This is a genomic window from Pyrobaculum organotrophum (assembly GCF_055384425.1).
The window spans coordinates 886889-1106334 of the sequence record NZ_AP042430.1 but is presented as its reverse complement, the minus strand read 5'-3'; the positions used below and the strand labels follow the sequence as shown (position 1 = coordinate 1106334).

The following is a 219446-nucleotide window of genomic DNA, read 5'->3' as shown; positions in this document are numbered from 1 at the left end:
CACACGCCACTTCTTAGAACACCTCCCACCTCTCTTACTAAGTAAATGAGATCGAAATGTATATGCACCTCCTCTGGGTATTGTACAACCTCCTCTAATATGACAAAGGGAAGCGGCCTTTCAACAACGTTATCGTCTTTTATGCCGTGAACATATCCTATGGGCTCTACTACTAAGCCCGTTTCTTCTTCAAACTCTCTCACAAGAGTTTCTATAGGAGTTTCTCCCTCTTCCACATGCCCGCCTGGGTAGAGATATACGCCAAGTCGCCTGTGTTTTATCATTAAGACTCTGTCGTCCCTTATCAATACACCGCTAGCAACGATACATTTCTTAACCATGAGTCTTATCAATAAGTTTTTAAAATGTGAGATGGTACCAGTGAGTGTTTAGTAAGATAAAATTGGGAATTGAAGAATGGAGGAGACTAGAGACAGACCTCATGAGAATATCTTCAGGAGAGCCCCTCGAGATAATTATTAACCTTACTCTGGTGGCTACTGAAGAGGGAGAGGAGTATGAGGAAGACGAAGAAGAGCATCATCACCATACATTTGAAGAGAATGAATTTACAAAGGAAGTTGCAAAACTGATGGACCACATAGCACAAACCTATGGCGCACACATCCATCCACATCTACATAGTAACCATGGCAGTGTTATGTTTGCAGTGAAGGGGACTCCAAAAGACCTTATAAAAACGCTAAGAGATACTGTGGAATATATAAAGCTCAATTGTGAGAAATGTATACTACATACACTAGATGGCGAGTTTCACATAGGCGAAGATTTAGCAGCTATATATTTTGGCGATGCGTATAAGGTAACTTTTATCCTACCTGCTGAAGACGGCAGAAGGCTAAAAATCCACGAAATTCATCTTTAGTTTTATGCAGTTAATTACATCCAGGATCTCTCTCTCCTTTATCTTTTCCATATCTTCAAGAGATATATGCGGATAACCGCCTATCCATATATGCCTATGGATAAAGGAACTATCTTCCACACTCCACACGCACTTCCTCTCCTTGATTTTGTCTAAGTCGTTGACGTGTATAACCACATCACAATCGCACTGAGTCGGGCATCCAAGAATCTTTGCCAACAGCGACGGCCCTCTTACAACCGGCACGCCGAGCTTATATATCTCCCAGTAAAGTTCGCACTTGTAATTCTTTCTCTATAAAATTTAAGTCTATATCATCGTCCTCTAGGATAATATAAATATCTCTGAGGGAGATCTTCTTCTTACGTAACATCTTAGGGGACACTTCCACAAGCTCCGGCACTAAAGTATCGTCAATCTTTTTTACAAATATCTTCACATTAAACAAAGTTACTCTTTTAAACTACTGATGCGAACTTCTTCTCCTGGCGCTGTTGGGAGATAGATGTTATCATATCCCTCGTTTATAAGGCGTCGGATTAATACTGATGCAGATAGAGGATCTGTGTGTACAAGTATGATCTTCGTATCTCTAGAGAACCTCTTTATAAAATGCTCTAATTCCCTCCTCCCAGCATGTGCGCTGAAGTCAAACCATTCAAGTCTTGCGTCAACTTTTATTATTGTACCGTCAACTACAGCGTATCCTTTACTTAAAATTTCAAACCCAGGCGTATTTGGAGCTTGGAAAGATGGTAGGAATATACCATTTTTCTTGTTTTGTGCCATCTTTTTGAAGTAATATAAAGCAGCGCCGCCTTTTAACATGCCTGCTGGGGCTATAATCACTGAATGTTCCTCTAGCGCCCCTTTTCTCACATACGCACTAGGTACCTCTATAGCTACTTCTAGGGCTTTTTTATAAAGGCCGGGGTCTCTTAACAGATGTGGATATCTCGCAATGATTTGATTTATCTGTCTCGCAAGTCCATCGATATATATTGGGTATTTATCTACACCATGTTTCACCAGCGTTAGTAAAATCTCCTGTGCTCTACCTAGTGCAAAAGACGGTATTAACACAGAGCCACCGCCCTCTAAAGTTTCTCTTACAGCCTGTATAAAATCTCTTTCAAGTTTCTCGCGTGGTGGATGATCCGTAGAGGCATATGTCGCCTCCATTATTATAACGTCGGGGTTTTTCGGCAAGTTATATACATCAGCCCCCCTAAGTAGGTTTGTATCCACTGTGTTGAAGTCGCCTGTAAAAACCACAACCCAACCCTCCACTTCAACTACGCCTATTGCACTCCCAGGTATATGACCGGCGTTATAGATTGTTAAAACAGCGTCTCTACCAATTTCTACGGGCTCGCCGTATATAAGAGGTATAGCGCTTGCCATGGTTTCTCTAACCTCTTCTTGCGTATAAGGCAGATAATATCCAGAGAGTTTTATTGCATCTGTATACATCAAATCGCTTAGCTCCATAGTAAGAGATGTCGAATAAATAGGAGTCCTAGACGAAATATAGAGTAAAGGAAGTCCGCCGCTGTGATCCAAGTGGGCATGGCTGAGAAAAACCGCTGTGAGGTCTCGCGGGCGTATGTGAAGCGGAAATACCGGCCTGCCTTGTGCGTCAAAAGATACGCCGTAGTCTAGCAATATGCCATTTGACGCTGTTTTTAAAAAAACAGCTAGTCTACCTACCTCGCCTGCGCCGCCTAAGAATCTTATTTTCACAAACCTGCCGTAGTTTAGAAATAAAACTATTTTTAGAGGGGTGTCTCCTAACCTTGTGGAAGAAGTCAGTAGGTACCTAGACAGAATAATCGAAATAAATAGAAGAATTCTTAGAGAGTTGGAAGAGATAAACGAAGTACTAGCAAAAGCTAGGGAAAGAGAGCTCGGGAAGCGCAGATAAATTTATATATCAATCTACTGGGGCGTCTCATGCCGTTTACTACATCTATACAGCCTAGACGACAACGGCTTAGCCTATACACGGCGCCGCTACATTTAAGACATAAGCTATTCAATGCAAAGCTCTCACCTGATTTACAGAAAAAATTGGGCGTAAAAAGACTTCCTGTAAGACGCGGCGATACGGTTATGATAATGAGAGGGGATTTCAAAGGTGTTACCGGCAAAGTCGTTAAAGTAGATCTTAAGAAGGTGAGAATATATGTAGAGGGAGCTACCAGGACAAATAGCAAGGGTCAAACCGTGTATTACCCAATACATCCCTCTAAAGTGATGATAATAGATATCGATACATCGGATAAGATTAGACAGAAAATAATACAGAGAAGAAAGAAGGAGTAGATATGGTACATCTACGTCGTACAACTGCACCATACTGGTGGCCTATACCGCGGAAGATCGGAGGAGTATGGGTAGTAAGACCTTCTCCAGGGCCCCATAGTCTTGCCTATTCGTTGCCACTTGCAATAATCATAAGAGACATACTAAAATATGCTAAGACAATGCGTGAAGCAAGATATATAATATCGAGAGGATATGTAAAAATCGACGGCGTCATTAGAAAAGACTATAAGTTCCCAGTGGGTCTTATGGACGTTGTAGAAATCGTGCCAACGGGAGAAATTTACAGAGTTGTGCCAGACGAGAAAAAGTATTATGCCCTCATTCCTATTTCTTCAGAAGAGGCAACGTTGAAATTGCTAAGGGTAGAGGGGAAAACTGCAGTAAAAGGTGGTAAGTTGCAACTACATTTCCACGATGGTAGAAACTTAATAGTATCTCAAGACGTAGGTCGTCATATAAAAACCTTTGATACTGTGCTATACGATTTACAGAATAAAAATATAAAAATGCATATACCATTTAAGCTGGGAGCCTATGCTGTAGTCACCCGCGGTGGTAATGTAGGCTTCTCTGGAAAATTATATGAAATTGTTTGGACACTAAAAAGAAGACAGTCCGTTGTCGCGTTAAAAAGAAATGAAGAAGTGAGAAGAACAATTCTAGACTACATAATGATAACAGGATCTGAAGCTCCTGTTATAAAAATCTCTCCTTAATCAGCAGGAGGCTTCTCTTCTGTATAAACCTCAGCCATCTTCTTCGATAAGATTCTCTCTTCGGCTTTCCAATACGCATCTCCGTAGTAATCAAGAGCTTTTCCTATATCACTTAGGCTAATGGCTATAGGTTCATACACTCGCACGACGTCGCCCTCCACAACCCACCCCTCTACAACGCCCCCTACTGCCCAATCGTATTTTGCATTTATCACATACCGTCTTTCAAACGTAGACCCTCTGACTTTAATGTATACAGTAGCTATGCCAAATTCTGTAAAAAACCGTGATACTACATCCCGATATCTCTCATTAGCCTTAGGAGATGGTACCCTCTCAAGATATATTATATCTTCTCGCTTTAAGTCTTCTTCAAGAAGTTGTAGAAGTTTCGAAACAGGCTGACCTGTTCTTTCAATTCGCATAGTATGTGTTGATACTATGTTTTTATTTGTTATATAGCCAACAAGCTACGTAATGCCCGCTCTTCACCTCTATTAATTTGGGTTCTTCTTTGTCGCATTTGCCTTTTATCGCATAGGGACATCGGGGGTGAAAACGACAGCCAGACGGCGGATTTAACAAACTAGGCGGCTCGCCAGGCGGCACTTTTCTAACCTTAAGTCTATTAGAGGGATCTGGATCAGGCAGAGCCTCTATTAGAGCTTGAGTATATGGATGTAAAGGCTCCTTTATAACATCTCTAAATCTACCATACTCTACAACCTTTCCAGCATACATAACTAATATTTTGTCAGATAAATATTTCGCAGTGGCTATATCGTGGGTAATGTACATCATCGTAATGCCGTATTTGGTCTGTAAGGATCGCATGAGAGAAAGTATCTCTGCTCTAATAGATACGTCGAGCATTGAGACGGGCTCGTCGGCAACAATAAACTTGGGTCTTGTAATAAGCGCTCTCGCAATACCCACGCGCTGTCTCTGACCGCCGCTCAACATGTGTGGATATTTTCTGAGGAAGTCTTCAGGCGGCACAAGTTTTACCTCCTCTAGAGCTTTTATGACAAGTTCATACCTCTCTTTGGGATCTACGCCTCTGAGTATAAGCGGCTCCTCTAGTATATACTGTACTGTATGATATGGGTTTAAAGAACTGAAGGGGTCTTGAAACACCATTGCGGTTGAAAATCTATACCACCTAAGTTCAGACTCTGGAAGATACGTAACATCTTTGCCTTCAAATACTATCCTGCCAGAGGTGGGCTTTATAAGTCTTAAAATTGTTCTTCCTAGTGTAGTCTTTCCAGATCCCGACTCTCCAATCACTGCTAAAACCTCGCCTTTTTCCATTGAGAAGCTAACTCCATCTACCGCTTTCACATGTCTCACAGGGCTAAAAAGTCCCCTTTTTACAGGAAACCATGTCTTAAGTTCTTTAACTTCTAACAACGACATATTAATACAACCAGCATGCAACTTCGCTTTCTTCTATATGTTTCATTACAGGTTCTTCTTTGTCGCATTTGCCTTTTATCGCATAGGGACATCGGGGGTGAAAACGACAGCCAGACGGCGGCGTGATGAGACTAGGTACATCGCCTGGGATATATTCTATAGTCTTTTCTTCACGTAATGTAGGCACAGCAGCAAGTAGTTTCTGTGAGTATGGATGTTTTGGTTTATAGAAAAAGACATCCGCAGGCGCTAGTTCTACAAGTTTTCCGGCATACATAACGCCAATTTTGTCGGCTATTTCAGAGGCTAAAGCTATATCGTGAGTAATAAGGATATACGATAAATTATATTTTGTTTTTAGTTCTTTTAATAAATTCATAATATTTGCTTGAGTAATTACATCAAGAGCAGAAGTTGGCTCATCTAGAATTATTAACTTTGGTTTCATCATAATGGCCATAGCAATTACTACTCTCTGTTTCATGCCTCCAGAAAGTTCAAAAGGATATCTCATTAATACATCTTTAGTAAGGCCTACGGAACGGAGAGCTTCTTCGGAAATTTTTAAAGCTTCATTTTCTGAAAGACCAAGATGTAAGACTAGGGGCTCTATCATTTGGTCACGCACTCTCAATACAGGATTCAGGGCGTTCATAGACGCTTGAAACACCATAGATATTTTCTTCCAACGTATCTTTCTCCTAATTTCTTCCTCGCTCATCTTCATCAAGTCTATAGTTCCTAATTCGTCGTCATAAAAGAAAATTTCTCCGCTGAATTCAGCGACATTACGTGGCAACAGTCTTATTATTGTAAATGCTAGTGAACTTTTGCCACTACCGCTTTCGCCTACAAGAGCCATAGCCTCCCCCTTGTTTAACCTAAAGGAAATTCCGTCAACAGCCCTTACAACACCTCTAGATGTGCTGTAATACATCTTTACATTGCGTAGCTCAAGTAAAGGCGGCATAAAACGCTCTAAATAATACTATATATATTTATTTCGTTCTTGCCATGTGTGGAAGTAACAATAGTGGGTAATCCAACAATTGACATCATATACACAAACAAAGGTATTTTTAAGAGATACGGCGGGCCTACATATTATGCATCTCTTGCACTAGCCGCACTATATAATAATGTAAGAGTCTTAGGTGTTGTATCATCGGAAGTAGCAATGGAACTAAGAAAAATATTTCAAGAAATGGGTGTAAAAGCCGATTTAATAGAGGCGGACGTCACTACAACATTTGAGCTAGACTACAGAACAAAGCCCAGGAATGTTAGACTAGTAAAAAAGCCTTCGAGAGGTATAGAGAGAGTAGAGGGGGACATTGTAATTTTGTCCCCAGTGTATGATGAGCTTAGGGATGCAGAGATACGTGCAAAAATTGTTGTGGCAGACCTACAGGGGTATTTACGTGCTAAAATACCGCTCCCTGATGCAAATTTGGTACATTTTTCATATGACGATATACAAATGTCGATGAAAGAACTCCTAAATTTCGCTAAGAGATGGCCATATGTTGTATATACGCTCGGCGAAGAGGGCTCATATGTTGTTATGGGTAGCAAATTGTATTATATAAACAGTGCAAGACTTAACGTAGAGGATGTCACAGGTAGTGGCGACGTATTTCTAGCGGTTTTAACCCTCTACCACTATATAAGAGGCATGGATTTATTAGCTTCGGTATGTGAGGCTAGTAAGTATACGGCTGGGTTTTTAATAACTAAAAGAGTCCAGCGGTACGAGTATGATTGTACTATACAAGTTGTTCAAGAGTAGCTATTCTTCTGAGAATATCTGTTCTAGTTATAATACCGACCAACCTGTCTTCAGAATCTACTACCAACAGTCTGCCAATACCCCCCGCGACCATTAAACGTATTGCCTCATGTATGTCTTCATCCTCATATATAGTTGGAGGATCTTTTACCATTACGTCTTTAACCTTAGCATCAAGTTTACACAAGGATAAAGTCTCCATTAGTTTAGAAGCCATTAGAAGACCAATAGGCTTTCCATTTTCATCTACGACAGGTATGCCCCTGTATCTCTTCTCTATAAATAGTTTTACATAAGGAGCTATTGTATCGTCTGGCTTAGCCACCACAGGATTCGGCGTCATTATGTTTTTCACAGATGTCCTAGGTATAGAGACGATCGAAGTTATTTCTACCAACGCCTCTATATCGGCCTTTATTATCTTTCCAATTAACACTAAGCCGTTAGGAAGAGGTCCTATTCTTACCTCTCGTTCTATGTATTCTGTTAAATCCCCTATAACGCGCATTGAAGCAAGAGGTTTGTCTGACAGCAAACCTATTAGAGTTATATCTAATGCGTATCCGATGACGTTACTAAGCGAAACTATAGGCACAGAAAACGTTTGACGAGATAACATATCTGTGGCTTTTGAAGTAGGTATGTACCCGCCGTGAGGCCCCGCTTTACTTATCACAAGTCCCATAGACTTGAGAATTGAGAGCATATTACGCACATAGCCCTCGTGTATACCCAACGCGCTGGCAATATCTTTAGATTTAACGGGAGTATTCCCTTTATTATATAGTTCAACAAGCACTTTTAATACATTATATACGGAGTCGGAAAAGTTAACCATCTTTTAGAATTTACCCCCAATATAAATATACTTCTGTAGGCAGATTATATATGCTTCAGCGATCGGTCTCTTGCTCATCGTATCGCTAGACCATCTTCTCATCATAGTCTAGGAAAAAATTTTGGCAAGATTTATAAAGTAGACCGATCCACGCATTAATGTTAGCACTTATCATAGACAATGTCGATTTACTCATAAAAGAAAGGCTAGAGAAAATTGGAATAAAAGTTGATATAAAACCAGGTATTTCAAGAGAGCAGTTATTAAATATAATAGGAGACTATGATATTTTAATTTTTAGGGGAAGGCTAAGAATAGATCGAGAGATTATTGATGCAGGCACAAATTTGAAAATTTTGGCAAGATATGGCGTTGGGTTAGATAACGTAGATGTTGAATATGCTGTAAAAAGGGGTATTGCAGTTGTTAGCGCCCCTCGCGCACCTACACAGAGCGTCGCCGAATTAACGATAGGTCTTATGCTTGCAGTCGCCCGTAGAATTCCGTTGCTGAATGCCAAGGTAAAGGAGGGCGAGTGGCCTAAAGGCAAATATATAGGTATTGAACTAAGCGGAAAAACTCTTGGCGTCTTAGGATTTGGTAGAATAGGTAGGGCTGTAGCTCAAATAGCTAAGGGCTTAGGTATGAAAATTCTAGCAAGTGACATAGTAGATGTAAGTTCCGACGTGGAGAAACTGGGAGGTAGACAAGTGTCGCTACAAGAGCTTCTAAAAGAAAGCGATGTATTGTCTATCCATGTACCTCTAACACCGGACACATATAGATTAATTAATGCCGATAGACTCGCTTTAGTAAAAGATAATGCCATATTGATAAACACAAGCCGGGGTGAGGTCGTTGATCATGAAGCGTTACTACAACACATAGATAGACTATGGGGCGTTGGCCTAGACGTTTTACCAGAGGAACCCCCCAAAAGCCCCTATCTGAGAAAATTGATAACACACGAAAAAGTTGTAATAACGCCACATGTAGGCTCCGAGACTTATGAAGCAATGAGAAGACTAGCCGAGGAGCTTGTGTTAAACATAGAAGAAGTGGTCTCGAGAATAAGGCTATGAAGTATCTAACGCCAGGGCCGGTACAATTGCCGAAGTTTGTAATAGATGCGATGGCAAAACAACCACCGTTTCACCGAGATAGCGAATTTAAAAAGTTATTCAAATCTGTATTAGATAAACTACACTCATTGTATCCAACTAGAGCCGTAGTGATGCCTGGCACAGGTACTCTAGCTGTTGATACAATGATATACAATTACGTAAACCCTGGGGATAAAATACTTGCGCTTGTCTATGGTGAGTTTGGAAAACGGGCTGTAGAGACGGCTAAGATTAGAGGCGCAAATGTGGTTGAAATTGAGCAAGACACGCCGCCAGCTCCCGACGAAGTTGAAGACATCTTGCGGAGAGATCGTGAAATTAGGGCTCTGTTGTTGATACACAATGAGACTAGCACCGGTATCGCCTATAAGCAACTAAAGAAGCTTGTCGATATTACAAAGTCGTATAACGTCCTTCTTCTTGTAGACAGCGTCTCTGGATTTCCTGCAGAGCCTCTTCCACAAGACATCGATGTTGTTGCGACGGCGTCGCACAAAGCGCTTTTAGCGCCCCCAGGGGCCTCTATCTTATACCTCTCTACAGAACCAAAGGCAGAGACAGGCGTACCTCCTTCTATGAACTTAAGAAAGTTCATAAAAATGTTAGATAATCTAGAAACGCCGTATACTCCACCGATTTCTATACTCTTCGCCCTAGACGTTTCCCTGAGTTATATACTGGAACTAGGGCCTAAGTATGTAGATATCCACAGGGAGAGAGTAGAATATCTATATTCTGCGCTGAAGTTAAGACCTATTCCGCCAGCCGGTTTACGTAGTTTTACAGTAACGGCTTTCTATTGTGAAAAGCCAAAAGAAATCATTGCTAAACTAAAGGAGGCGGGGTACGTCATCTCAGGCGGTATGTACAAATATAGAGAAAAATCAATTAGAATAGGTGTAATGGGAGATATAACCATGGAGGATCTAAGAAGAGTTGTTGATATAATTAATCGTGTGGATTGACGAAGTTAATTGTAAGCTCTGTATAATTTCATCAAGGACCAGCGATTTAGTAAGGCTTAACAGACCTGAAAAACTCCCTGAGATTCTAAGCGAACTCTCCCGTCTATTGCAAAAGTCTAGCAGAAGTGAAGCATTTTCCGAGAGCTTTAGATCTGTAGCTAAGCTTGTCGGCGTAGAGGATCCCTATAGAGAATATAAGGAGAGACTAGCTACAATAGGCAAAAAAGTTGCGGAGATCGTGAGGCACAAACTTCAACAAACTTCATGGGATTTAAAAACTGCCCTCAGAATAGCGGCTGCAGCGAATATCGTTGATACAAGCGTGTTAGGCTATAGACCTAAGAAACTAGAGGAAGCCATATGGGATTTGCCAGCAATAGAAGAGTACGTAGAGCTACCCTCTGAACTATATTATGTGCTTGATAATGCAGGAGAGGCGCAAATAGACTTTGTTGTAGCTGAGGCATTAGAGAGAAATGGTATTAAACCCATATTTGTCGTCCGTTCGGAACCTTATGAAATAGACATGACAGAAAGCGATCTGGCAGGATACAAAGTAATAACTACGCCCGGCAATATATCTCCCATCAGATGGATAAGAGATAGGTTCGTAATAGCGAAGGGTATTGCCAATTTTGAGGCATATATAGAATGGGGAGAGGTACCAGCGCTTTTATTGTTCAGGGCAAAGTGTGACGTACTCTCCAGGGTATTTTCAGTCCCTAGAAATTCGCCTATTATTATCAGCGGCGAGAAGGCTAAGGCTATTAGCCTAGCACAATAAGCTTTACAGGCACTCCATTCTTATATTGAATGGTGATTTTTAGAGACTCTAGCCCACCCTCTCTTATGATAGATTGCGCTACTTCTCTCACCTTTTTTAGGACGCTTAGCAGATCTACCATGTGTCTATAAGATTCTTCCAAAATCTCGTATCTGGTCATAGGATTAGGGTCTATATATAGCTGGAGACCTGTGATTTCAAGAGGTGGACTCTTCTCTGAACTTCCAGTGCTAAATTTCCTCAATAACTCTTGAAGTCTTTTATACCGCTCTAGTGAAGGCTTTAAATTTTCCAACTCTGTGCTTAACGCCTTAACCGACTCTTCTAATTCTCTGATTTTCTGGTCAAGCTCGGATAAAAACTGATTTGCATCACTATAAGTCTTCACAGTATATACATCCATATACCATATGCCTATAGCCATTTATAAGCACAACGCTTAAGTAATCCAAGCGTTTTTCCTTACAAGTGCCCCTTCATATAAATTTATACGGATAGTGTAATCACCCTTGCCTAGATACGTTTTTAAACAGTCGGAGATATTGGTATAACGTCTTCTTTTGATTACATAGACCCTAGAGCCCTGTACAAACGGCCCTATTATGTCCTTATCTAAATATTTTTCTACAAATGCATCAACTGCATCGTCATAGACAGGGGGCCCCTTGTGTAACATATAAGGCGGAAGCTCGATCTGTTCCACTACATATATAAGAGAGACGTAAGACTTTTCGTCGCTTTCAACACCCCATCGGTACACCCTGAAGCCGCATTGTTTAAGCCAATTAAAAACTGATCTCCCAATTCTCTTATAACGTCCCCAGACAATGTCGGGAGGCTCATTAGGGTATGGGAATACCACTTCTACAACATTTGTTTTAATGACGTCGCCTTGTCTCTGTTGGAAATATGTTATAGAGGGGTTTTTTAAAAATCGTCGTGATGCCAATATAAAAGTTGACATAGATGTCAACGAAACAGCTGCGGCTACGTTTCTCTCAGGGTCTACAGGGTCTACAACAACAAGCGGCGCTTTAAACTTCGCCCTAGATTCAGAGAAAGTAATATATGTACGATAAGGTCTCCATCGTGATGCCGCTTTAAGAACATCTATAAATGAGCCATAATATGCAACAAGAAGCTCAGTTAAATATCCAGAAAAGCCTTCAACCTTTATTTCAGCCCCATAAACTCCAATTGTTTTCATAAAGAGCTTTAACAATCTGACATCTCGTCTCTGCTCTTCGCTGAGTTTTTCAACTAGAAACTTATGGTGAAGTGGTGTTCTATCAGCTGCCGTTATAGGTCTTTCGCCAAAGCTAATTTTATAGCATGGAACAACGTCTACTTCGTATCCATCGACAAGGAGAGAAAGATATGGGTGTTGCGCATAACGCATGCTCCACGTGACCCCCCTCTCTGAAAAGTATCTTGATAACAGCGTTATAACATCTTTTATATTTATATTTCTGTTTGTGAGTACAATAAAAATGTCTATATCGCGTTGCCCGGGTAGCCATGTAGAACGTGCACTAGAGCCGTATACGCCTATCTCCGCCTCTATCCCATATTTATTTATTGCATCGGCGATTAAGGCCCTAACTTTCTCCGTAACTTTCTTTAACTCTCTCTCTTCCTCTTCGCTAGGCGTAACGAGTTTATAGGCCTCTCTAAGTACCTCCTCTAAAGTGCTCACGTGAGATATTGTACAAAGAGGTCACTATAAATAGGCCCTCTCGGCGTTAGCACTGACTTTTTTAGTTTCACCTTATCTACTTCGATAACGCCGAATTCGGCTTCTCTATAGCGCTCAATAATCTCTCTGAGTTTATCTATGTTTCTTCCAGATTTAATTCTCCCTATAGTAAGATGAGGAGAAAATTCGCGATCCTCTCTATGTTCTGCATATTTATCTACTAAATTTCTTACTATATTTGCGAGATTGACAAGATTTTCTAAACCCTTAGAAACGCCAATCCATAATACACGAGGTTTAGCCAAGTCCGGAAATACGCCAAGTCCAGAAAGCGTGATTTTAAACTTACTGAATCTGATGGTTGTTAAGGATTTAACAATATCATTAACTCGGCTTTGAGGAATTTCTCCCAAAAAACGCAGAGTTAGATGTAAATTTTCTTTTTCTACAAGCTTTATGTCGAGACCAAGTCTTAGAACTTCTCTTTGTATTTCCTCTACTTTTTTAACAATCTCCGGATTTTCGACGTCGATAGCTACAAAAGCTCTAACCAAGGTCATGACCTCAGGTTATGTAGCCACTTAGTCAATAAGTTGCATGTAAGGGGGGTTATGAAACTAACGCCGCATCGGTCAGAATATGGACAATATACACAGGGTATTGATAACAAAGTTCTAAGCTCATTTGGGAGGGCGTCAAAATCTACTATAAAGGCCTCTACTGTCTCTTCATGTATTTTACTAAGCAGTCTATATGCTTTCTCAGTCAATCTTACTATGTATACACCTCGTTTGTTTCCGCCAACTCTTTCTCTCGCTATGAGTCCTCTTTTTTCAAGTCTAGCGAGTATGGGTAGGCCGGTCTTACTATCTATTCCAATGTACTTCCAGAGATTCCTCTGTTGATAGCTACCGCCAAGTCTCTCAAGCCCCTGTAATATCTGTATCTCAACCTCAGTAAGTACATCAGACTCTTCTGCAAACTCTTGTGTCGCCACGTCATTAAAACAGTGGTCTCCATTTAAAAATTTAAACTACACCGTGACCTCAATATATAGGATCTCCGAGAGTTCTTTCAATAGATCTCGTATAGGTCCTTCCGTGGTATCTGTAGCTTTTGCCAGCTCTTTCTGAGTCACCTCTACGCCGGCTATGTAACAGGCGTAATAAACAGCGGATGCCGCGAGAACTTGCGGCTTTCTTCCATTTCTAATACGTGGTGATGATAAAATATAGCGTAATATATCCACGGCTATACGTTGCACCTCTGCAGATTTCTCGTCGCCTATACCCAACGCCGATACAATTCTGGGTATGTATATTTTAGGATCTATACGCGGCGGTTTTATACCAAGTTTATTTGCAACACGCATAAGCTCCATATATGCTGAGATAAAAGACGAACGGTTAATTCCGAGGTTTTCTGCTAGGCTCCTTAAAGTAATTGCGGCTACCCCATGTTTCTTGAGCGTGAAATATAGAGCTGCAGCATACCCCTCAAGTCTTGGCGCCCGATATCCAGCATCATATAACTTTTTATACAACATGACAGTATCCTCTATTACAGCTTTTGGGATGTTAAGCTTCTGTTTTGCAGCTTCTAAAAACTCTCTTATGTCTACCTCTATGCGTTCAAGTGGCGTAGAGATAGGTCGTGCAAACTTCTTTAAGCTAAGCGCCTTAAGTTTATCGGCTATCTTCACATTGCCAAATTCTATATCTCCCATAGAGGAGCCTATAGGGCCTGAATACGCCCTTGATGACTCAGGTTTCCTCCACTCAGGGCCTAAATCTGCAACTCCCTCTCTTAAGACAGTTCCGCAATTCTTACATATAACTTGTCCACGTTCGTAATCAACAACTACGTCATTAACTGCGCCACACACCGGGCAGCGGTGCTCCTCTACTTCAAATATCAGCTTTCTAGTCATTTTCTCCTCTTCTCTAAGTCCTGTAGTTTTACATACAGCGGTTGCCCTATTAAAGATTCATCGCGAACATAAGGTTTTACAAGCCCGTACGGATTTTTTATATTACCTATTACATCGTAGAGAATGCCGACTTTTTTCATCGTATAAGTATAGATGTTTATATAAATGGGGGGAACCTCGTTAAGTTTTACCACGAGGTTCCCGAGACGTGAATAATGAAGAGCAGTTCCAATGCGTTTCATTAAAACCCCATCGCGTCCTAATTAATAATAGTTATGCCTTTCAATATCTAGGTAATATGAGGATCTCCGGCTTATTAGGACCTGAGTTCAAACACCGCCTATCCCTAGGCGACGCCTAGGGACTTTCTCTCCGCCCATGCCGTCACCAGTACCTACGATAATTCAGGCATGGGGTCATGGTGTCTGGCAGCACTTAGCCTTTCACCAGCGCCCTTCCCTCGATGTTTATCACGGCCGCCACGTCTCTACCCCCTCACTCTCAGCGGGGCAACGGAGTGCCCTCGAGACAGAGCCTCTCACAAGACGCCCCCACACCGCAAGCAAATTGAGGAAGTCCCCCTCGGGTTGACCTTGACGATTGGCATCTTCCCCTCTCTAGCCTTTTGTATAATTTCTCTTAAACATAATCATAAACCTAACTCTATAGACTCTATCTCTGAGCTTGGGTCATTAATTCTCAATATCATATACTTCGACATCTCCTTTGGCAAATTCTCGACGGCTACACGAGAGAAGTTTAAATACCCCACTGTTGTTAAAAGGCTGTGAAGCTAGCCGCATTTTACAAAGGCAGAGATTTAAAAAAGCCCAGCGGCGGGAAAAAGGGAAGAGTAAGAAAAACTAAGAAGAAGGCGTTGTGTGGAGGCCCTCCACAAATACCTAAACTAGGTGAAAGAGATTTGAGACTTGTAGAGAGAGTAACAGGAGGTAACTTAAAGGTTAGAGTCAGGGAGGTAAGATACGCGAACGTTTACATTCCAAAGGAAAGGCGGCATGTAAAAGCTAAGATACTCTCAATTTTGTCAACGCCAGCAAATCCAGATTTTGCGCGTCGCAATCTTATAGTCAAAGGTGCGGTGATACAGACCGAGGTTGGCAGAGCTGTCGTCACGTCGAGACCTGGGCAAGACGGGGTTATAAATGCAGTGCTTATAGAATGAAGAAACGAGGCGGGAGAATACTCTGGCTTGTTTACCTAGACTCGTCGGTCCCTCGTTCTCGGGGTAGAATTTTGCCGCGAAGTAAAGCTGTGAGTAAGCCGACTTTACAGGAAGTTATACAGGCTTTAGAGAGACTGGGGTATAGATATCAAGTGTACCAAGATAAAAAGTATCCGGCGCTTTGGTTTGAAGAGCGGCAGGGCTACATCGTGGTAGAAACTAGTGAAAAATTACGTATACTTGCGCTTAAAGTTGCGGAAGAGGTAAGAAAACTCAGGCGTTAATGTATACAGTATTTTTTGTAGGCACAGCAGGTTCTGGTAAATCTACTCTTGTATCAACTCTCTCCACGTGGATGGAAGACCAAGGTTTTGACGTCGGCATAGTTAACCTAGATCCTGCGGTAGAGTACTTACCTTATGTGCCCGATATTGACATAAGGGATAGGATTAGCGCCAGGAAGATAATGAAGCAGTTTAAACTAGGGCCGAACGCGTCTATAATTGCGGCTGTTGATATGATAGTGACTGAGGCCGAGAGAATTAAGGAGGAGATGGAGATAATCGGGGCCCCCATTTACCTAATAGATACGCCAGGCCAAATGGAGCTTTTTGCGTTTAGACAGAGCGGTGCATATCTAGTACAAAAACTATCTGATGTCCACACCTTAGTAGTATATGTGGCAGATGCTGTCTATGCACAGTCTGTTGATGGTTTTGCTGTGACTATGTTGCTTGCTCTGTCTACCAGGATACGGTTTAAAAAACCGCAGATATTGGTAATCAACAAATCCGACCTTCTGTCAGAAGACGTACGTATAAATATTTTAAACTGGGTAGAGGATCCAACTACATTACTTGAGTCTATAGATTTACCACCTTATGAAAAGGAAATCTTACGCTCTGTCGCCAATATGGGAGGGTTTATAGAACCTCTTTTTGTTTCTGCCAAAACAAGCGAGGGCATAGACAAACTCTACTACCAACTCCAACTACACTACACTGGGGGCGAAGATGTTCAGCTACCTCCCTGATGAGGCTTGAGGTGCTCAGGAGTTACTACAAGAATCTTCTTCTTATCTCCTAAATAGGTCTCTATAACATACGCTCTACCCCTAGTACCGATCACAACGCCAACCTTCCCCTGGTAACGTCTATGCGGCGCATTTTCCACAAAGGTCGGGTCTATATCTATTACAACTCTATCGCCAGGTTTGTATTCATATAAAAGGCGGGAAAGTCCGGAGAGTCCTCTTTCTCTAGGTTTCTTTCTTAATAACTTTCTGCTCTTGTAACGATAGCCATGTGTTCTCTTAACCATACGTCTCTAAAACTCGGCAGTTATTAAAATTTTAGTTTTCGGCGAATAAGTTAAAAAGGTGAGATATGATAACGTGTAGTGAGCATTAAGAAAATACGCAAATCGGAGGAGATAACTAATGCTAAGGCATTGGAAATACTAAGGACGTTGTCTACTACAACTCAACTTTCAGAAGACCAGAGAAAAACGCTTGACTATTTAGAAAAGGTAACAAAGAGAAAGCCTGACGAGGCAGAGTCTATAGTGAAAAAGCTAATTGAAAAATTTGGATTCACACGTATTACAGCAGTTCAGTTAACAAATCTGTCTATAGAAAGCTTAGATGAGTTAAAACTTATACTCTCATATCTTGAGAAAAGAGAGTATTCAGATAGTGAGCTAAAGGAAGTATACAAGATACTAACTGGGCAATGAAGGGGAGAAAGGAGGAGTATGCATATGTAATAGACATACTACCCCCGGAAGTAGCAGTTTACAAACTCCCGCCGAAAATGAGAAGGGAATTTCCACATGATGCGACATATGCCCATTTAGTTGGTGAAAACCATTTTACGCTTTTGGAAGTAACGCTTAAAAAAGGAGTTACTGTAGACATAGGAGAGAGATTATACGTAGGACTTGGGACTAGAGATAAGGTTGACAAAATTGTGAGAAGGATAAGATACGACGATCTTCAACCACAGGGCAAAGAGAATCTTCGTGTGATCATAAGAAAGATTGTAGAACAGCAAGAGGAGCGTTTTATAAAATGGCTCAATGAGGCGGGGCCTATCACTTTAAAACTCCATAGTCTGGAGTTGTTGAAAGGCGTGGGGAAGAAGAAAGTGCAGGAGATAATAGAAGAAAGGAGAAAAAAGCCCTTTGTATCATATGAAGATGTAAAACAAAGAGTCGGTATAGATCTTGTTGAATTAATTACCGATAGAATTCTGAGAGAAATAGCGGGAGAAGATCCGTATTATGTTTTTGCATCACCTCCTCCTGCTACAAGCCAGTAGTTATTTCAGCCTATCCCTAGGCGACGATGGTGTCTGGCAGCACTTGGCCCGCAGCCAGCACCCTCCTCTAACTTCCGCCTAATCCAGATGACGTCTCTCTTCTCGTCTAGCTTGAGCCGTGGCTGAGGTTTCAAGCGCCATCGCAAACTTCAATTCTTCATCGCCTACCCAAGATGCGACGTAGATTCTTGACGAATTCAAAGCATCATATTCTGAAGTTTTCTTGAAAACTCTCGGCGGGCGGACACGCCGCCCGACATATGCAATGCACAAACGGGGAGGTATAGACCTGATTGTACAACACACAACAGGCCTAGCAGACATGGATTCCTATACGGCGGAACGTCCATTCAACAGAGCGTAAAGGATACCTACGACAAGCTGTGGAGCGACTGAAAACCTCGCCCCTTAGGGCGGGGAGGGGTCGTATTTGGGAATTTCTGTTAGACCTCAGCTCCAGTTATTTCACTCGAGTTATCTTATATCGATTTAATATCTGCCACACCTCTACCTCAACTCCCGGCGCTAACCTCCCCTTAGCCTCTTCCTCAACGTAATCTATGGGAACTTCGATGGTCTTATAGTCTCGCATATCCATCAGTTGAATAACGTTGCCAGAGATCGAAAGCACTTGTGCCGTGAACTTCTCAATAATAGGCACCTCTATCTGGGCGTCCACCGGGAGACTTAAAGTCCTTTTTCCACCATCAAAAACGCCGATGGCAACGATTCGCGCTTTCGCGCTGCCGTGTTTCCCCGTTTTAGACTTCTCTATCTCTACAACTCTACAAGGTTCTCCATCTATTACCACATAGGAGCCCTCTTTTAGCTCTCCTACCTCAACGTACTTAGTTGACATGGCCTCCCTTAAGGCACTGATATATAAACTTTAGACACAGGCATATTTCAATACATCGCCGCATTTGGGAATTTCTGCCGGAATTCTTGGTACGGCCTCTGCAATAACTCTTTTTATAATGTCGATTTTTTCGGTCATCATTTTTTCTACAGCCTCTGCTGTCACAGGTTGGTGAGGAACTAACACATCGTAGTCTGTCACAAGGGCGATTAAGCCATAACACATGCCTAATTCTCTAGCTAAGTTAATCTCCGGCACAAGAGTCATGCCTATTATGTCGCATCCAAAAACCTCCCGCCATATTCTAGATTCAGCTTTTGTACTAAACCGAGGCCCTTCAATACATATGTAGCATCCCCCGTCATGTGTTCTATTATATCTGCTTGCCACCTCTACTAAAACTTTTCTAATCTCCTGGGTAAAAGGCTCTAGTCCAATTGATATATGACACGTACGCGGCCCGTCGTAAAATGTGTATTCGCGCGACTTAGTCATATCGACGAATTGATCAGGAACGACGAAATCGCCGGGAGCGTAGTCAGGTCTTAAAGAGCCGACAGCACTTACGGCTATTATAGACCTAACTCCTAATGTATAAAGTGCGTATATATTAGCGCGATAAGGTATTTTATGCGGAGGATACTTATGTCCTCTGCCATGTCTGGGCAAAAAGGCGACGACACGTCCTGATACACGTCCAATTATTACATTATCAGAGGGTAGACCATATGGCGTATGTATTTGTACCTCCACGGCGTTTTCAAATATGCCAGGGTCGTAAAGACCGCTACCTCCTATAATTCCTAGTCTTGGAAATTCCTCGACCCCCAACTCTTTTGGCTCTTTAGGTGGTTGTGTGAGTTTTATGACCATAAAGGTAATATTTAACGGTGTTTTAACAATTGTGGAAGTTTTTGCGCCTTTGCCTACAGAGCTTGTGAAAAGATTCGGGGCGAGGAAAATAGACGATAAATACGAGATATCTGCCATAAATCTGCCCTGGGTTATTAAACAAGAGATAAACTTTATTTTTACGCCGGGAGAGAAATATGTAGTAGATGGTGTCGAAATAGACGGGCTTATTCCACCGTGGGAAGCCTACGTCTCATTTGTAGACCCCAGCGGAGAATTTGGAATAGGTTATATTGCAACAGGACGGCGTAGGATGTTTGAATGTGTACACAAGGTTTATACAACGCCGTTATATCTCCAGCTGGCTCCGTATATTGTGGTAAAGCCTGTCGAACTTCTTTTATCAGACAAACCAAATGTCATAGATTGTGTAGAGAGAGTTTTCCATGCTAGATATATTGCAGTTTTTATAAATGCCCCTATAAACATTGTACAAAAAATCAAGACGACATTATCGCTAAATATTAAGAGGAACATTTAAATACTGAGGGGAGATAGAGACATAGAATGGAGATAAAACTTCCAAACCAAGACGCCGAAGACATCATAGACCAACTGTTGGGCGGCTCTGAGGAAGAGACGTTAATGCAGACGCTTACTAAAGAAAAGGCGTTAGTTAGAATAAGGTTAGAAAACCGGAGGGGGCATTACGTAACTATAGTAGATTTTGGAAATTCAGAAGACGCAAAACAATTGGGCATAAAAGACATGGCCAGAGAGTTAAAAAAGAGACTAGCTGCAGGCGGCACTATAAGAGACAGTTGGATTGAAATACAGGGAGACCACCGTCAGAAAATCAAGAAGATATTAATAGAAATGGGCTTTAGAGAAGAAAACATACTTATCGATGAGGGAATCACTGAGACATAGTATAAAGACGGCGTTAGAAAAGGGCGATTATAGATCTCTTTCAGGTCTCTGTCTCGAGTTATTACAGGCAGATAGTTGGCTGGAGTGTTGGAGAAAAATGGAAGAGGTTATACAACAAAGTGGAGAATATGTGTTGGCTAAGTTTCTCGCAGCGGCATATGTCCTCTCCCAAAGTGAGATATATGAAACGCTCTCGCCTGAGACAAGGGAGTTTCTAGCGCGTGATGTAGTTATATGTCTTGAGAAAACAGCGCAAGTTATAACCTCTCTAACTTCACGACAGGGTTCTGGAGATATACGTGAATTAAGAGATGTCTGATATTTTTCAAAACTACAACTTTTTCTCTTTGTATATCTGAGATCTTTCCACCGTTAGTTTTTACCTCAACTGCATAGATTACGCCATTTTTAAAGGCGAAGAGGTCAAATGTTTTAAGAACGCGCCTATAGCTGAGCAACTCTCTGGCAATAGGCCTAAAGACTTCAAGAAGAGGCCCCATGGCTTTTTTAATACACTTTTTAACACACGGGGCATATATGCTGTATTCTAGCTGTGTTATACGTCTACCGTCTATAGATAGACAGCGCCCCCTCCAGTACGTAAGACTTATATAGCCGACGTCTGTCGGCACAGTTAAAGTAAGCGGCTCTGGCGGCTCTTTTTCACAACTCTCGCCTCTTATACCCTCGTATGCGACCGCTAGTTCTAAAAACCGTATGAATTTGACAGGTCTCCATGTGATATAGCCATTTTGCCTTAGAAAAATCTCCGCCACATACTCCCCAATTTGTCCCAATTCTTGCGGCTTCACATCTTTGTAAGCGTGGGTATGCCTAAGATATAGAACCCCGCGGCTAGTACTGTCTTAACAGAGTTTACTAAAGCAAGTCTAAAACTTCTCACAGGCTCCTCTGTTTTTAACACTGGCGCTTTTTCGTAATAGCTATTAAATACAAGCGCAAGTCCGTCTAAGAATTCTGCCACATGGTCAGGCCTAAGTGCGCGAGTTGCCTCTCTAACGACGCTAGGCCATTCTGCAACTTTTAATATGAGCTCTCTCTCCTCTGGGAGTATCTCTTTGGGTATGGCGACTTTTTTAAGATCTATCTCTTGAGCTTTTTCTAAAATCGAATAGGCTCTTACATATGTGTATTGGAGGAAGGGGCCTGAGTTTTGTCTCATATTTAACACAGTCTCCCACTTAAACTCTATAGGTTTTCTAGGGCTTGTAGATAAAAAGGCATATCTCACAGACCCCACTCCAACTCTCTCCGCTATAATACCTGCGATCTCCGGGTTTTTCTCTTTTACAAGATCTGCCGAACGTTCAACAGCTTCATCTAAAATCTCGTCTAGAGATATATATTGACCCCTCCTTGCGGACATTTTCATGCCAGGTAAATTCACCATTTCATAAGCGTAATGTATCAATTTCTTGGCAACATCTTCATATCCAAGAGCGTAGAGGATAATACGAACATGCGCTTGTTCATGTGTCTGCTCTGTAGATATCACGCGTATGACTTTGTCAAATCCGCGTCTTGCCTGCCAAAGCGCATATGCTACATCTCTTGTCACATAGAGCGTAGTGCCGTCAGACCTCGTCAACGTAACAGGAGGTATGAATTTCGGGAGATCTAACACGTCCCACAGCTTGAAATCTTCTACAAACTTATCGGCGCGGAACACCACGGCGCCACCTCTATCGTCAATATACTGTGGCCACCTCCTCCGTAGTTCGGACACCACACGTGTTGCCTCGCCAGACCATACAGCTATATCGCTTTCATAATCCCAGCTGTCTAGCTCTATCCCCAATCTGGCTAAAGTCTCTCTCTGCCCCTTTAGTACTAACTCGACGACTTCTCTAACAATCTTCTTCACTTCCGGGTCGCCTGTTTCATACCTTTTATTAAGCTCAGCTGCCTCTTCTACAATATTTCTTTGTCCAAGAACCTCCACGAGTTTATTAATAACCTCCCCCTCTGTGTCAATAAGGCGCTTTAATACAGAGACCCAACTATCTATTTCGTTTATAATTTCTCTCCTTTTCTCATCGTCTTTCTCTTTTTCTAACTCTTTCTTTAATCTATTTATTTCAGCAATTGCATTAACTGCGGAATAAATAGCCCCTATTATAACATCGGGTTTCGTCCTCTTGAGAACCTCATCTACGTACTTTTTTACCACATTATATCCAATAGCGGCATACATCACCTGGACGCCACAGTCGTCAACATAGAAATGAGACTGAACAACATTACCACAAAATCTTAACAATCTAACAAGAGAATCTCCCAATATGGCATTTCTGCCATGTCCAATATGCAGAGGATGTATTGGATTAGCCGACGTGTGTTCAACAAGAAAACTCCCTATCTTACACTCATCAGTAAAGCCATATTTATCGCCCATTTCGGCAACTGCTCTAAAAGTCAATTCTGCGACTTTCTCTACTGCCAAGTCAACGTTTAGATAGAGCCCATCTACAGAAATAGATGTGAGGTACTTAAACTGACGGCTTTTAAGAGAGTCTACTGTTTCTTTAAGTTTTCCAGCGTCTACTCTATACTTATGAAACTTTGCAGAAAAGTAACCAAAGCGTTTCGATCTCTCTATCTCAGGCACCTCGCCGATACCTATAGCATACGCCACCTCTGCCACAAATTTTTCAAACTCCTCCCGCGGAGGCTTTAGAGGATCCACATGAATAAATACTTAAGGGATTATAAATAAGAAAGTCTTCTGAAATCGTCATTACGATCCTTCGATACGACGAGATCGTTATTGAGAAATTGATCGTAGAAAATCGCGATTTTAACATTCGTGAGGTTTATCTTTATGAGGAACTCTAGCGGTTGAAGTCTAGAAAGAAAATTTTAAATATCGATATTCATACCGTGCGCATGTCGAGTGAGGTAAAATTTTCGCCATATGAAGACGCCGTTGCGGCTCTAGTTATACAAATACTTGGAAGAACCGGGGTAGCTGGAGAGGTCACACAAGTCAAAGTAAAAATTCTCGAAGGCCGTGATAAAGGCCGTATCTTGACTAGAAATATTAAAGGGCCTGTGAGACTCGGCGACATAGTGATGTTAAGAGAAACCGAAAGAGAAGCGCGGAGAATTACGGCACGATGAAGATTTATAAATGTGCATTCTGTGGGGCCGACATCTTGCCGGGCTACGGCATAATGTATGTAAAAACAGACGGCACTACGCTGAGATTTTGTAGTAGGAAATGTTTTGTAAGCGCTGTGAAATTCAAAAGAGACCCTCGGAGACTCGCTTGGGTGAGAAAACGACAGAAATAGCTACTTTTTAGCGGCGCCGCTACTAGGTAGAGGAATAGCGTTTAGACCGTGTTTAGCTCTTATCTCATTTATCTTAGCCACTAGTGCTTCTAAATCGCCGGCAGCTTGGCCTGGGTCTATAACTACAGCTGATGCCGCAGATACATTAATACCCGCCGCTTTGCCCAACTTCTCTTTAGATGGCACATAGACATAGGGGACTTTCTTCTCTTCACATAGAAGTGGCAAATGCGCCACAACTTCCGGCGGGTCGACGTCTTCTGCAATAAGTACAAGTTTCGCAAGTCCTCTCTCCACGGCCTTTGTAGTTTCATTAGTCCCTTTCTTAATCTTCCCTGTTTGTCTAGCTATTGACAGTATTTCCAACGCTTTCTCAGCAACCTCGGCTGGAACTTCAAATCGTACATAAAATGGCTTCCCCGGCGGTGGATTTGCGTAGAACGTTCTTGGGTCTATTGTCACTGACATGGCCTTAGAAAAAGCAAAAGCTATATAAGTATTTACACCCATTTACATCTACAAATCTTGCTCTGTGGTGAATAAGAGTTCTTACTCTCCAATCTAATCATAAACTCTGTCGTAGAACGGGACAAGACCGAGTAGACTCTCGGCGGAGCCTTGTCTCTATATCCGCCATATGAATCGCTTGTCTTCTTTTGATGACAAGGGAGTGAGAATATGATGTGGTGGTATATAGTGGGATAAAGCTCTACGTTGTGTATGAGGGTCTAGGCGTCAAAGAAGTATCCTTTCTGTGATGTAATCTTGAAGATGGGAGGGTCTATACAAGAGAGGTTCGGCGTTGTTCTGAACATCGATATAAACATAGCCAGAAATACTGCCGCAAGTTCAGACTATCGTTGTCAAAAACTAAAGTGTATTTCACAACGAGCGACCGACTATTACCGCTATGAGTAGCAATGGGCGAAAGCTTCACGCTGTGGTTACACCTCTTTACGTAGTTTCTCTAAAATATTGCGGCTTAAAGTTTTAGAAGGTTTCTCTCCAAATATACCCTGGGGCCTAAACATAAGTACAAGAATTATTGCTATACCAAATATTATATACTGGAAGAAAATCGGATCTACATTTACGATAGATCTAATACTTTCTTTGTAGATACTTATTATTCTTTCTATAGCATAATATACTGCGACACCTATAAGAGCGCCAATGTTATTACCAGTCCCGCCTATAATCAACATAGCCCATGCAATAAAGGTATAGAGTGGGACAAACTGACCCATGTTTACAAAGTTATTGTAGAAGACAAGTAGCGCACCGGCAACTCCGCTGAGAGCAGATGCTGTGGCTAACACTCTAACTCTAAACTTTACGATATCTTTGCCGAAAACTCTTGCGGCGACTTCTGCATCACGTATAGCTCTTAAGGCGCGGCCAAAGGGCGAGTTTCCAAGTCTCTCCAATATTACTAATGTTAGGAGGAGAAAGAGTGCAGTGATTGCTAAATACCCCCAGGGTCTGTAGCTTCCCATCCACGCAAACGGATCTGGTACGACGGCGCCGAAAACACCGCATGCAATGGGGGGCGTATATGTCGTAATTACTCTAATAGTCTCTGCACTTACAAGAAGAAGAATGCCTAAATAATCTTCGCGTAGTCTCAATGCGGGACCTGCCATAAGGACGCCGAAGACGCCTGCCAACAGGGCTGCTAGAGTTATGGAAAGTAGGAAAAACAGCGTTCCATAAAGCGGCGACATACTAAATATGTTATTTATAATCGTAACGGTTTGATACTGATAGGCCGAGCAATACCTATCTATATCAGCTAAGGGATCTATGCCAAGTTGAGATGCAATAGCGGCTTTATAAATTTCAAGAGCTATTTTCGTCGTTATGCCTCCCACGGTTAGCCCGCCCAGTGCTAAAAACATGACTTTTCCAAATTGAGGAAGCCCCAGGTAGCCTACCTCTAAGTTAAGACTTAAAACATATATTCCATATATTGCAAAAAGTACGGCGGTTTCTCTAAAAAGTATAATTAATGCGCCAGGGTCTATTTGGAGTATCATTTTCTAATTCTCTGGGCTAGTGATGATATAATTTCAACAAGCCCCTGTGGAGCAAACAACAGTATTACAATAACAAACGCGAAGGGAATCACAAGTTGGAATTCTGTAGGTATATTCAATGGTGTTAGTATATAGGTCGCACCTAATACGAGACTTAATCCAACGACATAACCTCCCAACACAGCTCCATAGATATTCGATAAGCCGCCTACAACAGACACTACAAACACAACTGCAAGTCTAAGCCATCCAAGTTCCTCTGTCATGGGGAAAAACATAGCCATATAGACCCCCGCTATACCAGTCACAGCTCCAATTAAAAGCCAAGCGACTGTAAATACTTTCTCTACGTTTATGCCTACCGCTCTTGCTAAGTAGAGGTTGTCAATGCTGGCTCTCATGACTATGCCGTATCGAGTCTTATACAATAGGAAGTAGAGAAGTGTTGTGATTATGGCCACCATTATGGTGGTGTTTATCAACGCGGAAGTTAAAAAATCTGTGCCAGGCCATATATATTCCCACCTTGTTAGAAGTATGTTTCTCGTGAGATATCCAAATGTATTCTGTACATAGTCGGCCACTATGGCTATAGAGGCAAATATTACATAATGTAGGCCAAAAGACGCAATCATAAGAGGAGTTATGCCAGCACCTCTCCTAATCATGGGTTTAAAGACAGCTATGTAGCTTAAAACAGCTACAAGACCTGTGACTAGTGCAACTAATGGAAAAGTCAGATAGATATTCGCAGGAAGCCCGAAAGGTTGAAGTAGAAATACTATAGTAAAGTAGCTAACATAGGCCCCCACCGTTGCTAAATCGCCATGGGCAAAAGAAGGGATCTTAGTAGTGATATAAGTCAGATTTAAGCCAAGACCTAACAGCACATATATATTTGAAAATATTATTGCTCTAGCTAATGTAGGATAGTCGATGCCCAGGAATTCCATATGGCGAGAAAAGCAAATATAAATAAATCTTATTATGCAAACCTCTATACAATATACAGTATTATATAGATTTTCAAAGTATTTAAATTCTCGTTATTTACACGCCATGGCATCAAAAACACTATACATAGGAATAGCGGTTGTAGTGGTAATACTAGTCGCAATAGTCGCTATTTTAGCAACAGGCGGTAAACAGACCGCGCCAACCACGCCAACGCCCCTTACGCCAAGTCCAACACAAACGCCGAAGCCTACACCAACTCCCACACCATCTCCCTCACCTACCCCAGTTAGGAAAGTTGTCTACATTGGTGCTGCGTTGCCTTTGACTGGTGGTCTGCAGTCCTACGGCATTGGTGTTAAGAATGCTGTTGAATTGGCTGTGGAGGATGCCAATAGGATGTGTCCCAGCTATAGGTTTGAGCTTCTTGTGGAAGATACTGGGACTAATCCGCAGCAGGCTCTTCAGAAGGTGCAGGTCTTGTATGCTAAAGGTGTGCGTTTTGTTGTAGGGCCTATGGCCAGCGGAGAGGTTAAAGCAGTAAAGCCTTTCGCCGACCAGAACAAGATCATAATCTTCAGCCCCTCCTCCACTTCGCCAGCTCTGGCAATACCCAACGACTGGGTCTATAGGATAGTGCCTACGGACTTCGCCCAGGCGGCGGCGATAGCCGACCTCCTAAAGCAGCTGGGCGTTAAGAAGGCAGTCATACTCTATAGAAACGACGAGTGGGGCGTCGGCCTTAAAGACGCCATAACTAAGGAGGCTGAGAAACTCGGCGTACAGATCGCCTCGGCGCAAGGCTACGACCCAGACCCCAAGGCCTTCCCCACCGCAATTCCAGAAGTTGTTAGAAAGCTCTCAGCCGCCCTCGGCCAGCCGAGTGGCGACTCTGCAGTTATATTTGTGACTTTTGAAGACGACGGCGTGGTGGCTATGCAATCCGCGGCGCAAGACCCAGTCCTCGGCAAGATCAGATGGATTGGCACAGACGGCATTGCCTACAGCGACGCCTTGATTAAACAGGTGGGGAGAGAGATGGCTGATCACAAGATGCTCGGCACCATCGCCGCCCCCGACCCCAACGACCCCAAGTATCTGGAGTTCAAGAAGGAGTATAGGGCTAAATACGGCAGAGAGCCTGTGGCCTACGACCCATATGGCTACGACGCCGCCATGATGCTAATGCAGATAATCTGCAAGACCGGCACAGACGACCCAGAGAAAGTACGCGCCGCTCTAGAGCAGTGGGGTAAAGAAGGCACATACCAAGGCGTCACAGGCAAGGTATATCTAGACCAGGCGGGAGACCGCGCCTACCCCAACTACGTGATATGGGGCGTCGCCATCGTCAACGGCACAGCTAAATACGTAGACGCTGCCTACTACTACGGCGCAGAGAGGAGGATCACAATCTTTGACCAGGGCAAGTCTCTATTCCAGAGTTAATTTTAAAAATAAATAGTGTTTTTTCTAAATGGTTCTTTTAGTTACCAAAGGTATTGTAAAACAGTTTGGTGCTTTTAGAGCTCTTGATGGCGTTGACGTAGAAATAGAGAAAGGGAGAGTGACGCTGATTATCGGCCCTAACGGCTCTGGAAAGACTACGCTTGTCAATGTTATTACAGGAGTTTACAAGCCTGAGGCAGGCAGGGTGTTTTACACAAAGCCGGATGGCAAGATGATTGATATTACGGGGTGGCCTCCGCACAAGATTTTCGAAATTGGGATTGTAAGAACTTTCCAGATACCGCAGATCTTCCAGAAGCTTACTGTGCTTGAAAACCTACTTGCTGTTGCCAGAGGCCAACGTGGGGAGAGTGTAATATCTGCTCTGTTAAAAAATTGGGTTAAAGAAGAGGAAGAGTTGGCCAGAAGGGCATTTGGAATTCTTAAGGCTGTTAGACTTATAGATAAGTGGGATGTTCCCGCATACTTATTATCTGCCGGTGAAATGAAGTTGCTTGAGCTTGCCAGAGCGTTGATGGCGGGGGCAAATCTTATAATATTAGACGAACCTATAGCTGGCGTACCTGTCGACCAGGCGCACGAGGTGTTTAAAATAGTGCGTGACATAAATAAACAACAAAACGTGACTTTTCTCGTTATAGAACATCGTATTGATATAGCGTTTAAATATGTAGACTATGTCTACGCTATGGCCAGCGGTAAAGTAATAGCCAAAGGCCTCCCAGAGGAAGTTGCTAATGACCCAAAGGTCAAGGAGGTGTATATCGGAGGATAAAGCTTAAAAACATACCGCCAAGAAGACTCAGCCGGGGTGGCCGAGCGGCCCAAGGCGCGGGACTGGAGATCCCGTCCCCGTCTAGGGGGCCCGGGTTCAAATCCCGGCCCCGGCGCCAGTTTCTGTAAAAATTTCATAAGCTGGTATAGATGTGGTGATGAACGCCTAGTTGGGGATGGGGATGTCCGTAGTGGCCAGGTCTGATTGGGCTCAACTTTATAAAGGCCGAAAAATATAGGGGTAGAGCCGGGGTGGCCGAGTTGGTCCAAGGCGCGGGCCTGCTAAGCCCGTCCCCGTTCGGGGGCGTGGGTTCAAATCCCACCCCCGGCGCCAAACCCGTTTATACACAATTATTCTTTGGTCATGTGAGGATGGGGAAATTATATAAAAAACGTAAGAGTTGGGCCCGTTATGAATCTCAGGCTTATACTCATTCTTGGCCTAGTATCGCTTCTTGCCGACTGGCTTTATGAGAGCGTGCGTGCCGTAGTTCCGCAATATCTATACTACCTAGGCGCTTCTGCGGTTTTTGTAGGCTTTGTCTTTGGCCTTGGCGATGCCTTGGGCTACGCTGCTAGGTTTATAACAGGCCCGCTTGCTGATAAAAGAGGGGGTTACTGGCTTGAGACTTTCCTTGGTTATGCGTTGCAAGTGGCGGCAGTGGCGGGGCTTGTGTTTGCTAAAGATATGTGGCAAGTTGCTGGCCTGATATTTTTGGAGAGGTTTAGCAAGGCGTTGCGTACGCCGGCGCGTGACGCAATAATTTCCGCGGCGGGGGGAGCGGAAGCTAGGGGGAGGGCATTTGGCATACATGCCTCTCTTGACCAAATGGGGGCGATTATTGGTGTAGCTATGGCGACGGCGATGTTATATTATAAATTTACGCCACGCGACGTATTTCTCATATCGCTTGCTCCAGGGGTTGCCGCATTATTTACGCTGTATGTGGCATATAGGGTTGGCAAATTAAAGCCGGAGAAGAGGAAGTCTACAATCCTTATGGATTTAACTGTTTTTAAATTTGGCGCGACCCAATTTCTCTTGGGGCTATCTCTAATTCACATATCTCTTTTCATGTATAAACTCGCTGAAGTTGCTTGGATGGCCTCGCTTCTTTATCTAGTCGCTATGGTTTCGGAGGTGCCTGTGTCTTTGCTACTGGGGCATTTCTATGATAAGAATACCAAAGCCCTATTGGTCGCTCCACTTTTCTCAATCCTGTTGGCGGCTATTTTTGTGGCTGGAAATACTCCAGCGTTGTTCTTAGGTGCCGTGCTTTATTCTGTTGTGACATCATACGCAGACGTGGTTGCGAAAGCACACGCCGCTAGACTTGGGGGCGCGACGTCGCTGGGCGTGATAAATGCTATGTGGGGCTTTGGTCTTCTCGTAGGCGGTATTTTATATGGCTACTTCTTTGACATAGGTGCAAGTATTCCGATTTTTATATTAGCCACTGCTTCGGCTTTTATCTCTTTGGTGTTACTATGGCGAGAGAATACTTAATAGAGCTCTATAGGAGGTTGGCCCCAATATACGAAGAGGTGTATGGCGTGGAGCAACGTCTCAAGTATTGGCTTATTCTGTCACAGGTGGGCGAGAAGGTAGTAGACGCCGGATGTGGAGTTGGGCTGGCTTTTGAGGTATTAAAAAGCTACGTGGTTTGTCTTGACATATCTCTCGACATGTTGGAAAGAGCTAGAGCGAAGAGTGGAGAGTGGGGCGATTTGATACTTGCCGATTATTGGTTGCCGCCATTTAGGGAAAATGCGTTTATCTCTGCCCTCTTTATTTCATCTGTAGAGCCGGAGCTCTTTGAGAAACTTCACGCTGTTTGGCGTCACATCGCATATAAATTCTTCTACGAATTCCGTGGCAAATGGCGTATTTTTGAGCAACGTAACTAAGTTAAATAAGTGATTAATATGTCGTATGGATATGTGAACAAAACAAATATATTTATGCTCGCCACAGGAGGCGTATGTCTTTTCAAGAACAGTACTATGAATACCAGGATTATTACCCAGTATATGATAACAGAGCGCCCACAGGGATTTGGTATATCGACCAGTTACTACAGGGTGGCTTTAGAAAGGGAGAGATCTATTTAGTTGCAGGAGAGGCAGGCCAGGGGAAGACAATATTTAGTCTTCAATTTCTAAAAACCGGGGCTGAGATATATGACGAGCCCGGGCTCTATATTACAATAGACGAACCCTCTGAGGATGTAAAACGTGGAGTAAAAGACTCTCTTGGCTGGGATCTTGACATACTTGAAAACCAGAATAAGCTAATATTTGTAGACCTCAGGACGCATTTTAGGACGTACGCTAAAGAGGAAAAGGTAACTGCAGATCCACGAGATATTGCTAAAATAATTCTTGAATATGTCAAAAAATTTGGAGTAAAGAGACTTGTCATAGATCCAATAGCTCCCTTGATTATCACATCGCATACAGACATCTTATGGGTGAGAGAGTATATGAGGGAGCTTGTATTCCAGCTGAGAAAGATAAAAGACATAACCACACTGCTGACCTCTGAGATTCCTACTGGTGAGAATAAAATAAGCCGCTTTGGTGTAGAGGAGTATTTAGCAAGCGGCGTGATAAAGCTTGAGCTTATGGAATACAGAGGCTTTGTATTTAGAGTTATGTTTATAAGAAAGATGAGGTGGACAGCAGTGCGGCCACAGAAACTTGTCTTTGAGATATATCCCCACTATGGCATATACATCTTAGATCGTCTCGAGAATTTTATGAAACAAATAGATATTTGGTACGCGACGTTAAGTCAGCAAGCGCAAGCGCCACCGGTGACACAATAAATTTAAGCTCCCACTGCAGTTACTACGTGAAGGCGCTTGGCGAAGTATTTAGTAAGCTTGTCGAAAAAATTAGAGGTGTTAGTTATATAGACGAAGCAACGTTACAAGAGCTTTCAAGAGAGATTCAAAGAGCGCTTCTTAAAGCCGACGTTCCTCTAGATATGGTAAAGACGTTTACTGAAAATGCAGTAAAGAGAATACGTGAGGAGAAGCCGCCTGCCGGTATACCGCCGAGGGAATACGTCTTATATATCCTATACGATGAATTAGTAAAGCTGTTGGGCGGGGAGCAACCCGCCGAGTTTAAACCAGTTAAAAAACCCTATTTGGTGCTCCTCCTAGGTGTCGAAGGAAGCGGGAAAACAACGACAGCCGCAAAATTAGCTAGATATTTGGTAAAGAGAGGATATAGAGTGGGGCTTGTGGAGACAGATACTATAAGACCCGCCGCGTTTGACCAGTTGAAACAACTTGCGGAAAAGATAGGTGTCCCTTTCTATGGCGAAAGAGATAGTAAAGATGCTGTAGAAATCGCACGCCGCGGTGTCCAAAATTTCAAAAATATGGACGTGGTAATTATAGACACCGCAGGGCGTCATAAAAATGAAGAGGCTCTACTACAAGAGGTAAAGATGATATATGAAGCTGTAAACCCCGACGAGGTTATACTTGTAATAGATGCGACAGTTGGTAAACTAGCGGCTGCACAAGCGGAGGCCTTTATGAAATATCTACCGATACATTCGGTAATAATTACAAAGATGGATAGCACTGCGAGAGGCGGCGGCGCATTAGCCGCTGTTATTAAAACGGGGGCTAGGGTGAAGTTTATAGGCGTTGGCGAAGACGTAGACGAATTCGATTTGTTTAACCCACGTAAGTTTGTGGCAAGAGTCCTCGGGATGGGCGACCTAGACGCGTTAGTAGAAAAGATAAAAGCCGTATTTGAAGAAGAGAAGGTTCTACAGGAGATAGAGTCTGGGAGATTAGATCTTTTAACTTTTAAAAAACAGATAGAGGGTTTGTTAAAACTTGGGCCGCTGAGTAAGGTACTTCAACTGTTGCCAGGGGGTTTTGCCGCAAAAATCTCAGAGGAGCAAGTTGAACTTTCGCAAAAGAATCTAAAGAAGTGGTATGCCATATTAAGTTCTATGACAATAGAAGAGTTAAAGAACCCAGATATTCTAAATGCTTCAAGAATCCGCAGAATAGCGCTTGGCGCTGGCGTTACACCTAAAGACGTAAAAGAGATGCTAACTGTATATGAAAACCTGAAGAAGATGTCTAAGACTTTAAAGAGACAGCTGAGAATGAGGATACCAAAGTGAGGCGTTTTCTCGTAGTGACTTCATTACGAAGATTTACGGCGGAGCCGCATATACATGCAAAACTGCTTGTCGCCGCCCTCTTGATTTCCAATGGCATACGTAAAGATGCCGAAGCTGTGTTTTACCTAGTAGATTTACAAAAGACAGTAAAAATTCTTGGCAACCGAGTAAAGAGACTTTTTCCAGATGAAGACTCCTCAGTAGGATTTCTAAAAAAGGCATTTGCAGGCGAAAAATTAACAGGTGTGATAGTAAAGAGGGGGGCTTCTGACTTAACTATAGGAACGACAGTGGGGCCGGGAGGTCGACGTAGGTGTATGCCTAACCCACCCTTTACCTACGTGGTAGTGTTTGAGCCATTTGACATAGACTTGGAATGTGATGCTGGGTTAGGAAAACTACCACCACATCACCAAGTCGTAATTATTAATATTGAAACTGATAGACTTCTCTACCACAGGCGATAAGTTAAATATTATCTCTAGTTGTGGACGTCGTGGATATACTAGAAAAATCTCTTGAAATTCTCAAGGCCTACCCACTTTGTGACTCTTGTCTTGGTAGACTTTTTGCACAAATGGGTTATGCGCTGGAGAATTGGGAAAGGGGTTTTAGTATAAAGACGATGTTACATATGAAGTTAGTCACACTTTTCCGCCAAGGCGTTGATGTTGCTACAGATTTAAAAAGCCTAGCTCGTATACATAAACCTACTAGGCGCTTTCTCTCAAGTATTGGAATTACTGTGGAGGAGGCTCAGTGTTATATATGTGGAGGTCTTCTCTCGAATGTTGAACGTTTTGCTAAAGAGGCTGTATCAAAAGTCGATGGAATAGAGTTTGAAACTTTTGCAGTAGGTACCACAATACCAAGAGAAATTCTTGAAAGAGAGTCAGAGGTTGTAAAAAAATTCCTCGTCTCTACAGGAGAATCTATTAAACATGAGATTAATAGGAGAATCGGCAAGGAGCTTTTAAGACTACTAGGCAGACGTGTTGATAAACAACGGCCAAATATCTTAATAAAGGTAGATTTGATAAACGGTAAGATAGATATAGTGAAGAATCCTCTTCTTATAGAAGGGGTATATCTAAAACTTAGCCGGAGGATTTCTCAAGCTAAGAAATTCGGTAATGTAAAATCCTCCTTGTTGGAGAAGCTACAGTACATCAGGGATATGTATGGCGGCGTAGAACACGTAATTCATGTATCAGGGAGGGAGGATAGCGACGCTAGAATGTTGGGGCCCGGCAGACCTCTTGTTGTGGAAATCAAACAGCCGACTAAATACAAAGGACTCCCACATCTATACTCCGACAGGGACGTTATCTTTATCCCACTTGGTTTTACTACTAGAGATGAAGTCAGAAAGCTAAAAGAAAAGGCTAAGACAGATATAAAATTATATCGTGCATTAGTATACTCCGAGCGCCCGCTTTCTGAGGAGGAGCTTAGAAAACTTGCTGAACTTTCGGGCAAGACAGTAGTCCAATACACACCGCGTCGAATTAAGAGACTTAATCCAAGAAAGAAGAGGACGAGGATGGTTTATGAAATCGTTTGGCGTTTTATATCGTCTCACGTCTTTGAGCTTTATGTAAGATGTCAGGGTGGGCTCTATGTAAAAGAGTTTATCCACGGCGATGGAGGTAGAACTACGCCAAGCGTTGCTGAAATTTTAAACACGTACTTAGAAGTGTTAGAGCTTGACGTGCTATCTATAGAATAGTTTTTAACTAAATGATTTAACTACCTTGTGGAGAGAATAGTAGTTGTAAATTTCGGCGGGCAATATGCCCATTTAATTGCCAGACGTCTCAGAGAAAGGGGGGTGTATACAGAGATTGTTACGCCTGAAGACGCCGTTGAAATAGCCAAAACGCCAGATGTAAAAGCAGTAATTCTCTCTGGAGGCCCTAATTCTGTTTATCAAGAAGGCGCGCCTGACGTACCAGATGAGTTATTTGCTATCGGTAAGCCTATACTTGGCATATGCTATGGACACCAATTGATTGCAAAAAAGTTGGGGGGTTTGGTAAGGCGGGGTAAGGGCGAATATGGTAAGACGTTGGTAAGGGTGTTGGTAAACGACCATATTTTCGACACATGGGGGAGCGAAGAGATAGTTTGGATGAGCCATAGCGACTATGTAGCGCAACCTCCAGAAGGGTTTACCATTTTAGCAGTAAGCGAGAATGGGTACGTGGCTGCTATGAAGAAGGGTTATATCTACGGTGTACAATTCCACCCAGAGGTTGTCCATACGCCAAAAGGCGGTGTATTGTTGGAGAATTTTGCTAGGAAAATAGCCGGGATAAAGCATGTGTGGAAACCAGAGGATCAGATAGGCAAACTCATTGAGGAGATTAGAAAGGAGGTAAAAGATGGCGATATAATTATCGGCGTAAGCGGTGGCGTTGATAGTACTGTAGTTGCTGTACTTGTACATATGGCAGTTGGAGAGAGGGCAAAGGCTGTGTTTATAGACCATGGGTTGTTTAGAGAGGGAGAGCCTGAGCAAGTTGTGAAACTATTAAATTCGCTTGGCATAAAAGTTTACTACGTTGATGCGCGTGAGCGATTTCTAAAGCGGCTAGAGGGCGTCTCTGACTGTGAAGAAAAACGTAGAATAATAGGGGAAACATTTGCAGAAGTATTTACAGAGACTTTATCCAAGTTCCCAGAGGTGAAATATTTAGCTCAAGGCACTCTGTACCCTGACGTTATAGAAAGCGGAGCGGTAAAGGGAGCAGATAAAATAAAGAGTCATCATAACGTAGGCGGTTTACCAAGGTGGTTTAACTTAAAACTTATCGAGCCGCTTCGCGAGTTCTACAAAGATGAAGTAAGAAAATTAGCAAGGGCCCTAGGCTTGCCAGATGAGGTGGTATACAGACACCCATTTCCAGGCCCTGGTTTAGCAGTACGTATAATCGGGCCGTTTACCAGAGAGAAGTTGGAAATTGTGAGAAAGGCTACTAAAATTATAGAAGAGGAGTTGGAGAAAGGAGGTATTTTGAGAAAGGTGTGGCAAGCTTTTGCAGTAGTTGGCGATGACAAATGGGTGGGTGTGAAGGGTGATAGACGTACTGTCGGTTATATTGTAACTATAAGGGTTGTAGAGAGTGAAGACGCGATGACGGCAGATTGGTCGCGTTTACCCTATGAAGTCATAGAGAGAATCTCAACACGTATAACTTCCGAAATCCCCCAAGTGACTATGGTTACATATGCCGTCACTACAAAACCGCCGTCAACTATAGAACCCTGTTAATATGCGGTCGGCCCTACCGGCTCCGCCTTCATACTCGCCCGTCACGCGGGCGTAAATCTGGCGGGCGGGGAACCGGGGGTTCTTTTTAATCTTCGCCTAAATTTAAAAACTTTAATCTGGTGGGAGGGTATGTACATAGGTACAGATTTCGTAATTGTCAGCGAGAGCTATCTAGCGACGCGGGCGGGCTACGAGACTTATAAAGCTGGCGGCAACGCTATAGATGCTATTACTTGTGCCTCTATAGTATTAACATATACGTTGCCACATCTAGGCGGTGTTGGAGGAGATTTTCTGGCGCTTGTACATAGCGGCAGTAATGTAGAAGCTATATTGGGGCTGGGGTGGGCTCCAAGGAGAATCCCAGAGAAACCCCCGCGGAGGGGTTTACGCTCAGCTACTGTGCCGGGCTATGTGGCTGGTCTCTATGAATTCCACAGGAGACACGGCGTTTTAGAGTGGAGGGAGGTTGTAGACATAGCACTTAATGCTATGGAAAAAGCGACGTTGCACCCATCTCTAGCGTACGCAATAGAGAGACATAAAGACGTACTTGTTGCAGACCCTGGTGGCCGTATATATCTTAATTTACCTCGACTATCTGGCGCGCCTTATCGTATAGACCCGTTAATAAAGTTGTGGAACAAACTTAGAGAGAACCCACTGTCTTTTTACGACGAAATTGCTAACGACATACTATATGACTATTTTGAACTAGAGGATTTCTCGAGATTTAAAGCCGAAGTGAAAAAGCCCGTGTATATAGAGTTGGGGGATTGGACTATATATGAGGCGCCGCCCCCCTCTCTTGGTTTTGCTGTGTTACTTGCGGTGAAGTTGACTAAACGCGCCGAGGGGGCGTTTAGCTATTCCAGGATTCAGAATACTGTTGCGGCGTTGAGAAAAGCGCATTGGGCACGCGACCGCTATTTACACGACGGCTATATACCACTTGACGATTTACTAAGTGGCAAGATAGAGCTAGGCGAAGCCGAAGTCCCAGAGCCCACCCCAGGCACTACATATCTCGCGGCGGCGGATAGAGACTTTGTAGTTTCTGCTATACAATCTCTCTACTATCCCTTTGGCGCAGGGTTTACAGATGCCAAATGGGGGATAGCATTTAACAATAGGGCAAGCGATTTTACACATGGTTTAAACAGTGCATCTCCTCACAAAAGACCTGCACATACCCTCTCGGCTGTAGTAATGGAGAGAGGGGGCGAGATTTATGCACTCGGGGCAAGCGCCGGTCATTATAGACCTGCCATTTATACACAATTAATACACAGTATAGTATGGTATGGAATGGATCCGCGCCAAGCCATATGGGCCCCCCGTTTTATTTGGTTGCGTGGCGCCGAGGTTCAAGCAGAGGAGGGTTGGGAAGGGGGGCCTGGAGTACATATCGTAAAATACCCCAGCCGCATGGGCGTAGCGGCTTTAGCGGCTAGAAAAAACGGCACACTAGTTGCAGTCTCCGATATACGTGGCGACGGCTTAGCCTTGGGGATATAGCGAAAAATTTATTTTCAAAGATCAAAGAAATAACTATGGGCTATCGGTGCGCAATCTGTGGCAGGGAGGACACCCCACTTTTAGAGGCTAACATAAAGGGTATAGGACCCGCGCTAGTATGTCCAGACTGTTGGTCTAAACTTATGGCAGAAAACAAGATAATTGTAGGAACTAGTGGCGGGGGTTGTCCCTGCGGTTAGACGTAGTTGTCGTGTAAAATATTTAAATCGTCATAAATACTATAGCAGGAAGCGCGGGGGTGCCCGAGCCAGGTCAAAGGGGCAGGGTTGAGGTCCCTGTGGCGTAGGCCTGCGTGGGTTCAAATCCCACCCCCCGCACCACCTCTATAGTCTTATATAGATCTTAACATATTTTAACAGTCTCATTCTTATAGTTATGAATAAGTCTCTAGCTGTAGGAATAGTTGTTTTAGTTGTCGTGTTGGCAGTTATAGCAATATTCCTATCTCAACAACAAGCCCCTGCGCTCCGTCCGTTGCCACAGTCTTCAAGTCCCACTACAACGCAGACTCCTATTCCCACCACGCCGAAGTCTTCTCCCACTTCTACAACGCCGCAACCAACTTCGCTTACGATCGGAGTGACAGATAAAGTCACCGACTTAGATCCAGCGAACGCCTACGACTTCTTTACATGGGAAATTTTCTACAACACAATGGCGGGGCTCGTCAGATACAAACCGGGAACAACAGAGCTAGAGCCCGACCTAGCTGAGAATTGGACGGTGCTAGAGGGGGGCAAGGTGTGGGTGTTTAAACTAAGGCCAAATCTTAAGTTCTGTGACGGTACCCCGCTTACTGCCAGTGATGTAAAGCGGTCTATCGAGCGCGTAATGAAGATAAACGGGGACCCTGCTTGGCTTGTCACAGATTTTGTAGAAAAGGTAGAGACACCCAACGCAACTACAGTGATCTTCTACTTGAAGACACCTGTCTCCTACTTCCTAGCGCTTGTAGCAACGCCGCCTTACTTCCCCGTACATCCAAAATATGCACCCGATAGAATTGACTCGGATCAGACGGCAGGCGGCGCAGGGCCCTACTGTATAAAGTCGTTTGTGAGAGACCAACAGATAGTGCTAGAGGCAAATCCATACTACTATGGGCCTAAGCCGCAGATATCTAAAGTTGTCATAAAGTTTTATAAAGACGCTACGACGCTGAGACTTGCCCTAGAAAGAGGCGAGGTCGATATAGCCTGGAGGACTCTTAATCCGCCTGATATTGAGGCGCTAAAGGCATCAGGCAAGTTTAAAATCGTCGAAGTGCCTGGCTCTTTTATACGTTACATAGTGCTTAATCTCAATATGCCAGAGCTAAAGGACGTCAGAGTAAGACAAGCGCTGGCCGCCGCCGTGTGTAGAAAAGACATTGTGCAGACGGTATTCCGCGGCGCTGTTACGCCGCTTTATACTCTAATACCAGAGGGAATGTGGGGTTCTTACCCAGTCTTTAAGGAGAGGTACGGGGACTGTAACATAAGCCTAGCCAGATCCCTTCTACAGCAGGCTGGGTATAGCCAGAGCAAGAAACTGTCGATCGAGCTCTGGTATACGCCGACACACTACGGCGATACCGAAAAGGATCTTGCAGCAATGTTGAAAGAGCAGTGGGAAGCCACAGGGCTTGTTTCTGTTACCGTGAAGTCGGCCGAGTGGGCTACATATGTACAGCAACTTAGAAGCGGCGCTATGATGGTATCTCTGCTGGGTTGGTATCCCGACTACCTGGATCCAGACGATTACACAACGCCGTTTCTCAAAAGCGGCTCTAACAAATGGTTGGGTAATGGCTATAGCAATCCAAAAATGGACGAGATACTCACCAAAGCCTCTGTTGAAGAAAGTCGGTCAGTTAGAGAACAGTTATATAGACAGGCACAACAACTGTTGGCGGAAGATGTGCCCATAATCCCTCTTGTACAAGGCAAGCTGTTTATAGCGACGAAGCCAAATATACAAGTCGTAGTAGATCCGACAATGATCTTGAGATATTGGGCAATAAAAATAGCCTAGTCTTTTTTTCCCAGTCTCTCCCCTAGTCCTTCTCCCAAAAGTGAAAACCCCAACGCAGTTAACACTATAAATATGCCTGGAATAAGTAGCCACCAATAGCCGTTTATTATATAGGATTTGGCACTAGAAAGATCAAGACCCCAGTCAGGTGTTGGCGGTGTCACAGTATATCCAAAGAAGGCGAGCGCCGATTCTGTAAGCGCGGCGTCTGCTATGTTTATAGTCGCCACGACGACTAGAGAAGGCACGAGATTCGGCAGTACGTGTCTAAAAATTATCCTATGTCGTGGCATACCCAGGGAAACTGCAGCCTCTATGAAAAGACTGGATTTGACTACTAAAGTCTCGTTTCTCGCCATTCTGAAGTACGTGGGTATATAGACGACGCCTATTGCCAATGCCGCGTTTAAAGGACTAGGTCCCAGCACGCTTGCGATAGCTATTGCAAGTATCAGACTGGGGAATGCGTACATGCTGTCCATTACCATGTTTAACACCCTATCTGTTTTACCTCCGACGTAGCCTGAGAACATGCCGAGAGTAAATCCTATAGATGCAGAGAATAATGTGGCTAAAAGCGATACTCCTATGATTACTTGTCCTCCGTAGAGAACTCGGCTTAATACATCACGACCTAAATTGTCTGTCCCAAAGGGGTGTTTTATACTAGGCGGGCTCAGCGGCTCTGCGACTTTTTTTGTAGGGTCGTATGGTGCCACCACCGGCGCGAGTGCTGAGAATATAATGACGAAAGCTACTAGGAAGGCGCCGGTTTTTAGCATCATAGGCCTTTCCTAACCCTAGGGTCCAGTAATGCGTTTATTATGTCTACTAAGATATTCATGAATACAACAATAAATACAAACACAACTACTGTGCCTTGTACCGTAGTATAGTCGAGATATTGAATTCTCTCAAGAAGAAGAGTGCCAAGACCCGGCCACGAAAAAGTCGTCTCTGTCAAAATGGCGCCTTGTAATAAAAGCGCCAGTTGTAACCCCATCATTGTGACTGTTGGGACTATAGCTACACGATACGCCTTCCACAATACGCTCCACTCTTTAAACCCCATAGCTCTATATGCAAATATAAAATCCTCTCCGAGAGTCTTTTTCATATTGTTTCTAATTAAACGTACAAAGACGCCAGATAACACCAGACCTAGCGTAAATGAGGGTAGTGCTAAATGCCAAACAGCGTCAAAAAACGAGTCTAGTCTCCTTGCTAAGAGAGAATCCAATAGGTAGAGACCCGTTATCTTCGGCGGCTCTAGACCCGGCGTTATACGGCCGGCGACGGGGAATAAATTAAGCCACACCGAGAATATAAGCTGTAGCGCTAAGCCGATAAAAGGTATAAAAAGCACATATGTTACCATGGCATATACCCTAGTGGCCGTGTCAAATTTTCCGCCGTATTTTACCGCTAGAAATCCAAATAGATGGCCTAACGCGATGCTTACGAAAAACGCCGAGATTGCTAATTCTACAGTCGCCGGCAATCTGTCTATGATTTCATTAACTACTTCTCTTTTTCCAAATATTAAACTTCTCCCTAAGTTTCCTGTAAACACTTGTGATAAGTACTCAAAATATTGTATATAGATTGGTTTATCTAATCCTGCCTCTCTTATTAATTGTTCTACATACTCTGGTGGAGCTTTCATGCCGACCATCGCTATTATAGGGTTTCCCGGTATGACCCTTAGTATAAAAAACACTACAGTAAGTAGAATTAATAAAGTCGGCACCGCTAAAAGAGTTCTAAAGGCGATATATCGTAATAGACTTGACATGAGTTTCTCAAAGAGACAAAATTTATAAGTTGGGGAGTATGCATCAAAGGGCCCGTGGCTTAGCCCGGTTAGAGCGCCCGGCTGATAGCCGGCCGGTCAGAGACCGGGAGGTCCCGTCAACCCCCCGCCGAGGGGGGTTGGGATAGGGTTCAAATCCCGGCGGGCCCACCAAATACGGATTTGTTTTTACCCTTCTCACGGCGTCTATTGTCAACGCCACGATGGGTATTGCCAGTGGGAGTAGGGCTTGGGGCGGTAGTAGTGGTGTGTTTACGGCGCAGGTAAGGACGAGTGCGTTGTTTACCACGGCAGTTTAGCGACGGTGGCCAAGACCGCCACGACGTGTCTAGCAACGCCGACCCCCTCCACCGAATAGGCCCACCTTCCTGTGTATAGTATCGCCATTGTAATGCCGACGTTGAATGCGACCGCAAGCCAAGGGGTGTCTGCGAAGTACTGGTTCGTCTTGACGGCGCTGAAAGTCAAGTGTGTTGCACTCTTGCCTTTCTTTCCAGGCGGGGGTTGCGACATGCGAATGTCGGCCGCGTTCTTGGCCGCGGTGGCGGGGGTCACGGCCGTCGTGTGGTACACTGCCTTAGCACTGACGCACTCCAAGACCGTCTTCCGGGCGCTCGCCGTGGTGTTGACCACATCGGCCATCTCTGCCGCGGCTCTGGACATACTCACTTGGATACTTCCCAAGGCCGTACAAGCGGCCGCCGCCTTGAGAGACGCCGAGACATGAGAGTAGGCTTGTTCCCGACAACCTAGTTTTTCTCCCCCACGCCATATGCGCCCATGAGCCAAACATACGGAGCGCTGAAGGTCAAAATCCCATGGCATCTCGTCGAGGAGAGGCCAGACGTCTTAGACACTGTAACGCGTATGTATTTAGCCGTCGAGGAATATGTAAAGAGACTGCTAAAGGAGTTAACGGGGCAAGAGGAGCCGAGACTCACGGCAGAGGAGTTGGACAGACTCCTCATGCTAGGCAGGCGGGAGTTGGCGCACGGGATTATTGAAGAGACGTTCCACAAGTACGGACTTAAGAGATATATCGCAGAGTGGGCTAAATTCCTTTGGTGCGACGTAGTGTTCCATCGGACAGTTCCGCTCAATGCCCAGTTGAGAGTCAAAGACGAAAGAGACGTGGGCAAAGCCGTCAAGTTGAAGAAGGGTAACATTGGATCAGAAAGCGGTTGGAAGAAGGCGCCAAGTCGAAACTCGCTTTCCTCGGTGTGGAGGTGAAGAGGAGCAAGAAGGAATCAACATACGGAAAGCTCTATATTGCGCTTGTCTTCGCCCGTTAGGCGACGCCGGTGGAGCTCAAGGCAATAGTTACCGTTGATATTAACCGTCTTGACTATGGCATAATAGTGGGCCTTCTCGTGGAGGGGAAGTTGAGACAGACGTTGAGACTTCCAGACGCGTCTGTAACTAGGGAGTCGGGGGAGACTTCACGAGGAGATAAGTAGGTTGGAAGAGCGGGCTGCAAGGGAGACGGGCCCCGTCAGAAGGAGGCGGCTTGAGGAGAGGACGCGCCACCTCAAGTCCAGGCGGTTTAGGAAAATAGGGGCATTGTGACGCAGATCGCTAGAGAGATTATTGAACTTGCTAGAGCAAACGACGCCGCGATCGTGGTTGACAAGATCGAGAACGAGAGTTACCGAGAGCTCAGGGAGAGCAACTGGAGTGGCGGAAAGAAGTACTTCCTAGACGGACTGGGTCAACTGAAGAGGAGACTAATGGAGTTGGCATTGTGGTACGGTCTGCCGTATTTAGAGGTTATACAGCACAGCCTGCCCGAAATGCGGCGCCAAAATGGCAGAAGAGAGAAGCTACATCACGCATCGCCCCGCCTGCACTGGCCATAGGGACCGGATTCCGCTGTTATAGGCCAAGAGACGTTGTTGAGAAATCCTACAGAAGACAAAACAACCAGCTTTTTCCTCCGTCCGACGACCACCTCGTAAGTCCTTTCGCCCATGAACCAACTGGCCCTGGGGACCGGCCGGCTATTGCGGTCTGACGCGCCCGTCCGCCCGGGCACGGCCGGACCCCCACGCCCCGGGTTGTCCAGCGCGACTCGGGCACGTGCCCCGAGCCCCCGGGGAAGGCCGGTGAAGCAAAGGGGAGCTCACCAAAGTCTCTAAGTTTTTAAACTTAGCAAAAAATCGGCTTTATGCATGTAGTATATAGCGTGGAGGAGGTTGAGATTCCTCAAAATGTTAAAGTAAGTGTCGAGAAGATCGGGCCGTTTGATTATGTAGTTAAAGTGAAGGGGCCTCTTGGCGAAATTACCAAGGAGTTTAGAAATACGCCGGTGGTTATGAATTTAAGAGATGGAAAGGTAGTGCTTGAAGTATTTAACGCTAGAAAAAAAGAGTATGCCATCCTTGGCGCTTACAAAGGCATTCTTAGAAATATGTTTCTTGGAGTCACCAAGGGCTGGAGGTACAAGCTGAAGGTTATATACACACACTTTCCTATGCTTGTAAAAGTGCAGGGAAATCAACTAATAATTGAGAATTTCCTTGGAAGAAAGTCAAAAATCGTACTTACAATACCCAGTGGTGTAAAGGTAGAAGTAAAAGGCAAGGAGGATATAATAGTAGAGGGCGTAGATAAAGATCTTGTTAGCCAATTTGCGGCTACGATACAGTCGGCCGTAGAGTTGAGAGGAGACGAGAGACCCTCTCCACACGGCCGCGAAGGCGGTTTAGGCATTGTCGACGGAATCTACGTCGTTGGATATGAACATATTAAAAGTTAAATTTTTGGAGCTTACGTGTTGTCTGCGCCTTCGTCTCTGCACTTTATGTCATCATAATATGTACAGTCTTAAATTAGCAGATTCTGTTAGTCGGAGGTGCAGAGGGAATAAGCCCTTTGGCAAATGTAGCAAGCTTCGCCCTTTAGGACAGTGAGGAAGTCTCGTTTTGTTAATAGTTTTGTATTTTTATAGCTAGACTTAATGCTTAAGCTAGTAGTACCCGACGAAAATTCCAAAAGGTATAAAGATGCCTACGGCGAGGTTTAAGTTAAATCCGCGTGCTACGTCTCCTCTTATGCCTAGTACTGCTGAGTATATTTCCAAGAAAGCCCCTATCGACGTTAGAACAAGCCCCCATATGTTAAGTCCGTAGCTTATGTAATTGACAATATACAAAGTTGCAGACGCGGACATTAGGAGAGCAGTTACTATATCGGCAGCTTTTAATCCAAAACACGCCGGTATACTCCCCAGCCTTTGTCTTTTATCAAATTCATAATCTCCCTTTGAATACATGACGTCAAATCCGGCGACCCACAATGCCGAAGCTACAACTAATATCCATGGTGTTTTTGCTAAAGCTATTTGTATATCGTCTGGATATGTCGCAATAGCCGCGCCCAGGGGTACTAATGCGTAAACTAAGCCTAGGTGTAAATGAGGAATACAGTGAACCCTCTTTGCGTAGGGATACGTCATGACGACAGCCAGATATGGCAACGAAAGCGTCAAAGGCCATTTTCCAAGCGCCATCGCTGAAAGTATAAAAATGGCAACGCCGAAGAGGAAGACGCCATAGGCCTCTCTGAAGCTTATTTTACCAGATACAAGCATCCGTCTTTGAGTTCTAGGATTCAGCCTGTCTATAGGGTAGTCTGCAATATTATTCCAAGCCATCCCAGCAGTTCTAAGGCCAAAAACAGCAAGTCCTATAAATACGGCTTTCCAAAAGTCGATTACTCCACCTGCTAGTAGTGCCGCGGCATATGCCATGGGGAGGGTAAAAATAGTGTGTTCTACTCGTATAAACCTGAGGATTCTTATTGTTGTTGTGCCGACAACCTCGGGGTCGAATAGCACTTTTGTCTACACTACTGGATTAAAATAGATTAATATATTTAAGCCAGGAGTAAAGATAGCGTGTGGACGAGATAGATAGGTTGCTATGGAAAAAAGCGGTTGAGATAACTAGCAGAAAAACGCAGAAATGCTGCCTAGTGAGCTATACGCCTGGCCATGTCTTGTCTGATGTTTCACAATTTAAAAACGCCGTGATGGGGTGTAGAGTAACTTTTGTCATGTTTTTTGGCAAAACATGTCCCTATTGTCAAATGTTCGACCCGATCTTTAGATATATAGGAGAGAAATATCGTGAATATGCAAATTTTGTAAAAGCAGATATAGAGGAGTTCTATAATATAGCGATTCGACTAGGTATAATGGCGACGCCGACCACTGTGGCTTTTTTAAATGGACAGCCCATAGAGGTGGCACCAGGCTTTATGACGGCTCCGCAGTTCAAGACATTTGTAGAAAGTGTACTTAGCCACGCCGGTTGTAAATAGTTTTAAAGTCGTATCGCGCTATTCATATGGTAAGAGTAGTTATAGTCGGAGGCGGCGCTGCCGGAGCTTCTGCAGCTGCCAGAGCAAGAAGACTAGATCCCAATGCTGAGATTATATTAATAGAGAGAGGCTCGATGATAACTCACGCACCTTGTGGAATGCCTTATGCCATAGGGGGAGTTGTTAAAAGTCACGAAGATCTGATGACGTACAAACCTGAGGAGTTTGAAAAAGAGCGGAACGTCAGGGTTTTAATAAGATCTACTGTTACTGAGATAGATGTAGATAAGCGTGTCGTAGTTGTCGAAAGAGGGAACAATACTGAGAAGATTTCTTGGGATAAGCTAGTGATAGCAACAGGCGCAAAACCTCTGATACCTAAAATTCCCGGCGTAGAACTGAGGGGGATATTAACTATGAGACACCCCGACGAAGTGCCAGAGTTAAAGGCGCAACTAGAGACTGCAAATACTGTTGCAATTGTGGGAGGTGGATACATAGGTGTTGAAATGGCTGAGATATTACTCGAATTAGGAAAGAAGGTAGTTCTCTTTGAGATGTTTAACCAAGTACTCCCAACAGCCCTCGATCCAGATATGGCGGCTATTGTCGCAGATGAGATGAAAAATCGCGGTGTAGAACTCCACTTGGGAGAGAAAGTTGTAGAATTCTCTGGCGCGGGACACGTTAGTAAAGTGATTACTGAGAAAGGTGAGTATAAAGTAGACAAAGTAATACTTGCTGTAGGCGTAAGACCAGACGTAGATCTTGCTGTAAAGGCTGGAGCTAAATTAGGCGAGACGGGAGCCGTCTATGTAAATGAATACATGGAAACGACTGTGCCTGACATATATGCTGCTGGCGACGTAGCAGAAAAGACGCATAGAGTTACCGGACGTAGAGTTTGGATTCCACTGGCGCCTACCGCAAATAAAGAGGGCCAGGTCGCTGGCGGAAACTCTGTCAAGGGGCGTGTGTTAAAGTTTCCTGGTGTCGTTGGAACTGCAGTCACTAAGTTCTACAGTCTCTATATTGCCAGGACTGGATTAAGTGAGAGAGAGGCAAGAGAGTTGGGCTATAAAGTTCAAAGCACGTTGATAAAAGCTAGGACTAAGGCTCATTATATGCCGGGAGGAGAGCCTGTTAGTATAAAGCTAGTGGCTGAGGAATCTACAGGTAGTATACTTGGCGCACAGATAGTCGGCAAGAGCCAGATAGTTGCATCCTATGCCGACATCATCGCATTAGCTGTTCAATCTAGGTATACAATTGAGGATTTATTCTTCTCCGATCTGGGCTATATGCCAGATGTAGCTCCCGTATGGCATCCATTAATCGTAGCGGCAAGGGTGTTAAGCAGAGGAAAGTTATAGTTTTTGGCTAGCAGATTTCCAGCTTTTTGATAAAAACATGTTTTAATTCTAGTCTAAGCTACCTTAGTCATGATTACAATAATTGGAAGCGGCAGAGTTGGCACCGCGGCGGCAGTTATAATGGGATTGCTTAAAATAGACACAAAGATTCTGCTAATAGACATCATAAAAGGGTTGCCTCAGGGAGAGGCTTTAGATATGAATCACATGAGTTCAATATTAGGTCTCGACGTAGAGTATTTTGGTTCTAATGAATATAAAGACATGGAGGGTAGCGACTTGGTAATTGTAACAGCTGGGCTTCCGAGAAAACCAGGTATGACAAGAGAACAATTGTTGGAGGCAAACGCCAAGATAGTTAGTGAAATAGGTAAAGAGATTAAGAGATACGCGCCTGACTCTGTAATAATATTAACAACAAATCCGCTCGACGCGATGACATATGTAATGTGGAAATCCACAGGTTTTCCAAGAGAGAGGGTAATTGGCTTTAGTGGCGTATTAGACGCGGGTCGCCTTGCCTACTATGCCGCCAAAAAACTTGGCGTATCGCCTGCGTCAATACTCCCCATAGTCTTGGGCCAACATGGGGAGAGTATGTTCCCTGTGCCAAGCAAGAGCTTTATACATGGCATACCGCTCAGCAGACTATTGACAGAGGAACAATTGAAAGAGGTTGTGGAAGAAACGGTCAAGGCTGGTGCCAGGATAACAGAGCTAAGGGGTTTCTCGTCGAATTGGGGCCCGGGCGCTGGATTAGCGCTAATGGCAGAGGCTGTAAAACGTGACGCCAAGAGGTCTCTTATAGCCTCGGTTGTGCTTCAGGGAGAGTATGATGTGCGCGACGTCCCAGTAGAGGTTCCAGTGATACTTGGGAGAAGCGGCGTTCTAAAAGTACTAGAGATTGAGCTTTCAGCAGAGGAGAGACAGAAGTTTATGCAAAGCGTAGAGGCGGTAAGGAAACTCATCGCCTCTATACCGTCAAATTATCTCCAGTAAATTTTATACCTCTTTTCTCTCCTAATTCCTATGGCTCAAGCTTTACTGGAAATAACTAGTAGCAAAGGGAAATTGATAGTAATGGAAGATGTAGAGCTGGGACATGTGTTTGCCGTAATTCCATATGAGAAAAGAGCGAATCCGGCTCTCATTAGAGAGTTGCGGGAGCAAACGCTTGATCCTTGGAGATACGTTAATGGAGTAGGGTTTGTTCTCGACTTGACCGCTTGGAAACAACAATCTTCTATAGATATAGACTATGTGAAGAATAAAATAGAGAAGTATAGAGAAATTTTAGACACTGTTTTTCAATTCCTTGAGACTGCCTCTGCTAAAGAACCCAAGAAGAAGACTACCAAAAAGAAGAAAAGCAAGAAGAAGTCGAAAAAGAAAAAATCTTAGAAAAAATAGTGTGGCATAAGTTTAAAATATCCACATCGATTATTTGCGCATGGCTATACCAATAGGCGGACCTGAAGAGGAAGTGCCTCATATAGAAGTAGACGAAGAGACTAGGGAGATCATTAGGGAGATGTTATCCCAAATGGAGAACTCTGTGGAGATAAACTTCTTTACAAGTCAGAATTGCGCAGGCCGTGAGACTAATTGGTGTATACCTACCGAAGAGTTTCTAGATCTACTAATACAACTGGCGCCGCAGGAGAAACTACGTCTTAATAAATACCTGTATGAAAAAGACGCAGAGAGTTTTAAAAAATTTGGCGTGGAACCTCAGCGTGTGCCAGTGGTATACTTTGGCGACGGCTTTATTAGGTATCTTGGCGCACCTCTTGGAGAAGAGGTCAGAGCGTTTATAGAGACTGTTATTAGACTTAGTACGGGTAAGACAGGGCTTAGGCAAAAAACTAGGGCTGAGCTTTCTACACTTGCACAGAGTGCTTCAAAACGTGTCTATATCTTAACTGTAGTTACGCCAAGCTGCCCATATTGTCCATATGCTGTCCTCTTGGCAAATATGTTTGCATATGAAAGCAAAGGGAAAGTTGTGTCTGTTGTAGTAGAGGCACACGAAAACCCAGATATAGCAGATATGTACGGCGTGACAGGAGTTCCAGCTGTAATTTTACAAGCCGAAGACGTTTCAGTTGGAGATGTAGAATTTGTAGGCGTACCCCCAGAGCACGAGCTTTTGGCGCGAGTTAAAAACCACATGGGTCTCTCTTAATGAAGATACGTGTTGTTACAGGAAATCCGCACAAGTTGTTAGAAATTTCCAAAATCCTAGCCCCTTTTGGAATCTCTGTAGAGAGGCTAGACGTCAAAAAAATAGAAATTCAAGATGACGACGTAATTAATATAGCCAAGAACGCGGCCGAAATCTTATGTCCCATATATGGAGATTTCATTGTGGTTGAAGACACGGGGCTTTATATAGGAGCGCTAGGCGGCTTTCCTGGTCCTTATGCAGAGTATGTATATAGAACCATCGGTTTGAAAGGCTTGCTAAAGCTAATGGAGGGCATTGTCGACCGTAGGGCTGTTTTTAAATGCGCCGCAGCTATATGTGTAGAGGGGACTGTTCACATTTTTATCGGCGAGACGCAGGGCTATATAACCCGTGAGCCCAGGGGCAACAGAGGGTTTGGCTACGATCCCGTGTTTGTGCCAGAGGGCGAGACTTTGACATATGCAGAGATGGATGAAGAAACAAAAAACAAGGTTTCGCATCGTGCTAAGGCGTTTACAGCTTTGGGCAACTGGCTTATATCTAAATTTAAATAAAGATGAAGTATTTTAAGCTGTGGATGTGTTTAAAAGGCCTGTAATAGAGTTTGCTACTAGAAACGTTGTTACAGCAAGTGAGAAGGATAAAGTGCTCAATGCTATGAAGACTATGGTTAACCTAGATATCAGACGGTTGCCTATTGTACGTGGCGATAAGTTAATAGGCATAATAACAATGCTTGATATATTAGATGCGATATATTCCTGGATTAGCGATAAAAATACCGAGGGCTCTCTGTATAGTGACATCTATATGAAGAGCGTGATAGAAATAGGGACTAGAAGTGTAATTTCTGCACGTCCTGAGACCCCATTAGGCGAGGTGATAGCACTTTTCCTCCGCCATAACTTTGGCTCTATGCCAATAGTAGATGAGACAGGGCGGTTAGTTGGCATATTTACAGAGTGGGATGTGTTAAAGGTCGCGTCACAACTAGACTTCCCACACAGAGTTCGCGATGTAATGACGAGAATAGTCTATGTGTTAACGCCTTATTCTACTGTAATGGACGTGTTAGAGGGTATTACAATCTATAAATTTAGGAGGTATCCAATAGTGGATGAAACAGGCAAAGTGATAGCGATGTTACACGCAAAAGATGTACTTAGATATTTTGCTTCTGACGAAGTTATTGAGAAAATCAAGCAGGGAGCTGTAGAAGATATAGTGAGTAACTATGCGATAAATATTGCAAAATCGCCCATATTTGTAGCTAAGCCAAACGACCCAGTTATAGACGTCGTCAAGAGAATGCTTGAGTATGATGTCGGCGGAGTCCCTGTAGTTAACGAGGAGGGCACAGCGGTTATAGGTATGGTGACTGAAAAAACCTTAATGCTCCTCTTTGAGAGCTCTGCGGAGTAGTAAAACACTCAGCGCCACGAAAAGACTCATAGAAGCGGCCGTTGCCCCGGCCATTACAGCTATAAGAAGAGACGGCGTAGAAACTGTGGCAGAGAAGTTAGATTTACACTCCACATACAAGCTTCTTGTTCTATACATCTCTAGGTGTTGGGTTGCCGTTGTAGGGGTGAGTATGTTGTTTTTATCTCTGCATACGATCTTTGCTTTTGGATCCTTTAGTACTACTATGGCGATATCTGTACCTACAGTACATGTAATGTAGAACTCTGGCCTATCTGGCCAGAGCGAGAGTAGGCATTGGGGGTTGCCATAATAAATGCCATACACAGTGTAAGACCCATTGAAGTACCAACTAACCTTCTGTGGCAAGGGTATGCTTTGTCCATCAACTACTAAAGTTCCATTTATAACGGTGGCTGTGTAGTTACCAGAAGGCCCCTTAACTAACAAAACTCCACCCCAGACTGTGAAGACCAGTATCATTATGAATAGGAGGGCCAATTTGTACATCATGGCCAGCGTATGAGTAAAATTTAATAAACGTTTTGTTTAGCGTGGTTTTTTGCTTGCTACATCCGCTAATTAAGGAGGCGTTGAAGGAAAGAGGTATTTCAGAGCCTACGGAGCCTCAAAAGTTAGCGATTCCCGAAATATTGGCTGGTAACAACGTCCTTATAATTGCTCCCACTGGCAGTGGGAAGACTGAGGCTGCGATATTGCCTATTCTATCCAGAATGTTGGAAAGTAATATAGAGAGACCTGGCATATATGTACTCTATATCACGCCGCTTCGAGCACTTAATAGAGACCTTCTGGATCGTATCAAATGGTGGGGAGAGCGCGTTGGCTTTAAAGTCGACGTGCGCCACGGAGATACAGACAAAGCCGATAGACAGAAACAGAGTAAATCGCCGCCTCATATCTTGATTACTACGCCAGAAATGCTCCAAGCAATTATGACCGGCAGACGTCTGCTTGAGTATCTAAAGGAGCTTAGGTGGGTTGTAGTTGACGAAGTCCATGAGTTAGCTGAGGATAAAAGAGGCGTACAGCTCAGCTTAGCGCTTGAGAGACTTAGGTATCACATCGGCAGAGATTTCCAAATCGTTGGTCTTTCGGCAACAGTAGGTAGCCCCGTTGAGGTGGCTAAGTTTCTCGTCGGGGGAAGCAGGCCGTTTAAAGTAGTTCTCGTAAACTTTGTAAGACAGATGAAGTTAGACGTCGTAAGACCCAAGCCGACTGAGGAAGACTATAGATTAGCTGAAGTCTCTGGGTTGTTTCCAGACGTCATAGCCCGCCTACGTTTTATAAGAAAGCTTGTTGAAGAAAACCGCAGTACGCTAGTTTTTGTAAACACCAGAAGTATGGCTGAGCTATTGGGCTTCCGTCTCTCCTATCTCTTTGGCGATTTGCCCATTGCAGTACATCATTCATCATTATCTAAAATGGTTCGCGTCTCTGTTGAAGAACGCCTTAAAAAAGGCGAGCTTAAGGCTGTTGTTGCGACTTCAAGTTTAGAACTGGGTATAGACATAGGACATATCGATTTAGTAATCCAGTATATATCTCCGCATCAGGTAACGCGCCTACTTCAACGTGTTGGGAGGAGCGGCCATAGACTTTCAGCTATGCCTAGAGGCGTGATAATTGGCGAAGATATAAACGATGTAATGGAGGCGGTGGTTATCGTAAAGAGAGCACGAAACGGGCTTATAGAACCGACTCAAATTCCCGATAAGCCATACGATGTATTAGTTAACCAAATTGTAGCCTTTCTAATACTAAAGCCTAGGTGGAGACTAGAGGAGCTATATGAAGTAATAAAAAGAGCCTATCCCTACAAAGATCTATCAATTGAGGAGTTGAGGAGAGTTGTAAGATTTATGCAAGATCTATACCCCAGGCTTGCGGTCTATTTTGAAGACAGCGACGTAGTAGCGAGACCAAGAAGCCGAGGCTTCTACCGCTATTTCTACGAGACTCTCTCTATGATTCCGGACGAGAGACAGTATGCCGTTATTAACGAGAAGACCGGCGAATTAGTAGGTACGCTTGACGAATCGTTTGTAGCTGAATATGGCACCGTCGGGGTGAAGTTTATTTTTAGAGGCAGACCTTGGCTTATAACGAAAGTAGAGGATAGAGTTATAAAAGTAATAGAGGCGCTTGATCCCACAGGCGCAATACCTAGCTGGATAGGAGAGGAGATACCGGTGCCTTTTGAAGTTGCGCAAGAAGTTGGCGTTTTGCGCGTTAAGGCCTCTCGTGGCGACTACAAATCTATAGCCGAGGAATATGGGGTAAACGAGGAGGTTGCAAAATTTATAGTTGAGGAGATTTCGAAACACAAAGGCCCCATTCCCGATGATAAAACAATAGTTATTGAACAGTTTAAAGACAACATTGTTATAATACATGCGGCCTTTGGGACGCGAGTAAATAGGACACTAGGTAAATTGCTTGGTGAGCTTCTTATTAAAACTCTAGAGAGACCCATAGGTGTCCACCAAGACCCCTATGGGATAATTATACAGTCTTCCGAGCCTCTAGCGGCGGAGTTAGTTAGAGAACATCTTAAGAAACTAGCCTCTTTAAATGCGCAAGAGATTGCCGAACTTCTAAGGTCTGCATTAGTTAAATCAGGCTCGTTTAAACGTAGAATTCTACATGTGGCTAAGAGGATGGGGGCCATTGATAAAGAAGCTGATGTATACAGTGTTAGTATGTCTAAACTAGTTGAGGCGTTTAGTGGAACTGTCGTCTTTGATGAGGCATTGAGAGAGACTTTTGAAAGAGACCTAGATTTAGAACATACGGCAGAGGTTTTACAACGCATAAAAACAGGCGAAATATCAATAGTACACTCCGTTGAGCCGACATATCTCGGCGAGGTTCTATATGAAAAGCTATCGCATAGACTTGAGATTATACCTCCTGAGAGACTTAAGAAACTTGTCCTAGATAGTACAAAGGCGAGGTTGCTCAATTATACTATGCTTGCCGTATGTTTAGATTGTGGTTGGCATGGGCTAATTAGAGTTGGCGAAGTTACAAATCTTATTTGTCCCAAGTGCGGCGGGGCGAATGTTGGAGTTGTAAGAGTGGTGAGAAGCGATAATTTAGAGCGTGAGATAAGGCGGAACATGGAGGAGGTAAGACGTACTGCAGAAGTTATAAAGAGGTATGGCTGGGTAGCTCTCTATGCCTTGGCTTCTAGACTGCCTGTAGAGACTGTGGAGAAGATATTGGCCAATATCAATGGCGTGGACATTAATAGACTCACGGAGATTCTACAAGAGGCTGAGAAAGAGTATTTAAAGCAAAGACTTCTCGAGTAGCCTAGCGGTATAAAATGGATAGAGGTCATCTCTATTAAATTGAGCTAAATCGCGTCGTATATATTCTTTTGCTTTCTCTCTGTCCATAGGTAGAAACTCCCCATGTTTATATATTGTGAGAGAAGGCACATCCCTATCCACTATGCCGTAGATATGTGAAATGGGACCTATATATTTCCCCCCGTAGACCAAAGTCCCAATAGCTGTTTTTACAAACTCTCCAAAGACTGGGCCTAGTTTTTTATATGTTTTTGACGTATACGAGGGCCTTATGGGTCCTAGAGTGTTTTTTAGATTTGAGACTGTAGTTCCTGCGCCGAGATTTACGAAAGCAGCTATGTACGTATCGCCTAGATACCCGCTATGTTGTTTACGTGTGTAAGAGTCTAATATGGCGTTTTTAGCTTCGTCACGTATCTTAACATCATAATAAAGCGTGGTGCCTGGACGTACATATGTAAACGGTAAGACGGCAGAGCTAGGCCCTATGACCGCAGGCCCCTCTACATATGTATATTCGTAAAGCTTCCCACGGAGATAGATATCTCCTCTCACTACACCCCCCACGTCTCCTTTCATAATCTCTATGCCAAGTTCTTTAAGACGGCCAATTGCCAACTTCATAACTTCAATATTATTTTCGAGAAGGTCTGCTATAGATGTAAATGGCTCAGCTGTAAGTAGTTCTCCTCTAAAGTCTAGTCTACTCTCTCCACATGCCAAGTTTCTAGATTTAAGGAGGTGGGGAATACAACCGACGTGTATTTTCGGCACGTCAAGCGGTATGCCCTTTCTGATTTCAAATCTACACCCCTCTAGAATACGTGGGAGGTCTACAGTATCTTCTACATATATCACAACTCTACCCATATCGCAAAATGCTAAAGCGGCTAATTCGACAATTCTAAAACCTCCTACTATTAAGTACGGCGCTGGGGTGAGAAGAGGCGGGTCTATGCGGCCTACGACGGCTAATTCCACAACAAACTTATTAACCTGGTATAAAAATTGCCTTGTTGAAATGATTGAGAAGATAGTCAAAAGAATTGTAGGAGTTGAAGACGCACCTGCGTGGTTAGTGAGAGAGGTGTTTAAGAAAGTTGAAGATGGCCTAGATATAGATAGTGCAGTTAACTACCTGGCGCCAAAATTAACTGAGATATACAAGTCAAATATCGCGAAATACAGACCTGGGAGGGCAAGTATAAGAAAGGCGTCTGCTTTTTTAGTAGCAGAGTTTATCGAGCGGCTGGGGTATAGCGTCGAATTTATCAATCTCTTTGGCGCATCTTTTCCAGCAGCTGTAAGAGGAGAGAGGTTGTACACACCTCTTGCGTTAATTTTAGATGAGAAGAGAAAATCGCTGTATCTAGCGGCAAAAGCTAGAAGACTTATGCAGAGCGTTATACAACTCACAATGACTAGAAATGTAGATGGCGTGTTAGTAGAGGTTGTTAGAATCGAAAAACCGCCCTATTATTACCTATATACTTCTGCTAATGTTGCTAGACTTATTGAAGAAAGCCGGCCTATTGTCGCCACGGTGAATAAAAAACTTGGAAAGTTATACTACTACTGGCGCCACTTCCGGGAAAGGGGGTATCTTGTGCTTGTAGATAAAGAAGTCGGTGGAGTTGTAGTAGATCTCCTAGCGGTTGGGTTGGGGAGATACGCGGTGGTGAGTAGAAAAAGCAAGAAGATAGGCAGACTTAGAAAAGTTCTAGACTCTATCTACTTAGTTTGAGTTTGAGCTTTTCTTCTCTCTCTAATTTTATTTATTTCTTTTTCAAGAAGTGAAAGGTGGAAATTTAACTCTTCGATGCCGAATTTCTTAGCCACCTCTCTCCCATATTTTATCAGCTCTTCTGCCTCTGCAAGTTTCTTTCTCTTGACTTTTTCTGTTGCCGTATATATGATACACTCAACAAGTTTTTCTTTAAACTCAAGAGCCTTGTAGTTATTTCCGTCTTTCTCGGCCCATGTCACTAGACGTTCCCATCTAGTGCATATAGGCATCGGCGTCTTGCTACGACGAACTTAAAAAATTTTTTATCTACTCAATAGCGGATAGTTGAGCTTTGAGTTTTATAAGTTTCATATACTCTTCTTCCATGCCAAGTTTCTTTGCAGTCTTTAGCGCATTGGCTAACTTCTCGTGAAGTCGCATTGCCACTTCGGGGTTTCTGGGGACAATTCCAGCCTTTACCTTTCTTAAGTAGTCTTCTACATCTCTAATAATTGCGACTATCTTCTCTGCGGCGATATCTAATTCTACATCGTCAATAGTCTTACTGCTATTCTTCTGTACATTTATAGTTAGCACTATGGGCTCTACTATCACCTTCTCTCTTGGTTTCTCGATGTTATACTTCCCCATTAAATATCCGGCGATTAGATATCTGACTAACTCTGACACTCCATCAAGCCCCTCTCTTTTAGCAAGTTCTTCCAATACACGTTTTACCTTTCTATGTACACGGACTGAGACAACTGCTCCCTCTTTATCGGGCGCTCTGAATAAGTCGTTATATGTTAGGTCAAACTCTCTTATGGGGATACTCATGTAGATCTAGTACCCAGGGTTATATACCTCAAACAACTAATTTCTATATCAATACTCTACGTGTGAGATTCCTAAAGCGAAGATAGCCGTTGTTCTTAAATATGGATTTTTTAAAAAGAACAGAAGCACAAGCAGGCGATGGTTGAGTCAATTCTATTCGTCCCATTCATAGTATTGGCTTTCGCAGGGCTAATGAGGGAGTACCTATTCTGGAGAAACGAGACGGCATCCCATAGACAGAGTTGTAGAAAAATCAGCGTGATTATACCTATGAGAGGCGTATATTCTTGGACCGAGGACAACTTAAGGGCTATAACTTCTCAAAAAACCGACGTAGAGATAGAGTACATATTTGTTGTAGATTCTCCAGAGGATCCAGCCTATGTACTTGCGCAAAAGTTTGGTAGAGTTATAATAAGCCAAGGAGAGGGGAAAAGCGCAGCGCTTGCGACAGGTCTAAAGGTGGCAAAAGGCGACTGTATAGTTTTTGCAGATGACGACATCAAGCCTAGAGAGAATTGGCTTGAGTCATTAACGGCCCCCCTTTCTTTATACACGGCCGTAACTACGTATAGGTGGTATGTTGGTCAAGGGCTCTGTCATAAGGTGAAACTAGCCATCAGCAACATGGGATTTCCTGCCATGATGGATAAAAGATCTAGATTTGTCTGGGGTGGCTCCACGGCTTTTAAAAGAGAGTTTGCCGAGAGAGTTAAACTCGCTGAGAGATTGCCTAAGTATATAAGTGATGATTACGCAGTGTATTCTGCCATAAAAGAAGTCGGCGGCACCATATGGTTTGCTAAATCGGCTATAGCGCCTACGCCAGACCCACAGTGTAAAATTCGGGAAGCTTTTCACTGGGGGGTGCGTCAGATACTTATGGTGAAGTGGCACGCACGCTTAGGTTGGTATATAGGACTTATGATCTACACGCTAGGCTTTTTTATATCTGTAGTATTACCTATAGTAAGCGTTTTAATCCGCAATTATTGGTTGCTGCCGGGACTTGCACTACACCCGATAAACCTTGCAAAAGATTTTATAAGAGCTAGAGGAGTGAAGAAATATACGGCTATACAAGTTAGTGTTGTTGATATCGTCGCCACTTGGGCTATAGGTAATTTTATAATTCCCACAGTGCTTTGGGTTTCTGTTTTTACAAAATGTATAAATTGGAGAGGTCGCAAGATATGCCGGTGATAGACTACTCAATTCTTTGGGCTATCTTTAAGACGTTTTTCAACCTCGTAGTAAGTGTCCTAGCTATGTTAGGCCTGGGGGAGTGGGGAGGTCGCGTAATGGCAGTGTTGCTTTTTGCAACTCTCTTTTTCCTAGCTGGCGCCTTTAAGAAGACTAGGAAAATTATTGGGCCGCTTCTTGCATTGGCGATAATGATAGTGGCTCTGTTAGGCTACATCTAAATAAACAAGTGTGGTGGTTTGCACGTGACCCGTATAGCTGTCGTAGATAGAGACGCTTGTCAACCCAGAAAATGTGGTCAAGAGTGTGTAAAATACTGCCCAGTTAATAAGTCTGGCAAAGTCGTATACATAGATGAACAATTGAAAAAAGCCGTTATTTCAGAAGCTCTTTGTATAGGTTGTGGCATATGTGTACATAAATGTCCTTTCCAAGCAATTACTATAGTAAATCTACCCGACGAGCTTGAGAAAGACTGTGTGCATAGATATGGGCCAAGTGGATTTAAGCTCTACCGCCTCCCCATCCTTAGAAGAGACAAAATCATAGGGGTGTTAGGCCGCAACGCCCTTGGCAAAACCACTATGGCTAAGATTCTCGCAGGCGAGTTTGTGCCAAATCTTTGTAACACGAGGGACAAAGTCACTCCTGAAGATGTGATTAGATATTTCAAAGGCACAGAGTTACAGACGTATTTTTCAGAGCTCTATAGTAAGAGACTTAGGACTGTTCACAAGATTCAATATATCGAGCTTATACCAGTATATCTCAAGGGTTCTGTTGAGGAGATAGTGAAGAAGGCAGGGATTAACGAACAGTTGTTAAAGAGGTTTGGCCTAGATAAACTTCTCGATAGGAAAATAGAAAATCTGTCGGGAGGCGAGTTACAGAAATTGGCTATAGCCGCTGCGCTTTCAAAAGACGCAGATGTCTATATCTTTGACGAGCCGGCGACACATCTAGACATCGTGGAGAGAATAAAAGTTGCAGATGCCATTAGAGAATATACAGCCAATAAATACGTGCTGGTCATAGAACACGACCTAACGGTTCTTGATTTCCTGGCGGACAACATAGTAATCGTCTATGGCAAACCTGGCGCCTATGGAATTGTATCCTATCCTGCCGGAGCTAGAGAAGCTATTAATGAATACCTCGCCGGCTATATATCGTCTGAAAACATGAGGATTAGAGATAGGCCTATAAAATTTGAGACAAGACCTCCCGAGAGAAAGGCAAGTAAAGCATCACGTCTTGTAGAGTGGACTGATATATTCATAGACCTAGGCAGTTTTCAGTTAGAGATTCTAGCGTCTTTTATATCAAAAGGCGAAATTGTTGGCATAATAGGCCCAAATGGTATAGGCAAAACAACTTTTTTAAAGGCTTTAGTAGGCGAGATAAAGCCGGCTAAGGGGCAGATCAGCTCAATTCCTCGTATAAGTTATAAGCCACAATATATTAGAGATATAGCCGTGAGAAATCAGGATGTTACCGTCGGCCTGTGGCTTGCCAAAGAAGTTGGAGACTATTCTAACAATCCCATATGGCCTGATTTAAACAGCGGGTTCAACTTAGTCCCTCTTTTAGAGCGTAAAATGGGCGAGCTGTCTGGAGGCGAACTCCAGAGGGTTATAGTTGCAGCATCTTTGCTAAAAAAAGCCGACTTATATGTCTTAGACGAACCAATGGCCTACCTAGATGTTGAACAACGTATAACCGTGGCTAGGACAATCAGGCGTATAATAGAGGAGAGTGAAGCCGCTATGCTTGTGGTAGAGCACGACATTGCGATGCTAGATTACATGTCTAATGCCATTATGCCCTTTGTAGGCGAGCCGGGGAGAAGGGGGTTCTCTCCAGGTCCCACGGACATGAGGACAGGAATGAATATGTTTCTAAAGTGGGCCGATGCGTCATTTAGACGGGATATTAAATCGGGTAGGCCGAGGTTAAATAAGCCTGGGTCTGCTCTCGATAGAGAGCAGAAGGAGAGGGGAGAGCTCTATTATATTTAATATGGGATACATATACGGCATTTTGCCGCCAATGCCGCCTCTAAGGCCTTTTGAAGGCATTACTCCAGTTAAGCCACATATCACATTAGTTAAGCTCAAAAGACCTGTAAAAACAGAGCTAAGGTATAGACAATTTGTCGTAAGACTCGGCCCAGTGGTTTTATTACCCAGCGTAACCAAGCCGAGGTATATAGCTCTCAAAGTGGAGCCATACGGGGAACTAGCCGCATTGCGTACGTTATTGTTGGCGTCTCTTGGCGAAGCAGTAGAGGAGAGATATACAGAATTTAAGCCACATCTCTCAGTATATGCCATACGTTTAAAGCATCCTACAAACGAGGATCTCGCCCCAGCGATTGAGGAGACATCTAAATATGTCGGCACGGCTTTCGAGGTAAAGGCTATACACCTCATAGATACAACAGGAGGCGTCTATTTATCGCTCTATACACTTCCTCTTTATGCGTAAAGAGATAGAGGCCTATCTGGGGGGTTTAGCCGTCGGCGGTTGTGTTGTAGAGTCGCCAAAGCCGTACATACTACAGTGGCTTAAGTCGCTTGGCATGTATAAAGATAGGCTAGTTTTGCCAAAAAGATTTTGTAAGTATACGCCGTCTACTCTTTTAGAACATGTGTATTTCCTTAAGGGAGCTTTTGAGACATATGGCGAATTTTTCACCGGCGACCCCTATATGGGAGATGTCATAGCTATATACAAAGTTAGGAGTAGAAAATTAATAAGGTCGTTGCGTCTATTGGGCATACATCCTCTTGAAACTACTGATGAAAAAGGCGAGAGAAATTTCATTGTTATATACCGTAGTAAAGATATAAAGCGATTTATTAAATTTGTCAAGCCTGTTATAGAAGACGTGGCTATTGCAAGATTACTAGGCTTATGTACGCAGAGCTTATAGTCGAGATTTTAAATTACGTAGGTATAGTGGCATTTGCAGTATCGGGCGCATTGAAAGCAGGCGAGAAGGATATGGATCTGCTCGGGTTTATCGTGTTGGGGTTTTCGACGGCGTTAGCTGGCGGTATAATTAGAGATGTATTGTTGGGCAGAGTTCCTCCGGCGAATCTAATGTATATTCCATATCCGGCTACTGCAATAATAGCATCGTTAGTAACATTTGTCTTATATCCTCAAGTGAGGAGGTATAGAGACGTCGTCTTATATCCAGACGCCCTGGGATTAGGCGCATTTGCGGCAATAGGCGCAGATATTACAGCTACTTACTGCTCCACCAACAGGATAGAGAGCTGTTGGCTACTTGTTATAACGCTCTCTTCAATAACAGCAGCAGGCGGGGGCGTAGTCCGCGACATACTTGCTGGGGAAGTCCCAGTGGTGTTAAGACGTGAGGTTTATGCATCTGCGGCTGCTATCGGCGGCGTATTATATCTAGTTTTGTATCCACTGGGCAGAGAAATTGCCATGTTAACCACAATTATTGCAGTAACCGCTATTAGAGTAGTTACGTTATTAAAAGGTTGGGAACTCCCCCGCGTTAGGCTGTAGGATTTTACATCTTAGCTTTAACTTCTTATGTACTACACAGAGGTCTCTCTCAGTTGGCATGCCTTCGGTATATATTCTAAAGCCTTTGAGATAGGCCTCGTACAGCGGGTGGCGTGGCTCCTCAGTTGACATAGGTATTATACACATGGTTTCTCCATCATATACCCTTTCCCCCTTATTATTTCTAGCGATGTATATCATAAGCTCATCTCCCCTTATTTCAAATAACGTACCTAGAGGACGTTGAGGGGGTCTGCCATCTCTAACAGAGATATACGACAAAACAACAAGCCCCAAATCGCATGTAGTAATGCCAAGACCAAGTTTTAAAACCCGTTGTAGAGCCAAGATGTCAAAATATTTAAAACGCGGCAGTAGAAAGAGTAACTTCTGGAGTAATTCCTTTCTATCTATCACGCCTCTTTTGACCTGAGTTATATACACATATGTAGTTTCTACAATTTCATAGGTACCAAATCGACTCCACCCCCTAATGGCGTGTTCAAATCCCTCTTCTGATTGCGATACTATAATCGCTGAGACTAGATACTTTGGCTCTTCTAACATTCTAGTATCTACAAGGGGGCCGTAGTAGTCAAAATGGTCAATCCAACCGATCACATCCATGTCATATCTTATTTGTACATTGCTAAAGATATTTAAACGGAGCGTAACGCAAATTTGTGGCCCCTCGCTTCTTTATATATCCGGGTTACAAAAGCATAGAAGACGAGCCTAAAATTAGGCAAATGATTTACAAGGGCTTGAAAGAAATTGAAACAGAGATCCGTAAGCGGATGTTAAATTCTGACAATGTAGAAGAATTAGGCCGTGCATTAAAGGCAATAAACATGATCGCCGTTAGGATAAAATCTATAGAGGGGAAGATAGAGTCTAAAAAAGAAATTGAACAAATAGATGCTATAATATTTGACAAAATGAATGCTATGCTTTCGGCGTTGGCAAACAAAGACTATGTATCCCTCCTAGCTATTGCGTCCGAACTGGAGAAGCTTGTAGCACGGCGTAGTTCACTCTTTTCATAATGGTTTGCCTAGCTCCTTTTACACCTGACGAATTTATAACATGGTATAGACACCTCGGGAGACTCAGACTCTTCTGGGCTAAACCTGTAGTAGAACTTTTCCCACTATATAGACTTACAGAGGGATGTGTAACAAAGGCAAGGTGGTTTTCCGACAAGCCGAGACTTGAAGAGGCATATATAATTGTACTTAGACATGCAAAAAAGATAGACTTCTTATCGACATTGAGAGGGATCAAGATACTAATAACGCCAAATGAAATAAGTAAAGAGCTTTATCAACTCAAGGGCGGTCTCTATATATACTCTACATCTCGACCTTGTGCTACTGGGATTTATCTAGAAAAACCGCCGGAGGGCCATCGAGAGCCCGATCCTGACCACATAGTCTTATCCTCTGGATCTGATTTACGCTATCTGTTGTATCTAAACCGGTGGAATTTTAACATAGATTATCTGTGGTTGCAATCTCTCGAAAGCCTAGACGATGCCATAGAGAGTGCAATATGCGAAGCCAGAAGACACGGGGGGAGATTTGTGACTGTGGCGACAAGCGAGGGTCATTTAGACACTATAGAATTCAACCTATATAAACCAGACCACTCTTACCATATATACAAATTAGCCTTTTAGTATATAAAGGGAACTCTACCGAATATATTAAAATATTATAAATGGACAAAAACAATGTATAGTCTCGCCCATATAGTAAAATGTCCTATATGTGGTATCGAATTTAAACCAGTTATAAAATCCGTAAAAGATGGCGAGGCGGAGGTCATATGTCCCAACGGTCATGTTTTCACAATTTTTGTAAATAACGGCGAATCGGTTTTAGACTGCGAAATTAGAGACTGGGAGAGATTTGGCCTTCTGCCGCAAGCAACTCAACAAGCAGTGTTAGAAGCCATACAGAGTGGAAGAGTTCCAACCGACCTCCAAACGCTTATGAGGAGATTAAAGGAGGCCGGAATTGTAGTCTGTACATGAAGATAGTAGAGGAGATAAACGTATTTCGTTACTATAAACCTTTTATAGAGGCAGCCGGCGGCATAGGTCAAGTTAAAAGAGCGCTGGCGTGGAGCGAGTGGTATGCAGTCAAGTGGTGGGATGAGGTATTTAACGAATTGGGTCTCCAGTCTATTAGAGAGAGCGTTTTTGCCCGCGCGCTCTTTATCTCTTTACGAATAAGGGGGTATATCAGAGAAGACGGCTACATAAGGAGGAGACCTGAGAAACCTGAATATCCGACCAACAGCTACGCGATTGAGTTTGTAGAGTTACACGAGTCGTTTGATAGAATAGGCGCTGTCAATGTGGCGTCTAATAAAGCCGATGAAAACACTATAGCCATACTCTACTCCACAATGCTTAGCCAGGGCTGGTACAAGATTTTAAGACACACCTTTCTAAAGCTTGTCGAAATTGAGAAATTCCAGACAATTTTCGAGCCAATTATAAAAGAGGGACAGGTGGCATTAGCGGTTATGGAATTTCACAAGCCTAAGATGTACATAGGTTTTGACTACAGGAGAGATAACGTTGAGTTGGCTACAGCTGTGTTGAAAGCCAAGCCTGGAGAGTGTAAAGATATATGCATATTTAACGCGCCAACTTCGTGTGACGCTGTCAAACTTGCGAAGAAGTACATAAGTGGAGTAGATGCAGTATTGATGTTACACACACTCTACTGGCTTCTTGATCCTGTCAGGGAGCTTACCTGTATACGTTCAATTATTGGCCAAGGAGGGAAACTTCTAATAGGGCAACAAGTAGTGGAATCTACGCCGGGTTTAGTGGCGTTAGTAACAGCAATGGGGGCAAAACATGTCTTTAGTTGGAAAGGTGTAGAACACATTCTAAAAGCAGCTGGTTACGGGCTTTCAAAACGCTATCTTAGATATATGCCTTATTACATCGCCATATGGGAGCCTAAGTAAAGTTTGACGAACTAGCAAAGTATATATAAACAGAGCCAAATCCTCTTTCTTTAAATAGCATAAACTTAGAGTATCTACCTACGATTTCGCGGATTTTTGCATTTGGTGGAATAGAGGAAATTATTAGATGTATTTTCTTATACTCCTTACATACCTCTTTTGGCGTTATGAGACACACAAGTTTAGGAAGTATAAACTTTGTATATATACTAAGAAGCTTTCTAACAAATTTATTATTAGGATTTCCTATAGATACCACACATTGGTATAGAGAGACTCTATTAAATTCCGCAATAGCCCGCTCTATATCTATTGATGCATGTAGAGAATAGCCTGCCAACAATAAGTCAAACCCCTTATCTCTAAACGGCATATATTCAAAAACTCCAACGACTTTCTCGTCTGCCGTCGTATTTACATAGAGCATCTCTGGTGTTGCATCAAGAGCTACGACATATCTCACTCCTCTCAAATGTCTAGCCATATTGCCCGGGCCTGCCCCCGCGTCAAGAACTTTAACAGGACTTCTCCCATCAACGGCATAGAAAAGCGAAACAGCCTCTTCTCTCCACCTATCTACGTTGCCTAGAGTGGCGATAAAATTTGCCCTCTCGTATGCTTTCCAAATCTTTTTATATGCCTCCATTAGCGCACGCCATCTATATCCAAAGTCCACGGTCTACGCTGTATAGATGTATATAAACCAGATAGTCACACCGCCCCCCAAGGCCCATAGCCACCAGTAATCTCTTCCAGATTTCAAAAGCCAAATGTCTAAGCCTGCGGTGCTATGGACAACCGCGATAATTATAGTAGCTAGTGAAACCCAACCAAGATGGAGTTTAGCACACACCGTGTACGAATCTATTAAGCCTAGAGTAGCCTTCTTAACAACCTCCGGCTTTGCTAGACATAGCCCAGAGATTGAGACCAATAGCCCAAAGAGTAGGAGAAGGACTGCGGTTATGTCAAGGATAAAAACGCTTATAGCGGCTCTCCCAGACATATAACGTGCGGAGAAGAGGTTTCTTAAAATTCATAGCAGCCAGCCCCTTAGGGCGGCTATTACTTGGCATAGTGGCGACGTTGGCTTCGTCGGTAGTAATTTATCTAGACTTGGTAAATAGAAATGTGAAAAAAGCTACCGTTAAGGGTGCCAGAGAGATTTTGCTTCCATATCCACGTCTTCATGGCGCTGTATCTGTAGAGGAGGCTTTAGCAAATAGGCGGTCGATAAGAGAGTTTAGAGATGAGCCGATTGAGCTGGAGGAGTTAAGCCAGCTTCTATGGGCAGCCTATGGCATATCAGAAACTAGATACGGACTTAGAACAGCGCCTAGCGCAGGAGCGCAATACCCGCTGGAGGTATATGCCGTCGTTGGAGAGCGTGGCGTAAAAGCCGATTATGGTTATTTAGAGGCTGGAATCTATTACTACGACGTATACAGACATTGTCTTCTTTTAAAAAAGAGAGGTGATTACAGAGAGGCTCTATATCGTGCTGCTTTAGAACAGCCGTGGGTACTCACGGCTCCCGTCTCTATAATTTTTACGGCTGTATATAGCAGAACTGTTAGAGTATATGGAGAGAGGGGGCGTGTGAGATATGTGCCAATGGATTTAGGCCATGCCGGACAAAACGTCTATCTCCAAGCGACGGCGTTAGGCCTGGGCACAGTTGCCGTCGGGGCTTTTCACGACGAGGAAGTCAGAGAAATATTGGAGCTATCTCCCGAGGAAACTCCCTTGTATATTATGCCAGTGGGAAAACCGTTAACACCCTACAGACTTACAGAAGAGGAATTAATACGATTTTACCAAAACAATAGAAAGTCATCCTATTGACGGACAGCTAGTTTTTTGATAACTCTAAAGTACGTCTCGGCTACGTTTATCACCTGTTTTACTTCGACATATTCGTCTGGCGCATGGGCTAAATTGACGGGGCCTGGACCGTAGGTGACTGTAGGTATTCCAGCTTTTATAAAGAATCTGGCGTCTAATCCGCCTATACATACGGTTCTCTTAGGTTTTTTGCCAACCACTTCCTCAACGGCAGAAGCAAGAGTCTCTACCAGTGGATGGTTTGGCTCTACCAAGGCAGTCTCTGATATGTTTGTAACTTTCACTTCCACTCTATGAGGTATCTCTTTCGCTATTTTCTCTACGAAAGCGATAAACTCGCGTTTTACCTCCTCTATGTCTTCCTCTGGTATAACTCTCCGATCTACAGAAAAGGCGAAATAACCAGGTACCACGTTGGTTTTTACAGAACCTCTCACCTCTCCGCCTATGGTAATTGTAGGCGAAGCCCCCCGCGGATCTTCATACTCGTATTTACTTACTCTTGTAGATATCGCCTTGATATACTCCTGAAGTCTATACGCAATATACGCCGCGCCCTCAAAGGCGTTTAAGCCAAGCCAAGGTGTAGAACCGTGGGCTTGCCTTCCATATACCTCCACCATAAACCATACGAGCCCTCTGTGGCCAATCCAGATGTTATCCTCGCCTGAGCCCTCTGCTATTATTACCCAAGGTGCTTTTATTTTACCAGACCTAGCTAAGTAACCGGCTCCAGTCTCACCGCCTATTTCCTCGTCAGGAACGAATGAAACCTCGAAATTTTTCACGCCAGCCGACACGGCCTTTTCCACTGCTAGCATAATTGACGTAAGACCGCCTTTCATATCTACAGCACCTCTGCCATAGAGCCGCCCGTCTTTATAAAGCGGTTCAAAAGGTTTTGTTACCTTCCAACTCTCTAGGGGACCCGGCGGCACTACATCGTAATGTCCATTAAAGTGGATCCTCGGCTCTCCCATCCTAGCTATTAAAATAAGCCGTGGGTAGTCCACACATTCGGGACATACTTTTGCAACCTCAGACTTTGGGACTTCTAAAACCTCGGTGTCTAAACCCAGAAATTTAAAATATCTCTCTGCGAAATCTACAAACTCAGCATATTTCTCGCCAGGGGGATTAACCGTGGGAATTGAGATTAGTCTCCTTAAAAGGGATACGGCCTTTTCTTCCATAGAAAAGACTAGGTGGTACTAATTAAGCTTAAGGCTTCGACTTGTGTCGAAAAGAAAAATAAAAATCACTAATTCTATATAACTATGGAAAAATACCAACTCACATTGAATAATATATGGAAGTATATAAAGGAAGTTTTTAGCGAAGTTGAAGTTTCATATCTCCCGCCTCATGGCAATAATATTAGATCCACATACGGCAGAGAATACGAAAGATCTATGCGTCTAGCTGATGGACTTAGACAAATGGGCGTGGGACCCGGAGATAGAGTAGCTACACTAGATTGGAACACAATCTGGCATTTCGACCTATATTGGGCTGTGCCCGGAATGGGCGCGGTACTCCATCCACTTAACGTAAGATTGGCGCCAGAGGATCTTGTCTATATTATAAACCATGCCAGAGACAAGGTGTTAATATATCACAGAGACTTTGCGCCACTTGTAGAAAAGCTCAAGCCGCATCTTAAGTCTGTACAATTATATATCCAGATATCCGATGGCGCCGGTCCCGTGGCAAAAGACCCAGAAATCGAGGATATAATAAAGCAAGGCCAGCCCAAGCCCTTCCCAGATCTCAATGAAGATACCGTGGCTACCATAGGCTACACCAGCGGTACGACAGGTCGGCCTAAAGGCGCTTACTTTACACACAGGGCACTGGTGTTACACACATTGACAAGCGCTGTTGCGTTTGCTGGTTTTAGAGGGTTTGCCCGCCCCGAGTGTGCAGAAGAGCCGTGTACCTTTTTACAACTAGTGCCTATGTTTCACGTACATGGTTGGGGTACTCCCTGGACGTTTGCGCTTCTTGGCTGGCGCCAAATATACCCAGGCCGTTTTGACCCAAATCACACAGTGAGGCTAATTGCAGAGGAGAAGGTCAAGACTATGGCTGGAGTGCCCACAGTTCTTTACATGTTACTGACGGCTCCAGATTTGCCCAAGTATGTAGCTAAGATCAGAGAGATCAAGCCGACCTTTGTCGTTGGCGGTGCTGCGTTGCCTAAAGAACTTGCTAAGAAGGCGGCTGAGGTTGGATTTATACCAAGAGTAGGTTACGGCTTGACGGAAACGGCGCCTATACTTACACTCGGCTTCTTTAGGCCGACGGAGAAAATGCCGCAAGACTTAGATGAGTACTATAGTTTACTTACAGCTACGGGCCTACCTATACCTCTGGTAGATCTAGCAGTTGTAGACGAAAACCTAAACCCAGTGCCTAAAGACGGCAAAACAATGGGCGAAATAGTGGTAAGATCACCATGGGTGACTCCAGAATATCTCGGCGACCCGGAAAAAACTAAAGAGGCATGGAGAGGTGGGTGGTTCCACACAGGCGATGTCGCAGTGTGGATGCCAGATGGACGTGTCAGAATTGTAGATAGGGTTAAAGATGTAATAAAATCAGGCGGCGAATGGATTTCGTCATTACAACTAGAGGACCTTATTGCGACTCATCCAGCAGTTGCTCAGGCGGCGGTTATAGGAGTTCCACATGAGAAATGGGGAGAGAGACCAGTAGCTGTAGTGGTTCCAAAGCCGGGTGCTGTGGTAACTGAGCAAGAGATCATAAAACACCTTGAAAAATTCGTAGAGACTGGTAAAATACCTAAATGGTGGTTGCCCGATAAGGTGATATTTGTACAACAGCTGCCACTGACAGGCACAGGTAAGATTGATAAAAAAGTTTTAAAAGAGCAATATAAGGACATTTTAAGACAAAGTTAAATACCCTAAAATTTTTATTTATCTAGAAAAAGACGTAGTTATGAGAGCAATTCAACTTGTTAAATTTGGAGAGCCTAGGGAGGCTCTTAAATATGTTGAATTGCAAGATCCAACGCCAGGCCCTGGGGAGGCTGTAGTAAAGATCGAAGCCGCAGGCGTTTGTGGCCGAGATCTTGTCGTGCGTAAAGGCGCTTTTCCGCATGTAAAACCGCCAGTTATACCTGGCCATGAGGGAGTTGGCAGAGTGATTGATGTAGGCGCTGGTGTTGAAAAGGACTTAGTAGGTATGAGGGTATTTCTCTCGGCTATTTATGACAGCACATGTGATTATTGCAGAAGGGGGCTAGAGAATTTATGTAGAAATGCAGAACTACTTGGCGAATCTCGTAATGGCACATATGCCGAATATGTAGTTATTCCAGCGAGATTTGTGCATCCATTCCATGGCGTAGATCCAAAAGTAGCTGTAATAGCGACATGTCCGCTTGCTACTGCTGTTTATGCGTTAAGGCAGGTGGATGTGGAAGGGAAGAGAGTATTGATAGTAGGCGCCGGCGGCACTGGGGTTTATATAGCACAACTAGCTCGTGTAAGAGGAGCTGAGGTCTATGTATCAACTAGGTCAGCCGAGAAAGCGAAAGTGTTAAAAGAGCTTGGTGTCAAAATAGCTGAAGACAGAGATAAAGACTTTGACATAGTTATAGACACAGTGGGCAGCCCCACTCTTGAAAAATCGCTTAAACTTGCCAAAAGAGCTGGAACTATAGTTGTTATTGGTAATGTCACAGGCGAGCGTGCTTCAATAAGTCCTGCATTGATTATCCTGCGGCAATTAAAGGTGTTGGGTAGTATGGCTTTCAGGCCATGGGATATTTATGAGGCACTAGATTTATTAAAGAGGGGGCTTATAAAGCCCCTTTATACAGAATATAGGCTAGAGAACGCTCCAAAAGCTCATGAAGATATGGAGAGAGGTGCAGTAGTTGGAAGAGCAGTTTTAATTCCCTGAGTTAAAGTTATGTACGTAATAGTGGCATCTCTTAACGATCCTGTATCACGCATATTTCTCGACGTAATTGCGCCTACGCCGTTGGTCAAGACTGAGGGCAATATAGAAATTAGAAAGTTTGTGGACTTCCCAGTTGTGGTGTATAGAGGAGAGCCTACTGACTTCAGCCGCGAGGATATACTGGCCTCTTTTGGAAAATATGCCATTTTTATATCTAGACATGAGATGGCAAATCCAAGGCCGTTGTTTACGGTTCACACTCCTGGCAGTTGGCCCGACGTATCTATATCAAATCCGCCACTTACATCTTCAATATTTAGAACTTTGTGTAAATTAACATACGAGCCTTACACATGCGCCTTTGAGGCGACGCACCACACTCCAAATACCTCTTATGTATCTGCCACATTTGTAGAAGTTGGAAGTACAGAAAACGAGTGGAAGGACAGGAGAGCAGTTGAGACTTTAGCCCAGGCGGTTGAAGAAGTATTAAACAGTCAGATAAAGCCAAACACGCCGGCTATGGCCATAGGCGATCTCCACTACGTGACTGTGACAGACCCAGTGTTAAAAGGCGAGTTAGACCTAGGCCATGTGATTCCTAAGTATGTAGATATCTCTCTCCAAGTAGTACAAAACGCCTACCTAAAACATACCACGCCTATAGAAAGAGCTATACTGTTCAAAAAGAATGTAAAAAACCCTGCCAGAAGCGAGATAATAGAGTTTCTCAAGTCGCGTGGTGTCGAAATTATCACAAAGGGGTAAACATCCATAGCCCCTCTCTGCGACGCCGGTCCTCCCCGAGAGGGTGCGGGGCCCGCCCGCGACAGCCGCAAGAGGGGCATTGTACCCGCCTGTTATTCAACTCCTACAATTTTGTGCCACATCTCGGGCAGACCATACTGTACAACCGTTCCTCTAAATACGGCAACCTATACCACCGCGCTAGCGCTTACAGTCTCCTCCTCAACTGCCCAAGCCCATTTAGGAAGTGCTTCTTCTCTCCGCTCCCGGTCGGCCAGGACGGGTGCGGCCGGCTACTCGTAACGTCGGCGCGGCCTATGCGACAAACTGAAATAATCCCCTTTTCCATATCTCATTTTCTCCGATTTCCTCTCTGTTCACACTTTTATCACCTGACTTTCAGCGGCTTTGAAAGTCAAGTGATCCGCTTTTGCCAACACGACTTTCTTCTTCTGAATTCTTTGGGGCATGAGTCGACTAAAGACGGCGGCCTTTACGACTCTGGGCGACGTGTTGACAACGGTGGTCGGTCTGCTGTTAGGCGCCGTCGAGCGCCGACGTACCTTGGCTCGCCATCGCAATGGCGATACTGTATGCGACCAAGTGGAGTCATAGGATAGAGAATTGGCGTCGTTAAATACGTTGCGTCGCCGTCGCTAAACTGCCGTGGCGAATAACGTGCTTGTTCTCGCCGGCGTCACAGCTGGGCCCCTACTGCCGTTGCAAGCCATGCTCTTATTAGCGATGCCTATCGTGGCGTTGACAATAGACGCCGTGAGGGGAGTAAAACAAACTAGTTTTCCCACTGGGAATGAGATACGGAAGGAGTCCGTATTCCCCTAGTTTTTCTCTCCCATGCCATATGCGTCCATGAGCCAAATATACAGAACTTTAAAGGTGAAAATACCATGGCGTCTTGTCGAGGAGAGACCAGACGTCCTAGACCTTATGATGCATGTGCATCTAGCGGTGGAGGAGTATATAAGGGGCCCGTGATTTCATGAGAAACAGATTTTTATAAAAATATTTCTAGGTTAGATGGAGTGATGGTGACCCCGATCGCTGAAAAATGAAGAATGGTATTACTGCTGATTTTTTAACCGCTTTATTTCCTCTATAAGAAGCGGAATAATTTGTTTGTAGTCTCCTACAACTGCATAATCTGCGTTCTCCATAATGGGCGCATGAGGATCTGGGTTTATTGCCACAATGGTTTTTGCTTCCAAAATACCCATTAGATGTTGAATGGCGCCGCTTATACCTACCGCGATATAAAGTCTCGGCCTAATGGTCTTTCCTGTCTGTCCTATCTGCCTTGTGTGGGGGGCCCAGCCTGCACGTACAGCCATAAGTGAGGCGCCTACAGTACCCCCCAGTAGCTTTGCCAGCTCTATGAGGAGTTTAAACCCGTCGGCGGAACCTAGGCCTCTGCCTCCCGCCACAACAACATCTGCTGACTCTACAGGAGGTAAATCTGCAACATCTTTCTCAAGTCTCTTCTCTACAGATATGAGGCGGGTCTTTCTAGTAACCTCCACTTTTTCTATGATTATCTCTCCCGTTCTGTTAGTATCACGTGGAGGCTTTGGAAAAACGCCAGGTCTAACACTGGCCATCTGCGGCCTTCTCTGGGGCGTTTTTATAGTAGCTAATTGCGTCCCGCCAAACGTGGGACGTATCTGCATTAGATCACGGGTCTTCGGGTCTATTTCAAGTGCTGTACAGTCGGCGGTTATACCTGTCGTTAAGGTGTTTGCAATATATGCCGCTAACTCTCTTCCGCGTTTTGTAGCACCTATTAAGAAGATCTCTGGCTTATACTTTTGAACGACTGTAGCTATCGCTTCTGCATATTCTTTCGGCGTGTAGATCTTCAACTCTGGGTTGTCTATTATAACCACTTTGTCGGCTCCGTGGTAAATAGCTTCACGTGCCATCTCTTCGGTTCCTGCAACTATTACTCCCCCTACTTCAGCACCGCCGAGCTTTTGTGCAAGATCTCTTGCCTTTCCTAAAAGCTCCAATCCTACGTCCTTAAGCCTATCCCCCTCTCTCTCAAGGTAAACCCAAACGCCCTTATATTCCTCCTTCTTTATTGGAGGCCAAAGTGAGCAAGGCATAGCTACAACACTCCCTCTTGTTTTAATATTTCAATTATTTTCTTCACTACCTCACGTGGCTCTCCCTGTATGACCACTTTCTTCCTAGGTGGATACGTTGCAGGCGCCATGCCAGCCACCATAGTTGGGCTACCGCGGAGACCTACGCAATCTTGCTCAAGATTAAGTTCTTTATTACTTACTATCTGGATGCGCTCCCTTGCATTAAGCTTACGACTTAGTTTTATCTCTCTAGGTACTTGGGAGCCTTTTAATATGGATATTACTGCGGGCATCTCAACTTCATATACTTCATCTACACCCTCATCTTCTAAAAAGCGTCTGACAATCAATGTCCTTCCCTTTACCTCTGCGTCATATACGTAATAGACATATGGCACCCCTAACCAGCTAGCTGTCTGAGCTCCTATATGTGCCGTAGTACTGTCTATCGTCTCTTCGCCAGTTACAACTAAGTCGTAATCAGGTATGTATTTTTCAATGGTTTTTGCTAATACATGTGCAGTGGCCCAGGTGTCAGCTCCTGCAAAAACTCTATCCGACGCCAGTATTGCCCTATCTACTCCCATACCTATTAAGCTCTCTAGAGCGGGGATCCCACTGGGCGGAGCCATAGATAGTGCTATGACCTCGCCTCCATATCTATCTCTCAGTTTTAATGCAAACTCTACTGCATCTCTATCCCATACGTTTACCGTGAGAGGAACCCCCTCTCTTACAAGCGTGCCGGTTTTAGGATCTATCTTTATGGCTGAAGAAAGTGGGACAGCTGCTTTTGTGAGTACTACAATTTTCATAGTCTCACGTAAATCTGTACCATATTCCCATTCCTGAACGTGGATAGTTCCACTCTATGTTATTGTATGGGCAAACAACACGACATGTTCCACACTCTACACAAGCCTCTGTGCTTAAGACTACATAGTCGCCTTGTTGAACATAACATTTCGCTGGACACATGTAGGTGCAAGGCTTTTTTTCACATTTTCTACACTGTTCAAGATCCTTGATCTTTATATGTGGCCTATGTATGTCTACGTCCCAGGCGTTTGCATTTAGTCTCTCCTCTATTGTAAAGTACTTTAGACTCATAGACTTTTCGCCATTCTTAGCATATTTATCATTAATTTTACTAGGTTTACCTTAGTCTTTTTCGACGCATCGCGTAGTGCCTCAAATAGTGTCCTATGGTTTTCGTCTACGTTGAAATACTTATGTGCCGTCTCTGTCGACAACAGTGTTAAATCTCTAAAAAGGGTTTCGTCGCTTAACAATCTGTCAGCCTTCCTATATTTCTCAAGCTGCGGCAGTATGAAGCTATTCCTTAGCTTCTTCTCATATATTGATAAATCCTCTGCAGAAGGACTACGTGCCTCCCGTATAGCCTCTGCCGCGAGAACGCCAGAGGCTATGGCAAAGTCCACCCCTCTGATTAATACCCCTGTGTGTAGCAAGAACCCGGCGGCATCTCCCACTATCAATAACCCATCATAATAGAGACGTGGAGGAGACATGTTGATACCCGCCACTGGTGTCATGTGTCCTCCATACTCCTGAAGAGTAGCGCCTTTAACTAAAGGCGCTATATACGGATGTAATCTAAGCCTCTCAGCTAAGTCGTACACTGGCGTTTTTAACTTTGACCAATTTCTTAGATAAACAACGACACCAAGTGCAAGAGAGTCCTTATATGTGTATATAAACCCGCCGCCAGGCAGGTATTCGGTGGGATAGCCAGCGATAGCCCACGCAAGCCCCTCATCTTCGCCTAAGCCAAGCCTTTCTTCAAGAGTTTTCTTGTTTTCAAATTTTAACACCTCCTTAACGCCGACTGCCACGACCTCTGGCTCTAGCTTTCTAACTATCCCAGCCCTCTCAAGAAGAAGCCTATTAACGCCCTCTGCGTCTATAACATAGTTTGCGTGTAGCGTATCAGAACCAGATTGAACCCCTATAAATCTGCCTTTGTCATCTTTTACAAGTCTGTCTACTGTAATCTCTGTTACTATTTTTGCTCCAGCATTTTGCGCTAATTTAGCCATCCAGGAGACGAAAGAAACAAGCGGCACAATAAAGCTTGTCTTTTCTTTTTCTACGATTGAAAACTCGAGCGTTAGTGCTTTATCATCTGTGAGAAATGTAACACGCTCTTTTCTAACCCATCTATCAACTGGCGCATCTTTACGAAACTCCGGTAGATATTTATCGAGCCAATAGGCGTATATACGGCCGCCGTAGAGCTCCTTAGCTCCCGGCTCTCTGCCCCTTTCTAATACTACTACTTTAAAACCGGCAGATGCCAATTTATAAGCCGCGGCTAATCCCGCGGGACCAGCCCCCACTATGGCTACGTCGAATTTCATGACGTGCGACTTCTACCCAATAAATATATATGTGGTTCGCCTCTGCGCGAATTTTTATTCCTAATATAAGATGAACGTTTTAAAACGGATAATGACGTAACTCTATGCGTATAGTTATAAAATACTTTTCTGTATTAAGAGATATAACGGGGAAGATACGTGAAGAGCTAGATCTAAAAAACGGTACGTCAATGTCGCAATTGATCGAATGGTTTTTTAAGACATATCCCAAGGCAGAGGTTTTTAGAGAAGAGCTTTTGATACTAGTCAACGGCCGTACTGTTGACAATAACTATATACTAAAGGATGGTGATGAAGTTGCATTTATGCCTCCGGTAAGCGGCGGCGGAAAAATCATACAGGGCTCTCTGGATTTAAACCGTGAAGTGGCGGACATCATAGGAAAAACTGCACTGCAAGGCGGTGGCGGCGTGGTGATTTTTGTAGGCTATGTCAAAGGTAAGGTAAACGGCGCTTGGGTAAACACACTAGAGTATGAGGCATATGAACCATATGCATCGTTTAAGATAGATGAGATAGAAAAATGGGCTAGAGAGCAAGAGGGTGTTCTTGATGTAAGAATCTACCACGTGGTTGGTTCGCTTAAGCCAGGGGATACCACTATATATGTTTTTGTTTCTGCTATAAACCGCGATATAGCTTTTAAAGTCGCCCGAGAAGCGCTAGAGAGAGTAAAGCATGAAGTGCCGATATTTAAACTCGAACGTAGAGACGACGGCGAATTTTGGGTTCTGGGTGATGGTAAAAGAGTGCCTAGAAGTCCTCAATCTTGAAGGGAGACTCTTCCACATCGACAAAACCTTCTATCTCTGACACATATTGGTTTTGTTTCACTTTAATTACTATGTTTATGGCGTAGCCGCTTTTAGTCACTACAGTGGTTTTTCCGTGGTCAAATTCTATGTCAATAACTTGCTCGCCGACCTCTTCTAGTTGTCTAGCAACACGGCTTAAGAGACTCCATAGGAAAGAGAGAGCAATATGGATACCTCCGGCTCTTACCTCTATGGGTTTTATTAACGCTTCTGAGAAAAAATTCCCTATCTCTCTGCCTATTTCAGAACTTGTAGATTCTATCAACATGTATACACGTAGCTTATTTAGACTCCTCACTTTTTCCTCAAGTACGTTCACCACTTAGATATGCAGCATCTGTATTTAAAATAGAGTTGTCAATAAAACAATGCCCTCTTTAGAGCGCCAAGCAAAGCTATATACAGGACGTTGAGTATTTAAACAAGTTGGTAATAAGTGCCGTGGGCGAGTCACATCTTTACTATGAAACTACACCCACAGGAATTGAGGGGCTTGATGTTACAATAGGGGGCGGATTTATTAGGGGCAGAACGTATTTGATCTCTGGCGAAACAGGGACGGCCAAAACTTTAACCGCACTCACGTTTCTCATACAAGGTGCGTTAAAATATGGGGAACCCGGCATATATATATCCGTAGATGAGACATACGAGCAGTTTGTAGAAGGCGCTAGGAGATTTGGATGGGATATTGAAGAACTAAGAGCTAAAGGACTTATCGAGGTTTTAGTGCCGGAGATGGATATTGTAGAGCGTATTAGAGAGAAAGATCCGACCGCGATTGCCAAGTCGCTAGTTGCATCTATTCGTGAATACGTCGTTGCACTAAACGCCCAGAGACTGGTTATTGACCCTATCGCGCCGCTTGTCTCGCTTGACAAAGATGTACAAGTACTTAGGGAATATATCAGGGTATTAGTTATGAGCATAGAGAGAGAGATAGGGACGACCAATATCATTACTACCGAAATACCCTCTGGTTCTGGCGCAATAAGTAGGTATGGAGTTGAGGAGTTTCTAGCGACGGGAGTGTTTATAATGGGTATAGCGAAAACTCGTGACGGAAATTTCAAGAGGGTAATGTTTATAAGAAAAATGCGGTGGAGTCCTGTCCACCCGGGGATTTATGAAATAGAGATTGTCCCAAAAATTGGCGTTGTGGTAAAAGGCCAAGTTAAAGAGCCTCTAGTCCCGGTCACCTACCTACCAACTCTATAATCGCCATTTCACTCTAATGGACAATTATAATACACATTTTACATGAAGAGCCTACGTCTGTCATTAAAAACCCCGCCCGAGAGACTACGGTTATAATATCAGAGGGGTTCGTATCTTCACCACATGTCATAATATCCCGTCTTCATCATAACTCACAACCCCTGAATATAAACTTTATTTAAAGAGCCAAATAAAGCTTCCCTCCAATATTACACTTGTCTTCTAAATCTATAGGTAATGGCGATATAGCTCTGTTACTATACGTATACGTGTCTGAGGTGCCCGTGTTGTTAATACGTCGGAGAGGCTTAGTGGTAAGAAAGACATTGATTAAACATAACAACTCCATAATAGGTGAGTATATATATGTGAGGCGTGGCTTGTTTGAGGCAGAGGCTGAATATGACCTAGAAGATGGCGTATTGTATTACTTACAGATCTGTTGGTTTAATAGATGCATCACGTGGTTTGAAGGCGAGCCTGACAAAATGCCTCCTCTACCTCTTTTAGAGAGAGCCCGTAAGTTCTTTGGAGAACTGGCAAAATTTTCGCAAGCTGCAGAAGCTGCGCTAAAGCTCCTATTTCTTTCCAAGTCTCGGCTATTCTAGGAGGACTGTCTACAGAAACGTCTTGTGGCTATAGTCACAGACGTTTAACCTCAAATCGTTAAGGCCTAGGGCTAAAGACGTCTCTTGTAATATGAGAAAATCCAACCAAGTGTGGTATGTAGGGCGTTCGCTAAGTAGTATGTGGCTGCATGAAGCCACAGCCAGAGGTTGGGGGACGTATCTACATAGGGTTTATCATAGTTCTGTGCATAACTGTCGTCAACCTGATCACACAGATAGAACGGAGAAAGGTGTACGATAACCATATTAATCCTGTTATGGCTCTCATAACGGTTTGCCTCATTTATAGCCGCTCTTCACCGCTCCGATCCTCTGACCGCATTCATCGGCGGTTACAATTTTTACGAAAGATATAAATATCTATATGTTAAGCAACATATGCGCGATATTACTGCAAATAAACTTGCAGAACAGATTATAAATTTGCTAAGAGAATACGGTGAACTAAGTAGTGCAGATATAGCTAAAATACTTGGCGTAAACAGACGCTCTGTAACTGCTATATTAGCTAGGTTAAGAAGAGAAGGTATAGTTGAATATCTAGGTTATTGTTTTGGAGGTCATAGGTGCAATACTAAATGGAGACTTAAAATGAATTAGTTACAATTTACCCCTACTAGTCACAAACATAAGTGAAATTAATATAACATTATGGCGTTTTATTTACGTGGGCTTGTGTACTGTTGCATGGCGCGGAGAAAAGTATCGAATAGAGTGTTCACCTTCTTCTTTACTAAGCATAGCTACAAAAATAGCGGAAATAGAACATATACCATATCTAGAGGTATATAGGGGGTTAGTAAACAGTCTGGAAGATATGTATAGAAACACAAAGCGTAAGATTGATATGCTTCTCTCTGAAAAACAAATCTAAGGTTATTAGCCATATCGCTTATTCAAAAGTTTTTAAACTAGGTAATTCATTGGCGATGGTATGTCGACTAGCATCTTTGGCGAACAACTTCCAAAACATACTAAGATTGAGTATATAGGCGACGTACCCATCATAGAGGAATGCCCCCGTGACATAAAAACTCTCAACGGCGAACCTGTGCTGTTGTTTGGAAAGTGGAGTTTTGAAAATGTCGTAGTGAAAGACCCGGGCTTACGAAGGTATATCTGTCTAAAGCCGGTGCTATTGCCTCACACAGAGGGGCGCTACCAGAAGCATAGGTTTGGAAAGGCTAGAATACCTATCGTTGAACGTCTTATAAACCTAATGATGAGACCTGGACGTAATACTGGCAAAAAACATAAAGCTTATAATATTGTTAAGAGAGCTTTTGATATCATTTATTATAAAACTGGACAGAATCCTATCCAAGTATTGGTAGATGCTATAATTAACGTAGCGCCTAGAGAGGAAGTTACGAGAATAATCATGGGCGGTATTGCTTACACAGTTTCTGTAGATGTCTCACCACAGAGAAGACTAGATCTTGCCCTCCGTTGGATTACCGAAGGTGCAAGGACGTGCTCCTTCAATAATCCAAAACCTATAGAGGAGTGTCTTGCAGACGAAATTATTGCAGCGGCATCAAACGACCCCAGAAGTTACGCAGTTAGAAAGCGCGAAGAGCTTGAACGTATTGCCGCTGCCTCGCGCTAACTGTTTTTAACCACTATATACATAAGACCATGGCCGAGTTGTTTTGGTTTGAGAAGTATCGTCCTCGTTCGTTTGATGAGGTGGTTGATTTGGAGGAGGTTAAGAGTCGGCTTAGGGAGTTTGTGAAGAGTGGTAATATGCCGCATCTCCTCTTCTACGGCCCTCCTGGGACTGGGAAGACTACCATGGCTCTTGTCTTGGCGAGAGAGCTCTATGGCGAGTATTGGCGTGAGAATACGCTAGAGCTCAACGCCTCAGATGAGAGAGGTATAAACGTGATACGGGAGAGGGTGAAGGAGTTCGCCCGCACAGCCCCAGTAGGCAAAGCCCCCTTCAAACTAGTCATACTAGACGAAGCAGACAACATGACAAGCGATGCACAACAAGCACTAAGAAGAATAATGGAAATATACGCACAAAACACAAGATTCATACTACTGGCAAACTACGTCTCACGTATCATAGACCCCATAATTTCAAGATGTGCAGTATTTAGATTCTCTCCAATGCCGCGACATTTAATGGCAGAGAGACTTAAGTATATCGCCAAGAGCGAGGGCGTAGAAGTTAAAGAAGATGCCATAGATTTGATATATGAGCTTTCTGAGGGAGATATGCGCAAAGCTATAAACATATTACAAGTAGCTGCAGCAACAAATAAGATAGTTGATAGAAATGTGGTTGCCGCTGCAGCTGCCGCCATCAGACCTACCGATATAGTGGAACTCTTTAATTTAGCGCTTAGCGGCGATTATTTAAAGGCACGTGAAAAGATGAGAGAGCTTATGTACGTCAAGGGCGTAGCTGGTGTAGATTTCATTAGAGCGTTTCAGAGAGAGCTTATCCGTATGTCTCTAGACGATGAAACAAAGGCAGAGGTAGCAGAGCTTTTAGCCGATGTTGACTATAGATTAACACAAGGCGCCGACGAGGAAATCCAATTATCATATTTCCTCGCCAAGCTTGGCTCTATAGGTAAAAAAATAAGAGCCGCAAGCCCCCCGCCTAAAAAGAGGTAATGGCAATTCCTTGGGTTGAAAAATACCGACCGAAGACGTTTGAGGAAATTGTAAACCAAGAGGAGGCAAAATATACGCTAGCCTCCTGGATATGTGCTAAATTCAAAGCTCCTAGAGAATTCTGCACACGGTGGGCTAAGAAGAAAGATAAAGAAATTGTTGAGGCCAAAGCGGTTCTACTCGCTGGCCCCCCTGGCATTGGAAAGACGACCATTGTCCACGCGTTAGCTAGAGAAATTAAGTACGAACTTATAGAGCTTAATGCCAGCGACGTAAGAACTGGCGAAAGAATTAAACAGGTGGTGGGGAGGGGATTAAGAGAGGCCTCTCTATTTGGCTATGAAGGCAAACTAGTTCTCTTTGACGAAGTAGATGGGCTCCATGTAAAAGAGGATCTAGGCGGACTTGAGACGATAGTCGAAATCATAGAGATCGCAAAAGTGCCCGTGATAATGACTGCAAATAATCCTTATGATCCCAAATTTAGACCTCTGAGAGATATAGCATTGGTTATAAATTTAAAACGGCTTTCGGAGGATGATGTAGTAGAAGTACTTAGGAGAATATGTGCCAACGAGGGGGCTAAATGTGAAGAAGAGGCCTTGAGGAGCATAGCTAAATCTTCCCTCGGCGATTTAAGAGCTGCAATAAACGACCTACAGATGTATTTATCAAGTGGGAAAAAGATACTTACGGTAGACGATATAAAACGGGTTGGCGAGCGAAACCCGCAGCTGTCGATGTTTGAAATTCTCGATAGGGTATATAGAGCGAGATGGTTCGATGAAGCACGCGCAATCTCCTTTAACCCCTCTTTTGATTGGGAACAGTATTTCTTGTGGGCCCTTGAGACAATACCAACAGTATATAAAGACCTCGAACTTATGGCTATTGCGTACGACAGGCTTAGTAAAGCCGACATGTTTCTCGGAAGGATTAAAAAAACACAAGAATGGGAGCTTCTGCCATACGCTTTGGAGCTCTCTCTAGGCGGCATATCTCAAGTAAAAAATAAGCCAAGACTACCGCCATTTATTAAGTATGGGTTCCCACAAAGACTTTTACTACTTGCTAAATCTAAGGAGGCAAGAAGACGACGAGAAGCTTTAGTAGAGTATCTTGCACAAAATTTACACGTCTCTAAGTCTTTTGTCAAGTCAGAACTCATATATGTTCTTTCGGCCATAGCAAAAAAAGACCATAGCATAATAGATAGATTAAGTAAGGCGTTGGGGATAAGTGCGCTAGACATAAAGAATTTGCTACTTTAAAAAGTCTTGAGATGCGTAAAGCTGTTATTATACATACCGTACCTAAAAAAGAAGCTATAGTTGCGAGAGATCTATGCGATTGTTTATATTACTATGATCAGGAGGTAGTATGTAAAGTAGTTACCGTAGGTAGAGTATATGTTTATACATATGTAGAATATCTAGACTATTGTATAAATATGAAATATTTCAGATCACTAATTAAAAAAGTAGAATATAGTGGAGACGTATCACAGCCTTATTTAAAAAGCCTGAGAGACGGTGTTAACAAAAACTTTTAGTATGCTCCTCTATATTGAGTCATATGTAGTCTGAAAGTATTTAAATAAGCCCCGTTTATATCAACATGGGTATTATCATTAATGAGACTGTGTTCTCGCCAAGCTACGTACCTCCCAAACTTCCACATAGAGAACAACAACTTCAACAGCTAGATGAAATGCTTAGCAACTGGCTCAGAAACCCCGGCAACTACTATCCCAGAGTAACTCTCTTGGGCAGGCCTGGTACAGGAAAAACTGTAACGATACGTAAATTATGGGAGTTGCGGCAAAACGAGGCGGTAGCACGTTTTGTATACATAAATGGATTTCTATATCGAAATTTTACAACTATAATAGGCGAAATTGCTAAATCGCTCAACATCCCATTTCCAAGACGTGGGCTAAGCCGTGACGAATTTTTAGCACTTTTAATAGAACACCTACGTGAAAGAGATTTATATCTTCTGTTGGTCTTAGACGACGCCTTTAATTTTACACCAGATATACTATCTACATTCATAAGGCTTGGACAAGAGACTGATAAACTAGGCGCATTTAGAATTGCCCTAGCCGTTGTAGGCCATAGCGACACTATACTCAACAGCCTAGACCCGTCTACCCGAGGAATCATGGGCAAATCTATCATACGTTTTACACCATATACTAAAGACCAAATCTTTGATATTTTATACGAGAGGGCACAATTAGGACTTGCCGAGGGGTCCTACAGCGAGGAGATAATTCAGATGATAGCCGATATAACTGGTGCCCAAAGCCACCTAGATACTAGCAGAGGAGATGCGAGGTTGGCAATCGATATACTTTACCGTGCTGCACATATTGCTCAACAAAGCGGCAGAAGACAGATAATGCCAGAAGATGTGAGAAAGTCGTCTAAAGAGGTATTATTTGGCGTTTCAGAAGAAGTTTTACAAGGGCTGCCGCTCCACGAGAAAATTTTCCTACTAGCTATCGTTAGAACGCTTAAGTCAACACGCGCCCCATATGTAACTTTCGGAGAAGCAGAAGAAGTTTATAAAATGATATGTGAAGAATATAGAGAAAGACCTAGAGTACATAGCCAACTATGGACATACCTTGGGGATTTAAAAGAAAAGGGAATAATTGAGACGAGACAGAACAAAAAAGGCGAGGGGGTGCGCGGACGTACTACGTTGATATCCATAGGCACAGAGCCTTTAGAGACTCTAGAAGCAGTTCTCGTACGGATGATAAACGAGGAACTTAGATGATAGAGAAGATCCTCGGCTCCCCGCTCCGTATACGCATAATTCTGGCCCTCTGGGAAATGGGCGAAATAAATGCCACAGAACTGGCAAAGCGGTTAGAGACAAATTATAGCCAGCTAATCTCCCACATAAAGCTTTTAGCTAGTTATGGATTAGTTGAAGAGAGACGAATAGGCCGTATTAGGCTAGTAAAATTACGGAACTCAGAACTTGTCAAAATGTTGGTAAATGCATTAAAACAAGCCGATGAGAGTATAAAAAGAGGTAAAGCCGATGTAACATATGAATAAAAAGAGACAATACTCATAGGCAACATGGGGGCGCGTTTTGAGCGTTATGTTGTAGATTTACTTCCAGCATTAGGCCTTATACCAAAAACTATACGCTATAAGATATATCGTAATGGAGTAGAAGTTGGAGAAATCGACATACTTGCTACAGACGAAAACGGCAATACTTACGCCATAGAGGTAAAGGCTGGCAGAGTAGATATTAGCGGGATACGGCAAGCCTATATAAATGCAAAATTAATTGGCGCAAAACCTCTTATTATAGCGCGAGGATATGCCGACGAAAACGCACGACAACTTGCAAAAGAATTGGGCGTAGAGGTCGTCCTTCTACCCGATTACGTATTTCTCTCAATAGATGATTTATATACCGTATTTACAAATGCTTTTGCGAGATTCTTAACCACAGTTGTTACGACCGCTACAGCCCTTGAGAGACACGAAATAGAGGCGATAAAAAACTGTCCAGACATCCAGTGTCTTTGTGAGAAAATAAACTGTGATAACCTATTCAACAAAATACCAAGAGAAGCGAGAAATTACGAACTACTGACTACAGTTGTCAGATTAATAACGCATTTACCGAAGCTTTGTAAGTTGCTTAATTACGGCTACTCTCCCCTCTAAAATTATCATTGCAGAAATCTTGGACGTCGTCTCTTGCCGGAGTTTACAACCTGTACTAGCTTTCGTCAAGTGAGAGTTGGTGTTGTTGGTCGCCATCAAGGCTGTTGTTATAAGCAATGCGTTCATCCCCGGCATTGTAGACACGGCCCTGGTGTCGCTCCACGTGTTGTTAATCACGACAGTGTCCACGGGGATCCCGACCTTTGTGACAAGTTTGAGCATATAGCTCATTCTCTCGGGCATGGCCTCGCCGAAATCCCTCACCACGTCCTCTTCCAGCCTCTGGTAGAGCTCAAAGACCTCATAGCCTGGCATCAGGTAGAGGACAGGGATATCTTATGGACATAGGGCGGGTCACCCCTTAGGAAGGGCGCCAGCCGTCCGGGCCTCCTAGGTGCTCTAAAGAGTTTCGAAGATGCTCCTTAAGATAGGACAGTCAATACCATTGCGCCAACTTTTTCAGCCTCTTTCTCATCTGTCTAACGTCGTAGAGGGTTGCGGCCGAGACGTTTTGTGTTCATTGTTCCCAAAACGAAGACCAGAAAACGAGAAATGCATAACCTTGACAATCGGAGACGTTGAACGTCAAGTTATGCTTTTCTCTCGCTTTTAAAACCCGCCGTTGGTCGAAATATGGACGGCGAACTTAGCAACGCTTCTGTCTGTGACGCTCTACGTTGTCATGACGGTTACGGTGGTCTACTTCAGTTGGCAATAATAAAGATATTTACTATTATAGTTTTCCGCCTATGGAGAAACTAGTGGAGGAACTGAAAAGGAAGTTTAGACCAAAGATTAAGCCAATAGAGTGGAAAGGTGACAAGTTAGTACTACTAGACCAGAGATTTCTGCCATTTGAAACCAGATATTTCGAAGCAAGAACCGTCGCCGATGTCGCTGAAGCTATACGCAACATGGTAGTTAGAGGTGCACCTGCCATTGGCATAACGGCGGCATTTGGGATGGTTCTCTCGCTAGTTGAGAAAAAGCCCAGGACAGTAGAGGAGGCGTTAAACACGCTCATGTCAGCAAAGGAGACACTAGCTAAAACTAGACCCACAGCTGTCAATCTCTTCTGGGCACTTGAACGTATGTATAACAAAGCAACAGAAATAGCTACATCAACGGCAACAGTAGACGAGCTTAAATCCGCCCTAGAGGAGGAAGCCAAAAGAATTTTCGAAGAAGAACTCGATGCCGAAATCAGGATAGGGCTTTACGGCGCCGAGCTTTTAGAAAATGGTGACACAGTGCTTACGATTTGCAATGCAGGAGGACTTGCGACAGGAACCGGCTTAGGTACTGCAACTGCCCCTATCTATGTCTCTATGATGTTAGGAAAACAGGTATCCGTAGTTGCGCCAGAGACTAGGCCTTGGCAACAAGGCGCCAGACTTACGGTGTATGAGCTTATTCAAAACGGCGTGCCGACAAAACTCATAGCTGATACAGCCGTGGGTCTTGTAATGCTTAAGCGCCTTGTGAATATCGTCATGGTCGGCGCAGACCGCATTCTTTTAGACGGCCATGTATACAACAAAATAGGTACGCTCAATGAGGCCGTACTTGCTCATGAATTTGGAATTCCATTTTACGTACTAGCGCCGACAAGTACAATAGATCCAAAAAGTAGAGTAGAAGACGTCGAGATAGAGGAGAGAGATCCAGATGAGGTACGTACAGCTAGATCTAACCAAGGCATAGTATATGTCACATTAAAAGAAGTCCCTGTCTACAACCCAGTATTTGACGTCACACCGCCTAAGTATATCACTGGGATCATTACAGAAAAAGGCATAGCGACACAGCCGTTATATAAAAACCTTCGCAAATTGTTGAATATGTAATATAAAAAATGGCGAAAAGATACGCCTATAGTATTTTAAAGTACGGTCTTCGTAAATATACTGTACAAATGTGATAAAATTTTTAAGTAATGCAAATCCTATATTGCAATGCGATTCGAAATCCTAGAAAAAAGACTTGTCGAAGCTTTAATTCTTCTTCTAATTAACGCAAGAGGGAAAGTAGTAAGTATAAAAGCAACGTCATTAGCAAAATTGGCGGGACTAGGCTCCGACCATGGTGCTATTTTAAAGACAGCAAGATTCCTACAAAAATTATCAAGATATAAATTTTTATCAACAGAATATCAATCAAAGAGAAATAAGACATATAGATATATTTTAAAAGCCGATGACGAACTGTGGCAACTGGTTCGTAGAGATCCCGAAAGAGCAAAGGAAATTCTCATAAAAATACTACATGAATGAACCTATACGGTATAGAAATAGATTATGGGCTCTATAAACACTTTCTCGAATATCTCTCCGATAACGAAATAGATGCGCTTTTTCACTCTGTCACAAAGCCCCCCTCTAGATATTATATAAGGGTAAATACTACGAAGATAAGCCGTAGAGACCTAATTAAGAGATTAAACTCCAGGGGAGTTCAGGCATACCCGGACGAACATTTTGACGATGCCCTATGGCTTCCTATAGAGGGGCCTTTTGACATACCGACAGCCAGGAAACAAGTCATAGTTGATAAAAAAGCTGCAGAAAGCGTAATGCTAGGTGCGGATCTTTACGCACCTGGTATCGTAAAGACAGATCACGTCAAGGAAGGCGACGAAGTAAATATAGTGTCAGACAACGGCGTAGTCGTTGCCTTTGGAACTGCTGTTGTAGATAGTGATGAAATCTTAAAGACCCGGAGGGGGTTGTATATAAAGGTAGAAAAATCTCTTTACAAAGCACCAAAGATAAGAGACTTACCTGAGTATAAAGAAGGCTTGTTGTATAGCCAAAGTCTTCCGGCAATAGCTGTGGGACATGTGGCAAAGAGGGTAAGAGCTTCTACAGCGGTAGATCTCAACGCTGCGCCAGGCGGAAAGGCTACACATTTAGCTCAGATAGGGCTACGTATAATAGCTGTAGATAGATCTTGGCCAAAAATAGAAAAGCTAAAAGAAGAGGTTGAGAGACTAGGTCTAGCCGATAGAATTGACGTCGTTTTACATGACAGTAGATATTTAGATAGAGACTTTCCCCGCTTGGTGGCCGATTTGGCTCTAGTAGACCCGCCTTGTACAGACATAGGGGTGCGCCCCAAGATTTATCATAAGGTGACTATAGAGATGGCTAAGACGTTATCTAGATATCAGATCCAGTTTCTCAAGACAGCACTTAAGATAGCACCGACGGTCATATACTCCACCTGCACACTTACGTATATAGAAAATGAGGATGTTATAAGGAAAGTAGGCGCAGAGCCCGTTGATACAGGATTAGAAATAGGCGCCCCTGGGTGGGGATGTCCAGAATGTAGAAGATTCTTACCTCACATACATAATACGCCTGGTTTCTTCATTGCGCTTTTACGCCGCCGGCGTTAGTCTTTAGTCAATATAGCGTCTAGCTCCTCAGTCGTGAGTTTCGGCTCGTCTTGTCTCATCACTTCCTTTAACAGTCTTCTCACATACTCCTCTGCAGCCAAGTACATCCTCGTCACAAGGTTTAGGACGTGGGTCTCTCTTCCACAAACCGCCACGGTATCGTTACTTTCAGCATCCTGTACGTTTGGTTCATAGGCACATGTGGTGTAGAAAAGAAAAGCTAGGAGAGTACGGACTCCTTCCGTATCTCATTCCTAGTGGGAAAACTAGTTTGTTTTACTCTCCTCACGGCGTCTAGTATCAACAGTGCAACGGGTATTGCCAGTGGGAGTAAGGCTTGAGGCAGTTTAGCGACGGCGCCGGTGTTGCGAGCAGCCGGCCGCGCCCGTCCTCGCGGTTGGAACTTTCGGCTTACTCTCTTGTACTCCTTATAACTAACAGAAATTTCTGTCTCGCCACATATATGCACATGTACGCATACAGAACGCTGAGGGTTGAAATCCCCTGGTGTCTTGTCGAGGAGAGGCCAGACATCCTAAACCTCGTGACGCGTATGCACCCAGCGGTGGAGAAGTATGTGAGAAGACTGTTAAAGGAGGTCGTGGGGCAGGAAGGTCTAAGCTCACGACAGAGGAGCTTGACTGCTTGCTTACTCCCGACAGGCGGGAGTTGGCGTACAAGATTATCGAGGAGACGTTCCCAAAGTACGGACTCAAGCAGTATTTCATAAACCAAACCAAAGTATTCTGGCGCGACGTGGCGTTCCACAGGGCGGTTCCGTTAAACACCCAACTGAGAGTTGAGAACGAGAGAGACATGAGTACGGCCGTCTTTGTCGACATCTTTGGGAGTGAGTACTATCAACAGTGTAATGAGCCAGAAATGGGGTGTAATAAGCCAACTATTGCATAAAAGTAGCAAGGTAGCTTAAGTAAGCCTTAGGTTTTGTGAACAAGCAGTTCTAGGAGACCAAGATTTTGGAATTAAAAAATCTTCGCTTGAGTATTATGCCAATACTTATATATTTTCATGCGGCAAAAACAATATGGTTGTTAGGGCTTTATTTCCAAAGGGGAAAGAGCCACGCTATGCATTTGAGGTGCTCGTTAAAACTCTACCAGAGGCGTCCCTAATTTTCTCCCAAGAGGGTATTGTACTCAAAGCGCTCGATCCTACAAAGACCGTGCTATTTGATTTAATATTTCACGCCGCATCTCTTGAGGATTATTTTATAGAGGAGGAAACAAGGGTAGGCCTTATCTTTACCACAATAAAAGACGTCATTAAGCGTATAGGTGCGACAGAAAAACTAGAGCTAGAGGTCGATAAAGAGAATAATAGATTCTCCCTATATGTATATCCAAAGAGAGGGAAGGAGGTCGGCTTAACAAGACGTTTTTCATTTCCAATAGTACAGGTAGTTGAAGAAGAAGTTCCAGAGCTCGCGTTAACCTTTGAAGCATCTTTTGAGATAGACTCCGGCGTTTTTGACGACATATTATCTATGGTAGAGGAGGTATCTGATTGGATACAGATAACGGCGACGCCAGACAAAGTTATATTTAAAGGCATTGGTGAAGGCGGAAAAGTTGCTGAGGCTGAGTTAAGTCAAGAGAGTGAGTCTATATTCAATATCTCGTTGGAAAATTCGGCGTCTTCAAAATATAGCGTAGAGACGCTTAAAGACATCAGCAGTAAGATGAAGAGTTTGTCTAAACGTGTTAAAGTTGAGCTCTCATCAAATAAACCACTTAAGTTGACGTATGAATTCACCACGGGGACTTTTACGGCGGTTATAGCACCTAGAGTAGACTAAAAAATAAAATTCTGTTTCTGAAGAAGAACGTGATGTTAGCTGGTATTGCTGAAAAGTGAAGATAGACACCAAAACTGATTATTTAAATAATGCATATACTGCCGAAATCCACACTACAACTATTAAGACAACTGTAAATGCGTCAAGTATTTTCATCCCTCGTTTAGTTTTTACAAACTCAGCAAGTATCCTCCTAACTCCTAGTCCGCCGTGGATTACCCAACCAGTAGCTATAGTAGCTTCTACGTATCTAAGGTTGTAGTTTAGCTTTCCAAACCCATGTGGATATATAGTGATGGGGTTTGTAGTCATTATAACATCTAGCGGTAACGTGGATATGAAGAGCACTGGTATTGCCACCAACACCCAAAGAGCTGCTAGGAGGAAAACCAACCTAATGGTGCTCTCTCTCATGGTCCCACGTAGAAATGTTGTCCAAAGAATGTTAAATATGGCATATATACCACAGCGGCTAGGCCCACTAATATCATAAAGGCTATATATAGTTTATGAAGTTTTGACGTTCTTAAAGCTGGGAGCGGCTTTATCGGGTCTCTAATCGGCCAGCCCTTTATGACTCCGAACTCTACTAACGCTACTCTAAGGCCGTTGAGACCATGGAATACGATGAATATAAAAAAGAGAGCGCCGAGTAGCTTACCCAACGGAGTTGCGTCAAAACTCTCCGTAACCTCCCACCCTAAAAATGCGTCTGAAAATACACGTCCAAATAAATACAAGACTAGATATATGCCGCTGACTCTTTGTATTGTGAAGAAGAGCCTCTCATAGTTTACATATCTAAACCACTCGCCTAACCCCATGCCAGATCTCATAGTACCAACTTCAGTATTTTTATTAATTCCTTCTTTAGCCATATGTCTAAACATACTAAGGCCTTTTTGCACGTCTTAATAATGCAGCTTTCAGTAATTGTATTGAAAAACCTGGATCGACACCACGTGGACAAACAGCGCTACACGTATAAGCCAGGTGGCAACCCCATACGCCCTCTTCTACGTCGATGATTTTAGCTCGCTCTTTCCAGCCTTGGTCTCTGCTATCCGCGCTCCATCTATATGCAGCATTGAGTGCCATAGGCCCGAGAAATCTCTCGTGGGTGGCAACAACAGGGCAAGCGGCCATACATAAGCCACATTGAATACAATAGGCAAAGTTGTAGTATTTGTCTAACTCCTCGGGCTTTTGCCCAAATTCTCTGTCTGTTTCATAGATTTCTTTTATGTCACGAATTATATAGGGTTTTATCTTCTTAACTTTTTCAAAATCAGGCTCTAAATCTACAACTAGGTCTTTTATCACTTTATGATTCCACAAGGGCTCTATTGTTATTACGTCCGTTTTTAAATCAGAGAGCAATGTTTGACACGCCAGGCGAGGTACGCCATTTATAACCATGCCACATGAGCCACATATAGCCATGCGACAACTATAGCGTACTGCAAGTGTAGGGTCTTGTTCTTCTTTGACTTTAAGTAGAAAATCTAGCACAGAGACTCTTTCCGACGGCGCCTCAACTTTATACTCCTGCCACCAACTCTTTTTACCGTCGTATCTTTTTATTTTTATTACTACTGACTTCATATTAGTACTTCCTTTCCTCTGGTTTCCACTTAGTTATTGTAACCGGAGTATATGTGAGCTTGATCTCTCCCCCGTAGAGATAAGCTACTGTATGTTTCAGCCAATTGACGTCGTCTCTCCTCGGGTAATCAAGTCTATAATGCGCTCCTCTAGACTCAGTTCTTGTATATGCGCCCACTCCTATGACGAGCGCTAGGTCTATCATTCCATCGACCTCTAAGGCATCTTTTAGATTCTGATTGTAGACTTTACTGCTATCAATCACTCTAAACGACTTATACTCCCTAAGTTTTTTAAGTTTGGCGAGCCCCTCGGCCATTGAGGACGCATGTCTAAATGGTCCAAAATGTTCTTCCATTATGTCATTGAGCTGTCTTTTAACCTCATAAGGACTAGGCGCATTGACCTCTTTGTGAAGTAACACGTCAAAGATTCTACTTTCCTCTCTCTTTGCTATATCTAACAGTTTTTCGCTAGGAGATGCAAGAGCCGGGGTCTCCATTGCGTATTTTGCAGCTTGTTCGCCTGTCAACCGCCCCCATACTGAACATTCGCTTAGTGAATTAGAGCCAAGACGGTTTGCTCCGTGAACACTTACGGCTGCCGCCTCGCCAGCGGCCCAAAGGCCCTTAATCCACTTGCCGTCTGCGGTCAATACACGGCCCCACGTATCTGTGTGTATACCTCCCATTGTGTAGTGTACTGCAGGTCTTACCGGGATTGGCTCTGAGAATACATCGATACCTGCATACTTATGTGCCAGTTCGCGTATAAATGGTATCCTTTTGTTTATCTTCTCCTCTCCCAAGTGTCTAAGATCCAGACCTACGTAACACATACCTGTTTCATGTTGGAAGCCCCTCCCCTCTGCACATTCGGTTAGTATCGCCCTTGATACTATATCTCTTGGCGCCAATTCCATCTTTTGTGGGGCGTATCTTTTCATAAACCGTTCTCCCTCTTTATTAATGAGATAACCTCCCTCCCCTCTGGCGGCTTCACTAACAAGTATGCCGCTGGGGACGAGAGCTGTGGGATGCCATTGGACAAATTCCATGTCTTTAATTGCGATGCCCTCTCTTAGTGCATACCCTAGAGTTTCCCCAGTGGTTGAATGTGCCGTAGTGGTGAAGCGGTATAGCCTGCCCGCACCGCCTGTCGCGATGATACCGGCTTTGGCATAGAAGAGTTTAAATTCGCCGGTTTTTAAATCGTAGGCAGTAACTCCTTTGAATTCGCCATTTTCAACTATAAACTTCGTAACAAAATGTTCATGAAATACATGTATATTGTCAAACCTTCTGGTTTCCGAAAAGAGTGTAGACATAATGAAGAAGCCTGTCTTATCGGCGGCAAATGTTGTACGCGGTATTGACATCCCACCAAAAGGTCTCTGTGAAATTCGCCCATCTGGCTCTCGGCTCCAAGGTACGCCGATTCTCTCTAAATAGCGCACCTCTCTGGGGGCGTATTCTACTAATATCTGTACAGCGTCTTGATCTGCGAGAAAATCGCTACCCTTAACTGTGTCATAGGCATGTAATTCAAGAGAGTCCCCTGTCTTTTCAGGGTATAGAACTGCCGACATACCGCCTTCGGCAGATAAGCTATGGCTGCGCATTGCCTGTACCTTTGACAATATTGCAATGGAGATCTTGCCGCCGCTAGTCCAAGCAGCAGCTGTAGCAGCACGCAAGCCGGCAATTCCCGACCCCACTATTACGAGGTCGTATTTTAAAATTTCCATGGAAATCCAGAGGTAGCCGGTATATATTATTATATTTCGACTATAGTCTAAGGCTATATTAACTTACTTAAAGGCTACAAGGTTTTTAACTACATTTCCAAAAAAGAAAGTGAGGCTAAGTGTATCCATAATAAGACAAGATGGGGTAGATGTTTGCGAAGGGCAGGTATTAGCTAGGTGTTGCATAGATGACATATGTGCAGATATTCCACTTAATGCAAGCGTTAGATCAGGTGTCTATGATTTGGAAACGGCGTCTAGAGACCCTGTGTTAAGAGTGTGTATAGATGTATTATCTAGGCAGAGGGAGAGGGGTATAAAGGCATTAAAAGTTTGTAAATCTGGAGATGCCGAAAGATGTGTTAAAAAACTCGCTGAGTATGTACTAACTAAATACGGCGGCCCTATATTACTCGTCGGATTTAACAAAAAAGTTGCCAGTGTTTTATTTTCTCTATCTGAGGGCATAGTTGCTGATGAAGAGGGTAGACTTGTTCCCTACGACTTTGTAGATGTATCAAATCCATATCAGTGGCTAGAAAAGACGCAAGTTGTAGTTGTAGCTCCTGGAGTTTTAGATCGTATCGATATAGCCCAATTGGCGAGAAAAGCTAAAGAATTGGGCAAGCCAGTGGTTATGTATGGCGCCGTTTCGCACGTATATAGAGACTTAGGTATAGAATACTTCTGTCCACACGGGCTAAAAATACAGTAAAGTAAAATATATAAGACCTCAAGTATTTAGTAAATGTGTACTTTTATGAAAAGTCTGCTGGCGCAGTGGTATATACCATAGATCACGGCGAGGTATTGTATCTGTTACTACATGGGAGATATGGATGGGACTTCCCCCATGGTATAGTTCGTCTACGTGAAACAGACGAGGCGGCTGCACTCAGAGAAATATTAGAGGAGACAGGGCTGAAGGTGGAGCTAGTCCCCTCATTTAGAGAGGAGATACGGTACAAGTATTCTAAAAGGGGACACACAATATATAGAGAAGTCATATATTTCTTAGCTAAAAGCCGCGAAAGAACAGTCAAGTTATCTAGAGAACATGACGCTTATGTGTGGGCCGCTAGAGAAAAGGCACTTAGACTAATAACTAGAGACGAAACAAGGGCGGTCTTGCTTAGAGCTTGGAGAAAAATTCTAGAAATTGAAAAAATTAGCTAATTACGGACACGCCCTCAACTACGTAGAATGGATATTTTGCAAAGTTGTTTCCGCTGGTTCTATAAACAGTCGCAAAACTCGGCGAGTACATCAACGCCACATAGTCGACAAATAGGGGCGTTCTTATAAAGTACATATTGAAACTTAAATCGGAACCGACGGCTACCATAGGCACCACAAATCCGCCTCCTAGCACATTTGCAGTCTTATACACGAGGTCGTATCCAATCGGCGGCGGGCTAAGCATGAAGTTTACATACGGCGACACGGTAGACAACACCGGCATATCGCGTGGGTCTCTGAATGGTCTAACCACGCCATTTATCTGCTCACTTGTGCCACAGCCGCCATAAAGCGATGTTCTAACCAATATTGCAAAGCTATTGCTTGTGACCACCGGATACGACGCCGACATTGTCGTATATACAAGACCGCTCACTGGTACGGGCACAGCAAATGAGACAGAGGGTAGAGTCACAATTTTTGTCCGTCCATTAGTCCCAGTCCAGACGAATCTGCCGGAGCCTAGGTAGCGATGGAAGGAGATTCCCTGGTTCCAGAAGTACCCAGCGAAGAAGCCGCCGTCAGTTATAGCATAGACTATCAGGGAGGTGTTGGCGCATTTCCAGCCGAAGTCTACGTAGAGACCCCTTGCTAAGGTCGGCGTTGAGATATAGTAGACGCGCCAGTCGCCAGACTCGTATCTCCAAAGCCAGTCATTTGCGCCCCTGACCTCGCTGGCGTTATACCAACTGTCCGACCTCCCAGCAGTGAGGATATAGACCTCATTTATACGTACGCTTGTTCTAACTATGTAGCTCAGCGGCACCACATAGCTAGTCCCATTTATGTTAAATACGATCAGTCTCTCGTATACTGTGGGGGCCGCAGTTGCTGGCGCCACCACGCGTACTGTAAACATATAGCTCTGGCGCGGCCTCAGTGTGATAGTTGCCGGCGTTATCTGTACATCGGTTGCCGGCGCCCTCTTGTAGGCTATAACCTCTACTGTGACAGGGACGGATGGTGGATATGGCGTTCTGACGGGCCTAATATCAATCCTTATGATAAGTCTCTGGTTTGGCGCAAGTCTAACGCCGGGTTTTGTAACTGACACCTCCACGGCTGTGCCACGTTGATATCCGTAGTTGAGCCAAGTCAGCTCGTTTATGGAAATAGCGCCGTTGTTATCTAAGTCTGTCCAGCCAAATGCCCAGAGGACAGGTCTTACATTTTCGGCGTAGTTAAACTCTGGGTCAAAAACTGAGAAGCTGTAGGAGAGTCTAAACACAACTAGGTCTGCCTGTCTAATTATATTTTCATCAAAGCCCAGTTGTTGCATTGTAAAGTAACCACCCACAGTTCTTACAGGAATAGTCAAGGTAACCAACTTTTTATAAATTGGGGTAAGTGTTGCCGCATATGTAGATACAGTGACTGTGGAGTTGAGCGATGTGACATAGACAAAGCCCACGGCTTGTCCGCCGGGGATAGTTGCTAGATACAAACTCGTCATGCCGATAGTTGGTTGCGTAACTCTGGTCTGTAGATAAGTGGCCCATTGTGTGGGTAATAGATTGTTCATTAGATAACCGAAATAAAGCGGTATGTTGACTCTCCATTGGAAATCCCACGAGGTGCCGAGATTTACAGACGAGTCCGTCCTGAACAGAGCTACAGGCGCCTTGGGGACCGGCAGTCCGTAGTAGCTTCTAGCGGCAATCACTGCGGCTGTAGCATTTACAAATCCATGACCTGCGGTAAACGGTGTGTACCCAATATCAATTGCCGTACTTGTAATAAATTGTCTAACTAAATACGGATCCACCACAGCCGGATCGGTTTTGTCCATAACCGAACTCAACACTAGAGCAACAACGCCAGCTGTAAGCGGCGTTGCTTGGGAAGTCCCGCCAAAGATATCCCAATCTTCCGCGATGCCATAGTAATATTTGCCCCAGCCGACGGGATACGCCGCTATTCCGAAAGCTCCAATGTTTACAACATCGGGCTTCACATAGCCGGCAGGCGTAGGCCCTCTAAGAGACCAACTGATGATATCGCCCCATCTAAAGCCATAAAACGGTGTGCCTAAGGCGAGCCAGAAGTGTCCGCTGGTCGCCGCTCCCACGGTTATTGCGCCAACGGCGGCACCTGGGCTAGTTATTGTGCCAAAGCCGTAACCTCCGTTGCCGCCTGCCTGGATAATCACTATACCTGGGTAGTTCCGGTCTAAAAACCTCGGAGCCGCTAGCCCGTTAATTACTGCCGACTCGAAGTCGTAGCCAAATGCGGCGTAATCATAGATAAAGGTAGAGATCCCCCAGCTGTTGCTAATCACATGCGCCCTCTTCTGGCCAGTCCAGTACCACTGCCCGTTCTGGTTCACGTCGAAGCCGGCTGCCCACATCATGCCTGCCTCCACCATGCCCCACCACAGGCCTTTCACCCCTAGCACCTTGGCGCCCGGTGCTATGCCAATCAGTCTCTGTGGGCCTAGGTAGCCGAGGTTATACACCGCCTTCCCCCTGCCAGCGGCTACAGAGCTACAGGCCGTGCCGTGGCTGTGGAAATCGTAGAATATGCTGAGGTAATTACCAGCTAAATCCCAACCCGGGTAGAACTTTGCGTAGGAGTCGAACCACCGGCCCCAGTCGTAGAAGTAGCCGCCGGCGACGCCCAGGCTGACCGTCGGTGCCGTCGGGTTGTCCACGATGAGCCTATTTCCGAAGTACCTAAGCTCGGGGTCGTCCGCGAAGTTGCAGTTGCCGTTTATATCAACACGTGCGGCCGTGTATACGCCCGGCTGGTCGGGGTCGTACATAACAACGCCGACGTTTACATATCCGCCATACCATGGGATGTAGAGATTGGTCATGCCGAATTTAAAGACGCCGCTACGGCTGACCAGCCCCGCCACCGCGTAGTTGCACCTCGCTGTTATGTTGTGGACAAACACGCCGTCGATTACGTAGAAGGTCTTGCCGCCTACGGGGAGATACCCCCCAGAGGCCGTCACAGGAATGAGCAACACGACTTGGGACTCGTCTGCGTCTAAGACGAGAGGCTCAAGCGACTGGACTTGGCTAAGTAGAAGCGCCGCCGCCTGGCCTCTCAACGTCTTGTACTGAAGCGTAGTTCCGACCAGCGCTATGGTAGACGCAATTATCTCTCTGCCGTCGGTAGTTTTTATAAGCCAGGCGAGGGCGTCTTGTAAATCTGGATGTCCGTAGTCAACGCCGGTGTCTACAACAGCAATTACGACGCCTGTCCCATTGACGCCAAATAATTGTTCCACCTTTGTAGCCCCTATGATCTCTCTCATGACTGGGAGGTTAGGCTGTGGCATACCCATGTCGGTTTCAGCCAGCGAGCGAATTTCTGCAAAGAACTCACGTGGAGGAACTTCGGGGAGGGCTTTTATATAGACAAACTTGACATATGGAGATTCAATTACAGCCTTAAGAGATCTGGCAGGGCCTTTATAGTATAGTTCTGTAGCCGTATTGCCAAATCTGCCTTGTAGAAAAACCCCGTTGACCACCATTGTGACTATCTTAGTCTCTTTTCCAACTACTTTTAATTGTTGAAATTCCGGCTTTACACCCCACTGAGACGCAAACGAGTATAAGTCTGAAACCACGACCTTTGCCAACACCGGCATATCTGTGTCAAGCACCGTCGGATTTACGCCAGAGACAACTTGTGCATATACAACTATTGTAAATATGGGTATTACAGCTAGGAGAGATCTTATACCCATATAGAGAAATTAAATTGGTTTTTTAAGTATTACATTAGTTTTAGTTTTTATCTTAGTTTTATACGCCGCTTGTGAAGATGTCTATTGTTATAAGGAGAGATCTCAAGATCTCGTGTGGAAAAGCGGCGGCTCAGGCGGGACATGCGGCTGTTGAGTGTGTAATGAAGGCGCTTGAAAACGCCAGGTGGCGTAAATGGCTTGAGCAGTGGATAGACGAGGGCCAGAAGAAAATTGTCTTAGCCGCAGAGAATTTGGAACATTTATATGAGCTTTATAGAAAGGCCGGGTCTTTAGATTTACCGACAGCAGTTGTTGTAGACGCTGGACTGACAGAGGTGCCGCCGGGAACTCCCACGGCCATTTGCGTAGGGCCGGCTCCTGATGAGTTAGTAGACGCAGTGACTGGGTCTCTAAAGCTATATAAATAGGTACAGTATTTCGAGCCATGAAACTGATATATGCATATGCCGGCTTTTCACTAGGTGTGGCAGTATATCTATTTTACTTAGTTACAAGAGGGTTAAGAACGCCCGAGATACCGATAGGCGCTGTGTACATAAATCTATTTGACTTTGTGGTTGTGGCGTTTATAATCTTCACTTTCTACGTCATCTATAGACTTACAGAGAGACGTAGTTAAGAAACTCGCCTTCTCCCACAGCGGCTTTGACTTCTTCGAGAGATTTAAATGGTCGTTTCTTAAGTACTATATCTAGTTTTTCTCTGCTGAGTCCTGGCAAATGTTTAAGTACTCGTTTCTCGGCTGTGTTTATACTGACGGGGTATGGTAGAGCGAGGACGCTCCTAGACCCGTGGTCTATTACAACTACGTTGATAAATCTGCCTAGCTGTAGCCGCGTCGGTATATAGACAAGTAATGGATATGAGCCGATTTGTCTAGCGTATGTGCCCCCATGGTAATAAACCTCAGTATATACCTCCCTCAGTATAGTCCCTCTTGGTACTATACGTCTCAACATCTCGCGGTCGAAAACCTCTCTAGTCCACTTCTTAAACTGGAGGAAATATCTCCTATGTTGTCTAAGTTTATACATAACTTTTCTCGCCATTGGCCATAGCCGTGACGTTGGAAACACCAACACTTGTCTGATGTTAACCCTTCTTACTAACAGCCCCCTTTCAAGAATCTGTTTTAAAAATTCGATATTTAGGCGATAGGTCTCTGCCGTCTCTCCAGGGAGGCCGGCAACAAAGTTTACACCAGCTAAAAGATAGGGCATGCCATTATAGCCTCTCTCTGAGCCATATTTTGTAAATATTTCTATGGCGTCTAATGCCTCTTCTGGATATACCTTGAGGTTGTTTATCTTGATGACTTTCGGGTCAGCTGTTTCAATGCCCATAGCAGCGACATTGCCAGGTGTGCCGTATTTAACTAATAGCTTTGTAATTTCTATGGATTCAGCTTTCCACCGTGCCACTGTGCCGGGGTTTACGTTGTCTATATGAAGCGTCTTTAAGTCCGGTGCTGCGTTTCTAATACCAACTAGGAGCTTCTCAATTGCAGAGGGGTTCGGGCGTGGAAATTCCTCGCGTCCTGTATCTCGCGCCATATATGTATAGAAGTCGGCTTGTCTACCAAGTCTAAAATGTACAACGCCGGCTTTATATAGAGCCTCAACTTCTCTTACTATACCTTCTATACTCCTCGTAACAACAGGCCCATATGCTACTGTTGTACAAAACGAACAGCCGCCAGATAGATACCTAGGACAAGAGCGGTATGTTTCAAGTTCCACTATTAAGTTACGGCCATAGTTGGGGTGTTGAATAACTATCTTCGCCCCCCGCCATGCGAATTCGTCTACAAGTTTGAAGTCTCTATGTGTTTCAGAGGGCGAGACTTTACCTAGGCCCTCCTTCAGAAGTCTATATATAACTAAGTCGACGTCACCGCTTACTACAATGTCGTAATACCTGCGGAATTTAGAGGGGGGCACTGCTATAGAGCCGCCAACTATACCATAGCCAAATTTAGCCACAGGGCCGCCTAACACCTTTATAGGCCCCTCGATACGACCTAAGTCTAGAATCTCATCCAGCTCTACAGGGGCTCCGCCGAGGTATTTACCTGGTGTAGTTACGCCGGCGATTACGACCAATATGTTATAGCTTGATAGTCTCTTAAGCGAGTTTATCCAATCGGATCTCAGCTGGTCTATTGTAAAATAGTGTATTTCGTCTGCGCCGCCGAGTTCAGCCGCGCCTGCTACATATCTGGCATATACATCTAGATACGGCGGCACTCCAAGACCTGCCGGCTCGTCTGTATAGCCGTCTACGATAGCTATACGCACATAGAGCTTTAAGGAGGTTAAAAATAATTTTTAAAGGTGGTTTTTATATTTGGCGATGGTTAAAATTCCGTTCTGTGAATTTTGTGTCAAGACGCGTGTGCTATGTCAGAAGTGTCAATCGCTTATAGACAGTGAGAGGTACCAATGGCTTGATGTAGAAGTGTCTGACGCCTTATTGAAGGTTGAGAAGAAGATAAATCTCACAGATGTAGAATATGTAAAATCCTATGAGGTAGACGATATGGTTATTATACTTATGAGGAATACCAAAAGGATACCTCGTAGCGCGTTTATACAGTTGGAAAAAGAGCTCACGTCATTGTTGAGGAGGAGTGTAAAAGTAGTGGAGTACGGCGGCATTAACGAGGTGATTGCACAACTTGTCTCGCCGGCTAAGCTCTTGACTATATCTACGTCTTGGCTTCCCGACGGAACTACAGAGACTGTGGTTAAAATTCCGTCTAGAGAGGTGAGGAGGTTGCCGATTAAGCCAGAGAGACTACAGGCTATAATTAGCCGGATATCTGGAACTAATGTGAAAGTGGAATTAGTGAGAGAGAGGGAGCTAAGGGCGTAATTTTTTTACTAGATCTTTCTCCTACTGTGTGTATCCTAAGAAGACCCACTGGACTAGCGATATTACGACAGATCTCCACGGTAGAGAGGTGACGCTTGCCGGTTGGGTGTGGGAGTTGAGAGATCTTGGGAAGGTGAAGTTTATAGTGCTTAGAGATAGAGAGGGGTTTGTACAACTGACGCTTAAAGTTGGAAAAACACCAGAGCACGTGTTTAGAGTCTTTTCAGAACTCAATAGAGAAGACGTTATAGTTGTGAAAGGTGTTGTAGAGACGAGCAAGATAGCTAAGAGAGGTGTAGAGGTGTTTCCGACTGACATAACTATCTTAAATAAAGCGAAGCCTCTCCCGCTAGATATTTGGTCTGAGACCTCAGATTTGGCGACTAGATTAAAATGGCGTTCTATAGATCTAAAAAGACCCCGCAATTTGGCTGTATTTTCTTTAGCTTCTAAAATCTTGCGTGAAATTCGTGAGACTCTCTATGGGGAGAGGTTTGTGGAGGTTTTTACGCCTAAAATCATTGTCACAAGTACAGAGGGAGGCGCCGAGCTCTTCCCAGTGTTGTATTTCGAAAGAGTCGCATATCTCTCACAAAGTCCGCAGCTATATAAGGAACAGCTGACTGCATCGTTAGAGAGAGTGTTTGAAATAGGCCCTGCGTTCAGAGCTGAAAAACATAATACAGACTACCACTTAAACGAGTTTATTTCTGTAGACGCCGAAGCCGCTTTTATGAATTACCATGATGTGATGGATATCTTAGAGAAAATTATGAAACGCGTGGTCTTAGTGCTTTCAGAGAATGTTGCGAGACTCAGAGAGGTCGGCCTTATGCCTGTAGTAACAGAGCTTGACAAAATACCCAGGGTGGAGTATGACGAAGCAATTGAAAAACTGGGCCAGCTTGGCTACTCTGTCAAATGGGGAGACGACTTTACAGTGGAAATGCAAAAGGCATTGATGAGGTTTTACGGCCCTGTCTACTTTATAATAGATTTTCCAGCTTCGCTTAGACCATTTTATACCAAGCGGAAGGAGAATGATAGAAGCGAGTCTTACGACTTGATAGTAAATGGGATTGAAGTGGCTTCGGGCGCCACGAGGATACACAAGAGAGACGAGCTAGAGGAGGAGATGAGAAAGAGGGGTTTAGATCCCAGGCTTTTTGAGAGTCATTTAGCGGTGTTTGACTACGGCATGCCGCCACATGCAGGATTTGGTCTAGGCTTTAATAGGTTATTGACAGCTCTACTAGGTCTAGATAATGTTAGACATGCGACTCTATATCCACGCGATCGCTATAGAGTAGAGCCCTAGCTGTCACGTAATGGGACAAATAAGACGTATGTAATTGCGCGTTTCTCGATTTTCTCTCCTCTCTTAGTTATTTTATACAGAACTTGGCCAGCCCCTTCCTCAATAGGGATTACCAAGACCCCCCCATCTTTAAGCTGTTTTATTAATTCACTAGGAATGGTTCTAGCTGCTGCAGTTACTATAATGGCGTCGAAAGGCGCATGACGCTCAAGGCCTTTTTTCCCATCGCCGTGATATACTTCGACAACGCCCCAATAGCCTAGCCGCTCTATATTTTGGGCTGCATATATTGCTAGCTCTTTTACAATTTCTATAGTATAGACTTTTCCCTTCCGTTCTATAGCTTCTGCACATACTGCCGCTTGATATCCAGAGCCTGTGCCGACTTCTAAAATCTTCATGCCTGGCCTTGGCTCAACTAATTCACACATCATGGCGACCATGTGCGGCGCTGATATTGTTGCATCAAAAAACAGGGGGAGAGGCCTATCTTCGTAGGCCATCATTCTATACTCAGGCATTACAAACTCTTCGCGTGGTACAGCTAACATAGCCTTTTTTACACGTTCGGTCTTTATAATGCCCTCGTTCGTCAACTCCTCTACCAGCCTTAATGCCATGTTAGAAAAAGCTATCTAACGACGACGTTTTATACTTTGTTTGCGCCCTCTTTAATCTCTCAACGGCCTTCAAGACTCTATCTTCGCTAAAGTCGTGCTCTCTTACCAAGAAGTCAATAAGCTTTTGCTCATCTGGCTTTTTGATATCGGTTGAATATTCGTCGGTTACTGGCGGGTTGAGAAAGAATTTCTTTATCTCTAGAGGATCTACGGGGAAATAAACGCCCCTAAGGACCGTCTCTAGCATTTTTTCCAACCCCCCAAATTCCCACACTAATTTAAGCGCCTTTTGCGGCCCCACTCCTGGCACGCCATCTGGGTTATAATCTGTGCCAAGGAGTATTGCCAAGTCAATAAGTTGTTCTCTATTTTTCAATCTCAGAGACTTTAACACTGCATCGAGCTCTATAATCTCTGGTGACAGTTCTATCACCTCTTCTCCAATTTTCCTCCTGGGCGATACAGCTAGGTTACGTACTAGCCTAGGCGAGCCGAATAGTAGAGAGTCGTAATCCTGGCTCCCGACTGCCCAACAATGACCTCTCTTGGCCATATGTGCGGCTTGTGCCTCTCCCTCGCTGGGCGCTTGAACCCACGGCACGCCCATATATGTAAGTAGTTTTTTCGCGTCTTCAACCATATCGCTTGTGAGAAAAACGGCTCTTTTCATATATTTAGCTACATCCTCTTTTCTTCCCTCTTTTATCGCTTTCAAAACCTCTTCCATTGCCTTTTCTTTGACTTTCCTTCTCTCCTCTATCTCAGCAAGTTTAAATTCTGGGGGTTTCCCATCGAATACATAAACGGGCTTTATTCCAGCTTCCATTAAATTAATAGTGCGATAGAAGAGACCTGATAGATGGCTTGTAATTCTGCCTACGCGATCCATAAGGGGGGTGCCGTCTGGTTGCCTAATTGATGCTAAAAACTGATATAATGAATTATACGCGTCTAGGGCTATACATTTACCTGCTAAGTTTTCTAGCTTTACCTCACGCCGTATATCTTTGCCTATAAGTTTCCCCAATTCTGTAACACCCACATTTAATGTGGAAACTGTCTATATATTATTTACGCCTTGAAATTTGAAAGATTTCTCTACCTTCTTTCTTGATTTTTTTCACATAGATCTTCTTATGTATTTCAAGCGTCATAAGTACTTTAACGAGTTCAGAGTCCGATATTTGGATATTTGCACGTCTTAACAACGCTTTTATATCTTCGCTTGTTGTAGTCTCCTGTCTTTTCAATAACATGTCAATAATATTACCTATAATAGTTAGTATCATAGATATAGTGGAGGCGTCGCTTTAGTCTTAACAGCTACCGTCAACTGTCTCGCTTTTTCTAACCAACTTTCGTAGAATTTTAACATCTCTGGAGTAATCGAGGGTCTGACCTTTTTAAGTGCCTCTTCAAAGTGTCTCATTGAAACCTCTCTGACGTTTATATCCTCGCGTAATGCCAAGAACGTTGCCTCTCTTACCAATAGCTCTAAGTCTGCGCCAGAGTAGCCCTCGGTTCTACGTGCTAACTCTTCGAGGTCGACGTCTTTAGCTAGAGGAGTTGCCTTGGTGTGAATTAGCAATATTTCAAGCCTGGCTTTAAAATCAGGCGGTGGGACGTAGATTATTCTATCGAAACGGCCTGGTCTTAACAACGCCGGATCTATAAGGTCCGGCCTATTGGTAGCTGCTATAACTACTACATTTTCAAGCGCTTTTATACCATCCATTTCAGCTAATAGTTGCGCAACAACGCGTTCGCTAACTAAGGAATCTCCGCCTAGACCTCTTGCTGTTGCAAGTGCATCTACCTCATCTATAAAGATGACCGCTGGTGCAGCCATGCGGGCTTTTCTAAAAATCTCTCTAACCATCTTCTCCGACTCGCCAACCCACTTGGAAAATATCTCTGGACCTCTGACGGCGATGAAGTTCGCCCCCGACTCTGTGGCCACCGCCTTTGCCAGTAGTGTCTTTCCTGTGCCAGGTGGTCCAAATAGGAGAATGCCCTTAGGAGCACGGAGACCGAATTTCTTAAACTTATCAGGGTATTTGAGAGGCCACTCCACGGCCTCTCTGAGTTCCTGTTTAACGTTTTCTAAGCCGCCTATGTCCTCCCAACGGACACGGGGAACTTCTATGTGTATCTCTCTTAGAGCAGATGGTATTATCTCTTTCATGGCGTTTATGAAGTCAGACATAGTAACTTTGATTTTTTCAAGAGCCTCAGGCGGGATAGAGGGTTGGTTAAGGTCGATAAGACCGCTTTGAATAGCTCTTCTTAGAGCAGACATAGCAGCCTCTCTAGCAAGTGCGGCGAGATCGGCCCCAGAAAAACCGTGTGTCATCTCGGCTAGCTTTCTCAGATCTACGTCAGGTGCAAGAGGCATATTCCTAGTATGTATGAGAAGGATTTCATACCTACCTTTAAAGTCCGGCGGGTTTATCCAAATCTCTCTGTCGAATCTTCCTGGTCTTCTTAGTGCTGGGTCTATTGCGTCTGGGCGGTTGGTTGCTCCTATTACTATTACTTGTCCTCTCTCTTGTAGTCCGTCCATTAGGGTTAGTAGTTGTGCCACTACTCGCTTTTCTACCTCTCCTGTGACTTCTTCGCGTTTGGGGGCTATGGCGTCTATCTCGTCTATGAAGATTATGGCTGGGGCGTTTTTCTTCGCCTCTTCGAAAATCTCCCTAAGCCGCGCCTCAGACTCGCCGTAGTATTTCGACATGATCTCGGGGCCGTTTATAGCGACGAAGTAGGCATTAGCCTCGTTAGCCACAGCCTTAGCGAGGAGAGTCTTGCCCGTGCCAGGGGGGCCAATCAAGAGGATACCCTTCGGAGGCTCAATACCCAAATGTTTAAACAACTCAGGATGCCTAAGAGGAAGCTCCACAAGCTCACGAATCTTCTGCTTAGCATCCTCCAAATCACCAATATCCTCCCAAGTAACGTGGGGTATCCTAACGCCCGAAACCGGCTTTTCAAAAATCTGGATCTGGGTGTCCTCCGTGATGACTAACACGGCGTTTGCCGGCTTTGTCTGAACCACTTGAAACGTAAGCGGCTGGCTCAGCACATATATCTGTAGCATATCGCCCTCTACTACGATGTATTCTCTAAGTCTCTGTTTGATGTATTGAAGGAAGTTGGCATCTACTGCAATAGTCATAGACACAGGGGCGAGCTTTACAAAGGCGGCAGGCTTAGGCTCTATCTTCCTCACTCTCACCGTCTCGTTTAGGGTTACATCAGCGTTCTTTCTTAAAATGCTGTTCATTCTGATTACGCCTTTGCCGCGGTCTTCTGGGAGACCGTTCCAAACCTTTGCCGCTGTCCTCCTCCGTCCAACGATTTCTACAACATCGCCGACAATAATGCCGGCTCTTTCCATAACTTCAGGATCTATTCTAACGATGGGACGGTTAGCATCGCGAGCTTTACTCTCAAGTACCCTAAGTTCAATCCATTCAGACACGATTAAAAACAATAATCTAGAGTATAAAAACCTTGACTAAAAACTAAGTCTTGAGAAATATTCGAGTTCGTAACTTCCTACGCCTTCTACGGATCGTAGAAGCTCTTCTACTTCGTCGGAGCTATATTCGTCAGACTCAGGCATTCTAATGAAAAATCTAAGAGCTTTTATACCAAATCCCACATCTTCTACCTCTACTTTATCAACTTTATATTTAGGCGTCAATTTGTTTACAACAGCGTTTTTCAACTTCTCTATATCTACTTCAACGCTTTCTGGGAGTACTCTATATACTAATGCCACTTCTGCAGACATGACATCGAGTCTGTGACCTCTATTTAAAACTTAATGTGCTAGGGGCCTACAAATCCGCACTCCGGACAGCGGTATGGCACGCCCAACTTACGCGACCTTGCGCTACGTATTATGGTTGTTTTTCCACAGTTAGGACATGCAAAAATAACTCCTCTCTCTAACGGCGCAAGTACCCAATTTGTTACTGTATCAGAAGGCGGCGAGGGTCCGTGAAACTTTGCGCCTCTAATTGACATAAGCGCTAGAAACGGCCTAGATATATAAAGTTTGTCTCCTTGTGTGTTTTATCATAAAAACTTTTAAACTAAGGCGTTGATACTACAGGCCGGGGTGGCCGAGCGGCCTAAGGCGCGGGACTCGAGAGTAGAAATCCGGGCCATCCCGTCCCCGTCTAGGGGGCGTGGGTTCAAATCCCACCCCCGGCGCCATTGCCTTTTTATTCTAAGTACATTCTTCGGGGCTAACAGGTGCCTCACCCCACTGATCAAAGACATGTGGCTTCTTCTGTTTTAACTTTTGCGACATGTTATGGGCCAATCTAAGAGGGTATACATCTTTGTTTATACATAACTTTTCTACAAGTTTTACCGCATCCTCAAGCGTAATATAGGAGCCTACCGAGACGTATTTCTTACCCCCGCATCGAACGACCTTTGCGATAACTTCGCCTGTTAATGGATCCGTCACAACATCTCTCTGCTCCTCTCCGTAGAGCCTAGATTTTGCAACTCCGACAGTTGGCTTTTTCAATACTACTCCTATATGTGACGCAATGCCAAATTTTCTTGGATGAGCTATGCCGTGTCCGTCTACGAGTATTACATCCGGCTTTACTCTGAGCTTGATATAAGCTCTTAACATGGGCGTGAGCTCTCTAAATGCGAGAAACGTTGGGATATATGGGACTACGCTTTTTACTATTGCGCATGCAATGTCTATAACTTGAAGAGTTGAAAGTTGGACCACTACTGCAACTCCATATGCAAGATCTCCACTGTAGGCCACATCTAGTCCAGCGACGGTCTCTGGCGGTGGAAGTGGAGAAAACACTATATTGTTAGCCAAAACCTCCTGTATTCTCTTGGCGGCCTCTGTATTTAACGGCATTGAGAAAACGAGGCTATTATCTTCTCGATAATTTTTGTTGTACTACATAATTCGCACTTATACAACTCTGGCAGACGAATAATCTCCACGTCTACGCCTCTCTTTTTCGCCTCTTGCTTAACAACGTCTTCAGATATGTTCTGGTTAGGCCCTAGGAGAACTATGTCTGGCTTTACTTCATAAAAAATGTCAAAGATGTTACCAGGTTTACCCTTAACTGTCTTATGGACGTAGTATATCGATGAGAGAATCTCCGCCCTTTGCTGTTGTGGAATTATAATCTTACGTTTCTTTGTCCTTTCTGCGTTTTCATCTGAAGATACAACTGCGGTGACGTAGCCTAATTTCCAAGCCTCTCTTAAATACAGAAGATGTCCAGGATGTAAGATTTCAAATGTACCTGCAACCATTACAACTTTATTGTTCTTAATCTCGCTGGGCTTTTTCCATACAAAGTCAGCAATTCCAATTAGTTTTAACGCGTCTAGGAGCCCCTCTGCATAAGATACAGTTGCCAGGGCAGTTTCTCTATCGCCTATAGAGTAGTAATATTTTGAGTCTTTGAGATAAGCCTGTGCTAAATCCACAATATACTTATACGCTTGGTCTCTTAATATGAGACTGTTTAGTGCCTCTTCGAGATTTCTAATATATATAGCAACTCTATCCACAGGACGGTGGTGTTATTAGCTTAAAACATTTAAAGAAAGGATTTTAGCAGGGCTATGGCGGAGGAGCTACAAGCGATAGCTGCAAGACTCATAACACGTCTAAGAGAGGCGGAAAAGCTAGCGTCTGAAGGCAAAATCTCAGAGGCAAAGGTTATTTTAAAGGACGTCGTAAAAGAGGCACGCGAGAAGGGTCTTGATAAGTCCCTACGGCACCTAATTCTGAGGGTAAAGGCGCTTCTAAGATATAAAACTCAACAGTAGCGAAATCTCTATCTTTACATCTCGTCCTTCCTAACACTCTAATTATCTTTATCTTTTCGCCAGGTTTAACTATGTTGTCTGGACAATCCTTACACCCTTTACATTCTCCTTCAAAAGTCACTATGGCTCCCTCCAGTGCTTTGTTAAGGGGTACCAACCCAACGATAGGCAACTCCGCGGCGACAACTGGTACGACCTCCTCGCCAGTGATTTTACACCTTTGTCCAAGAGAGGGTCTTATTTCGATAACTTCGTAACTCCTACCTGGCGTTAATTTTCCTAGACACACAGCATATAGTTTACACGACTTGCACTCGTCGGGAATACTTACTACGCGAAATCTGTGGCCTATTACAGCTTGTTCTCTTGAAACTAAGGTAATAATTTTCCTCACATTTTTAACCCACGGTATATCTTTTTAAATTGTGCTTAAAAGCTTGGTCGAGATTTACGATAAATTATCAAAAAGAGAGCTAAGGGTACTTAGGATCATAGAGGCTGGACATAAGAAGTATGAATTTGTCCCACAAGAGTTGATAGAAAGATGGTCTAGGCTTAGAAAAGAGCAAGTTTCTGAAATTATACGTCGTCTTCACTATTTTGGATTATTGCGGCGAAACCTCTCGCCATATTTAGGGTGGAAAATTACAGTGGCAGGCTATGATATACTCGCTATACATACACTAAGAGTTAAACGAAAACTTGTAAAGATATCTCCTACGCCTATAGGAGTAGGCAAAGAATCTGTGGTATATGTAGGCGAAACTCCCTCTGGATTTAAAGTAGCGATTAAATTCCACCGTGGTGGAGTATCTGTGTTTAGATACGAAGAGGCTTTTATATCGCGGTTGCGTAAATATAAACACCTTCGACAGATATATGAGACTAGGCTTTCGGCATTTGCCGAATTTTTTGCCCTAGATAAAATCTTTGGAGTGGGTGGATTAGTACCGGAGCCTATTGCATATAATAGACATGTAGTAGTTATGGCATATATAGATGGCATTGAGCTTTACCGACTTACATATTACGACTTTAAAAAAGTCGCAGACGATATAGTTGAAACACTTCGTAAGGCCTTGGGCTTGGGTATTATCCACGGCGACCTCTCGCCATATAACATACTTGTAGGCAAAAGGAGTTATATAATCGATTGGCCACAATGGATTCCTGCAAGTTATCCCAACTCTAGCACATATCTCAAGCGCGATCTCGAGAATATTTCGTCGTTTTTCAAGAAAAACGGCGTTGAAATACCCGTTGATGAGCTATTTAAAATAGCCGAAGAAGGCAGAGAGAGAAGTAAAAACTTCATGATAGAGATTAATAAGTATGTCTTCTCATAGCTTGTGGCTATACTTGGCATTGATATAACGCCTGACGGAAACTTTGCATACATAGTTGTAGAGGGTAAAACTACTTTAGAAAAGGGTATTGTAAATCCACGTAATTTGCCATCCTTATTTAAAAAGTATGCCATAAGAACCTTGGCTGTAGACAACGTGAGTGAATTATTTCAATATGGTAGAGCTCTCATAAAGTTATTAAGCAAGCTACCCTACACCGTTGAGGTAATTGAAGTTACCAGAGACAAACTGGGCTTCAAAAAAATGGAGGAGTTGGTGCAGGAATATTTCGGAGTTGCCAAGAGCCACTTGACACCTCTAGAAACTGCGGAATATTTGGCTCTGCTAGCAAGTCTAGGCATTGGCACTCCGGTAAAGCTTTTTGAAGAAGAGACCATCATATTGATATATAGGAAAATATCCACGACGCCGGGCGGCATGAGCAGAAATCGTTTTATGAGAAATATCACCCATAGAATAAAGTCTATTGCGTCTAAGATAGAGTTAAAATTGAAAGAAGCTAAATTAGATTACGACTTATTTATAAAGGAGGAGTCCGGCGAGGTGACATCTGCAAAGTTTGTAGTCTATGCTAACAAAGAGGTAGTAAGGAGATATATAAAACCAATGCGCAGCATAGATGTCGCAGTTACTATTTACTCAGCTCCTGCAAAAAGAGGAGGAACTCCCTCACATGAGCGTTATTTAATACTTGGCGTAGATCCAGGTGTCGTCACAGGTCTTGCAATACTTACCTTAGATGGAGAAGTTTTAGATACAGCGGCACGGAGGGGGCTTTCCAGAGGTGATATATTAAGGTATGTACGCCAATGGGGTATACCGGTGCTTATTGCCACAGATGTAGCAGAAGCGCCAGAGTTTGTAAAGCGTCTTGCCGCCATGAGCGGGGCAGTTCTCTATACGCCAGGTAAAGACTTGTCTTCTGAGGAGAAGACAGAGATACTTGACAAAATAAATTGGCGTGTAAAATCTAGCCATGAGCGCGATGCTTTGGTAGCAGCCTACAGAGCCTACCAAGAGTATAAGCTTAAATTTGACAAAATAGAAAAAGAATTTGGAAAAATTTTAAATCTAGAACAGTTGGAATACGCAAAAGCTCTCGTAGTACGTGGATACTCCATAGCTCAAGCTGTATCTGAGGCATTAAAGAAACGCGAAGAGAAAGAGGTACGTGTAGTATACATTACGGCGGAGAAACCATGTGGAAGAAGGGAGAGCGCATTAGAAACACAGATAAGGGCTCTTGAATACGAAAACCAACAGTTACGTAAAGAGTTGGAAACCCTGAGACAAGAATATACACAATTACGTAAACGACTTGAAGACGAAAAATGGCGCGATTTAAGATATAGAGAGTTGCAAACAAGAGTAGAGACGTTAACAAGCGAGTTAATAAAAAAGGAAGCAGAATTGGAGCAGCTTAAGAAAGTGTTTATAGAAATCCTATCTAACTACGGTTCGAAGTACAAACTAATACACACATCCGAAACTGTAGAGTGCAAAGGAGACGAACCTGTGGGCACAATCTGTAGAAATATCGAGTCAGTAGAAGAGGCTGTAGCGCGGAAAACTCTTGGAGTGCCTTTAAAACAAGTGGCTAAGCTACAGTTAGGCGAGTTCTACGTGATTGACCAAGATCTTGTAAAGAAACTAGTCGAAGACATAAGACGTAAGATAGAGGAGAGGAAAGAAATCGACCTTAGAAAGATTGTGGAACAATACAGACGAGGTTTAATACAGAGACACTTCCCCTCTTAGGATATAGTCGGTAATCTGTGTAATCTTTTCAATTTCCTCTCTAGCAATGGCTTCTACCTCGTTTCTAACCTCGCCTGTGAGCTCGCCACTTTTTATAATTTCAACATTTAGAATTTTAGGCTCGTTTATGGGCTTTCCTATTTGTGAAACAATTTCCACATATACTTCGATAATATCTTTGACCTGATTATACACCTTATCTGCGATTCTCTGTGCGACAACATTGTAAATTTTTCCGACATGACTCACAGGGTTTTTACCGGCTGCCGCTTCCAGTGACATAGATCTCATGGGAGTTATAAGGCCATTTGCCCTATTGCCTCTGCCTGTCATACCATCGTCGCCATGCTCTGCAGAAGTCCCCGTCACAGTTAGATAGAAAATGCCGTGTTCGGGCTTGTCTGCGGCATTGACTACAACTTCTATGTTATACTCAGGGGCTACTTTAGAGGCGAGATCTTCGACAGCTTTTTTTACATCCTCTTTTACAGATAAGTAGTGGCTCTTGTCTTTCACTAATTTACTAATCATAGCGGCAGCCACCGTTAGTTTAACCTCTTTTCCAACTCTAACGCCCATGACTTTAACATCTTCTCCGACTTCTGGATATTTCGCCTTAAAGTCTCTGGAGTTCAAGAGTCTTTCAGTCTTATATACAAGCTGTTCTAGAGGCGTAAGTGGTGCATACCCAACGCCCACAGAGGTGTCGTTAGCTAAAGGCACGCTCTTTACGCCCAAGTCATATATTCCTACCAGGTCTGCAGAACCTTGGCCTATCTTATAGTCAATTACTACGTGTGTATCGGGGTCAAGGAAACGGAAATGTTGTTTTATCCAATCTCTCGCTGCTTGCATAACCAATGTGCCTAACGGCACCTTTACCACGCCATCCTTAGTTCTTACCTCATATGTTGCTCTGCCGGAGACTAGTATGTATATTGGTTGTAAGACCTCGCCGCCGCCAAAACGCGGTGCCGCCTGACCGCCAACTACAAGAGTTTTATCGACATTGTGATGGAGAATTATACCAAAATGTTCTAGGTAATATCTTGATAAGTATCTACTTACCCACTCAGAAATACCGTCTGCAATATAATCGGGATGTCCCTGGCCTTTTCTCTCTACAATTTCTACAAGTCGCTTTACTACAGGCGTTTTGTCTACCTTCTCTATGACTATCATGGTGTTACCTCTAATGCCGAGACATAAATTACTTGGGACCCTCTAACCACAATTCTACCATATCGTGTGACAGGCTCGCCAGAGTTATTTAACTCTGCAGCATTGTCAAGAACCAGATTCATACAGCCATCATAAGCTGTCAAAGTACCTTTTACTGCAACTCCCCCCTTTAGTCGGGCAACAATCTCTTTGTTTAGCATTTTTGTCAATACCTTAATTGGAGAAGGTAATTTTAATTGCTGTGACGCCTTAGACATAAAAAGGCCATATTTCCGCAGTATATAAAATTATTCTCCGAATTTCATCAGCTACGTTTTTCGTAAACTAATAAGTCATCTATCCATTCTACATGTGCTATGAGAGTTCTTCTGCAACAATACCTATGAACCCCTAACTCGTCTAACACACGTCCAGGGTGCTCTCCAGCGAGGACTCTGTGCTTGAAAGTTACATAAAGGTGTCCAAGCGGTTTACCACATGTAAAACACCTGACTGGTACAATCATCGATAAGCCTTCTGCCTCTTGCTTCTGGCGTGTTTAATGCCAGGTTTCTTGGGCTCTGTCCTCCTAGGATCGCCCTTGAGCATATACGGATCGTATTTTTCATAAAGCTCTTTTAGTTCTTGGCTTTGGAAATATGCAACAAGTCCTCTCGCAATGGCTATTCTCACCGCTGTTGCTTGTCCCATGAAGCCCCCACCAGATACATTTACCTCTATGTCAACTTTTTTTGCTAATTCGCCGGCAAGAATCAAAGGTTCACTCATTTTTAATCTGGCCATCTCAATAGGCCATAGTTCCAGCGGATATCCGTTGATTCTAACACGGCCTATTCCCGGCTTTATAATTGCTCTGGCTACAGCTGTTTTCTTTTTTCCAACGGATATTACGACCCTAGGCGTCTCTTGTAGAACTTCGGCTCCCTGGATTTTAACTTCCATAGCTACCCGCCAGTGACTTGTTTAATTCTTTTCTGCCATATCTCTTGCGCGCGTTTCCATTGTTCCCAAGCAGCAAAGTCTATATTACGCCAAACCTCTTCAAGAGTTACAAATTTTGCTAACGGCTTCACCTTGAGCTTTGCCAAAGGTACCTCATATAAAACTAGTTTTTTCCTGTTTAACATCTCCAGTGGTATAGACATATAGACCCTTAGGCGTTTTAATGCAGAACGTCCACGCATATTCTTCTTGGGTAACATTCCTCTTACAATTCTCTTGAAAACTCTATCCGGCCTTCTCGGTATCTTAGGCCCAGCCTTCTCTGGGTTGTAATGAGTACGCCACTCGCTTATCTTTCTCTTAAACCACTCAATTACCATTTTACGATCTCCCGTGATTACTAATTTTTCGGCGTTTACAACAACAATCCTAAGACTAGGTCTTTCTAACAACGCTTTAGCAACATATGTCGCTAACCTGCCAGCTATATGGCCATCTGCGTCGATGATTATCTCGCCTCTCTCTGGCAATTGCTCAAGCTCTCTCTTTTCGATAATCATATCACTATCTTTACATTGCTTCCTTTTGGATTTCTTCTCACTAGTTCCGGGATTGTCAAAAGCTCTCCTCCCGCCTCAATTACCTTCTGCGCTGCTTTGCGCGATACGTTTACAGACGCAACTATTATCCTTCTCTTAAGCTCTCCTCCGCCTAGTAATTTCCCCGGTATTACTACTATATCTCCATCGTTAGCTACTCTATTTAACTTACCGACATTTACTACTACTCTCTGTCTCCTAGGTCGTTCTATGAACTCTGCTACTACCCTCCATATATTAGCAGAGTTAGCCGTAGCCGCTTTTCTAAGAAATCTTGCCAACATCCTTAGCTGTCTATTTGTAGGTCCGGTCGGATTAGGAGGCATACCGCTTCTGCGAGAGTTTCTATATTTAAACTTTTGTCTCTACTAGACTACCAGCTTTCTGAGTTAAGGTGGTTATAAAGTCGGAAAACTTCTTCTTTAAGATTCTAAAGGCTTCCCTTAGTGCTGTCTCGACATCGTAATTACCAAATGATTCAACCCAGAAGACATATTTATACCTATCCCACTCAACTATTAGCCTATCGCCACAAATATCTCTACATGTCCAAGCTTTATTAAAAGTACATTCAAACGGATTTGTCAATTCTTTACAGATATCCTTACATTCTTCTTTGCATTTCTCATCTAGCACTTTAATTCTGGGATAGTAATAGTAGCTTGCAAGTGCGGCTTGCCATTTTGCATGTTCTTTTGCACGGCCAAGCTTAGCATAGGCCTCTAATATAATACTTTGGCCCTTTACAAGCTTAACAATTGGTATATCCTTATATACGGGCACCACATCTGGCCTTTCTGACACCAAGTCACCTGAGTAAACAATTTTATCACTTTCCGCGTTTATCTGGAGCATAAGCCTAACGGTACACTCCGATGGATCAACAAGTCCTGTTTCACAATCTTCTATCGGCGGAAGGGCTTGTAGCGGCGTTGTCAAGGGGACAAGCCCCAGTCTATGTGCTAACATTTCGTCATACATTACAGACGTATTGCTTACTATTACAACATAGTCTATTGCCATGACGGGGAGTTCGGATATTATTACTCTTCTAATAGAATTTACAAGAGAGGGATAGGCTCCCTCAATTACTGCCTTTAAAAACAGCGGTGTTTTCTCTATAATAGTTGCTTTTGGCATTACCTAGTTGGCTTCTGTTTCTTTCCGCGCCAAATAGCCCAGAGCGAAACTCCGTTTACTTTAATAACCTTGAATCTAACGCCTGGGATGTCGCCGAGAGATCTGCCCTCTGGGCCGCCGATACGCTCAATAATGACTTCGTCATGTTCATTTATGTAGTTTAAACTGCCGTCTAATGGAACAAATGCAGTGACTACTTTACCATTTTTTACAAGTTGAACTCTTACACATTTTCGTACTGCTGCGTTTGGTTTTCTAGCCTCTACGCCGACCTTCTCAAGCACTATACCGCGTGCCATAGGCGCACCTTCCAAGGGGTCGTATTTCTCAACAAGCCCTAACATCTTACGCTTATATGTTATGTCATTCCATTTGAATCTCTTTCTTTTTCTCTTTAACTTACCCCCAGCAAATAGTCCGTAAGGCGATTTCTTACCAGGCACACCTCTCCTATGTTGACTATTAATAAATTTTTGCCTTTAAGCCAAGATGATTTTATCAATGTCGTAATACCTCTTAGCTAGAATCCTGGCGCGTGCTATGTTACGGCCGTTTTTTCCTATAGCTATACCTTTATCCTCGGGAGCTACAGTAGTTATTGCCACTTTTGACCCCGAGGGAGATTTTGTAATTTTTACCATAATAACCTTGGCGGGATATAAGCTATTTTTTATTAATTCCTCCGGCGTATCTCCGCCTTCTACTATTTCTACATCTTTGCCCAAGATTTGTTTTAGCATTTTGACATTAGAGCCGCCTCTCCCCACAGCTAAGGCCGCTTGATTTTTCTGAACTACGAAAATGATTCTGGAATATTCATTATCGAGAACTACATCTATTGGTGTTATACCTGTAATACTTTCGAAAAGCGTAGCGTATCGGATCTCCTCTTCAGTCAATCTTATCTCAGGCATGTTCAACCAACTTTAATATTTCGCTCTGGCCGGGATCTATTACAGCTAGCGCCATGATTTTATGAGGTCTTTTAGCCGCTGCGCCTAGTTCTATACTTGAGCCTGGGAATATAAATACAGGTACTCCTGCTAATTTGGCATAATATTCAATGTCTTCCTTTGCCCATTTAGGAGTATTTGCAGCCAATATCACCAATTTTGGAGTACTTGTAAGTATTGTTTTCTTAACCTCTTTGAAACCCATTACAACCTTGCCTGTGCTTATGGCTACTTGCAATTCTCTACTGATATCTACCACGTCGCGTAGCTGAAAAAACTATTTATAAAGTTATCGCTGTTAAAACTGCATTAAGAGACGTACTATTCCTGTCCCAACAGGGATATATTTACCAGCTATAATGCTTTCTACAACACCCTTAAACTTCTCCTCCTCCCCTCTTACTGCAGCTTCTATCAAGGTTTTTACTGTTACTTCAAATGCTGCACGAGCAAGCGGAGACTCCTTCGTGCCTACGACGCCATGACGCCCAATGGGCCTTAACTTGCCTGACCACGTCATAGCGTCCGCCACTAGGTACATATGTCTAATATCGACGTCAAGTCCTTGTTCGTCTAACACACGCTTTATCTCCTGTGCAACCAAAGTTCTTGTCGCTTCTATTCCTAAAACCTCCTCTACCTCATGTAAGTCGTTGCTGTAAGTTCTTGTAGCGTCTACCTCCTCTAGCTGGAGCACAGCCTCTAAATTCGTCCCTTCTGTAATTATGTACCACTCACCGTTTTTTGTATCGTATTGGAGCACCACTTTTCTCACTCCCTTTATGCCGGCAATTTTTATCTGGAGGATTTTATCACGTATTTTCCTAATTCTAAGCACGTCTGGCGTTGCTAAAGATACTGTAATTGTATGTCCACGCATAGACACTGTAAAGTCCTTTCCCTTGGTCTTTGTCACCACTCTCTCTACATCTTTCAGACTTAAGCCGCGGTACTTTAATTGTTCTTGGTCTAGTGTTATTGTTATAGTCCCAGCTATATAGTCTACGTCTATCTCTTTAGCTAACATCTCAAGAGTTACTTGTTGAATCTTTTTAGCGACAGTCTCTGCCTTCTCTCTATCCCGGTTATAAGGCGGCTTTAGATAAATAAACATAAGCGGCGTAGAGGGGTTTCTTCTGGCATCTACAATTTCTATGAGCCTGGGCAGACCTCTTGCCATTGAGAATTCTCTCAGCCCTGCATAGTGGAAGGAACGTAATATCATTTGTGTACTAGGCTCCCCTATAGATTGAGCTGTTATAATACCTATGGCCTCTCCTGGGTCTATTAACGACGTAATGTAGAGCTTTAGTACGCGATATATTATTCGAAGCGCTTTTTCTTCGTCTAGGTCTTTTACTACATTTTCTAGTTCTTTGTAAATAGGTTGTGGCAAGATTTTGGCAACTCTTTCTAGGACTTCTTGTTTTGAAATCATTTTATCCAAAGTTTAAGCGATTTGATATCTACGATTTTTCCATGATCAGAACGACTTACATCTACGCCATCTTCGCCGTATAGCGGTTGTAATAATATAGCTCCGCCGAATCTAACGGTGCCATCATACGCGGTGTATACATCCTGTAGTGCGTTAATGAGCCGTCTCTGCATATAGCCTGACTGCGCCGTTCTCACAGCTGTATCTATTAAGCCGTCTCTACCTGCAGCTGCGTGGAAAAAGTACTCTACTGGAGTTAAGCCGCATCTAAAACACCGTTTTACAAAGCCGCCTACGAAGGGGCCTATATCACCCACCGGAAAGTGAGGTAGTACCCTAGTCCTATATCCGCGCCTTATGCGTTCTCCTCTTATCGTCTGTTGGCCTAGCGTTGCAACCATCTGTACAATATTTACAATGCTACCTCTTGCGCCTGTTTTAGCCATTAGATATCCTTCGGCGTCTCTTTTAATGTACTTCTCTACGACTGTCGTGGCATCTTCGCGCACTTTTGACAAGATCTCTGTAATCTTGTTCTCAAAAGTCTCCTCCACTGTGAAGCCAGGCATAGCCTCTAAACGTCCACTTCTGAATTCTTCTACTAATGTATATGCCTTTTTTAGATTCTCTTCTATTATCATATTTAATTCTTTATATGCCTCGTCTGGGAGATATACTGAGTCCATTCCAAACGTAAATCCACGTAGATCTAAAAATCTGAGGAATACTCTCAGCGAAGAATCTAACCACTGTCTTGCTATCTCTGGTGGATAATCGCGGGCAATTCTGTGCCATAGAGAATCCACTTGTTCTGCGCCTATAGATTTCTTGTCTAAGACACCCTTGACCAAATCGCCATTTATGACAATAATCCATTCATCGCCATTACATTTATATGCGTCTTGACATTTACTCTTAAACGCCGTTGGTTGAACCCAGTTTAAATCTTTAGGCAGGAAGTGCGAAATTATCTGTTTACCTGTCCAAAGCTCCACCGGATGTAATATCGCCGGCTCAGGGGGGTCCTCTACAGATTTGCCAGCCCCAAGTAGGTACGCAACTTCTTTCTTTGTGAGAAATGTAGACTTATGTGAAAGGATATATGCGCCAATTATATAATCTTGTCTAGCGCCAATAATAGCGCCGCCATATCGCGGAGTAATAATGTGTTTTTCTACAAGCATTAAAGTTCTCGCCTCAGCTCTAGCTTCTTCAGTCTGGGGCACATGCAAATTCATTTCATCTCCGTCAAAATCGGCGTTATATGGCGGACAAACAGCTAGGTGCAGTCTAAAGGTTCTGCCCGGCAATACTTTTACTAAATGTCCCATCATGGACACTCTGTGGAGACTCGGCTGTCTATTAAAGAGAACAATGTCGCCATCTATCAAATGTCTTTCAACGATCCAACCTGGCGCTAATCTTTCTGCGAGAGCTCTTCTATCTTTTACATAACGTAAGTCTATTCTTCTCCCTTCTGGAGTAACTACATAATTTGCACCTGGCCAAGTCTCAGGTCCTCTTATGACGTACTCTCGCAGTATGTCAACATTCCACGGCGTAACTCTCTCGGGTACAGTCAATATTTTAGCCACATCATATGGTACACCCACCTCGTTTATACTTATATGAGGGTCTGGGCTTATGACTGTACGTGCCGAGAAATTTACACGTTTTCCAGAGAGAGATCCTCTAAATCTACCCTCTTTGCCTTTTAGACGTTGGGCAATGCCTTTAAGCGGCCTACCTCCTCTATGTTTTGCCACAGGTATTCCTGGCAATTCATTATCAAAGTACGTGGCTATGTGGTACTGTAGGAGGTCCCATAAGTTATCTACCACATTAGTCGGCGCGCCGGTTTCAATAGCTATCTTTAACTTTTCGTTCATACGGATGATATCGACAAGTTTATGTGTTAAGTCGTCTTCAGATCTAACGCCACTTTCAAGCTGTATAGAAGGTCTTACATGTGGCGGCGGGACCGGTAGAACTTTTAAAATAGCCCACTCCGGCCGAGCGACAGAGGGGTTTATCCCGAGAAGTTCCAAATCCTCATTTGGAATTTTAGCTAATCTATCCCTTAGAGTCTCTGGATCTAGTCTTACCAAAGCCCCCTCCTCTGTTTCCTCATAGAAGTAGTAGGGCCGTTCAAACCTAATTTTATTCCTCTTGTAGCCACAATGTGGACAAGTCATTCTCTCTGAAGCCTTCTTACGAATCTTCTCATGTAAATTCAACGCCAATAGTCTCCATTTGCCTTTTAATTTTGTCAATCTCTCTCTATAACGCTGTATTTCTTCGTCTTTTAACATAATACGGCCACAATTGGGACACGTCGTTCTTAAAATATCGTAGATAATTCGCGCAAATCCGACGTGTATAACAGGTTTTACCAACTCTATGTGACCAAAATGCCCAGGACATACGTCATGTGTTTGACCACAGGTTTCACATCGTGCCCCAGGCTCGGCAACGCCAAGTCTACGATCGGCAACCCCCCCTCTTACGGGCAATCCGCCTTCGTCATAAACTTCGGAGGTTGTAACCTCCATTACCGAGTACTTTCTTATCATCTCTGGGCTGAGAATCCCAAACCTGATAGACTTTATTACCTTCCGGGGGATTGTGTCAAGTTCCTCCCTTAACGACACGGCGTTAGATACAAGTTAATATATAAAGATTATAAGCCAGCTATTCTAAAATTTCAGAAAGCTCAAGCTTTGGATATATGCCAAGGGCTATCAGCTCTTGCAGAAGTAGTTTAAATGCATACGGCACTATTACTTTAGCGAACTGCCCAGTGTCGCCGTGTATCGGACACCTCGGCTTGTTTGTTCTGGCATCTAAATAAGCCGGGAGCCCGCACAGCTCACATACATACATCGTATATTTGTCACTAGATTCGACAAGTCTTTCATATAGCAACGCCGAGGCGCCGTGTGCGATCAAGACGTCTCTTTCCATCTCGCCTAACCTAAGGCCGCCCTCGCGCGAACGCCCCTCAGTTGGTTGTCTAGTTAAGATCTGGACAGGCCCTCTTGCTCTTGCGTGGATCTTGTCGGCAACCATGTGATGTAGTTTCTGGTAGTAGACTACGCCTATGAAGATATCTGCCACAAGCTTTTCGCCTGTTATTCCACTGTACATAACCTCTTTGCCATCCCACTTATAGCCTAGCTTCATTAGTAGTTTTCTTAGTTCTTCTTCTTTTACACCTTCGAACGGCGTTGCATCTACTAATGCGCCAAGAGACGCCCCTATTTTCCCTGCTATACTTTCTAAAAGCTGTCCTACAGTCATACGCGATGGCAACGCATGTGGATTAACGATTATATCTGGGACTATGCCCTCCTCCGTAAATGGCATATCCTCGTGTCTCAATATCATGCCAACAACGCCCTTTTGGCCATGGCGAGAGGCAAACTTATCACCTAGTTCTGGAATCCTAAGTTCTCTCAGTCTCACTTTTACTAACCTATTGCCTTCTGGAGACTCCGTAATAATTACCCTATCTACAATGCCCTTCTCGCCGCGTCTTACAGCAACAGAGGAATCTCTTCTCTCTTTTAAAATACGTTCTGTCTCTAGCGTCGTGTAAAATCTAGGCGGCGACGTTTTGCCTATAATAACCTCGTTACTACTAACATAGACCTCTGGTGGAGCTATGCCGTCTTCGTCTAGGTGGCTGTATGCTTCAGGTCCTCTATAACCTTTAACTGAACTATCTGGTACTTCTATTTTATCCTCCTCTCCGCCAGGATATTTCTGTTCCTCTGTTTCATAAGTGCGGTAGAAGACCGAACGGAACATGCCACGCTCTACTGCGGCTTTGTTTAAAATAATGGCGTCTTCCATATTGTAGCCCGTGTATGTGAGAAGTGCAACAACGGCGTTTTGTCCAGCCGGCTTTTTTGAATAGCCTATAAGCTCTAAGCCTCTTGTTGTGACAATAGGTCTTTCGGGGTAATATAACATGTGGCCTCGTGAATCAAGTTTATAGAGGAAGTTAGACTGCGGTAGTCCGAGAGATTGTTTAGCCATCGCAGCTTCATACTGATTACGCGGCGATTGGTTATGCTCAAGATAGGGTATTATAGACGCCACGGCGCCAAGTATAGCAGATGGTATAATCTCGACATGTGTGTATTTGCTTAAGTCATCGTGAGGATCTGTGGCGATATAGGCATTCTCCTCTTCGTCAGCATCTAGGTACTCTATAACTCCCATTTTTACTAAGTCGTCCCACGTCAATTCGCCACGTCTAACTTTTTCAACAATTTCTTTTGTTAATTTGAGTTTTCCATTTTCTACGACTAAGAGAGGCCTTCTAATGCGGCCTCCGTCGCAGTTGACATATACAGCATTGTTTAAGACAGCTATGTTTATTTCATCACTTATTTTCCCCTGTCTTCTTAGGCTTCTTACTGTCCTGGCTAATTCGTCTGGGTTAGGATGTATACCTATTAATCTCCCGTTGATGTAGACCTCCGCACCACGGATGCCCTCGTCTCTGGCCTTTAAAATAGGCACAACGCCTAGGTTATATAACAACTGCTCTACCTCCCCCTCGTCAACACCTGTAGTTATCTCTGCGAGAAGCGCCAAGTTTTTAACAAGACCGACGTTTTGTCCCTCTGGCGTTTCCACGGCACAAAGTCTACCCCATTGAGTTGGATGAAGATCACGCGCCTCAAAGTGAGGTTGTGTCCTAGAAAGCGATGATACAATACGTCTTAAGTAGCTTAAAGTTGACATATAATTAGTGCGATCTAATATCTGGGATACGCCTGTTTTACCACCAACCCAATTCCCTGTAGCGAGCGCTTGTCTCACACGTTCTGTGATTATGTCTGGTCTCACTATAGTCTGAATATGCGGAATTCTACCCCGCGCATAATACTTCTCTAACTGGCTTTTTAACTCTTGCAAAAACTGCTTAAAGACTGTCCTGAAGAGTTGAGTCATCAAATCGCCCACTAGTCTAACTCTTTTGTTAGCGACATGGTCTTTATCGTCGGGCTTTCTTCTGCCGAGGTCTAACTCTATAAGGCCCTTGACAATTTGGCCCAGCATGAGGGCCTTCTTCAGTCTAATTTCCTGTTGTTTTTTCTCATCAGGTACAGTAGTGCCTAAATGAGGGAGAAAATAACGGTCAAGTAGTTGAAGCGCTTTTTCAACTCTAATAGGTTTAGGTTGGCCCACGGCAACTTTACCGCCTATGAAATCTAACGCATCCTCCTTTGTTATGGCAATTTGGTTAGCCGCTATAAGAGAGGGCAGTAGCTCTTTTTGTATTTCTGGGTCGTCAGAAACCGCCTTGACAACGTCTTCGTCAGTCTCAAGACCAAGAGCTTTCATATATACTGGAAACGGTATTTTTACAGGCATGGCAGAAAGGGTGACGTATATAATGCCGTCTTTGTTAAGTTCTACAACAAGCGTACTTCTATAGCCTATGCCGGTTGAGATGGTTTTTGCAATATATTTTACCGATGGCTTATCTCCCTTATCATAAATAGGCCTATCGGTTACTAAATCCTCTTGAGAGATAATAACGCGTTCACTCCCATTTATTATGAAATAGCCGCCGAAGTCTTGCGGATCTTCAAATTTCTTTACATACTCACTAGGCTTAAGTCTAGTTAGATTACACCTCTTGGATTTAACCATTATGGGCAATTCGCCTATGTAAAAAGTCTCTGTGACATATGGCTCATCGTCTACATAAAGAGTGGCGGTTAAATATAGTGGAGCGGAATATGTCGCATTACGTAGCCGGGCCTCCATGGGATAGATTAACGATTCAGAGCCGTCGCTTTCTTTAATCCTAGGCCAGCCAACTTCAATACGCTCTAAAACTAGCTTAAGGCCCTTAATTTCCGTCTCAATAACTTTAAAGTCTTCTACAATCTTAGGGAGTTTCTTATCTAAAAAGTCGTTAAAAGACTTTATCTGATGGTTAGCAAGTCCTTTATCTCTAATAAATCTCTCTACTAAAGTCCATCTGTCATCTTTTGTGGGGAATGAATCATCCTGCTGGCTTGTGATGACGGGGAGTGGAAGAAGATCTACCATCGCTCCACCAGAGGTGGTGGTATATAAAAAATTAACATACTGTGTAACAATTACCCAGGTACGACCAATCGATATACCACAAATTCGCCCGCTGTGGGGGATTCTCTTACTATTTTTAACACGTCGCCTGGCTTAGCTCCTATTGACTGTGCCAATGGATCACTTGATCTTATCCAGGGTAATTGCCAGGGCTTAAGCCTAAGTTGTTTAAGTAATTCTTTAGCCTCTTCTTTGGGGATTTTCACAACTTCTTTTACCCCTAAGGAGGCCTTTGACACATCGACAAATATTCGATACTTTTAAAAGAGTTACTGTCTCTTACTGATTGTTGTTCTAATTTCAGAAATTAGCATCTCTATAAACTTCGTCAATTCCTCTTTAGCTACATCGTTTGTAATCTCCATTCTTAGTCTTGGTAGGCGCTTAACAGTTTCTAGTTCTCTTAATACCGAGGCGGGAATTCCTGCCTCTATAGCCTTTAACCCCTCCTCGTAATAGGCATATATAGCTTTCATAAGTAGATACTGTTTAATTGGTGACGAAGGCGTGTCCACAGGGTTGTAAGCATCTTGCTTTAGAAAGCCCTCTCTAATCATGTATGCAACATTTAGAATGTGTTTTTCATATTCGCTTAAAGCCTCTGTCCCTAGGATTCTCACTATCTCCTGTAGTTCAGCCTCTTTAACTAATATAGACTGTAGAGTATCTCTAATTTTCCTCCAATCAGGAGATATATTTTTTGACCACCACACTTCTACGGTATCTACATAACGTGAAAATGCCAAAAGCCAGTCAATAGCTGGATAATGTCTTGAATACGCTAACCTCGGCGATAGGGGCCAAAACGCGCCGATAAAACGTAGAGTATTAGATGTGACGGGTTCCGTAAAGTCGCCACCTGGCGGACTTACTGAGGCCGCGATAGTAAGCGAGCCTATACGCTCTTTGCTTCCCATGAGCACTACGCGGCCTGCGCGTTCGTAAAATTCTGCGAGTCTTGTCGGCAAATACGCTGGGTATCCCTCTTCTGATGGCATCTCGCCGATACGTAAGGCTACTTCGCGCATAGCCTCTGCCCAACGTGATGTAGAATCTGCAAGTACTAATACGTCATAGCCTTGATCGCGGAAATACTCGCCAATAGTTGTACCCATATACACTGAGGCTTCTCTAGCAGCTACAGGCATGTTTGATGTGTTGACGATAATTGTGGTTCTCTCAAGTAGTGGTCTTCCTGTGTTCGGGTCTTTTAACTTAAGCAGTCCCTGTAAGGCATCAGCTGCCTCATTACCGCGTTCGCCGCATAAGACCGGTATTATAATTCTACTCTGTGCATACATAGACAATGTGCGTATGGTAACAGTTTTGCCGGATCCAAAGGGACCGGGGATAGCGGCTGTGCCCCCTTTAGCTATGGGAAACATAGTATCTATGGTGCGAACTCCTGTTATTAACGGCTCTACAGGCGGCAACTTCTCTCTAAATGGCCGCGGTCTACGTACTGGCCATTTGTGCCACATTTTGACTTCAATTACGCCGCGTTTAGTCTTAATCCTGGCAATTACATCATCAACCTTATATTTTCCATCTGCTATCCATTCAACGGCGCCTGGGACATATTCCGGTAAAGGTGGGTATAGAATGTAATGGGTTATAAGTTCTGTCTCTTTTACAGAGCCAAGTACATCGCCTGGATAAACCTCCTCTCCTGGTTTGACGTTTGGCTTAAAGTCAAATTCAGCTTTTAAATCCAGTGGTGGTGCTTGGTCGTAGCCTATGCCACGGGCAATAAATGGACTTTTAGAAATCTCCTCTATGTTTTTCAATGGCCTTTGCACTCCATCATATATCTTGCCCATTATTGTAGGGCCTAGCCATGCGCTAAGAGGTTCGCCTGTTCTTACAACGGGCTCTCCAGGTTTTAAACCAGTGGTGTCCTCATATACTTGGATAAAGGCTTTATCTCCCTGTACTCTAACTACTTCTCCAAACAGCTTAATCTCGCCAACAAATACAAGTTCATATAGTCTCGCACCTGGAAGGTCGGCTTTAACAACGGGTCCTGAAATATACTCTATTTTACCGCTCATGTGTTTCTAAATATATGAGGTGTTTTAATTCTTCAAGTTTGTTAGAGAGTAGAGTCTCTAGAGAGTAGTCTACTGTAATTGAGCCGTCCCTTGTCATTACTATCACGCCGCCTTTTAAGTCTTTTTCTATCACAAAACCTGTAATTCCGAGATTTTTCGCAAGTGTCTCAACTACTCCTCTGTCCTTGGGCGATGCATAAATTATGACGTCTTTAGTTTGAGTGTAATTTATAGCGCTTTCTATAAGAAAGCGCAGAAATTTTACATATCTCTCGCTACCTCTTAACTTATCTACTTCGTTATATATTGTCTCTATAAAATCATTTAATATCTGTTCATAGGTTTCTACTATTTTTCTTCTTGCCTCTATAATCGCGCTGTAAAGAATACGTTCACGCTCTAGGGCTACTTCACTCTCTATGTTTGTTATCTGCGTAGAGTATTTGTTTAAGACCGCAGTAGCTTCTTTTCTAATTCTAGTCTCTATATCTATAAGAAGATTTGACTTAAGTTCTTCAAGTTCACGAATTTTTGAATTGATTAGGTCTTCAAATAATGACATGAAAATTCTTTTCAGAACATTTTATAAATTATCCGCCGAGTACTTGCCTTACTATTTGCAAATAGTTAACCTCGCGCTCCATTCCCTCTTCCACGCTGGGAACCTCTACTAGAAGCTTACGTGGGTTTCTCATTCTAATTTCGTCAAGCTCCTTCCGTATAGCTTTCGCTATTTTCGAAGTTATAAAAATTACATCGTATGTATCCAAGCGTTCTTTTATAAACTTTAATGCCTCCTCTGGACTTTCAATAGTTTTGCCCTCAAACCCCATGAGCTTAAAGAGAGCAACTGTAGTCCTATCGCCTATTACTATATGCATAAAAGAGACATTTCCTCGATTTATAACAATATCACATCACCAAGGTTCCTTTTTTAAACGGAGGTAATACGCAATGTAGTTTGTAATCCTATGTATAAGAGGCGTTATGATAACTGCAGCGATTATATACTCTACAGATATGTCTTTATAAAGGGTGTATACGGCTAGCGAAGTTAGAAGAAAATCAAGTTGATCTAACGGAAAGGCGGGGTAGCCTCTTGGCATACAAAGACGTCGTTTTATAAACGCGCCAAATAAATCGCCAAGAAGAGCTGCAATTGACAGAACAAAGGCGTCCAGAAGAGAGAGGTGTTTGTACAAGAGGTTTGGCGCATATCCTATAAACGTACCTGTGGAAAGACCTATCAGAAACCCCTCGTAAGTCTTCCCATCGCCAAAGATACGTCTACCATCTACAAAAGTTTTGCCAAAATCTATGGGATGTCTTATTTTGAACTTATTTGCTAAGACTGCCGAGCCGTTTGCAACATAGGGTGGCCATATTAAGAGAAAAAAATATAGTAAATCCATTATTCGTGTGTTTTCATTATATGTATTAGCAGGGACTTCAGAGAAACAAAGCTTTTTCCACAGACACCACAGATATAAAAGGCCTCCCTCTTTACCGCAAAATGTTTCCTAACGTGTTCTCTATATTCCTGGCTTTTAACTTTGGAATTACAAATGGGACACGCCATATCACTGCCGCTCTTCTTTCCATGCCCCATGTAGTGAGATACAACCGCTCTCCAACTTACCTCTTCTCCACATATACTGCACTTTACTGTAGTTACAGGTTTCGCATATCCCTGTCCAACATAAGCGAAACATAACTCGGATTCCATGGTTTCGAGAGAAGAAACCGTTTTATAAAAACTCAAACTTAGCAATGTGTACAGGGGCGTGGCGCTTGTGGACTGGAAGACAGGGTTACTAGCCTATGTCGAGGCAGATGGCAAAGCGGTTGAAGAATTTAGAAAAATCCTAGATTTATGTGGCGGGAGAGTAGAGCCAAGGACTTTGCCATGTCTATCATCGCTAGCATCGAGACTAGGGGTAAAGTCAGTGCTCTACATAACAGATATTTACGGAATCGCTAATTTACTTGCATTTGAGAGACAGACCCCACGAGCCGGGATTTTAAAAAAGGCGTGGGCGTATCTAGATCGCTTGATTTGTCAAAATGGTGAGGTGGAGTGCGGTGAAGAAGTCGAGCTTTCTTGTTGTAAACCTTGCGGCTTTGTATGTCTACTAGCTGAGGTACTTGGCGTTGCGCGTGTGGGAATTAAAGCGGACATAAGAAGAGAGCTTCGTGACAAACTTTAGGTATATGTTAGCACTTCCTTCCTCGACTTAGCTCTTGTTTGTCTAAGAATTTCTTTGTATTGTTCAATATCTTCTTCAATCTTATCTATCCTTTTTTCAACATAACTTATGAAGTAGTTTATTAGGAATTTCACTATGGCGTACTGCGGTCCCTTTAGATAGAATTTGTTTACAATGTCTTTAGCCCAGAAGATAGAATGCCTAGCGACTACCTTTAGCAAGTCAATGTGTTCGGGGTATAGATTAACCTTGTCTAACCAACCTGTCTTTTCGCTTTTCACATGGCTCATTGGGACGTAAAATAATGGCACAATAAGGCTTCTGTAGGGCTTGAGCTTTTCGACAAGCTCTATAGTTTCTATAACATCGTCTGGTTGTTCGTCGGGAAGTCCTACGATGAGCGTTATAGCGGGTATAAGTCTAATTTCGTGCATTATGGCCGCAGCCTCTGTCACAATTTCATGCCACTGGCTGATTTTATAAGGCGCTGCTTTACCTGGCATTATCTTTTGTGCTAGACGGACAGAGCCTGTTTCAAGACCTATCTGCGCCCCCCACCAGTCTTGATGTTCATCTATTATTATCTCTGAGAGTTTTGTAAAGAGTCTTCCCATTTTTTTCTCGCCATGGTACACTGCTACAAATGTAGAATGGCTCCACCCCACCTTCCGGTAGTACCGTTTTGCAAGCTTATGTAACGCAATTAACCTTTCTGGATTTGGCTCAACTCCGGCAGAGCCATAAAGCGGCACTTCGTCTGCATGTAATATACCATCTACTACACCGGCTTTAGCATTTACCTTTAGCTCCTCCTCTATTTTATCCAGGGGGTACCATCTCAACGCTCTTAGTGTCACTGGACAAAAGGCACAGCCTCTTGGACAGCCGCGGCCTATTTCAACAAGCCCATTTATACTTGGGTACTTTATCGTAGATATTTCTGATAGGTCTGGAGCTTCATGCACACCCACATAGATATACTTTGGCAGTGGCCTATCTTCCAACGCGTTTTTCACAAGGTCCACTATTAGCTTTTCTCCCTCCCCATCAAATATTGTATCTATCCCCCATCTCTCAACTAGCTCCGGAAAGTAGAGCCATTGCCACGCGGCGGGGCCTCCGGCGATTACTTTTAACTTATTTTTCGTCTTCGCTTCTCTTACAAGTGGAGATATCTTCTCCATAAATCTTTTGAAAAACATGGCGTTCATGGGCTCTTTCCCTACTATTACACTCCAGGTACTACTAGGCGGATTTAATCCAAAGTAGTCATGGTGGCTTAACATCAAAACCTTGGCATATGGGATGTATCTATGTACATAATCTGGATCTATTACAGCGGCGTTTATACCCTCGTCTAACAACTTTGCCTCTATCTTTCTCATGCCGTAAGGCGCCTCTAGCGGTCTACCCCACCTATCTACTTTTACCTTAGGCGCAAAGAGAAACGCGTGAAATCTTTCAGATAGGCCAAAGGGGAGTTCTACAAAAACAGGCCCCGTGGTGCCAAAGCCGAGGAACTCCTTTCTGTGGTAGTTTGACATCATCGAACGATCTGTAGTTAAGATCACGTCAAATTTGAGAGATGGCATACAATTACCTCGGCTTTCTATTTATAAGCATTATAGAAGCATGTAGTAGTGGAGTTCATAACTCTCACCGATGTAGATAAGAATACAATTGAGATGATAAAGGATGCTATAGAGTCGCTCGGACATACGCCTATCGATATTGTAATTGTAGGCGCAGAAGAGACAAGGCTAGAGGTTAATGATATGTATATACTTAAAGTTTCACTGCCGGTGGACATATACAAAGTTATGCAAGAGACCGCACTTGCACAAATCTTCAGCGACCCCTCGTTAGCCGAGGTGTGGTCTGTGCCTCCCGACGTTAAGCCAGATGGTCTTGCTTACGAGCTCTCTCTAGCTCTTTTGAGACGGCTTGTAGATGTTTTTGTGGCTAAAGTACGCCCAGATTTAGTGCTAGAAAGAACTAACGTCGAAGTTGTCGAAGACGAAACCCTAGTTTCTACGCTTGTAAGAACTCTGGCCGTGGACTCTTCTGTCAGTCTTGCAGTAGCTGGACATATGTCAGATGCGCTACGTCTTCTGAAGAAATTATCACAACATCCAATATACAAAATTTACAGGCAGTTTTGGGATTTCGCGACGGCGAATTTTAAGTACTTGCCTATATACAACTGGCTCCTCCTTATGTACGGTTAGTCGACAAGACCCTCCTCTGTAATTCTAAATGAGACCTCGCCCTCTGGGTGATATGGGCTGTCAAAGATCTTTGCAATTCTGATGTTCTCCTTAGACTTTCTAAGCCATATACGATAAGTGGCGCCGTGTGCTAAAATATTGCCTCCAGCCGGCCTCAGCGGATTTCCAAAGAAGACGTCCGGCTGAGCCATCACCTGGTTCGTAATCACCACGGCCACGTCGTAGGCGTCCGCCAGACGCAGGAGGTCAGCCACGTGTTTGTTTAACTTCTGTTGTCTCTCGGCTAAGTTCTCCCTCCCCGGGAACTCGGATCTGAAATGGGCGATGACGGAGTCTACGATGAGAAGCGCCACGTTGTGTTGTCTAATTATAGACTTGGCTTGATCCACTAGAATCATCTGGTGGTCTGAGCTGTAGGCTCTGGCGTAGAAGATGTTGTTGAGGGCTTGGTCGGGGTCTAGCCCCCTGGCCTTCGCTATTTGCATTATACGCTCGGGACGGAAGGTGTTCTCGGTGTCGATGTATATGGCCTTTGCGCCAAGGCCGCCCCTCTCCTCGGGCAACTGCACCATGACGGCGAGCTGGTGGCAGAGTTGCGTCTTCCCAGAGCCGAACTCCCCAGCCACTTCGGTCACAGCACGCGTCTCAATGCCTCCGCCTAGTAATTCGTCAAGAGCTCTAACGCCAGTGGATATACGCCTAATCTTTTTTCTTCTCTCATAAACCTCAAGAGCCGAGACAAATGAGTGAAGACCAAGCATCTTTCTAGCCGCCTCCACGATCTGTTGTGCCCTCTCCTCATTACCTACAATCTCTGCCAGCTCTTTAACAGAGGCAAAAGCCACATCTCTAACGGTGAAGAACCCCCTCTCCTTCAGCTTAGCGCCAGTCACCCTCCCTACGCCCTCAAGTTCCTCTACGTCGAGGTCGGGGGTTATCTCCACTCTGGCTTGAGCAACCTCGGCATCTTTTCTCTTCTTAGAAGACACGTATAGATTTTGGGCTTGGGGTATATATTCTTAACGAGTTTAAAGTGATATACTTTTAGGATTTATATAAGGCAGATGACGAAAACTTACCACTCAGAAAAGTGATGAGGGGGTCAGGGACGGATATATTTTAAGACACTTGCCGTAACCCTACAGTGTCTCTTAAACGTAGACTTCAAAACGTGATACCTCCAGAGCTATTAGATAAAACTCCAACTTCATTTGAGATTATTGGCTCTAGAAGCGGCGCTGTGGCTATCGTAGAAATACCGCCAGAGCTAGAGGTATATAAATATCAGATAGCTAAAGCAATTACAGAGACTAATAAACATGTTAAGGCTGTCCTAAGAAAAATAGGAAGCCGCACAGGCGAATATAGGCTTTATAACTTCGAAGTTCTAATAGAGGGACCCACTGAGGTTATTCATAAAGAGCATGGATATTATATCAAGGTAGATCCCACAAAAGTTTTCTTTTCTTCTAGAGATCAAACAGACAGGTTAGATATAGCCAGCAGAGTTGGAAATGGAGAAAGAGTTCTATACCTCTTTGCCGGAGTCGCCCCATATGCTGTGGCAATAGCGAAATTTGCAAAACCGAAGATCATAGTCGCCGTAGAGCTAAATCCTTGGGGTTTTAAATACATGCTAGAAAACTTTCGCATAAACAAGATAAAAAACGCAGTGGCAATACATGGAGATGTGGCAACAGTTGCGCCTTTATTTAGGAAGAAGTTTGACAGGGTTATTATGACTCTCCCTTTAGGCGCCTATAAGTACCTTCCTCTGGCGCTTGACTGTATAGACAGAGGAGGCGTCGTACACTTCTATCACACAGGTAGAGAGGAAGAGCCATTTAGAGAAGCCGAGGAGATTGTAAAAAACACATGCCCGACATGTCAGATAGTTGGAAGAAGAATTGTTAGAGACTACGCACCGGGGGTATACAAGGTTAGAGTTGATATCTATAAGCCCTAGAAGAACCTTGGGGTTTCTCCTTCTTCACTTCTTCTTCTTTGAGGAATCTGCGGCTTTTGCTGAATATAGAGTAGCAAGACGCTAGGCACTTTACCCTCTTTTGCAAACTTAGAGAGAAGCTCCTTATACTCGGAAGTGTGTGCTATATCTACTTGGACAAACCTTATAGCGACTTCTCTTAACATGTTTTCTAGTCTTCTTAACATGTCTTCAGGCATTACAGACGTTACGACAGGATTGCTTAACCAAGATTCAAAATCTTTTAACACTCTGGCTATATATCCTAACATTGCTTGGGCAGAATAGAGTAGCTCGAGTCTGTCGGCTGTTTTCATAGCTTCTCCATGACTTTCAAGCTCTTTTACCTGTCTCTCCTGCTCTCTTATCCACTGCTCTAACCGCTCCATCATGGATTCCAGATATTCAAGAACCGCCTCCGAAGTTGGAGATTTATGAGACATAAGTCATAATCCGGTAGCAGTATATAAACCTTATGTAAAAAGCACAACTAACGCCACAGGCACTAGAAAGATGGCACTCAGTATCAAGCCGCCTACCCTCTTGTAGATCCTTACGGCAGATTGAATTTTCCTAAACCCTTCCTCGCCCAGTACTTCTGCTTCAACTTCTACTCTCCTATACGACACGGAGTGTGCGGCAAGAAAGCGCTCTGCCTCTGCAACAGCCACATCCACAGTCTCTATTATGCTACGGTGGTTAATATACTCGCCAACAATTCTGTACCCACGTCCAAGCCCCACGCCAGTGGCTCTATGAGTGTCTGTCGTAATAACCTCTACCACTCTATACCCACGTTTCCTATATGTATTTACTATCTCTGTATAGAGGGCGCTATTTAAGTTGTTGCCGTCAAAAACTACTAACAACGCTTTTTCTCCATCACACTCATTTACTATCGCCGTAATGCCGCCAGGCCCTATCTCATAGCCAAATGGATCTAGGTGTTTTGCGCTTGTCTTGCCTATGCCGATAGAAAATGAGTTACACAGCGGTGACTCTTGTATCTTTCTAAGTCCATCAGAAAGAGCTTTTACATCTTCGTTTCGCCATTGTACAACGCCGTCAAATTTATTCTGTGCGTCAACTAATATGAAATGGCCGGTGTCTACTTGTCTAGCAACCCACAACGGTATGTCGTCAGATGCCGACTTTAGCCGGCCCACTATAGCAAGAAAAGGCATAGCACCTAGACTAAACGCCGCCAGTTTCACATCTCCTAAGGCAATTTCCATGGGACGAATGCCGATAGGATTACTGCCGTCTTTCATGCTCTCTAATGCCGCTTTTATAGCAACGACAATCTTTTTCACAGATTCCTTAGTCACAGGGTCTCGCTCGTGACTACCAACGCCGTGGAGAAATGTGAATTTATAGCCGGCTTTTTCTACTTCTTGGGTTAACACATCTACCAACGCCCCGCCGCCTATGTGTCTAAAAGGGCCTGGGTGGAAATCTGAAACTACAACAACGTGGCGTCTCCCCACTAGATACACATGTACAGGGACTCTCTCTATGCGACCTAATTCTCTAAAAGCGTCTTCAATTATATCGTCTTCTGCAAATACAGCGTATATAAAACTGGAGAACATACATACGGCATCTATCCCGCCGGTCATCTTATTAACCACAGGCTTTAGGCTATACATAACAACTGCATAAAAAAGAGAGAGAAGAGCTAAGTCAATTTGTTTCATCATGTAATAAATTGCAGCAGTTAACACTATCGGCAGTACGAATACTATAGATTTACATCTAAGAGATTGGATAACCAAGGCGCTTACCAAAGCGCCAATTAAAGCAAATGTAAGCGGCGGCTTTTGAAAAACTAAGTCAAAAAAAGCAACTACAAGTGTGGAGATTACAGAGACGTAGTATGACCTACGCGAATTTATAACTTCACTATCTATGGCCGATAGAAGGAGAAAAATAGCGCCGCCGAGTAATATGTACAAGAATGGCGCCGTAGGATAGGCAAGCGTTTTATATATAATAAACGCTGAGAGTAGCAACGTTGCGTATAACGCTAGCTTCTTTGCCGATCTACCAAAGAGAAGAGAATACCCCTTTTCAAACGCCCTCATAACGTCTCCATATAGCTACGGATTATACTCGAATATCTCTGTGCTGACACGCTCATCTGGAGATATCTGTTGACCTTGGGTAGTTTATAAAAGTACAACTCCTCTTCCATGGCGTTCAACACAGCGTATCCCACCTCAGAAATATCCCACCTATTCTTAACCCTATTTGCAACTTCTCTATGAAAGGCTTGGTCCACATATGGATGTAGTATAATTACATAGTCAAGTCCATATAGGAGGAAGTTTTTAGCCTTTGAAAAGCCCAGATGGTGAGTTTTTGTAACGTCTACATAGCCGAGGCCTATTAACGAGCCGTCTACAGACTTAAGGAGGAGATCTATTTTTTCGGTATATTTATTAGCTAGCTGAGGTATATACGGCACGTTTTTTACCAACTTAGCAATCCTCCTCCCTAGGAACACAGGCGTAGCTTCTAAAAATTTAGCAAAAGCATCAATGTCATTCTCCTCTCTTGCAAATCCCTTTAAACTGACTATATAGAATTTCTTTATCTCATATTCCTCCTCGGAGACTTCTGGTAAAGGCAGATTTTCAAGTATCTCGTCTGATAAAAGCGTGTGGGGCACGTAATAGGTACTACCCATTTTTTCAGCAATGCCTAAAGCTCTTATAGTCTCTAAGTGTTTGCACAACGTCTCATCCCATATACAGTCTATTACAATACTCCCTGATAGAAACATAAAGACCGGGTTTTTTGTATTAATCCAGTTTAGTCTTATCTTCTGCAATATTGCCATATGTTCAGCAGATAGATCTACTAGAGCTCTTCTGATTTTCTCAATGTTAAAACGAGAAGTACAGTACTCATACTCTCTCAAATGGTCAAATGCCGTGCATCCACGCCTAAAGCAGAAGAAATCCACAAACAAAACCCTCTATATAAATTTAGAAATAGCGTTCTAGCCCCTTTGTATCACTGGTTCTCCTCGGGAGGACGGGGCTTGTCTGCAGAGACGCTACGGGGGTGGGCAAGAGGGGTCGGCCGGGCCGGTGTAACAGGTTAGTCACAGGGAGTATACGAGAGCGAACCGAAAGCTTAAGCCGCAAAGATGGAAAAGATTAGCGCTGTTAAGTCTGCTGACCGCGCATGCAACACCGACACAGTCCACATGACAAAACAACAACCCTTTCATACTCTTCCGTTTTCCAATATAAAACCACTATATTTTGTGACTTAACATTGAGAACCCCTTAAACGTCAGATAAATGTTTTCACAACAATGGATCAATCCCTACGAACTTCAGACTTTTCAACCTCTAAAGCGGCGTGGACGGAAAGATGTTATTTGTTTAAAGGCGGCAAACCGCCGCCAAAAAACGTCGCTAAGTCGTTTTCAAAAACTTCCTTAAGATGGGGATTTCTCAACACAGCTGCTGGATGATATGTTAGACATATCTCTAGATTTACTCCAGCCACTTGTCCCCGGAAGCATTTCCCTCTTACATTGCCAATTTTGTCTACCTCTCTCCCTACAAGCTTTAGGAGTGTCTTCCCGCTGATTAAACCTAGCGCAACAATTCTCTTTGGTTTCAAAATCATTATCTGTTGTAGAAGGTAGGGAAGACAAGCTTCTATCTCCTCTCTTGTAGGAGTTCTATTGCCGGGGGGCCTACATTTTACGACATTTGTTATATACACATCGTCTCTTGAGATGCCAAGTTTGGCAAGTGTTTTTGTAAGTAGCTGTCCAGCTACTCCTACAAACGGCCTCCCCTCCTCATCTTCAGAAGCCCCAGGGGCCTCTCCCACGATCATTATACCAAGTTTTAGAGACCCCTCGCCAGGTACGGCATTTTTCCTGTATAGATGTAGTGGACATCTTGTGCACCTCTTAATTTTCTCGTTTAGATCTTCCAAGTCCACAAGAGAAATATGTCTCTATCTTAAGTCTTGGAGTTTTAATACGACGTTAGGAAGATACGTGATATGGAAATTTTTCTCTGCAGTAGCACGCCAAGAGAAGAAGGAGGTTAAGTTGCCAACAGTAAGGGGGAAGCCGGTGTATATAGGCGGCGTATTATTAGTTGGCATAGCCGAGAAGGGCGAGTTCGACTTAAAAAGGAAGAAGTTACTCTCGATAGAGATAAGAGATGCAAGCGGATCAAGTTACTACTTAGATACATCAAATATAAGGGTTAGAATCACCAAAGAGTATGTAGATTTAGACGTAGCGGCACTTCCCAAGTTTTTTGAAATCAAGATGAGAGAGGTAAATAGAATGATCGACGAGCTAAAGAGGTCTAGGGCCGAGCTAGATAAATCCTATCACAAGCTTGAGGAAGCGCTTCTAAAGGGCGTAATCGGGATGGATGTATATAACGAACAGATTAAACGTTTACAAGAGAGAGAGAAGAGGATGAGAAGCGCTTGTATAGATATGGAGAAGAGTATCGCCTCTGTAGGTCAATCCCTGGCGCAGTTAAGGATGGAATTAGAGAAGAAGAGAGAGCGACTGGAAGCTAAGCGGCTACTTGACAAACTCGACGAGACTGAAGCCGAGGAATTAGGCAAAATTCTCAATACGCTCGGTAGTATAAACGCCTTGAGTCACCTAATCACAAGCAGCATAATCCAGCTACGCCTCATTTGCTAAACGGCACTACGGAGGATTTTTTAAACTGGATGTACAAATGCGCATGGCAACAGTCTACACAATGTTGGGGCCTCATGCATATATACTCCAGAGATATGGCATATCCCCACATGACGACATCACAACAGCTGTTGAGAAGTTAAAACATACAATGCCCCATTTAGCACGACTCCTTAAAGAAATAGCCATTATACGAGAGACTTAATCTGCGACATCTAGGGAGATCTCTGCAGTGGGGCACAACTCATCCTGTTCTATACAACCGAGTACTAGATGTTCTCTATTTGCCTTACACCTCCGGCAGTATAGATATAACTTCCCGCCGAAAACCGCAAGGTTGAAACCAGCTTCAAATATCCTCTCTTCTCCACACACACTACATTTAAGAACCCACTTAGTCACACAAGAGAGAAACGTCCTATTTATTTCTTTAATATGCGCTGTATGTAATCAACAAGATGTACTGCTGGATTTACCCCAGTTGCTTGCTTAAAGCCTCTCCAGTCCGGACTTGCGTTAACTTCAAATACCACATACCCTTCTCTCCCCTCCCCTATGTCTACGCCAGAGTATATAAGCCCGATTGCGTTAGTCGCTTTTACAGCTATCTCCTCTAGCTCAGGCGTGATTTTACACGGCACGCCTACAGCTCCCTGTGCTATATTTGTCTTCCAAGTCGTAGACACTCTATACATACAACCTATTGGTCTCCCATCTACGACTATAATTCTGATATCTCTATTAGGCTTTTCGACATACTTCTGAATGTAGAGGGGGTTCCGCGTAATTAATAGAGTTCTCATTACCTGAAAAGCTTGTTCTGGATCTTCAAACATCATGGCACCAAACCCCCTACTGCCTTGAATAGGCTTCAAAACCACCTTTCCCATATCTTTGGCTGTGATATACCCATAATAGAGATCTTCGGTGACAGCAGTAGGCGGCACCGGCACGCCGGCTTTACTTAAGAGATATATTGTCTCTAGCTTATTTCTACAGCTTAGTAATGCATCTACAGGATTTATAGTTACGGTACCTTCTCTTTCCAAAATCTTCAGTATAGATACCCTCCTCATAAATGTGCTTGAATCTATTACATAGCCGATACCCCTTATTACAACTACAGACGCATCGACACGTCCTCCTCGAGTTTCAACAACGACGTTGCCATCGACTATTCTTACAGAGAGTCTTTGTATAGGTATGTAGCGTACAGAAAGCCCCCGTCTCTTCGTCTCAAAATATATGTCTCTAGTAGGTTCGTCAGGCGTCTGAGATTCGGCGACTATAGCTACGTCCATAATAGTTTTAGCTACATACAGGTTATTTATACTAATGGCGAATCTCTACGCTGCGAGAGGGGTAGCTATATGCAAGTCTTGTGGATTTGCGGCCCCTGGATTAGACATGTGTAAAGTTACTGAGACGTGTGTAATATGTGCGCGCAATGTATTGGGGAGGCGTTGTGACATGTGTCCAGACAAGCCCAGGTGTGATGTTGCCGTAGAAGGGCTGAGATTTCTAAAGGCGCTGGAGCAAAAACTTGACGTATATATAGATCTTGGAAAACAAATTACAAAGGAGTTAGAACGTTATGATAGAGTAGAGCTCGGCGTGGTCTTTTTAAAAAATCTCATGGGACTTATCAACATCCTCAGAAAAGAGAGAAAGGAGAGGGCTTTTCCTCTCTGGGTTGCCGCTGTGCTTAGAGAAGACGTTTTGCCTAAGCTTGTAAGAGTTCCTTACATTGTAAAAATTGACTCATATCGCGCATTTGCTGAGTTTTGTCTTGTATTTAACTGCGTAGGGCTGGAAGTACCTTTGAACAATCTTCTGAATGCTCTTGTAAGCCTGTCGCTTATTGAAAAGATAAATGACCCCAGGCGTTATTTCCGTCTTGGCGCGTAATAGCTCACAACACCCTTTAGCAACGTTATGGCGTAAAATAAAAGCGCTATACAAATTATAATCATAGCAATATAGACATAATACATGCCGTTTATAATTTCGGAAGCTGGTGGGAGTAGGGAGGTAACTGCGAAAATCAGCGCTACGCCCGTGGTTACGGTAGAAGAAAAGAGGAGTTTTGAAGAAGATGAAAATTCCCCCCTGACGGTGGTGGCTCTAGATAGGAACACTAATAATGCAGATACGGCGAGCATTATGAAAGAGAGTAACGTCAACATACTTTGGAAAAATATTGAAATACCGTAGCGACTTGTCGTTGCAGCAGTTGTACTAAGATACACCGGCAGGTTACTAGATGCGTACACAACAGCACCTACTAATAGAGTCACTAGGTGGAATAAAGCTGTTAACATGCCGTATAGAGAGAAGCGACGTTTTAACTCCTCAGAGCGCTTATATAAAACTGCCCTACTCATGTGAGTTGGACATATTGACGGATTTTTATATTACATGTCTTACAAACCATAGCACGTTCTAGAACTCTCCTTCCAGTCAATTGATCTATTCTAAGAAACTGGTTTACAACCTCCATGTCTCGCCAACAAGAGGGACATTTAGTTAAATATGTAAGATATTCGCTGTCCATAGCCTATACAATTTATTTATTTAAGATAATTTGCTTACTTGTGGAGAGAGTATCTCTCCAAGAGGTTATATCACGTATTAAAAATGGAGAAAATCTCGAAGTTTTGGGATACGAGGGAGATGTAGTACTTATCGACAAAGTTAAAGGGATTGTAAAAGGGGAGTTTTCCCAAGAAGAGCTAAGCGAGTTAAAGAAAAGAAAACCCCGCGGCAAACCCACAAAAGAGCAGCTGGAGTTAGCGGCGGAGGTAGCTAAGTTACTTGGAGAAGCTAAAAAGGTGTTTAAAATCGTGTTCGGGCCTAGGGAGGTCACTATTAGAGTTGGGACGGGGTTTATAAGGGTGGTAGATGATGGAGTTAAGTTGGCAGGCTACAGAAGCCTAGAAGACGACCCTCTTCCATTAATAATAAACACGCTAAGAAAGTATGGAAGTGTTAAACTACTGAGACCTCTGAAGTAACCCTTTTTAAAACGACGAGGTTAAAACGGCCCCTCCTTTGTATCTCTACATATCCAGCCTCGCTGAGCCTACGTAGAGCCTTATGTACAGTGCTTTTGGGAAGCCCAAGTTCTCTCGTTATCTCGCTCTGATATACTGCGCCTTGTCGCTCTACTAACAGTCTTAAGATTGCCTTATCGATATCTGATAACTCACTAGTCGTAGGGTCTACGTTAGTCGAAATGTCATTTTGTCTGTTCTCAACTAATTTCTTAAGCTTAGCTCTACCGGTATATACGGCAAAGAGAACTGTAAAAACTTGAAGTATAAGTAATACGAGTATTAGCATATCGTCTGAGATAAGCTTTCTCCAAGTTCTATAGCCTCTGCGACTGTTGAGACATATCTCACGGCTTCGACAAGATATTTTGCGGTCGAAACTTTAAAGCCGAGTTGGCGTAGTGTCTCTGCTAGGCATATTTGCGTTGTTACAATAGTTAAAGCTCTGGCGGCTTTGTCATATTCGACTACTAAAAATCCGGAGACCCCCGCACGCCAACTCCTCCTTATTTTAACAACATCTCTGCCGCCCTCTACAAGCCACCCCAGATGTAACAATGACTCTTTTAGATCTAGCAGTACTGTACTAGTCTCTGTAGTGCATAACGACTTTAGAGAAGTCTCTATCTCAGGCAAGGCGGGTGATATACGAAGTGTGCCGTTTACAAACTCTATGTGTTCTGCAAGCGTTCTCACGGTGAGATACGCCATTGTGAGCTCAGTCTCTGGAGCAGAAAAGACTATAATGTCGCCTTCTGTAACAACTTCACACACACGACATCTGTAATGTAAAAATTTAAAGGTTTGTATCAAGACGTGAAGAGAGAAGTTAATCTAGGGCCTTACTTACGCTTTAAACAGAAGTATTTAGACGACGTGCTTTCAGGCAGAAAACGCGTAACAGTTAGATACGGAGTAGTAAAACCCCGCTTTAACCTTGTGTATATTGTATGTTGTAATGAGATATACGCTGAAGCATTTATAACTAAAGTCTACTACACTAAACTAGGGAAATTGGGCGAGGATGTAGTAGTAGCAGAGGGTTTTAAATCAAAAGAAGAGCTCTTCACAGAGCTGAAGGAGATATATGGAGAAGTTAACGAAAACGAAGTAGTTTCTGTTATTTATTTCACAGTTGTCAGACGATACAACGCCCCTGTTCCTCTTTCACATCTACAGAAAAGGTGACTTTTAATAACCGTATGTACTAGGCTGTAGTGAATAATCTGAAAAAACTAGTAAAGGCTTTTGCAGACAATTACGACTACCTTGTTTTAACAAAAAGCCCCAATCTTGCATACGCCGTTGGCATGCCAGATGCCGTAGGCCTACTTCTAGAGTTAAACACCGGGTTTTCTACACTCTATGTATCGCGGCTAGACTATACACGGGCTAAAGCCATAGCACAGGTAGACAAGGTGGTAGCTATATCATCTACAGAGGTGCCTCCTAGGAGGCCAGGAGAGGAGTTAGTTATTGTAAAAAACTTTGCCGAATTTATAAAAGAGATCTCAAAGGGGAAGAGAGTGGCGTCTGATAACAAAGAGTTAGGCGTAGATGTCTCTGAAAGTATTGCAGAATTAAGAGCAATTAAGGAGAATTGGGAGGTAGAGCTCATAAAAGAGGCCTTGAGAATCACTGAGGGTGTCTATAGGAAGTTGTCTGAAAAGGAATTAATCGGCATGAGAGAACGCGATGTAGCTGCCTTGATATATAAGTGGTTTGTGGAAGACGGTGCAGACGGCGTCGCCTTCGATCCAATCGTAGCATCGGGGCCTAACGGCGCATATCCGCACTATAGGTTTGGCGATAGGAAGATATCATACGGCGATTATATAGTTATCGACATTGGCGCGAAGAGGGGAGTCTATTGCTCAGATATGACTCGGACATTTACAACAGGACACACAGGGGTGTTAAAAGACGCCATATATGCTGTATATGAAGCTATTAAAGCAGCTGAGAAAACAGCTAGAGAGGGCGTTTCAGCTGCCGATGTAGATAAAGCAGCACGAGATGTAATCGCCGAGTATGGATTTTCTCAATATTTCATTCACTCGACAGGACATGGCGTTGGCGTGGAGGTACACGAGAGGCCTAGACTTTATGCCGCTTCTAAAGACGTTTTAAAAAGAGGCAACATAATCACCATAGAGCCTGGAGTTTACATAGAGGGCGTCGGCGGAGTGAGGATAGAGGATATGGTATATATCGACAGTAGCGCCATAGTCCTCAATAAACTTCCCCACATCCTCTAGCGTTTTCTTGCATATATACCATAGCCCTCCTTTACTTTCTCTATGACAAAGCCTGTGCGTTTCAACCTTTCAACGACTCCTCTGTATGGGTTTAACCCCCTATATTTCATACCGCTCTGACTCACATAATGAAAGAGCCCTCCGCCTCTTCTTAACAGCCTATAAAAATCTCTATATAGAGATTCTGAATAGAGCCGTTGTGTTGCATAACTAAGCCGCGGCGGGTCGTGTATTATATAGTCAAATGCACTATCTCTAAGTGTTTCAGCAAAAGAGATACAATCGCCCACGGCTATATCGACTTGCGGAGACCATAGTTCTCTGCTATATGGGTTAAACATTGCAAGAGTCAGTACGTTTGTGTCTAGCTCTACAGTAATTATGTGTCTCGCGCCTTTTTTCAAGGCCTCTATCGTCGTATAGCCCAGCCCTGTGCAACATTCAAAAACGCGTCCCCGCGCCTTTTCGATTTTATACGCCGTAATTGTCAGTGGGTTTTCCAACACGCTGTGCATAGTTATTCCATCTATCATCAACGTAGGGGCCCACCCTCTGTTAAACACACACAGTTTATAAAAACGCGCCCCCGCTATAGATAATTCACGCCATTTGTCTTCTATCAAAGCATAGACCTCACAACTTTCTTCATCTACGTCAGGCAGTTCGTCAAGAGAAATCTCATATTCAATCCCGTTGTAAGAGAAGCGGGCGGCGTTGCCAACATATCTCACTGGGCTTTTTGACCTCTCTAGATCAAACGACACGACATCACGTTTATTGTACAAATCCTCTATTTGCCACCTAGATATGACAGGCACTATTACAGGACCCACAGAACTACGATGAAGTTAATATTTTCAACCTACTCTCCCACCTACACTCTTTGTAACTCCTGGAAATATATTTGGACACTATTACTTCTCGTATGTATGTTCAATACATCCGCTTCTCTCCAATCGGCGAGTACCTAAGACTTGTAATTCTCAGGAGACTTTCGAGGGGACCCGCCAAGATAGAGGAAATAAACGAATTGGCTAAGAGGGTTGTTCAGAATGTTGGTATAAAATACGACTGGCGAATCTGGCCGGAGCTCCTCAAGAAAGAAGTTATTATTAAAGACGGCGTAGTTGAAATAACGCACTTCGGTAGATGGATTTTCGAACAGACAAGCGAGGAGGTGGCAGAGTACATAAAGAGGACTCTTGGGATAGATCTAGGCTAAGATCCTCCTTACTGTAAGATCCATTAAAGGTTCTAACACAGACTTTAGGCTTTCGATAGCGTAGTTTCCACACTTTTTGAATACGTCTTTTTTAACATAGAGAAAAATATGCGGCGCCCTTTTCCACGCCTCATTAATAGCTTCTACAAGTGGCGAGATTTTTGAAATAGCTATGGGACCCATGGCTGTTGTTATATACAGATCCTCGGCATATGGGTCAAAGCTTACGTATGAAATTAAAACATCGTCATAAGAGAGTCTGCACTTTTCAAATTCCCCGAGTTCTACATTTAGCCTTTCTACAAGCTTCTTCTTCAGCCTATCTACTAAAGCCCAATGCAACGGCCCTAGCTTGTCAATCGTCTCATTGAGTCTGCCGGGGTCTTTAAAAATCTCTATAAAGTCCTTTTCTCTTTTCCACAAGGGAATATATTGAAGCGGCTTTCTAGAGAGAAGATCTCTAAATCTCGTATCGCGAGTGAATACAGATATGAAGTAATCGTCTGTAGCTTTCCATAGCTCCTCTTCGTTAAGCTGGCCCGCGATAAAACGTGCGAGATCGCAGAGATATTGGCATATGATTTCGTCGCCTATACCCTCTGTACATCTTGCAATATTGTCCGCCACTATGTTACGTGCAACCTCTGTAAATAAGACAGTTTTGTGATGAAGATACACATGCCTATAAAGGTTATACCTAGTTATGAGATAGCCCTCTAGATTTACTCTGGCTTTTTCGTTAAATTGAAATCTACCATCGACGACCTCTAGGTTTTCAATAATTCTCTCGAGGTCTATATGTGTAAAACTTGTGCCCACGGCAGCGCCTGTAAAGTACATATCGCGCATTATATAGTCTAATCTATCGGCATCTAACACTCCAGATAATATGTAACTCAACAATGAGTATCTCCTATCTTCTTTGAAGAGTAGACTCTCTATGAGTTTGGGATCATAGCCCAATTCAGAAAGCTTAGGTGCTATCTTTTCTATAAGAAGTTTAGTAGTCACCTCATGTGGTTTACTTACGTCAAACTGTGCTATATCTATATCAATACAACCTCTCTTAGACGCCATATGTAATAACTCTCTTGTTAACACCTCAAAGGAGTGAGAAAAGGGGAGATGGCCTATGTCGTGTAATAACGCTGCGACACGGAGATGTCTAAGTGCATCCTCATCAAAATCGCCGGTTATATTAAGGACTCTCTCGCCTATCAAAGTCGCTATATGCATAACCCCCAGGCTGTGGTCAAACCTAGTATGTGTAGCAGTAGGATAGACCAAATAGACAAAGCCAAGCTGTTTTACATATCTCAGCCTTTGTATAAACGGTTCGCCGTCTATCAGTTTCACCTCCTCTTCTGTAAGTTTTATAAATCCATGTATAGGGTCTCTAATCGCTTTTTTATACTGCATAATCGAAATGGTTTGTGTATAAAAATACAAAAAACTTAGCTATCTTCCTATGTGAATATAGCAGTGATAGGCGCAGGTCCGGCCGGCCTTTCTTTTGCATCTAAATACGGCGATGCCGATGTATTTGAGGAACATAAAGAAGTAGGCCTTCCACGTCATTGTACAGGTCTTGTAAGTGGTTCTGCCGCTAGAAGGGTTGGCATACCCAACAGCCTCATTCTAAACCAATATAGAGAATTAACAGTCACAGATTTGGAAGGTCGGCGTATCTATTTCAAAATGAGAGATTCGGTACTTCTAGTCGACAGACCTGGATTAGAACAGTGGCTTGCAGAAGGAGTACGCAAATTATATTTAGGTAAAAGAGTCGTTAACATAAGCAAAAATTACATATACACATCCGACGGATCTAAACACGGCCCTTACGACTACATCGTGTTGGCTGAAGGCTCTGCTAGAAGGTTTGCACGTGCATACGGCCATGTCGTAAGATTACCCGGCCTCCAGGTCGACGTCAAAAGCAGTATTGACATACACGGCATTATTGTTGTGTATAATCAGAAACTATCTAAGGCTTACTTCTCTTGGATAGTTGAACTAGACAAGGGCGTCTTCAGGGTGGGACTTGCCGACGTCTGTTGCACAGTTGAGAAATTAAACAAGCTGGTTAAACTTATCAACGGACAACCCATCGACAAACCATTTGGCGGAGGGGTTCTAGCAGGCCCCCCATTGAAACGTTTAATAACTGGCCGTGTGACATTGGTAGGAGACGCCGCAGGTTTTGTCAAACCACTTAGCGGCGGCGGTATTACACTCGCCATTTATAGTAGCCAAATGGCAGCTAAAGCTATAGCAAGAGGAACTCCTACGTTATATGAAGACGACACTTTATTGCTTAGATTAAGGCTTAGAACTGCCTTCCTTGCGTTTAGAATCCTCTATGGGTGGAGATTTGTAGAACGTGCTATACATCTCCTAAATGGTGGTGAGTATGTGGCAGTGGACTATGACGACCACATAAAGACTCTCTTAGCCGCGGCTTTGACAGACCCCCGATCTATACGTGTTGTAAAAGAACTGTTGAGATACCTAGCGAGTAATCGTAATATTTTTCATCTCTTCTAGTAACTTAGCGCCAGGCCCTTGGAAGTATCTATAGACAGGCTCAAGAAGAGTAATAAGCGCCTCGCTTGTCGCAGTCTTTAAATCAGCGGGGTGTACTCTGCCATCACGGTATAACGCCTCTAACTCTTCGTAACTCCATACTTCTAAATCGCCACCATATTGCGCGGGGCGTTTTATAACAAGCGGCGTCTTCCTTTTTTCGCGAAATGCAGATATACGAAGGAGTTCTAGTACAGGATTGTATTCGGTATCGCGCGGCGGGCAATAAGCCTTAGCTATCTTCTGCCGTATTTCATCTGGACTATCGTGAACAAAAATCGCGCTCTGTGGAATACTCTTGGACATCTTCATCTCACTAAGCTCCTCTCTGCTACTAGGTTTTGATGTAATATTAAGCGCAGGCAGTAACTTATGGTGTAGCGCCACAGGCTTAATTCTCTTCCCATCTACCTTCAGGGGGTAGAACCTTATTTTGTCTGCTACCTGTCGCGCGAGTATATGCGCTCTCCGTTGGTCAATACCGCCATGTGGTATATGCGCCTCTAGTGCAAAAACGTCGGCTACTTGGAGGGGCGGATACACTAAATAAGCAAGCGGTATGGACTCCCCCATTTTTCTCCCCAAGATTGTTAAACTGTGTCTTACTTGCGACAGCGTCAAATGTCGCGTTATATCCATCAGCAAAAGCCAATATTCGTCATTATGATGGTACAATTCTGATCCAAGTATAAACCTGGTGGCGTCGGGATCGCCGCCTAACACCTCAATAATCTTCTTAAATGTCTCAACATAGTATGTAACTGCGACTTTTCTTATGATGTCTAAATCGCCGCCTAGCTTATTATTAAGCCAAGAATGTATATCAGCTAGGAAAACCTGCGTTTTCACACCCGCCTTCTGTAAGTCTACTACTTTTGACATACTGACAACTCCAGTCCCTATGTGGATAAACCCGCTTATTTCAAATCCAATATAATGGTTTAATTTGTAGCCACTTTGAAACAGCTCTCTGAGCTCTTCAACTGTAATAACCTCTTCAGTGGGATATTTTAAGACTAGGGATATTCTCTCTTCAATATCCATGGAGTGTAAGAACAACCTCTTTTAAGATTTTGTCTACAAGAGTGCCATGGGATAGCTCCAATCTATATAGAGTGTATTGAAAAAATTCGGAGAGGAGAGGCTTTTCAAGACTCCTTTATAGCCAGAGGACACGAGAACATAACTGCCAGAAATAGGAGGACGCTGGAGTTTACAAAAGACCCCTATGTTACAAAACGCGGCGATTGTATCGTAGCTTGTTGCGCCGAGAAAGCCGCAGGAGAGCTAAAGCCGGAAGTTCTTAATGCCTTAGCTTTAGACGGCGTAGTTGTAATCATGATAGAAATTGTAAACACACTAGATATAGTCGTAGGCGAAACCCCTCGTGCGATTCCCACATCTCTATGGCGCATAGTGGTGAGAAAAAGCAGATATGTAGACGAGGCCACAGTTGCTATCGCAGTAAATAAGGCGGCGGCCGACCTGAACAAGACGTTGGTGGCTATGTTAAAGAGGGGTGTCCCTGTTAAAATCACAGTTGGCGTTTGTTTACAGCGAGATTTTTAAATAGCACCGTTAGCTAGCTCTATGTCGAAGTTTTCAGAGCTACGCGCTCTTCTCGCCAGGAAGATTTTTCACGTTATTTTTGTATTACTTTTGGCGGTGCCGGTATTTGCCCAAATCCCCGCGGAGCCCTATATTGCATTTCTCGCTTTTGTAAGTGGGATAGTGTATTCAATACAAGTAAAAAAGCCGTATATGTGGGAGGAGTTTCGACAAAACTTCTTCAGGACTATAGAAGAGATTTTCGACAGACTAGAGATATTACTACCGCTAGACAAACCGGAGCTTAAGACACAGTATCAAAACGCTGTGAGACAGCTAGAACAACTTATAGTAACGGCGGAACGCGACTACGAAAAGAGACATGGGTATCTGGGCATACTCATGGGCGCTGTCGGATTCTTAATCACTCTAACAATATTTGGAAGTTCTCACATCACCGTCTCGCTTGTGAGCATGGCTGTTTATGACGCCATTAGCGCCATAGCGGGAACTGTGTTTGGTGGAAAAAGAGCACTTGGCAAATTAACTATATGGGGGACCTTTTCTGGCGCTATCTGCAACATCTTGGCTCTTACCGCTGTTGAAGTACCTCCGCTCAAAGCTACTGTAATCACAATATTTGTAGTAATTGCCGATGCACTTAGTTATGAAGATAATTTGACAATACCTATCGCCGCTGCCGCTGGCTCCTATCTCTGCGACCTCCTGTAGAAGACGCCCTCCACTTTTATGCCTAATTTTTTAGCAACAGTAGCTAATCCGCTGTCGTCAGTGACAAGAACACATCCCTTCTCTAAGGCCAGGACAATTAACGAAGCGTCTGCACGAGAGAGGTGGCTAAATTTTTTTACGATATCTCTTATTCTCTTCTCATCTACTTCTACGACTTCTATATGCAAGATGTCTAGAACAGCTTGGGCTCTGGGGTCTTTCAACTCCTCCGCTACCTCTCTAGTTGTATACAATATACCAGAAAATATTCTCAAGTCTCTGCCATGTATAAACGCTGAAGCGTCTAGTACAAAACAATTCATAGACTTCTTAACCTCTCCACAACTCTATTAAGAAACCGAAACTCTCCAAAAACGGCGAGTTTGAGTTTCTTCTTTCCCCTCCTAATTTCAAAACTCTTCCCACGTCGTCTTTCCCTACCGTCACACACAAGCACAGCCTCTTCTGCAGTCTCTATAGTGAGACTGTCAGCAGATACTACAAGAGGTCGAAGATATAGCGTAAATGGGGCTATAAATGATATCACCATGACATTGGCACGATAATCAACAACTGGGCCAAAAGTAGAAACAACATAGCCAGAGGCGCCATGGGGGGTAGACACAATTATTCCATCGGCTCTTCCCATTACTTCCCCGCCATCGCTCTGCAACTTAAAACTGAGGAGTCTCCCAAGTTCCCTCCTATAAACTAAAAACTCATTAAGTACTACGCAATCCTCAGACTCAAGAGTTGAAAACTCTAGAATTCTGTAATTTTCCATCTCCACCCTCCTTATGGCTTCATCAGGAGAAATTGTATAATCAGAGCTCCTATAGAAGTTAACCCTCCCCATGCCTAAGTGTATAACTACTGAGTCTAAGATACAAGAACGTGTACGCAACGCCTCAAGTAGTGTACCATCTCCGCCGAAGATAAATACATGGCTATAATCACCATCGCATGTCAACTCCACAGCGCCGTATTTCCTCTTAAACTCCTCGGCCAAAGGCCTTAAATCAGGTCTGTAAAATACTGCATACACTCCCCCTAGGTAATCTAGGTTAATATATGTTGAAAAAAGAGATTTTACAAAAGGTACTGAAACTCCTCTAGACCAAGTCTCTTCAAAGTTTCATAAGTCGGCTTCCCATCGACCCAGCCCCTTATTGCGTAATACTCCTTTATCCCCTCTTCAAATGTCTTTAATGCGCCGTGGCCCTTAGCCGGGCCCGTGGGAAGCTCTTTCCTCAACCTAGGTGGCAGCTCGTCTCTTACCCACCTCCCCTCTTTTACATGAAATAGCCTCTCTATGTTAAATATACGCTCGCCTATCATAAGCATCTCCTCAGGCGTCACGTCCCATCCAAACGCCAGATTAAATAAATGTGCAAGGTCTTTTTCAAACAGCCCCTCTTTATCTAATGTGGCAAATTTACAAAATGTTACAGAGTCTGCAAGCGCCATTAAGTGTTGGGCATATACAACAAGCTCCACCTTCTTCTTTATACACTCTGACGTTTCACAAAGCGGATCGACCTTCTCCGGCACGCCGAGGACCTCCCAAGTGGGTGCGTAGGCCTCGAGATGGTCGCCGCCGCGGTTTGCAGTAACATACGCAATTGCAAAGCTCTTAAGTGCTCTTGGATCGTAGGCTGGGAAGCCCTGTCCTCTAGATCCGACAAAGGCCTCTGGCTCGCCATATTTCATAGCAAGTCTATAATCGCCTTCTGCCAACTCCTCGCCTATGCCGTCTCTATACGCCATCTTGTAGACTAAGTCGATAAGCGGAGTTGGGTCGCCCCACTCCAGCGGTATGTTTAACTTGCCCTTCTTGGCGAGTTCTATTGCAACAGCTAGGGTGTTGCCAAGAGAAATTGCGTCAAACCCCAATTCGTTTGCTAACTTCTGTAGTTTTAAAACAGCCTCTGGATTTCCAACTCCGAGATTTGCGCCGAGAGCCCATGTATTTTCATACTCATACTTAGCCTTGCCAATGAACTTGTACGGGCCGGACTTCACCTCTACCATCTGTGTACATGCAATGGGACATTGGGCACAGCCGTGTACTTCAACAACATAGTTCTGTTTGATATACTCACCAGATATCTTCTCTGCTTCTTCAAAATACCCAGTTTCAAAATTCCGCGTAGGAAGTCCCCCCACTGAATTTATGATATTCATAAGTATGTTAGTACCATAGGTATGTAACGTCTTAGCAGTAGGCCCATTTGCTATTCTCTGCGCTAGCTTACTAGTTTCTTCTATCCATTTCTTTCTGTCTACAACTAGTGAATACAAGTCGCGGGTACCCCATGCCACTATCCCCTTGAGTCTTTTCGAGCCCATGACAGCCCCTACGCCGCCTCTTCCGGCAAAACGCTCATAATCACTGAATCTAATTCCGGCTATTCTCGACAGATTCTCGCCAGCTGGGCCTATAGTGGCCACGCCTGCCTTACGCTCATCGCCTTCAAATCCAGCGTCTTCAAGCAAAGCCTTTGTCGCTGCGCCCGTCCACTTGCCCCAAATGTGCTTAGCTGGCCTTATACTTACTTCACCCTCTTTAATCAATATATAGACTGGCTCCTCTGCCTTACCCTCTACTATAATGCCATCATAGCCAGCCCTCCTCAACATGTATGCAAAATTACCTCCGGCGTTTGAGTGTGTAAGAGATCCTGTCAAGGGGGATTTTGTAACGACAGTTACCCTGCTCGTGGCAAGTGTTGCCAAACCACTTAGGGGTCCGGTGAATATGTAAAGTTTATTACTAGGCGAAAACGGATCTATCCCCCGGGGGATCTCCTTCAGAGCTAGGTAAGAGCCTAATCCTCTCCCGCCTAGGAACTTCCTCAAGACGTCTTCCTTATACACCTCTTCTGTTATTTTCTCGGTAGATAGATCTACTCGTATTACTCTAAATACAACCATACATTGTTGTTTAACGAATATTTTAAAGTATTCCTATTCTTTACGTATATTGAGTAATATTTTCTAAAATTAAAAATCTCTTATAAAAATTTAGTAACGGTAAAGATAGCTTTGACAATTTGTAAAGATATAAATGGTACAAGACGAATTCTCTATCTGGCAATGAATAGCCGCCCGGTATATAGGCTAAAGGCTGACACGCCACAGGTAGGCACTTTAGCCTTTGGAATAGTTGACAGAGGGACTAATGTATTAGAAGTAAGGCCTACAAGTCTCTGCGCCTTGTCATGCATCTTTTGCTCTGTAAACGCAGGCCCTATGTCAAAAATTAGATGGGCTGAGTATGAAGTAGAGTTAGATGCTTTATTAACGGCTCTGGAGGAAGTTGTCCACTTTAAAAAACTAGATGATATAGAAATACATATAGATGGAATGGGAGACCCGGGCCATTACCCCGAGCTTGTGGAATTAGTAAAAGGCGCAAAGTCTATACGTGGCGTATCAATTGTATCTATGCAAACTCGTCTCTATATGTTTGACGAGAATAAAATTAAAGAATTAGCGAAGGCTGGTCTCGATAGAATAAACGTTAGCTTAGATGCACTAGATACAAACCTTGCAAAAAGACTTGCAGACACCGAATGGTACAATGTCGAAAAGGTATTGCATTTAATCGAGGCGGCCCTTGGCGCCGGGATAAACGTAGTGATAAGCCCCGTATGGGTACCTGGATTAAACGACGGCGAGTTGCCAAAGATAGTCAGATGGGCTGTAGAGCACGGAGTGGGGAGGGGGGTCTACACCCCGGTCTTGATTCAGAAATATATCCCGCATAAAAGAGGGAGACGGGTTAGAGTCAGACCTATGTCTTGGGGCGAGTTTTGGAAAAAACTAAGAGAAATGGAAAAGGAACTTGGCGTGTCTCTAGTTCCAAAACGTGGAGAGTATAACATACATAAAGCGCCGGAGCTTCCAAAGCCATATAAAGTAGGTGAGATAGTAACCGTAGAAGTAACTGCCAGAGGTATATTCAAGGGGGAGATGTTAGGCGTGCCGATTACAAGAAGAGGGACGGCTGTGTTAGATAGGACTTTTACAGTGGCCTACGGCTGGAGGGCTTCCGACGAATTAATAGGGCGTAGAGTAAAGGTGAAAGTGATAGAAAACAAACACAACATCTACATCGCCAAGCCGTTGACTATATAAAGCCAAGTAGTTCCATATATATGGTAAAGGTCAGAATAAGATCTCCGGCGTGGTACGACGGCATAGACAACACACCCCATCGGTCGTATCTTCGTGCCATTGGTTTTACAGACGAAGATTTTACAAAACCGCTTGTCGGAGTCTTAGCGGCGTGGTCTGAGCTAGGGCCTTGTAATTACCACACGCTAGAGCTAGCTAAGTATGTAAAAGAGGGGATAAAAGAAGCCGGCGGCGTGGGACTCATAGCCCCCACAATAGTTGTAAACGATGGGATAAACATGGGGACTCCGGGCATGAGGTATTCTCTAATCAGCCGAGATTTAATAGCAGACACAATAGAAGCGCAGTTTAACGCCCATGGCATAGACGCATGGGTGGGCATAGGCGGATGCGACAAGACACAACCGGGCATAATGATGGCTATGGTTAGGCTAGACCTCCCCGCTGTTTATATGTATGGCGGTACTGCAGAGGCAGGATGGCTCGGCGAGCGGGAGCTCACCATAGAGGACACCTTCGAGGCAGTGGGGTCCTACCTGGCGGGGAAGATCACGCTGGAAGAGCTCAAGAGGATAGAGGAGCTCTCCTTCCCCACCTACGGCACGTGCCAAGGCCTCTTCACCGCCAACACCATGGCGATACTTTCGGAGGCTCTCGGCCTAGCCCTCCTCGGCTCGGCCTCGCCCCCCGCCACCTCGGCCAGGCGCAAGGCCTACGCCGTGGCCTCTGGACGCGCCGTTTTAAAAGCCGCCGAGCTCGGCATAACGCCGCGTAAGGTGGTCACATACGACGCCATCTACAACGCCGCCGTGACATTGTTTGCCACTGCGGGCTCTACAAACGCGATACTCCACCTCCTGGCCATAGCATATGAGGCGGGGGTGAAGTTCACTCTGGACGACTTCGACGAGATAAGCAGGAGGGTTCCCGTCATAGCCGCCCTAAGGCCGGCAGGGCCCTACGCCATGCAAGACCTTGACAGAATAGGCGGCGCGCCGAGGATATTAAAGAAGCTCTACAAAGCCGGCCTCCTCAGGCCGGAGGCTCTTACCGTCGAGGGTGAGACCATAGGCAAACTCCTGGAGAGGTGGCAACCCCCCGCCGTGCCTGAAGACGGCATCCTCTACAGCGTGGAGAAGCCCTACAAGCCCTACTCCGGCATCAGAATCCTCAGGGGCAACCTAGCCCCAGACGGCGCTGTGATGAAGATAGGCGCCGCCGACAAGCTGAAGTTCGAGGGGAAGGCCAAGGTATACAACGGAGAGGCAGAGGCCTTCAAGGCAGTAGCCGCCGGCGAGATAAAGCCCGGAGACGTCGTAGTGATAAGGTACGAGGGGCCGAAGGGCGCCCCAGGCATGCCAGAGATGCTTAAAGTCACCGCAGCCATCGTCGGCGCAGGCCTCGGCGAGGCGGTAGCCCTGGTGACAGACGGCCGCTTCTCGGGAGCCACCCGCGGCATAATGGTGGGACACGTCGCCCCCGAGGCCGCCGTGGGTGGCCCCATAGCCCTAGTAGAAAACGGAGACAGAATAGCCATAGACGGCGAGACAGGCCGCATAACTCTACAGATCCCCCAGGAGGAGTTGGAGAGGAGAAGGAAAAACTGGACGCCGCCACCCCCCAAATACTCCGGAGGACTCCTCGCAAAATACGCCGCATTGGTCCAACAGGCGGACAAAGGCGCGGTCACCGCCATACCACTGCGCTAACTCTTACAACCTTCTCAACAGCTGTCCAACACCGCCGTAGAGGCGTTTCTCTATGACGCATAGGCGCGTACGACGGCAGGGTCTGCGAGCCCAACACCGGACGTTTCTGTGCTCGACGAGCTACAGTAGCTCGCCTAGTGCCTTGTCTAGGGCTTTAGCCACCTCTACGCCTTTTTCAGTCAGCGTCACTACGCCGTCTCGCTCGACAATTAGGCCCCTCTCCCTTAGGTACTCCAGATACTCCAGGTATCTCGGGTAGTTGAGCTTGGTCCTCATGTAAAGTGCCGTCCTCCCCATGGGGCCCCTTAGCAGTAGGAGGAGGATCTTGGCGACTACGTCAAGGTCGAACTTAGCCATGTGGCCAGCCTCCTCCTCGCCCTGTAGTAGTGGGCGATGCCCCAGGCGCCGGGGATAGAGAGGACGAGGTAGAGGGGAGAGACGTAGAGCAGAGCCAGCGACGTGGCCACCGCCGCCGCCGAGAGGGGGCGGAGGGCCTTGAACCTCCTCCACCTGCAGAGGGGCCCGCGGCAGAGAGATAGGTAGAGGCCGTAGCCGTACAGGGCAACCCCAGCCCCTCCCAGCGCGACCGCCCAAGGCGGAGGGACAGACGCCTTGCCTGCAGAGATGGCGACGTCGTAAACAGCTCCGAACCCGTTGAGGAACGAGGTGTTGGATAGCGCGACAGCCGAGCGGTTGTGCAAACTCACGTTGGCGAAGCCCGCTACAAGCGTCAGGTTTGCTAACGTTGAGACGTAGATGTACGGCGCAGGGGAGATCCCCCGTGTCGGGCGTAGGGGTAAATGGTTTGCGTAATGGCGGCGTTTCCCACGACATACGGCTCCGGCCTTCCCAGCTCGCTGCGGTGGGCCGACTGTAGCATTAGCTGGAATAACAGTAACGCTACTGCCGCCGTGGAGATCGCCAACATCGTAACTAGTCTCTTCATGATCTAACAGGTTTTATCCAAGACCACTTATAAATGTAAGTACTGGTGGTACATAGTGTACACTATTGGCTACTCCGGGTTTACACCTAGCGAGTTTATGCAAGAGCTAAAGAAACGGGGGGTTGAGGTCGTGGTCGACGTTAGGAGGTTCCCACGGTCAAAGTACCCCTTTTACGCAGGCGATGCCTTGAGGTCTGCCCTGGCAGAGACAGGCATAAACTACGTATGGCTGGGAGAGCTCGGAGCTCTAGGTGTGAGGGGGCCGCGGGCCGGCTGCGTTGAATCGCACACCTTCGACGTTTACGTGTGGCGGCTCTACCACTACGCCCCTGCCCTCTTCCAACTCGAAGAGCTTGTCTCTCTGGCAAAGCGGCACACCGTGGCCATCTTATGTAGAGAGGAGAACTGGCGGGCATGCCATAGGCAGTTTCTAGCCGACTATCTAACTCGGCAGGGGCTTGAGGTGGTACACATCAGGAGGGTGGGCGAGGAGAGACATGTCCCAACGCCATGCTACAGAATGTATAACCCACCACCTCTCGACCTGGTGAAAAGGGTCTACCGCGACTTCCAGAAACTCTGCACGAACTCCTCGGTTTATCTATTCGGCGGCGCGCTGGAGGGGGGAGAAGACGTTGATGTCATCGTGTACGGCTTCGGCGGGGATTTGCCGCCGGGCTATGATGCACAAATCTTGCCGACGCCAGCCGACGATCTATTCCACTATTTCGTTACCCACACCGGCGTTTTGATATGCGGCAGGACTTACGTGATAGACCTAGAGAAAGCACTCAAAGAAGAGGTGGCGGTAGCCAAAGCAAGAGCTCACGTCTTTCTAAAATCCAGCGACCCGGTGGCCGTCTGCAAATCCGCCAAGGGGTTAGTTTTTACAGCCGCGGCATTGCTCTGCGGCGCGGCACAGGTCTACACCTGGGCAAGAGCCGCTCGTTGTCTAGCTGAAAGAGGGCTAGAGCCGCCGCCGTACTTCAAGCGGTGTCTCAGCCCACCCCCACTCCAAGAGCTGAAAAAGTGGGCTAGGTATGTAGAAACACTGGCAGACGTCATAGCACATGCCTCCGGCCACAGATGACAATCAGCTAGCCTCACGTCACCATAGACCGTCTGCCCAAGACCGACATCTGTGTTGGACACAACGGGTTTCCACACCTACGTCAAGGACGTCCGCGTAAAGACACCACGGGCTCACTCTCCTAAACTTCTCACCCAACTGCATGTAGCTAATATTGCGGCGCCAACAGATGGCTCATGTAGCATAGGCGGGGGTGTAGGTATGTACTGTCAGTACATTAGATATAAAAGGCTAAAAATGGGTCTTTGCCATGAGGCTGTGGGCTGTTCTACCGGTTGCGGTGGCTTTGGTAGTGTTGCTGATCTTCATCATGTCTCTTAAGGAGGCGTCCACGCACTCTCCTCCCACGTCTTCCACATCTGCTCCTGCGCCCCCTCTTCCATCTCTCTGGAGAGCGGTAGCTATGGCGATTTCGCCGTCAGTTTCTATAAGAGAATAGCCTTGGAGAGACTTCACGAAAACCTTGTCCTCTCGCCGTATTCCGTATATAAAGCCTTTGCCATGGCCTACGCGGGCGCGGCTGGGGAGACCAGAGAAGAGATCAGGAGGGTGTTCGGCTTTGGCGACGACGCCTGCGCCTTGGCTCAGGCTGGGCGTGGAGTCGAGGAGGCCGTGGCCGCATGGGTACAACGCGGGTTCCCGCTGAGGGAGGAGTATGAGCGGGGGCTGTCTTGTCTAGGGGCGGAGCTGAGGCGGGCGGACTTCGCGGATCGCTCCGCGCTTGTCGAGATAAACAGATGGATAGAGGAGAAGACCAGGGGGTACGTAAAGAACTTGATCCCTACTGACGCGCCCCCCTTTCAAAGAGTGGCGCCCCGGCCCTCTCCCGGGGGCTTGGGGCCCGCCTCCGCCAGACGCCGCGAGGGCGGGGCGGAGGCGAGAGGGGCACGGCCGTGCCCTGGCGTACGGGCGCGGCTGACCGGCCGGGCCCCAGGGCCGGGGGATGTGGTTCATGGGAGAAGAAAATTTACGAAGTTAAAAGTTTGATGGCCACCAGTGAGGAAAAAACTATTGTTTTGCACTCTGAAGGATGGGCCCATATGCGAAGGCGTGGGGGAGAAAAAGCTTTGAAGCATTCTTTCGGCTTTCTCGACTCATCTGCCTTACAGCGGCGCCGTCAGGCAGGTGAGTCGAAATAGTTGAAAGGGTATTCTACAGACGCGCCACACAGCCACATGTATTCGCCTACGTCTCTTAATTCTATAACTACGACAAGTTGATACCTATACGTCGGCGTTGGAGTCTGTGGAACTAGAGCCCAGTAGAGTAAGAGAGAAATCGCCATAACTATGAAAAGTGCCAAGGCCAGTTTTATTTTCACGAATAAAGTTAGGGTTTAAGAAAGTATCTTTGCTAACGCTTGTGCAACCGCTTCCGGCATCGGGAGTGTGGTTGTTACGTTCACCGGCCGTAGTCTGCCGTCGGCTACGGCAAACACAACAATGTTGACTCTCCTGTTGGCTAGGTCGGGCACTATGCCCTTTACTGTCCTCTGGGAGAGCCACTGTGCGGTCTTGTCGTCCAGCGCCGTGGCGAGGAGGTTAGTGGCCCTCAGCACGAAGGCGTGGAGCAACACGTCGCCTGTATAGTTGGCGGAGGCCAGCGCCTCTCGTGGCTTAGGATATGGCGTAGCTGGGCATATCTCCGCCGAAGGCGATAAACACGGCGTCTGGCATCTCCCTGGCGAGGGCTCCGCCGTCGCCTGTGTAAGCGATGATGCGGGTGGAGTTGGCCCTAGAGCTGGCGAAAGCCGCGCCCGTTAACGCGGCGCAGGCGGGGTCGGTGCCCGTGACTATGGCCACTCTGCCGTATCCCTTAAACAGCACGCCGCCGGCTACTCTGCCCACGGCAGATCTCAGAAACAGCGAGTCCGAGTCTGTGTACCTCCTAACGGCCTCGCCCGTCTCCCTGTCGGCCACCAACACGGGCGCTAGCGCGCCTGTCGTCACGTTTAGCCTAGACACCGTCACGTGGGTGGCGTTGGCCGACACCACATACACAAGCCTCGCCTTGACCCAGCTGGAGATCCTCGTGTCGTTGAGGACGGTCTTGAACCTGTCAGTCGCGGCGAAGGCCCTCCCGTTCACCACCAGCGCCCCCGTGAAGTTGGTCTTCGTGAGAGCCGCCAGGAAGTCCCTCATGGATCTATCCGCCACAGGCGGCGCCTCCTCCCCGCCGAAGGCTAGAAACACGGCGGCCGCCCCGGCGGCCCTAGCCGCGGAGACCTCGGGCGATGTGGCGTTGTACAGCACCAGGTACCCCCTGGAGTAGCTGGGCAGAGCGGCAAGCGACGCAGATGCGAGGGCTCCGCAGAGGACGTTTGACTGAGTCACCACCGCCACCGTGGGGAACTGGCTGAGGAAGTACCGGCCCGCCAGCGACCCCACCGACCTCCTAAGCTCCACGTCCGCCGCCGACAGCCTGGGGGCAGGAGGCGCGACAGTCGTGGTCTGCACCAACGTCTGGGTGACGGTCTGGACAGAGGTCTGCGTCACTACCGAACTCTGTGTCACCGTTGAAACCACCGTGGTTAGGGCGGGCTTGGGAGCGGCGTAACCCCCGAGAAGTGCGCCTACCGCTATTCCTATTATCAGCGTCATGGCCGTTATTATTTTCAATTTCATAGAACCAAATTCGATTTCCATTTTTAAACATAAAAAACCAGTGTGAAAAATAGCCGTGATCCCCGGAGACAAGAAGGAGCTAGAGATCTTCGTCGAGTCGCTCCCCACGTTCGAGAAGCCAAAACTCAAGCTAGAGCAGTATCCCACAGATGCGGCAATTGTTGCGACAGCCGTCTGGGATGCATATATGAGAGGCCTCCTTGTAGATGTCTTAGACTTGGGCTGTGGCACAGGGAGGTTCGCCTTAGCGGCGGCGGCCATGGGCGCCCGCCGCGTCTTATGCATAGACGTAGATGTAGAGGCTCTGGCCGTGGCGAAGAGGGCCGCTGAAGCCCACGGTCTCGATGCAGTAGATTTTCTCGCGGCAGCTGTGCCATCGCTCCCTATTGTCAAGAAATTCAGAGTGGCCTTCCAGAACCCACCCTTTGGCATATGGAGTGGCAGAGGGACAGACATTGCCTTTCTCCACGCAGCAGTGGAGCACGCAGAAGTGGTCTACACCATACACAAGCTCCCCACTCTGGCCTACGTCCGGGAGGCCGCGGCGAGGTTGGGGAGGAGGCTGGAGGTGCTGGAGAGGGCGGTCTTGAACATAAAGCCCACCTACAGGCACCACAGGAAGAGGATACACAAGGTGGAGGTCTTCCTAGCCCTCGTCTACTGACGGAGAAGGGCCTTAGCCCTGGCGATGTTCGCCATAATCTCCTCCGCAGTCGGCTCTACGTCCTGCAGAACCCCCCTCATATATTCGTCGTAAGCCGCCAGATCCAGAAGGCCGTGGCCCGACATATTGAAGAGTATCGTGACGGGCCTTCCCTCCCTCTTAGCCTGCAGAGCCAACTCCACGGCGGCTTTCACAGCGTGTGCAGACTCAGGCGCCGACACCACCCCCTCCGCCTGGGCGAACAGTCTCGCCGCCTCGAAAACCTCCCTCTGCCTGTAGGCCACCGCGGACACCTCCCCCTCTGCCACGAGCAGAGAGAGGGTAGGCGCGCAGCCGTGGTACCTCAGACCCCCCGCGTGTATGGGAGGCGGCTTGTAGCCGTGGCCCACGGTGTACATCTTAATCAAGGGCGTCAAGCCGGCGGCATCCCCAAAGTCGTATATGTACTCTCCCCTGGTCAAGGTGGGGACGGCCACAGGCTCCACAGCCACAAACCTCACATCCTTTTCGGCCTTCCCAACCCTCTTCTCGTGGTAGAAGGGCCAGAAGAGGCCCGAGAAGGAGCTACCGCCTCCGCAGGCCCCCACCACGTAGTCTGGGTAGTCGCCGAAGTACCTGATCTGCTCAGCCGCCTCAAGGCCAATCACAGTCTGGTGGATAAGGACGTGGTTGAGAACCGAGCCGAGGACATACTTCGCCCCAGTCTTCACGGCGTCTTCCACAGCCTCCGAGATAGCGATCCCCAGAGACCCCGGGTGGTTGGGGTCCTCAGCCAGGAACCTCCTCCCGGCCTCGGTCCTGTCGCTGGGGCTGGGCACCACCTCCGCTCCCCACAGTTCCATCAACCCTCCTATACGGCTTCTGGCTATAGGATGCTCTAACCATATAGATTATCGCCTTTACGCCGGATAGAGACGCGGCGAAGGCGACTGAGGATCCCCACTGGCCCGCCCCAGTCTCCGTGGTGACCCTCCCCACCCCCTCTCTCGACACGTAGTACAGCTGAGCCACCGCCGTGTTTGGCTTGTGGCTACCCGGCGGCGAAACCCCCTCAAACTTATAGTAGATCCTTGCCGGCGTCTTGAGGAGCTCCTCCAGCCTCCTCGCCCTCAGAAGCGGCGTCGGGCGCCAGAGGAGGTACACGTCTCTCACTGGGGGGTGGCACGGGGATCCACCTCTCCCGGGAAAACTCCTGCCAAATTAACTCTTTTGCAAAAAGGATCTCAAACTCCTCCGGCACGAGCCTGGCCCTCTCCTTCCCAGTCAGCTCCTTCGACAGCTTCCTTGCGAATTCCTCAGCCGCTTGGCGCATACGCACCACGAGGTCTAGGACGTCGGGGCGCTCCTCAACGACGCGCCAAGGAATTTCTATCTTTAGCGTCCTGTATGCTTGGTTCATGTGTGTGCCCGGCGCGGGGAAGAAAAACTAGTTAAAGAGACACTCTTTCAACTATTTCGACTCACCTGCCTGACAGCGACGACGTGAGGCAGGTGAATGTTTCAACTCCGGCGGAGGGCCCAGAGCGCGCCGGGCCGCGGTCGTGGTGAGCGCAGAGGAGGACATAGCGAGTCCGAGGAACCTCGCGGAGAGGTTGTTGTTCGAAGGTCTCAGGGGGCTGAGGGCGAGGCTGAGGAGGCTGGCGCAACTACACGGACTGCCCTATGTAGAGGAGCGCTTGCCTTCGACCCTCCGCCCCAGATGCGGCGCGGAGATGGAGGAGGCGGGGCGCGCCATGCGTTGCCCCTCCTGCGGCTTTGCGGCACACAGAGACGACGTGCCCACGGCGTGGACCGAAAAACGCTACTGGGAGATCCTCCAGAGGGCAAAACAATAGTTTTTCCCCCGTCCCGGCAATCACAACACTTTAACCTCGTAAATTTTCTTCTCCCATGAACCACATCCCCCGGCCCTGGGGCCCGGCCGGTCAGCCGCGCCCGTACGCCAGGGCACGGCCGTGCCCCTCTCGCCTCCGCCCCGCCCTCGCGGCGTCTGGCGGAGGCGGGCCCCAAGCCCCCGGGAGAGGGCCGGGGCGCCACTCTTTGAAAGGGGGCGTGGGAAGATCCGGCACTATATTGTACCACGACTTAGGCACCATCCATTCCTCCTGTGGAGCCCTCAGCCCCATACAGTAATGTGGTAAAGCTTTTATAAATGTGACCCCCAGGGGACTATGGCGTATATACCAGTAGAGATCAGAAGGACGCCGAATATCCCAAAGAGGGCTACGACAGTTTTTGTAATAGCCGTGTTGGCCATAGTCGCCGTAGCGGTGCTGGTATCTCTCTCCGTCTACACTCTGCCGGCAGGGGTTGTAGCAGTGGTTGTCGACCCAGTCTCTGGGACTATAAGCAAGCCTGTGGCTGGGCCGGCTATAGGCTTTAAGGCCCCTTGGGCCTATATAATTGAAGACACCTACGCCATAGAGGTGATAGAGTTCGTACAGAGGGAGAAAGCGGCAGGCCGCTGGACTTTTACAGCCCCAGAGGTACTTACGAAAGATGGCGTGACTGTGACTGTAGAGATGGTAGTTAGATATAGGATTAGGCCAGAGCGTTTTGACGAACTAGTTAAGAAGTTCCCTCAGGTGGATTACGATGACAAAGTCCTCGTGCCTAAAGCGAGACAGCTTATTCGCGATGTAATTTCTAAGGTGTCGTTAGACTATCTCATAGAAAATAGAGACGTTATAGCTAAACAGATTGAACAACAGTACAGAGAGTCTATAGAGAAGGACCCGGCAGTGGCCGGTCTTATAGATATCTTAGATGTGAATGTGTTGAACTTCATCCTTCCCCAACAGATTACTGATGCAATAAATAGGAAGGTGGCAGCCCAGCAGGACGCTATTAGGGCGCAGTTTGAGAGACAAAGAGTGGAGGAGCTAGCTAGGGCGAATTACACTAGAGCTGTCTTAGCCGCCATGGCCGAGGCTAACGCCACTATCACACGCGCCCGGGCTCAAGCTATGCAGATAATGCTTGTGGCAAACGCCACGAAAAACGCCATAGAGATGATCATAAAAGCCACAGGAGCTAACGCTACAGAAGCAACACGTATCGCGGAACTCTATCTCTATCTAGCAGGTCTCCGGGAGGTGGCCCAGACAGGAAACGTCCAAATTGTAGCTATTACAGGTGGGGGAGGCCAGATTGTGCCTGTGATACCGGTGAGATGAATAAATACCTCGCCGCGGCTCTTGCAATTATCGCCTTTGCTACAACGGTATCTATAGCATTTGTGAGAATAGCGCCGTTAGTCCTCCGCATATCTGCTATTGCCCTCATTATCGTCGGTTCACTCTGGCTATTTGAGTACATAGCCACTAGACCCCCGCCCCTCGCTAAAAGGATATTAAGTATACTAAGGGCCAAGGGACCTCTCACAGCCAGAGACGTGGCTAGAGAGCTTAACGCAGACCCCGCCGAGGTTGCACAAGCTATCCAGTATCTACTAGAGAAGGGCCTTGTTAGGAGGTATGAAAAAGGCGGGGAGGAGTATTACGACCTTTAACTACGATAGAGATGCAGTCCCACTGTAGATTTGGGCGCCTGGGGCGCCTAACAATTTGACTACTGCTTTATATCTGCCGTTGTGATAAGTAATGAATATAAGCTCTCTCCCCGTGTAGATCCTGACCATGACAAATTTAGGCGCCACAACTCCAGATACAGACTTTGCGACGTAGGTGTTGTTGCCTAATTTTACAGTGCCAGTGCCATATACCACAACGCCGTAGATCGATGTGGCGTTTCTACTTACCAGATCTACCGTAAGTACCGCGTCTATCCCACTTCCAGAGATATACAACTGTCTTGTAGAGACATATAACGTGGAATTACGCCGCTCGCCCCTAGTAGGCGTACAACCGCTAGGGCGGTGGGGCACCCAGTGGCTAGGGCCGTAAACCAGAGACGGGTTGTGGACGTACCTGGGGTTTTCAGCCCCAACCCAACCCCAGTGACTAGCGTATGTCAATACGGCGCCGAGCGCGAATATCAACGCTAGTATTACTAATGTCTTTCTCATATATTTTCAGCGTAGACTTTGTTTAAAAGCCAAACTCACTACAAGTTAATATGATAAATTGGGCAACCCCCTGGCCCCTTTCCCGCCCTAGAGGGCGGGGTTTCTACGGCCGTTGCCCCTCGTCGAGGGCGGTGGATGTCCCCCGCCAGGGCCATCTTCGAGTTGACCTGCCCAACCGTATGAGGCACACCTCTAAGTCTTTCTTCACCACTCTGCTATGAGAAATATAAGTTGCCGACCACCCCAAAGGGCGAGACCTTTAAACGTTTCACTAATGTCCGTGTTGTTTAAAAATGTGCTATTATGAGCTGTCAATGGGATTCTAAGGTTTTTATACATAAATAGCTAATCTCGCTGTGGAAGTCGTTAATAAATCCAGATTGCCGTATGTTTATTCAGCAGATGAGTTAATTTCGATGTTTTTAGCCACGTATGAGAAGGAGGAGTCTAGGGGGTCTGTTGTCGAGCCTGCCTTTATAAAGCAGAAAAGACTTGAAATTAGACGTATTGTGTCTTCTGGAAAATCTTTAGCGTCTGTCTTGAGGGGAATAGCTCTTGCTATGCCGTTTCTAGACAGACTCCACCCCTTCTACAGAGATCTTATTGACGTAGTATTTGGTACACAGACCTATAAACATGCTGTTGCAAAAATAGGCAATGCTCACGTGGCTATAAAGGCTATAGCAAGAGAGAGTATAGCAGCTGTACGTGCCGCCTCTGATAAGGGGGGCATATATGCCGCACGGAAGATGTATCGTGGTAGAGTTATAGATCTTATCAACGATTTAAGACCTGAGCTTGACAAATTACGAGAAATTGTACTTTTTCTACGGAAGTTACCCGCCATAGACCCTACGCTGTTCACCATAGTGGTAGCAGGAGCGCCTAACGTTGGAAAAAGTAGTTTTGTTCGTTGTGTCTCTTCTGCAAGGCCTGAAGTAGCTGAGTACCCTTTCACTACAAAGCAGATACATGTAGGCCACATTCGCTTAAGGGGAGATATAGTTCAGATTATAGACACGCCAGGTCTCTTAGACAGGCCTTTGAGCGAGCGCAACGTAATTGAGAAACAAGCCATATTGGCGTTGCGGCATCTTGCAGGTGCAATAATTTTTCTGATTGACCCCACACCGCATAGCGGCTTCTCAATAGAGATGCAGTTAAATCTCTATCGCGAAATCACGGCGAATTTCTCGGCCCCCGTAGTGACGGTGGTTAACAAAATAGATATTGCAAACTCTGAGGAGTTAGAGCGGGCGAGGTCGCTATTTACGCCTATCGGCGAGGTTTCGACAATAAATTGTAGAGGTACTAGCGAGGTCGTTAATTATGTACTCAACAAATTCTACGTACCTATAGCCTTAGAAAAACTAAAAGCGGCGAGGAGATAAGCTTATCTACTGTAGCCTATGCCATCTACCTCAATTATATATCTTGCCCCTGTCTTCTCTAGTTTAAACTTCACAGGGAGGAATTGTTCTACGATATACATATTTGTCTGTAGGTGCAGTGTCGCCTCTGAGGTAGACATCTTGCTTCTGCCCTCTGCCAGAGCCATATAAACAACAGCCATGTCGGCCATATGCGGATCTAGAGAGACGCCGGTTTTTAATACAGCGGCAAGTCTCTCCGCCGCCTCCCGACCAACCTCCTCTGCAGGTTTACCCCTCTCTCCCAGGGCGTCTCCGCCAACAACATTTCCAATGTCTGATTCAGCCCAGAGCACTATGCCGCTACCAGGGCCCAGTCCGTCGCTTCTCGTTTCGACCTCTACCTCCGCCACGTAGCCCAGCTTAGCTAACGTCTCTTTAGCCGCTTTGGCCTGTCTCTCTGCGACATGAGTAGGAAGATTTACAGCGTGTGAAATGCCTGAAATCTTTACCAATCTGCCAAACTCAACAGAGTGCACGGCTCTCAGTTTTTTAATAGGCTCGACATAGACTATGACTCTACCCCCGCCTCTCGGGTAGTGCCCTCTTCTCACGAGCTCTATAGCTATTTTTGCACCAAAGAGAGAAAGCGCCTTTACAAATACATACCTCATGTAGTCTATAGGCGGGGCCCATGCCACGTCTGTACCGCCGGTGATGACTAACTTAGTGGGGCAGGGGGCGTAGAGGAGGATGGGGGCTAGGGTTTGTATCACGAGAGAGATGCTGCCGGCTGTCCCAATGTCTATGTTGAACGTGCCACATTTCAGCGTCTTTGGCTTGAAGTAGAGCCTCGTGGATCCCTTGGCGGCGCCTTCTATATCAGCGTCTGTCAGCAGTGCGGCGGCTGACACGCCGGTGAGGTGTTGAGGTTGGAGACCCGGGTTGGTCCTCTTGGCTCTTATGTTGATTATCTCAACGGGCTTGCCTAATAGTGCAGACAACGCGATAGAGGTTCTAAGTATCTGCCCGCCCCCCTCTCCATATGAGCCATCTATTTTGACAATCACAGAGCCTTCGTATAGATCTGTTTATAATGTTTATATAGAGGAGGTATGGATCTGCCATGGGCGAGGAGGTTCAAATTGGCGCAACTGCCGTCGGAATTAAAGCAAAAGACGGCGTTGTTCTAGCGGCTGAGAAGAGGGTGTCGTATGGCTTCTATACGTTAAGCTCTGCGGGAAAGAAAGTATTTATTATAAATGATAAACTTGCTATTGCCTCTGCCGGCATTATAGCCGACATGCAGACGTTGGCAAGGATTTTAAAACTCAACGTCATGTCATATGAGCTTGAGGTGAGAAAGAAACCCACCGTACGAGCTATGGCAAAACTTCTCTCAATTATTATGTTTAGCCGCCGTCTTTTACCATTCTATGCAGAAGTACTTGTGGGAGGCGTGGACGAGGAAGGCCCCCATTTAATTGTTATGGATCCCTTGGGGAGTCTTATCGAAGATAACTACGCCGCGCTTGGCACTGGGGCTAAACTTGCAGTGTCTCTGTTAGACGCCACATACCGGCCTGATATATCTCTTCAAGAAGCTAAAAAGCTGGCGGTACAAGCAATTAAGGCGGCTATTGAGAGAGATCCCGTGTCCGGCGGCGGCATAGACCTAGCTGTTGTAGATAACAACGGCGCAAGAGAAGAAGAAGTAAAAATACAGATGGTTATTTAGATTACTTCGCTTTTAGTTTTGAAATTTTATTTATCAATATGGGGACTATCTTGTAGAGGTCTTCTACTACTCCGTAGTCTGCGTTTTGGAATATAGGTGCCGACGGGTCGTTATTTATTGCTGCTATAATTCTGCTGTCTAATATCCCAGCTATGTGCTGTGGTTGGCCAGATATTCCAATTGCCAGATATAACTTAGGTTTAACCTTCTTCCCGGAGAGGCCAACCCAGTGCTCCTCTGGCAACCATTTTAGGTCTGCTGCGATAGGACGGGAACAACCTACTTGCCCCCCGAGCACCTTAGCAAGTTCAAACGCCATCTGGAGATCTTCCTTCTTCTTAAATCCTCTGCCTACAGACACTATGATCTCGGCCTCTTCTAATTTTACGGCGCCTCTGGGCTTTTCCTCTACAGAGAGTATCTTAACCTTTGGCGCTATCGCGACCTCTACTCTCTCTACTATGCTCTGGACAGTAGGGGGCTCGCCTTGGAATCTCCCAAGGGCTATAGAGACGACAGCAGGAAGTTGCGCCTCTACCGTAGCCACCGCCTTATTGCCAAAGACGTATCTCTCCGCTTTTATAACTCCGCCCTCAGCTCTCAGAGACAACACATCAGTTAAAAACTCGGCGCCGAGTCTTTGTGCAATTAAGCCTCCGACAGTTCTGGCGTTTTTTGTAGATGGCAACATAACGAGGTCATGCCCTGGGAAGGCTTTGATAACAGCCTCAGCTACAGCGTCTGGCGACTTGGGGTCTATCTCAGCCACTAGAATTCTGTGTGCCTTTCCAGCTAATGCTTCTGCCTCTTTCTGACTGAATACTAAAGCGGTGATCTCGCCACCTAATGTAGATGCGGCATAGAGAAGCTCTTTATTTGGATATACGACAAGTGTTTTCATATTACTCCCTCCTGGCGTAAGTATTGTATAAGCTTTTCTGCCTTCTCCTCTGGAGTGCCCTCTTTAATAATAATCTTTTTCCTCTGTATGACAAGTGGTCTGTAAGACACTGAAATTTTCGGAGTAATATCAATTCCTAAGTCGGCAAGCGTTAATTTATTAATCGGCTTCTTCATGGCAGCTCTGATAGCTAGAAGCGTTGGTATCCTCGGCTGATTTATCTCCCTTGTTACAGATACCACGACAGGTAACGGCGCTTCTACCACCTCTACATGGTCTTCTAAGTCTCTCTTTGCCACTACTCTGCCGCCTTCTATCTTAAGCTCTCTTACATATGTCACTACAGGCCAACCTAACTCCGCCGCTACTCTCGCCGGAATTTGGCCAGTATAGTTGTCTACGGTGGCCTCGCCCGCTAATACAATATCTGCACCAACTTTCTTTATCACAGCAGCTATGGCCTTAGCGGTAGCAGTGTGGCTAGCGTTTAGTAGTTTCTCGTCTACAACTAGATAGACTTCATCTAAGCCCATTGCAAGAGCCTCTCTCAAGACGTTTTCTGCTTCCTGTATTTTTTTCTGTAGGGGGCCCCATTTTACTACGGTGACACCATATGCTTTATCTTGGCCTTTGAGTTTGACGGCTTCTTCAATAGCGTTCCTATCTATGTCGCTTATCTTAAATGGCGTCTCTTCTATTACAACAGTATCTCTAACTCTCAACTGGCCGGTGTCTAACGCCGTTTTGACTAACACGGCAACCTTCATAAGGCAGTTAATTCCACTTGTTTTTAAATTGTGACTTTAAGCTATGCAACTAACCTCTTTCTTCAATTGGCACAATATCTAAGCCCTACTTGTCCCATATATCTCTTGGTGGGTCTTATGAAGCAGTCTAGTCACTTGTATAACAACCCCAGAGATCGCAAAAAACAAGCATAGTATATTTCTAACGCGACTTTTACAAATTAGGGTGTGGGCGCTATGCCTGCCACCTTAGGATACGGCCTGGCCTCCCAGACGGCTCTCAGTCCACATATATACCTGGTAAATCTCTCAACGCCTATTCCGAAGCCGGCCGTCTTAAGTGGGTAGAGCTCCTTGAGCATCTGAAGAAACCACTCGTACTTCCTGGGGTCCTCCCCGCCCTCTCTTATCCTCGCCATGACACGCTCCGGCTCGTACTCCCTCTCAGCGCCGCTTATCGCCTCGCCAAAGCCCTCGGGATATAACATGTCAAAGTCACGCAGAACCCCGGGTCTCTGCGGATCCTCCCGGTCGTAGAAGCCCCTGCTCCCCCTGGGATAGTCGTAAACGAAGAAGGGCTGGGCGTGTAGGCCAGACATGAGCTTCTCGCACTCCCACGTCAGCTCCGACCTGGGGTCATTTCTACAGCCGTAGGAGTTGACTATCTTGATCGCTTCGCTGTGGGGGTACCGCTTGAAGGGCGGCTTGAACTCGGGAAGGCTCCTGTCGAGGACTTCCTCGAGCTGCTTGCCATACTCCTCCCTGACCCTCTTCACCACATAGGCCACGAGGCCCTCCGCCAACTCCATGGCCTGTCCGTAGTCCGCGCCGTACATCTCTATATCCACCTGGAAGAACTCCACTAGGTGGCGGCCTGTGTAGATGCTGTCGGGGGGCTCGAGCCTCAAGTTGGGGCTCACGAAGTATATCTTGCCTAGAGAGGCCGCCATGTACTGCTTGTAGAGGATTGCCGAGGACATGACCTTGTACTCATGGCCGTAGAAGTCAATAGACGCTTGCTTAGCGCCGCGGATGCCGGGGTCTGTCACCGGGCCCACGATTGGAGGCAGAACCTCCACAAAGCCCCTTTCGTCTAAGTACTCCCGAATCGCTTTGACAATAGCCGCCTGCACCCTGAAGACCAACTTGTACTTCTCCGACTGGGCCCATCGCCAGGAATATCGAAGCCATTCCTCGACGGTCTTTCTGTACGTTTCTCTGTCGGCTACTAGTTTTTCAAATTCTAACACAGCCGGGTGGTATCTAGGTTCTTTGTAATCCATAAGGCGCAGTAAGAATCAGTACTTGACAATATCTCGTACAACATACCTTCATGCCTGGGTTTTCTAAGTCTATATAACATAAAACTCCCTGGTAAATCGTTAATTTATTCATTGAAAACCTCGATTTCTCTGCACTATGTGCCAGCAGCTCTGGGTATGTATATCTAAATTCTTGCCTATAACGTTCTCTATGGAGCTTACTGTTGTTTCTGTACTAGGAGCCGACAGAGTGGGCATCGTAGCAGGGATTGCGAGTGTTTTAGCACGCCACAACGTCAATATAATCGACATATCCCGGTGGTGAGAGACATCTTCTCCATGGTGATGGTGGTAGATATGTCTAAGGCGGATATCGATATTGCCCAGCTCAGGAAGGAGCTCGAGGAAGAGGGGAAGAGACTGGGGGTGATGGTAGGGGTCTATCACATTGACGTGATTAGGTACGTGCAGAGGATATGAGGTTCGATCCTTCGGAGATCGGCGAGGTCCTCGAGATGCTCCTATTCCGCGAGCTGGATATCCGCGCCGTCACGCTCAGCGTAAACACGCTACCGGCCATACGGCCCGCCGTGGGAGATACCCTGGCGGCGCTGGAGGAGGCGCTGGAGTCCCTCCTCAAGAGGCTTAGACCTGCGGTGGAGCTGGTGGCCTCTAGACTCGGCGTGAGGATCGTCACGGTGCGGCTCGCCGTGTCGCCCGTCTCCATAATGCTGAAGCCCATCGGGAAGGCGGAGGCGGCCGTGGAGATCGCGAAGCATCTAGACGGCTTGGCGGAGAAACACGGCGTAGACATGGTGGGAGGCTTCTCAGCCTTTGTACACGCAGGAGTCTCTAGGGGAGACGCCGCCCTAATGGAGGCCCTCCCCGAGGCGTTGAACTCCACGAGGAGACTCGCCGGCTTCCTCAACGTGGCCTCCACCGCCACCGGGGTGAACATGGACGCGGTTAGAGCCGCCGCCGAGGCGGTCCTCAAGATGGAGCCCCACGCCGCGGCGCGGTTCGCCGCAACCGCCAACATACCAGAGGACGTCCCCTTCATGCCCGGCGCCTACCACGGCCTCGGCCTCCCAGACGCGGTGGTGAACATAATTGTGAGCGGCCCCCGGCGTAATAGAGGCGGTGGTGCGGAACATGCCCAACGCCGACGTGAGAACGCTACACGACGCCATCAAGAGAGCCGCCTTCAAGATCACGCGCCTCGGCGAGCTCGTTGGGCGGGAGGTAGCCAAAGAGCTGGGGGTCCCCTTCGGCTCTGTAGATCTCAGCGTGGCCCCCCAAGGTGGGAGACTCCGTAGCCGCCATACTGGAGGCGGTGGGCCTCCCCAGGGTGGACGCGCCTGGGACCCTCTTCGCCCTAGCCCTTTTCGTAGACGCCGTAAAGAAGGGCGGCGCCATGGCCACCTCCACCATAGGCGGCCTCAGCGGGGCCTTTATCCCAGTGAGCGAAGACGCCGTCATGGCCGAAGCCGCCAGAGAGGGAGCCCTCACCTTCGACACCCTCAAGTCCACCCTCGCCGTCTGCAACACCGGCATAGACATGGCAGGCATACCCGGCGATGCGCCGCCAGACGCCGTGGCGGCCCTGATAGCAGACGTCATGGCCGCGGCAGTAGCCCTAGACAAGGCGCTTGGAGTCAGGCTTGTCCCAATCCCCGGCGCGAAGCCGGGAGACGTCTACGACCTAGGCGGCCTCTACGGCAGAGTAGTGGTGATGGACTTGGGGAAATACAGAGACATCCCCTCGCCAGAAGAAAAGGAACCGCCCCGCCGGCCGTAGAAAGGCTCAAAAAAAGGCTAGTGAGTTTCGATATACAGACCGGCTGGTACCCCATACTGACACGACCCAGAGCTGTACTTGAACCCGCTTGTGGCTATTTACACATATTCGCGGACGTTATAATCATTGGAGACGTCGGGTGGTCTCCGTAGTTTGTTACCCAGCTGTCTATATAAATAGATGGCCCGCTGGCGCTTAACGAGACGTCGAAGCCGCTTAATAGCACGCGGCAAGCTGTGCTAGCCGTGCCGCGGGTGATAGCCCCGCATGCGGCATCTGATAGTATAGCGCCGACTGGCACCCCTACTTCAAAATCTGCTCCACGTGTATCAAATGTCTTGAATATGTCTGTGAACTCTGCCGTCTCGCCCGGAGATAAGAAAGTATCTACGAGAGCCCCGCTTGTGGTACCAACAAGAGTCAGCGTGTTTCCGTCGAAAAACCTCGACATGATCTCTGAGAGATAGCTATATTCAAAGCCACCATTGGGGTACTTAGATGATCCTAGATATGTCCGCACCTCGGAGACATAGTTTGTTATCTTATCGCCGAAATATTCACACCCCATAATGGCGGCACAATAGTACACTTGATAGCCCTCAGAGACCATCTTCCCCAAAGCCATATCCACCCCCTTCTCTCTGGATCTAAAGTGAGACTGGCACTGTATACAGCTCTGTCTCTCCAACTAAATACGTTGCCCTTCCATATTGTTACGCTAGGCAGGATATTGTTTTTCAACTTTTCTGCGAGGTTATCCCCAAATCCAAACGTTGGGTAGGTGCCGAATTGTACATCTGTCCTAACGGCGCGAAACGATATCGCGATCGTGCCGCTGTAGGTATATTTGTTATATGCAACAACGGCGGGTATCTTCATATAGAGCTTACCATCCGCTGTTTTGAAGTAGGTGGATGGATACAGCCTTGCCAAGTCTTCAGTAGCGACTCTGTAGATTAACACCTCGGTAAAAATACTCAAGGGTGGGCTCCGGAGTTGCCACATACGCCGCTACTGTACCTACAGGTATCAAGGGGGAGGTTTCTGTGTTTTCTCCACCTTAACCGCGTTGCGCACCCCCCTCTCCATATGTATCGTGTATATGTTTACCATCTCTACGTCAGCTGGACTTATGTCGATGTTGTCTATCACCAGGTAGATCGGCTTGTGGGAGGTCTTGTTGACAACGGCTACCGTGATGAAGAGGGCGGTTCTAAAGTCCTTCACGTCGCCTCTCCTCCACTCGGCCCAGCGCCTCGCCCACTCCCTTAGCTTAGCCGCCGGTATGTAGATGGAGCCGCCTCTTGCGGTGCCGTTGAAAAACACCACCCTAGACTCGTTGCGGCTTGGCGGGTCGATCCCATACACCAGAGCCACCACCGACACGTCGCCCCTCTGGAGAAGGTAGTCGGCGGGCTTACCTCCGTCGTACAGCTTAAGCCTAATGTGCACGCCGGGCGGATCTCCAACCGTCGACGATATGACAAACGTGGCTACCGACGCCGCGGCAAGAATGCCGATGAGCCAGACCTTTCTCATATAAAACAAAAAAACAGTTTATAAATTTTTTTGCACCAGGGCTATGTAGAAGGCTTCGCTTTTGTGTATGTGGGGGAAGGTTCTTCCTCCTGGGCCGCCTCTGTAGGCTGGGGCGAGGTCTGGGTGTGGTTTTTCGGCTTTTGCTGGGGCGCTGGCCACGACCTCTTCGCCTTCTTGGGGCATTATGCTACATACGGCGTATATCACTTGTTCGGCCAAGGAGAGGGCGTTGGCTAGGAGCTCTCTCTGGAGCGTGCCGTATCTGGGGGCCTCCTCTACCCTGGGGTATATCTTGACGGCCGGCTCCTTGGTGAAGGCGCCGCTTGAGGTGCAGGGCGCGTCTAGGAGGGCTTTGTCGAACCTCCTCGTCTTTAGCCTTCTGGAGTCCGCCCGTACGACCTCTACGGCGTCGACGGCGCCCAGGGCCTTGAGGAGGTGTTTCATCCTGGCCACGCGCTTGGCGGAGAAGTCGGCCGCCACGACCTTGGCCCGGCCCTCCGCCAGCTGGACTATTAGGCTGGTCTTCATGCCGGGGGCGGCGGCTAGGTCCAGTATCTTTTCGCCGGGGGCGGGGTCGAGGGAGAGCACGGCGTATATCGAGGCCAGGTCCTGAGGGACCGCGGCGAAGGTCCTCACGGCGGTTAGGTACTGGACGGGCCTCTTGGCCTTCTTGAGGAGGAGGGCGAAGGGTATCCTGGGGTGGGGCTCCACCTCGGCCTCCCGCTCCAGCATCTTCAGCGCCTTGTCCACGTCTGCCTTTAGGGTATTTACCCTGAGCCAGATCCAGGTGTTGTTTCCGGCGTCTAGTATCCTCTCGACCTCCTCCGGGGGGAGGTTGGCGAGTAGAGTCTCCACTATCGCCGGGTGGTAGCTGTATTTCACCGACAGGTAGCGGGGGAGGTCGCCCCTGAGGGTCTCAAGGGAGGCCAGCGCCTCCTCGGGCCTCGCCCTGGCCCTCTTTAGGACCCGTCTCCTGTATCTCTCCACGAGGTCTCTGTTGTAGAGGAGCTTGTCTGCGCGGTACACGAACCAGGTCCGCGCCACGGCTTTCGCGCTTGTGGAGCCCAGAAGCGCCGAGGCTAAGTGGCGGAGGAGGTAGTAGTGCCTAACCGCGTCGAAGGAGGCGTCGTAGAAGACCTTGAAGCTGTCTAGTCTCCTCCACCTCTGCTTCACCTTCTGGAAGGCGTAGTCCAGCGTGAGTCCGTTTTTTGTGACCTCGTATAGCACCCTGGCAATGAAGGCAACTAGCTCGTCAGCTGTCCAGGTCACGTTAGGAAGAGCAGCTCCGCCTCTAGCTTGGCTAGATCTACCACAGCCACCGTGGAGCGGCCAGTGAGGCAGCCGCAGACCTCCCCTGGGTTGACCACCAGCGTCTTGCCGCGCCTCTCTATGGCGGCTTGGTGGGTGTGGCCATAGATCACCACGTCGTACAGCCCCGACTCGACCAAGGCCTTCAGCAGGACCGAAGATGCGCCGTGGTAGAGGGCGATCCTCCTCCCCCCGGTCTCCAGCTCCGCTGCCTCGCCCGCTATCTCAACGCCGTATTTCCTCGCTACTTCCATGAAGTAGAGCCTCTCCCCCTCGTTGTTGCCCCAGACTCCAACTACCCTCACGCCTTCTCCCAGGGCCTCTCTGAGGGCACGGGCTGAGAAAGGCGCGACCCAATCGCCAGCGTGGAGGACTAGCCTAATCTCTCTCTTTTTAAACTCCTCAGCCGCCTTTTTAATTGCCCAAATGTTGTCGTGACTGTCTGACAAAACGCCGATTAGCACGAGAGATCGAAACAGACAGTATAAAAGTGTTTTAATTTAGTCTACTTGTACTCCTAGGACTTTTTGGAAAAACTCTATCGCCTCCTCTCTTGTCACTAGTTGACGTTTGCCTACTTTCCCCCTTCTACGTCTCCTTAGCTGTACTCTTAAGCCTGGCTTAGCTAGCTTTACACAGACGTCCATACCCCAGATGCCGACCGCCGGGTCGTACTTTACGCCTGGTAAAAGGATGTGTTCTTTTATGCCAAAACAAACGTTGCCCCTGTTGTCGAAGCTCGACCGCTTTATTCTATTGTTAATAGCTTGTAATGCGCGCATTAGGAATTCCACCGCTTTATCTCTTCTCAATGTTACAGCAACGCCGATAGGTTCGCCTTTTTTTATGCCGAAGTCTTTTATAGTACGTTTTGCTCTCCTCTTGGATGGCTCAGCTCCTGTCAGTTCCTTAAGCAAACTGGCGGCTTTTTCTAATTTCTCGCCTCCTGTTCCAACGCCTATATTTACTACAACCTTCTCAATGAAAATCCTCTGCATAGGGTGTTCTTTCACTAACACCAACCCCCTCCAATTCGGCATCGAAGGTAGAGCTTCGCTAGATTTAATAAATTTTTTCTAGAAGACAAGCGGAATCTCCTTCCCGGGGACTCGGGCGGTTGTCTCCACCGGCTTAAATATCGCTTCTATGTTTTTCTCTATGAGAAACGCATATTTAGAGGCGTGTTCCTGTAGTCTTGTCGTGTCTATCTGGGTCTCCGCTAGTTTAGCCACGGCGTTTATAAGCTTAAGAGCTGCTCCTACGTCTGGCCCAACGCGGCCTACTAGGTCGTTTAAAATTAGCATAACGTCGCGGTGTGTCGAAATCTTGCCGCTGTCTACAAGTCTTTTTATTGCGGTGAGCAGCCTGGATTCTGCAATTAACAAAGCTCCGTCTATACCACGGCCTAATACAGCGTCTAAATAAGCACCTTCTAGCCCAGTCACGGTGGCCTCTTTTATAGGCTCAAAACCGTATTGTCTAAACTTTTCGACTAGGTTTTCCTCAGTGACGAAATAAACAGCGTCGCTTTCTTTTTCGCCTACGGCAGGCATGGCCGAGAGACAGACGGCCAGTTTTATCTTGTTTTCCTCTGCCCAGTCTAATACCCTGCGTATGAACTCGGCGTATATCTGCGGAGGGATTGGGACATGTTGTCGAATGGCCACAATACCAGCTTGTCTAGAGTAGAAGATTCTATATGGTAACTTCGCAGCGCCGTTTACAACGGCAATAACAGGCGGCATTTCTGTTATCCTAATAGCGCCGATCTCCTCCATAGATAGCGCATCTATCAGATACTCCACGGCAACTACACCAGCGAGAGAAGGTTCGGGACATGCCATAACTAGGATATTTTTCTTGTCTCTAGGCAAGCTACTCATTTTTACCTCAAGCCGCATGCACATGTCCGGTGCCTATTATATAAATATTTCCCGCTCCTCAGTCTCTACACGCGACAATCCCAAGAGTAGCATGAGAACGCAATCTTAAAGGAGTTTTTTAATACAACTTCCGCATGTTAATAACGGCGATCTAAGCCAAGTTTCCATAGTCCACCCCTGGCTTTTAAATGTACCTTCTTTGCGTTGCTAAACATTAGGTTTAGGCTAAAGTTTTTAAAAAGATTGTAAAATAGTCGTTGTTATGCCGAAAGCGTTGGCTTTCCACGGACGCGGAAGTTCTCCAGAAAATATCTTGTGGTTAATACAACCTCTACAGGAGACCGGACATGAGGTCGTGGCGCCTCAGATTAGGGACGTAGAAGACGGCTATGAGACTGGTCTTAAGGAGTTGCCTGTAGCCATAGCAGCTGGCCACAGCATGGGCGGAACTGTGGCATTACTTCTTGCAGCTAAGAATCCTGGCGCCGTCGGATGTGTAGTAGCTATCGCGGCGCCTGTAGACAGAAGGCTGCAACTTCAGTATATGCTTCAGTCTGGAGACCCCTACCTGAATAAACTAGCAAACGAATTAGCTGCACTGGGAAATAAGCTTGAACAAACATCTCCTTCGCGTTTTATAGGTAGCGGTATGCCGCCTGTACTTTATATAAGGGGGACAAAAGACCGTGTAGTCCCTAGAACGCAAATAGATATCTTAGCCGGTCTCTCAGACAAGTTCAACTTCCCTTTGGAAGTTGTGGAAATCGAAAACATGGGACATAGCCCTCAAACACCTGAACATCAAAAAGCCATAGCAGACGCGATAAAACGCTTTATAGCACATTGTTCACAAGATAGAAGAAAGTGACAATCTCGCTCACGCCGTCGTGGGTATCCAAGATACTTCGGAGTCGTCGGGCGCAGGGCTAGGCGACTATAACCCTTCTTGAAGAGTAAAGCCTCTTTGATCTACACAGTCTATACATCTACCGTATGAAAATACGGACAACGACCTCTCCAGCCCTGAAAGACGAGACTTTCCCCCCGTAAAGGTGGACCGGCCGGGATTCGAACCCGGGATCTCCCGCACGCCAAGCGGGCATCCTTCCGCTAGACTACCGGCCCTTGTTTCTTGATTTTCTTACTTTATAAGCTTTATAGCGTTCTATGGTCACACGTCTTTTAGAGCGTATTTACGACTAAATCTAAACCTATCTATTTGTACTTTGTACACAGTACGTCAGGAATTCGCTGGTAGGTACTGCATCACTAATGTTTTTTCTCATATCACATAGAGAAATGAAATAAGTTTAGGTTAAATTAGTAAAAATTTTTAAATAATCTATAACTGTAAGGCTCTCTTAGCCATCTACGTGAACTAAACAGAGACAGCGAAGATAGGGGTGTCGCCGAGATCTACGCTGGGTATACCGAGGACGTTGTATAGGATACATAAAATGAAGACGCCGTAAACATCCGAAATCGCCGACAACAGTAGAGAGATTCAATGAAGCTAGCGGAATATGGGGTATGGCAGTATGTCGTAGATAAGAACGACACGTCAAAGACATTGATATGCAACGAAATTCACAGAAACGGTGGAGTACTCAGAGAGACTCCACAAGCAATTCAACACTACAATAAACATAACCAAAACATAACTACATTGGATATAAGACTCCACTGCCAACAAAAATCGAGTCTTACTACGTTACGACAAACCGACCATTAACCTCGGAAAGGGATAACGCCCGAGACCTCATAGTGCGGATTCTGCACAAGCGGATAGACAGTTTGTTAACAAATATTTTAAATTGAGGTACTAATTTATTATATAAAAATAATCATAGATTATTTACAAATTCTGCTAATAGATACATTACGATTGCGCCCATGATCATACCACGTCCGCCGTATTTATTAATACCGGAAAAGTATAGAAATGCACCAATTAGCCCCAATATTACAGATAACGTCTTTGCCATAGAGGCTATATGTATCTTCAAGATATCTTTTAGATTTTGAAGAAAATTATCAACAGACGATAAGATACTATCTATTGTCTTATATATTTTTACGAAAGGGTCTGTTGCATTAGAAATTGCAAATGTTAACGAAACGAGGAGCAACATCACAATAGCAATTTTCACAATATAACTACTACCCTTAAAAACCAACTGTCGGCTTTACGCAACAATGTACGGCCCGCGCTCCCGTCCTAAAGGACAAGGTTTTCAGTTGTAACCTAGAGGACTTCTAACGTTTTTACGCCAACGCTTAGTTTAATTCTTATCTTCTTCGCATTTAAGCTGTTGGGGTGGTACCCGTCCTCGTCGTATATCACAGTGCCGTTATCTTGGACGTATTCATTGGGCTTTGCTATAGTCATCATGTGTCTAAAGAGTCGTGTGCCAATCTGTATCGTGTCTTTATACCTACTAGTACATATATGTGCAGGCGCCTTCACCATCTCCGCTATCCTCTCTGCCGCCTTTAAACTACCATATACACTATGGCCTTCGATTTTGTAGCCCATAGCCTTTAGCCTTTCTAAGTTAGACTCAGAGATGTCTAACTCGTTTATATTTACAAAACTTATGTATGGCACAAGGGCGTTCACAGCTTCAGCAATCTGTTGTTCAAAGCCCGGCAACGCTGGCACCTCCGCACCAATAGTTTTACCAGATGCGACCAACGCCTTTACATATTTTTCTCTGCCCTGAAGTTGCTTAACGGATGTGATGTGTATCCGCACCTCATCTACTCTACTTGACGCTATAATTCCAACTCTCTTTCCATCGAGATTTAGTATGTGTGTATACATGTGGATATGGAAGTCCTCGCCAAACTCCCTCTTTAAGAGGTCTGCAACTATCTTAACACGTTCAGCAACAACTGACGGATCTCCGCCAGTTATCGCCGCGCCTTCTGAAGAGTATTCAGCCACCACCTTTGGTATATCCTCTATTTTATCCACGGGGATGTCGTTGACATATATTACGTCTTTTCCAAACCTTTCCTTACTAATAGGACAATAGAAACAGCTAAGGGGGCACAAACCTGTTATAAATATAACACTTTTAGCGCCTAGTAAACAGAGCTCGCAACCTCTGGCAAATTCTCCACGAAACACCCTGTTGTAATACACGGTCTATAAACGGATTTTTATTTAAATACACACTGATAAACTTATGGCAGAAGAAGAGAAAACTGTAGAGCGCGCTCACATAGAGGAACGCGGCGGTAGGCAAGTATTAGTTCTAAGATGGAATACCGGTAAGACGTCAGCAGGCCGTCTCTTCGGCAGATATGGCGTGGGGGGAAGGCCAGATTTCTTTAGGCTGTTATTTGGAGCCATTGCTGGCTCATTAAAGGAGAAGTTCGGCCCCCAGGGGGACGAGATATTTAATAAGATTAGAGACTCAAGCGAATTTAGGAAAAGTAGTAGGGAGATTTTTGACGCTTTAAAAGATTGGTTTTTCAACGAACTTGCGCCAAAGTATGGGTTAGACAAAGGCGATATTTTTATGATAATTACAGAAATAGAGTTAGATATAACGACGGGAGAGTTGAAATGGCATAAGGACAGAACAGAATTCTACTACTGGGTGAGAAGCGACAGATGCCACCAGGTATCGGTGCCGAAAGAGTGCCAAGAGCTGGCTGATGAGAATGCAAAACTTAAACAAGAAATAGAGCAACTACGCAGAGAGCTAACGCAAATAAAAGAAAGGTTGGCCAGTATATTAAAATAGCTATGGTTTTTCTAAACCGGTAGTCACAGCCTCGCCTATTCTTCTAATACCCTCCTCAATTCTCTCAGGAGTTTCGGTTACAAAGGATATACGCACAGCAGCTCTATATATTTCACTAAAATACGACCCAGGCACTACTGCCACGCCGTACTTCTCCAGTAGTTTTTTGGCAAACTCTTCACCATCATAGATATATCTAGAAAGGTCGACGAATATAAACATAGAGCCCGAAGGTACAATAAATCTAGCCTCTGGCACATATCTTCTCAACGCCGAAACAGCGATATCTCTTTTATGGCGGTATATCTCAACAACTTCTCTGATATACTTCATTCTGACTTCAGAACGTAAATATATAGACACTAATCTCTGTGCAAAAGACGGGGGGCAATATACCATTTCTTCATTCATTAGCTTTATTTTCGGTATTACCTCTGGGGGGCCGTATACATAGCCTAATCTCCATCCAGGTATAGCCGGGTCCTTAGAAAATGTGTTTATCGAAATTGTATGTTCAGGCGCGAATTTGTAGATGTAGACATGATGCCCCTCATATATTAATGTCTTATAAGCCTCGTCTGTAATAATCCAAAAATCGTAGTCTCTTGCCAAGTCCGCAATAGCTTTTGCAATATCTTCTCTTAGAACTCTGCCTGTTGGATTATCTGGGGAGACTAAGATAACGGCCTTAGTTCTCCTACCAATTGCAGACTTCAGCACCTCAGGCTCCGGCTGAAAGCCGTTTTCAAGAGTTGTCCTAACCGGTTTTACGGTGGCGCCGAAGTACTCAATAAGAGGTCTGTAGCCGAAGTATGTCGGATCTGTCACAACGACCTCATCCCCTGGCTCTAACAGCGTGGCAAGCGTTGAAAACATAGCGGCTTGACCGCCCGCGGTTAACACAATTTGCTCCGGAGGAATATCGAGCCCTCCTAGCCTCTTCAAATCCTCGGAAATCGCTTGCCTAACCTCGTAGATGCCTTGAGAAGGCGTATAACTATAGAGTTCCATAGAATCTATTTTGAGAAGCTCTCTCATTACTTCTCTCACCTCTCGAGGAGGGGGAATACTAGGCTGGCCTGTAGACAACAGAATCACGTCTCGGTTCTCTCTTTTTAGTCTCTCACGTAACTCGTCGATCTTCCGAGTTGGCGACTCCCTTAACGCGGAAATCCTAGGCGAAAACCCCCTCATTGAGAGGGGTAAAGAGAGTCGTATATATATGTTTACGTGTACGTTTTTTGTAAAGGGGGTATAAAACTTTGGCCATAGCTTAAGCCATGGAACAGATTATCATACCTATTTCTGAAAATGAGCTAGAAAAAATAACAAGAATATGTAAAAAATATGGATTTGAAACACTTGACGACTGCATAAATATGGCGTTAGCACAACTTATTTACATTTACAAAGGGTAAACTTAGTGGGTTGGAAATTTTTCTTAACTACTTAGTATTCTCGAAACCAAAAATCTAACAGTCCCTAGGTATTGCCTCCTGTCTTAGCCTAGGTAGTATGACTTGTTAACAAAAGGTGCAGATAGAAAAGGTGATATCTAAATACCTGCTGATACCGTGGACAAAACTCGCCGTGGAGAAGTCATTTTTTGTAAGAGTGTTCTTGATTTTATTGTTTACCAATTTATACGAACCTTGTTGTGTGGTATACCGGCAGGCTCTGGCTAAACGGTGTTGTGGCTTTAGCGTGTAATCCTGCACAAACACGGAGGTGGTCGTAAAATTTATATTCCATAGTACACAGCTTTTTTCAATGTCTGAGAAGCAGAAAGCTGTAGCCACACAGGAGAGAGTTACAATTTCTAAACGAGATCCTTGGGCATTAAAGAAATGGTTCAGCGTATATGCGCCTTCGTATCTTGGTGGAGTATTTTTAGCAGAAGTACCAGCCTCAGAACCTCAGAAACTGTTGTTAAGAACTCTTGAAGTTTCGCTTTTTGACATCACCAAGGACTTGTCACATCTACCTATTAAATTGAAGTTTCAGATACGTAAAGTCGATGGCTTAAAGGCCATTACTAGATTTAAAGGGTTAGAGCTTACAAGAGATTATATAAGATCTCTTGTAAGAAAAGGCACAAGTAAAGTATCAGCCATTGTAGAAGTAAAGACAAAAGATGGGTGGGTTATGAGAATTGCGGTATTGGCAATAACCACACATAGGATAGGCTCTGCCCAAAAGTCGGCAATGAGAAAGAGAATGTTTGATGTATTGACTAGAAAAGCCTCTGAAATGGACATAGGCCAATTCCTAAAGGAGGTGCTTGAAGGCTTACTTACGGCTGATCTCTTTGTGGCAGGAAAGAAAATCGCCCCGCTGAGAAAGGTTGAGATAGCTAAGATAAAGGTGTTAAAATACCCGCCAGAGGAGGAGCAAACCACGGTAAAAGAATTAACAACAGAAACAGTAGCCGCTTCTTAACTACCACGGCCTTTTGTAGCCTGGATAAATTTATACACCGTGTTGTGTTTCTTACCTTCGATTAACATCTCTACCGCACGTCTTGCTATTTCAACATCCTCCATCTTGCCTAAGATAGCCACGTAGTTGTCTCCCACTACCATATGTACCTCTGCTAGATACTCGATCGTGCGCCTTGCGCGACCTTCTTCACCAATTATCCTGCCTTTAATACGTCTCAAGTGATTTGGTTTATCTGTGTACTCTTTTAGATCTATTACGACGAGTGTATATTCATCGTTCTCTAACTCAAGTGCTTGCTCTGGCGTGAATCCAAGCGCTATGGCTTTAATCATCTCCCTTAGTTTAAGCACAGAATCCACTGTTACATCGGGGCCTGGCTTTACTTTGATATAGAGCTCTTTCTCGTCTAATTCTACCCTAGCTCCAAATCTGCCATCTACAAGTTTCACAAACTCTCTCGCCGCTTTTATCCTCTTTTTTTCAATCGGCTGTAGTATTTCTCCTCTTAAGTAATCTGATGCCACACTATAATTAGGCAAGAAATTTAAATTCGTTTACAAAGATTCACGTGAGACGTTTTAAGACTGAGAAAGATAGCGACTATTTCAAAATTGTAGATGATGCCATAAATGCCTATACATGGGCTGCTATAGTTAAATTACAGGAGAGGAAAGTTATCGATGATGTGCTAGGCGCCATAGGTCAGGGAAAGGAAGCAAAGATAATACTAGCAAAAAGAGGAGAGTCATACGCTGTTTTAAAGGTGTTTTATCCTATCTTAATAAGATTTGTAAAGAGTAGATACGGCTATATCTTGGGAGATCCAAGATTTAGAAGACTAAAGATAAGCGACCAGTTACACTTGGTAGAAACATGGTGTAGGAAAGAGTTTGGAAATTTATCAAGGGCATATTCCGCTGGAGTTAAAACGCCAAAGCCGTACGGCTTCTATAGAAATGTTATGGCAATGGAATTTGTTGGCATTGATAAAACTCCCGCCCCTCTTTTAGCAGATGTGGGATTAGAAAATCTTGAAGATCCAGACCACGTATTCTACGAAGTTGTGAAAAATCTTGAGAAAACATATATATTTGCAGGACTTGTACACAGCGACTTAAGTCCATTTAATATATTATACGACGGGAAAGATCCGTGGATTATCGACTGGGGCTCTGCTGTCAGACGCGGACATCCAAAAGAACTCGAATACCTCAGACGCGACGTGGAGAGAGTCTTGGAGTTTTTTGAGACTCCACTTCCTCCAGAGGATCTCTTTAAGAGACTTGTAGAGAGGGGCGCTTGGCGAGGTTCTATTGATATAGATGAGGAGGGGTGGTTGTTAATAGGGGGAAAGAGAATCTTAGACTAAGGACATACCTCTTAAAAATGCCTTTCTATTATTTTCATCTAAAGATGGCGGCATAGAGAGGCCAAGCAATTTAGAGACAAAGCCTAACATTACGGAATTCTCATATAAGACAGAGCCTAGCTCTAGAGCTATGTCATAACAAGGCACGATGTATGTTTTTATGCCAGATCTCCTAATTGCGTCTAATGTGTCATTTAAGTTATACCATTTCCCAGGCGGCTGAATTATTCTCTTATTGACAACTAGTATGCCATTTGGTTTAAGATAACGATATGCCCTAAGCGCCTCTAGGGCCTCAAGCGCTATGACAAAATCTGCGCCACCCTCCTCAACTATTGGGGCGTACACCTCTCTGCCTATTCTCACATGAACTTCCACAGAACCGCCACGTTGACTCATGCCGTGTACTTCAGCAATTCTCACGTCGTAGCCTTCTGTCATTGCCGCCTCGCCTAACCATCTCGCCAAAGTTAATACTCCCTGTCCACCAACTCCTACAATAACTATGCTTGTTTCCATATCTCTAGCCAAATTTCTTTTCTACCTTCAAGTTTAAAGGCGTTAAACGGACATATTTCCGCACATACACCACAACCTACACATAACGCAGGGTCGACATACGCTTTCCCGTCCGGTCTTTTCGAAATAGCGCTACATTTTAATAAATTATAGCATAAACCACATGATTTACATTTCTCTAAGTCAACTTGATACTTAGGTATCTGAACTCCCAACCTTCTAGCCTTACGAATGGCCATTAATACGCAAGGCCTCCTAGAGATGACAACAGCGGGCTTGCCGTTTTTTACAATCTCCACAGCCTTTTTAACAATCTCTATAGATCTCTTAACGTCAACGGGGTCTATGACAAAAGTAGGCAAACCCAGCGCCTCTGTTATCTTTTCAGCCGGTAAAAATCTACTGGGACTAGGCTGGCCTCCTGTCATAGCCGTATAGGAGTTATCCATAACTACAATGAGAATAGGTATCGACTTCCCCACCACATCAATTAGTTGGGGTAACGCGGCGTGGTAAAAAGTGGAGTCGCCTATTGTAGCTACCACAAAGTGTCGCCCCGCAACCGTAATCCCAGAGCCCAGCCCCACCGAAGAACCCATATGCGTTATTACATCCTGTTGGCCCATGTTAATGCCAAGAGAATAACAGCCAATATCTCCAGACCACACCGGATTTAATCCAGCAGTCGCAACCTTAAGTATATAAAAGGTAGCCATATGTGGACAACCGGGACATAAAACAGGCGGTCTTGGAGGGGGCTCAAGAGGGGGTCTCGGAGGTTGAGGTGGGTTATATGGTACTCCCACTGCCTTTGCGATTCCCATCGCGACCTTATTTATATCAAGTTCCCCAAATTTAGGGAAATATCCGTTTAGCTTCCCTCTTGTGGATATGCCTAGACTTCTCAGCTGGAGTTCCAACACGGGATCTCCCTCTTCGACCACAACAGCGGATTTGTCAACTATGTCGGCTACTTTCCTGGGCGTGGGTACGACAATCCCTAATTTCACAATTACCGCCTTGATGTTTAAGCGTCTTACAGCTTCTTTGACGTAATTATACGCAACGCCAGATGTGACAATAAATACATCGCCAGAACCCTCCGTTTGTATATACTCACTTGCAATATCTTGTATTTTCTCCCACTTTTCTAATAACGCCTTTTTTCTCTCTCTGGCGTTTGTAGGTACAAGACAGAACCTCTTTACATCTTTTGTAAATCTGCCCCATTTTGGCGGAGCTGGATGTTCTATCTCTACAGGCGCTCTTACATGGCTAACTCTAGTAACACTTCTTAACATAACTGGATGCTTTAACTTTTCGCTAAGGGCAAAACCATCTTTTGCCATTTTATAAGCCTCTACAGGATTTGATGGCTCTAGCACAGGTATATACGCTTGTAAACCATACCACCTGGTATCCTGTTCATTTTGAGAAGAGTACATCCAGGGATCGTCAGCGGTAATTATGAGGAAGCCGCCCTCCACTCCTGTATAAGCGGCGCTGTGAAGAGGATCTGACGCAACGTTGAGACCTACGTGTTTCATGGCAACTAGAGCCCTTGCACCTGCAAGCGCTGCGCCGTAGGACAACTCAAATGCCGTTTTTTCGTTTGCCGCCCAATATACAAATCTGTCTTTAAACTCTTCCAGCGTTTCTAATACCTCAGTAGAGGGGGTTCCTGGATAGGCTGTGGCGACGGCGACGCCGGCAGCTAAAGAGCCATATGCGAGAGCCTCGTTGCCGAGGAGGAGAAGTCTCATATGTAATTATGATATATAGACTATAAATGTTTTTATAGATGGAAGAGGTAAGGCTTAAATACTTAATATTACAACCATAGGAATGCGGTTTTGTCCTAGAGACGGAACTTTGATGATCCCGCAGAAAAAAGACGGCATCACGGTACTGAAATGTCCAAAATGCGGCTATGAGGTAAAACTTACAGAAAAAACAAAAGAGGCTTATAGGCAACGGTCAGAAGTGTCGGAAGAGAGAAAGAGAGGAGTTATGGTCGCCGAAGAGAGAAAAATTGAGTACGACCAGGAGGAGGTAGAGGAGTTAAGAAGACAATTACTCGAAAATCTACAAGAAGCCGAGAGAGAGAGCGATTAATCAGCCTGGTTTAGGACATTTCACCATGTCATAAGCCGTTTCTCATCACCTATCGTCATGACATAGGTAGGGCCCGTTATATTAAACTTGATTCTTGAGGTAAAGATCCGCACCCAATAATTACCGTTAGCATGTCTGTCATACTTACATCCCCCTCTACATCTTGTACTTTTTTCTAGTCCGCTAAGTCTGTCGCATGTTGTACAATTAGGCCATCCCCCGTTTGTACATGCCGGGCGGCGTGTCTGCCCACTGAGCTTTTCCAATAAAACTCCTATGGCGTTTTAACGCCGTGGTTTAGAGAAAGGCGGTGGGGAGACAGCTCTTCTGCTGACTTTAAACCGACTATTCTCTATGGAAGACTTAGAAGAGAATGGCAAAGGGCCGAAGAAGAAATGGAAGAAAACGCAGGCTAAGAAGGGCCCCACACCCGAGGTGTCTTGGATACCGATGAAGACGTAGGCGGAGAGGAAGTCCCTAGGTGCAATAGCCTGGGGACAGACGGTAAAAGGATTTAAAGATGTAATACTTATTATGCAATGGTTAGATATCTCAAGGCGGAGCTTATCAGCGTTATAGAGACTGTTGATTCCTATGGACAGCTTGTGGGCATAATGCTAATAGGGGCTGATGAGTGGGGTGATAGAGCGGTTCCTATTATTATAGGATCTGCCGAGACTTTATCTATAAAAAAAGGGCTTGGAGAGGTTGACTTCCCCCGCCCCCTAAGCCATGATCTATTCGTTGATATCCTAGAAGCTCTGGGCGTGGTTATTGAGAAAGTTACTATTGACGCGTTGGTGTCTAATACATATACAGCTACTGTATACATACGCGACAAAGAGGGAAAAACGCATACTTTTGACGCAAGGCCCAGCGACGCTGTGGCACTTGCTGTAAGAGTAGGTGCGCCTATTTATATTTCTGAAAACTTAGAGAAATATGCCGAAGATTTAAGAAAATACATACGGCCTCCAAGCGGCAAGATTACCGAGGAATAGACTTTTCGATAAGTTGAAGAGCCCTAACTATGTCGTCTATTGTGTTCTTTAGAGTTAAAATATCTTCGGGATTCTCAACGGTATAGTAAATGAGTATATGGAGCCGGTCGTTTGTACAAACGTAATGTATTTCCATATCTTCTGGAAGTTCTATATCATCTGGACTTAGCGCGTCTTTAAAGATACAATCTAGTGGCGTCTCTATTCTACTTATTAACTTCTTCATATATCTTTAGAAAATCGGCATATTTGTCTGATTCGATATAAGCTATGAAGTGCGTTGGAAATACTAGTGTCTGGCCGATTTCGCTTAACACATTTGCAAAATTCTTTAGCATATCTCTCTTGTTCATAGGAGGTATCACTGCAAGAATAAAGCCTCTTGTAGTTTCGTATTTTAGTATAATCCACTCTGTTAATTTCATATAATAGGATAAATATGGCGGAATTTTGTAGATATAGAATGGATTTTGAATTGTTATAACGCTATCCTTTATTTTTTTCAAAAGCAGATAGAAAGTCTCCGCAAGATTTGAAACGTAGACGCTTATGTCTCTGTTGATAAAGCCTGCTAAATCGGCCTCTATTCTTATCGCAATATCTGCCGGTTTATACGTAAATGAATAAGGCTTTATTGCCTTGTCAAAAACGGCGGTATGGAAACCCTCGTTATAAACCACGCCAAGAGCCCGGTCTAAAAGGGAGACCGCTTCCTCAGACGACATGGAAGCTATAGACTTTGAGTTCTCTGCTCCACGCCCTGTGATCCCCGGGAGTATAGGCAGGGTAGATAGCGATAAGGCCTTTTCCACAGGTAAAGTGTCAAGAAATGGAAAGACTATTGCCAGTTTTTCATCTCCTTTTAAAAGCTCTTTGGGAATTGGACATTTATATTCACAATAGTCAACAGACCAAGAGTAATGACCTGCATAGAGCGCTCTATGTATACGTTCTTCAAGCGGAGAAAGTGATTGTATGATTATAGCAACAAGATGACTTATAGATGTAAATTCGACATTGTATCTATCGTTGTCTATGCCAACCTCACGCTCTGTTATATACATCCCCTCACATTTGAATCCTATGCAGATGCCGCTTTTGGGCGGCCAATCTACAACTGATAGTTGTGCAGTCTCGCCAAAGGCTTCTATTAAAGCATAAGTAGCGAGATATGCGTCTACGGATCTTCTAGTGTAAATAATAAGCGGATTTTGTTTTAGATACTCTAGCACCCTGTCGATGTGGTCGATGACGAAGTTTTTGAAATCCACGTAGAAATAGCCCAAGTACTTTTAAAGCTAGGTCGCCAGATGAGACAAAGCCTCAGGGTTATAGACAAATTCCTTTGGTAACTTACCAACTCTCTTGTAATACTTTATCAATCTATGTATTTTAGACTCTACAAGTTGCAACCCCCTTCGAGACGCCATATCTTTGGGGTGCTCCTCTAAATGTTTTCTAATTCTCAGGGCTCTCTTTATTAAATTTAACAAATCTTCCGGAATCTCTTGTCTTATACCGTGCTCTTCTAGAATTTTTGTAAGTTTTTTGCCAGTTATAGGCTTTACAAGAGGGATGCCATATTGATCCCTTAGGATTATTCCAATTTGCGAAGGGGGAAAGCCGCGACGTGCTAACTCCACAACTAATTGCTCAACTTCGTCTGGTGTATATTGTATCCAAGTAGGCACTGTTGGATGGGCGGGTCTTACAGATCTCGAACGCCCCTTTTTGTGACGAGATCTATGTGGCACGTCGCTAAGTTTTTTACAGCTTATAAAGTTTTCAACCTAAGGCGATATATGAGCGAGACACCCCCTTGGCTCTGGGATCTCCCCTTAATAAATTTATATAATACTGACGTCGTTGGCTTTATGTACGATGTGCCTTTCGTAGCAACACCGGAGGTAGTCGTCCGTAGAATGCTTCAATTAGCTAAAGTCCAGCCAGGAGAGGTTGTATATGATCTAGGGTCTGGCGATGGGAGAGTTGTTATTATAGCCGCGAAAGAGTTCGGAGCTAGGGCTGTGGGAGTTGAAATTAGGAAAGATCTATACGAACAGTCTATGACACGTATCAAAGACCTAGGCCTATCTGATAAAGCGGTAATAATAAACGCGAGTTTTTACGATGTACCTCTCACTGATGCAGATGTAGTAACAATGTACCTTTTGACTAGCGTCAACGAGCGGTTAAGACCTAAGCTTGAGAAAGAGTTAAGACCTGCGGCAAGAGTTGTTACCCACGATTTTGAAGTGCCAGGGTGGCGCCCTATTGTCATAGAGGAGATATATGAAGATTGGCGTAGTCACAAACTCTTCCTCTACAAGATACCTGGCAAAGAAATACCACTCCCAGGTAAAAACAAAGCTCTAGAGGACAAGTGGCTCAGACAAGTGGCAGAGCTCATAGATGGAGTACATTCACTCGAAGAAATTGCCTTGAAGCTGGGCGTTACAATTAGAAAAATAAGGGAAACAATAGAAGAACTAAAGAAAATAGGTGTTGTTGAAGAGGTGAAGATCATTAAATGAGGGAGATTATAGAGCTATATAGAAAAGTTGGCGGATTTCAAGCTCTCCACGTTGTAGAGGCCTATGATATACTAAAAGAGGCTATTAAAGAGGCAGATTTACGCTTTCTCTCTTTTACAGGCAACTTAGTAGCCACAGGTTTACGGGAAATTATCGCCGAGACATTGAGAAAAGGGTTTTTTAACGTAGTAATAACCACAGCTGGGGCGCTTGACCACGATATAGCAAAAGCCATGGGGGCTGTGTACTCTCCAGCTTCTTTTGACCTCGACGATGTAGAGTTGGCAAACAGAGGATTACACAGGCTTGGTAATGTTGTAATCAAGAGAGAGGAGTATGGCCCCTTTGTAGAGAGGTTTGTACTTAAGCTCTGTGAAAAGCTAGGCGGTAGATCTCTTGGCACATATGAAATAGCCGAGGAATTTGGGAGAGAAATGCCTGAAGACTCGATATTGGGATCTGCGGCTAGAGCTGGCGTAAGGATATTTGTGCCAGGACTTGTAGATGGCGCAGTTGGCACTGCGTTGTTAACATGTAACGAACTGGCAAGAGCCAGAAGGGGGGGACTTAGGTTACACATAGACGTTTTAAAAGATGAGGAAATGTTGAGAGAATTGGTGTACAACAGTAAGAAATCGGCTGCCTTAATCGTAGGCGGCGGCATTAGTAAGCATCACGTAATTTGGTGGGCCCAGTTTAAGGGAGGATTAGACTATGTCGTATATATCTCAACTGCCGTAGAATACGACGGCTCACTTAGTGGCGCTAGACCGAAAGAAGCTATAAGTTGGGGGAAAGTTAAACCGACGGCAAAATCCGTGTATATATTCGCAGAGGCAACATTAGTGCTACCGATATTACTTAAGGCTTTGTGATATGTTAATTGAAACTCTCTCCATAGCTATCACATTTGTCATGGGTGTTCTTTTTGGCAACTGGTGGATCTCTTACCAGAGGAAGATAGGGCTGACGTCGCGAGATATCTACAAAGGTATCGACGGCGTCCCTCGCGCCGGCGGCCTTATCGCTATGGTTTCCGCCGTCTCTGGCTACATGATAGTTTTACCCCAATCTAGAGATGTGTTGCCCCTACTCATTATCATAATACTCACAGGCATATTAGGCCTTTTAGACGATATAAAAGGAGTTAGTGAATATGTAAGAGTGTTTGTTCCCTTCTTTCTAGCATTGATGTTGGCACGGGCTTTAGAGAATAAACTAAGGTTAACTATGCCGTTTATAGGGCTTTTCTACGGCTCCACTGGGTGGCTAGCTGTATTAGCTATACCTATTTTGACAAATGCCTTTAATATGCTAGACCCTGTTAATGGCTTTCTTCCAGTTGCAAATATAGTAATTGGGAGTACTCTAGCCATTATTTCTATTATCAGAGGACAGATAGAGGCTGTCTCTTTATATGCAGTACATGTGGCAGCCTCTGCCGCATTGTATTTCTATAACCGCTATCCCGCCAAGACATTCAATGGTAATGTGGGTAGCTATTTTTTGGGGGCCAATTTGTCAACTCTAGCTGTGATATATGACATGGTTCCCTACCTAATTTTGGCAGCCCTCCCCTTTGTGGTAAATGGGGCGTTAATTATATTCTCTTCAGGAGGTATCAGAAGGCGTGAGAAGATACAAAGGCCGACCATGCTCGTTAACGGTATGGTTTCGCAGGACTGCTCTTCGCCCATAATATCGCTAGTGAGGTTAATAGTAGCTGATAGGCCTATGACGGAATATGATATATTCAAATCTCTCGTTTTAATAACTAGCGTAACTTCGGCGTTAACATTGATACTTGTAGTGGTTACTAAGGCGTTACAACTTCCCATATGAAAAGAGCTCTGTATCTTGTATTAACCTCCTACGCAGCTCTTCTCCTACTGTTTACAACAGGCTCAATAATGCTACCGCTTCTTAGAAAGAGGATTATCGGCGGTTTTACAGTCGGCGATGTGGTTATAATAGTAGCGGTTCTATCCTATGGGTTATTCATATATATCTTTGGTCTCTGGCTAATACGTGTCAGTTGCAAAAATAGACGTTGAGACTTTGAGATGTATAACGGGAGAGACAAAATGGGAGTTTTGTATCAAACTAAAGACTATCCGTAACACACTAGAAGAGCTAAGAGCTAGAGTCGAGAATTTGCTCCAATCTTTGCCGTGAGACGGTATTCAGTTGCTGTATTAGGCGTCGGCGGAGTTGGAAAAACTACCTACGTATTTAGACTACTAGGTCTTTCACTTAAACCCAGGGCGACTCTTAGGCCCGGCATATACCGCTTATATCTAGGCGACAAAGAGATAGATTTTATAGATGTACCAGGCCAAGTGGCTACTGAGGTGGCGAGAAACTTCTCTAGAGCTTGGTCGTTTTACGTCGATCTAATGATCTATATGTACGACTTAACTGATCAATCCTCGCTTTATGCTATTGCAGAACTCCACAGCGCACTGCTAGATAGAGGTATTACGCCATATAGAAAAGTAGTATTAGTCGGCAATAAACGAGACTTAGCAGAAGAGCTAGGGCTTTTCGTAGAGGGAGATGAGATAGCAGTTGCAGTCGGCGCGTCTAAGATATACTACATATCTGCTCTAAAAGACAACATAGAGATTTTATACAGACCAATAGAGGAAAACGTATGATCCCACGTGACGACATTATAGCAGGTATAGTTTCCACGCCTATATCGGCTTTCCTCTTAGAGTTAGAGGAGATAAAGCCAAGTCCCCGTGTTAAATCTCTCATAGACTTCTTTGTAGATATTGGCGTCCTTCAGAAAAAGTGGGATAAATATAGAAAGGGGGTACGTGTATCCCCTCAAGAGTTATCTCCGCTTGCAGAAGCTGTATCGACATTATTTCAACAACTAATTTTTCCATATCTAATACTTGGCAAGAAATTCGATAGAATAAACCAGGATATTCAAAGAGCGCTCTATATCTACACCTCGGCTTTTCAAACAATGCGTATAACTATAGTACAGGAGCTATTGAAATACGGCGGCCTAACTCTCGTAGCTGGGTGGTTCCCATGCGGCTTCTCCTCTGAGCTTATGTCTATTGCTGGAAGAGACTTAGTTATTGTAGAAGAAAGAGACGACATAATTGCGCTAGAGATAGATAGACTTTCTCTAATTCCCTTAGCCACAGCACCTATTGGACGAGAGCTCGCCGCAGCCAGTTTCTACGCCTTTGAGAACATGTCTCTAGAGAAGTTGGGAGAGATTTCTGAAAAATATGGAAAATTTGAAACAGCTATTGTGTGTCAAAGAGGCGCAGATTTAGCGCTATTACAGAATGTTGCAAACGAGATATATTACATAATTCCAAGAGACAAGATAGTGACGTTTTTAAACAACGCACTCATAGACGCTCTAGGGCTATCTAACTACAAGGGAAGCACATTTAAAAATGCCGAAAGACAAGAAATAGGGCCTTTCGACGTATATATACTAAGGGGTACAAGCGTCTCCTGAGAGAATTAGGTTGACGGCTTCTTTAAAGCCAAGGCCGCTTGGCTCTTCGACAACCACACGTGCAGCTTTTTTGGCAGCCTCTGTGGCATTACCAACGGCAATACCCCATGCAATACTTAACATCCCTACATCTACATCACTATCTCCAACCGTAGCAACTTGATGGCACGAGACATCGAGTTTTCTACAGAGCCAACTGACAGCAACTCCCTTGTCTACTCCGGCAGGTCTTACATGTATTGCATATCCACTAGACTCGACAATGTAGCCAGTACCAACAACAGCTCTTACTTTCTCTAGCGCGTCTTTAACAAGAGGTATATATGCCATATCGTACTTTCTACATCTATTCTGAGGACTCGGTATAACAGCCCCTGTTGAAATAATTACCTTATCTACTATAGACATATCGCCGGAACATAGCTCGTACGTCACTCCATCAAGGTGAATAAGACAGCCATTTTCGGCAATTACGTCACGAACACCCAAATACCTAGCTATAGTAAGCGCAAAATCTAGACCGTTAGCCGTGGCTAGTACAACTCTTAAGCCACTGTCGCGGGCTTTACGTAAAGCCAAAAGCGCCTCTACGGAAAGCTCGTAGGTGTTTCTACTCAGAGTCAACGTGCCATCTAAATCTGCCACTAAAATCTTACATTTCACACAAAATATGGAGTTGAAGTTTTTAAATCCTCGGCAAAAAGTGCGCTATTAGAGGAATCGCATCTTCTACAGACTCGCCACACTCTATAGACATATAGCGACTTTCAACTAGACACTGTGCTAATTTTACATCGCCTAGTATTTTCAACGCGTTTGGGCCTGGCTGACGGTCTAAAGGCTTCCAACGCTCATATACTTCAGCATTTATATAACCATAAACTACCTCTTTTATACCTGTGGGATATGCTAGTGCGTAGAGTGGAGACAAGTCGCATTTCTCAGACCAACAATTTACCATCGCTAGATGCGGAACTCCGTCTACTAAGCCATAGGCTTCGTACATCTCAACTAATTGCACCTCATATGTTCTGTCATTTGCCTTTATAATTAGTTTTGGAGGCATCAATGTGTCTTTTGCAAGAGTGACGTAGTTTATAACAGCCCTCACCTTTTTATCTGTAAATGTGGCCAACTTATCTATAGGCACTGGGATTGGAGGCCATAGAGTTGCTACAAAACCACGTTGAATAACAGCCCAGCCCTCTCTAGTTAGTATCTTACTCCAAGACACTATAAGTTTAGGGCACATATATAAATACGAAAGCGCCGCCGCCGGGATTCGAACCCGGGACTTCCGCCTGAAGCCCAGCCTACGGGTTAACAGCTTCGGCGGACCCGCTCGAGTCCTCCGCCGCTCTAACCGGGCTGAGCTACGGCGGCAGGATAGAAAAAGTTGTATTTTAAAAAATTTGTCCCATAATACAAGGCTGTCGTAAGAGATATACGCAAAGGTCTCCGATATAATAATTCTTAGTTAATTATACGGCACGCGCTGGTGAAACTCTCCCTATGAAGCCACGCTACCCCCGACAAGCGCCGTCTTGACGGCGCCTCTGTGGACACAACACCGCCGGGGCAGACCTTCGGCCTTAGGCTCTGCAGCGATAGGCCGCCGCTTACAACGCCGCTTGGCTTGTACACACGGCGTCGCTTGCTCTGCAGACGTCGCCGGATCCGAAGTACTTCGAGTTGGCGCAGTCTCACCTGGCTGATATCGTCGAGGCAGGAAGCACTACCTCGCCCTATATGTCCACAGCGTCACCGACAGGCTAGAGGCAGAGGCGGCGAACTACGTCGGCTACTACAGGAGCCTCTTGTCTTCTCTAGCCAAGGCGCTGAGGTCTGCCGGAGAGGCCGTCGAAGGCGCCCTCGCCCGCGCCGCCGGAGCGCTGAGAGAGCTCGGCTCTAAGTTCGCCTCGCTGGCTGAGGAGGTCGTTTCGCACTTGAGGAGGGGCAAGCAAACGTCTCAGTTGCCATCTTCTCACCGTACGGCGGCTAACCACTGGGCTAAGGTGAGTTAAAAATTTCTTGGTTTCACCTCTCGAGAAGAGTTTTCACATACTCCGCAAGCGAGGTTCTAACCTCAGCATCTTCTAACTGAAGGGCTGTTGCCAGTATCAACTGAGCAAGGATAGGCTTTCTATCCTCTGGCGGGAGTACATTAAGTAGGTTGGCTATGATTGTAGACACGAGCCCTATTGTCTCATCTACTTTAAGTTCCATATCTGAAAGCATGCTTAGCACCTTATCTTCTGTTTTATATAATGTATAAACCGCGACCAGCATTATGAAGTCGATGGTCGATATTTGAAGTCTCTCGACCCACTCTTGGACTTTCTCAGGATTTTCTGTCATATATGTAACAAACTTCTCTAGTTCACTTCGCGGAATTTGGAACATTTTCTCAGCGTCTACGAGAAACTTCTCAACCCAACTCACATATGTGTTGACGCATTATTTAAATAAGGTTTACATAAAAAGCGGTGTTTTCAAGAGCTGGTGTTGGATGGGCGTGTGACGGATTTTTTGGTGTAGACACACCTGAAGATGTTAACATTGATATCGTATTAGTGACGCATCACCACGAGAGACATGTGTCAGGAGCGCGCAAAGCAAAAATAGTGATAATAAACCCGATAGAGTACGGGATGGCTGCAAATGCCCATAGAGCGACGAGGTACGCAGAAGTTGTACTAAAACGCGCTGGGGCGCCAAGAGATTACAAGCCATTCGTGTCTACAGCGCCTTTCAACGGCACGGTATATAAATTCACAGCAGGGTGGGTGGATCTCGGCGATTTGTCGGTTAGAGTGATACCCTGCGGTTCTCATACTTGGGGACACACGTGTTATAGTATAGACAATGTTATATTTGTAGGCGACCTTGACAGTTGGATCGTTAGCGTCAACACATTTATAAGAGTTCTAGCCTCTCTAAGAAAACTAAGAGATTACATAGCTTATACAGGTCGCGGCGAAAGGAAACCTCTAGAGGAGTATATAGATATTCTCAATGCTACATTCAAGAGATTAGTAAGGAGATATGTCGAATGTTTAGGTGAAAAAACCCCATATAAGATAGCTCTTTGCGCTAGAGGTGGGGGCGACCCCCTTAGATTATCAGAGGAAGGCATCGCCTTTGTTAAGTACCTCGTAGAGAATGGCCTAGCCAAATTGATTAACTCTTTACCCTATACTGTCAAACCGATATAGCGCACGACTTCGGCTAAGTTACAGCGAAATAAATGGCTGGGAGACTCCGGATCGTCTGTAGAGCCGAAGTGTGGCACATAAGCGCAAACCTCCGCAAGCTTCTTCGCTAACTCTCTTTCGCTAAAAGGCACAACAACCGCATATAATGTCTCACATTGTAGATAATCTACGTGCCACCTCTTTTTGGCCGGCCGTTCAAGATGTCGTAGTATACGCTTTTTACACGATACGCCACAAGAGCCGGCGTAAGTATATACGCCAGTCTCAATCACAAACCTAGCGGTGTTTGTATTTATTGTCTGACTTGGACATTTAAAAAACACTAAATAGCCTTGGGCCATGGCTGTGAAGAGCCGATGGCTGGCGTGAGACGTGACGCTACCCATGGCGGGTGCTGAGCCTCCTCCTTATTTCTCTAACCAACGCCGGAAGTACTACACCAGCTCTCCCCTTGATGAATATATCTGCGATTGGGGTAATAGCGGATTCTTCTGTGTTAATTTCTACGACTAATGCTCCATTTCTTTTTGCGATGTGTGGTATATACGCCGCGGGATATACAACGCCGGAAGTACCGATTACTAAAACTACATCGGATTTATACGCTAGTTCTACGGCTTTGTTCCACACATCTTGAGGTAATGGCTCGCCGAACCATACAACGTCTGGTCTCAATAGACCCCCACAATTGGGACATCTGGGGAGTATCTCCTCCACTGGGCGCTCTAATCTATACGTTAGGCCGCATTTTACACATCTAACTCTCCAGAGAGAGCCATGTAGCTCCACTACGTTATTGCTACCAGCTCTCTGGTGGAGCCCGTCTACGTTCTGTGTGATAATCGCTTTTATAACTCCTAAATTCTCTAACTCTGCTAAAGCCAAATGGCCGGGGTTCGGCTCGGCATTATATACTAACTCCTGTCTCCATCTATACCATCTCCAGACAAGTTCTGGATTGCGTTCAAAAGCCTCAGGTGTGGCCAATTCCTCTGGTTTATACCTCTCCCATAATCCTCCGGCACCTCTAAAAGTGGGTACGCCGCTTTCAGCAGAGATCCCAGCCCCCGTAAATGCTATACAAAACGCCGACTTATGTACCAACTCTGCAGCTTTTAAAACAGCTACATCCATATAAAGCCACCTATGATAAATATATAAGTGATGAGCCAGGCAATACGGAAATGTGACGCACCACGACCTCCTCTGAGTTACAACGCTGATAAACTTAAGGACGTGCAGTGAGTTACTTTTTTATACAGTGCGCGGAAGGTGGTGACATGAGAAAGGCATTTGTGCTAGCTTTAATCGCCACAGCGCTTACGCTGGCTTTATGGCAAGCTTACACCGTAAGGATCGCCTCAGTGGAGATCAATGCCTTAGCAGTAGGGCCCTCTGGGGGCGCCGTTTTGCCCATAAGGGTCACACTTCTGACGCCAGGCGACGGGAGGGCCTATGTGGCGGGAGTTCCCGAAGCAGGACAGGGATTTGGCCCGTCTGCTCAAATAGCCCTATATGTTGCAGCTCGATACTCTGGCAAGCCATATATAAATTATACAGCTCTATTGAGAGTGCTCGCAAGCGATGCACAAGTAGGCGGCCCCTCGGCCAGCGGCTATATTACTGTGGCTATGTTTGCCCTCATGAATGGTCTACAGCTTAGAAACGACACGGCTATGACTGGTATAATACTACCCGACGGGCTAATCGGCCCCGTAGGCGGCGTTTCACAAAAGGTCGCCGCAGCGGCGGAGAGAGGAATAAAGACCGTTCTCGTTCCAATTGGCGAAAAGCCAAGTGGCATACGTGGCATCAGAGTGATAGAGGTAGGAACTGTAGAAGAGGCCATATATTACCTAACTGGTTATAGAGTTGAAACACCACGGCCGTCGGTGGTAGATGACACAGTGTTTAGAGAGATATCTAGAAACCTCTTTGATGCAGTATACCGATATTACAACCAGACAGTAGGTAGGGGGTATGTAGACACATCCCTAATAGAAGAGTTAAAGGCTAAAGGCGACTACTACACAGCAGCATCGTTAATATACCAAGGCATTGTGAATTACTACAGAGACCAAGCCGCCTCCTCTAGGAGGATGGCTCGAACACTTTATGATCAAGCTCTCCAGCTAGCTAAAGAGGCCGAGAGGGAGCTTTCTAAAATCCCCGTAACTATTAACAACATAGATCTCGTAGTAGCGGCGTACACCAGAATATATGAGGTATATCTACAGGCTAACTCAACGTCGCCTCAACCAGGTGACATGTATGCCCGCGCAGTCACGCTAAAGCCGTGGATTGAGGAAGCTCGTAAAATGGCCTACGGTCCTGCTGTAAATGAGAGTGGATTAGCAGAGGCGGCCAGGATGTATCTAGACTACGCCAAAGCTATGTATGCGTATTTAGAGACGACATATGGCGTCACTATTGGCGATTATTCAACCGCTGTACAGCTCGCCGAAGATCTTTACGGCAAGAGACTATATCTCGCGTCTATGGCTAACTCTATAGAGATCATTGCCGAATCTGCCGCCGCTCTCATGGCATCTGCATCAGACAAGTATCTTTCTATAGCAAAAGACAGGGCGTTAATAAATATGGCGCGTGCTGCGCGGTGCGGCTATACAAACACACTGCCTCTCAGCTATCTCCAATTTGGCGATTATTACAGCCAGCAACCAACTAGAACGCAATACGCCTTGACCTACTATATTATGGCATCTGTATATTCGACAGCCATGGGGGACGTCGCTTGTACCTCAAAGAGCGAAGTGGTATATCAACGCCCGACTTTCTCAGCGTCTGAAAGCAAAAATATAACTGCTTCAACTATATATACAGCAAGTACTAGAGAAGATGTAGAGGGGAAAAGTCTCTGGCTACCTCTCGTATTAGCACTATTGGCCGCTTTAGCTCTAGTCTACTCCTCTAGACGGTAACTATTTCGCCGCTGATATGTCGCTTTTTTTTTGCGGCCGCTTTTTCTACCAGGAAGTAGCGTTAATGTAAAGAAGACAACCGGTACTAAATATTCCCAGTAGGGTGCATACATGTAGATTGTCGCTACTAACCTCTCTACAATATCGCCATTTATAGTCACGGCAGGGATAGATATTAAGACTAAACCCGCAATTGCTAAAGCGGTTAATACTCTGTCACGTACTCTTCTTAGAGCAAGTGCTGTTAGTATAGCTATTATAGTTAACGCAATTAATCCAGTCATAGGCTACGCCTACCTCGTCTATTATATGTTTATCAGTTATTATGTGGCAAGTTATTATATTACTTTCGGCATCTCAGAACGTCTTTACGCCACTCAGTGTATTGTTTAAATATGTGTATAATCATTACGTCGTGTGGTTCCTCCCGCTTAATAGAGGCGAGGCAGTAGAAGTTATAAAAAGAGCGTATGAAATTGCGCGGGAACATGCGAGAAAAGCCGGTGGGAGATTAGAGCCTATACAGCCAAAACATATCTACGGGGGGGAGGCCGATAAATTTGGCTATACTCTGCAGGTTGGCAGAATAACTGTAACTCTACCGCCAGCATCAACTCTTGTAATATGGGGGTTTTATAACGCAGATGAGTATCTAGATTTTATACGGTTTATACACGACGGAAGAGTATATGAATGGTTTGTCGAACCTATTGCTTACTACCCAGAGCGAATTGGGGTGTGGTTAGAGGAGCCTCTTATATTTAGAAATACGCTATATATAGACGTACATACTACATCTACAGAAGGTAGAGATCGGGTTTATGGTTGGCCTCTTGGCTATTTTATTGCGCCTCTACAGCCGCCTCAGGAAGTAAAAACGCCACGTAAACCTAAGAGTGGACAATCTAAAAGAGGGAAGGGAGAGCAGACATAGGTCTTGATTACCGCAATCACGTATATACGTGTATCTACCGAGGAGCAAGACCCAGAGAACCAACGCGACTTCTTAGAGAAATGGGCGAGTGGACGCGGCTTATACATACTTAAACACTATATAGATGTAGGGGTATCGGGGGTTGTTGAGCCTTGGAAAAGACCCGCGTTTAAACAGATGGCGGCAGAAGTGGATAAGTTAGAGCCGAGACCCAAGGTGCTTTTAGTATATGAAATTTCGAGATTAGTTCGCTCTTTTCAAGAACTCTTCACACTACTAGATCTCGTGGAAAACAAGCTGGGTCTTGTAGTTGTATCAGCGTCGGAAAGAGAACAAGCGCTTCAGAATCTCGACGGAGTTTACCGTCAGTTTCTTCGCGCAGTTCTTGCATTTGTGGCCACTATGGAGAGAGAATTCATACGACAAAGAACTAAAATCGCACTCGAAAGGGCGAGAGCAAGAGGCAAGATCTGGAATGTGGCAGAGAAAAGAAATGACATAACACAAGCTGTAGTGGAAATGTACACTTCAGGCGCTTCATTAAGAGAAACCGCCAGAGCGTTTGGACTTTCCTTATATGAAGTCAGAAGAATACTATCTAAAGCCGGCGTTTATCGGCCTAGCGTCTACACATGCCCCCGGTGTTTCTCCCGCCTAAAGGTGATAGAGAGAACGGCGAAAATAGTGGATAGCAGATATACGGTTACAGAAAGATTATATTGTTCTAACTGTGGATACGAAGAGATAAGAGAAATCTAGATCCGTACTTAAAGGACACATCATTGATCAGCGAGGTGAAGCCACTTCATTTAAAATACCCTGGGCTATGGTTTATATCTTTAACAGATCTTCTCTACATACCTAGATATATCAAATCCTCGTTTTTTGAATTCCCGGAGATCCTCATAGCGACTCCAGGGGTACGAAATCCAAACCCATTCCTCAATCTTCTCCACATAGTAATCCGGCACATAACTACTGGTTGTCTTTAGATGTAACACCGCTGTTTTTGTCTCCGAAGCGCCTACTAAATCAAGAATATTCTTGACAGTCATCAAAGTATGCCCTGTGTCGGCTACTTCGTCAACTACTAAGACAGACTTACCTCTAACTACGCCTGGCTCTACGTTATGGTAGACTATCGGTCTCTCAGCACGTCTCTGAGCCAGCCCCCAATATTTTACTCCTATTGATATTATATCGTCAATCCCTAAAACATCACTTATTATACGCGCTGGGACAAGACCGCCGCGAGAAACTGCAATGATGACCTCAGGCTTGTATCCAGACTCCTCTATTTTCTTTGCTAAAATTTCGCTTAAAGTTATCCCCTCGGGCCATGAGATAAATCTCACCTTTACTCCCCCTATCTCGATAATAGGCATGTATGAAGGGTTGGAGAGGTATAAAAACACGTGTCAGCGCCCGCCACCGTTGGGCAGGCTCTCGTCATCAATACCGCGTGGGTTCAACTCTCCACCAATAACTATGGAAGTCCATAAATATAAAAATAATGCCCCCTTCATAATAGTTTAGTTGTCTCTCAAGAACTCGACTATAATCGAGATGGACAACTCTATACAGGGAGTCATGCCTCTGTAGTTTTGTCAATCGCCTAAGGACAAGGATTCATTACTGGGAGCAAATTTCGCTCTTTGTGACGCAGGGAGTAGTCGTAACCGGTCTGGCTACGTATCTTGATAGTAGATAAACAAGACCGCCGGGTTTTTATACTCATATCTCCTCTATATGGTGCCGAAACTTATTATTGTCACGGGCGGCGTGCTTTCTGGAGTAGGCAAGGGAGTTGTAGTGGCAAGTATAGGAAGAATACTGAGGGCGCGTGAAATATCGGTAAACGCTATAAAGATAGACCCCTATATCAATGTAGATGCTGGCACAATGAATCCCTATGCTCATGGCGAGGTATTTGTGACGTACGATGGCGGTGAGACAGACCTTGACCTCGGCCACTACGAGAGGTTTCTCGACGTAGAGCTGTCAAAGAAGAACAATATAACTTCGGGCCAAATATATCTCTCTGTAATTGAAAAAGAAAGAAGAGGCGAATATCTGGGGCAAACAGTACAGTTAATACCCCATGTAACAGACGAGATTAAGAGAAGAATTATAGAGGCTAGTGGAGGTTATGATGTAACTCTAGTGGAGATAGGGGGTACTGTAGGAGATTATGAACAATTGCCGTTTCTAGAGGCAGTGAGACAGTTGAGGCTAGAACTTGGCGATGACGTGATATTTATACACGTGGCACTAGTGCCATTCCTAAAGACGACAGGGGAGTTCAAAACTAAGCCTCTACAACATAGTGTAGCAGAACTTAGGAGGTATGGCATACAGCCAGACGCTGTGGTTGTCAGATCAGAGAAACCCATCGACGCCAACTCTGTGAAGAAAATCGCGCTATTTGCTCATGTACCTCCACATGCGATATTTAATTCCTACGACGTAGACACGATTTATAGAGTGCCTCTTATTCTTGAACAACAGGGCATGGGAGACTTTTTAGTCAAGAGGTTACGTTTGGCATCAAAAGAGCCGGATCATAAAAAGTGGGAAGAGTTTATATCAAAACTTACATCGCCTCGGTATAAGGTGTCTGTTGGCATGTGTGGAAAATATGTCGAACTTCCAGACGCCTATCTCAGTATTATTGAGGCACTTAAACACGCTGGCGCTACATTAGATACAAAACCAGAGCTCGTATGGATAAACTCTGTAGAAGTAGAGAAGAACCCCGACATGTTATACAAACTTAACATAGACGCCATGGTTGTCCTACCTGGCTTCGGCAAAAGAGGCACCGAGGGCATGATCGAATGTATAAAATATGCCAGAGTTGAAAAAATACCATTTTTAGGCATTTGTTTCGGCATGCAGTTGGCAGTAGTGGAGTTCGCCCGTAATGTCCTAGGCCTCAGAGAGGCCAACTCTACAGAGCTTGATCCAGAGACCCCACATCCTGTGGTACACCTCGCGCCTGAGCAACGGGAGGTAAATGTAATGGGCGGTAGCATGATTCTTGGCGATAGAGAGGTGGAAATTATGCCGAATACGCTGGCGGCGTCTATATATAATACTTCAGTAACTACCGAGAGACATAGACATAGATATGAAGTCAACCTCTCCTATCTGCCTAAACTTATCGAAGCAGGATTAGTTGTGTCTGGATGGAGAAAAGATGTGAAGAGAGTAGAAATTATAGAGTTACCAAGACATCCTTACTTTATTGCAACACAGTTCCACCCAGAGTTTAAGTCTAGACCCACAAGACCGCGGCCGGTGTTTCTAGGCTTGTTAAAAGCAGCACTTGAAAATAGATAACAATATTCTTTTATAAATAATAGCAAAACTTTTGTTAAAAAATAATAGATTCAAGAAAAGAACTTTGCAAAGCTTATTAAAAGAGAATTGCATAAGGCCTTTCCCTCTTTATCTCTTAGAGACCTCATAATTTCTTGCCGCTTGTCCCTAGGCTATTGCGACCAGGGACTTTCACCCCGTCCACGTTTTTATTGACAGCTGGGCTACCTCCAGCGCCACTTCTCTAGCGAAGATGGGGGCGACGTATAGCTTGTCTTAGGTCGGCTTTTTCTTGCCCTTCCGTCTTCCTACGCCCAAGAACGCCTACTTGAGTCTGACGCCCTCTTCCAACCGTTTTCTGATCTAAGAGATGTCGCTCTTCTTCAATTTTACAACAAACGGCGGTATGCCCAACTTCCGCACTCTGAGAACGCCGCCTGCGAGATCATAAAGCTGGCAAGCCGCGATCGTAGTTGACGCAGTGGGGGACGAGACGTATTTGGCGAAGAAGCAAAGCGGCGTCTCAGACAACTGGGGGCTAGAAACAACCCCCCGGCCACCACCACCCAACTCCAACTACACATGAACGACGCTTGGCCCCCCGGCGGCAACCTACGGCCACATAAGACCCCCCGACACACCCAAAACAGACCCCCCAAGCCCCCCAGAGAAAGGCCAAGAGAGAGGTAGGGGGACGTGACGGAGAAATTTTTATACTGAGAACCAGAAACGGGCGTGAGCGGTAGAGTTGAAATTCTCAAACGCTTGGAAAGTTGGGGACATGACTTAGCAAAGTCAATTCTCGAATTAAGAGAGCCCGTTATGGAGATACCAGCTAGAACTCTCAGTAATACCATATGGGATGAGAAGTCTAAGATGTTAAAATTAGGGCCGGAGAAAATGCACAGAAGGTTCCTAGATGTTAAGGAGTCGCGTAAATTTATGCAAACAGTTCTAATGCTCCGGCTAATTGTGGAGGCTATTAGAGAAGATGTATATCCCACTATACGTGACCTCTACTACAACGGCAAACATACTATAGTATTTAAAGATCCGTTAGGGAGGGTACACAGAGAAAATACATGGGATGAGCAAACAGAGTCTAACACCGTAATTGAGGATATAGAAGTCGCGACAAACGTACTTAGAGAGGAGATGGGGATCTCTGCCGATGTAAAGGGAAAGATTGTAGGGCCTATCGTAGTTAGATCACAGGGCTACGAGTTAGATGCGAGTAAATTTGGCGAAACAGCACTAAGCCTCCCAGTTAATGTAGATGCGCTGGAGATTATAAAAGTAGAGGCCGCGTATGTACTGGTTGTGGAGAAAGACGCAATATTTCAACGCCTAGTTAGAGAGAAGTTTTGGAGCCAGGAAAACGCAATTTTGGTCACTGCAAAGGGCATGCCGGATAGAGCTACGCGGAGATTCATTAGGAGACTCAATGAGGAGTATAAACTTCCTGTCTATGTCCTTACCGACGGCGATCCCTATGGGTGGTATATTTACTCTGTATATAAGAGCGGCTCTATAAAGCTTAGCTATGAGAGTGAGAGACTCGCCACGCCAAATGCCAAATTTCTTGGACTAACCGCGACTGATATAGATGCTTATAAGATCTCGGACAATTATGTCATAGCTGCAAACGACCGGGATATCAAAAGAGCACAAGAGTTGCTCAGATATCCTTGGTTTCAAAAACCGGAATGGACTAAGGAGATAAACCTATTCCTAAAGAAGAAGAAAAAAGTAGAAATAGAGGCACTATCTACACACGGCCTAAAATTCTTACACGACTATCTACGGGATAAGATAAGAAACCAGAAATTTATCGACTAACAACTCGTCTAGCCGAGACTTGTATTGTGTTAGGTTCTAAACTTCTGGTGTATCCGAGTTATATAGAGGATATGGAATACTCTTTTTTTGCAGATCTAAATATATTTATATATGGCGTCTATTTAGATATATGCAAGGCGAGGTCAGAAAAGTCCAGCTTACAGGCGGGGCAACTCTTATAGTTAGCCTTCCAAAGGAGTGGGCCAAGCGGATATCTCTTCTGCCAGGAGACGAGGTAATTATCGTAACACAGCCAGATGACACTTTAGTGGTTATCCCTAAGAAATTAGGTAAGCGTGTAGGTGTAGTTGCCGAACTTACTATAAACCAGCCTGTAGCCGTTGAGGAAGTGGAGAAGTTATTTATGGCGCTGTATATAGGCGGGGCTGAGACAGTCGTTGTCAGGTTTTCGCCAGCGACTATGGGGCTTAGAAAGCAGATTAAAGACTTTATCCGACGTAGAGTCGTCGATATGGAGATCGTAGAAGAGGCTAGCGACAAGCTTATTGTTCAGTCTATGGTATCTGCCACAGAGTTAGCTGTGGCGGATATTGCTGGAAAGATGTTGCGCCTAGTCGGAAATATGTTAAGTGATCTAATAACAGGTCTGGAGAAAGACGACGTCGCAATGCTTAGAGACATCATTGAACGCGACGACGAGGTGGACAGATTATACTGGCTCATGGAGCGTCAACTTAAAAGGGCCGCCATGTCTAGATACATAATGCTCGAATTAAAGATTGACGATCCCAGAGACATTGTTGAATATGTAATAATTGCAAAATCTATCGAGAGAATGGCTGATCACATTTGTAGAATTGCATATGTAAGCCAAGAGGAGAAAATTGACATGCGTATTGTTCTACCTATATTGGCAAATGTAGCCGGCTTTCTTAAACAAGCAGAGGCATTATTAACAGGCGACTCGTCGCCGCAGAAAATCGCAGAACTTCAAAGTGAGATTACTTCGTGGAGTCATAGGGTAAGACGTGAAGAGGCGTTTCCAGACCCTGCGACCTCTGTAGCTAAAGAAAGTGCAATTAGAATAGGTGAGTACATAGGTGATATCGTAGAATCATTCGGCCGTATTAGGCTTAAAGATAAGGCGATAGTCATCGGCGAGGTTTCTGGCACTCAGCAACGACAGTAAATATACTCTCAAAGAAAAGGTGTAGTTTTGCTATTTTTAAGATTACACATGTAGATCTTAGTGCTTCAAATACAAAGTCGGCGCGCCCCAGTGAGCTAAAGGTGAGAATCACAGTATGTGGCCTATTCGCTGATATCCATCTAAGTACTCTTGGGATAATACCTAGGTCGTGTATTGTTAGGTCTATGGGCTCTTCAGGAGGTAAATAGGGGAGATTAGATACTACAACATCACCACCTCTTAACGTCTCTGTCGCATTGCTACAAATTACGTCTATGTTATTTGGACATGTTCTACATGCTTCTTCTTCTATATCTACCGCTATTATGAGTCTACATTTTTCGACAAGCGCTTTAGCCAGGATACAGGAACCAGTTCCAACATCTATACACACATCTCCCCTAACCTCATTAAGCATTTCTAAAGTCAAGTAGCTGTCCTCGGCCGGTTTATACGTCATTAACGTATGGGGATCATATACAACAATGCCGGTATTACAAAAAATACTATAAGCGCATGGATAAGCGTCTGCTCATATGTCGTGCCTACTTCCAGCGAGTACATAGTTGCGTACATAGTAGCTGTAAGCAGTAGAGTTAGGAAAAGCAGTATTTGCGAAAGAGTGATTAAATATACAAATTCTAGTGAATAGGCAATTTGTACAAGCGTGAGATGAGTAGAGGGATATAAGGCCAATGGAATTACGCCGACTATGGTCTTAAGAGGCTTTATTCTCTTCCTGGAGAGTATGTATGTTGTCAAGATTATGACAGCGATTGATGAAAGTGAAATCGCAAGAGAATGATATATAGAGAGTCTTATCGAAAGTGGGAGGTAATATCCAATATAGGTAACGCCGAACAAGGTCAACGGGGGGTTTTGTAAAGCTCCAACTATTAAGGCGAGGATCCATGTTGTAAGTATTACAAGAGTAGTTATATGCAGATGTGGCGATAGGAGAAGCCAGATGACCAAAGGTCTAAGACTGGCCGTAGGGGGGAGTGTAAGTGACTTAAGAGGTTCTAGCGTTGAAATTATCGATGCAACCTTCTCTCCAAGGTCAGTTAAACGTACTAGGGACTCTTCTCTTTTTACAACGCCTAGGTTCTCTAGCGCAGAAAGCTCAAACAATAGTACAGACGCCGAAATATTCAACGATGTTCTGAGTTTTGTAAGTGTCATAGGCCCCTCCCTATGTAAAAGAAGCACTATTTCCCGCCTTCTACCTCTAGCTGTTTCATATATAACGTGTTCCACGATGGAAAGTTACGGTTCGGTAATATTTGTTTCAAACGCCTAAAGTAAGGCGAAATTGTTAAAAACCCCATTTATGGAGGCTCACCTATGGCGACAGAACAGACAATACTAGTTGGTAAAAAGCCAACGACAAATTACGTAATTGCAACAGTAATGGCGTTCAACGCCGGCGTTAAAAAAGTTGTGTTAAAAGCTAGAGGCGCTGCAATTTCCAAGGCCGTATCAACCGCAGTTATGGTAAGAGACAGATTCCTGCCCGGTAAAGTTCAGATAAAAGATATTAAGTTGCTCAGTGACAAAGTGCAAGGCCAAGGTGGCAGAGAGAGGACAGTTGCTGCCGTTGAGATAGTACTTGAAATGGCCTAAGGTGTTTTTTCTACGCCGAAAGTCCTTTTTAAATGTCGCTTGGCGTTATTATAAAGAGTCTCTCTAACGTCCGATCTTACCACCCTCCATATGGCGAGTTTACTATTGCCAAAATTCTAAAGGAGTCCGAGGGGAGGTGGACCCCTGTTTTTGAGAATGTACGCAAGGGCTTTGTCGGAGTGGGTAATGTTATAGACACTAGAGAGAAGCTCTACTTCTATCTCGGAGTTAAAAACGACGAGGAGGCATATGTCAAACTTTTAAACGCGGAGGAGAACCCTGCTAAGTTAGAGAGCGTATCTACGTGGAGAGATATGTATAGAGAACTAGAGTCTCTATATGATCTGCCAATGGTACGTTACTATGAAAAAGAGGCAAAGCCCTATATAACATCTGCTGTGATAATTGGCGTAGGGATAGACGGCGTTATGAATGCATCTATACATAGGTTCTCTCCTGTTGGAAATAAGAAGGCAGTGGTAAGACTAGTACCTAGACACCTCTACCAAATATATAAAACCAGTATTGAGAAGGGCAGAGAAGTTCCCATAGCAGTTGCTTGGGGAGTACATCCCCTGGTTTTATTAGCTGCGGCGTCTTCACCTCCTTATGGAGTTTTTGAGTTAGAGGTCGCATCTCGTCTTATGGGAGGTATTAAGGTAGTTGAACTAGAAAATGGGGCTGTGGCGCCCTTTATGGCGTCGGTCATAATAGAGGGGTTTCTAACGCGGGAGTATGCTGAAGAGGGGCCCTTTGTTGACATAATCGGCGTTTATGACAGAGTGCGGCTTCAACCCGTTGTAAGGGTAGAGAGGATTTTCGTGTTACGTGAAGAGGCATATCTACACTACTTACTGCCAGCCGGCTTAGAGCATATGTTACTTATGGGTTTTGAAAGAGAGGCAAAGATATGGAGAGCTGTGAAATCTGTCACACCTGGGGTAAAGAAAGTCAGGTTAACAAAAGGCGGCTTTGGTTGGCTTGTGGCGGTGATTTCACTAGACAAATCTGTAGAAGGTGACGCAAAAAACGCGCTTCTAGCCGCGTTTGCAGCTCACCCCAGTTTGAAAATAGCAATTGCCGTAGATAGTGACATAGATCCGGAGGACCCTGTCGCCATAGAGTGGGCTATAGCCACAAGACTCAGAGCTGACAGAGGTTTGTTTGTAGTGCCTTACGTAAGAGGCTCAACACTTGACCCAGTCGCTCTCAATGAGGAAGGTTTAACTCATAAAATAGGCATAGATGCCACTAGACCTTTAGACGCAGATCCCTCTCTGTTCGAAAAAGCGAAGATTCCAGATTGAAGAGATATATAGGGGGGTATGCTCGAAACTGGTGGCACAAGAGTATGCTAAAGAGGCGATATTAAAAATCGCAGATGTTATCTCTAGCGGCGAGGTAGTACCAGTGGAGACGGCACATATATCAGGGGTCTCTTACTTAACCATCGGAGAGCATGGCGTGGAGTTTCTAGAGTTTCTCGTTTCTCTGGGGGCCAAGGTGTCTGTATTTACTACTTCAAACCCTGCCGCGACAGACCTAGGCGGAGTTTTGGAGATAGATAAAGAGACCTTAGAGGGACAGAGAAGGATATATAAAGCCTTATGGGCTATGGGTGTATCTACTATATCATCGTGTACTCCTTATGACTTTATCCTAACTAGGCCACGGACGTTTCATGCGTGGGCGGAGTCAAACGCTATCACCTATATAAACACCTTCAGAGATGCGTGGTCAGACAAGAACCCTGGTCCTCTCGCGTTGTTGGGTGCAATCGCAGGATTTGTGCCTAAGACCCCCCTATATACCCTCGAGGGCAGACGTCCCACGGCGTATGTTAAAATCAACGTAGGCCCCTTAGACTCGCTGGAGGCTGGTGTCGTGGGAGCCTTAATAGGCGAGCGCCTAGGCTCCGGGGTGCCCTACCTCAGCGGGGCTGTTTTCCGAGACGAGGAAAGCCGGAGGGAGTTCGCCGCTGCGCTTTCTACCTACTCCTCCATGGTCTTCGCAGTTGTCGAGGGGGTTACGCCGCATTGGTGGGAGTATCTACATATGGGGGACTTCCGCGACAAGATCACGATTTCGAGAGACGACGTTGCGAAATACCTAGGCGATGTGGAGACGCCAGACGCAGTATATATAGGCTGCCCCTTCGCCGATCCAGATACAATACTGTGGGTATTGGAAGAGGTGAAAAAGAGGGGGCCTGCCAAGAGGCCGATCTATATTTCGACTTCTCCACACGTCTATAAACAACTCGGTAAACTGGCCGAGACGGCCTCGCGCCTTAATATAATAATCTTTGCAGGGACATGTTTAGTAGTATCGCCATTCACTAGGAGGTTTAAGTCTATTGCCACGAATTCGCTGAAGGCGGCATTCTACATACCGAAGCTCCACGGGGTGAGAGTAATCCCCTGCAGAAAAGAGAAATGTATAGAGCTTGCCTACGCTTAGCCCCCTTCACGAGCCAGCCTTCTCTGGATAGGCTTGGGCTTGTCCGCAGTTACCGTTGGGCAACTTGGAAGGGACGGGTCATAGGGGGCTCGCGTTCGCCCGTCCCCCAGTAGCCAGACCTCGGGGTCTAGTGGCGTGATTAAAATTTCTGTTAATTACAATACACAAGACCAAGCCAGAAGCTTTAACATCGGTCTACACCACGTTCAGAACGCCCTCGCAGTTTTGCGACTGTCTGCGTAGCTCATGCAATGAATCCCGTAAAATAACCTCCCGTCTTTTCGTCGTAGCTTGACGTACGTCATTGCCGATGGTTAGGTTACACGTTTCTTCTTCTTTCGGGTATTGCGGCGGTGTGAACATGTACACGTTTCCCTCTTTGCCTAGCCTATTTGCGAGGATAGGCTTAGGGTTGTGACTCACGAGCCGACGCATACTCCTGACACAGCAGGCGACTTGCCGAGACCGCATAACAAGGCCTTCTGAAGGGCATACAGGAGGTATCTACGGTTGATTAAACATAGCGACTCCCTCTAGGTACCTAGGTATAAAACTTATATCTCTCGAGGCCCTATATGTACATGTACTACCTTGCCGACCAGCGGCTTAAGCCACTGGTAAAAGGGAGAGGCCACGTGTCGGCTGAGATAGTGAAGTTGGAACAGCCGGTCTCGTTTCTAGGGGATCTTGATCCAAAGACTGGAGTTTTAGCTGGCATAAATATAGTTGGAAAAATCTTAGCACTTCCATATGTGAAAGGCTCGACTGTAGGCCCCTACGTGTTATGGAGTGCTGCGAAGAGGGGGAAATCACCGCTTGCTATTGTGGCAGAGAAGCCAGATCTAATGTTGGTGACTGCATGTGTTCTAGCAGGCGTGCCATTGTTTGAGGGGCGTGTAGATGCCAAATGTATAAATATTGACTTAGAGACCGGGGCTTATGAAATCTGTAAGTAGAGAGACGCTGTCAAAGTTGGCCCTCCTGATGCTTGAGGAATTGGCGCTTCGTAAAGAGGGCAAGATAAAGCTTAAGTACTGGAAAACCTACAGGATGTCAGTATTTTGGCTTGGAAAAGATGTCACGCAAAGGGTTGTAGACAGGCTAGTAGAGGGCGGTTATATAAAACCAGACGGTGAGTATATCGTCCTTCTAAAACGTTTTACTCCTCAGAAATCTCTCCGCGCGATTTTGAAAGAGGCGTACAATCTTCTCGTTTCTGAAATACGGCAATAATTTCTTGTGGAATACCGTGTATATTTTCGCCATAGATAACCGTCCGTCCGGCCAACCAAAGCAATGTATCTAAGTGTAGAGGCGGTATCCCCACTTTTTCTGCAACTTTATTCCAAATACCCTGCACCTCTTTATACCGTCTTATAGCCTCTTTCGGCGGGGTATCTATTAACTTTGCACACCAGGTTAAATATGCGATTCTGTAGTCAACAGGTATTGGTATGTTAAATGGCAGAAGTCTATTAACGCCCCTGCTACACATGTAGACATAGTTTAACATCTTTATGGCAAACACAAGTGTCTTTTGTTCACGTTTTGCATTAAGTAAAACAGAGAGGTCATTGAGTGTCTTTTCTAAATCTTCTAGATTTGGCACGTAACCACAAGCCTTAGCTACGCGCTTTTTCCTAGTCTCTATGCCAATTTTAAGATAAGGACTCGTCTCTATATACTTTAAGAAATCGTCACAGACGTCTTTTACCCTTCTCGAAAAATACCAGCCGAAATACTTCCAATGTTCCTCCCCCCTTCCAGTAAGCCGGTAGCTAACTAGGGCGTTCAACATCGTAAGTCTTGCGGCGGTTAGCTCGTCGTTATTTTGGACTACGCGACATACTGCATGATATTGCGGATCTCTTTTTTCAAGCTGTAAAATAACGTCTATATATTTAACTAATGTATCTACTAATTGTTTAAACTCTTGCTTTTCTCCCATAGCTGGCTATAGAGCAGTTTCAAATTTATAATTTAATGGAAACATATGTGAACAAGCCAAAAGTTTCAATCACGAAAGTGGCGAAGACAACCACCAACAGCCGGTGTTGCCCATGCGACGGACTTTATAGAATAACCCCCATTTTTCCACCTCCCTCAGTATTTGTCTTTCCTGCTTTACTTGACCTTCAGCGTCGCTGAAGGTCAAGTGTGATGTGTCCTCGTCTTTCTCTCTCGGCGAAGGTTGTAGATATTACAACAGCAGAGAGACGCTCTTGTTGATGCAGGGTCAGCGATATAAAGTAGTGCAGTAAAGTTTATGGACTCTTCTTAATTATAGATTTACGTCCATATTGAAGCGGGTTTTTCACTCCACAACCAAGGTTTGTTGGACAAAGCCCCCACGTATGCATAGTTTCACAACTAGGTACTGCATATTCCTTTCGCCCTCCAACTTGGCCGGCTATGTGCATTACCTGATACCGCGTAATTTTTTCGTTAAAGTCAGGAGATGAGCGAAATAACTCAACTATCTGTTCTAAATCCCATCCTCTCTTAATTAAATACGTCGTTATAGCAAATCTTGCTGTATGAGGAAGATTTTCGCCATTTTTAAGCGCAGTTATTATTGCTTGCATACATGGAGGATCTTTCCCCTCTGTTTGTTGGTAAGACAGCTGTACGGGTCTTTGGGCATACTTTTTAATTACGTCCTCAAGCTGTGTCATGTCGACTGCTGTAGCGATTCTACCTACAGCTAGTTCGTTTTCTCTCACAATTTGTAACATGCGTTCTTCATAAGCCTCCTCAAGGAGTCTTTCAAAGTCCTCCATAGGTAAAATAACCCAGCCTTTAATCACCGGCCTATTTATCATAGCCCAGTAGGGATCCTGCGGTGCATATCTGAGGTAAGATACCCATCTAACAGCCATGGGTAGGTTATATACAGCCACTATAGCGCCTGAGACAACTTCACTTGCTTGTTTTGCATATATGCCCAAGTCTTTAGCTATCTCTATCTTACATCTAGGATCTTGTACTCCTGGTATCTTTCTCAACAATATTGTAAAGTTTTTACTTTCTGAATCTATAAACCTTCGTAATATATATGTATTTTTTGTAGCAGCTGCGATATATAAAGCTAACCTAGCAGCTACAGCTATATCCTCTGGTGTGTCTAAACACTGGCGAGGGTTAAACGGTTCGCGTCCCAGCGATTTTTTAAACCGCTCTATTGCCTTCTCAATAAAAGCGCTATTTGTAAGTACGAAATCTAAAGAGAAACCTCTTCTAGAGAGATAGGCCATAGATCTGTTAAGAAATGGGAAATAGCATGCCGATTCGCTTATGGAAATATTACAACTCACAAATGTATTTACCTCGGCTTTTATAAACTAGCTAAGTACCTCAAGTATATTTAGTGTGGGTGTCAACTCCCTATATTTCCCACCGGTTGTTTTAGCTAACGATTTTAAGAATTGACTTTTCTCTGTCGCCACTATATGAAGTCTTTTAAATCTCTTGGCTAAGTTTAAAACCTTATCAGGATCGTGTGTTCTTCCGTCTGTAATTATAACAATATCACGAGAGATTTCATGGCTTTGTAAGAGTTCAAGCGCAGAGGCCAACTCAGTGCCACCTATAGCGTATATATATTTCAGTATCTCTATCATATCTCTTAAGTATATGTTGACGGGATGAGGAGTCCACATAAAGTCGGCGTCTGTGTTGAATAAGACTAGAGAAACTAAGCCGCGGAGATGTGCCATTTGATGTAGATATCTGGCTATGGCATTTTTTGCGACCCTAAGTTTTGTCAAGGCTCCTATATATTCCTTCATGCTTCCTGAGACATCTAGAGCTATATAGATAGGTTTATCTACTATGTGTATATATTCACGTATGTAGATATCTGTGTCCGAAATAGGTTTATTCTGTAGAGCTTTCCTAGCGATAGACATGGCGGTTCTAATCAAATCTACATCTGAGATAGAGACATAGGGGTAGTACTGTTTGATTGATTTTACAGCCGATTTTATATATGCAAATCCCTCACTACGTGCCGTGATTTTAGCTTCAACCTCTTTAACAGCCTCTTGTGGAAGATTTATCCTCCTTATAACTTCAAGTTTTACGCGTGGTGGTGCATCAGGAGACACATATTTATTTACTACATGGGCGAGCGTCGGCGCTTTTTCAACGCCTACAGACCCTATAGCTGGCGCTGGAGAAATCACTCTAGCATTCGGTATACAGTCTATTGCGCTTTCTATGATTTTCTTGGCATTTCCTGGACTTGTACGTAACGAGCCAGCTAAATTCTGGGCCAAGATTTCTAGGATTTTCTCTCTATCCAGCACCCCAAGATGCGACCTGGCATATATATCTGCGATAGCGTAGATTAAGCTACGAACAGAAATCCCTCCGAGACATTCATAAAGTGAAGCCAATATATCTATTAGTTCATTCATTTAACGTTTTATCGAATATATTAATCAGCGACTCTTTTACATCTATACTATACGAAAGATTTGAGATAAGGGCCTTTCTTAAGTCGCGTATGCTCGGCTCTCTATGTTGTGTCCAAGCAAAGGCCGTTGCGTCTGCCAAGGCGTAGCTAAGCGATCTAACAGACAACGAGTAGCCCATCTTCCTAGCCTCATGGGCGAAGTTTGCTAAGATGTCTGCAAGTCTAGGAGGCACCTCAGCGCTGAGGTCGCCTAAAGTCTCTTTGGCTTTCCAGAGCAGTATCGACTTTAGTAACTCCTTATCTGGCATCTTCACCTCTACGAATTTAAGCCTATCAGCAAGTGCCTCCGAGAGCTCATACACGCCCTCATATTCGCTAGGGTTTGCCGTGCCTAAAAGCGCGAAATCTGTACGTATTCTATACCCCCTTATGTATATATAATGCTCTTGTATTGCTTGCAATAGGGCAGCTTGCGCATAGGGGTTGAGTCTGTTTATCTCGTCCATAACCAATACAGTTCCATGCGCCATTACGAGAGGCCCTGGGATGTAGGAGAGAGGGTGGTCAAAGCCGGCTTGTAGTGCCACGGCTATATCTATGTCGCCGGTTAGATCTACTGCAGTCATATGTGAATGACAAGCTACTTCAACATATGGCGGATCCCCCAGCGCGAGTATCTCTGCTATAGTTTCAGCTAGCGTAGTTTTTCCAAGACCGACCGTACCGACTAATACCACTGGCCGCCCTATCATCAGCCCGCTTAATACGTCTAAAATCACTTCGTCAAAACCCTTTAACACGCGGTTAACCCTTGTCTTAATCTCCTCTATGCCTATCTGTTTAATTCTCTCTCTAATAAGCTTTGGGACGTCTATAGGCTGTCTTTGCAGTAACTCTGACAATTTCACAGTAGTTAAACAAGCCTTAGGTTTATAAACTCTGTAGAGGTCGGCGAGGCATAGTTAAAAATGTGCTATCTTGGCGGTTTAGTATGCCTACTCGTGTGATTAAAGCTGGCGACGTATATCGCATAGAGGGGCCTGCCAAGGTGATTGTAAAGAGGGGACATATATATGCTACAGGCGTGATATATGGCGAAGGTCAAAGCTTTACAGTACTCAGAGCACGTAGGCTTGTCATAAAAGCTATTTCAGACTCTGAAGTGGAGTTTATACTGGGCCCCGGCGCTTTGTTAGAGAAAGCTATGCCAGGAGAAGAAGTGATAGAGGAGTGGGAGCGGCGGATCTCAAATCTTAATCCCAGAGGGGCCATCCTTATAATTGGGATGACGGATGTCGGAAAGTCCACTATGGCTGCGATGCTGGGCAATAAAGCACTTTTACATGGATATAAAGTAGCTATTATAGACGCGGACGTTGGTCAAAATGACCTAGGCCCTCCAACCACAGTTTCTATAGCTAGACTTACGAAATATATCACACACCTCAGACAACTAATAGCAGAGAAGAGCATTTTTCTCCAATCTACAAGTTTAGAGAGGATATGGCCAAGAGCTGTGGAACAAATAGCCAAGGCTGTGGAATATGCAAAAAACAAATGGGGTGTCGACACAATTATTATAAATACAGACGGTTGGGTCTTAGACGAAGAGGCCGTGGTATTTAAAAGGCGCCTTATAGAAAAGATAAAACCTACGCACATTGTAGCGATACAAGTAGAGAAAGAGCTTATGCCTATACTAGATGGCTATACTAATACAACGATCTTACCCCCGCCTCCCCATGTGAGAACACGAAGTAGAGAGGATAGGAAAATACACAGGGAAATGGGATACGGCAGATATATATTCCCTCCTGTAGAAATTGCGTTTTCCCTAGACAAAACCCCTTTGTGTAATTTGCCTCTTTTTAAAGGGATTGAACTATCAGAGGATTTGAGAAGAATGCTTATGAGGGCTACTGGGGTGTCAATAACGAGGGCTTTTCAAGTTGGAAATAGAGTATATGCCCTAGTCCACGGCACTACATGGGCTGTGAAAAGAGTCGGTGGATTCCAAGTGATATGTTTACCGCAGGAGTTCGAAAAGGGGCTACTTGTCGGTTTAGAGGATCGGGAAGGTTTTCTCGTCAGTTTAGGAGTTTTAAAAAAGATATATTACGATAAGAGAAAAGCTATAGTTTATACATCAAGCGATGTAGAGAAGAGAATAGGAGAGGTGAAATGTATAAGGCTGGGATTTGTAAGACTAGATGAGAACTTCAACGAAATTGAAAGGGTGACAAATCTGCTAAAAGCGGAGGAGATTCACAATATTAGCCAAATATGACAGCCAAATAGAGACCTACAACTGCTGTTAACACGCCAAATACTCTCCTCACCAATACAGGCCTTTCTAAAAGTGTTGTAATCAGCGGATACGACGACATTACAAGAGTAACACTTACATAGTCGCCTACAGAAACAGCTAATGTATAGGCACCGAAGCCTATAAAACTATCCAGAAATCCCCCAATAGCAAGACGACGTATGTAACAAATAGGCGCTTTTATACTAAGCACTAGGGCTACTAGAGACACAACAAGGCCTCTTATGAACAACGCTCCCCCAGGCCCTAGGGAAGCTACTGCATGGGCGTAAAAATTTATACTCCATGTCCATACAAACGCCGCAAAAATTCCGTATAAAGCTCCGCGTCTAGAACTAGACTCAGACCATGAGGCTATTGCTATGCCTAACAGTAGAAGTAACGCCGCCGGTATTAACAAAAATTTACCAGCTATGAGAGGCAACATAACTATATAGAACGAGCTACTGATATTGCCAATAGAGGGGCCGCCTTTCTTAACTGCTGTAATATAAAGCCACGAGCCGAGGATGCCTCCCGATAGAGCTGCAATTATTATGTGGAAAACGCCATCTATAGAAACCTCCCCCCATGGCAACAAAAGGCCTAAAGCTATTGAATATAGAGAAAATATCAACATAGCCTTGAATTGTGAGGTACAGAAGAGAGCCCGTCTATAGATGAGCGGAGCGGTGCCATATGCTATCGCAGACAACATGGCGAGAATTGTATGAAACACAGAGACAATAACTGTTATATAGTTATGTATATTTCTCATCTCTATGAGTGATGCAGAGGTTATAGTATTGGCCTTTGCAGTTCTTTTTGTCTTAATGGTAGGGACTATATATGGCGTAATGTTAATAGCACCTAGGAGACCTACGCCACAAAAATTAATGAGATATGAAGCTGGAAATCCAGAGACAGGTCCTGCAAAAGCTCCTCTTGCTATGCAATACCTAGGCTATATATTAATGCTTGTCACGCTTGAGCCAACCGCAGCTATTCCAATAGCGATATATCTCGCAAGCGGCGATCTTTATTCCACAGTTTTTGCGGCGCTAATAGGAGGCTTAATCGCTGTTGCCGTCTCCGCTTATGCATACAACTACGCGAAAA

General features: G+C 44.9%; 264 protein-coding genes, 7 tRNA genes and 8 pseudogenes (2 of these 279 running past the window's edge). 139 read left to right on the top strand and 140 right to left on the bottom strand.

Annotation, left to right across the window (positions count from 1 at the left end; genetic code table 11):
• On the bottom strand, positions 1-341 hold the 5' portion of the coding sequence (locus ACZ49R_RS06705) for an NUDIX hydrolase (protein WP_464732456.1). It extends 109 nt beyond the left edge of the window; only the first 341 of its 450 coding nucleotides appear in the window; its start codon is at positions 339-341; its stop codon lies off the left edge, out of view.
• A gap of 44 nt (positions 342-385) precedes the next feature.
• Here ACZ49R_RS06705 and ACZ49R_RS06700 point away from each other — a divergent pair, with 44 nt between their 5' ends.
• A complete protein-coding gene (locus tag ACZ49R_RS06700; protein WP_464732455.1) occupies positions 386-886 on the top strand; it encodes a hypothetical protein in 501 nt (166 codons plus the stop codon).
• On the opposite strand, the gene ACZ49R_RS06695 is transcribed toward ACZ49R_RS06700, so the two are convergent.
• The 3 genes from ACZ49R_RS06695 to ACZ49R_RS06685 are packed head-to-tail and all read right to left on the bottom strand — an operon-like array spanning position 860 to position 2629.
• Positions 860-1132: a hypothetical protein gene (locus ACZ49R_RS06695; protein ID WP_464732454.1), complete on the bottom strand. Its 273-nt coding sequence runs from the start codon at positions 1130-1132 to the stop codon at positions 860-862. The genes ACZ49R_RS06700 and ACZ49R_RS06695 overlap by 27 nt on opposite strands.
• Positions 1133-1139: 7 nt before the next feature.
• Complete coding sequence (locus tag ACZ49R_RS06690; RefSeq protein ID WP_464732453.1) at positions 1140-1325, bottom strand: hypothetical protein; 186 nt, start codon at positions 1323-1325, stop codon at positions 1140-1142.
• An 11-nt stretch (positions 1326-1336) separates the two neighbouring features.
• Positions 1337-2629, bottom strand: a complete 1293-nt coding sequence (locus tag ACZ49R_RS06685; protein WP_011762312.1) for an MBL fold metallo-hydrolase — start codon at positions 2627-2629, stop codon at positions 1337-1339.
• Between the two features lie 55 nt (positions 2630-2684).
• Here ACZ49R_RS06685 and ACZ49R_RS06680 point away from each other — a divergent pair, with 55 nt between their 5' ends.
• Genes ACZ49R_RS06680 through ACZ49R_RS06670 form a run of 3 tightly spaced genes read left to right on the top strand, consistent with a single transcriptional unit; the run spans position 2685 to position 3930 of the window.
• Positions 2685-2810 (top strand): hypothetical protein, encoded by a 126-nt coding sequence (locus tag ACZ49R_RS06680; RefSeq protein ID WP_464732452.1) that lies wholly within the window; start codon positions 2685-2687, stop codon positions 2808-2810.
• A gap of 29 nt (positions 2811-2839) precedes the next feature.
• Positions 2840-3211, top strand: a complete 372-nt coding sequence (gene rplX / locus ACZ49R_RS06675) for a 50S ribosomal protein L24 (RefSeq protein WP_011762313.1) — start codon at positions 2840-2842, stop codon at positions 3209-3211.
• Positions 3212-3213: 2 nt separating this feature from the next.
• Entirely contained in the window at positions 3214-3930 is a 717-nt protein-coding gene (locus tag ACZ49R_RS06670; RefSeq protein WP_464732451.1) for a 30S ribosomal protein S4e, read from the top strand.
• On the opposite strand, the gene ACZ49R_RS06665 is transcribed toward ACZ49R_RS06670, so the two are convergent.
• Genes ACZ49R_RS06665 through ACZ49R_RS06655 form a run of 3 tightly spaced genes read right to left on the bottom strand, consistent with a single transcriptional unit; the run spans position 3927 to position 6319 of the window.
• The gene (locus ACZ49R_RS06665; protein ID WP_011762315.1) at positions 3927-4355 is read right to left on the bottom strand and encodes a hypothetical protein; all 429 of its coding nucleotides are present in this window, start codon (positions 4353-4355) and stop codon (positions 3927-3929) included. The genes ACZ49R_RS06670 and ACZ49R_RS06665 overlap by 4 nt on opposite strands.
• Positions 4356-4377: 22 nt before the next feature.
• Positions 4378-5349: an ABC transporter ATP-binding protein gene (locus ACZ49R_RS06660; RefSeq protein WP_464732450.1), complete on the bottom strand. Its 972-nt coding sequence runs from the start codon at positions 5347-5349 to the stop codon at positions 4378-4380.
• A 1-nt stretch (position 5350) separates the two neighbouring features.
• Entirely contained in the window at positions 5351-6319 is a 969-nt protein-coding gene (locus ACZ49R_RS06655; protein ID WP_464732449.1) for an ABC transporter ATP-binding protein, read from the bottom strand.
• 48 nt (positions 6320-6367) lie between these two features.
• Between ACZ49R_RS06655 and ACZ49R_RS06650 the strand changes: the two genes are divergently transcribed.
• Positions 6368-7138, top strand: a complete 771-nt coding sequence (locus ACZ49R_RS06650; RefSeq protein WP_464732448.1) for a PfkB family carbohydrate kinase — start codon at positions 6368-6370, stop codon at positions 7136-7138.
• Here the strand turns inward: ACZ49R_RS06650 and ACZ49R_RS06645 are convergent.
• The gene (locus tag ACZ49R_RS06645; RefSeq protein WP_464732447.1) at positions 7116-7976 is read right to left on the bottom strand and encodes a CBS domain-containing protein; all 861 of its coding nucleotides are present in this window, start codon (positions 7974-7976) and stop codon (positions 7116-7118) included. The genes ACZ49R_RS06650 and ACZ49R_RS06645 overlap by 23 nt on opposite strands.
• Before the next feature lie 158 nt (positions 7977-8134).
• On the opposite strand from ACZ49R_RS06645, the gene ACZ49R_RS06640 reads away from it, so the two are divergent.
• Genes ACZ49R_RS06640 through ACZ49R_RS06630 form a run of 3 tightly spaced genes read left to right on the top strand, consistent with a single transcriptional unit; the run spans position 8135 to position 10849 of the window.
• Positions 8135-9058 (top strand): D-2-hydroxyacid dehydrogenase, encoded by a 924-nt coding sequence (locus ACZ49R_RS06640; RefSeq protein WP_464732446.1) that lies wholly within the window; start codon positions 8135-8137, stop codon positions 9056-9058.
• Complete coding sequence (locus tag ACZ49R_RS06635) at positions 9055-10065, top strand: pyridoxal-phosphate-dependent aminotransferase family protein (protein ID WP_464732445.1); 1011 nt, start codon at positions 9055-9057, stop codon at positions 10063-10065. The genes ACZ49R_RS06640 and ACZ49R_RS06635 overlap by 4 nt, the downstream gene beginning before the upstream one ends.
• The gene (locus tag ACZ49R_RS06630; protein WP_464732444.1) at positions 10055-10849 is read left to right on the top strand and encodes an ARMT1-like domain-containing protein; all 795 of its coding nucleotides are present in this window, start codon (positions 10055-10057) and stop codon (positions 10847-10849) included. Before ACZ49R_RS06635 ends, ACZ49R_RS06630 begins: the two co-directional genes overlap by 11 nt.
• Here ACZ49R_RS06630 and ACZ49R_RS06625 read toward each other — a convergent pair.
• From ACZ49R_RS06625 to ACZ49R_RS06600, 6 genes are read right to left on the bottom strand one after another with little or no spacing between them, the layout of a single operon-like run.
• Complete coding sequence (locus tag ACZ49R_RS06625; protein WP_464732443.1) at positions 10833-11252, bottom strand: hypothetical protein; 420 nt, start codon at positions 11250-11252, stop codon at positions 10833-10835. The two genes, ACZ49R_RS06630 and ACZ49R_RS06625, sit on opposite strands and share 17 nt — an antisense overlap.
• A gap of 36 nt (positions 11253-11288) precedes the next feature.
• Positions 11289-12545 (bottom strand): CCA tRNA nucleotidyltransferase, encoded by a 1257-nt coding sequence (gene cca / locus ACZ49R_RS06620; protein ID WP_464732442.1) that lies wholly within the window; start codon positions 12543-12545, stop codon positions 11289-11291.
• On the bottom strand, positions 12542-13105 hold the full coding sequence (gene thpR, locus ACZ49R_RS06615; RefSeq protein ID WP_464732441.1) for an RNA 2',3'-cyclic phosphodiesterase: 564 nt from the start codon (positions 13103-13105) through the stop codon (positions 12542-12544). The genes cca and thpR overlap by 4 nt, the downstream gene beginning before the upstream one ends.
• Entirely contained in the window at positions 13102-13542 is a 441-nt protein-coding gene (locus tag ACZ49R_RS06610; protein ID WP_011762326.1) for a helix-turn-helix transcriptional regulator, read from the bottom strand. Before ACZ49R_RS06610 ends, thpR begins: the two co-directional genes overlap by 4 nt.
• A gap of 36 nt (positions 13543-13578) precedes the next feature.
• Entirely contained in the window at positions 13579-14475 is an 897-nt protein-coding gene (locus tag ACZ49R_RS06605) for a TFIIB-type zinc ribbon-containing protein (protein WP_011762327.1), read from the bottom strand.
• Positions 14472-14717, bottom strand: coding sequence for a Gar1/Naf1 family protein (locus tag ACZ49R_RS06600; RefSeq protein ID WP_011762328.1), 246 nt, complete (start codon positions 14715-14717; stop codon positions 14472-14474). The genes ACZ49R_RS06605 and ACZ49R_RS06600 overlap by 4 nt, the downstream gene beginning before the upstream one ends.
• A 545-nt stretch (positions 14718-15262) precedes the next feature.
• On the opposite strand from ACZ49R_RS06600, the gene ACZ49R_RS06595 reads away from it, so the two are divergent.
• Genes ACZ49R_RS06595 through ACZ49R_RS06585 form a run of 3 tightly spaced genes read left to right on the top strand, consistent with a single transcriptional unit; the run spans position 15263 to position 16691 of the window.
• Positions 15263-15658 carry a 30S ribosomal protein S8e gene (locus tag ACZ49R_RS06595; RefSeq protein ID WP_011762329.1) on the top strand — a complete coding sequence of 132 codons (396 nt, stop codon included), beginning with the start codon at positions 15263-15265 and terminating at the stop codon, positions 15656-15658.
• Positions 15655-15942, top strand: a complete 288-nt coding sequence (locus ACZ49R_RS06590) for a signal recognition particle subunit SRP19/SEC65 family protein (protein WP_011762330.1) — start codon at positions 15655-15657, stop codon at positions 15940-15942. Before ACZ49R_RS06595 ends, ACZ49R_RS06590 begins: the two co-directional genes overlap by 4 nt.
• Positions 15942-16691, top strand: coding sequence for an ATP/GTP-binding protein (locus ACZ49R_RS06585; RefSeq protein WP_011762331.1), 750 nt, complete (start codon positions 15942-15944; stop codon positions 16689-16691). Before ACZ49R_RS06590 ends, ACZ49R_RS06585 begins: the two co-directional genes overlap by 1 nt.
• Here ACZ49R_RS06585 and ACZ49R_RS06580 read toward each other — a convergent pair.
• Entirely contained in the window at positions 16676-16978 is a 303-nt protein-coding gene (locus ACZ49R_RS06580) for a 50S ribosomal protein L21e (protein WP_011762332.1), read from the bottom strand. The genes ACZ49R_RS06585 and ACZ49R_RS06580 overlap by 16 nt on opposite strands.
• 78 nt (positions 16979-17056) lie before the next feature.
• Between ACZ49R_RS06580 and ACZ49R_RS06575 the strand changes: the two genes are divergently transcribed.
• Positions 17057-17392: an RNA polymerase Rpb4 family protein gene (locus ACZ49R_RS06575; protein WP_464732440.1), complete on the top strand. Its 336-nt coding sequence runs from the start codon at positions 17057-17059 to the stop codon at positions 17390-17392.
• The gene (locus ACZ49R_RS06570) at positions 17389-17976 is read left to right on the top strand and encodes a DUF655 domain-containing protein (protein WP_011762334.1); all 588 of its coding nucleotides are present in this window, start codon (positions 17389-17391) and stop codon (positions 17974-17976) included. The genes ACZ49R_RS06575 and ACZ49R_RS06570 overlap by 4 nt, the downstream gene beginning before the upstream one ends.
• 78 nt (positions 17977-18054) lie before the next feature.
• Here the strand turns inward: ACZ49R_RS06570 and ACZ49R_RS06565 are convergent, their stop codons facing one another.
• The 3 genes from ACZ49R_RS06565 to ACZ49R_RS06555 form a co-directional block, all read right to left on the bottom strand.
• Positions 18055-18177 carry a hypothetical protein gene (locus ACZ49R_RS06565; RefSeq protein WP_464732439.1) on the bottom strand — a complete coding sequence of 41 codons (123 nt, stop codon included), beginning with the start codon at positions 18175-18177 and terminating at the stop codon, positions 18055-18057.
• 259 nt (positions 18178-18436) lie between these two features.
• Complete coding sequence (locus tag ACZ49R_RS06560; protein ID WP_011762335.1) at positions 18437-18835, bottom strand: translation initiation factor IF-5A; 399 nt, start codon at positions 18833-18835, stop codon at positions 18437-18439.
• 30 nt (positions 18836-18865) lie between these two features.
• Positions 18866-19708 (bottom strand): S-methyl-5'-thioadenosine phosphorylase, encoded by an 843-nt coding sequence (locus ACZ49R_RS06555; protein WP_011762336.1) that lies wholly within the window; start codon positions 19706-19708, stop codon positions 18866-18868.
• Here ACZ49R_RS06555 and ACZ49R_RS06550 point away from each other — a divergent pair.
• The 3 genes from ACZ49R_RS06550 to ACZ49R_RS06540 are packed head-to-tail and all read left to right on the top strand — an operon-like array spanning position 19701 to position 20936.
• Complete coding sequence (locus ACZ49R_RS06550) at positions 19701-20228, top strand: hypothetical protein (RefSeq protein ID WP_464732438.1); 528 nt, start codon at positions 19701-19703, stop codon at positions 20226-20228. The two genes, ACZ49R_RS06555 and ACZ49R_RS06550, sit on opposite strands and share 8 nt — an antisense overlap.
• A gap of 26 nt (positions 20229-20254) precedes the next feature.
• Positions 20255-20617: an SUI1 family translation initiation factor gene (locus ACZ49R_RS06545; RefSeq protein ID WP_011762338.1), complete on the top strand. Its 363-nt coding sequence runs from the start codon at positions 20255-20257 to the stop codon at positions 20615-20617.
• Entirely contained in the window at positions 20595-20936 is a 342-nt protein-coding gene (locus tag ACZ49R_RS06540) for a hypothetical protein (protein WP_053240292.1), read from the top strand. Before ACZ49R_RS06545 ends, ACZ49R_RS06540 begins: the two co-directional genes overlap by 23 nt.
• Here the strand turns inward: ACZ49R_RS06540 and ACZ49R_RS06535 are convergent.
• Together ACZ49R_RS06535 and ACZ49R_RS06530 are read right to left on the bottom strand one after the other, a co-directional pair.
• Positions 20875-21429 carry a hypothetical protein gene (locus tag ACZ49R_RS06535; RefSeq protein WP_464732437.1) on the bottom strand — a complete coding sequence of 185 codons (555 nt, stop codon included), beginning with the start codon at positions 21427-21429 and terminating at the stop codon, positions 20875-20877. The two genes, ACZ49R_RS06540 and ACZ49R_RS06535, sit on opposite strands and share 62 nt — an antisense overlap.
• A complete protein-coding gene (locus tag ACZ49R_RS06530) occupies positions 21426-23324 on the bottom strand; it encodes an arginine--tRNA ligase (protein WP_464732436.1) in 1899 nt (632 codons plus the stop codon). Before ACZ49R_RS06530 ends, ACZ49R_RS06535 begins: the two co-directional genes overlap by 4 nt.
• Positions 23325-23524: 200 nt before the next feature.
• Here ACZ49R_RS06530 and ACZ49R_RS06525 point away from each other — a divergent pair, with 200 nt between their 5' ends.
• Positions 23525-23758 (top strand): 30S ribosomal protein S28e, encoded by a 234-nt coding sequence (locus ACZ49R_RS06525; RefSeq protein WP_011762341.1) that lies wholly within the window; start codon positions 23525-23527, stop codon positions 23756-23758.
• Positions 23755-23931 (top strand): 50S ribosomal protein L24e, encoded by a 177-nt coding sequence (locus ACZ49R_RS06520; RefSeq protein WP_011762342.1) that lies wholly within the window; start codon positions 23755-23757, stop codon positions 23929-23931. The genes ACZ49R_RS06525 and ACZ49R_RS06520 overlap by 4 nt, the downstream gene beginning before the upstream one ends.
• Here the strand turns inward: ACZ49R_RS06520 and rpl7ae are convergent, their stop codons facing one another.
• From rpl7ae to ACZ49R_RS06505, 3 genes are all read right to left on the bottom strand, one after another.
• Positions 23932-24399: a 50S ribosomal protein L7Ae gene (gene rpl7ae, locus ACZ49R_RS06515; protein ID WP_053240293.1), complete on the bottom strand. Its 468-nt coding sequence runs from the start codon at positions 24397-24399 to the stop codon at positions 23932-23934.
• 476 nt (positions 24400-24875) lie between these two features.
• Entirely contained in the window at positions 24876-25967 is a 1092-nt protein-coding gene (locus ACZ49R_RS06510) for a branched-chain amino acid ABC transporter permease (RefSeq protein WP_464732435.1), read from the bottom strand.
• A complete protein-coding gene (locus ACZ49R_RS06505) occupies positions 25964-26920 on the bottom strand; it encodes a branched-chain amino acid ABC transporter permease (protein ID WP_464732434.1) in 957 nt (318 codons plus the stop codon). Before ACZ49R_RS06505 ends, ACZ49R_RS06510 begins: the two co-directional genes overlap by 4 nt.
• A gap of 106 nt (positions 26921-27026) precedes the next feature.
• Between ACZ49R_RS06505 and ACZ49R_RS06500 the strand changes: the two genes are divergently transcribed.
• The 14 genes from ACZ49R_RS06500 (at position 27027) to ACZ49R_RS06435 (ending at position 40147) form a co-directional block, all read left to right on the top strand.
• Positions 27027-28370 (top strand): ABC transporter substrate-binding protein, encoded by a 1344-nt coding sequence (locus ACZ49R_RS06500; RefSeq protein ID WP_464732433.1) that lies wholly within the window; start codon positions 27027-27029, stop codon positions 28368-28370.
• A gap of 28 nt (positions 28371-28398) precedes the next feature.
• Positions 28399-29166, top strand: a complete 768-nt coding sequence (locus tag ACZ49R_RS06495) for an ABC transporter ATP-binding protein (protein WP_011762347.1) — start codon at positions 28399-28401, stop codon at positions 29164-29166.
• 30 nt (positions 29167-29196) lie between these two features.
• Positions 29197-29284: transfer RNA gene (locus tag ACZ49R_RS06490), tRNA-Ser, on the top strand.
• Positions 29285-29411: 127 nt separating this feature from the next.
• Positions 29412-29499, top strand: a tRNA-Ser gene (locus ACZ49R_RS06485).
• A gap of 78 nt (positions 29500-29577) precedes the next feature.
• Complete coding sequence (locus ACZ49R_RS06480) at positions 29578-30672, top strand: MFS transporter (protein ID WP_464732432.1); 1095 nt, start codon at positions 29578-29580, stop codon at positions 30670-30672.
• On the top strand, positions 30654-31073 hold the full coding sequence (locus ACZ49R_RS06475; RefSeq protein ID WP_464732431.1) for a class I SAM-dependent methyltransferase: 420 nt from the start codon (positions 30654-30656) through the stop codon (positions 31071-31073). The genes ACZ49R_RS06480 and ACZ49R_RS06475 overlap by 19 nt, the downstream gene beginning before the upstream one ends.
• 74 nt (positions 31074-31147) lie before the next feature.
• Positions 31148-31993 carry an ATPase domain-containing protein gene (locus ACZ49R_RS06470; RefSeq protein ID WP_464732430.1) on the top strand — a complete coding sequence of 282 codons (846 nt, stop codon included), beginning with the start codon at positions 31148-31150 and terminating at the stop codon, positions 31991-31993.
• A gap of 26 nt (positions 31994-32019) precedes the next feature.
• The gene (locus ACZ49R_RS06465; protein WP_464732429.1) at positions 32020-33321 is read left to right on the top strand and encodes a signal recognition particle protein Srp54; all 1302 of its coding nucleotides are present in this window, start codon (positions 32020-32022) and stop codon (positions 33319-33321) included.
• Positions 33318-33788, top strand: coding sequence for a hypothetical protein (locus tag ACZ49R_RS06460; protein ID WP_464732428.1), 471 nt, complete (start codon positions 33318-33320; stop codon positions 33786-33788). The genes ACZ49R_RS06465 and ACZ49R_RS06460 overlap by 4 nt, the downstream gene beginning before the upstream one ends.
• A gap of 29 nt (positions 33789-33817) precedes the next feature.
• The gene (locus ACZ49R_RS06455) at positions 33818-35050 is read left to right on the top strand and encodes a tRNA pseudouridine(54/55) synthase Pus10 (RefSeq protein ID WP_464732427.1); all 1233 of its coding nucleotides are present in this window, start codon (positions 33818-33820) and stop codon (positions 35048-35050) included.
• Positions 35051-35077: 27 nt separating this feature from the next.
• Positions 35078-36595 carry a glutamine-hydrolyzing GMP synthase gene (gene guaA, locus ACZ49R_RS06450; protein ID WP_464732426.1) on the top strand — a complete coding sequence of 506 codons (1518 nt, stop codon included), beginning with the start codon at positions 35078-35080 and terminating at the stop codon, positions 36593-36595.
• Between the two features lie 129 nt (positions 36596-36724).
• Positions 36725-38113: a gamma-glutamyltransferase gene (locus tag ACZ49R_RS06445; protein ID WP_464732425.1), complete on the top strand. Its 1389-nt coding sequence runs from the start codon at positions 36725-36727 to the stop codon at positions 38111-38113.
• A gap of 253 nt (positions 38114-38366) precedes the next feature.
• Positions 38367-38454, top strand: a tRNA-Leu gene (locus ACZ49R_RS06440).
• A 55-nt stretch (positions 38455-38509) separates the two neighbouring features.
• Positions 38510-40147, top strand: coding sequence for an ABC transporter substrate-binding protein (locus ACZ49R_RS06435; protein WP_464732424.1), 1638 nt, complete (start codon positions 38510-38512; stop codon positions 40145-40147).
• On the opposite strand, the gene ACZ49R_RS06430 is transcribed toward ACZ49R_RS06435, so the two are convergent.
• Together ACZ49R_RS06430 and ACZ49R_RS06425 are read right to left on the bottom strand one after the other, a co-directional pair.
• Positions 40144-40932, bottom strand: a complete 789-nt coding sequence (locus ACZ49R_RS06430) for an ABC transporter permease (protein WP_464732423.1) — start codon at positions 40930-40932, stop codon at positions 40144-40146. The genes ACZ49R_RS06435 and ACZ49R_RS06430 overlap by 4 nt on opposite strands.
• Positions 40929-41942, bottom strand: a complete 1014-nt coding sequence (locus ACZ49R_RS06425; protein WP_464732422.1) for an ABC transporter permease — start codon at positions 41940-41942, stop codon at positions 40929-40931. Before ACZ49R_RS06425 ends, ACZ49R_RS06430 begins: the two co-directional genes overlap by 4 nt.
• Before the next feature lie 48 nt (positions 41943-41990).
• Between ACZ49R_RS06425 and ACZ49R_RS06420 the strand changes: the two genes are divergently transcribed.
• Positions 41991-42113: transfer RNA gene (locus ACZ49R_RS06420), tRNA-Ile, on the top strand.
• A 129-nt stretch (positions 42114-42242) separates the two neighbouring features.
• On the opposite strand, the gene ACZ49R_RS06415 is transcribed toward ACZ49R_RS06420, so the two are convergent.
• Positions 42243-42623, bottom strand: a complete 381-nt coding sequence (locus ACZ49R_RS06415) for a hypothetical protein (protein ID WP_464732421.1) — start codon at positions 42621-42623, stop codon at positions 42243-42245.
• Positions 42624-42740: 117 nt separating this feature from the next.
• Here ACZ49R_RS06415 and ACZ49R_RS06410 point away from each other — a divergent pair.
• Both ACZ49R_RS06410 and ACZ49R_RS06405 read left to right on the top strand, forming a co-directional pair.
• Positions 42741-43838: pseudogene (locus tag ACZ49R_RS06410) on the top strand (nuclease/transposase family protein).
• A gap of 286 nt (positions 43839-44124) precedes the next feature.
• Positions 44125-44715: a 50S ribosomal protein L6 gene (locus ACZ49R_RS06405; protein ID WP_011762362.1), complete on the top strand. Its 591-nt coding sequence runs from the start codon at positions 44125-44127 to the stop codon at positions 44713-44715.
• Positions 44716-44925: 210 nt separating this feature from the next.
• Here ACZ49R_RS06405 and ACZ49R_RS06400 read toward each other — a convergent pair whose 3' ends face one another.
• Positions 44926-45795, bottom strand: coding sequence for a UbiA-like polyprenyltransferase (locus ACZ49R_RS06400; RefSeq protein ID WP_464732420.1), 870 nt, complete (start codon positions 45793-45795; stop codon positions 44926-44928).
• A 62-nt stretch (positions 45796-45857) separates the two neighbouring features.
• Between ACZ49R_RS06400 and ACZ49R_RS06395 the strand changes: the two genes are divergently transcribed.
• From ACZ49R_RS06395 to ACZ49R_RS06365, 7 genes are all read left to right on the top strand, one after another.
• The gene (locus tag ACZ49R_RS06395; RefSeq protein ID WP_464732419.1) at positions 45858-46280 is read left to right on the top strand and encodes a thioredoxin family protein; all 423 of its coding nucleotides are present in this window, start codon (positions 45858-45860) and stop codon (positions 46278-46280) included.
• A 26-nt stretch (positions 46281-46306) separates the two neighbouring features.
• The gene (locus ACZ49R_RS06390) at positions 46307-47653 is read left to right on the top strand and encodes an FAD-dependent oxidoreductase (RefSeq protein WP_464732418.1); all 1347 of its coding nucleotides are present in this window, start codon (positions 46307-46309) and stop codon (positions 47651-47653) included.
• Positions 47654-47722: 69 nt separating this feature from the next.
• Positions 47723-48652, top strand: a complete 930-nt coding sequence (gene mdh / locus ACZ49R_RS06385) for an NAD-dependent malate dehydrogenase (protein WP_464732417.1) — start codon at positions 47723-47725, stop codon at positions 48650-48652.
• Positions 48653-48682: 30 nt separating this feature from the next.
• Complete coding sequence (locus tag ACZ49R_RS06380) at positions 48683-49054, top strand: hypothetical protein (protein ID WP_464732416.1); 372 nt, start codon at positions 48683-48685, stop codon at positions 49052-49054.
• Positions 49055-49103: 49 nt separating this feature from the next.
• Positions 49104-49838 carry a protein disulfide oxidoreductase gene (gene pdo, locus ACZ49R_RS06375; protein WP_464732415.1) on the top strand — a complete coding sequence of 245 codons (735 nt, stop codon included), beginning with the start codon at positions 49104-49106 and terminating at the stop codon, positions 49836-49838.
• Positions 49838-50395 (top strand): XTP/dITP diphosphatase, encoded by a 558-nt coding sequence (locus ACZ49R_RS06370; protein ID WP_011762369.1) that lies wholly within the window; start codon positions 49838-49840, stop codon positions 50393-50395. The genes pdo and ACZ49R_RS06370 overlap by 1 nt, the downstream gene beginning before the upstream one ends.
• Positions 50396-50414: 19 nt before the next feature.
• Positions 50415-51263 carry a CBS domain-containing protein gene (locus ACZ49R_RS06365; protein ID WP_464732414.1) on the top strand — a complete coding sequence of 283 codons (849 nt, stop codon included), beginning with the start codon at positions 50415-50417 and terminating at the stop codon, positions 51261-51263.
• On the opposite strand, the gene ACZ49R_RS06360 is transcribed toward ACZ49R_RS06365, so the two are convergent.
• Entirely contained in the window at positions 51231-51776 is a 546-nt protein-coding gene (locus ACZ49R_RS06360; RefSeq protein WP_464732413.1) for a hypothetical protein, read from the bottom strand. The two genes, ACZ49R_RS06365 and ACZ49R_RS06360, sit on opposite strands and share 33 nt — an antisense overlap.
• 41 nt (positions 51777-51817) lie before the next feature.
• Between ACZ49R_RS06360 and ACZ49R_RS06355 the strand changes: the two genes are divergently transcribed.
• Positions 51818-54601, top strand: coding sequence for a DEAD/DEAH box helicase (locus ACZ49R_RS06355; protein WP_464732412.1), 2784 nt, complete (start codon positions 51818-51820; stop codon positions 54599-54601).
• Here ACZ49R_RS06355 and ACZ49R_RS06350 read toward each other — a convergent pair.
• Positions 54578-55582 (bottom strand): sugar phosphate transferase, encoded by a 1005-nt coding sequence (locus ACZ49R_RS06350; RefSeq protein ID WP_464732411.1) that lies wholly within the window; start codon positions 55580-55582, stop codon positions 54578-54580. The genes ACZ49R_RS06355 and ACZ49R_RS06350 overlap by 24 nt on opposite strands.
• 40 nt (positions 55583-55622) lie before the next feature.
• On the opposite strand from ACZ49R_RS06350, the gene ACZ49R_RS06345 reads away from it, so the two are divergent.
• Positions 55623-56345, top strand: coding sequence for a hypothetical protein (locus ACZ49R_RS06345; protein ID WP_464732410.1), 723 nt, complete (start codon positions 55623-55625; stop codon positions 56343-56345).
• Here ACZ49R_RS06345 and ACZ49R_RS06340 read toward each other — a convergent pair.
• Both ACZ49R_RS06340 and ACZ49R_RS06335 read right to left on the bottom strand, forming a co-directional pair.
• Entirely contained in the window at positions 56333-56617 is a 285-nt protein-coding gene (locus tag ACZ49R_RS06340; RefSeq protein WP_011762375.1) for a hypothetical protein, read from the bottom strand. The two genes, ACZ49R_RS06345 and ACZ49R_RS06340, sit on opposite strands and share 13 nt — an antisense overlap.
• A gap of 37 nt (positions 56618-56654) precedes the next feature.
• Positions 56655-57164, bottom strand: coding sequence for a ribbon-helix-helix protein, CopG family (locus tag ACZ49R_RS06335; protein WP_011762376.1), 510 nt, complete (start codon positions 57162-57164; stop codon positions 56655-56657).
• A 138-nt stretch (positions 57165-57302) separates the two neighbouring features.
• Between ACZ49R_RS06335 and ACZ49R_RS06330 the strand changes: the two genes are divergently transcribed.
• From ACZ49R_RS06330 to ACZ49R_RS06305, 6 genes are read left to right on the top strand one after another with little or no spacing between them, the layout of a single operon-like run.
• On the top strand, positions 57303-58367 hold the full coding sequence (locus ACZ49R_RS06330) for a glycosyltransferase family 2 protein (RefSeq protein ID WP_464732409.1): 1065 nt from the start codon (positions 57303-57305) through the stop codon (positions 58365-58367).
• Positions 58358-58588 (top strand): hypothetical protein, encoded by a 231-nt coding sequence (locus tag ACZ49R_RS06325; RefSeq protein ID WP_464732408.1) that lies wholly within the window; start codon positions 58358-58360, stop codon positions 58586-58588. Before ACZ49R_RS06330 ends, ACZ49R_RS06325 begins: the two co-directional genes overlap by 10 nt.
• 24 nt (positions 58589-58612) lie before the next feature.
• Positions 58613-60385 carry a ribosome biogenesis/translation initiation ATPase RLI gene (locus ACZ49R_RS06320; protein WP_464732407.1) on the top strand — a complete coding sequence of 591 codons (1773 nt, stop codon included), beginning with the start codon at positions 58613-58615 and terminating at the stop codon, positions 60383-60385.
• Position 60386: 1 nt separating this feature from the next.
• Positions 60387-60854 carry a 2'-5' RNA ligase family protein gene (locus ACZ49R_RS06315; RefSeq protein ID WP_011762380.1) on the top strand — a complete coding sequence of 156 codons (468 nt, stop codon included), beginning with the start codon at positions 60387-60389 and terminating at the stop codon, positions 60852-60854.
• A complete protein-coding gene (locus ACZ49R_RS06310) occupies positions 60847-61302 on the top strand; it encodes a hypothetical protein (protein ID WP_464732406.1) in 456 nt (151 codons plus the stop codon). The genes ACZ49R_RS06315 and ACZ49R_RS06310 overlap by 8 nt, the downstream gene beginning before the upstream one ends.
• On the top strand, positions 61284-61910 hold the full coding sequence (locus ACZ49R_RS06305) for a trimeric intracellular cation channel family protein (RefSeq protein WP_464732405.1): 627 nt from the start codon (positions 61284-61286) through the stop codon (positions 61908-61910). The genes ACZ49R_RS06310 and ACZ49R_RS06305 overlap by 19 nt, the downstream gene beginning before the upstream one ends.
• Here ACZ49R_RS06305 and ACZ49R_RS06300 read toward each other — a convergent pair.
• Positions 61875-62537, bottom strand: coding sequence for a hypothetical protein (locus tag ACZ49R_RS06300; RefSeq protein ID WP_464732404.1), 663 nt, complete (start codon positions 62535-62537; stop codon positions 61875-61877). The two genes, ACZ49R_RS06305 and ACZ49R_RS06300, sit on opposite strands and share 36 nt — an antisense overlap.
• 56 nt (positions 62538-62593) lie before the next feature.
• On the opposite strand from ACZ49R_RS06300, the gene ACZ49R_RS06295 reads away from it, so the two are divergent.
• Genes ACZ49R_RS06295 through ACZ49R_RS06280 form a run of 4 tightly spaced genes read left to right on the top strand, consistent with a single transcriptional unit; the run spans position 62594 to position 64895 of the window.
• Entirely contained in the window at positions 62594-62956 is a 363-nt protein-coding gene (locus ACZ49R_RS06295; RefSeq protein WP_464732403.1) for a hypothetical protein, read from the top strand.
• Positions 62956-63588, top strand: a complete 633-nt coding sequence (locus ACZ49R_RS06290; protein ID WP_464732402.1) for a hypothetical protein — start codon at positions 62956-62958, stop codon at positions 63586-63588. The genes ACZ49R_RS06295 and ACZ49R_RS06290 overlap by 1 nt, the downstream gene beginning before the upstream one ends.
• A 54-nt stretch (positions 63589-63642) precedes the next feature.
• Complete coding sequence (locus ACZ49R_RS06285) at positions 63643-63945, top strand: hypothetical protein (protein ID WP_464732401.1); 303 nt, start codon at positions 63643-63645, stop codon at positions 63943-63945.
• On the top strand, positions 63942-64895 hold the full coding sequence (locus ACZ49R_RS06280) for a class I SAM-dependent methyltransferase (RefSeq protein WP_464732400.1): 954 nt from the start codon (positions 63942-63944) through the stop codon (positions 64893-64895). Before ACZ49R_RS06285 ends, ACZ49R_RS06280 begins: the two co-directional genes overlap by 4 nt.
• On the opposite strand, the gene ACZ49R_RS06275 is transcribed toward ACZ49R_RS06280, so the two are convergent.
• Positions 64888-65571 (bottom strand): methyltransferase domain-containing protein, encoded by a 684-nt coding sequence (locus tag ACZ49R_RS06275; protein WP_011762388.1) that lies wholly within the window; start codon positions 65569-65571, stop codon positions 64888-64890. The two genes, ACZ49R_RS06280 and ACZ49R_RS06275, sit on opposite strands and share 8 nt — an antisense overlap.
• Positions 65572-65574: 3 nt before the next feature.
• Positions 65575-65901, bottom strand: coding sequence for a hypothetical protein (locus ACZ49R_RS06270; protein WP_464732399.1), 327 nt, complete (start codon positions 65899-65901; stop codon positions 65575-65577).
• A 5-nt stretch (positions 65902-65906) separates the two neighbouring features.
• On the opposite strand from ACZ49R_RS06270, the gene ACZ49R_RS06265 reads away from it, so the two are divergent.
• The gene (locus ACZ49R_RS06265) at positions 65907-66740 is read left to right on the top strand and encodes a SagB/ThcOx family dehydrogenase (protein ID WP_464732398.1); all 834 of its coding nucleotides are present in this window, start codon (positions 65907-65909) and stop codon (positions 66738-66740) included.
• On the opposite strand, the gene ACZ49R_RS06260 is transcribed toward ACZ49R_RS06265, so the two are convergent.
• The gene (locus tag ACZ49R_RS06260) at positions 66734-67933 is read right to left on the bottom strand and encodes a M20 family metallopeptidase (protein ID WP_464732397.1); all 1200 of its coding nucleotides are present in this window, start codon (positions 67931-67933) and stop codon (positions 66734-66736) included. The genes ACZ49R_RS06265 and ACZ49R_RS06260 overlap by 7 nt on opposite strands.
• Before the next feature lie 84 nt (positions 67934-68017).
• On the opposite strand from ACZ49R_RS06260, the gene ACZ49R_RS06255 reads away from it, so the two are divergent.
• The 5 genes and pseudogenes from ACZ49R_RS06255 to ACZ49R_RS06235 form a co-directional block, all read left to right on the top strand.
• Complete coding sequence (locus ACZ49R_RS06255) at positions 68018-69664, top strand: long-chain-fatty-acid--CoA ligase (RefSeq protein WP_464732396.1); 1647 nt, start codon at positions 68018-68020, stop codon at positions 69662-69664.
• Positions 69665-69704: 40 nt separating this feature from the next.
• Positions 69705-70673: an alcohol dehydrogenase catalytic domain-containing protein gene (locus ACZ49R_RS06250; RefSeq protein ID WP_464732395.1), complete on the top strand. Its 969-nt coding sequence runs from the start codon at positions 69705-69707 to the stop codon at positions 70671-70673.
• A gap of 9 nt (positions 70674-70682) precedes the next feature.
• Entirely contained in the window at positions 70683-71441 is a 759-nt protein-coding gene (locus ACZ49R_RS06245; protein ID WP_464732394.1) for a D-aminoacyl-tRNA deacylase, read from the top strand.
• A 657-nt stretch (positions 71442-72098) separates the two neighbouring features.
• Entirely contained in the window at positions 72099-72263 is a 165-nt protein-coding gene (locus ACZ49R_RS06240) for a hypothetical protein (protein WP_464732393.1), read from the top strand.
• A 27-nt stretch (positions 72264-72290) separates the two neighbouring features.
• Positions 72291-72407, top strand: a pseudogene (locus ACZ49R_RS06235) (transposase); the annotation flags it as partial.
• A gap of 95 nt (positions 72408-72502) precedes the next feature.
• Here the strand turns inward: ACZ49R_RS06235 and ACZ49R_RS06230 are convergent.
• Genes ACZ49R_RS06230 through ACZ49R_RS06215 form a run of 4 tightly spaced genes read right to left on the bottom strand, consistent with a single transcriptional unit; the run spans position 72503 to position 75903 of the window.
• Positions 72503-73540, bottom strand: a complete 1038-nt coding sequence (locus ACZ49R_RS06230) for an electron transfer flavoprotein subunit alpha/FixB family protein (RefSeq protein WP_011762399.1) — start codon at positions 73538-73540, stop codon at positions 72503-72505.
• 2 nt (positions 73541-73542) lie between these two features.
• A complete protein-coding gene (locus ACZ49R_RS06225; protein WP_464732392.1) occupies positions 73543-74337 on the bottom strand; it encodes an electron transfer flavoprotein subunit beta/FixA family protein in 795 nt (264 codons plus the stop codon).
• Positions 74338-74341: 4 nt separating this feature from the next.
• Positions 74342-74632 carry a ferredoxin family protein gene (locus tag ACZ49R_RS06220; RefSeq protein WP_011762401.1) on the bottom strand — a complete coding sequence of 97 codons (291 nt, stop codon included), beginning with the start codon at positions 74630-74632 and terminating at the stop codon, positions 74342-74344.
• Positions 74629-75903 carry an FAD-dependent oxidoreductase gene (locus ACZ49R_RS06215; protein WP_464732391.1) on the bottom strand — a complete coding sequence of 425 codons (1275 nt, stop codon included), beginning with the start codon at positions 75901-75903 and terminating at the stop codon, positions 74629-74631. The genes ACZ49R_RS06220 and ACZ49R_RS06215 overlap by 4 nt, the downstream gene beginning before the upstream one ends.
• Before the next feature lie 104 nt (positions 75904-76007).
• Here ACZ49R_RS06215 and ACZ49R_RS06210 point away from each other — a divergent pair, with 104 nt between their 5' ends.
• Positions 76008-76697: a molybdenum cofactor biosynthesis protein gene (locus ACZ49R_RS06210; protein WP_011762403.1), complete on the top strand. Its 690-nt coding sequence runs from the start codon at positions 76008-76010 to the stop codon at positions 76695-76697.
• On the opposite strand, the gene ACZ49R_RS06205 is transcribed toward ACZ49R_RS06210, so the two are convergent.
• Positions 76678-77061 (bottom strand): hypothetical protein, encoded by a 384-nt coding sequence (locus ACZ49R_RS06205; protein ID WP_464732390.1) that lies wholly within the window; start codon positions 77059-77061, stop codon positions 76678-76680. The genes ACZ49R_RS06210 and ACZ49R_RS06205 overlap by 20 nt on opposite strands.
• A 119-nt stretch (positions 77062-77180) precedes the next feature.
• Between ACZ49R_RS06205 and ACZ49R_RS06200 the strand changes: the two genes are divergently transcribed.
• The 11 genes from ACZ49R_RS06200 (at position 77181) to ACZ49R_RS06150 (ending at position 84915) form a co-directional block, all read left to right on the top strand.
• A complete protein-coding gene (locus ACZ49R_RS06200) occupies positions 77181-77957 on the top strand; it encodes an ATPase domain-containing protein (protein ID WP_011762405.1) in 777 nt (258 codons plus the stop codon).
• A 215-nt stretch (positions 77958-78172) separates the two neighbouring features.
• Positions 78173-78565 (top strand): hypothetical protein, encoded by a 393-nt coding sequence (locus ACZ49R_RS06195; RefSeq protein ID WP_464732389.1) that lies wholly within the window; start codon positions 78173-78175, stop codon positions 78563-78565.
• A 399-nt stretch (positions 78566-78964) separates the two neighbouring features.
• A complete protein-coding gene (locus ACZ49R_RS06190) occupies positions 78965-79186 on the top strand; it encodes a winged helix-turn-helix transcriptional regulator (RefSeq protein ID WP_011762407.1) in 222 nt (73 codons plus the stop codon).
• Positions 79187-79253: 67 nt separating this feature from the next.
• The gene (locus ACZ49R_RS06185) at positions 79254-79460 is read left to right on the top strand and encodes a hypothetical protein (RefSeq protein ID WP_011762408.1); all 207 of its coding nucleotides are present in this window, start codon (positions 79254-79256) and stop codon (positions 79458-79460) included.
• 60 nt (positions 79461-79520) lie between these two features.
• Positions 79521-80195, top strand: coding sequence for a 30S ribosomal protein S7 (locus tag ACZ49R_RS06180; protein ID WP_464732388.1), 675 nt, complete (start codon positions 79521-79523; stop codon positions 80193-80195).
• 29 nt (positions 80196-80224) lie between these two features.
• A complete protein-coding gene (locus ACZ49R_RS06175) occupies positions 80225-81214 on the top strand; it encodes a replication factor C small subunit (protein WP_464732387.1) in 990 nt (329 codons plus the stop codon).
• Positions 81214-82485 carry a replication factor C large subunit gene (locus ACZ49R_RS06170; protein WP_464732386.1) on the top strand — a complete coding sequence of 424 codons (1272 nt, stop codon included), beginning with the start codon at positions 81214-81216 and terminating at the stop codon, positions 82483-82485. Before ACZ49R_RS06175 ends, ACZ49R_RS06170 begins: the two co-directional genes overlap by 1 nt.
• Before the next feature lie 11 nt (positions 82486-82496).
• Positions 82497-82766 carry a DUF3195 domain-containing protein gene (locus ACZ49R_RS06165; RefSeq protein WP_464732385.1) on the top strand — a complete coding sequence of 90 codons (270 nt, stop codon included), beginning with the start codon at positions 82497-82499 and terminating at the stop codon, positions 82764-82766.
• Between the two features lie 65 nt (positions 82767-82831).
• Positions 82832-84001, top strand: a complete 1170-nt coding sequence (locus ACZ49R_RS06160; RefSeq protein ID WP_464732384.1) for an ORC1-type DNA replication protein — start codon at positions 82832-82834, stop codon at positions 83999-84001.
• On the top strand, positions 83998-84288 hold the full coding sequence (locus ACZ49R_RS06155) for an ArsR/SmtB family transcription factor (RefSeq protein WP_011762414.1): 291 nt from the start codon (positions 83998-84000) through the stop codon (positions 84286-84288). The genes ACZ49R_RS06160 and ACZ49R_RS06155 overlap by 4 nt, the downstream gene beginning before the upstream one ends.
• Positions 84289-84312: 24 nt before the next feature.
• The gene (locus ACZ49R_RS06150; protein WP_464732383.1) at positions 84313-84915 is read left to right on the top strand and encodes an endonuclease NucS domain-containing protein; all 603 of its coding nucleotides are present in this window, start codon (positions 84313-84315) and stop codon (positions 84913-84915) included.
• Here the strand turns inward: ACZ49R_RS06150 and ACZ49R_RS06145 are convergent.
• Positions 84868-85230, bottom strand: a complete 363-nt coding sequence (locus tag ACZ49R_RS06145; RefSeq protein ID WP_464732382.1) for a hypothetical protein — start codon at positions 85228-85230, stop codon at positions 84868-84870. The genes ACZ49R_RS06150 and ACZ49R_RS06145 overlap by 48 nt on opposite strands.
• A 434-nt stretch (positions 85231-85664) precedes the next feature.
• On the opposite strand from ACZ49R_RS06145, the gene ACZ49R_RS06140 reads away from it, so the two are divergent.
• From ACZ49R_RS06140 to ACZ49R_RS06130, 3 genes are all read left to right on the top strand, one after another.
• Entirely contained in the window at positions 85665-86762 is a 1098-nt protein-coding gene (locus ACZ49R_RS06140; protein WP_464732381.1) for an S-methyl-5-thioribose-1-phosphate isomerase, read from the top strand.
• 108 nt (positions 86763-86870) lie between these two features.
• Entirely contained in the window at positions 86871-87188 is a 318-nt protein-coding gene (locus ACZ49R_RS06135; RefSeq protein WP_464732380.1) for a hypothetical protein, read from the top strand.
• Positions 87185-88315 (top strand): PUA domain-containing protein, encoded by a 1131-nt coding sequence (locus ACZ49R_RS06130; RefSeq protein ID WP_464732379.1) that lies wholly within the window; start codon positions 87185-87187, stop codon positions 88313-88315. The genes ACZ49R_RS06135 and ACZ49R_RS06130 overlap by 4 nt, the downstream gene beginning before the upstream one ends.
• Here ACZ49R_RS06130 and ACZ49R_RS06125 read toward each other — a convergent pair.
• A pseudogene (locus ACZ49R_RS06125) lies at positions 88315-88508 on the bottom strand (zinc ribbon domain-containing protein); the annotation flags it as partial. The gene ACZ49R_RS06130 and the pseudogene ACZ49R_RS06125 overlap by 1 nt on opposite strands.
• 276 nt (positions 88509-88784) lie before the next feature.
• Between ACZ49R_RS06125 and ACZ49R_RS06120 the strand changes: the two are divergent.
• Positions 88785-89158, top strand: a pseudogene (locus ACZ49R_RS06120) (zinc ribbon domain-containing protein); the annotation flags it as partial.
• A 202-nt stretch (positions 89159-89360) separates the two neighbouring features.
• On the top strand, positions 89361-90131 hold the full coding sequence (locus ACZ49R_RS06115; protein ID WP_464732378.1) for a DNA polymerase sliding clamp: 771 nt from the start codon (positions 89361-89363) through the stop codon (positions 90129-90131).
• 78 nt (positions 90132-90209) lie between these two features.
• On the opposite strand, the gene ACZ49R_RS06110 is transcribed toward ACZ49R_RS06115, so the two are convergent.
• Genes ACZ49R_RS06110 through ACZ49R_RS06095 form a run of 4 tightly spaced genes read right to left on the bottom strand, consistent with a single transcriptional unit; the run spans position 90210 to position 93483 of the window.
• Positions 90210-90545: a succinate dehydrogenase gene (locus ACZ49R_RS06110; RefSeq protein WP_464732377.1), complete on the bottom strand. Its 336-nt coding sequence runs from the start codon at positions 90543-90545 to the stop codon at positions 90210-90212.
• A complete protein-coding gene (locus tag ACZ49R_RS06105) occupies positions 90542-91009 on the bottom strand; it encodes a succinate dehydrogenase/fumarate reductase transmembrane subunit (RefSeq protein WP_464732376.1) in 468 nt (155 codons plus the stop codon). Before ACZ49R_RS06105 ends, ACZ49R_RS06110 begins: the two co-directional genes overlap by 4 nt.
• Before the next feature lie 13 nt (positions 91010-91022).
• Complete coding sequence (locus ACZ49R_RS06100; protein ID WP_464732375.1) at positions 91023-91736, bottom strand: succinate dehydrogenase iron-sulfur subunit; 714 nt, start codon at positions 91734-91736, stop codon at positions 91023-91025.
• 1 nt (position 91737) lies between these two features.
• Entirely contained in the window at positions 91738-93483 is a 1746-nt protein-coding gene (locus ACZ49R_RS06095; RefSeq protein ID WP_464732374.1) for a succinate dehydrogenase/fumarate reductase flavoprotein subunit, read from the bottom strand.
• Between the two features lie 109 nt (positions 93484-93592).
• Between ACZ49R_RS06095 and ACZ49R_RS06090 the strand changes: the two genes are divergently transcribed.
• Positions 93593-94198: a hypothetical protein gene (locus ACZ49R_RS06090; RefSeq protein WP_464732373.1), complete on the top strand. Its 606-nt coding sequence runs from the start codon at positions 93593-93595 to the stop codon at positions 94196-94198.
• Between the two features lie 35 nt (positions 94199-94233).
• Positions 94234-94659, top strand: a complete 426-nt coding sequence (locus ACZ49R_RS06085; RefSeq protein WP_464732372.1) for a bis(5'-nucleosyl)-tetraphosphatase — start codon at positions 94234-94236, stop codon at positions 94657-94659.
• Here ACZ49R_RS06085 and ACZ49R_RS06080 read toward each other — a convergent pair.
• Complete coding sequence (locus ACZ49R_RS06080; protein ID WP_464732371.1) at positions 94652-98422, bottom strand: S8 family serine peptidase; 3771 nt, start codon at positions 98420-98422, stop codon at positions 94652-94654. The genes ACZ49R_RS06085 and ACZ49R_RS06080 overlap by 8 nt on opposite strands.
• A gap of 71 nt (positions 98423-98493) precedes the next feature.
• Here ACZ49R_RS06080 and pth2 point away from each other — a divergent pair, with 71 nt between their 5' ends.
• Together pth2 and ACZ49R_RS06070 are read left to right on the top strand one after the other, a co-directional pair.
• A complete protein-coding gene (pth2, locus tag ACZ49R_RS06075) occupies positions 98494-98850 on the top strand; it encodes a peptidyl-tRNA hydrolase Pth2 (RefSeq protein ID WP_011762429.1) in 357 nt (118 codons plus the stop codon).
• A 17-nt stretch (positions 98851-98867) separates the two neighbouring features.
• Positions 98868-99062 (top strand): hypothetical protein, encoded by a 195-nt coding sequence (locus ACZ49R_RS06070; protein ID WP_011762430.1) that lies wholly within the window; start codon positions 98868-98870, stop codon positions 99060-99062.
• Here the strand turns inward: ACZ49R_RS06070 and ACZ49R_RS06065 are convergent.
• Entirely contained in the window at positions 99043-100740 is a 1698-nt protein-coding gene (locus ACZ49R_RS06065) for a radical SAM protein (protein WP_464732370.1), read from the bottom strand. The genes ACZ49R_RS06070 and ACZ49R_RS06065 overlap by 20 nt on opposite strands.
• Before the next feature lie 55 nt (positions 100741-100795).
• Between ACZ49R_RS06065 and ACZ49R_RS06060 the strand changes: the two genes are divergently transcribed.
• Together ACZ49R_RS06060 and aspS are read left to right on the top strand one after the other, a co-directional pair.
• A complete protein-coding gene (locus tag ACZ49R_RS06060) occupies positions 100796-101317 on the top strand; it encodes a transcription elongation factor NusA (protein ID WP_464732369.1) in 522 nt (173 codons plus the stop codon).
• Positions 101318-101345: 28 nt separating this feature from the next.
• Complete coding sequence (gene aspS, locus ACZ49R_RS06055) at positions 101346-102635, top strand: aspartate--tRNA(Asn) ligase (protein ID WP_464732368.1); 1290 nt, start codon at positions 101346-101348, stop codon at positions 102633-102635.
• Here aspS and pcm read toward each other — a convergent pair.
• Genes pcm through ACZ49R_RS06025 form a run of 6 tightly spaced genes read right to left on the bottom strand, consistent with a single transcriptional unit; the run spans position 102632 to position 107287 of the window.
• Entirely contained in the window at positions 102632-103255 is a 624-nt protein-coding gene (gene pcm, locus ACZ49R_RS06050; protein WP_464732367.1) for a protein-L-isoaspartate O-methyltransferase, read from the bottom strand. The two genes, aspS and pcm, sit on opposite strands and share 4 nt — an antisense overlap.
• 1 nt (position 103256) lies before the next feature.
• The gene (gene fen / locus ACZ49R_RS06045) at positions 103257-104297 is read right to left on the bottom strand and encodes a flap endonuclease-1 (RefSeq protein ID WP_464732366.1); all 1041 of its coding nucleotides are present in this window, start codon (positions 104295-104297) and stop codon (positions 103257-103259) included.
• Positions 104298-104322: 25 nt separating this feature from the next.
• Positions 104323-104544 (bottom strand): hypothetical protein, encoded by a 222-nt coding sequence (locus ACZ49R_RS06040; RefSeq protein ID WP_464732365.1) that lies wholly within the window; start codon positions 104542-104544, stop codon positions 104323-104325.
• Positions 104541-106736, bottom strand: coding sequence for a CDC48 family AAA ATPase (locus tag ACZ49R_RS06035; RefSeq protein WP_464732364.1), 2196 nt, complete (start codon positions 106734-106736; stop codon positions 104541-104543). The genes ACZ49R_RS06040 and ACZ49R_RS06035 overlap by 4 nt, the downstream gene beginning before the upstream one ends.
• Positions 106737-106772: 36 nt before the next feature.
• The gene (locus tag ACZ49R_RS06030; protein WP_464732363.1) at positions 106773-107051 is read right to left on the bottom strand and encodes an elongation factor 1-beta; all 279 of its coding nucleotides are present in this window, start codon (positions 107049-107051) and stop codon (positions 106773-106775) included.
• Positions 107052-107089: 38 nt separating this feature from the next.
• Complete coding sequence (locus tag ACZ49R_RS06025; RefSeq protein WP_011762439.1) at positions 107090-107287, bottom strand: zinc finger domain-containing protein; 198 nt, start codon at positions 107285-107287, stop codon at positions 107090-107092.
• Positions 107288-107375: 88 nt separating this feature from the next.
• Here ACZ49R_RS06025 and ACZ49R_RS06020 point away from each other — a divergent pair.
• Positions 107376-107479 (top strand) — tRNA-Ser (locus ACZ49R_RS06020).
• A gap of 13 nt (positions 107480-107492) precedes the next feature.
• Here the strand turns inward: ACZ49R_RS06020 and ACZ49R_RS06015 are convergent.
• The 3 genes from ACZ49R_RS06015 to ACZ49R_RS06005 form a co-directional block, all read right to left on the bottom strand.
• On the bottom strand, positions 107493-108158 hold the full coding sequence (locus ACZ49R_RS06015; protein WP_464732362.1) for an endonuclease V: 666 nt from the start codon (positions 108156-108158) through the stop codon (positions 107493-107495).
• A complete protein-coding gene (locus tag ACZ49R_RS06010; protein ID WP_464732361.1) occupies positions 108149-108829 on the bottom strand; it encodes a DUF357 domain-containing protein in 681 nt (226 codons plus the stop codon). Before ACZ49R_RS06010 ends, ACZ49R_RS06015 begins: the two co-directional genes overlap by 10 nt.
• A gap of 151 nt (positions 108830-108980) precedes the next feature.
• Positions 108981-109484: a UPF0179 family protein gene (locus ACZ49R_RS06005; protein ID WP_464732360.1), complete on the bottom strand. Its 504-nt coding sequence runs from the start codon at positions 109482-109484 to the stop codon at positions 108981-108983.
• Positions 109485-109515: 31 nt separating this feature from the next.
• Between ACZ49R_RS06005 and ACZ49R_RS06000 the strand changes: the two genes are divergently transcribed.
• The gene (locus ACZ49R_RS06000; protein ID WP_011762443.1) at positions 109516-110436 is read left to right on the top strand and encodes an RIO1 family regulatory kinase/ATPase domain-containing protein; all 921 of its coding nucleotides are present in this window, start codon (positions 109516-109518) and stop codon (positions 110434-110436) included.
• Between the two features lie 3 nt (positions 110437-110439).
• The gene (locus tag ACZ49R_RS05995; RefSeq protein ID WP_011762444.1) at positions 110440-112215 is read left to right on the top strand and encodes a DUF460 domain-containing protein; all 1776 of its coding nucleotides are present in this window, start codon (positions 110440-110442) and stop codon (positions 112213-112215) included.
• Here ACZ49R_RS05995 and ACZ49R_RS05990 read toward each other — a convergent pair.
• From ACZ49R_RS05990 to ACZ49R_RS05900, 19 genes are read right to left on the bottom strand one after another with little or no spacing between them, the layout of a single operon-like run.
• Positions 112189-113397: a methionine adenosyltransferase gene (locus ACZ49R_RS05990; protein ID WP_464732359.1), complete on the bottom strand. Its 1209-nt coding sequence runs from the start codon at positions 113395-113397 to the stop codon at positions 112189-112191. The two genes, ACZ49R_RS05995 and ACZ49R_RS05990, sit on opposite strands and share 27 nt — an antisense overlap.
• The gene (locus ACZ49R_RS05985) at positions 113394-113654 is read right to left on the bottom strand and encodes a U6 snRNA-associated Sm-like protein LSm6 (RefSeq protein WP_464732358.1); all 261 of its coding nucleotides are present in this window, start codon (positions 113652-113654) and stop codon (positions 113394-113396) included. The genes ACZ49R_RS05990 and ACZ49R_RS05985 overlap by 4 nt, the downstream gene beginning before the upstream one ends.
• 47 nt (positions 113655-113701) lie before the next feature.
• Positions 113702-113902: a DNA-directed RNA polymerase subunit N gene (locus tag ACZ49R_RS05980; protein WP_464732357.1), complete on the bottom strand. Its 201-nt coding sequence runs from the start codon at positions 113900-113902 to the stop codon at positions 113702-113704.
• Positions 113899-114339 (bottom strand): 30S ribosomal protein S9, encoded by a 441-nt coding sequence (locus ACZ49R_RS05975; protein ID WP_011762448.1) that lies wholly within the window; start codon positions 114337-114339, stop codon positions 113899-113901. Before ACZ49R_RS05975 ends, ACZ49R_RS05980 begins: the two co-directional genes overlap by 4 nt.
• Positions 114340-114341: 2 nt before the next feature.
• Entirely contained in the window at positions 114342-114899 is a 558-nt protein-coding gene (locus ACZ49R_RS05970) for a 50S ribosomal protein L13 (protein ID WP_011762449.1), read from the bottom strand.
• Positions 114896-115264 carry a 50S ribosomal protein L18e gene (locus tag ACZ49R_RS05965; RefSeq protein WP_464732356.1) on the bottom strand — a complete coding sequence of 123 codons (369 nt, stop codon included), beginning with the start codon at positions 115262-115264 and terminating at the stop codon, positions 114896-114898. The genes ACZ49R_RS05970 and ACZ49R_RS05965 overlap by 4 nt, the downstream gene beginning before the upstream one ends.
• 25 nt (positions 115265-115289) lie before the next feature.
• Positions 115290-116078 (bottom strand): DNA-directed RNA polymerase subunit D, encoded by a 789-nt coding sequence (locus ACZ49R_RS05960; protein WP_464732355.1) that lies wholly within the window; start codon positions 116076-116078, stop codon positions 115290-115292.
• The gene (locus ACZ49R_RS05955; protein ID WP_011762452.1) at positions 116078-116521 is read right to left on the bottom strand and encodes a 30S ribosomal protein S12; all 444 of its coding nucleotides are present in this window, start codon (positions 116519-116521) and stop codon (positions 116078-116080) included. Before ACZ49R_RS05955 ends, ACZ49R_RS05960 begins: the two co-directional genes overlap by 1 nt.
• A 36-nt stretch (positions 116522-116557) precedes the next feature.
• Positions 116558-116992, bottom strand: coding sequence for a NusA-like transcription termination signal-binding factor (locus ACZ49R_RS05950; RefSeq protein ID WP_464732354.1), 435 nt, complete (start codon positions 116990-116992; stop codon positions 116558-116560).
• Positions 116985-117290: a 50S ribosomal protein L30e gene (locus tag ACZ49R_RS05945; RefSeq protein ID WP_464732353.1), complete on the bottom strand. Its 306-nt coding sequence runs from the start codon at positions 117288-117290 to the stop codon at positions 116985-116987. Before ACZ49R_RS05945 ends, ACZ49R_RS05950 begins: the two co-directional genes overlap by 8 nt.
• A gap of 39 nt (positions 117291-117329) precedes the next feature.
• Positions 117330-118469, bottom strand: coding sequence for a DNA-directed RNA polymerase subunit A'' (gene rpoA2 / locus ACZ49R_RS05940; protein ID WP_011762455.1), 1140 nt, complete (start codon positions 118467-118469; stop codon positions 117330-117332).
• Positions 118466-121120, bottom strand: a complete 2655-nt coding sequence (gene rpoA1 / locus ACZ49R_RS05935) for a DNA-directed RNA polymerase subunit A' (RefSeq protein ID WP_464732352.1) — start codon at positions 121118-121120, stop codon at positions 118466-118468. Before rpoA1 ends, rpoA2 begins: the two co-directional genes overlap by 4 nt.
• Before the next feature lie 40 nt (positions 121121-121160).
• Positions 121161-124544: a DNA-directed RNA polymerase subunit B gene (locus ACZ49R_RS05930; RefSeq protein WP_464732351.1), complete on the bottom strand. Its 3384-nt coding sequence runs from the start codon at positions 124542-124544 to the stop codon at positions 121161-121163.
• A gap of 50 nt (positions 124545-124594) precedes the next feature.
• The gene (locus ACZ49R_RS05925; RefSeq protein ID WP_011762458.1) at positions 124595-124822 is read right to left on the bottom strand and encodes a DNA-directed RNA polymerase subunit H; all 228 of its coding nucleotides are present in this window, start codon (positions 124820-124822) and stop codon (positions 124595-124597) included.
• A gap of 30 nt (positions 124823-124852) precedes the next feature.
• A complete protein-coding gene (locus tag ACZ49R_RS05920) occupies positions 124853-126634 on the bottom strand; it encodes a V-type ATP synthase subunit A (RefSeq protein WP_464732350.1) in 1782 nt (593 codons plus the stop codon).
• Entirely contained in the window at positions 126624-127196 is a 573-nt protein-coding gene (locus ACZ49R_RS05915; RefSeq protein ID WP_464732349.1) for a V-type ATP synthase subunit E, read from the bottom strand. Before ACZ49R_RS05915 ends, ACZ49R_RS05920 begins: the two co-directional genes overlap by 11 nt.
• Before the next feature lie 28 nt (positions 127197-127224).
• Complete coding sequence (locus ACZ49R_RS05910; RefSeq protein WP_011762461.1) at positions 127225-127515, bottom strand: V-type ATP synthase subunit F; 291 nt, start codon at positions 127513-127515, stop codon at positions 127225-127227.
• Between the two features lie 36 nt (positions 127516-127551).
• Positions 127552-128046, bottom strand: a complete 495-nt coding sequence (locus ACZ49R_RS05905) for a CDP-2,3-bis-(O-geranylgeranyl)-sn-glycerol synthase (protein ID WP_011762462.1) — start codon at positions 128044-128046, stop codon at positions 127552-127554.
• The gene (locus ACZ49R_RS05900; protein WP_464732348.1) at positions 128046-128360 is read right to left on the bottom strand and encodes a C2H2-type zinc finger protein; all 315 of its coding nucleotides are present in this window, start codon (positions 128358-128360) and stop codon (positions 128046-128048) included. The genes ACZ49R_RS05905 and ACZ49R_RS05900 overlap by 1 nt, the downstream gene beginning before the upstream one ends.
• 46 nt (positions 128361-128406) lie before the next feature.
• Here ACZ49R_RS05900 and ACZ49R_RS05895 point away from each other — a divergent pair, with 46 nt between their 5' ends.
• The gene (locus ACZ49R_RS05895) at positions 128407-128841 is read left to right on the top strand and encodes a hypothetical protein (protein ID WP_464732347.1); all 435 of its coding nucleotides are present in this window, start codon (positions 128407-128409) and stop codon (positions 128839-128841) included.
• On the opposite strand, the gene ACZ49R_RS05890 is transcribed toward ACZ49R_RS05895, so the two are convergent.
• Positions 128838-130433: a B12-binding domain-containing radical SAM protein gene (locus ACZ49R_RS05890; RefSeq protein ID WP_464732346.1), complete on the bottom strand. Its 1596-nt coding sequence runs from the start codon at positions 130431-130433 to the stop codon at positions 128838-128840. The genes ACZ49R_RS05895 and ACZ49R_RS05890 overlap by 4 nt on opposite strands.
• 48 nt (positions 130434-130481) lie before the next feature.
• Between ACZ49R_RS05890 and ACZ49R_RS05885 the strand changes: the two genes are divergently transcribed.
• Positions 130482-131069 (top strand): hypothetical protein, encoded by a 588-nt coding sequence (locus ACZ49R_RS05885; RefSeq protein ID WP_464732345.1) that lies wholly within the window; start codon positions 130482-130484, stop codon positions 131067-131069.
• Here ACZ49R_RS05885 and radA read toward each other — a convergent pair.
• Positions 131066-132058 (bottom strand): DNA repair and recombination protein RadA, encoded by a 993-nt coding sequence (gene radA / locus ACZ49R_RS05880; protein WP_464732344.1) that lies wholly within the window; start codon positions 132056-132058, stop codon positions 131066-131068. The two genes, ACZ49R_RS05885 and radA, sit on opposite strands and share 4 nt — an antisense overlap.
• Positions 132059-132213: 155 nt before the next feature.
• Between radA and ACZ49R_RS05875 the strand changes: the two genes are divergently transcribed.
• Entirely contained in the window at positions 132214-133035 is an 822-nt protein-coding gene (locus ACZ49R_RS05875; RefSeq protein WP_464732343.1) for a class I SAM-dependent methyltransferase, read from the top strand.
• Here ACZ49R_RS05875 and ACZ49R_RS05870 read toward each other — a convergent pair.
• The 4 genes from ACZ49R_RS05870 to udg all read right to left on the bottom strand — a co-directional run bounded on the left by ACZ49R_RS05870 (position 133032) and on the right by udg (position 137022).
• The gene (locus tag ACZ49R_RS05870) at positions 133032-133496 is read right to left on the bottom strand and encodes a DUF2153 family protein (RefSeq protein WP_011762469.1); all 465 of its coding nucleotides are present in this window, start codon (positions 133494-133496) and stop codon (positions 133032-133034) included. The genes ACZ49R_RS05875 and ACZ49R_RS05870 overlap by 4 nt on opposite strands.
• A 30-nt stretch (positions 133497-133526) precedes the next feature.
• The gene (locus ACZ49R_RS05865) at positions 133527-135137 is read right to left on the bottom strand and encodes a DUF2070 family protein (RefSeq protein WP_464732342.1); all 1611 of its coding nucleotides are present in this window, start codon (positions 135135-135137) and stop codon (positions 133527-133529) included.
• Positions 135134-136021, bottom strand: a complete 888-nt coding sequence (locus ACZ49R_RS05860; RefSeq protein WP_464732341.1) for a hypothetical protein — start codon at positions 136019-136021, stop codon at positions 135134-135136. Before ACZ49R_RS05860 ends, ACZ49R_RS05865 begins: the two co-directional genes overlap by 4 nt.
• A 419-nt stretch (positions 136022-136440) precedes the next feature.
• A complete protein-coding gene (udg, locus tag ACZ49R_RS05855) occupies positions 136441-137022 on the bottom strand; it encodes a type-4 uracil-DNA glycosylase (protein WP_464732340.1) in 582 nt (193 codons plus the stop codon).
• Positions 137023-137080: 58 nt separating this feature from the next.
• On the opposite strand from udg, the gene ACZ49R_RS05850 reads away from it, so the two are divergent.
• Both ACZ49R_RS05850 and ACZ49R_RS05845 read left to right on the top strand, forming a co-directional pair.
• Positions 137081-137752, top strand: a complete 672-nt coding sequence (locus ACZ49R_RS05850) for an Atg14 domain-containing protein (protein ID WP_464732339.1) — start codon at positions 137081-137083, stop codon at positions 137750-137752.
• A 43-nt stretch (positions 137753-137795) separates the two neighbouring features.
• The gene (locus ACZ49R_RS05845; protein ID WP_464732338.1) at positions 137796-137957 is read left to right on the top strand and encodes a hypothetical protein; all 162 of its coding nucleotides are present in this window, start codon (positions 137796-137798) and stop codon (positions 137955-137957) included.
• On the opposite strand, the gene ACZ49R_RS05840 is transcribed toward ACZ49R_RS05845, so the two are convergent.
• A complete protein-coding gene (locus tag ACZ49R_RS05840; protein WP_053240539.1) occupies positions 137954-138154 on the bottom strand; it encodes a hypothetical protein in 201 nt (66 codons plus the stop codon). The genes ACZ49R_RS05845 and ACZ49R_RS05840 overlap by 4 nt on opposite strands.
• A gap of 20 nt (positions 138155-138174) precedes the next feature.
• The gene (locus ACZ49R_RS05835; protein ID WP_464732337.1) at positions 138175-139053 is read right to left on the bottom strand and encodes an ATP-grasp domain-containing protein; all 879 of its coding nucleotides are present in this window, start codon (positions 139051-139053) and stop codon (positions 138175-138177) included.
• Between the two features lie 34 nt (positions 139054-139087).
• Here ACZ49R_RS05835 and ACZ49R_RS05830 point away from each other — a divergent pair, with 34 nt between their 5' ends.
• Entirely contained in the window at positions 139088-139660 is a 573-nt protein-coding gene (locus tag ACZ49R_RS05830; protein ID WP_464732336.1) for a hypothetical protein, read from the top strand.
• Here ACZ49R_RS05830 and ACZ49R_RS05825 read toward each other — a convergent pair.
• Together ACZ49R_RS05825 and ACZ49R_RS05820 are read right to left on the bottom strand one after the other, a co-directional pair.
• Positions 139639-140136: a hypothetical protein gene (locus ACZ49R_RS05825; RefSeq protein ID WP_464732335.1), complete on the bottom strand. Its 498-nt coding sequence runs from the start codon at positions 140134-140136 to the stop codon at positions 139639-139641. The two genes, ACZ49R_RS05830 and ACZ49R_RS05825, sit on opposite strands and share 22 nt — an antisense overlap.
• Positions 140133-140306, bottom strand: a complete 174-nt coding sequence (locus tag ACZ49R_RS05820; protein WP_464732334.1) for a hypothetical protein — start codon at positions 140304-140306, stop codon at positions 140133-140135. The genes ACZ49R_RS05825 and ACZ49R_RS05820 overlap by 4 nt, the downstream gene beginning before the upstream one ends.
• A gap of 40 nt (positions 140307-140346) precedes the next feature.
• Between ACZ49R_RS05820 and ACZ49R_RS05815 the strand changes: the two genes are divergently transcribed.
• Positions 140347-140766: a hypothetical protein gene (locus ACZ49R_RS05815; protein ID WP_464732333.1), complete on the top strand. Its 420-nt coding sequence runs from the start codon at positions 140347-140349 to the stop codon at positions 140764-140766.
• On the opposite strand, the gene ACZ49R_RS05810 is transcribed toward ACZ49R_RS05815, so the two are convergent.
• Positions 140741-141094 carry a helix-turn-helix transcriptional regulator gene (locus tag ACZ49R_RS05810; protein WP_464732332.1) on the bottom strand — a complete coding sequence of 118 codons (354 nt, stop codon included), beginning with the start codon at positions 141092-141094 and terminating at the stop codon, positions 140741-140743. The genes ACZ49R_RS05815 and ACZ49R_RS05810 overlap by 26 nt on opposite strands.
• Positions 141088-141579, bottom strand: coding sequence for a hypothetical protein (locus tag ACZ49R_RS05805; protein WP_464732331.1), 492 nt, complete (start codon positions 141577-141579; stop codon positions 141088-141090). The genes ACZ49R_RS05810 and ACZ49R_RS05805 overlap by 7 nt, the downstream gene beginning before the upstream one ends.
• A 42-nt stretch (positions 141580-141621) precedes the next feature.
• On the opposite strand from ACZ49R_RS05805, the gene ACZ49R_RS05800 reads away from it, so the two are divergent.
• Complete coding sequence (locus ACZ49R_RS05800; protein ID WP_464732330.1) at positions 141622-141993, top strand: ASCH domain-containing protein; 372 nt, start codon at positions 141622-141624, stop codon at positions 141991-141993.
• A 29-nt stretch (positions 141994-142022) separates the two neighbouring features.
• Positions 142023-143063 carry a M24 family metallopeptidase gene (locus ACZ49R_RS05795; RefSeq protein WP_464732329.1) on the top strand — a complete coding sequence of 347 codons (1041 nt, stop codon included), beginning with the start codon at positions 142023-142025 and terminating at the stop codon, positions 143061-143063.
• Here the strand turns inward: ACZ49R_RS05795 and ACZ49R_RS05790 are convergent.
• Positions 143060-143896 (bottom strand): spermine/spermidine synthase domain-containing protein, encoded by an 837-nt coding sequence (locus tag ACZ49R_RS05790; protein WP_464732328.1) that lies wholly within the window; start codon positions 143894-143896, stop codon positions 143060-143062. The genes ACZ49R_RS05795 and ACZ49R_RS05790 overlap by 4 nt on opposite strands.
• Before the next feature lie 92 nt (positions 143897-143988).
• Here ACZ49R_RS05790 and ACZ49R_RS05785 point away from each other — a divergent pair, with 92 nt between their 5' ends.
• Entirely contained in the window at positions 143989-144285 is a 297-nt protein-coding gene (locus ACZ49R_RS05785) for a hypothetical protein (protein WP_011762484.1), read from the top strand.
• Here ACZ49R_RS05785 and ACZ49R_RS05780 read toward each other — a convergent pair.
• A complete protein-coding gene (locus ACZ49R_RS05780) occupies positions 144277-145704 on the bottom strand; it encodes an HD domain-containing protein (RefSeq protein ID WP_464732327.1) in 1428 nt (475 codons plus the stop codon). The two genes, ACZ49R_RS05785 and ACZ49R_RS05780, sit on opposite strands and share 9 nt — an antisense overlap.
• A 51-nt stretch (positions 145705-145755) precedes the next feature.
• On the opposite strand from ACZ49R_RS05780, the gene ACZ49R_RS05775 reads away from it, so the two are divergent.
• Positions 145756-146832, top strand: a complete 1077-nt coding sequence (locus tag ACZ49R_RS05775) for a geranylgeranyl reductase family protein (RefSeq protein ID WP_011762486.1) — start codon at positions 145756-145758, stop codon at positions 146830-146832.
• Here ACZ49R_RS05775 and ACZ49R_RS05770 read toward each other — a convergent pair.
• Positions 146797-147915, bottom strand: a complete 1119-nt coding sequence (locus ACZ49R_RS05770; RefSeq protein ID WP_011762487.1) for a tyrosine--tRNA ligase — start codon at positions 147913-147915, stop codon at positions 146797-146799. The genes ACZ49R_RS05775 and ACZ49R_RS05770 overlap by 36 nt on opposite strands.
• A gap of 51 nt (positions 147916-147966) precedes the next feature.
• Here ACZ49R_RS05770 and ACZ49R_RS05765 point away from each other — a divergent pair, with 51 nt between their 5' ends.
• Both ACZ49R_RS05765 and ACZ49R_RS05760 read left to right on the top strand, forming a co-directional pair.
• Positions 147967-148440 carry a DUF371 domain-containing protein gene (locus ACZ49R_RS05765; protein WP_464734101.1) on the top strand — a complete coding sequence of 158 codons (474 nt, stop codon included), beginning with the start codon at positions 147967-147969 and terminating at the stop codon, positions 148438-148440.
• 21 nt (positions 148441-148461) lie between these two features.
• Positions 148462-149151: a diacylglycerol/polyprenol kinase family protein gene (locus tag ACZ49R_RS05760; RefSeq protein ID WP_464732326.1), complete on the top strand. Its 690-nt coding sequence runs from the start codon at positions 148462-148464 to the stop codon at positions 149149-149151.
• Here the strand turns inward: ACZ49R_RS05760 and ACZ49R_RS05755 are convergent.
• Genes ACZ49R_RS05755 through ACZ49R_RS05745 form a run of 3 tightly spaced genes read right to left on the bottom strand, consistent with a single transcriptional unit; the run spans position 149130 to position 152085 of the window.
• Positions 149130-149474 carry a PIN domain-containing protein gene (locus ACZ49R_RS05755; RefSeq protein ID WP_011762489.1) on the bottom strand — a complete coding sequence of 115 codons (345 nt, stop codon included), beginning with the start codon at positions 149472-149474 and terminating at the stop codon, positions 149130-149132. The genes ACZ49R_RS05760 and ACZ49R_RS05755 overlap by 22 nt on opposite strands.
• Complete coding sequence (locus ACZ49R_RS05750; RefSeq protein ID WP_464732325.1) at positions 149471-150196, bottom strand: NAD(+)/NADH kinase; 726 nt, start codon at positions 150194-150196, stop codon at positions 149471-149473. The genes ACZ49R_RS05755 and ACZ49R_RS05750 overlap by 4 nt, the downstream gene beginning before the upstream one ends.
• 44 nt (positions 150197-150240) lie before the next feature.
• Positions 150241-152085 (bottom strand): aldehyde ferredoxin oxidoreductase family protein, encoded by a 1845-nt coding sequence (locus ACZ49R_RS05745; RefSeq protein ID WP_464732324.1) that lies wholly within the window; start codon positions 152083-152085, stop codon positions 150241-150243.
• 162 nt (positions 152086-152247) lie between these two features.
• Between ACZ49R_RS05745 and ACZ49R_RS05740 the strand changes: the two genes are divergently transcribed.
• Together ACZ49R_RS05740 and ilvD are read left to right on the top strand one after the other, a co-directional pair.
• A complete protein-coding gene (locus tag ACZ49R_RS05740; RefSeq protein ID WP_464732323.1) occupies positions 152248-153291 on the top strand; it encodes a radical SAM protein in 1044 nt (347 codons plus the stop codon).
• Between the two features lie 20 nt (positions 153292-153311).
• Positions 153312-155000, top strand: coding sequence for a dihydroxy-acid dehydratase (ilvD, locus tag ACZ49R_RS05735; RefSeq protein ID WP_464732322.1), 1689 nt, complete (start codon positions 153312-153314; stop codon positions 154998-155000).
• Positions 155001-155120: 120 nt separating this feature from the next.
• On the opposite strand, the gene ACZ49R_RS05730 is transcribed toward ilvD, so the two are convergent.
• Both ACZ49R_RS05730 and ACZ49R_RS05725 read right to left on the bottom strand, forming a co-directional pair.
• Positions 155121-155357 carry a winged helix-turn-helix domain-containing protein gene (locus tag ACZ49R_RS05730; RefSeq protein WP_464732321.1) on the bottom strand — a complete coding sequence of 79 codons (237 nt, stop codon included), beginning with the start codon at positions 155355-155357 and terminating at the stop codon, positions 155121-155123.
• The gene (locus ACZ49R_RS05725; RefSeq protein ID WP_464732320.1) at positions 155333-155707 is read right to left on the bottom strand and encodes a hypothetical protein; all 375 of its coding nucleotides are present in this window, start codon (positions 155705-155707) and stop codon (positions 155333-155335) included. Before ACZ49R_RS05725 ends, ACZ49R_RS05730 begins: the two co-directional genes overlap by 25 nt.
• 93 nt (positions 155708-155800) lie before the next feature.
• Between ACZ49R_RS05725 and ACZ49R_RS05720 the strand changes: the two genes are divergently transcribed.
• Positions 155801-155953 carry a hypothetical protein gene (locus ACZ49R_RS05720; RefSeq protein ID WP_464732319.1) on the top strand — a complete coding sequence of 51 codons (153 nt, stop codon included), beginning with the start codon at positions 155801-155803 and terminating at the stop codon, positions 155951-155953.
• A gap of 48 nt (positions 155954-156001) precedes the next feature.
• Positions 156002-157036: a DUF488 domain-containing protein gene (locus ACZ49R_RS05715; RefSeq protein WP_464732318.1), complete on the top strand. Its 1035-nt coding sequence runs from the start codon at positions 156002-156004 to the stop codon at positions 157034-157036.
• A gap of 231 nt (positions 157037-157267) precedes the next feature.
• Here ACZ49R_RS05715 and ACZ49R_RS05710 read toward each other — a convergent pair whose 3' ends face one another.
• Complete coding sequence (locus ACZ49R_RS05710) at positions 157268-157492, bottom strand: hypothetical protein (RefSeq protein WP_464732317.1); 225 nt, start codon at positions 157490-157492, stop codon at positions 157268-157270.
• Between ACZ49R_RS05710 and ACZ49R_RS05705 the strand changes: the two genes are divergently transcribed.
• Positions 157478-158023, top strand: a complete 546-nt coding sequence (locus ACZ49R_RS05705) for a serpin family protein (RefSeq protein WP_464732316.1) — start codon at positions 157478-157480, stop codon at positions 158021-158023. The genes ACZ49R_RS05710 and ACZ49R_RS05705 overlap by 15 nt on opposite strands.
• A 130-nt stretch (positions 158024-158153) precedes the next feature.
• On the opposite strand, the gene ACZ49R_RS05700 is transcribed toward ACZ49R_RS05705, so the two are convergent.
• Genes ACZ49R_RS05700 through ACZ49R_RS05690 form a run of 3 tightly spaced genes read right to left on the bottom strand, consistent with a single transcriptional unit; the run spans position 158154 to position 159732 of the window.
• Complete coding sequence (locus ACZ49R_RS05700; protein ID WP_464732315.1) at positions 158154-158357, bottom strand: hypothetical protein; 204 nt, start codon at positions 158355-158357, stop codon at positions 158154-158156.
• Positions 158358-158372: 15 nt separating this feature from the next.
• On the bottom strand, positions 158373-158612 hold the full coding sequence (locus ACZ49R_RS05695) for a hypothetical protein (protein WP_464732314.1): 240 nt from the start codon (positions 158610-158612) through the stop codon (positions 158373-158375).
• 40 nt (positions 158613-158652) lie between these two features.
• Complete coding sequence (locus ACZ49R_RS05690; protein ID WP_464732313.1) at positions 158653-159732, bottom strand: hypothetical protein; 1080 nt, start codon at positions 159730-159732, stop codon at positions 158653-158655.
• Here ACZ49R_RS05690 and ACZ49R_RS05685 point away from each other — a divergent pair.
• Complete coding sequence (locus tag ACZ49R_RS05685; RefSeq protein WP_464732312.1) at positions 159716-160324, top strand: METTL5 family protein; 609 nt, start codon at positions 159716-159718, stop codon at positions 160322-160324. The two genes, ACZ49R_RS05690 and ACZ49R_RS05685, sit on opposite strands and share 17 nt — an antisense overlap.
• Here the strand turns inward: ACZ49R_RS05685 and ACZ49R_RS05680 are convergent.
• Positions 160318-161723: pseudogene (locus tag ACZ49R_RS05680) on the bottom strand (TrpB-like pyridoxal phosphate-dependent enzyme). The gene ACZ49R_RS05685 and the pseudogene ACZ49R_RS05680 overlap by 7 nt on opposite strands.
• A 142-nt stretch (positions 161724-161865) precedes the next feature.
• Here ACZ49R_RS05680 and ACZ49R_RS05675 point away from each other — a divergent pair.
• Complete coding sequence (locus tag ACZ49R_RS05675; protein ID WP_464734073.1) at positions 161866-162159, top strand: transposase family protein; 294 nt, start codon at positions 161866-161868, stop codon at positions 162157-162159.
• A gap of 90 nt (positions 162160-162249) precedes the next feature.
• On the opposite strand, the gene ACZ49R_RS05670 is transcribed toward ACZ49R_RS05675, so the two are convergent.
• The gene (locus ACZ49R_RS05670; protein WP_464734072.1) at positions 162250-162450 is read right to left on the bottom strand and encodes a hypothetical protein; all 201 of its coding nucleotides are present in this window, start codon (positions 162448-162450) and stop codon (positions 162250-162252) included.
• Between the two features lie 45 nt (positions 162451-162495).
• On the opposite strand from ACZ49R_RS05670, the gene ACZ49R_RS05665 reads away from it, so the two are divergent.
• Positions 162496-163500: a prohibitin family protein gene (locus ACZ49R_RS05665; protein ID WP_464734071.1), complete on the top strand. Its 1005-nt coding sequence runs from the start codon at positions 162496-162498 to the stop codon at positions 163498-163500.
• A complete protein-coding gene (locus ACZ49R_RS05660; protein ID WP_011762502.1) occupies positions 163497-163835 on the top strand; it encodes a MarR family transcriptional regulator in 339 nt (112 codons plus the stop codon). The genes ACZ49R_RS05665 and ACZ49R_RS05660 overlap by 4 nt, the downstream gene beginning before the upstream one ends.
• Here ACZ49R_RS05660 and ACZ49R_RS05655 read toward each other — a convergent pair whose 3' ends face one another.
• Complete coding sequence (locus ACZ49R_RS05655; protein ID WP_464734070.1) at positions 163836-164351, bottom strand: hypothetical protein; 516 nt, start codon at positions 164349-164351, stop codon at positions 163836-163838.
• Between the two features lie 356 nt (positions 164352-164707).
• Here ACZ49R_RS05655 and ACZ49R_RS05650 point away from each other — a divergent pair, with 356 nt between their 5' ends.
• Positions 164708-165742 (top strand): NOG1 family protein, encoded by a 1035-nt coding sequence (locus ACZ49R_RS05650; protein WP_464734069.1) that lies wholly within the window; start codon positions 164708-164710, stop codon positions 165740-165742.
• A 2-nt stretch (positions 165743-165744) separates the two neighbouring features.
• On the opposite strand, the gene rtcA is transcribed toward ACZ49R_RS05650, so the two are convergent.
• The gene (gene rtcA / locus ACZ49R_RS05645) at positions 165745-166791 is read right to left on the bottom strand and encodes an RNA 3'-terminal phosphate cyclase (protein WP_464734068.1); all 1047 of its coding nucleotides are present in this window, start codon (positions 166789-166791) and stop codon (positions 165745-165747) included.
• 56 nt (positions 166792-166847) lie between these two features.
• Here rtcA and psmB point away from each other — a divergent pair, with 56 nt between their 5' ends.
• Positions 166848-167459 carry an archaeal proteasome endopeptidase complex subunit beta gene (gene psmB / locus ACZ49R_RS05640; RefSeq protein ID WP_011762506.1) on the top strand — a complete coding sequence of 204 codons (612 nt, stop codon included), beginning with the start codon at positions 166848-166850 and terminating at the stop codon, positions 167457-167459.
• 1 nt (position 167460) lies between these two features.
• On the opposite strand, the gene ACZ49R_RS05635 is transcribed toward psmB, so the two are convergent.
• The 3 genes from ACZ49R_RS05635 to ACZ49R_RS05625 all read right to left on the bottom strand — a co-directional run bounded on the left by ACZ49R_RS05635 (position 167461) and on the right by ACZ49R_RS05625 (position 170389).
• Positions 167461-168360: an electron transfer flavoprotein subunit alpha/FixB family protein gene (locus tag ACZ49R_RS05635; protein ID WP_464734067.1), complete on the bottom strand. Its 900-nt coding sequence runs from the start codon at positions 168358-168360 to the stop codon at positions 167461-167463.
• Positions 168357-169127 carry an electron transfer flavoprotein subunit beta/FixA family protein gene (locus ACZ49R_RS05630; protein ID WP_464734066.1) on the bottom strand — a complete coding sequence of 257 codons (771 nt, stop codon included), beginning with the start codon at positions 169125-169127 and terminating at the stop codon, positions 168357-168359. Before ACZ49R_RS05630 ends, ACZ49R_RS05635 begins: the two co-directional genes overlap by 4 nt.
• A gap of 200 nt (positions 169128-169327) precedes the next feature.
• Positions 169328-170389, bottom strand: a complete 1062-nt coding sequence (locus ACZ49R_RS05625; RefSeq protein ID WP_464734065.1) for an asparagine synthetase A — start codon at positions 170387-170389, stop codon at positions 169328-169330.
• A 190-nt stretch (positions 170390-170579) separates the two neighbouring features.
• Between ACZ49R_RS05625 and ACZ49R_RS05620 the strand changes: the two are divergent.
• Both ACZ49R_RS05620 and ACZ49R_RS05615 read left to right on the top strand, forming a co-directional pair.
• Positions 170580-170848: pseudogene (locus tag ACZ49R_RS05620) on the top strand (ACT domain-containing protein).
• Positions 170845-172180: pseudogene (locus tag ACZ49R_RS05615) on the top strand (PFL family protein); the annotation flags it as partial. The pseudogenes ACZ49R_RS05620 and ACZ49R_RS05615, both read left to right, overlap by 4 nt.
• A gap of 80 nt (positions 172181-172260) precedes the next feature.
• On the opposite strand, the gene ACZ49R_RS05610 reads toward ACZ49R_RS05615, so the two are convergent.
• From ACZ49R_RS05610 to ACZ49R_RS05580, 7 genes are read right to left on the bottom strand one after another with little or no spacing between them, the layout of a single operon-like run.
• A complete protein-coding gene (locus ACZ49R_RS05610) occupies positions 172261-172734 on the bottom strand; it encodes a hypothetical protein (protein WP_464734064.1) in 474 nt (157 codons plus the stop codon).
• Entirely contained in the window at positions 172704-173171 is a 468-nt protein-coding gene (locus tag ACZ49R_RS05605; RefSeq protein WP_464734063.1) for a hypothetical protein, read from the bottom strand. The genes ACZ49R_RS05610 and ACZ49R_RS05605 overlap by 31 nt, the downstream gene beginning before the upstream one ends.
• A 24-nt stretch (positions 173172-173195) precedes the next feature.
• The gene (locus ACZ49R_RS05600) at positions 173196-173705 is read right to left on the bottom strand and encodes a hypothetical protein (protein WP_464734062.1); all 510 of its coding nucleotides are present in this window, start codon (positions 173703-173705) and stop codon (positions 173196-173198) included.
• Positions 173706-173723: 18 nt separating this feature from the next.
• Positions 173724-174974 (bottom strand): RsmB/NOP family class I SAM-dependent RNA methyltransferase, encoded by a 1251-nt coding sequence (locus tag ACZ49R_RS05595; protein ID WP_464734061.1) that lies wholly within the window; start codon positions 174972-174974, stop codon positions 173724-173726.
• Positions 174971-175477, bottom strand: coding sequence for a metallophosphoesterase (locus ACZ49R_RS05590; RefSeq protein ID WP_464734060.1), 507 nt, complete (start codon positions 175475-175477; stop codon positions 174971-174973). Before ACZ49R_RS05590 ends, ACZ49R_RS05595 begins: the two co-directional genes overlap by 4 nt.
• Before the next feature lie 36 nt (positions 175478-175513).
• The gene (locus tag ACZ49R_RS05585) at positions 175514-176053 is read right to left on the bottom strand and encodes a 50S ribosomal protein L5 (protein WP_464734059.1); all 540 of its coding nucleotides are present in this window, start codon (positions 176051-176053) and stop codon (positions 175514-175516) included.
• Between the two features lie 36 nt (positions 176054-176089).
• Positions 176090-176914: a proteasome assembly chaperone family protein gene (locus ACZ49R_RS05580; protein ID WP_464734058.1), complete on the bottom strand. Its 825-nt coding sequence runs from the start codon at positions 176912-176914 to the stop codon at positions 176090-176092.
• 244 nt (positions 176915-177158) lie between these two features.
• Between ACZ49R_RS05580 and ACZ49R_RS05575 the strand changes: the two genes are divergently transcribed.
• Positions 177159-177764, top strand: coding sequence for an alpha/beta hydrolase family protein (locus ACZ49R_RS05575; RefSeq protein ID WP_011762518.1), 606 nt, complete (start codon positions 177159-177161; stop codon positions 177762-177764).
• A 185-nt stretch (positions 177765-177949) separates the two neighbouring features.
• Here the strand turns inward: ACZ49R_RS05575 and ACZ49R_RS05570 are convergent.
• The 3 genes from ACZ49R_RS05570 to ACZ49R_RS05560 form a co-directional block, all read right to left on the bottom strand.
• Positions 177950-178021: transfer RNA gene (locus ACZ49R_RS05570), tRNA-Ala, on the bottom strand.
• Between the two features lie 719 nt (positions 178022-178740).
• Entirely contained in the window at positions 178741-179046 is a 306-nt protein-coding gene (locus ACZ49R_RS05565) for a hypothetical protein (protein ID WP_053240308.1), read from the bottom strand.
• A gap of 95 nt (positions 179047-179141) precedes the next feature.
• A complete protein-coding gene (locus ACZ49R_RS05560) occupies positions 179142-180044 on the bottom strand; it encodes a radical SAM protein (protein WP_464734057.1) in 903 nt (300 codons plus the stop codon).
• Positions 180045-180087: 43 nt separating this feature from the next.
• Here ACZ49R_RS05560 and ACZ49R_RS05555 point away from each other — a divergent pair, with 43 nt between their 5' ends.
• Positions 180088-180651, top strand: a complete 564-nt coding sequence (locus tag ACZ49R_RS05555) for a transcription factor (RefSeq protein WP_464734056.1) — start codon at positions 180088-180090, stop codon at positions 180649-180651.
• Here the strand turns inward: ACZ49R_RS05555 and ACZ49R_RS05550 are convergent, their stop codons facing one another.
• Entirely contained in the window at positions 180652-181845 is a 1194-nt protein-coding gene (locus tag ACZ49R_RS05550) for a pyridoxal phosphate-dependent aminotransferase (protein ID WP_464734055.1), read from the bottom strand. It abuts the gene before it with no gap.
• A 576-nt stretch (positions 181846-182421) separates the two neighbouring features.
• On the opposite strand from ACZ49R_RS05550, the gene ACZ49R_RS05545 reads away from it, so the two are divergent.
• On the top strand, positions 182422-183090 hold the full coding sequence (locus tag ACZ49R_RS05545) for a 30S ribosomal protein S3ae (RefSeq protein ID WP_464734054.1): 669 nt from the start codon (positions 182422-182424) through the stop codon (positions 183088-183090).
• On the opposite strand, the gene ACZ49R_RS05540 is transcribed toward ACZ49R_RS05545, so the two are convergent.
• The gene (locus ACZ49R_RS05540; protein ID WP_464734053.1) at positions 183087-183617 is read right to left on the bottom strand and encodes a KH domain-containing protein; all 531 of its coding nucleotides are present in this window, start codon (positions 183615-183617) and stop codon (positions 183087-183089) included. The genes ACZ49R_RS05545 and ACZ49R_RS05540 overlap by 4 nt on opposite strands.
• A 44-nt stretch (positions 183618-183661) precedes the next feature.
• On the opposite strand from ACZ49R_RS05540, the gene ACZ49R_RS05535 reads away from it, so the two are divergent.
• Positions 183662-184462, top strand: a complete 801-nt coding sequence (locus ACZ49R_RS05535) for a serine protein kinase RIO (RefSeq protein ID WP_011762525.1) — start codon at positions 183662-183664, stop codon at positions 184460-184462.
• Here the strand turns inward: ACZ49R_RS05535 and ACZ49R_RS05530 are convergent.
• Positions 184454-184981, bottom strand: coding sequence for an indolepyruvate oxidoreductase subunit beta (locus ACZ49R_RS05530; protein WP_464734052.1), 528 nt, complete (start codon positions 184979-184981; stop codon positions 184454-184456). The two genes, ACZ49R_RS05535 and ACZ49R_RS05530, sit on opposite strands and share 9 nt — an antisense overlap.
• A complete protein-coding gene (locus ACZ49R_RS05525) occupies positions 184966-186744 on the bottom strand; it encodes a thiamine pyrophosphate-dependent enzyme (RefSeq protein WP_464734051.1) in 1779 nt (592 codons plus the stop codon). Before ACZ49R_RS05525 ends, ACZ49R_RS05530 begins: the two co-directional genes overlap by 16 nt.
• Before the next feature lie 82 nt (positions 186745-186826).
• Between ACZ49R_RS05525 and ACZ49R_RS05520 the strand changes: the two genes are divergently transcribed.
• Entirely contained in the window at positions 186827-187096 is a 270-nt protein-coding gene (locus ACZ49R_RS05520) for a DNA-directed RNA polymerase (RefSeq protein ID WP_011762528.1), read from the top strand.
• Positions 187097-187635: 539 nt separating this feature from the next.
• Positions 187636-188097, top strand: coding sequence for a bifunctional nuclease family protein (locus tag ACZ49R_RS05515; RefSeq protein ID WP_011762529.1), 462 nt, complete (start codon positions 187636-187638; stop codon positions 188095-188097).
• Here the strand turns inward: ACZ49R_RS05515 and ACZ49R_RS05510 are convergent.
• From ACZ49R_RS05510 to ACZ49R_RS05500, 3 genes are read right to left on the bottom strand one after another with little or no spacing between them, the layout of a single operon-like run.
• A complete protein-coding gene (locus ACZ49R_RS05510; protein WP_011762530.1) occupies positions 188084-188323 on the bottom strand; it encodes a KEOPS complex subunit Pcc1 in 240 nt (79 codons plus the stop codon). The genes ACZ49R_RS05515 and ACZ49R_RS05510 overlap by 14 nt on opposite strands.
• Positions 188304-189368, bottom strand: coding sequence for a hypothetical protein (locus ACZ49R_RS05505; RefSeq protein WP_464734050.1), 1065 nt, complete (start codon positions 189366-189368; stop codon positions 188304-188306). The genes ACZ49R_RS05510 and ACZ49R_RS05505 overlap by 20 nt, the downstream gene beginning before the upstream one ends.
• A 27-nt stretch (positions 189369-189395) precedes the next feature.
• Positions 189396-189851, bottom strand: coding sequence for a 30S ribosomal protein S15 (locus ACZ49R_RS05500; protein WP_011762532.1), 456 nt, complete (start codon positions 189849-189851; stop codon positions 189396-189398).
• Between the two features lie 120 nt (positions 189852-189971).
• Between ACZ49R_RS05500 and ACZ49R_RS05495 the strand changes: the two genes are divergently transcribed.
• The 6 genes from ACZ49R_RS05495 (at position 189972) to ACZ49R_RS05470 (ending at position 194121) form a co-directional block, all read left to right on the top strand.
• Complete coding sequence (locus tag ACZ49R_RS05495) at positions 189972-190631, top strand: SAM-dependent methyltransferase (RefSeq protein WP_464734049.1); 660 nt, start codon at positions 189972-189974, stop codon at positions 190629-190631.
• Positions 190628-191506 carry a deoxyhypusine synthase gene (locus tag ACZ49R_RS05490; RefSeq protein WP_464734048.1) on the top strand — a complete coding sequence of 293 codons (879 nt, stop codon included), beginning with the start codon at positions 190628-190630 and terminating at the stop codon, positions 191504-191506. Before ACZ49R_RS05495 ends, ACZ49R_RS05490 begins: the two co-directional genes overlap by 4 nt.
• Position 191507: 1 nt before the next feature.
• Positions 191508-192473: an MraY family glycosyltransferase gene (locus ACZ49R_RS05485; RefSeq protein ID WP_464734047.1), complete on the top strand. Its 966-nt coding sequence runs from the start codon at positions 191508-191510 to the stop codon at positions 192471-192473.
• Positions 192470-192685: a hypothetical protein gene (locus ACZ49R_RS05480; RefSeq protein WP_464734046.1), complete on the top strand. Its 216-nt coding sequence runs from the start codon at positions 192470-192472 to the stop codon at positions 192683-192685. Before ACZ49R_RS05485 ends, ACZ49R_RS05480 begins: the two co-directional genes overlap by 4 nt.
• Positions 192686-192802: 117 nt before the next feature.
• Positions 192803-193288, top strand: a complete 486-nt coding sequence (locus ACZ49R_RS05475) for a Rab family GTPase (protein WP_464734045.1) — start codon at positions 192803-192805, stop codon at positions 193286-193288.
• Complete coding sequence (locus ACZ49R_RS05470; RefSeq protein ID WP_464734044.1) at positions 193285-194121, top strand: hypothetical protein; 837 nt, start codon at positions 193285-193287, stop codon at positions 194119-194121. Before ACZ49R_RS05475 ends, ACZ49R_RS05470 begins: the two co-directional genes overlap by 4 nt.
• On the opposite strand, the gene ACZ49R_RS05465 is transcribed toward ACZ49R_RS05470, so the two are convergent.
• The 3 genes from ACZ49R_RS05465 to ACZ49R_RS05455 all read right to left on the bottom strand — a co-directional run bounded on the left by ACZ49R_RS05465 (position 194098) and on the right by ACZ49R_RS05455 (position 195504).
• Entirely contained in the window at positions 194098-194784 is a 687-nt protein-coding gene (locus tag ACZ49R_RS05465) for a phosphoglycolate phosphatase (protein WP_464734043.1), read from the bottom strand. The genes ACZ49R_RS05470 and ACZ49R_RS05465 overlap by 24 nt on opposite strands.
• 22 nt (positions 194785-194806) lie before the next feature.
• The gene (locus ACZ49R_RS05460) at positions 194807-195355 is read right to left on the bottom strand and encodes a hypothetical protein (protein WP_464734042.1); all 549 of its coding nucleotides are present in this window, start codon (positions 195353-195355) and stop codon (positions 194807-194809) included.
• 33 nt (positions 195356-195388) lie between these two features.
• Positions 195389-195504, bottom strand: a tRNA-Asn gene (locus tag ACZ49R_RS05455).
• A gap of 434 nt (positions 195505-195938) precedes the next feature.
• On the opposite strand from ACZ49R_RS05455, the gene ACZ49R_RS05450 reads away from it, so the two are divergent.
• Positions 195939-196145 carry a hypothetical protein gene (locus ACZ49R_RS05450; RefSeq protein WP_464734041.1) on the top strand — a complete coding sequence of 69 codons (207 nt, stop codon included), beginning with the start codon at positions 195939-195941 and terminating at the stop codon, positions 196143-196145.
• Between the two features lie 13 nt (positions 196146-196158).
• On the opposite strand, the gene ACZ49R_RS05445 is transcribed toward ACZ49R_RS05450, so the two are convergent.
• The gene (locus ACZ49R_RS05445; protein ID WP_011762542.1) at positions 196159-196563 is read right to left on the bottom strand and encodes a hypothetical protein; all 405 of its coding nucleotides are present in this window, start codon (positions 196561-196563) and stop codon (positions 196159-196161) included.
• Positions 196564-196607: 44 nt separating this feature from the next.
• On the opposite strand from ACZ49R_RS05445, the gene ACZ49R_RS05440 reads away from it, so the two are divergent.
• A complete protein-coding gene (locus ACZ49R_RS05440) occupies positions 196608-197336 on the top strand; it encodes an MBL fold metallo-hydrolase (protein ID WP_464734040.1) in 729 nt (242 codons plus the stop codon).
• Here ACZ49R_RS05440 and ACZ49R_RS05435 read toward each other — a convergent pair.
• Positions 197315-197722, bottom strand: coding sequence for a GIY-YIG nuclease family protein (locus tag ACZ49R_RS05435; protein ID WP_464734039.1), 408 nt, complete (start codon positions 197720-197722; stop codon positions 197315-197317). The two genes, ACZ49R_RS05440 and ACZ49R_RS05435, sit on opposite strands and share 22 nt — an antisense overlap.
• Positions 197715-198470, bottom strand: coding sequence for an NAD-dependent protein deacetylase (cobB, locus tag ACZ49R_RS05430; protein WP_464734038.1), 756 nt, complete (start codon positions 198468-198470; stop codon positions 197715-197717). The genes ACZ49R_RS05435 and cobB overlap by 8 nt, the downstream gene beginning before the upstream one ends.
• 146 nt (positions 198471-198616) lie before the next feature.
• Here cobB and ACZ49R_RS05425 point away from each other — a divergent pair, with 146 nt between their 5' ends.
• Positions 198617-200278 (top strand): S16 family serine protease, encoded by a 1662-nt coding sequence (locus ACZ49R_RS05425; RefSeq protein WP_464734037.1) that lies wholly within the window; start codon positions 198617-198619, stop codon positions 200276-200278.
• Here the strand turns inward: ACZ49R_RS05425 and ACZ49R_RS05420 are convergent.
• Positions 200260-200562, bottom strand: a complete 303-nt coding sequence (locus ACZ49R_RS05420; protein ID WP_464734036.1) for a hypothetical protein — start codon at positions 200560-200562, stop codon at positions 200260-200262. The two genes, ACZ49R_RS05425 and ACZ49R_RS05420, sit on opposite strands and share 19 nt — an antisense overlap.
• Positions 200563-200693: 131 nt before the next feature.
• Between ACZ49R_RS05420 and ACZ49R_RS05415 the strand changes: the two genes are divergently transcribed.
• Together ACZ49R_RS05415 and ACZ49R_RS05410 are read left to right on the top strand one after the other, a co-directional pair.
• Entirely contained in the window at positions 200694-201212 is a 519-nt protein-coding gene (locus ACZ49R_RS05415) for a hypothetical protein (protein ID WP_053240310.1), read from the top strand.
• 3 nt (positions 201213-201215) lie between these two features.
• Complete coding sequence (locus tag ACZ49R_RS05410) at positions 201216-201971, top strand: recombinase family protein (protein ID WP_464734035.1); 756 nt, start codon at positions 201216-201218, stop codon at positions 201969-201971.
• Between the two features lie 80 nt (positions 201972-202051).
• Here the strand turns inward: ACZ49R_RS05410 and ACZ49R_RS05405 are convergent, their stop codons facing one another.
• Positions 202052-202597 (bottom strand): phosphoribosyltransferase, encoded by a 546-nt coding sequence (locus ACZ49R_RS05405; RefSeq protein ID WP_011762550.1) that lies wholly within the window; start codon positions 202595-202597, stop codon positions 202052-202054.
• 367 nt (positions 202598-202964) lie between these two features.
• On the opposite strand from ACZ49R_RS05405, the gene ACZ49R_RS05400 reads away from it, so the two are divergent.
• Positions 202965-204554 (top strand): CTP synthase, encoded by a 1590-nt coding sequence (locus tag ACZ49R_RS05400; protein ID WP_464734034.1) that lies wholly within the window; start codon positions 202965-202967, stop codon positions 204552-204554.
• Between the two features lie 258 nt (positions 204555-204812).
• Here the strand turns inward: ACZ49R_RS05400 and ACZ49R_RS05395 are convergent.
• Positions 204813-204980, bottom strand: a pseudogene (locus tag ACZ49R_RS05395) (zinc ribbon domain-containing protein); the annotation flags it as partial.
• A 288-nt stretch (positions 204981-205268) separates the two neighbouring features.
• Between ACZ49R_RS05395 and ACZ49R_RS05390 the strand changes: the two are divergent.
• A complete protein-coding gene (locus ACZ49R_RS05390; protein ID WP_011762613.1) occupies positions 205269-206372 on the top strand; it encodes a DNA topoisomerase IV subunit A in 1104 nt (367 codons plus the stop codon).
• A gap of 130 nt (positions 206373-206502) precedes the next feature.
• Positions 206503-207522, top strand: coding sequence for a phosphate signaling complex PhoU family protein (locus tag ACZ49R_RS05385; protein WP_011762612.1), 1020 nt, complete (start codon positions 206503-206505; stop codon positions 207520-207522).
• On the opposite strand, the gene ACZ49R_RS05380 is transcribed toward ACZ49R_RS05385, so the two are convergent.
• Together ACZ49R_RS05380 and ACZ49R_RS05375 are read right to left on the bottom strand one after the other, a co-directional pair.
• Positions 207485-207982 carry a class I SAM-dependent methyltransferase gene (locus ACZ49R_RS05380; protein WP_011762611.1) on the bottom strand — a complete coding sequence of 166 codons (498 nt, stop codon included), beginning with the start codon at positions 207980-207982 and terminating at the stop codon, positions 207485-207487. The two genes, ACZ49R_RS05385 and ACZ49R_RS05380, sit on opposite strands and share 38 nt — an antisense overlap.
• Positions 207982-208779 carry an ArsR family transcriptional regulator gene (locus ACZ49R_RS05375; RefSeq protein ID WP_464734033.1) on the bottom strand — a complete coding sequence of 266 codons (798 nt, stop codon included), beginning with the start codon at positions 208777-208779 and terminating at the stop codon, positions 207982-207984. Before ACZ49R_RS05375 ends, ACZ49R_RS05380 begins: the two co-directional genes overlap by 1 nt.
• A gap of 87 nt (positions 208780-208866) precedes the next feature.
• Here ACZ49R_RS05375 and albA point away from each other — a divergent pair, with 87 nt between their 5' ends.
• From albA to ACZ49R_RS05350, 5 genes are all read left to right on the top strand, one after another.
• Complete coding sequence (gene albA / locus ACZ49R_RS05370; protein WP_011762609.1) at positions 208867-209145, top strand: DNA-binding protein Alba; 279 nt, start codon at positions 208867-208869, stop codon at positions 209143-209145.
• A 32-nt stretch (positions 209146-209177) separates the two neighbouring features.
• Positions 209178-210452, top strand: coding sequence for a UbiD family decarboxylase (locus ACZ49R_RS05365; RefSeq protein ID WP_464734032.1), 1275 nt, complete (start codon positions 209178-209180; stop codon positions 210450-210452).
• 31 nt (positions 210453-210483) lie between these two features.
• A complete protein-coding gene (locus ACZ49R_RS05360) occupies positions 210484-211605 on the top strand; it encodes an aconitase X (protein ID WP_464734031.1) in 1122 nt (373 codons plus the stop codon).
• A 575-nt stretch (positions 211606-212180) separates the two neighbouring features.
• Positions 212181-212561: an aconitase X swivel domain-containing protein gene (locus tag ACZ49R_RS05355; protein WP_464734030.1), complete on the top strand. Its 381-nt coding sequence runs from the start codon at positions 212181-212183 to the stop codon at positions 212559-212561.
• The gene (locus ACZ49R_RS05350; RefSeq protein ID WP_167827618.1) at positions 212545-212838 is read left to right on the top strand and encodes a hypothetical protein; all 294 of its coding nucleotides are present in this window, start codon (positions 212545-212547) and stop codon (positions 212836-212838) included. Before ACZ49R_RS05355 ends, ACZ49R_RS05350 begins: the two co-directional genes overlap by 17 nt.
• On the opposite strand, the gene ACZ49R_RS05345 is transcribed toward ACZ49R_RS05350, so the two are convergent.
• The 4 genes from ACZ49R_RS05345 to ACZ49R_RS05330 form a co-directional block, all read right to left on the bottom strand.
• Positions 212765-213553 (bottom strand): N-glycosylase/DNA lyase, encoded by a 789-nt coding sequence (locus ACZ49R_RS05345; protein ID WP_464734029.1) that lies wholly within the window; start codon positions 213551-213553, stop codon positions 212765-212767. The genes ACZ49R_RS05350 and ACZ49R_RS05345 overlap by 74 nt on opposite strands.
• Positions 213554-213869: 316 nt before the next feature.
• Positions 213870-214919, bottom strand: coding sequence for a DNA primase large subunit PriL (locus ACZ49R_RS05340; RefSeq protein WP_464734028.1), 1050 nt, complete (start codon positions 214917-214919; stop codon positions 213870-213872).
• Between the two features lie 27 nt (positions 214920-214946).
• Complete coding sequence (locus ACZ49R_RS05335; RefSeq protein ID WP_464734027.1) at positions 214947-216023, bottom strand: vWA domain-containing protein; 1077 nt, start codon at positions 216021-216023, stop codon at positions 214947-214949.
• Positions 216016-216930 (bottom strand): AAA family ATPase, encoded by a 915-nt coding sequence (locus ACZ49R_RS05330; protein ID WP_011762602.1) that lies wholly within the window; start codon positions 216928-216930, stop codon positions 216016-216018. Before ACZ49R_RS05330 ends, ACZ49R_RS05335 begins: the two co-directional genes overlap by 8 nt.
• Before the next feature lie 83 nt (positions 216931-217013).
• Between ACZ49R_RS05330 and ACZ49R_RS05325 the strand changes: the two genes are divergently transcribed.
• A complete protein-coding gene (locus ACZ49R_RS05325) occupies positions 217014-218309 on the top strand; it encodes a Clp1/GlmU family protein (protein ID WP_464734026.1) in 1296 nt (431 codons plus the stop codon).
• On the opposite strand, the gene ACZ49R_RS05320 is transcribed toward ACZ49R_RS05325, so the two are convergent.
• Positions 218296-219066, bottom strand: a complete 771-nt coding sequence (locus ACZ49R_RS05320) for a transporter (RefSeq protein ID WP_464734025.1) — start codon at positions 219064-219066, stop codon at positions 218296-218298. The two genes, ACZ49R_RS05325 and ACZ49R_RS05320, sit on opposite strands and share 14 nt — an antisense overlap.
• Positions 219067-219109: 43 nt before the next feature.
• On the opposite strand from ACZ49R_RS05320, the gene ndhC reads away from it, so the two are divergent.
• Positions 219110-219446 carry the 5' portion of an NADH-quinone oxidoreductase subunit A gene (gene ndhC, locus ACZ49R_RS05315; RefSeq protein ID WP_464734024.1) on the top strand. It continues 29 nt past the right edge of the window, so only the first 337 of its 366 coding nucleotides appear in the window; its start codon is at positions 219110-219112; the stop codon falls past the right edge of the window.

Bases quoted from the DNA above. Each gene is read 5' to 3' on its own strand.
- rplX (WP_011762313.1), top strand. From the start codon at position 2,840: ATGCCGTTTACTACATCTATACAGCCTAGACGACAACGGCTTAGCCTA.
- ACZ49R_RS06670 (WP_464732451.1), top strand. From the start codon at position 3,214: ATGGTACATCTACGTCGTACAACTGCACCATACTGGTGGCCTATACCG.
- ACZ49R_RS06665 (WP_011762315.1), bottom strand. From the start codon at position 4,355: ATGCGAATTGAAAGAACAGGTCAGCCTGTTTCGAAACTTCTACAACTT.
- ACZ49R_RS06660 (WP_464732450.1), bottom strand. From the start codon at position 5,349: ATGTCGTTGTTAGAAGTTAAAGAACTTAAGACATGGTTTCCTGTAAAA.
- ACZ49R_RS06655 (WP_464732449.1), bottom strand. From the start codon at position 6,319: ATGCCGCCTTTACTTGAGCTACGCAATGTAAAGATGTATTACAGCACA.
- ACZ49R_RS06645 (WP_464732447.1), bottom strand. From the start codon at position 7,976: ATGGTTAACTTTTCCGACTCCGTATATAATGTATTAAAAGTGCTTGTT.
- ACZ49R_RS06640 (WP_464732446.1), top strand. From the start codon at position 8,135: ATGTTAGCACTTATCATAGACAATGTCGATTTACTCATAAAAGAAAGG.
- ACZ49R_RS06635 (WP_464732445.1), top strand. From the start codon at position 9,055: ATGAAGTATCTAACGCCAGGGCCGGTACAATTGCCGAAGTTTGTAATA.
- ACZ49R_RS06625 (WP_464732443.1), bottom strand. From the start codon at position 11,252: ATGGATGTATATACTGTGAAGACTTATAGTGATGCAAATCAGTTTTTA.
- thpR (WP_464732441.1), bottom strand. From the start codon at position 13,105: ATGACCTTGGTTAGAGCTTTTGTAGCTATCGACGTCGAAAATCCGGAG.
- ACZ49R_RS06605 (WP_011762327.1), bottom strand. From the start codon at position 14,475: ATGACTAGAAAGCTGATATTTGAAGTAGAGGAGCACCGCTGCCCGGTG.
- ACZ49R_RS06600 (WP_011762328.1), bottom strand. From the start codon at position 14,717: ATGAAACGCATTGGAACTGCTCTTCATTATTCACGTCTCGGGAACCTC.
- ACZ49R_RS06590 (WP_011762330.1), top strand. From the start codon at position 15,655: ATGAAGAAACGAGGCGGGAGAATACTCTGGCTTGTTTACCTAGACTCG.
- ACZ49R_RS06585 (WP_011762331.1), top strand. From the start codon at position 15,942: ATGTATACAGTATTTTTTGTAGGCACAGCAGGTTCTGGTAAATCTACT.
- ACZ49R_RS06580 (WP_011762332.1), bottom strand. From the start codon at position 16,978: ATGGTTAAGAGAACACATGGCTATCGTTACAAGAGCAGAAAGTTATTA.
- ACZ49R_RS06570 (WP_011762334.1), top strand. From the start codon at position 17,389: ATGAAGGGGAGAAAGGAGGAGTATGCATATGTAATAGACATACTACCC.
- ACZ49R_RS06560 (WP_011762335.1), bottom strand. From the start codon at position 18,835: ATGTCAACTAAGTACGTTGAGGTAGGAGAGCTAAAAGAGGGCTCCTAT.
- ACZ49R_RS06550 (WP_464732438.1), top strand. From the start codon at position 19,701: ATGACCATAAAGGTAATATTTAACGGTGTTTTAACAATTGTGGAAGTT.
- ACZ49R_RS06555 (WP_011762336.1), bottom strand. From the start codon at position 19,708: ATGGTCATAAAACTCACACAACCACCTAAAGAGCCAAAAGAGTTGGGG.
- ACZ49R_RS06545 (WP_011762338.1), top strand. From the start codon at position 20,255: ATGGAGATAAAACTTCCAAACCAAGACGCCGAAGACATCATAGACCAA.
- ACZ49R_RS06540 (WP_053240292.1), top strand. From the start codon at position 20,595: ATGAGGGAATCACTGAGACATAGTATAAAGACGGCGTTAGAAAAGGGC.
- ACZ49R_RS06525 (WP_011762341.1), top strand. From the start codon at position 23,525: ATGTCGAGTGAGGTAAAATTTTCGCCATATGAAGACGCCGTTGCGGCT.
- ACZ49R_RS06520 (WP_011762342.1), top strand. From the start codon at position 23,755: ATGAAGATTTATAAATGTGCATTCTGTGGGGCCGACATCTTGCCGGGC.
- rpl7ae (WP_053240293.1), bottom strand. From the start codon at position 24,399: ATGTCAGTGACAATAGACCCAAGAACGTTCTACGCAAATCCACCGCCG.
- ACZ49R_RS06510 (WP_464732435.1), bottom strand. From the start codon at position 25,967: ATGATACTCCAAATAGACCCTGGCGCATTAATTATACTTTTTAGAGAA.
- ACZ49R_RS06505 (WP_464732434.1), bottom strand. From the start codon at position 26,920: ATGGAATTCCTGGGCATCGACTATCCTACATTAGCTAGAGCAATAATA.
- ACZ49R_RS06500 (WP_464732433.1), top strand. From the start codon at position 27,027: ATGGCATCAAAAACACTATACATAGGAATAGCGGTTGTAGTGGTAATA.
- ACZ49R_RS06495 (WP_011762347.1), top strand. From the start codon at position 28,399: ATGGTTCTTTTAGTTACCAAAGGTATTGTAAAACAGTTTGGTGCTTTT.
- ACZ49R_RS06480 (WP_464732432.1), top strand. From the start codon at position 29,578: ATGAATCTCAGGCTTATACTCATTCTTGGCCTAGTATCGCTTCTTGCC.
- ACZ49R_RS06475 (WP_464732431.1), top strand. From the start codon at position 30,654: ATGGCGAGAGAATACTTAATAGAGCTCTATAGGAGGTTGGCCCCAATA.
- ACZ49R_RS06470 (WP_464732430.1), top strand. From the start codon at position 31,148: ATGTCTTTTCAAGAACAGTACTATGAATACCAGGATTATTACCCAGTA.
- ACZ49R_RS06445 (WP_464732425.1), top strand. From the start codon at position 36,725: ATGTACATAGGTACAGATTTCGTAATTGTCAGCGAGAGCTATCTAGCG.
- ACZ49R_RS06435 (WP_464732424.1), top strand. From the start codon at position 38,510: ATGAATAAGTCTCTAGCTGTAGGAATAGTTGTTTTAGTTGTCGTGTTG.
- ACZ49R_RS06430 (WP_464732423.1), bottom strand. From the start codon at position 40,932: ATGATGCTAAAAACCGGCGCCTTCCTAGTAGCTTTCGTCATTATATTC.
- ACZ49R_RS06425 (WP_464732422.1), bottom strand. From the start codon at position 41,942: ATGTCAAGTCTATTACGATATATCGCCTTTAGAACTCTTTTAGCGGTG.
- ACZ49R_RS06415 (WP_464732421.1), bottom strand. From the start codon at position 42,623: ATGTCCAGAGCCGCGGCAGAGATGGCCGATGTGGTCAACACCACGGCG.
- ACZ49R_RS06405 (WP_011762362.1), top strand. From the start codon at position 44,125: ATGCATGTAGTATATAGCGTGGAGGAGGTTGAGATTCCTCAAAATGTT.
- ACZ49R_RS06390 (WP_464732418.1), top strand. From the start codon at position 46,307: ATGGTAAGAGTAGTTATAGTCGGAGGCGGCGCTGCCGGAGCTTCTGCA.
- mdh (WP_464732417.1), top strand. From the start codon at position 47,723: ATGATTACAATAATTGGAAGCGGCAGAGTTGGCACCGCGGCGGCAGTT.
- ACZ49R_RS06380 (WP_464732416.1), top strand. From the start codon at position 48,683: ATGGCTCAAGCTTTACTGGAAATAACTAGTAGCAAAGGGAAATTGATA.
- pdo (WP_464732415.1), top strand. From the start codon at position 49,104: ATGGCTATACCAATAGGCGGACCTGAAGAGGAAGTGCCTCATATAGAA.
- ACZ49R_RS06370 (WP_011762369.1), top strand. From the start codon at position 49,838: ATGAAGATACGTGTTGTTACAGGAAATCCGCACAAGTTGTTAGAAATT.
- ACZ49R_RS06360 (WP_464732413.1), bottom strand. From the start codon at position 51,776: ATGATGTACAAATTGGCCCTCCTATTCATAATGATACTGGTCTTCACA.
- ACZ49R_RS06345 (WP_464732410.1), top strand. From the start codon at position 55,623: ATGATTGAGAAGATAGTCAAAAGAATTGTAGGAGTTGAAGACGCACCT.
- ACZ49R_RS06340 (WP_011762375.1), bottom strand. From the start codon at position 56,617: ATGCCTATATGCACTAGATGGGAACGTCTAGTGACATGGGCCGAGAAA.
- ACZ49R_RS06335 (WP_011762376.1), bottom strand. From the start codon at position 57,164: ATGAGTATCCCCATAAGAGAGTTTGACCTAACATATAACGACTTATTC.
- ACZ49R_RS06330 (WP_464732409.1), top strand. From the start codon at position 57,303: ATGGTTGAGTCAATTCTATTCGTCCCATTCATAGTATTGGCTTTCGCA.
- ACZ49R_RS06325 (WP_464732408.1), top strand. From the start codon at position 58,358: ATGCCGGTGATAGACTACTCAATTCTTTGGGCTATCTTTAAGACGTTT.
- ACZ49R_RS06315 (WP_011762380.1), top strand. From the start codon at position 60,387: ATGGGATACATATACGGCATTTTGCCGCCAATGCCGCCTCTAAGGCCT.
- ACZ49R_RS06310 (WP_464732406.1), top strand. From the start codon at position 60,847: ATGCGTAAAGAGATAGAGGCCTATCTGGGGGGTTTAGCCGTCGGCGGT.
- ACZ49R_RS06305 (WP_464732405.1), top strand. From the start codon at position 61,284: ATGTACGCAGAGCTTATAGTCGAGATTTTAAATTACGTAGGTATAGTG.
- ACZ49R_RS06300 (WP_464732404.1), bottom strand. From the start codon at position 62,537: ATGGATGTGATCGGTTGGATTGACCATTTTGACTACTACGGCCCCCTT.
- ACZ49R_RS06290 (WP_464732402.1), top strand. From the start codon at position 62,956: ATGGTTTGCCTAGCTCCTTTTACACCTGACGAATTTATAACATGGTAT.
- ACZ49R_RS06285 (WP_464732401.1), top strand. From the start codon at position 63,643: ATGTATAGTCTCGCCCATATAGTAAAATGTCCTATATGTGGTATCGAA.
- ACZ49R_RS06280 (WP_464732400.1), top strand. From the start codon at position 63,942: ATGAAGATAGTAGAGGAGATAAACGTATTTCGTTACTATAAACCTTTT.
- ACZ49R_RS06270 (WP_464732399.1), bottom strand. From the start codon at position 65,901: ATGTCTGGGAGAGCCGCTATAAGCGTTTTTATCCTTGACATAACCGCA.
- ACZ49R_RS06260 (WP_464732397.1), bottom strand. From the start codon at position 67,933: ATGGAAGAAAAGGCCGTATCCCTTTTAAGGAGACTAATCTCAATTCCC.
- ACZ49R_RS06255 (WP_464732396.1), top strand. From the start codon at position 68,018: ATGGAAAAATACCAACTCACATTGAATAATATATGGAAGTATATAAAG.
- ACZ49R_RS06250 (WP_464732395.1), top strand. From the start codon at position 69,705: ATGAGAGCAATTCAACTTGTTAAATTTGGAGAGCCTAGGGAGGCTCTT.
- ACZ49R_RS06245 (WP_464732394.1), top strand. From the start codon at position 70,683: ATGTACGTAATAGTGGCATCTCTTAACGATCCTGTATCACGCATATTT.
- ACZ49R_RS06230 (WP_011762399.1), bottom strand. From the start codon at position 73,540: ATGCCTTGCTCACTTTGGCCTCCAATAAAGAAGGAGGAATATAAGGGC.
- ACZ49R_RS06225 (WP_464732392.1), bottom strand. From the start codon at position 74,337: ATGAAAATTGTAGTACTCACAAAAGCAGCTGTCCCACTTTCTTCAGCC.
- ACZ49R_RS06220 (WP_011762401.1), bottom strand. From the start codon at position 74,632: ATGAGTCTAAAGTACTTTACAATAGAGGAGAGACTAAATGCAAACGCC.
- ACZ49R_RS06215 (WP_464732391.1), bottom strand. From the start codon at position 75,903: ATGAAATTCGACGTAGCCATAGTGGGGGCTGGTCCCGCGGGATTAGCC.
- ACZ49R_RS06210 (WP_011762403.1), top strand. From the start codon at position 76,008: ATGCGTATAGTTATAAAATACTTTTCTGTATTAAGAGATATAACGGGG.
- ACZ49R_RS06190 (WP_011762407.1), top strand. From the start codon at position 78,965: ATGCGCGATATTACTGCAAATAAACTTGCAGAACAGATTATAAATTTG.
- ACZ49R_RS06180 (WP_464732388.1), top strand. From the start codon at position 79,521: ATGTCGACTAGCATCTTTGGCGAACAACTTCCAAAACATACTAAGATT.
- ACZ49R_RS06175 (WP_464732387.1), top strand. From the start codon at position 80,225: ATGGCCGAGTTGTTTTGGTTTGAGAAGTATCGTCCTCGTTCGTTTGAT.
- ACZ49R_RS06170 (WP_464732386.1), top strand. From the start codon at position 81,214: ATGGCAATTCCTTGGGTTGAAAAATACCGACCGAAGACGTTTGAGGAA.
- ACZ49R_RS06165 (WP_464732385.1), top strand. From the start codon at position 82,497: ATGCGTAAAGCTGTTATTATACATACCGTACCTAAAAAAGAAGCTATA.
- ACZ49R_RS06160 (WP_464732384.1), top strand. From the start codon at position 82,832: ATGGGTATTATCATTAATGAGACTGTGTTCTCGCCAAGCTACGTACCT.
- ACZ49R_RS06155 (WP_011762414.1), top strand. From the start codon at position 83,998: ATGATAGAGAAGATCCTCGGCTCCCCGCTCCGTATACGCATAATTCTG.
- ACZ49R_RS06150 (WP_464732383.1), top strand. From the start codon at position 84,313: ATGGGGGCGCGTTTTGAGCGTTATGTTGTAGATTTACTTCCAGCATTA.
- ACZ49R_RS06145 (WP_464732382.1), bottom strand. From the start codon at position 85,230: ATGCCAGGCTATGAGGTCTTTGAGCTCTACCAGAGGCTGGAAGAGGAC.
- ACZ49R_RS06140 (WP_464732381.1), top strand. From the start codon at position 85,665: ATGGAGAAACTAGTGGAGGAACTGAAAAGGAAGTTTAGACCAAAGATT.
- ACZ49R_RS06135 (WP_464732380.1), top strand. From the start codon at position 86,871: ATGCGATTCGAAATCCTAGAAAAAAGACTTGTCGAAGCTTTAATTCTT.
- ACZ49R_RS06130 (WP_464732379.1), top strand. From the start codon at position 87,185: ATGAACCTATACGGTATAGAAATAGATTATGGGCTCTATAAACACTTT.
- ACZ49R_RS06115 (WP_464732378.1), top strand. From the start codon at position 89,361: ATGGTTGTTAGGGCTTTATTTCCAAAGGGGAAAGAGCCACGCTATGCA.
- ACZ49R_RS06110 (WP_464732377.1), bottom strand. From the start codon at position 90,545: ATGAGAGAGAGCACCATTAGGTTGGTTTTCCTCCTAGCAGCTCTTTGG.
- ACZ49R_RS06105 (WP_464732376.1), bottom strand. From the start codon at position 91,009: ATGGCTAAAGAAGGAATTAATAAAAATACTGAAGTTGGTACTATGAGA.
- ACZ49R_RS06100 (WP_464732375.1), bottom strand. From the start codon at position 91,736: ATGAAGTCAGTAGTAATAAAAATAAAAAGATACGACGGTAAAAAGAGT.
- ACZ49R_RS06095 (WP_464732374.1), bottom strand. From the start codon at position 93,483: ATGGAAATTTTAAAATACGACCTCGTAATAGTGGGGTCGGGAATTGCC.
- ACZ49R_RS06080 (WP_464732371.1), bottom strand. From the start codon at position 98,422: ATGGGTATAAGATCTCTCCTAGCTGTAATACCCATATTTACAATAGTT.
- ACZ49R_RS06070 (WP_011762430.1), top strand. From the start codon at position 98,868: ATGAAACTGATATATGCATATGCCGGCTTTTCACTAGGTGTGGCAGTA.
- ACZ49R_RS06060 (WP_464732369.1), top strand. From the start codon at position 100,796: ATGGTTAAAATTCCGTTCTGTGAATTTTGTGTCAAGACGCGTGTGCTA.
- pcm (WP_464732367.1), bottom strand. From the start codon at position 103,255: ATGGCATTAAGGCTGGTAGAGGAGTTGACGAACGAGGGCATTATAAAG.
- ACZ49R_RS06040 (WP_464732365.1), bottom strand. From the start codon at position 104,544: ATGATACTAACTATTATAGGTAATATTATTGACATGTTATTGAAAAGA.
- ACZ49R_RS06030 (WP_464732363.1), bottom strand. From the start codon at position 107,051: ATGTCTGCAGAAGTGGCATTAGTATATAGAGTACTCCCAGAAAGCGTT.
- ACZ49R_RS06025 (WP_011762439.1), bottom strand. From the start codon at position 107,287: ATGTCAATTAGAGGCGCAAAGTTTCACGGACCCTCGCCGCCTTCTGAT.
- ACZ49R_RS06015 (WP_464732362.1), bottom strand. From the start codon at position 108,158: ATGCCGTTAAATACAGAGGCCGCCAAGAGAATACAGGAGGTTTTGGCT.
- ACZ49R_RS05990 (WP_464732359.1), bottom strand. From the start codon at position 113,397: ATGATAGTCATAGAGAAGGTAGACAAAACGCCTGTAGTAAAGCGACTT.
- ACZ49R_RS05985 (WP_464732358.1), bottom strand. From the start codon at position 113,654: ATGTCTAAGGCGTCACAGCAATTAAAATTACCTTCTCCAATTAAGGTA.
- ACZ49R_RS05980 (WP_464732357.1), bottom strand. From the start codon at position 113,902: ATGATTGTACCAGTCAGGTGTTTTACATGTGGTAAACCGCTTGGACAC.
- ACZ49R_RS05975 (WP_011762448.1), bottom strand. From the start codon at position 114,339: ATGGAAGTTAAAATCCAGGGAGCCGAAGTTCTACAAGAGACGCCTAGG.
- ACZ49R_RS05970 (WP_011762449.1), bottom strand. From the start codon at position 114,899: ATGATTATCGAAAAGAGAGAGCTTGAGCAATTGCCAGAGAGAGGCGAG.
- ACZ49R_RS05965 (WP_464732356.1), bottom strand. From the start codon at position 115,264: ATGCCTCCTAATCCGACCGGACCTACAAATAGACAGCTAAGGATGTTG.
- ACZ49R_RS05960 (WP_464732355.1), bottom strand. From the start codon at position 116,078: ATGCCAAAAGCAACTATTATAGAGAAAACACCGCTGTTTTTAAAGGCA.
- ACZ49R_RS05950 (WP_464732354.1), bottom strand. From the start codon at position 116,992: ATGCCTGAGATAAGATTGACTGAAGAGGAGATCCGATACGCTACGCTT.
- rpoA2 (WP_011762455.1), bottom strand. From the start codon at position 118,469: ATGATTTCAAAACAAGAAGTCCTAGAAAGAGTTGCCAAAATCTTGCCA.
- ACZ49R_RS05930 (WP_464732351.1), bottom strand. From the start codon at position 124,544: ATGGTAGATCTTCTTCCACTCCCCGTCATCACAAGCCAGCAGGATGAT.
- ACZ49R_RS05920 (WP_464732350.1), bottom strand. From the start codon at position 126,634: ATGAGCGGTAAAATAGAGTATATTTCAGGACCCGTTGTTAAAGCCGAC.
- ACZ49R_RS05915 (WP_464732349.1), bottom strand. From the start codon at position 127,196: ATGTCATTATTTGAAGACCTAATCAATTCAAAAATTCGTGAACTTGAA.
- ACZ49R_RS05910 (WP_011762461.1), bottom strand. From the start codon at position 127,515: ATGCATATAGTAATAGGCGATAGGACTACAGTTGCTCTCTTTAAGCTC.
- ACZ49R_RS05905 (WP_011762462.1), bottom strand. From the start codon at position 128,046: ATGGATTTACTATATTTTTTTCTCTTAATATGGCCACCCTATGTTGCA.
- ACZ49R_RS05900 (WP_464732348.1), bottom strand. From the start codon at position 128,360: ATGGAATCCGAGTTATGTTTCGCTTATGTTGGACAGGGATATGCGAAA.
- ACZ49R_RS05890 (WP_464732346.1), bottom strand. From the start codon at position 130,433: ATGCCATCTCTCAAATTTGACGTGATCTTAACTACAGATCGTTCGATG.
- ACZ49R_RS05870 (WP_011762469.1), bottom strand. From the start codon at position 133,496: ATGTCTCATAAATCTCCAACTTCGGAGGCGGTTCTTGAATATCTGGAA.
- ACZ49R_RS05865 (WP_464732342.1), bottom strand. From the start codon at position 135,137: ATGAGGGCGTTTGAAAAGGGGTATTCTCTTCTCTTTGGTAGATCGGCA.
- ACZ49R_RS05845 (WP_464732338.1), top strand. From the start codon at position 137,796: ATGGCAACAGTCTACACAATGTTGGGGCCTCATGCATATATACTCCAG.
- ACZ49R_RS05835 (WP_464732337.1), bottom strand. From the start codon at position 139,053: ATGGACGTAGCTATAGTCGCCGAATCTCAGACGCCTGACGAACCTACT.
- ACZ49R_RS05830 (WP_464732336.1), top strand. From the start codon at position 139,088: ATGGCGAATCTCTACGCTGCGAGAGGGGTAGCTATATGCAAGTCTTGT.
- ACZ49R_RS05825 (WP_464732335.1), bottom strand. From the start codon at position 140,136: ATGAGTAGGGCAGTTTTATATAAGCGCTCTGAGGAGTTAAAACGTCGC.
- ACZ49R_RS05820 (WP_464732334.1), bottom strand. From the start codon at position 140,306: ATGGACAGCGAATATCTTACATATTTAACTAAATGTCCCTCTTGTTGG.
- ACZ49R_RS05810 (WP_464732332.1), bottom strand. From the start codon at position 141,094: ATGCTAATACTCGTATTACTTATACTTCAAGTTTTTACAGTTCTCTTT.
- ACZ49R_RS05785 (WP_011762484.1), top strand. From the start codon at position 143,989: ATGTATGTTCAATACATCCGCTTCTCTCCAATCGGCGAGTACCTAAGA.
- ACZ49R_RS05780 (WP_464732327.1), bottom strand. From the start codon at position 145,704: ATGCAGTATAAAAAAGCGATTAGAGACCCTATACATGGATTTATAAAA.
- ACZ49R_RS05770 (WP_011762487.1), bottom strand. From the start codon at position 147,915: ATGGATATTGAAGAGAGAATATCCCTAGTCTTAAAATATCCCACTGAA.
- ACZ49R_RS05760 (WP_464732326.1), top strand. From the start codon at position 148,462: ATGTCGAAGTTTTCAGAGCTACGCGCTCTTCTCGCCAGGAAGATTTTT.
- ACZ49R_RS05755 (WP_011762489.1), bottom strand. From the start codon at position 149,474: ATGAATTGTTTTGTACTAGACGCTTCAGCGTTTATACATGGCAGAGAC.
- ACZ49R_RS05745 (WP_464732324.1), bottom strand. From the start codon at position 152,085: ATGGTTGTATTTAGAGTAATACGAGTAGATCTATCTACCGAGAAAATA.
- ACZ49R_RS05740 (WP_464732323.1), top strand. From the start codon at position 152,248: ATGAATAGCCGCCCGGTATATAGGCTAAAGGCTGACACGCCACAGGTA.
- ilvD (WP_464732322.1), top strand. From the start codon at position 153,312: ATGGTAAAGGTCAGAATAAGATCTCCGGCGTGGTACGACGGCATAGAC.
- ACZ49R_RS05730 (WP_464732321.1), bottom strand. From the start codon at position 155,357: ATGGCTAAGTTCGACCTTGACGTAGTCGCCAAGATCCTCCTCCTACTG.
- ACZ49R_RS05720 (WP_464732319.1), top strand. From the start codon at position 155,801: ATGGTTTGCGTAATGGCGGCGTTTCCCACGACATACGGCTCCGGCCTT.
- ACZ49R_RS05670 (WP_464734072.1), bottom strand. From the start codon at position 162,450: ATGGGGCTGAGGGCTCCACAGGAGGAATGGATGGTGCCTAAGTCGTGG.
- ACZ49R_RS05665 (WP_464734071.1), top strand. From the start codon at position 162,496: ATGGCGTATATACCAGTAGAGATCAGAAGGACGCCGAATATCCCAAAG.
- ACZ49R_RS05660 (WP_011762502.1), top strand. From the start codon at position 163,497: ATGAATAAATACCTCGCCGCGGCTCTTGCAATTATCGCCTTTGCTACA.
- ACZ49R_RS05655 (WP_464734070.1), bottom strand. From the start codon at position 164,351: ATGAGAAAGACATTAGTAATACTAGCGTTGATATTCGCGCTCGGCGCC.
- psmB (WP_011762506.1), top strand. From the start codon at position 166,848: ATGGGCGAGGAGGTTCAAATTGGCGCAACTGCCGTCGGAATTAAAGCA.
- ACZ49R_RS05635 (WP_464734067.1), bottom strand. From the start codon at position 168,360: ATGAAAACACTTGTCGTATATCCAAATAAAGAGCTTCTCTATGCCGCA.
- ACZ49R_RS05630 (WP_464734066.1), bottom strand. From the start codon at position 169,127: ATGAAGGTTGCCGTGTTAGTCAAAACGGCGTTAGACACCGGCCAGTTG.
- ACZ49R_RS05625 (WP_464734065.1), bottom strand. From the start codon at position 170,389: ATGGATTACAAAGAACCTAGATACCACCCGGCTGTGTTAGAATTTGAA.
- ACZ49R_RS05610 (WP_464734064.1), bottom strand. From the start codon at position 172,734: ATGGGGTGTGAATATTTCGGCGATAAGATAACAAACTATGTCTCCGAG.
- ACZ49R_RS05605 (WP_464734063.1), bottom strand. From the start codon at position 173,171: ATGTGGCAACTCCGGAGCCCACCCTTGAGTATTTTTACCGAGGTGTTA.
- ACZ49R_RS05600 (WP_464734062.1), bottom strand. From the start codon at position 173,705: ATGAGAAAGGTCTGGCTCATCGGCATTCTTGCCGCGGCGTCGGTAGCC.
- ACZ49R_RS05585 (WP_464734059.1), bottom strand. From the start codon at position 176,053: ATGCCGAATTGGAGGGGGTTGGTGTTAGTGAAAGAACACCCTATGCAG.
- ACZ49R_RS05580 (WP_464734058.1), bottom strand. From the start codon at position 176,914: ATGCGGCTTGAGGTAAAAATGAGTAGCTTGCCTAGAGACAAGAAAAAT.
- ACZ49R_RS05575 (WP_011762518.1), top strand. From the start codon at position 177,159: ATGCCGAAAGCGTTGGCTTTCCACGGACGCGGAAGTTCTCCAGAAAAT.
- ACZ49R_RS05555 (WP_464734056.1), top strand. From the start codon at position 180,088: ATGGCAGAAGAAGAGAAAACTGTAGAGCGCGCTCACATAGAGGAACGC.
- ACZ49R_RS05550 (WP_464734055.1), bottom strand. From the start codon at position 181,845: ATGAGGGGGTTTTCGCCTAGGATTTCCGCGTTAAGGGAGTCGCCAACT.
- ACZ49R_RS05545 (WP_464734054.1), top strand. From the start codon at position 182,422: ATGTCTGAGAAGCAGAAAGCTGTAGCCACACAGGAGAGAGTTACAATT.
- ACZ49R_RS05530 (WP_464734052.1), bottom strand. From the start codon at position 184,981: ATGGAAACAAGCATAGTTATTGTAGGAGTTGGTGGACAGGGAGTATTA.
- ACZ49R_RS05525 (WP_464734051.1), bottom strand. From the start codon at position 186,744: ATGAGACTTCTCCTCCTCGGCAACGAGGCTCTCGCATATGGCTCTTTA.
- ACZ49R_RS05520 (WP_011762528.1), top strand. From the start codon at position 186,827: ATGCGGTTTTGTCCTAGAGACGGAACTTTGATGATCCCGCAGAAAAAA.
- ACZ49R_RS05515 (WP_011762529.1), top strand. From the start codon at position 187,636: ATGGTTAGATATCTCAAGGCGGAGCTTATCAGCGTTATAGAGACTGTT.
- ACZ49R_RS05510 (WP_011762530.1), bottom strand. From the start codon at position 188,323: ATGAAGAAGTTAATAAGTAGAATAGAGACGCCACTAGATTGTATCTTT.
- ACZ49R_RS05495 (WP_464734049.1), top strand. From the start codon at position 189,972: ATGTACGATGTGCCTTTCGTAGCAACACCGGAGGTAGTCGTCCGTAGA.
- ACZ49R_RS05490 (WP_464734048.1), top strand. From the start codon at position 190,628: ATGAGGGAGATTATAGAGCTATATAGAAAAGTTGGCGGATTTCAAGCT.
- ACZ49R_RS05485 (WP_464734047.1), top strand. From the start codon at position 191,508: ATGTTAATTGAAACTCTCTCCATAGCTATCACATTTGTCATGGGTGTT.
- ACZ49R_RS05480 (WP_464734046.1), top strand. From the start codon at position 192,470: ATGAAAAGAGCTCTGTATCTTGTATTAACCTCCTACGCAGCTCTTCTC.
- ACZ49R_RS05470 (WP_464734044.1), top strand. From the start codon at position 193,285: ATGATCCCACGTGACGACATTATAGCAGGTATAGTTTCCACGCCTATA.
- ACZ49R_RS05435 (WP_464734039.1), bottom strand. From the start codon at position 197,722: ATGGGTAGCGTCACGTCTCACGCCAGCCATCGGCTCTTCACAGCCATG.
- cobB (WP_464734038.1), bottom strand. From the start codon at position 198,470: ATGGATGTAGCTGTTTTAAAAGCTGCAGAGTTGGTACATAAGTCGGCG.
- ACZ49R_RS05425 (WP_464734037.1), top strand. From the start codon at position 198,617: ATGAGAAAGGCATTTGTGCTAGCTTTAATCGCCACAGCGCTTACGCTG.
- ACZ49R_RS05420 (WP_464734036.1), bottom strand. From the start codon at position 200,562: ATGACTGGATTAATTGCGTTAACTATAATAGCTATACTAACAGCACTT.
- ACZ49R_RS05405 (WP_011762550.1), bottom strand. From the start codon at position 202,597: ATGCCTATTATCGAGATAGGGGGAGTAAAGGTGAGATTTATCTCATGG.
- ACZ49R_RS05385 (WP_011762612.1), top strand. From the start codon at position 206,503: ATGCAAGGCGAGGTCAGAAAAGTCCAGCTTACAGGCGGGGCAACTCTT.
- ACZ49R_RS05380 (WP_011762611.1), bottom strand. From the start codon at position 207,982: ATGACGTATAAACCGGCCGAGGACAGCTACTTGACTTTAGAAATGCTT.
- albA (WP_011762609.1), top strand. From the start codon at position 208,867: ATGGCGACAGAACAGACAATACTAGTTGGTAAAAAGCCAACGACAAAT.
- ACZ49R_RS05365 (WP_464734032.1), top strand. From the start codon at position 209,178: ATGTCGCTTGGCGTTATTATAAAGAGTCTCTCTAACGTCCGATCTTAC.
- ACZ49R_RS05355 (WP_464734030.1), top strand. From the start codon at position 212,181: ATGTACATGTACTACCTTGCCGACCAGCGGCTTAAGCCACTGGTAAAA.
- ACZ49R_RS05350 (WP_167827618.1), top strand. From the start codon at position 212,545: ATGAAATCTGTAAGTAGAGAGACGCTGTCAAAGTTGGCCCTCCTGATG.
- ACZ49R_RS05345 (WP_464734029.1), bottom strand. From the start codon at position 213,553: ATGGGAGAAAAGCAAGAGTTTAAACAATTAGTAGATACATTAGTTAAA.
- ACZ49R_RS05335 (WP_464734027.1), bottom strand. From the start codon at position 216,023: ATGAATGAACTAATAGATATATTGGCTTCACTTTATGAATGTCTCGGA.
- ACZ49R_RS05325 (WP_464734026.1), top strand. From the start codon at position 217,014: ATGCCTACTCGTGTGATTAAAGCTGGCGACGTATATCGCATAGAGGGG.